The 184,631-nt window shown below is 60.2% G+C and carries 154 protein-coding genes, 1 tRNA gene, 1 pseudogene and 2 riboswitches; of the genes and pseudogenes, 85 read left to right on the forward strand and 71 right to left on the reverse strand.

Features of this window, described 5'->3' with window-relative positions:
- The first annotated feature begins 39 nt into the window (after window positions 1-39).
- A complete protein-coding gene (locus C5L13_RS16700) occupies window positions 40-816 on the forward strand; it encodes a LuxR C-terminal-related transcriptional regulator (protein WP_105384425.1) in 777 nt (258 codons plus the stop codon).
- Between the two features lie 181 nt (window positions 817-997).
- Here C5L13_RS16700 and C5L13_RS16705 read toward each other — a convergent pair whose 3' ends face one another.
- Window positions 998-2,116 (reverse strand): hypothetical protein, encoded by a 1,119-nt coding sequence (locus C5L13_RS16705; RefSeq protein WP_245571310.1) that lies wholly within the window; start codon window positions 2,114-2,116, stop codon window positions 998-1,000.
- 302 nt (window positions 2,117-2,418) lie between these two features.
- Here C5L13_RS16705 and C5L13_RS16710 point away from each other — a divergent pair, with 302 nt between their 5' ends.
- Together C5L13_RS16710 and C5L13_RS16715 are read left to right on the forward strand one after the other, a co-directional pair.
- Entirely contained in the window at window positions 2,419-3,450 is a 1,032-nt protein-coding gene (locus C5L13_RS16710) for a glycosyltransferase family 2 protein (protein WP_105384427.1), read from the forward strand.
- A gap of 27 nt (window positions 3,451-3,477) precedes the next feature.
- Complete coding sequence (locus C5L13_RS16715; RefSeq protein ID WP_105384428.1) at window positions 3,478-5,064, forward strand: glycosyltransferase family 39 protein; 1,587 nt, start codon at window positions 3,478-3,480, stop codon at window positions 5,062-5,064.
- 42 nt (window positions 5,065-5,106) lie between these two features.
- Here C5L13_RS16715 and C5L13_RS16720 read toward each other — a convergent pair whose 3' ends face one another.
- From C5L13_RS16720 to bglB, 8 genes are all read right to left on the reverse strand, one after another.
- Window positions 5,107-6,177 carry a Gfo/Idh/MocA family protein gene (locus C5L13_RS16720; protein WP_105384429.1) on the reverse strand — a complete coding sequence of 357 codons (1,071 nt, stop codon included), beginning with the start codon at window positions 6,175-6,177 and terminating at the stop codon, window positions 5,107-5,109.
- On the reverse strand, window positions 6,174-7,196 hold the full coding sequence (locus tag C5L13_RS16725; protein WP_105384430.1) for a Gfo/Idh/MocA family protein: 1,023 nt from the start codon (window positions 7,194-7,196) through the stop codon (window positions 6,174-6,176). The genes C5L13_RS16720 and C5L13_RS16725 overlap by 4 nt, the downstream gene beginning before the upstream one ends.
- A gap of 5 nt (window positions 7,197-7,201) precedes the next feature.
- The gene (locus C5L13_RS16730; RefSeq protein ID WP_245571312.1) at window positions 7,202-8,458 is read right to left on the reverse strand and encodes a Gfo/Idh/MocA family protein; all 1,257 of its coding nucleotides are present in this window, start codon (window positions 8,456-8,458) and stop codon (window positions 7,202-7,204) included.
- 35 nt (window positions 8,459-8,493) lie between these two features.
- Complete coding sequence (locus C5L13_RS16735; protein ID WP_105384432.1) at window positions 8,494-9,588, reverse strand: ABC transporter ATP-binding protein; 1,095 nt, start codon at window positions 9,586-9,588, stop codon at window positions 8,494-8,496.
- Window positions 9,589-9,600: 12 nt separating this feature from the next.
- Complete coding sequence (locus C5L13_RS16740) at window positions 9,601-10,518, reverse strand: carbohydrate ABC transporter permease (RefSeq protein WP_105384433.1); 918 nt, start codon at window positions 10,516-10,518, stop codon at window positions 9,601-9,603.
- On the reverse strand, window positions 10,499-11,392 hold the full coding sequence (locus C5L13_RS16745; protein WP_105373126.1) for a carbohydrate ABC transporter permease: 894 nt from the start codon (window positions 11,390-11,392) through the stop codon (window positions 10,499-10,501). Before C5L13_RS16745 ends, C5L13_RS16740 begins: the two co-directional genes overlap by 20 nt.
- Before the next feature lie 72 nt (window positions 11,393-11,464).
- Window positions 11,465-12,748 carry an ABC transporter substrate-binding protein gene (locus C5L13_RS16750; protein WP_105384434.1) on the reverse strand — a complete coding sequence of 428 codons (1,284 nt, stop codon included), beginning with the start codon at window positions 12,746-12,748 and terminating at the stop codon, window positions 11,465-11,467.
- Window positions 12,749-12,870: 122 nt separating this feature from the next.
- Entirely contained in the window at window positions 12,871-13,989 is a 1,119-nt protein-coding gene (gene bglB / locus C5L13_RS16755) for a beta-galactosidase BglB (protein ID WP_105384563.1), read from the reverse strand.
- Window positions 13,990-14,182: 193 nt separating this feature from the next.
- Here bglB and kdgR point away from each other — a divergent pair, with 193 nt between their 5' ends.
- On the forward strand, window positions 14,183-14,977 hold the full coding sequence (gene kdgR, locus C5L13_RS16760) for a DNA-binding transcriptional regulator KdgR (protein ID WP_105384435.1): 795 nt from the start codon (window positions 14,183-14,185) through the stop codon (window positions 14,975-14,977).
- A gap of 75 nt (window positions 14,978-15,052) precedes the next feature.
- Here the strand turns inward: kdgR and C5L13_RS16765 are convergent, their stop codons facing one another.
- The 8 genes from C5L13_RS16765 to C5L13_RS16800 form a co-directional block, all read right to left on the reverse strand.
- Window positions 15,053-16,447, reverse strand: a complete 1,395-nt coding sequence (locus C5L13_RS16765) for a M20 family metallopeptidase (protein ID WP_205836848.1) — start codon at window positions 16,445-16,447, stop codon at window positions 15,053-15,055.
- A gap of 161 nt (window positions 16,448-16,608) precedes the next feature.
- Window positions 16,609-18,570 (reverse strand): 3-hydroxyacyl-CoA dehydrogenase NAD-binding domain-containing protein, encoded by a 1,962-nt coding sequence (locus C5L13_RS16770; protein WP_105384436.1) that lies wholly within the window; start codon window positions 18,568-18,570, stop codon window positions 16,609-16,611.
- 7 nt (window positions 18,571-18,577) lie between these two features.
- On the reverse strand, window positions 18,578-18,973 hold the full coding sequence (locus tag C5L13_RS16775) for a RidA family protein (protein WP_105384437.1): 396 nt from the start codon (window positions 18,971-18,973) through the stop codon (window positions 18,578-18,580).
- A complete protein-coding gene (locus C5L13_RS16780) occupies window positions 18,951-19,382 on the reverse strand; it encodes an acyl-CoA thioesterase (protein WP_105384438.1) in 432 nt (143 codons plus the stop codon). Before C5L13_RS16780 ends, C5L13_RS16775 begins: the two co-directional genes overlap by 23 nt.
- A 6-nt stretch (window positions 19,383-19,388) precedes the next feature.
- Entirely contained in the window at window positions 19,389-20,564 is a 1,176-nt protein-coding gene (locus C5L13_RS16785; protein WP_105384439.1) for an acyl-CoA dehydrogenase family protein, read from the reverse strand.
- Window positions 20,564-21,412 (reverse strand): enoyl-CoA hydratase family protein, encoded by an 849-nt coding sequence (locus tag C5L13_RS16790; RefSeq protein WP_105384440.1) that lies wholly within the window; start codon window positions 21,410-21,412, stop codon window positions 20,564-20,566. The genes C5L13_RS16785 and C5L13_RS16790 overlap by 1 nt, the downstream gene beginning before the upstream one ends.
- Entirely contained in the window at window positions 21,409-22,206 is a 798-nt protein-coding gene (locus tag C5L13_RS16795; RefSeq protein ID WP_105384441.1) for an SDR family NAD(P)-dependent oxidoreductase, read from the reverse strand. Before C5L13_RS16795 ends, C5L13_RS16790 begins: the two co-directional genes overlap by 4 nt.
- 10 nt (window positions 22,207-22,216) lie before the next feature.
- Window positions 22,217-24,565, reverse strand: a complete 2,349-nt coding sequence (locus C5L13_RS16800) for a bifunctional salicylyl-CoA 5-hydroxylase/oxidoreductase (protein ID WP_105384442.1) — start codon at window positions 24,563-24,565, stop codon at window positions 22,217-22,219.
- Window positions 24,566-24,902: 337 nt separating this feature from the next.
- Here C5L13_RS16800 and C5L13_RS16805 point away from each other — a divergent pair, with 337 nt between their 5' ends.
- From C5L13_RS16805 to C5L13_RS16820, 4 genes are all read left to right on the forward strand, one after another.
- A complete protein-coding gene (locus tag C5L13_RS16805; protein ID WP_105384443.1) occupies window positions 24,903-27,056 on the forward strand; it encodes an indolepyruvate ferredoxin oxidoreductase subunit alpha in 2,154 nt (717 codons plus the stop codon).
- 10 nt (window positions 27,057-27,066) lie between these two features.
- Window positions 27,067-28,614, forward strand: coding sequence for an indolepyruvate oxidoreductase subunit beta family protein (locus tag C5L13_RS16810; protein WP_105384444.1), 1,548 nt, complete (start codon window positions 27,067-27,069; stop codon window positions 28,612-28,614).
- Window positions 28,615-28,709: 95 nt separating this feature from the next.
- On the forward strand, window positions 28,710-31,292 hold the full coding sequence (gene mprF / locus C5L13_RS16815) for a bifunctional lysylphosphatidylglycerol flippase/synthetase MprF (protein ID WP_105384445.1): 2,583 nt from the start codon (window positions 28,710-28,712) through the stop codon (window positions 31,290-31,292).
- The gene (locus C5L13_RS16820; protein ID WP_105384446.1) at window positions 31,289-32,650 is read left to right on the forward strand and encodes an AcvB/VirJ family lysyl-phosphatidylglycerol hydrolase; all 1,362 of its coding nucleotides are present in this window, start codon (window positions 31,289-31,291) and stop codon (window positions 32,648-32,650) included. The genes mprF and C5L13_RS16820 overlap by 4 nt, the downstream gene beginning before the upstream one ends.
- Window positions 32,651-32,654: 4 nt before the next feature.
- On the opposite strand, the gene C5L13_RS16825 is transcribed toward C5L13_RS16820, so the two are convergent.
- From C5L13_RS16825 to C5L13_RS16840, 4 genes are all read right to left on the reverse strand, one after another.
- A complete protein-coding gene (locus tag C5L13_RS16825; RefSeq protein ID WP_105384447.1) occupies window positions 32,655-33,164 on the reverse strand; it encodes a MarR family winged helix-turn-helix transcriptional regulator in 510 nt (169 codons plus the stop codon).
- Window positions 33,165-33,413: 249 nt separating this feature from the next.
- Window positions 33,414-34,199: a cyclase family protein gene (locus tag C5L13_RS16830; RefSeq protein WP_105384448.1), complete on the reverse strand. Its 786-nt coding sequence runs from the start codon at window positions 34,197-34,199 to the stop codon at window positions 33,414-33,416.
- A gap of 319 nt (window positions 34,200-34,518) precedes the next feature.
- On the reverse strand, window positions 34,519-35,193 hold the full coding sequence (locus C5L13_RS16835) for an amino acid ABC transporter permease (RefSeq protein ID WP_105384449.1): 675 nt from the start codon (window positions 35,191-35,193) through the stop codon (window positions 34,519-34,521).
- 84 nt (window positions 35,194-35,277) lie between these two features.
- Window positions 35,278-36,075 carry an ABC transporter substrate-binding protein gene (locus C5L13_RS16840; RefSeq protein WP_105384565.1) on the reverse strand — a complete coding sequence of 266 codons (798 nt, stop codon included), beginning with the start codon at window positions 36,073-36,075 and terminating at the stop codon, window positions 35,278-35,280.
- Between the two features lie 356 nt (window positions 36,076-36,431).
- Here C5L13_RS16840 and C5L13_RS16845 point away from each other — a divergent pair, with 356 nt between their 5' ends.
- Complete coding sequence (locus C5L13_RS16845; RefSeq protein WP_105384450.1) at window positions 36,432-37,136, forward strand: hypothetical protein; 705 nt, start codon at window positions 36,432-36,434, stop codon at window positions 37,134-37,136.
- A gap of 18 nt (window positions 37,137-37,154) precedes the next feature.
- On the opposite strand, the gene C5L13_RS16850 is transcribed toward C5L13_RS16845, so the two are convergent.
- From C5L13_RS16850 to C5L13_RS16865, 4 genes are all read right to left on the reverse strand, one after another.
- The gene (locus C5L13_RS16850; protein WP_105384451.1) at window positions 37,155-39,032 is read right to left on the reverse strand and encodes a dipeptide ABC transporter ATP-binding protein; all 1,878 of its coding nucleotides are present in this window, start codon (window positions 39,030-39,032) and stop codon (window positions 37,155-37,157) included.
- A 1-nt stretch (window position 39,033) separates the two neighbouring features.
- Complete coding sequence (locus C5L13_RS16855) at window positions 39,034-39,909, reverse strand: ABC transporter permease (RefSeq protein ID WP_105384452.1); 876 nt, start codon at window positions 39,907-39,909, stop codon at window positions 39,034-39,036.
- Between the two features lies 1 nt (window position 39,910).
- Window positions 39,911-40,927, reverse strand: coding sequence for an ABC transporter permease (locus tag C5L13_RS16860; protein WP_105384566.1), 1,017 nt, complete (start codon window positions 40,925-40,927; stop codon window positions 39,911-39,913).
- Window positions 40,928-41,000: 73 nt separating this feature from the next.
- A complete protein-coding gene (locus C5L13_RS16865; RefSeq protein ID WP_158693472.1) occupies window positions 41,001-42,536 on the reverse strand; it encodes an ABC transporter substrate-binding protein in 1,536 nt (511 codons plus the stop codon).
- A gap of 404 nt (window positions 42,537-42,940) precedes the next feature.
- Here C5L13_RS16865 and C5L13_RS16870 point away from each other — a divergent pair, with 404 nt between their 5' ends.
- From C5L13_RS16870 to C5L13_RS16895, 6 genes are all read left to right on the forward strand, one after another.
- Window positions 42,941-43,375: a hypothetical protein gene (locus C5L13_RS16870; RefSeq protein ID WP_105384454.1), complete on the forward strand. Its 435-nt coding sequence runs from the start codon at window positions 42,941-42,943 to the stop codon at window positions 43,373-43,375.
- A 4-nt stretch (window positions 43,376-43,379) separates the two neighbouring features.
- Complete coding sequence (locus tag C5L13_RS16875) at window positions 43,380-44,993, forward strand: AMP-binding protein (RefSeq protein ID WP_105384455.1); 1,614 nt, start codon at window positions 43,380-43,382, stop codon at window positions 44,991-44,993.
- A 69-nt stretch (window positions 44,994-45,062) separates the two neighbouring features.
- Complete coding sequence (locus C5L13_RS16880; RefSeq protein ID WP_105384456.1) at window positions 45,063-45,488, forward strand: organic hydroperoxide resistance protein; 426 nt, start codon at window positions 45,063-45,065, stop codon at window positions 45,486-45,488.
- Window positions 45,488-46,663, forward strand: coding sequence for a thiolase family protein (locus tag C5L13_RS16885; protein WP_105384457.1), 1,176 nt, complete (start codon window positions 45,488-45,490; stop codon window positions 46,661-46,663). Before C5L13_RS16880 ends, C5L13_RS16885 begins: the two co-directional genes overlap by 1 nt.
- Complete coding sequence (locus C5L13_RS16890) at window positions 46,663-47,907, forward strand: SDR family oxidoreductase (RefSeq protein ID WP_105384458.1); 1,245 nt, start codon at window positions 46,663-46,665, stop codon at window positions 47,905-47,907. Before C5L13_RS16885 ends, C5L13_RS16890 begins: the two co-directional genes overlap by 1 nt.
- The gene (locus C5L13_RS16895; RefSeq protein ID WP_105384459.1) at window positions 47,904-48,695 is read left to right on the forward strand and encodes a cyclase family protein; all 792 of its coding nucleotides are present in this window, start codon (window positions 47,904-47,906) and stop codon (window positions 48,693-48,695) included. Before C5L13_RS16890 ends, C5L13_RS16895 begins: the two co-directional genes overlap by 4 nt.
- Here C5L13_RS16895 and C5L13_RS16900 read toward each other — a convergent pair.
- The gene (locus C5L13_RS16900; protein ID WP_105384460.1) at window positions 48,674-49,216 is read right to left on the reverse strand and encodes a winged helix DNA-binding protein; all 543 of its coding nucleotides are present in this window, start codon (window positions 49,214-49,216) and stop codon (window positions 48,674-48,676) included. The genes C5L13_RS16895 and C5L13_RS16900 overlap by 22 nt on opposite strands.
- 98 nt (window positions 49,217-49,314) lie before the next feature.
- Here C5L13_RS16900 and C5L13_RS16905 point away from each other — a divergent pair, with 98 nt between their 5' ends.
- Entirely contained in the window at window positions 49,315-50,121 is an 807-nt protein-coding gene (locus C5L13_RS16905; protein WP_105384461.1) for an aspartate/glutamate racemase family protein, read from the forward strand.
- A 51-nt stretch (window positions 50,122-50,172) separates the two neighbouring features.
- Here the strand turns inward: C5L13_RS16905 and C5L13_RS16910 are convergent, their stop codons facing one another.
- Genes C5L13_RS16910 through C5L13_RS16920 form a run of 3 tightly spaced genes read right to left on the reverse strand, consistent with a single transcriptional unit; the run spans window position 50,173 to window position 52,826 of the window.
- Window positions 50,173-51,099 carry an NADP-dependent oxidoreductase gene (locus C5L13_RS16910; protein ID WP_105384462.1) on the reverse strand — a complete coding sequence of 309 codons (927 nt, stop codon included), beginning with the start codon at window positions 51,097-51,099 and terminating at the stop codon, window positions 50,173-50,175.
- A gap of 3 nt (window positions 51,100-51,102) precedes the next feature.
- The gene (locus tag C5L13_RS16915; RefSeq protein ID WP_105384463.1) at window positions 51,103-52,062 is read right to left on the reverse strand and encodes a C-terminal binding protein; all 960 of its coding nucleotides are present in this window, start codon (window positions 52,060-52,062) and stop codon (window positions 51,103-51,105) included.
- Window positions 52,063-52,070: 8 nt separating this feature from the next.
- Complete coding sequence (locus C5L13_RS16920) at window positions 52,071-52,826, reverse strand: HpcH/HpaI aldolase family protein (RefSeq protein WP_105384464.1); 756 nt, start codon at window positions 52,824-52,826, stop codon at window positions 52,071-52,073.
- Between the two features lie 242 nt (window positions 52,827-53,068).
- On the opposite strand from C5L13_RS16920, the gene C5L13_RS16925 reads away from it, so the two are divergent.
- The 11 genes from C5L13_RS16925 to C5L13_RS16975 all read left to right on the forward strand — a co-directional run bounded on the left by C5L13_RS16925 (window position 53,069) and on the right by C5L13_RS16975 (window position 63,966).
- A complete protein-coding gene (locus C5L13_RS16925) occupies window positions 53,069-53,776 on the forward strand; it encodes a GntR family transcriptional regulator (RefSeq protein ID WP_105384465.1) in 708 nt (235 codons plus the stop codon).
- Complete coding sequence (locus C5L13_RS16930; RefSeq protein ID WP_105384466.1) at window positions 53,773-54,864, forward strand: LLM class flavin-dependent oxidoreductase; 1,092 nt, start codon at window positions 53,773-53,775, stop codon at window positions 54,862-54,864. The genes C5L13_RS16925 and C5L13_RS16930 overlap by 4 nt, the downstream gene beginning before the upstream one ends.
- Before the next feature lie 343 nt (window positions 54,865-55,207).
- A complete protein-coding gene (locus tag C5L13_RS16935) occupies window positions 55,208-55,861 on the forward strand; it encodes a TerC family protein (RefSeq protein WP_105384467.1) in 654 nt (217 codons plus the stop codon).
- A 268-nt stretch (window positions 55,862-56,129) separates the two neighbouring features.
- Entirely contained in the window at window positions 56,130-57,086 is a 957-nt protein-coding gene (locus C5L13_RS16940) for a VOC family protein (protein ID WP_105384468.1), read from the forward strand.
- 16 nt (window positions 57,087-57,102) lie between these two features.
- The gene (locus C5L13_RS16945) at window positions 57,103-57,831 is read left to right on the forward strand and encodes a PIG-L deacetylase family protein (protein ID WP_105384469.1); all 729 of its coding nucleotides are present in this window, start codon (window positions 57,103-57,105) and stop codon (window positions 57,829-57,831) included.
- Between the two features lie 16 nt (window positions 57,832-57,847).
- The gene (locus C5L13_RS16950) at window positions 57,848-58,519 is read left to right on the forward strand and encodes a 4-carboxy-4-hydroxy-2-oxoadipate aldolase/oxaloacetate decarboxylase (RefSeq protein WP_205836849.1); all 672 of its coding nucleotides are present in this window, start codon (window positions 57,848-57,850) and stop codon (window positions 58,517-58,519) included.
- Between the two features lie 25 nt (window positions 58,520-58,544).
- Window positions 58,545-59,600, forward strand: coding sequence for a 4-oxalomesaconate tautomerase (locus C5L13_RS16955; RefSeq protein WP_105384471.1), 1,056 nt, complete (start codon window positions 58,545-58,547; stop codon window positions 59,598-59,600).
- A gap of 16 nt (window positions 59,601-59,616) precedes the next feature.
- Window positions 59,617-60,489, forward strand: a complete 873-nt coding sequence (locus tag C5L13_RS16960) for an NAD(P)-dependent oxidoreductase (protein WP_105384472.1) — start codon at window positions 59,617-59,619, stop codon at window positions 60,487-60,489.
- A gap of 206 nt (window positions 60,490-60,695) precedes the next feature.
- Window positions 60,696-61,400: a GntR family transcriptional regulator gene (locus C5L13_RS16965; RefSeq protein ID WP_170117281.1), complete on the forward strand. Its 705-nt coding sequence runs from the start codon at window positions 60,696-60,698 to the stop codon at window positions 61,398-61,400.
- 142 nt (window positions 61,401-61,542) lie between these two features.
- Window positions 61,543-62,955 carry a vanillate/3-O-methylgallate O-demethylase gene (gene ligM, locus C5L13_RS16970; RefSeq protein ID WP_105384473.1) on the forward strand — a complete coding sequence of 471 codons (1,413 nt, stop codon included), beginning with the start codon at window positions 61,543-61,545 and terminating at the stop codon, window positions 62,953-62,955.
- A gap of 87 nt (window positions 62,956-63,042) precedes the next feature.
- Window positions 63,043-63,966, forward strand: coding sequence for a methylenetetrahydrofolate reductase (locus C5L13_RS16975; protein ID WP_105384474.1), 924 nt, complete (start codon window positions 63,043-63,045; stop codon window positions 63,964-63,966).
- Window positions 63,967-64,031: 65 nt separating this feature from the next.
- Here the strand turns inward: C5L13_RS16975 and C5L13_RS16980 are convergent, their stop codons facing one another.
- Window positions 64,032-64,847 carry an MBL fold metallo-hydrolase gene (locus C5L13_RS16980; RefSeq protein ID WP_105384475.1) on the reverse strand — a complete coding sequence of 272 codons (816 nt, stop codon included), beginning with the start codon at window positions 64,845-64,847 and terminating at the stop codon, window positions 64,032-64,034.
- A 192-nt stretch (window positions 64,848-65,039) separates the two neighbouring features.
- On the opposite strand from C5L13_RS16980, the gene C5L13_RS16985 reads away from it, so the two are divergent.
- The 12 genes and pseudogenes from C5L13_RS16985 to pbpC all read left to right on the forward strand — a co-directional run bounded on the left by C5L13_RS16985 (window position 65,040) and on the right by pbpC (window position 83,977).
- Entirely contained in the window at window positions 65,040-66,128 is a 1,089-nt protein-coding gene (locus tag C5L13_RS16985) for an acyltransferase family protein (RefSeq protein WP_105384476.1), read from the forward strand.
- A 49-nt stretch (window positions 66,129-66,177) separates the two neighbouring features.
- Window positions 66,178-66,756, forward strand: a complete 579-nt coding sequence (locus tag C5L13_RS16990) for a DUF2239 family protein (protein WP_105384477.1) — start codon at window positions 66,178-66,180, stop codon at window positions 66,754-66,756.
- Between the two features lie 155 nt (window positions 66,757-66,911).
- A complete protein-coding gene (locus C5L13_RS16995; protein WP_105384478.1) occupies window positions 66,912-67,715 on the forward strand; it encodes an SDR family NAD(P)-dependent oxidoreductase in 804 nt (267 codons plus the stop codon).
- 301 nt (window positions 67,716-68,016) lie between these two features.
- Window positions 68,017-69,873: a TRAP transporter large permease gene (locus tag C5L13_RS17000; RefSeq protein WP_105384568.1), complete on the forward strand. Its 1,857-nt coding sequence runs from the start codon at window positions 68,017-68,019 to the stop codon at window positions 69,871-69,873.
- Window positions 69,874-69,918: 45 nt separating this feature from the next.
- Window positions 69,919-70,938 (forward strand): TRAP transporter substrate-binding protein, encoded by a 1,020-nt coding sequence (locus C5L13_RS17005; RefSeq protein WP_105384479.1) that lies wholly within the window; start codon window positions 69,919-69,921, stop codon window positions 70,936-70,938.
- Between the two features lie 58 nt (window positions 70,939-70,996).
- Complete coding sequence (locus C5L13_RS17010) at window positions 70,997-71,860, forward strand: IclR family transcriptional regulator (RefSeq protein ID WP_407070436.1); 864 nt, start codon at window positions 70,997-70,999, stop codon at window positions 71,858-71,860.
- A gap of 16 nt (window positions 71,861-71,876) precedes the next feature.
- Window positions 71,877-73,046, forward strand: coding sequence for an acetyl-CoA acetyltransferase (locus C5L13_RS17015; protein WP_105384481.1), 1,170 nt, complete (start codon window positions 71,877-71,879; stop codon window positions 73,044-73,046).
- Window positions 73,043-74,671 (forward strand): annotated as a pseudogene (locus tag C5L13_RS29285) (acyl-CoA synthetase); the annotation flags it as partial. The gene C5L13_RS17015 and the pseudogene C5L13_RS29285, both read left to right, overlap by 4 nt.
- A 396-nt stretch (window positions 74,672-75,067) precedes the next feature.
- Complete coding sequence (locus tag C5L13_RS29290) at window positions 75,068-75,538, forward strand: PCC domain-containing protein (protein WP_245571324.1); 471 nt, start codon at window positions 75,068-75,070, stop codon at window positions 75,536-75,538.
- A 9-nt stretch (window positions 75,539-75,547) separates the two neighbouring features.
- A complete protein-coding gene (locus C5L13_RS17025) occupies window positions 75,548-76,294 on the forward strand; it encodes an SDR family NAD(P)-dependent oxidoreductase (protein WP_105384482.1) in 747 nt (248 codons plus the stop codon).
- A gap of 137 nt (window positions 76,295-76,431) precedes the next feature.
- The gene (locus C5L13_RS17030) at window positions 76,432-81,879 is read left to right on the forward strand and encodes an alpha-2-macroglobulin family protein (protein WP_105384483.1); all 5,448 of its coding nucleotides are present in this window, start codon (window positions 76,432-76,434) and stop codon (window positions 81,877-81,879) included.
- A gap of 16 nt (window positions 81,880-81,895) precedes the next feature.
- Entirely contained in the window at window positions 81,896-83,977 is a 2,082-nt protein-coding gene (gene pbpC / locus C5L13_RS17035) for a penicillin-binding protein 1C (RefSeq protein ID WP_105384484.1), read from the forward strand.
- Between the two features lie 1,045 nt (window positions 83,978-85,022).
- Here the strand turns inward: pbpC and C5L13_RS17040 are convergent.
- The 5 genes from C5L13_RS17040 to C5L13_RS17060 all read right to left on the reverse strand — a co-directional run bounded on the left by C5L13_RS17040 (window position 85,023) and on the right by C5L13_RS17060 (window position 90,437).
- On the reverse strand, window positions 85,023-85,889 hold the full coding sequence (locus C5L13_RS17040; protein WP_205836850.1) for a dipeptide ABC transporter ATP-binding protein: 867 nt from the start codon (window positions 85,887-85,889) through the stop codon (window positions 85,023-85,025).
- Window positions 85,886-86,743: an ABC transporter ATP-binding protein gene (locus C5L13_RS17045; protein ID WP_105384485.1), complete on the reverse strand. Its 858-nt coding sequence runs from the start codon at window positions 86,741-86,743 to the stop codon at window positions 85,886-85,888. The genes C5L13_RS17040 and C5L13_RS17045 overlap by 4 nt, the downstream gene beginning before the upstream one ends.
- A 2-nt stretch (window positions 86,744-86,745) precedes the next feature.
- Window positions 86,746-87,663, reverse strand: a complete 918-nt coding sequence (locus tag C5L13_RS17050) for an ABC transporter permease subunit (protein ID WP_105384486.1) — start codon at window positions 87,661-87,663, stop codon at window positions 86,746-86,748.
- Window positions 87,664-87,677: 14 nt separating this feature from the next.
- The gene (locus C5L13_RS17055) at window positions 87,678-88,682 is read right to left on the reverse strand and encodes an ABC transporter permease subunit (protein ID WP_105384487.1); all 1,005 of its coding nucleotides are present in this window, start codon (window positions 88,680-88,682) and stop codon (window positions 87,678-87,680) included.
- Window positions 88,683-88,841: 159 nt separating this feature from the next.
- Window positions 88,842-90,437, reverse strand: coding sequence for an ABC transporter substrate-binding protein (locus C5L13_RS17060; RefSeq protein ID WP_105384488.1), 1,596 nt, complete (start codon window positions 90,435-90,437; stop codon window positions 88,842-88,844).
- A 587-nt stretch (window positions 90,438-91,024) separates the two neighbouring features.
- Between C5L13_RS17060 and C5L13_RS17065 the strand changes: the two genes are divergently transcribed.
- From C5L13_RS17065 to C5L13_RS17085, 5 genes are all read left to right on the forward strand, one after another.
- A complete protein-coding gene (locus C5L13_RS17065; RefSeq protein WP_407070439.1) occupies window positions 91,025-92,386 on the forward strand; it encodes a M20 family metallopeptidase in 1,362 nt (453 codons plus the stop codon).
- Window positions 92,387-92,520: 134 nt separating this feature from the next.
- Entirely contained in the window at window positions 92,521-93,876 is a 1,356-nt protein-coding gene (locus C5L13_RS17070) for an aspartate aminotransferase family protein (RefSeq protein WP_105384490.1), read from the forward strand.
- Window positions 93,877-93,950: 74 nt separating this feature from the next.
- Window positions 93,951-95,411: a phospholipase D-like domain-containing protein gene (locus C5L13_RS17075; protein ID WP_105384491.1), complete on the forward strand. Its 1,461-nt coding sequence runs from the start codon at window positions 93,951-93,953 to the stop codon at window positions 95,409-95,411.
- Between the two features lie 72 nt (window positions 95,412-95,483).
- Entirely contained in the window at window positions 95,484-96,314 is an 831-nt protein-coding gene (locus C5L13_RS17080) for an endonuclease/exonuclease/phosphatase family protein (RefSeq protein ID WP_105384492.1), read from the forward strand.
- A 79-nt stretch (window positions 96,315-96,393) separates the two neighbouring features.
- Window positions 96,394-97,377, forward strand: coding sequence for a threonine ammonia-lyase (locus C5L13_RS17085; protein WP_105384493.1), 984 nt, complete (start codon window positions 96,394-96,396; stop codon window positions 97,375-97,377).
- 376 nt (window positions 97,378-97,753) lie between these two features.
- On the opposite strand, the gene C5L13_RS17095 is transcribed toward C5L13_RS17085, so the two are convergent.
- On the reverse strand, window positions 97,754-98,917 hold the full coding sequence (locus C5L13_RS17095) for a M20 aminoacylase family protein (protein ID WP_245571314.1): 1,164 nt from the start codon (window positions 98,915-98,917) through the stop codon (window positions 97,754-97,756).
- A gap of 409 nt (window positions 98,918-99,326) precedes the next feature.
- Between C5L13_RS17095 and C5L13_RS17100 the strand changes: the two genes are divergently transcribed.
- Complete coding sequence (locus C5L13_RS17100) at window positions 99,327-107,825, forward strand: GH36-type glycosyl hydrolase domain-containing protein (protein WP_105384495.1); 8,499 nt, start codon at window positions 99,327-99,329, stop codon at window positions 107,823-107,825.
- Between the two features lie 81 nt (window positions 107,826-107,906).
- On the opposite strand, the gene C5L13_RS17105 is transcribed toward C5L13_RS17100, so the two are convergent.
- Window positions 107,907-109,676, reverse strand: coding sequence for a glucan ABC transporter ATP-binding protein/ permease (locus C5L13_RS17105; RefSeq protein WP_105384496.1), 1,770 nt, complete (start codon window positions 109,674-109,676; stop codon window positions 107,907-107,909).
- A 303-nt stretch (window positions 109,677-109,979) separates the two neighbouring features.
- Between C5L13_RS17105 and C5L13_RS17110 the strand changes: the two genes are divergently transcribed.
- The 5 genes from C5L13_RS17110 to C5L13_RS17130 all read left to right on the forward strand — a co-directional run bounded on the left by C5L13_RS17110 (window position 109,980) and on the right by C5L13_RS17130 (window position 117,930).
- The gene (locus tag C5L13_RS17110) at window positions 109,980-110,720 is read left to right on the forward strand and encodes a LuxR family transcriptional regulator (RefSeq protein ID WP_105384497.1); all 741 of its coding nucleotides are present in this window, start codon (window positions 109,980-109,982) and stop codon (window positions 110,718-110,720) included.
- 129 nt (window positions 110,721-110,849) lie between these two features.
- Complete coding sequence (gene pyc / locus C5L13_RS17115; RefSeq protein WP_105384498.1) at window positions 110,850-114,311, forward strand: pyruvate carboxylase; 3,462 nt, start codon at window positions 110,850-110,852, stop codon at window positions 114,309-114,311.
- 215 nt (window positions 114,312-114,526) lie between these two features.
- On the forward strand, window positions 114,527-115,717 hold the full coding sequence (locus tag C5L13_RS17120; protein ID WP_105384499.1) for an MFS transporter: 1,191 nt from the start codon (window positions 114,527-114,529) through the stop codon (window positions 115,715-115,717).
- Window positions 115,718-115,842: 125 nt separating this feature from the next.
- A complete protein-coding gene (gene ispG, locus C5L13_RS17125; protein ID WP_105384500.1) occupies window positions 115,843-117,093 on the forward strand; it encodes a flavodoxin-dependent (E)-4-hydroxy-3-methylbut-2-enyl-diphosphate synthase in 1,251 nt (416 codons plus the stop codon).
- Window positions 117,094-117,270: 177 nt separating this feature from the next.
- Entirely contained in the window at window positions 117,271-117,930 is a 660-nt protein-coding gene (locus C5L13_RS17130) for an OmpA family protein (protein ID WP_105384501.1), read from the forward strand.
- 38 nt (window positions 117,931-117,968) lie between these two features.
- Here the strand turns inward: C5L13_RS17130 and C5L13_RS17135 are convergent, their stop codons facing one another.
- Together C5L13_RS17135 and C5L13_RS17140 are read right to left on the reverse strand one after the other, a co-directional pair.
- A complete protein-coding gene (locus C5L13_RS17135; RefSeq protein ID WP_342588184.1) occupies window positions 117,969-118,586 on the reverse strand; it encodes a LysE family translocator in 618 nt (205 codons plus the stop codon).
- A gap of 16 nt (window positions 118,587-118,602) precedes the next feature.
- Window positions 118,603-119,517, reverse strand: coding sequence for a polyprenyl synthetase family protein (locus C5L13_RS17140; protein ID WP_105384571.1), 915 nt, complete (start codon window positions 119,515-119,517; stop codon window positions 118,603-118,605).
- A 176-nt stretch (window positions 119,518-119,693) separates the two neighbouring features.
- On the opposite strand from C5L13_RS17140, the gene mtgA reads away from it, so the two are divergent.
- The 4 genes from mtgA to C5L13_RS17160 all read left to right on the forward strand — a co-directional run bounded on the left by mtgA (window position 119,694) and on the right by C5L13_RS17160 (window position 122,003).
- Entirely contained in the window at window positions 119,694-120,395 is a 702-nt protein-coding gene (gene mtgA / locus C5L13_RS17145; RefSeq protein ID WP_105384572.1) for a monofunctional biosynthetic peptidoglycan transglycosylase, read from the forward strand.
- A 71-nt stretch (window positions 120,396-120,466) separates the two neighbouring features.
- Window positions 120,467-121,114, forward strand: coding sequence for a glutathione S-transferase family protein (locus tag C5L13_RS17150; RefSeq protein ID WP_105384502.1), 648 nt, complete (start codon window positions 120,467-120,469; stop codon window positions 121,112-121,114).
- Window positions 121,115-121,262: 148 nt separating this feature from the next.
- Window positions 121,263-121,448, forward strand: a complete 186-nt coding sequence (rpmF, locus tag C5L13_RS17155; protein ID WP_025603474.1) for a 50S ribosomal protein L32 — start codon at window positions 121,263-121,265, stop codon at window positions 121,446-121,448.
- A 147-nt stretch (window positions 121,449-121,595) separates the two neighbouring features.
- Entirely contained in the window at window positions 121,596-122,003 is a 408-nt protein-coding gene (locus C5L13_RS17160; RefSeq protein WP_105384503.1) for a hypothetical protein, read from the forward strand.
- Here C5L13_RS17160 and phaR read toward each other — a convergent pair whose 3' ends face one another.
- Window positions 122,004-122,579 (reverse strand): polyhydroxyalkanoate synthesis repressor PhaR, encoded by a 576-nt coding sequence (gene phaR / locus C5L13_RS17165; RefSeq protein ID WP_105384504.1) that lies wholly within the window; start codon window positions 122,577-122,579, stop codon window positions 122,004-122,006.
- A 249-nt stretch (window positions 122,580-122,828) separates the two neighbouring features.
- Here phaR and C5L13_RS17170 point away from each other — a divergent pair, with 249 nt between their 5' ends.
- Window positions 122,829-124,010, forward strand: coding sequence for an acetyl-CoA C-acetyltransferase (locus C5L13_RS17170; RefSeq protein WP_105384505.1), 1,182 nt, complete (start codon window positions 122,829-122,831; stop codon window positions 124,008-124,010).
- A gap of 111 nt (window positions 124,011-124,121) precedes the next feature.
- Window positions 124,122-124,850: a beta-ketoacyl-ACP reductase gene (gene phbB, locus C5L13_RS17175; RefSeq protein ID WP_105384506.1), complete on the forward strand. Its 729-nt coding sequence runs from the start codon at window positions 124,122-124,124 to the stop codon at window positions 124,848-124,850.
- A 246-nt stretch (window positions 124,851-125,096) separates the two neighbouring features.
- Here the strand turns inward: phbB and C5L13_RS17180 are convergent, their stop codons facing one another.
- Window positions 125,097-125,351 carry a YMGG-like glycine zipper-containing protein gene (locus C5L13_RS17180; protein WP_105374654.1) on the reverse strand — a complete coding sequence of 85 codons (255 nt, stop codon included), beginning with the start codon at window positions 125,349-125,351 and terminating at the stop codon, window positions 125,097-125,099.
- A gap of 39 nt (window positions 125,352-125,390) precedes the next feature.
- Window positions 125,391-125,546, reverse strand: coding sequence for a DUF3309 family protein (locus C5L13_RS17185; protein ID WP_105374655.1), 156 nt, complete (start codon window positions 125,544-125,546; stop codon window positions 125,391-125,393).
- Between the two features lie 716 nt (window positions 125,547-126,262).
- Between C5L13_RS17185 and C5L13_RS17190 the strand changes: the two genes are divergently transcribed.
- From C5L13_RS17190 to C5L13_RS17210, 5 genes are all read left to right on the forward strand, one after another.
- Window positions 126,263-129,379 (forward strand): helicase-related protein, encoded by a 3,117-nt coding sequence (locus C5L13_RS17190; protein WP_105384507.1) that lies wholly within the window; start codon window positions 126,263-126,265, stop codon window positions 129,377-129,379.
- Between the two features lie 4 nt (window positions 129,380-129,383).
- On the forward strand, window positions 129,384-129,791 hold the full coding sequence (locus C5L13_RS17195) for an RNA-binding S4 domain-containing protein (protein WP_105384508.1): 408 nt from the start codon (window positions 129,384-129,386) through the stop codon (window positions 129,789-129,791).
- Between the two features lie 209 nt (window positions 129,792-130,000).
- Window positions 130,001-130,339 carry a ferredoxin FdxA gene (gene fdxA, locus C5L13_RS17200; RefSeq protein WP_105384509.1) on the forward strand — a complete coding sequence of 113 codons (339 nt, stop codon included), beginning with the start codon at window positions 130,001-130,003 and terminating at the stop codon, window positions 130,337-130,339.
- Window positions 130,340-130,727: 388 nt separating this feature from the next.
- Window positions 130,728-131,300 carry a CarD family transcriptional regulator gene (locus C5L13_RS17205; protein ID WP_105384510.1) on the forward strand — a complete coding sequence of 191 codons (573 nt, stop codon included), beginning with the start codon at window positions 130,728-130,730 and terminating at the stop codon, window positions 131,298-131,300.
- 293 nt (window positions 131,301-131,593) lie between these two features.
- A complete protein-coding gene (locus tag C5L13_RS17210) occupies window positions 131,594-132,457 on the forward strand; it encodes an RNA polymerase factor sigma-32 (RefSeq protein WP_105384511.1) in 864 nt (287 codons plus the stop codon).
- An 11-nt stretch (window positions 132,458-132,468) separates the two neighbouring features.
- Here C5L13_RS17210 and C5L13_RS17215 read toward each other — a convergent pair whose 3' ends face one another.
- The 7 genes from C5L13_RS17215 to C5L13_RS17245 all read right to left on the reverse strand — a co-directional run bounded on the left by C5L13_RS17215 (window position 132,469) and on the right by C5L13_RS17245 (window position 140,878).
- Window positions 132,469-133,935, reverse strand: a complete 1,467-nt coding sequence (locus C5L13_RS17215) for a M48 family metalloprotease (RefSeq protein WP_245571316.1) — start codon at window positions 133,933-133,935, stop codon at window positions 132,469-132,471.
- Window positions 133,936-134,281: 346 nt separating this feature from the next.
- A complete protein-coding gene (locus tag C5L13_RS17220) occupies window positions 134,282-134,989 on the reverse strand; it encodes a thiamine ABC transporter ATP-binding protein (RefSeq protein ID WP_105384512.1) in 708 nt (235 codons plus the stop codon).
- A complete protein-coding gene (thiP, locus tag C5L13_RS17225; protein WP_105384513.1) occupies window positions 134,982-136,604 on the reverse strand; it encodes a thiamine/thiamine pyrophosphate ABC transporter permease ThiP in 1,623 nt (540 codons plus the stop codon). Before thiP ends, C5L13_RS17220 begins: the two co-directional genes overlap by 8 nt.
- A gap of 7 nt (window positions 136,605-136,611) precedes the next feature.
- Window positions 136,612-137,601 carry a thiamine ABC transporter substrate binding subunit gene (gene thiB / locus C5L13_RS17230; RefSeq protein ID WP_245571325.1) on the reverse strand — a complete coding sequence of 330 codons (990 nt, stop codon included), beginning with the start codon at window positions 137,599-137,601 and terminating at the stop codon, window positions 136,612-136,614.
- A gap of 57 nt (window positions 137,602-137,658) precedes the next feature.
- Window positions 137,659-137,764, reverse strand: a riboswitch (TPP riboswitch).
- A gap of 42 nt (window positions 137,765-137,806) precedes the next feature.
- Window positions 137,807-138,256: a response regulator gene (locus C5L13_RS17235; protein WP_105384514.1), complete on the reverse strand. Its 450-nt coding sequence runs from the start codon at window positions 138,254-138,256 to the stop codon at window positions 137,807-137,809.
- 147 nt (window positions 138,257-138,403) lie between these two features.
- On the reverse strand, window positions 138,404-140,224 hold the full coding sequence (locus tag C5L13_RS17240) for an ABC-F family ATP-binding cassette domain-containing protein (protein ID WP_105384515.1): 1,821 nt from the start codon (window positions 140,222-140,224) through the stop codon (window positions 138,404-138,406).
- A 3-nt stretch (window positions 140,225-140,227) separates the two neighbouring features.
- Window positions 140,228-140,878, reverse strand: coding sequence for a thiamine diphosphokinase (locus tag C5L13_RS17245; RefSeq protein WP_105384516.1), 651 nt, complete (start codon window positions 140,876-140,878; stop codon window positions 140,228-140,230).
- A 167-nt stretch (window positions 140,879-141,045) separates the two neighbouring features.
- Window positions 141,046-141,123: riboswitch (SAM riboswitch) on the forward strand.
- Between the two features lie 57 nt (window positions 141,124-141,180).
- On the opposite strand from C5L13_RS17245, the gene metA reads away from it, so the two are divergent.
- Both metA and C5L13_RS17255 read left to right on the forward strand, forming a co-directional pair.
- Window positions 141,181-142,101, forward strand: a complete 921-nt coding sequence (gene metA / locus C5L13_RS17250; protein ID WP_105384517.1) for a homoserine O-acetyltransferase MetA — start codon at window positions 141,181-141,183, stop codon at window positions 142,099-142,101.
- Between the two features lie 105 nt (window positions 142,102-142,206).
- Complete coding sequence (locus C5L13_RS17255; protein WP_407070440.1) at window positions 142,207-143,235, forward strand: aldose epimerase family protein; 1,029 nt, start codon at window positions 142,207-142,209, stop codon at window positions 143,233-143,235.
- 100 nt (window positions 143,236-143,335) lie between these two features.
- Here the strand turns inward: C5L13_RS17255 and C5L13_RS17260 are convergent.
- A tRNA-Gly gene (locus C5L13_RS17260) sits at window positions 143,336-143,410 on the reverse strand.
- A 234-nt stretch (window positions 143,411-143,644) separates the two neighbouring features.
- Here C5L13_RS17260 and C5L13_RS17265 point away from each other — a divergent pair.
- The 4 genes from C5L13_RS17265 to C5L13_RS17280 all read left to right on the forward strand — a co-directional run bounded on the left by C5L13_RS17265 (window position 143,645) and on the right by C5L13_RS17280 (window position 146,171).
- Window positions 143,645-144,154, forward strand: coding sequence for a prolyl-tRNA synthetase associated domain-containing protein (locus C5L13_RS17265; protein WP_105384518.1), 510 nt, complete (start codon window positions 143,645-143,647; stop codon window positions 144,152-144,154).
- 55 nt (window positions 144,155-144,209) lie between these two features.
- Entirely contained in the window at window positions 144,210-145,187 is a 978-nt protein-coding gene (gene trxA / locus C5L13_RS17270) for a thioredoxin (RefSeq protein ID WP_105384519.1), read from the forward strand.
- Window positions 145,188-145,296: 109 nt separating this feature from the next.
- Complete coding sequence (locus C5L13_RS17275) at window positions 145,297-145,974, forward strand: LON peptidase substrate-binding domain-containing protein (protein WP_105384520.1); 678 nt, start codon at window positions 145,297-145,299, stop codon at window positions 145,972-145,974.
- Window positions 145,975-145,982: 8 nt separating this feature from the next.
- Entirely contained in the window at window positions 145,983-146,171 is a 189-nt protein-coding gene (locus C5L13_RS17280) for a Trm112 family protein (protein WP_105384521.1), read from the forward strand.
- A 37-nt stretch (window positions 146,172-146,208) separates the two neighbouring features.
- Here C5L13_RS17280 and C5L13_RS17285 read toward each other — a convergent pair whose 3' ends face one another.
- Window positions 146,209-147,423, reverse strand: a complete 1,215-nt coding sequence (locus tag C5L13_RS17285) for a ubiquinone biosynthesis hydroxylase (protein ID WP_105384522.1) — start codon at window positions 147,421-147,423, stop codon at window positions 146,209-146,211.
- 87 nt (window positions 147,424-147,510) lie between these two features.
- Between C5L13_RS17285 and tesB the strand changes: the two genes are divergently transcribed.
- From tesB to C5L13_RS17315, 6 genes are all read left to right on the forward strand, one after another.
- On the forward strand, window positions 147,511-148,398 hold the full coding sequence (gene tesB / locus C5L13_RS17290) for an acyl-CoA thioesterase II (RefSeq protein ID WP_105384523.1): 888 nt from the start codon (window positions 147,511-147,513) through the stop codon (window positions 148,396-148,398).
- A 209-nt stretch (window positions 148,399-148,607) separates the two neighbouring features.
- Window positions 148,608-148,958, forward strand: a complete 351-nt coding sequence (locus C5L13_RS17295) for a P-II family nitrogen regulator (protein WP_105374478.1) — start codon at window positions 148,608-148,610, stop codon at window positions 148,956-148,958.
- Window positions 148,959-148,986: 28 nt separating this feature from the next.
- On the forward strand, window positions 148,987-150,408 hold the full coding sequence (locus tag C5L13_RS17300; protein ID WP_105384524.1) for an ammonium transporter: 1,422 nt from the start codon (window positions 148,987-148,989) through the stop codon (window positions 150,406-150,408).
- Between the two features lie 246 nt (window positions 150,409-150,654).
- Window positions 150,655-153,342 carry an FtsK/SpoIIIE family DNA translocase gene (locus C5L13_RS17305; RefSeq protein WP_105384525.1) on the forward strand — a complete coding sequence of 896 codons (2,688 nt, stop codon included), beginning with the start codon at window positions 150,655-150,657 and terminating at the stop codon, window positions 153,340-153,342.
- A 72-nt stretch (window positions 153,343-153,414) separates the two neighbouring features.
- Window positions 153,415-154,065: an outer membrane lipoprotein carrier protein LolA gene (locus C5L13_RS17310; RefSeq protein ID WP_105384526.1), complete on the forward strand. Its 651-nt coding sequence runs from the start codon at window positions 153,415-153,417 to the stop codon at window positions 154,063-154,065.
- 109 nt (window positions 154,066-154,174) lie between these two features.
- A complete protein-coding gene (locus C5L13_RS17315; protein WP_105384527.1) occupies window positions 154,175-154,978 on the forward strand; it encodes an exodeoxyribonuclease III in 804 nt (267 codons plus the stop codon).
- A gap of 12 nt (window positions 154,979-154,990) precedes the next feature.
- Here C5L13_RS17315 and C5L13_RS17320 read toward each other — a convergent pair whose 3' ends face one another.
- A complete protein-coding gene (locus C5L13_RS17320; protein ID WP_105384528.1) occupies window positions 154,991-155,446 on the reverse strand; it encodes a cyclic nucleotide-binding domain-containing protein in 456 nt (151 codons plus the stop codon).
- 9 nt (window positions 155,447-155,455) lie between these two features.
- Complete coding sequence (locus C5L13_RS17325; RefSeq protein WP_105384576.1) at window positions 155,456-156,139, reverse strand: response regulator transcription factor; 684 nt, start codon at window positions 156,137-156,139, stop codon at window positions 155,456-155,458.
- 241 nt (window positions 156,140-156,380) lie between these two features.
- Between C5L13_RS17325 and C5L13_RS17330 the strand changes: the two genes are divergently transcribed.
- Window positions 156,381-156,929: a L,D-transpeptidase family protein gene (locus C5L13_RS17330; RefSeq protein ID WP_105384529.1), complete on the forward strand. Its 549-nt coding sequence runs from the start codon at window positions 156,381-156,383 to the stop codon at window positions 156,927-156,929.
- Window positions 156,930-157,041: 112 nt separating this feature from the next.
- Window positions 157,042-159,027: a PhoX family protein gene (locus tag C5L13_RS17335; protein WP_105384530.1), complete on the forward strand. Its 1,986-nt coding sequence runs from the start codon at window positions 157,042-157,044 to the stop codon at window positions 159,025-159,027.
- Window positions 159,028-159,100: 73 nt separating this feature from the next.
- On the opposite strand, the gene C5L13_RS17340 is transcribed toward C5L13_RS17335, so the two are convergent.
- Window positions 159,101-159,652, reverse strand: a complete 552-nt coding sequence (locus tag C5L13_RS17340; protein ID WP_105384531.1) for a SixA phosphatase family protein — start codon at window positions 159,650-159,652, stop codon at window positions 159,101-159,103.
- A gap of 121 nt (window positions 159,653-159,773) precedes the next feature.
- Window positions 159,774-161,183, reverse strand: a complete 1,410-nt coding sequence (gene leuC, locus C5L13_RS17345; protein ID WP_105384577.1) for a 3-isopropylmalate dehydratase large subunit — start codon at window positions 161,181-161,183, stop codon at window positions 159,774-159,776.
- A 318-nt stretch (window positions 161,184-161,501) separates the two neighbouring features.
- Here leuC and ppk2 point away from each other — a divergent pair, with 318 nt between their 5' ends.
- Window positions 161,502-162,416, forward strand: coding sequence for a polyphosphate kinase 2 (ppk2, locus tag C5L13_RS17355; protein ID WP_105384532.1), 915 nt, complete (start codon window positions 161,502-161,504; stop codon window positions 162,414-162,416).
- A gap of 34 nt (window positions 162,417-162,450) precedes the next feature.
- Here ppk2 and C5L13_RS17360 read toward each other — a convergent pair whose 3' ends face one another.
- Both C5L13_RS17360 and C5L13_RS17365 read right to left on the reverse strand, forming a co-directional pair.
- A complete protein-coding gene (locus C5L13_RS17360; protein ID WP_105384533.1) occupies window positions 162,451-163,269 on the reverse strand; it encodes an amino acid ABC transporter permease in 819 nt (272 codons plus the stop codon).
- Between the two features lie 3 nt (window positions 163,270-163,272).
- Entirely contained in the window at window positions 163,273-164,067 is a 795-nt protein-coding gene (locus C5L13_RS17365) for a transporter substrate-binding domain-containing protein (RefSeq protein ID WP_105384534.1), read from the reverse strand.
- Between the two features lie 168 nt (window positions 164,068-164,235).
- Between C5L13_RS17365 and C5L13_RS17370 the strand changes: the two genes are divergently transcribed.
- Entirely contained in the window at window positions 164,236-165,516 is a 1,281-nt protein-coding gene (locus tag C5L13_RS17370) for an MFS transporter (RefSeq protein ID WP_105384535.1), read from the forward strand.
- A 69-nt stretch (window positions 165,517-165,585) separates the two neighbouring features.
- Here the strand turns inward: C5L13_RS17370 and rplS are convergent, their stop codons facing one another.
- A complete protein-coding gene (gene rplS, locus C5L13_RS17375) occupies window positions 165,586-166,131 on the reverse strand; it encodes a 50S ribosomal protein L19 (protein WP_105384536.1) in 546 nt (181 codons plus the stop codon).
- A 261-nt stretch (window positions 166,132-166,392) separates the two neighbouring features.
- On the opposite strand from rplS, the gene C5L13_RS17380 reads away from it, so the two are divergent.
- Window positions 166,393-167,139 carry a sulfite exporter TauE/SafE family protein gene (locus C5L13_RS17380; protein WP_105384537.1) on the forward strand — a complete coding sequence of 249 codons (747 nt, stop codon included), beginning with the start codon at window positions 166,393-166,395 and terminating at the stop codon, window positions 167,137-167,139.
- A 157-nt stretch (window positions 167,140-167,296) separates the two neighbouring features.
- On the opposite strand, the gene trmD is transcribed toward C5L13_RS17380, so the two are convergent.
- The 7 genes from trmD to C5L13_RS17415 form a co-directional block, all read right to left on the reverse strand.
- Window positions 167,297-167,998, reverse strand: coding sequence for a tRNA (guanosine(37)-N1)-methyltransferase TrmD (gene trmD / locus C5L13_RS17385; protein ID WP_105384538.1), 702 nt, complete (start codon window positions 167,996-167,998; stop codon window positions 167,297-167,299).
- Window positions 167,995-168,561 carry a ribosome maturation factor RimM gene (gene rimM / locus C5L13_RS17390; RefSeq protein ID WP_105384578.1) on the reverse strand — a complete coding sequence of 189 codons (567 nt, stop codon included), beginning with the start codon at window positions 168,559-168,561 and terminating at the stop codon, window positions 167,995-167,997. The genes trmD and rimM overlap by 4 nt, the downstream gene beginning before the upstream one ends.
- A gap of 115 nt (window positions 168,562-168,676) precedes the next feature.
- A complete protein-coding gene (rpsP, locus tag C5L13_RS17395) occupies window positions 168,677-169,042 on the reverse strand; it encodes a 30S ribosomal protein S16 (RefSeq protein ID WP_105384539.1) in 366 nt (121 codons plus the stop codon).
- Window positions 169,043-169,079: 37 nt separating this feature from the next.
- Window positions 169,080-169,397, reverse strand: coding sequence for a chorismate mutase (locus tag C5L13_RS17400; protein ID WP_105374462.1), 318 nt, complete (start codon window positions 169,395-169,397; stop codon window positions 169,080-169,082).
- A 14-nt stretch (window positions 169,398-169,411) separates the two neighbouring features.
- On the reverse strand, window positions 169,412-170,968 hold the full coding sequence (ffh, locus tag C5L13_RS17405; protein WP_105384579.1) for a signal recognition particle protein: 1,557 nt from the start codon (window positions 170,966-170,968) through the stop codon (window positions 169,412-169,414).
- A gap of 288 nt (window positions 170,969-171,256) precedes the next feature.
- Complete coding sequence (locus C5L13_RS17410) at window positions 171,257-171,844, reverse strand: hypothetical protein (protein WP_105384540.1); 588 nt, start codon at window positions 171,842-171,844, stop codon at window positions 171,257-171,259.
- A 107-nt stretch (window positions 171,845-171,951) separates the two neighbouring features.
- Window positions 171,952-172,281, reverse strand: coding sequence for a nuclear transport factor 2-like protein (locus C5L13_RS17415; RefSeq protein ID WP_105384541.1), 330 nt, complete (start codon window positions 172,279-172,281; stop codon window positions 171,952-171,954).
- Window positions 172,282-172,384: 103 nt separating this feature from the next.
- Here C5L13_RS17415 and C5L13_RS17420 point away from each other — a divergent pair, with 103 nt between their 5' ends.
- Entirely contained in the window at window positions 172,385-173,467 is a 1,083-nt protein-coding gene (locus C5L13_RS17420) for an MBL fold metallo-hydrolase (protein WP_105384542.1), read from the forward strand.
- Between the two features lie 52 nt (window positions 173,468-173,519).
- Window positions 173,520-174,107, forward strand: coding sequence for a biliverdin-producing heme oxygenase (locus C5L13_RS17425; protein ID WP_105384543.1), 588 nt, complete (start codon window positions 173,520-173,522; stop codon window positions 174,105-174,107).
- A 13-nt stretch (window positions 174,108-174,120) separates the two neighbouring features.
- On the opposite strand, the gene C5L13_RS17430 is transcribed toward C5L13_RS17425, so the two are convergent.
- Both C5L13_RS17430 and C5L13_RS17435 read right to left on the reverse strand, forming a co-directional pair.
- Window positions 174,121-174,825, reverse strand: coding sequence for a spermidine synthase (locus tag C5L13_RS17430; RefSeq protein WP_105384544.1), 705 nt, complete (start codon window positions 174,823-174,825; stop codon window positions 174,121-174,123).
- Window positions 174,826-174,983: 158 nt separating this feature from the next.
- A complete protein-coding gene (locus C5L13_RS17435; RefSeq protein WP_105384545.1) occupies window positions 174,984-176,936 on the reverse strand; it encodes an elongation factor G in 1,953 nt (650 codons plus the stop codon).
- A 211-nt stretch (window positions 176,937-177,147) separates the two neighbouring features.
- Here C5L13_RS17435 and dapF point away from each other — a divergent pair, with 211 nt between their 5' ends.
- The 5 genes from dapF to C5L13_RS17460 are packed head-to-tail and all read left to right on the forward strand — an operon-like array spanning window position 177,148 to window position 182,262.
- The gene (gene dapF, locus C5L13_RS17440; protein WP_105384546.1) at window positions 177,148-178,065 is read left to right on the forward strand and encodes a diaminopimelate epimerase; all 918 of its coding nucleotides are present in this window, start codon (window positions 177,148-177,150) and stop codon (window positions 178,063-178,065) included.
- Window positions 178,062-179,348, forward strand: coding sequence for a tRNA (N(6)-L-threonylcarbamoyladenosine(37)-C(2))-methylthiotransferase MtaB (gene mtaB, locus C5L13_RS17445; RefSeq protein WP_105384547.1), 1,287 nt, complete (start codon window positions 178,062-178,064; stop codon window positions 179,346-179,348). Before dapF ends, mtaB begins: the two co-directional genes overlap by 4 nt.
- 18 nt (window positions 179,349-179,366) lie before the next feature.
- Window positions 179,367-180,971 (forward strand): signal recognition particle-docking protein FtsY, encoded by a 1,605-nt coding sequence (gene ftsY / locus C5L13_RS17450; RefSeq protein ID WP_105384548.1) that lies wholly within the window; start codon window positions 179,367-179,369, stop codon window positions 180,969-180,971.
- 53 nt (window positions 180,972-181,024) lie between these two features.
- On the forward strand, window positions 181,025-181,675 hold the full coding sequence (locus C5L13_RS17455; protein ID WP_105384580.1) for a septation protein A: 651 nt from the start codon (window positions 181,025-181,027) through the stop codon (window positions 181,673-181,675).
- Entirely contained in the window at window positions 181,672-182,262 is a 591-nt protein-coding gene (locus C5L13_RS17460; protein WP_105384549.1) for a DUF2585 domain-containing protein, read from the forward strand. The genes C5L13_RS17455 and C5L13_RS17460 overlap by 4 nt, the downstream gene beginning before the upstream one ends.
- Here the strand turns inward: C5L13_RS17460 and C5L13_RS17465 are convergent, their stop codons facing one another.
- The 4 genes from C5L13_RS17465 to ccmB are packed head-to-tail and all read right to left on the reverse strand — an operon-like array spanning window position 182,263 to window position 184,501.
- Window positions 182,263-182,865: a DsbE family thiol:disulfide interchange protein gene (locus tag C5L13_RS17465; protein WP_105384550.1), complete on the reverse strand. Its 603-nt coding sequence runs from the start codon at window positions 182,863-182,865 to the stop codon at window positions 182,263-182,265. It abuts the gene before it with no gap.
- Window positions 182,862-183,032, reverse strand: a complete 171-nt coding sequence (gene ccmD / locus C5L13_RS17470) for a heme exporter protein CcmD (protein ID WP_105384551.1) — start codon at window positions 183,030-183,032, stop codon at window positions 182,862-182,864. The genes C5L13_RS17465 and ccmD overlap by 4 nt, the downstream gene beginning before the upstream one ends.
- Window positions 183,033-183,039: 7 nt before the next feature.
- Window positions 183,040-183,798, reverse strand: a complete 759-nt coding sequence (locus tag C5L13_RS17475) for a heme ABC transporter permease (RefSeq protein ID WP_105384552.1) — start codon at window positions 183,796-183,798, stop codon at window positions 183,040-183,042.
- A 43-nt stretch (window positions 183,799-183,841) separates the two neighbouring features.
- Window positions 183,842-184,501: a heme exporter protein CcmB gene (gene ccmB / locus C5L13_RS17480; protein ID WP_105384553.1), complete on the reverse strand. Its 660-nt coding sequence runs from the start codon at window positions 184,499-184,501 to the stop codon at window positions 183,842-183,844.
- Window positions 184,502-184,631: the final 130 nt, after the last annotated feature.

The raw sequence follows: 184,631 nt of genomic DNA on the forward strand, positions 1-184,631 counted from the left end.
TTCCCGGGGGGCCACGTCCTAACCCGGGGAGGGGGTAACATGAGTTCAACGATAAGCGGCTATGGCCGCTCTCCTGCCGTGACAGAAACCTTCCGAATTATGAGTGAAATGCCGAAGCTTGCGGACAAAGAGAACGCAAGCAAGGCCAGCCACAACGAGTCTCTCGTCATCATCGACGCGAGGGCGCTGGATCGCGAATGCCTTGCAAAAGCGCTTGTCGGGCGAGGCCTGAAGATGGAGGTCTGCGCTGTCGGCTCCATCGAGGAATGGAGAAGGGAAAAGGACCTTTATCCTCCGGTTCAGGCCGTCCTCTTCAACATCGGCAGCCGGAAGGCCGATGACCCGGTGCTTGCAAACGACATATCGAAATTGATGGCAGAGTTCAGATCTCCGCCGATCATCGTGCTTTCGGACTCGGATGATCTCGGACAGATCGTGAAAATGCTGGAATATGGCATCCGCGGTTTCATCCCATCCTGCGTCGGTATCGGCGTCTGTGTCGAAGCGATCAGCTTGGCTGTTGCCGGCGGTGTCTTCATTCCGGCCAGCAGCATCTTATCCATGCGTCACTTGGTGAACACCTCGCCGGCAAGCGAACAGCGATCGCTTTCCGGGATGTTCACGACGCGCCAGGAAGCGGTGGTCGAGGCACTTCGCAAGGGCAAGGCCAACAAGATTATCGCCTATGAACTCAATCTGCGTGAAAGCACAGTCAAGGTGCATATCCGAAACATCATGAAGAAGTTGAAGGCTACGAACCGGACGGAAGTCGCCTATAAACTCAATGATATGTTTCCGTACGGACAGGTAAACTAGGAGCTGCCCATAAAGCCGATCCTTGAATATTCCGGCTGCGAATGGCGGGTTCGCAGTTGACGTATCGAGGCATCAGCCGGGCATATCTGGACTGGCAAGTGCACAGCAATCCGCTTAGAGCGTCCTTTTTGCGTCCCTATGGACGTGCAAAGGACGCTCTATCTTATTTGGGGGATCGAATTCAAAGCGAAGGCTTTGGGAGAGGTTTCCAGTTTGGATCCGGCCAGATGAAGGGATTGCCGTCAGTCTGGGGTCGGGTCTCAGCAAAATAGCTCCGGCAGCGGCCAACTTCGTCGGGCTCTCGCGCAAGGGTCCAATAGGTATGGCATACCTTTTCGACGATTACCTGCCGGCACTCTTCCATGCTGGGTGAATGTCTCTGTTCCTGTTGCAGGAAGTCCTGCACCGATTTCCATGCGATCCTCTGCAGGTCGGCCACCAGGGCAGGTGGAACTGTCGGAGGTGCTTTTGCCCCTTCCGGCGACTGGCGGTAGATGGTGGCATAGTGGACAGCGGCCATGAAATAGATGCCCGCATCGGTCAAATGCACATCGTCCCGAAAGATCTGACCGAGGACTTCCTTGGTATTTCCCTTTATGCCGGGGATCTTTCCCTGGAGCGCCTGGTCCGCGAGCTCAATCAAGGCGGTGCCGCCGGGGACGACCGAAAGGTTGGCCGGCCGATTTTCCGACCGTAAGGTCAATCTCACTTTTTCGGCCACGCATTGCCAGGCAACGGATACGTTTTTCTCGTGTTCCAGCCACATCGGCAGCTTGTTCTCATCGACGGCAAGCCATGTGTGAACGTAGAGTGTCCTGCCTTGAGGGTTGCCTTCCATCAGGCGGTCGTGGATATGCCGGAGATATCCGATCGCATTTTCCCAAATGACATTGCCGAGAACGCCATGGTTCTCTGCAATGACCAACGTGTCATACGGCCGGCCCGTTTTGATATGGCGGGCGTGGCGCAATTCATCCGCGACATTCAAACCTTCGCCGTCGCGGTTCTTTCCATAGCCGTAGCCCGCCCACGGCTTGTCGTTCTCGCCGCCCCAGGTGCGAAGCCGTAGGGGGGCACCGGGGATGTTCTGTTGTTCCCAGGCGATCTTGTTGCCTTTGCTCTTGGCAATCAGCTCGACCCAATCCGGCAACGGATTGTCGATGAGGCTGTGACCAGTGAAGAAGATTTGCGCGGACTCCCGCGTATCCCGTGGTATGCCGTCCTGCGGTCGCGCGTCGGTTGCCAGCAGCCATGCGAGGGCAGAGGCGACAGCGAGTAGAGGCTTCTTGGAAGTAATCACCAGCTTCGGCCTTTCCTAAGGTTTCAAGGTTCAGCCAGTCCGAGTGCATGGCTTCATCCGGCTTTCGAACCCGACCGGTAACTTTGCGGGAATTGCTGGAAGAAGGGGGCCGAGGACCGTGGCTCAGGGCAGCATATACCGGAGCGAAGCGCCCCTTCACCCTGTCCAAGAGGCGCAGTTGCATTCCTACCTCTTTTGGGGGGAGAGGCGGTCGAGGTGCTAAGACACCTCCTTCCAAAGCATAGGTGGGCAAGGATCGGCGCCGCAGCCTAGGATATCGATCTGGAACCGCGAGAACTCCGATGTCCTTAAACTCTATTCATGGTAGATCGACGCCCGTCGTCAGCCTGATCATTCCCGTCCACAATGAGGAGGCGGCGATCGGCCCATTCCTGGACGCGACCCGGGCGGCGCTCGATCCCCTGCAGGCAGAGGGTATCGAGTTCGAGTTCATCTTTATCAACGACGGTAGCCGGGATGCGACCGCGGACCGGCTGATCGAGGCTCAGCGCTCCGAGCCTCGCATCCGGATAATCGATCTGTCTCGCAATTTCGGCAAGGAGGCCGCTATGACGGCCGGGCTGGACGCCTGCCAAAGCGATGCCGCCATTCCCATCGACGTCGATCTGCAGGACCCTCCCAACGTCATCCCGCTGCTGCTGAACAAATGGCGCGAGGGCTACGAGGTGGTGGTGGCCAAACGCTCGGACCGGTCGAGCGACAGCTTTCTCAAGCGCAGCACCGCGTCGATGTTCTACCGCTTGCACAATCTGATCGCCTCTCAGGAGATACCGCCCGATGTGGGTGATTTCCGCTTAATTGATCGCCAGGTGATCGATGCGCTGAAGCAGCTTCCCGAACGCCGCCGTTTCATGAAAGGCCTGTTTGCCTGGGTGGGCTTCAGGACGGCCGTTGTCGAATATGCGCGTGAGCCGCGCGTGGCGGGACAATCGAAGTTCTCCGGCTGGCGCCTGTGGAATCTTGCGCTCGAAGGGATCACCTCCTTCTCCAGCGTGCCTCTTGAGATCTGGACCTATGTCGGAGCATCCATCTCCGCGCTCTCGTTCGGCTACGGGCTGCTGACGATCATCAAGACACTCTACTTTGGCGTGGAAGTGCCTGGTTATGCTTCGCTGCTGGTGAGCATGCTGTTTCTTGGTGGCGTTCAGCTGATCGGGATCGGTATCCTCGGTCAATATCTCGGACGCGTTTACGCCGAGATCAAACAGCGGCCGATCTATATCGTTCGGCGGGAAATCAGCCCGCAGCCGCAAGACAATCTTGTTTCGATAGGCCAGCGCACGCGCCGCCGCCGGTCCACCAGATCGGTATGAAAATCGAACTTAGCGGAGGGCATCGCGGTGACCTTTCCTCCAACTGATGAGCTTTCAGCGGGCGAAAGCTCCTGGCGCGCGGTCCCCGTCTCTCCGAAATTCCGCGACATGGCGGGAGGACATATTCTTCCAATCATCCTCGTCGCGCTCGTTCTTGCGGGCATAACGCTGCGGGTCTTAAACCTGCTTCTCGAAGCGTCGCTTTGGGAAGACGAGATATTTTCGGTGGCGCTGGCTGAAAGTCCGATAACCGATCTGCTCCTGGCAGCCTTGCGTTTCGACACGCATCCACCCCTCTACTATGTTCAATTGCACCTGTGGGCCGCGCTGGCTGACAGTGATCGCTGGTATATCCTCAATTCGACGCTGTTCAGCATCATAGCAATCATAGCGCTCTTCGAAGCGTGCAGGCGGATATATGGCTGGAATGTCGGCCTTTGGGCCGCTGCGATCTTCGCGTTGATGCCGCTCCAGCTGTTCTTTGCGGAAAACGTGCGAATGTATCCGATGCTCGCTCTGCTGCAGATCGGGCTTTGGTATGTGCTTCAGCGGATGATCGTGGAAAAGCGGGCGGTGATGCGGCAGTTGCTCCTGGCGCTATGCCTCGGCCTCGCCGTCACTTTAACGCATGGTCTCGGCTTCTTCGTCACATTCTTCCTGTTCCTTCATGCCGGTTTACGCCTCTTCAAAGCCGTGCCCGCGCGTGACTTCCGTTTCTTCGTGGCCACCTATGCGGTCGTTGCGCTGGCAGCCCTTTATCCGCTGGCGATCGGAGCCATCCGGCAGACCGAAGGCGTTTCCGGATTCGATCTTCCCACGATCGGCATCCACCTGACGCTCACCCTGCTTGGACTTGAGTTTCCGTGGCCGACGATCGCGGGACTCTTCGCTCTGCCGCTGATGGTTCTATTGCCTTTGACCAAAACCCGTGACCGCTGGATCGGGATATTCCTGGTCCTGATTCCGATTGGCGTGTTGCTCGCAATCTCGCTTTTAGCCAAGCCCGTCTTCATCTATCGGACGCTTGGTCTCTTCCTGCCTTTCCTGGCGATTTCGCTTGGGCTTTACGCCGATGCCGCATTCAGGGTGAGGACGATTGCCCATCGCGTAGCGGTTTCGGTCATCGTGCTCCTGATGCTTTACGGCGGTGTGAACTACACCATGGCCTTCGAAAAAAGAGGATATCGGGAAATCGTTGCAGCCTGGGAGGCCCAAACGACCGAGGACGCCATTCTCATGACTAATGGCCCGTCTGAGTTCTGGGCTGTTCTGCGTTACCTGGACAACGGCACGGGAAGGGTCAGCGCGCTTCAGATTCAGCCCCCCGTGCGGGATGGCATGTTGCGCCTCAGAGAGAAGCTGGACGGCCTCGGAGCCGCAAGCCTCGGGCTGTTCGGCAAGGCAGATCACGCCGTGGTCGGCGAGCGGCGCGTCTATCCCTATGTGGCGCAGGATATCGCCTCTGCTTCACCGGACGTCTGGGTTCTCAACCCGAAATCGGAGAACTGCGTGCTCGGTGATGCGGCAATCCCGCTTGAGCAAAGCGACACGCTTTCGCTGGCGGGGCATAATCTTACAAGGTGCCACAATCCTCGATTCGGCTCGAAACAGTAGTGGACGGCCACAGCGCCGAACCGGCGCAGGCATTGCCCTTGCTCATTCCGGCAGCCAGCCCGCGGCCAAGGGGTGATCTGCGGAAAGCGGCAGGCGTACGACTTGGCTTTCTCTGGCTGAGGCATAGATCGCTGTGACGAACTCGATCGAGTGATAGCTTTCCTGAAGCGATGGAAGATAAAGGTCCGGTTTGCCGGTGAGCCGTGCATGGACATCCGCGAACAGTCCCGGAAACCGTGGAAGGACGTCGGGTACTTCCTGAATTGCCGCATCGATCTTTGCCTGTCGCGAGGGGTCGGTGGCTTCGAATTTCCAGGGTCCGGCTCCTATCTGGTAGGGTTCTGAGCCCGAGGTTATGGTGACATGCTCGAAACACATCCTGAGCCGCGAGCTGTTTCCGGCCGCGCCCAAAGTGACCGAGGATGTGATCAAGGCGCCTTCCGTCGTGCGCATCGAGAGCGCCGCGCAATCTTCGGTCTCGATGGGATTGACGCGTGTGTCCAGGAAGGCGGCAACCTCCACGACATCTCCGACGAGGTGAGTCACCAGATTGTGGATGTGACACGCATGGCTGACGAGGACGCCGCCGAGTTCGCCTTTCCAGGTACCTCGCCAGCGCTCGGCGTAATAGGCAGATCCGCGTTGCCAATGGGTCTCCAGAGCCACGACGTAGGGCCTGCCCAAAAGTCCTTGTGCCTTCAGTTCATGCGCAGCTCGGTAGCCGGCGCCATAGCGATATTGGAATACGGGAAAGACCTGCCGCCCCGTTTGTGCGGACCGCTCCGCGATCTGGCGAACCTCGGCGATCGAACCTGCAAGAGGTTTCTCGCAGACGACGTGCTTTCCGGCTTCGAGGGCGACGAGCGTCATCGGCGCATGCAGTCGAGGTGGCAGGCAGATATCGACCAGATCCACGGAGGTGTCGGCGAGGACCGCGTTGATGTCGGGAACAGCCCGACTGCCCGGAGCCTGCTGTGCCGCCTCCTCGGCTCGAGGCAGGTTAAGGTCGCAGACATAACGGACATCGAAGAGATCGGCTAGCTCCGCATAAGCGGCGATATGAGCCTTGCCTATGCCCGCGCCGATGACGGCGACACGGATACGCTCCGTCATCGGGCTGCTTTCTCTTCCGCGATGAGTTGCGCCTGCAGTCCCAATTGGGTTGCAAGGAATGCATGGGATTGGGCCATGGCCGTTTCCGTTCGCCTTTCCACATCGGCAACCAGGCGGCCGAGGAAGGGTTTTCCGGCGCCTTTTGCCTCGAACCGCTGCACGCCCGACTTATCGACCAGAAAGACGTGGTCCTGGCCGTCTTGACCGGCGATATCGATGTATTTGCGTAGCTCGATATAACCTTCCGTTCCGAGAAGGGTGATCCTGCCATCGCCCCAGACGGGAAGACCGTCCGGCGTCAGCCAATCGACCCGGGCATAACCGCGCCCGCCATTGCCTTCCAGCAGCACTTCGCCGAAATCCTGAAATGCGGGCCGATCTGGATTTGCGACATTGGTCACATGGGCGGAAACCACGCGTGCCTCGGTCGATCCGGTAAAATGCAGGAACTGGTCGAACTGGTGGGCGCAGATATCGGCGAGAATTCCGCCGCAACGGGTTCTGTCCCAGAACCAGTCCGGCCGGAGATGGGCATTCAAGCGATGCGGCCCGAGGCCGACCGTTTGAACCACCTTGCCGATCCGGCCCTCGGCAATCAGCTGATCCGCCAGGGTGGCGCTCTCGACGGAGACGCGTTCGGAAAAGGATACGACCCAGCGTCGCCCGGTCTCCCCGACGGTGCGCTGGATGTCTGCCAGCTGTTCCAGGCTGGTGCAGCCGGGTTTGTCGACCAGAACATCCTTGCCGTGCGACATCGCCGCCACCGCGATATCGGCGCGTTCGCTGTTGATCGCCGCGGAAAGGACAAGGACGATGCTTTCATCGTCGAGGATGGCCTGCATCGGCCGGGCCGGTAGATCTGGATAGGTTTCCTGGAATGTTTTGCGGGCCGCCTCCGGGGTCTCCTCGCCCGTCGTCCATGCAACGAGCGTGGCGCCGGCATCCAGCATGCCATTGATCATGCCGTAGATGTGTCCATGGTCAATGCCGATGACGCCGATGCGAAGATTAAAGGCCATGAGAGCTACCTGTTCAGGTGGATGCCGCGAGCGCGAAGCATGGATTGGATATTGACCAACGAACCCGTGTCTATGGAAGCGTTGGCGGCGATGCCGGTGAGGATGGACCAGGCGCCGGCCACATGATCGGAGGCGCGGCCATAGGGGTCGGGCTGCATGTTTTCGGGATCAAAGATATAACCCAGCATGACCGGATCTGCGCCGCCGTGATCCCCCGTCGCCTTCGGAACGGTGAGCTGGCGCGGAGGCTCGCCGGCCAGGTGGAGCTCCGTCGTGATCGCATCTTCGTCCGCATGGGCACGTTTGCCGCCGAAAACTCCGTGGACCTCGATATGGCGATGGGTAATGTCGCCCTTGGTGCCCTGGAACTTGATTTCCAACCCTTCCCAGGGGGAATAGGCAGTCAGGGTGTAATTGGCGGTGACGCCCGAGGCGTAGCGGATATGCGCCTGCATCGTATCCTCGATGCCGATCTCTTCATCGAATACGCAAAGATCGCGGAAGTAGCCGTCTTCGTGCTCTGCCTCCACATAGAGGTTGCGCAGGTTTTCGTCGGCTGCAAGATCGAGGCGGAAATCGCATTTGTAGGCGACGGGACAGTCGCTGCAGCGTGGCCCACGACCGGCGAGACCCAGCTCCACCGCCGTTTCCGGACGGTAAAAGACCCGGCGGCCGGAGGCCAGGACTTCCGTCGGTGCTGTTCCCAGCCACCAATTGAGAAGATCAAAATGGTGGGTCGATTTGTGAACCAGCAGCCCGCCGGAATTCTCCTTCTGGCGGTGCCAGCGGCGGAAATAGTCAGCGCCGTGAACCCGATCGAGGTGCCAGCGGAAATCGACGGCCGTCACCGTGCCGATCGCTCCGGATGAAATCAGCTCCTTGATCTGGGTACGTGCCGGTGAATATCGGTAGTTGAACGTCACCGTGACCTTTCGGCCCGTGCGGGCCTGAGCATCGATGATCTGCTTGAGACGGTTGAGATCGATCGTGAGCGGCTTTTCGCAAATGACGTCGCAGCCGGCCTCGAAGGCACGGACGATGTAATCGGCGTGCAGGAAATCCGGCGTCGCGACGACGACGGTATCCGGCCTCTGTTCCGCGATCAGGCGGTCGAAATCCGCGGCGAGATAAGTGGCGACACCGTTCGTCCCGGGTTTTGAGGCCGCCTGCGCCGCTTCGCCGAGGCGATGCGCATTGCTGTCGCAGAGGGCAACGATCTCATGTTTGTCGGCATAGTCTTCAACAACGGAATTGCGAAACATCTGATGCCGCGAGCCGCATCCAACAATGGCGATCTTCACTGGGCTTGGCTTTCTTTCTGGATGGGTTCGATGCGTTGACCTGTGCTATCGAAATAGTGGAGGTCGGGAAGGTCGAATCCGATGGTGACCGGATCACCCATTCGGTAGGGCGTCCGCCCGTTGTCGCTGACCAGCAGTACCTGGCCTGAAGATAGCGCGATATGCAGCAAGGTTTCGCTGCCCAGATACTCCACCAGGCGGATCGTACCATCGCCCTTGACCTCACCATTGCCGACACGCAGAGACGAAGGTCGCACGCATAGAGTCAGCGCTTGATCGTCGGTCGGAAGATCGGGGATTGCGAAGTCAGGCATGCCGGCAACCGAAACCACGCTCCCGTCCGACCCGCGCGTTGTTCTCGCCTGCAGCATGTTGATCTTCGGCGAACCGATGAAGCCAGCAACGAAGAGGTTCTGCGGCCGAGTGTAGAGCTCCTGCGGCGTGCCGAGCTGCTCGATCTTGCCGCCGCGCAAGACCACGATCCGGCTTGCCATGGTCATCGCCTCCACCTGATCGTGGGTCACATAGATCATCGTGGTGCCGAGGCGTGCGTAGAGCGAGGCGAGTTCCGCCCGCATCTGCACCCGCAGTTCCGCATCCAGATTGGAAAGCGGCTCATCGAACAGGAAAAGCTGCGGCTCGCGCACGATCGCCCTGCCGATGGCGACGCGTTGCTTCTGGCCGCCCGAAAGCTGGCGCGGCTTGCGGTCCATAAGCTGCTCGATTTGCAGGATGCGTGCGGCCTCCGCCACCCGACGCTCCACCTCGGCGCTTGAAACCTTGAAGTTTTGCAGGCCGAAAGCGAGGTTCTTGCGCACGCTCATATGCGGATAGAGAGCGTAGCTTTGGAATACCATGGAGAGCTCGCGTTTGGAGGCGGGCAGGTCGTTGACGACCTTTCCGCCGATCGAAATCGTCCCCTCGCTGATGTCTTCGAGGCCTGCGATCATGCGCAGGAGGGTCGATTTTCCGCAGCCCGATGGACCGACGAGAACAAGAAACTCGCCGTCGTGGATGTCCAGATTCAGCCCCTGGATGATGGACAGCGCTCCATAGCGCTTGCCGACGTTTCGAACCGTCAATCCTGCCATGCGTCTTGTTCCCTATTTCATTCCGGAGGTGGCGATGCCGCGCACGATGAGTTTCTGGAACAGGACGAAGAAGATGACGACCGGAACCAGTGAAAGGACCGACATTGCGAACATCTGACCATAGGCCGACTGTCCCTCCTGATCGAGGAAGAGGCGAAGCGCGAGTGGTACGGTGTAGCTCTTGATGTCGTTGAGGTAGATGAGAGGGGCCAGGAAATCCTCCCAAACCCAGATCAGCGAGAAGATCGCGGCGGTGCCCATGGCCGGCAGCGAAAGCGGCAAAATGATCGCCCAGTAGATCTTGAAGGGCGAACAGCCGTCGATCATCGCTGCTTCGTCCAGCTCGCGCGGCAGCTGCCGAAAGAACTGCACCATCAGGAAGATGAAGAAGGCATCGGAGGCGAGGAAGCGCGGGACTACCAGCGGCAGATAGGTGTCGACCCAGCCGAGGTTCAGGAACTGAACATATTGCGGGATGAGAACCACATGATAGGGGATCATCAGCGTCATCATCATCAGCGCGAAGAAGAAGCTGCGCCCGGTGAAGTTCAGCCGTGCAAAGGCATAGGCCGCGAACGAGCAGGAGACCAGATTGCCGATCACCGACAGGCCCGTGACAATTGCCGAGTTCACATAGAAGACCGTGAAGGACATCGGCAGGGCGTACCAGCCCTTCGTATAGTTCTCGAAACGAAATTCAGAAGGCCAAAGCGTCAGGCTGCCGAAGATCTCGTTTTCCGGCTTGAAGGAGGAAGCGAGCAGCCAGAACAGCGGGTAGAGCATCACGCATGACACGATGATCAGGAAGATATGCTTCAGGATCCGGCCGTTGCGCTCTTGCCTGTCGCGTTTCAGCCGCAGCTCGTGAGCTACTCGCGCGGCCTCATCCATCTGGATGGCAAGTTCCAGATCAGTCGCGCTCGTTTTCATAGTGCACCCAATATTTAGACGTGAAGAAAGCGATCGCGGTGAAGGTCGCTATGATGACCAGCAGAAACCAGGCAAGCGCCGATGCGTATCCCATACGGAAGAACTTGAAGGCCTCGTTGAACAGGTAGACCGTATAAAACAGGAGGCTGTCTGCAGGAGCACCGGTGCCGTTGGAGATGATGAAGGCGCTGGAAAAGGTCTTGAAGGAATCGATGGTCTGCAGCACCAGATTGAAGAAGATCACCGGCGCAAGCAGCGGCAAGGTGATGCGGGTGAATTGCCGCCAGCGCGGCGTACCGTCGATTTCCGCCGCCTCGTAGAGATCGCGCGGAATGCCGCGCAGACCAGCCAGGAAGATCAGCATCGGCGAGCCGAACTGCCACATGGCGAGCACGACCAGCGTATAAAGCGAGGTGTCCGGATCGGTGATCCAGGAGGCTCCCTGGATTCCCACCATCGCCAGGACCTGATTGACCACACCGTCGGCGGCGAAAAGCTGGCGCCACAGTATGGCGATCGCAATGGAAGCGCCCAGCAGGGACGGCAGGTAGAAGATGGCTCGGTAAAGGCCGATCGTCCGCAAGCCCTTGTCGAGCAACATGGCGACACCGAGGGCCATGATCAGTCGGGCGGGCACAGCCAGCGCAACATAGGTAAACGTCACCTCCAGCGCTTTCCAGAAGCGCCGGTCGCGCGTGAACATGTATTCGTAGTTGCCCCAACCGATCCACCGGGGGGCGCTCACCATGTCATAGCGGGTGAAGGAAAGATAAAGCGACGCAAGGATCGGCCCCAAAGCGAGCAGGAAAAATCCGATCAACCATGGAAGAAGAAACACATAGGCCGGTGCATTGCGGGCAAAAAAACGTTTCATCGAAACGACCTTGTTGTCGAAAGAGAGGCCCCGGCGGCAGGAATGACCGGGGCCTTGATTTTCCAGCGCCTCTTACTGGGCGCGCTCGACGATTGCCTGGGCGTCCTCGATGAACATGCCCGCGGCTTCCGCAACTTCCATCTTGCCCAGCACGACATCAGTGCCGATACGCATGAAGGCGTCTCGTACCTCCCCGGCTCCCTTGGGGGCGGGCAGCGGCAGCGGGCCTACCTTGCTCTGAATCGCGGTGAAGTAGTCGACGGAGAGCTTCTCGACCTCGGTGAGCTTCGGGGCCAGCGCTGCGCGGACCTTGGGTGAACAAGGGATGCCGCGTTCCAGACCGAGGATGCCGGTGATCTCGGGATCGTTGACCCAGGCATTCATGTAGGCGATCGCGGCTTCGGTGTCCTTGGCGTCGCGGCTAAGGGACAGGAACATCGAGGGCTTTATGAACTGTCCGGGCTTGCCGCCAGCCTTGTGGGGCACCATGGCGGCGCCGATCTTGTCCTTTGCGACAGCCTGGATACCGACCATCTGGTTGGACCAGTAATGGGACATGGCAGTGTCGCCAACGGCGATGCCCGACTCGGCAATCGGCGGGTCGAGAATGACGGTCTTGTTCTTGTCGCGAACCACCCCTGCCTTGCGCAGATCGGTCCACATCTGCCACCAGCTGGCGACGTCCTCGGCTGTCGCCGTGACCTTGCCTTCCGGGCCGTAAAATTCCCGGCCATTCTGGCGAACCCAGGATTCGAAGGTCTCGATCATCAGCGACAGATCGTCCGACCCCTTCATCTTGCCGCCGGTCTTGGTGGTAATCTTTTCGCAGACCTTGCCGAAGTCGTCCCAGGTCCAGTTGATCAGGTCGGCATCGATACCCGCTTCCTTGAAGGCGCGCGTATTGTGGACCATGACCTGGCTGTTCGAACCGATGTTGAGGGCATAGAGCTTTCCGTCGACCTTGCCACCATCAAGGGGACCCTTGTCGAAGTCGGCGATCATCAGGCTCTTGCCGACGAATTCGTCGAGAGGCTTCAATGCTCCGCGATGGACGTATTCGAACAGGAACCGGTAGTCCATCTGCACGAGGTCGGCCATGTTCCGGCCTGCTGTCTGGGTCGCCATCTTGGTCCAGTAGTCGCCCCAGCCGATCGTTTCGCCGGAGACCGCAATGCCGGCGTTTTTCTTCTGGAATGTGTCGATGACGGCAAAGGTGCGCTTGTCACGCTCCGGATTGCCCCACCAATAGTGCCGGATCGAGCGATCGGCAGCAAAAACTGGCGTGGCCGGAAGCGCAGAAGCGGCTGCTGCCGCTCCTATGGTGCCCAACAATGCTCGTCTTGTGAGTTTGGTCATTTCGTCCTCCTCCTTCTAATCCGGAACGCCTTGTCGGCACCGGATCCGTTGCGGTTGTTCATAGCTTGCTGCGTGCCGGCTCCTCCTGCCGGACACGCTCCATTCTTCCTCGGCGCAGTTCGCTAGATGAAGCTGCGCAAAAGCTCGGTCAGGCAGAGCATGGCCATCGCCTGCCCATAGGGCATGGATGTCAGCTTGATCTGCCGATAGAAATCGAGATCGCTGCCCATCGCCGTGCCGAAAGATACCTGCCGGAGTTCTCCCTCGGGGCTGATGTTATCGATCACGCCCTTCATGGCCTGTTCGGCGGTCTCCAGATATTCCATGCCCAGATACCGCTTACGCACGCCCTTCATCAGGCCATAGGCGAAGCCGGCAGTCGCCGAAGCTTCCAGATAGCTCGACGTATCATCGATCAGCGTGTGCCACAGGCCCGATGGGTGCTGGTGCAGTTTCAGCGCTGCTGCCTGCCGGCCGAGCAAGGACACGAGGTGACGGCGGACCGGATCGTTTTCCGAAAGATCCAGGAGCTCGATGAATTCCGGAATGGCGATGGTGATCCAGCTATTACCGCGCGCCCAGCGGGCGCGGGCAAAATTATGATTGCCGTCAAACGTCCAGCCGTGGAACCAGAGGCCGGTCTCCGTGTCGGAGAGATATTGGGCGTGAATCAGGAACTGGTATTTTGCCTCTTCCACGAACTCCGGCCGCTTGAGCACGAGGCCGATCTTGGCAAGCGGCAGCACGCTCATCATCAGCGTGTCGTCCCACAGCTGCTGATCATTGACGCTGTTATAGACGATATGCTGCAGTCCACCTTCGCGGGTACGCGGCATCTCGTACATCACCCATTCGGCCCATGTTTCCAGGTATGGCCGCCACCGGGGATCCCCCGTGAGCTCATAGAGATGGGCAAGTGTCAGAAACGGCGCGACGGTATTGATGTTCTTCGTGGGGGTTCCTTCAGCAAGCCGAGCTTCAAACCAATCGACGATGATATCCATCACCTTTTGGTTGCCGGTCAGCTGCCAATATTTGAAAAGGCCAAAAAGCGCGACGCCATGGGTCCATTCCCAGCCCGCCCAGCCTTTGGTGTCGATAACGCGGCCGTCATCGAGACGCAGGAGAAATTCGCCGGTGCGATCCTCGATGTGGACAAGGTTGTCGATCAGCCAATCGATTAGATCGCACACATCATTGCGCTGGATCAGGTGTTGCTTCTGCCGCAGCAACGGATGCATGCCGGACGCCTCCATAAAATATTCGGAATGTTATTCCGGATTTTAGGAAATCACACTCCTTGTGGCTTTTCAACCGTGTTTTTCTGTTGCAGTCTACCTCAAAGACGGAGCCCCGGTGTGGTGGGCCCCTGTATCTTGACACAGGTTTTTCTAAATTCCAGAATGAGATTTCGAAAAAAATAGAATAAGCACAATGTCAGAGCTGCACTCGAAAACCGAAAACGTCGCCGCTGTCCTCAAGGTCTTTGCGGTGATGGAGGCCCTGGTCGAGGGGAAGAAGGTGAGCCTTGCGGATCTCGCCCAACGAGCCATGACGTCGAAAACTACGGCGCATCGCCTGCTTCAGACCATGGTGGAGCTTGGTTATGTGGAGCAGGATGCGGAGACGGAAAAATACGGTCTGACGCTGAAACTCTTCAGCCTGGGGGCGCGTTCGCTGACCGAGCAGACGGACCTGTTGCGTGTGGCGGATCAAGCGATGGGAAAGCTTTCCCGTGCAACCGGCGAATCCGTCAATCTCGGCATTCTCGACGACCGCGATCAGAAGGTCGTCTACATCCACAAATATGATTCCGCCTACAGTCTCTCGATGAAATCGACCCTCGGGCTGCGCAATCCGCTGCACAGCACGTCGCTTGGGAAGGCGCTGCTTGCATGGCGCGATGAGGATGAGATCCGTGAGCGGATCAACAGGATGGAACTGACGAAGCTCGCGCCGCGCACCATCACTGATCCGCAGGAATTGTTCGTGCAACTGCAGATGGCGCGCAACCGCGGCTTTGCCGAGGAAGTGGAGGAGAGCGAGGCGGGTGTGCGCTGCATGGCGGCGCCGATCTTCAACTACCTCGGAAAGCCGGTCGCCGCGATGTCGATTTCCTTCCCGATGTTCCGCTTCGATGAAAGCCGGAAATCCGAGTATGTCGACCTCTTGCGCACGGCAGGGCTCACCGCCTCCACCGGGCTCGGCTACCAGCCGGAAAAAAACTAGATATAGCCTTCAGTTTTCGACGTCGCTTTCATGTTGGGTCGAAGTGACGCTTTCCTCGCCGCTTATCCGATCGCATCAGGCGACGTCTGAACCGATATCCCAGTAAAGCCCCGCCATTATCGCCAATCCTTCCCTGACGATGGATATCGGCAGATGCTCATTGGCCGCATGTTGCAAGCAACCCGGATAGGAATGCGGAATCCAGATCGTCGGGAGGCCGAGCAGGTCCGAGAAAATGTTGTTGGGGAGGGAGCCGCCCAGGTTGGGAAGAACGGCGGGCGGTGCGCCGAGCGTCTTCTCAATGGATGCTGCGGCCCGCTTCACCCATGGGTGGCCCGGATCAAGGCGGCTCGCGCGAAAGATTGCATCTGTCGGGTCTTTGACCAAGACCCGGTCATGGCCGGCATCCTTCAACGTCTTGCGGACGGCCGGGACGACCGCATCCGGATCGACGCCGACCGGAAAACGCAGCTGCACCCGCGCTCTTGCCTTGGGTGGTATGGCATTGAGCGGCTGAGCGAGATTGCCGCATTCCATCTCCATCACGTCGAAAGAGCTCCAGGCAAATACCTTCTCCTCCGGCGTCAGGCCGGGTTCGCCCCACCAAGGTTCGATCGGCGGATCGCCGGCGGCGGGCGTGATGTGGCAGTCCTTCAAAGCGGCCCGGACGTTTTCGGGAATCGCCCCCGGTGTCATCTCGGGCACCTTGATGCGGCCGGCCCGATCCACGAGCGTCGCGATCGCGTGGCAAAGTTCGATACCCGGATCGGATAGAATACCGCCCCAGTTGCCCGAGTGTTGGAAGGTCTCACGCGCGTTGATTTCCAGATGAAAGGAGATGCCGCCTCGGGCGCCGAGGAAGATCGTCGGCCGGTCAAGCGCAAGGCGGGGTCCGTCGGATGCGATGAAGACATCGGCCTTCAGTTCGTCCGCATGCGCCGCGCATATTTCCTCCAGGCCGAGCGAGCCGGACTCTTCGCCCATTTCGATCAGGTATTTTAGGTTAAAACCAAGGGAGCCCCTGACTGCCAACAGCGCCTCGATTGCAGCCAGGTTTACCGTATGCTGGCCCTTGTTGTCGGCGGTGCCGCGGCCATACCAGGCGCCATTCTTCTCGGTCATCTCGAAGGGCGAAAGGCCTTCATCCCACTGGCCCTCGAGGCCGGCAACCACGTCGCCATGGCCGTATTGCAGGATCGTCGTGTAGCTCGGATTCTCGATACGCTCAGCGAGCAGGAACGGACCCGGGGCAGCTTCGTTTTCATAGATTTTGGTGGTGAAACCGAGGCGCTGGAAGAAGGGCTGCATGTCTTTTGTGATGTAGCGCCAAAGGTCTGGCCGATTGGCGGCAGCACGACTTACCGAGGGTATCGCGATACGTTCGCGAAGCGCGGCTTCAAAGGAGCCGTCATCAACAAAGCCGGCGGCCTTGTCGATCGTCGCCTGACGGGAAGGAAGTATCCTCATCATAAAATCCCTGAATTCTCAGGCCGTCCTGGCCCGCGCAGGTGATTGTGCTGCTGAAATATGTGACAGATCGAAGTCGAAGTGACAACGGAACATGCCACCGGATTTGGTGACCTCTGCAAGGAGACGATGTTCCTGCAGATATCAAATCAGCCTTGGTCTCCTCAGCTGCTGATGAACATCGGCCCACCTTTGTGGGCAGGAAAGCCGTAGCCGTTGATCATCACGAGATCGATATCGCTCGGACGGGTTGCAATGCCCTCGGCCAGCAGTGCCCTGCCCTCCGCTGCCATCGCGCTCAACAGGCGCTCAAGGATCTCTTCTTTGGTGAATGCTCGCGGCGTGATGCCTTTTTTTGCTCTTGCGGCCTCGATGATGGCGGTGACATCCGGGTCGATCGTCCGCTTGCCATCCGGGTAGGCGTACCAGCCGCGGCCGGCCTTCTGGCCCAGACGGCCCGCTTCGCAAAGCGAATCGGCAATCTCGACATAACGCGCCGAAGGATCGCGGGTCGCCGCTTGCCGCTTGCGACGCGCCCAGGCGATTTCAAGACCGGCCATGTCGTAGACGGCAAACAGGCCCATCGGAAAACCGTAGTCTTCCAGCGCGGCGTCGATCTCGTGCGGCAGGGCGCCGTCCTCCAACAGGAATTCGGCTTCGCGACGATAGGCGGAAAAGATGCGGTTGCCGATGAAACCTTCGGTGACGCCGGTGACCACCGGCAGTTTGCGCAGTTTCTTGGCAACCGCCAGCCCTGTCGCCAGCACATCCGGCGCGGTCTTGGCGCAACGCACGACTTCCAGGAGGCGCATCACGTGGGCGGGCGAGAAGAAATGCAGACCGATCACCCGTTCCGGATGGGCGGTCGCGGCGGCGATCTCGTCCGGGTTCAGGTAGCTGGTATTGGTCGCCAACACGGCATCCGGGCGGATGACCTTGTCGAGGCGCTGAAAGAGATCGGTCTTGACGGCGAGATCGTCGAATACGGCTTCGACGACGAGATCGCAGGGAGCGAGATCGACGTCTTCCGCAGTCACGGAAAGCTGCGCCTTCTGGGCTTCGAAACCGGCCTGGTCGAGGCGGCCCGAGGCGACGTTGCGTTCCAGCAGGCCGATGATGCGCTCTCGGCCCTTTTCGGCGGCTTCGACGGTCTGGTCGAGGCCGATCACCGAATAACCGGCGCCTAGGGCGGCGACGGCGATGCCGCTGCCCATCAGGCCAAGGCCGCAGATGCCGATCGTCTCGACCGGGCGGGGTTCGACACCTTCCAGTCCCTCGACCTTCGAGGATTCCCGTTCGGCGAAGAAGACATGGCGAAGAGCTGCGGCCTCGCGGCTGTCGCGGAGTGCAAGGAACGTGGCGCGTTCGTCCGCCAGGCCTTCGGCAAGGGGACGATTGCACGAAGTGACCAGCCGGACCGCTTCGGCGGGCGCCTTCTGGCCGCGTGCCTTGGCGAGGATTTTGGCCGAGGTTTTTTCGATCTCGGCCGGATCGGTGGCGGCTATGTTCAACTCGCCGGTGCGGCGGAGTGGTTTGCCGCCCAATGCCGAAGCAGCGGATATTGCGGCTTCAACGAGATCCTCCGCTGCCACCAGGTCGATGATCCCGAGCTTCAGGGCTTCCTCGGCCTTCACCGAACGTCCCGAGGTGATCAAGTCGAGCGCTGACGGAATACCGATCAGGCGCGGCAGGCGCTGCGTGCCGCCGGCGCCGGGTACGATGCCGAGTTTGACTTCGGGCAGGCCGACCTGTGCCGCCGGCGCGGCGACGCGATAGTGGCAGGCGAGTGCTACTTCGAGACCGCCGCCAAGTGCGGCGCCATTCAGTGCTGCGACGATGGGCTTCGACAGGCCTTCGATCTTCTCGATGACCGCCGGCAAAGTCGGTTCCTTGGCCGGCTTGCCGAATTCCTTGATGTCGGCGCCGCCGATAAATGTCCTTCCGGCGCCGGTGATGACGACGCCGGTCACATCGGCCGCCGTTTCCGCATGGGCGAGCGCTTTCGCAAGCCCGCTACGGACATCAACGGAGGTGGCGTTGACCGGCGGATTGTCGATCGTGACGACCAGAACTCCGTTGCGGGTCGTGGTTGAAACCGTGGCGGAAAATTCGGTCGTCTTGCTCATGATTGCCTTAGGCCGGAATGACGGCGGTCGCCTGGATTTCGATCTTGGCGCGGTCTTCCACCAGCGCCACGACCTGCATGGCGGCCATGGCGGGGAAATGCTTGCCGATGATCTCGCGATAGACCTGGCCGATGCCCTTGAGGTTGCCGAGATATTCGGCCTTGTCGGTAAAATACCAGGTCATGGTGGTGATGTGCTCGGGTCCGGCGCCGGCCTCGGCCAGGACGTCGACGACGTTCTGCAGCGTCTGCCTGACCTGACCGACGAAATCGTCGGTCTCGAACTGGCATTGGCCATTCCAGCCGATCTGCCCGCCGACAAAGATCTGGCGGCCGGCGGCGGCAACGCCGTTGGCGTAACCGATCGGTTTTGCCCAGCCTTCAGGCTGCAGAATCGTGTGCATCTTGTCTCTCCAAATGCTGTGTCAGCGCGGCGCGCATATCGTCCGGCCAGGGAAGGGCCTTGTGGGTTTCGTGCGACGTGGCGACGAGCGTCTGCTTCGCCGTCCAGAGCAGCCGGTCCCCGGCCCGCACCTCGTATTCGAAATCGGCAGAACTGTTGCCGATTCGCATAATCTTGATGGTGAAATCCATCATGTCGCCATGATAGCCGGGGCTCTTGAACGCGATGTCCAGTGTCACGGTCGGCACGCCGATCTTGCGATGGCTGATCATGTCGGGCCAGCGTAATCCGATCGCGCCGAAAAACTCTTCGCAAACCCCGACCATGATGTTCAGGTAGGAGGGGAAATAGGCGATGCCGGAGGGATCGCAATCTCCAAAATTCAGTCGGCGGGAGGTGGTGTAAGCCATGATCGCCTACGCCTTCAGAAGTTCGCGGGCGATGATGAGCTTTTGCACCTCGGTCGCACCTTCGTAGATGCGCAGCGCCCGGATCTCGCGATAGAGGCTTTCGGTGATCTCGCCGCTCTTCACACCGCGGCCGCCAAAGATCTGCACGGCGCGGTCGATGACGCTTTGTGCGTTCTCCGTCGCGACCATCTTGGCCATTGCGGCCTCCTTGGTGGTCGGCAGGCCCTGTACATCGCGGCGCCAGGCGGCGCGGTAGGTGAGAAGCGCCCCGGCATCGATCTCAGCCGCCATGTCGCCGAAAGCGGCCTGGGTGAGCTGCAGATCGGACAGATGATTGCCGAACATCGGTCGCGCCTTGGCATAGGCGACTGACTCATCCAGCGCGCGCTTGGCAAAACCGAGTGCCGCCGCTGCGACAGAAGCGCGAAAAATGTCGAGCGTGCGCATGGCGATCTTGAAGCCCTCGCCCGGCGATCCGAGCAGGCGCGAAGCCGGAATGCGGCAGTTCTCGAAACGGATCGTTGCCAGCGGATGCGGAGCGATCACGTCGATGCGCTCGGCGATCGAGAAACCGGGATCGTCGGCGAGAACCACGAGGGCGGAAATGCCGCGGGTGCCGGGAGCTTCGCCGGTACGTACGAAAACTGTGTAGACATCGGCAATGCCGCCGTTGGAGATCCAGGTCTTCTCGCCATCGAGGATATAGTGGTCGCCATCCTTTCGGGCGACGCAGGCCATGGCGGCGACATCCGAGCCGGCTTCCTTTTCGGACAGAGCGAAGGCGGAAATCCATTCGCCGGACTGGGCTTTCGGCAGAACCGTGCGGCGCAGTTCCTCGGAACCGGAAAGGCCGATTGCGCCGGTGCCGAGACCCTGCATGGCGAACGCGAAGTCCGCCAATCCGTCGTGCCAGGCGAGCGTTTCACGGGTGAGGCAGGCGGCGCGGCTGTCGATCGGCTGGCTGCCGCCGGCGCCGGTCGCGGCATCCAGAAGGCCGGCTTGTCCGAGCGCCTTGACGATCGCCCGGCAGGCTTTGTCGGTATCCGAATGGTCGATATTGCTCAGCGCGCCGGAAGCCGCGAAGGCATCCAGCTTTTCGGCGAGCGCCTTGTGGCTGTCGTCGAAGAACGGCCAGTCGAGGAAATCCCGGCCCGGACCTTTGAGTGTCGTGGGGGCGGCCATCAGTTGCCCTCGAAGACCGGCTTGCGCTTTTCGGCAAACGCCTCGAAGGCGCGGCGGAAATCCTTGGTCGCCATGCAGACCGCCTGGGCCTGGGCTTCGGATTCGATCATCTCGTCGATGCCCATCGCCCATTCCTGATTCAGCATGGTCTTGGTCATCGTGTGGGCGAACCACGGGCCGTCGGCCAGCGAATGGGCGAGCTTCACGGCTTCGGCTTCGAGAACGTCACCGGGATGGATGGTATTGAAGAAGCCCCATGCTTCGCCTTCGCGGGCGTTCATCGTGCGACCGGTGAACAGAAGTTCGGCGGCGCGGCCCTGGCCGATGATGCGCGGCAGGATCCCGCAGGCGCCCATGTCCGCACCGGCAAGGCCGACGCGGGTGAAGAGGAAGGCAGTCTTGGCCTCCGGGGTCGCCAGCCGGATGTCGGAGGCCATGGCAAGGATCGCGCCGGCGCCCATGCAGATGCCGTCGATGGCAGCGACGATCGGCTGCGGGCACTTCTTCATCGCCTTGACCAGATCGCCGGTCATGCGGGTGAAGGCTAGAAGGTCCGGCATAGCCATATGGGTCAGCGGCTCGATGATCTCGAAAACATCGCCGCCGGAGGAGAAATTGCCGCCGGCACCGGTCAGTGCGATCGAGCGGATGTCGGAGGCGTAGACGAGGTCGCGGAAGAGATCGCGAAGCTCCGCATAGCTGTCGAAAGTCAGCGGGTTCTTGCGCTCCGGCCGGTTCAGGCGAATGGTCGCGACGCGGCCGTTTTCACTGACCTCCCAGAGGAAATGCTTCGGCTGATAGTCCTTGAACGGGCGGAGATATCCCGCCATCGATGCCTGTTCGCTCATCCTGCCAATACCTCCCCACCGGCAACCGCGATTGCCTGTCCGTTGATCGATGCAGCTGCGGGCGATGCCAGCCACAGAACCGTGTCCGCGACCTCCTCCGGCTTCACCAGCCGCCCCTGCGGATTACTCTTGGTAAATTCCTTCAGCGCCTGCTCGTCCGTTCGCCCGGTCTTGGCGACGATCGTCTCGATCGAGCGGGCGATCAGCGGCGTGTCGGTGAAGCCGGGGCAGACGGCGTTGACGGTGATGCCGGTTTTAGCCAGCTCCAGCGCCAGCGAGCGGGTGAGGCCGACGACGCCGTGTTTGGCGGCCACATAAGCGGAGACATAAGCATAACCGGTAAGCCCCGCGGTCGAGGCGATATTGATGATGCGGGCGCCTGCACCGAAAGCCTTGAGATCCGGCAACACGGCCTGGGTCACCAGGAACACGCCGGTGAGATCCACCGACATGACCCGGTTCCACATCTCCAGCGACGTCTTCTCGAAGGGCGCGCTCGGGCCTTCGCCGGCATTATTGACCAGGATATCGACAGGGCCGAAAGCGGAATGCGCCGTCTTGAGGCCGTTGTCGATCGCCATTTCGTCGGTGACATCGAAACCGTCCGCGACGCAGACCTTGTCTGTCCCGAGCGTTTGCGCCAGTGCCTCCAGCGGTTCCGCTCGCCGGCCCGCCAGCGTCACCCGCGCGCCGGTTTCCACCAGCGCCGTGGCGATGGCCGCGCCGATGCCCGAGCCCGCGCCGGTGACGAGGGCGTGGCGATTGGCAAGCCTGGCGGAGGTCGCTTCGCTCATGGCACGATCCTTATTTCGCCGCTGCCGTCGGGCCGACGGCTGGAGGGGCAGCCGTAGCCGCAGTACGGGCGAGGTTGGTCTCGTATTGCGCCTTGCCGGAATAATATTGCTTCGGCCAGGGAATGTTCGTCAGACCGATCTTTGCCGCCTCGTGCAGGACCCATGCGGGATCTGCAAGATGTGGACGGGCCACGGCGCAGAGATCGGCGCGACCGGCGGCGATGATTGAGTTGGCATGGTCGGCCTCGGAAATCGCGCCGACGGCGATGGTCGGGATGCCGATCTCGTTGCGGATCTTGTCGGAGAAGGGCGTCTGGAACAGGCGGCCATAGACCGGTTTTTCTTCCTTCCACACCTGGCCGGACGAGCAGTCGATCAGGTCCGCACCGGCATCCTTGAACATTTGCGCATAGATCGCCGCATCTTCTGGCGTGTTGCCGCCTTCGAACCAATCATGGCAGGAGAGGCGTATCGAGATTGGTTTGTCGTCGGGCCAGACTTCTCGGATCGCCTTGAAGATCTCCAACGGATACCGGGCGCGGTTTTCATGGCTGCCGCCGTATTCGTCGGTGCGGATGTTGGTCAGCGGCGAGAGGAAGCTCGACAGAAGGTAGCCGTGGGCGCAGTGCAGTTCCAGCCAGTCGGCGCCGGCCTCGGCGGCATATCCTGCCGCCCGCATAAAGTCCGCCTTGACCCGATCCATATCGTGTCGGTCCATTGCTTTCGGGACCTGACTGTCCTTGAGATAGGGCAGTGCAGAGGCCGAAATCAGGGGCCAGCCGTCTTGCTCTACGGGCTGGTCGATGCCTTCCCAGGCAACTTTGGTCGACCCCTTGCGCCCTGCATGGCCGAGCTGGATGCCGACCTTGGCGGCGGAATTGTCATGCACGAAGGAAACGAAGCGTTTCCACTGCGCCGCCTGCTCGTCGTTCCAGAGGCCGAGGCAGCCGGGGGTGATGCGTGCATCCGGCGAGACGCAGGTCATCTCCCCAAACACGAGGCCGGCGCCGCCGAGCGCGCGGGAGCCGAGATGGACGAGATGGAAATCGTCCAGCAGGCCGTCCTTGGCGGAATACATGGCCATCGGCGACATGACGATGCGGTTCGGCAGATGGGTTTCGCGCAGCGAATAGGGCGTGAACATCGGCGGCAGGGTTCGGCCGTTGCCGGTGACGTCGATGCCGTTTTTCTTGGCGAACCAGCGCTCGTAACCTTCCAGCCATTTCGGATCGCGCAGGCGAAGATTCTCATGGCTGATGCGCTGGGAGCGGGTCAGCATCGAATACATGAACTGTTCCGGCTCCAGGGTATCGGCATAACGCTGGCCGACCACTTCGAACCATTCCATGGCGTTGCGGGCGGCATTCTGGATGCGGGCGACGTCGACGCGGCGGATTTCCTCATAGGTTTCGAGTACCGCCGGGATACTGTCCTTGGTGTGGCTGAGCTTGTTGAACTGGTTGGTGAGTTCGATCGCGTCGTCGATGGCGAGCTTGGTGCCGGAGCCGATGGCGAAATGCGCGGTATGGGCGGCGTCGCCCATCAGCACGACATGCGAATTGCCGTTGAAATGGCTCCACTTGCCGCAGATCAGGCGGTTGAAGTTGAGCCAGGCGGAGCCGCGCAAGTGGCGCGCATTGGTCATCAGTTCCGCGCCTTCAAGGACTTCCGAGAACAGCCCCTGGCAGAAATCGATCGACCCTTGCTGGTCCATCTGGCCGAGGCCGTGTTTTTCGTAGGCTTCCTCGGTCGTCTCGACGATGAAGGTCGAGGTCTTGTCATCGAATTTGTAGATATGCGCCTGGAACCAGCCGTGATCCGTCTTGCGGAAATCGAAGGTGAAGGCGTCGAACAGCTTGTTGGTGCCGAGCCAGATATAACGGTTCGGGCGCACCACGAGATCCGGTTCGAAGACTTCCGGATAACGGTTGCGGATCTTCGAGTTGAAGCCGTCAGAGGCAATGATCAGGTCGGCATCCGGGTAGTCGAGATCGCCGCTTGAATCGGTTTCGAAGACAAGCTCGACGCCGAGCGCCTCGCAGCGACGCTGCAGAATGTTGAGCAGTTTCTTGCGGCCGATGCCGACGAAGCCGTGGCCGGAGGTGCGCTGGCGCGTACCTTTGAACAGCAGTTCGATATCGTCCCAATGATTGAAAGCATCCTCGATTTCGGCAGCGCTTTCCGGGTCCCAGGCCTTCATCGAAACCATGGTGGCGTCGGAGAAAACCACACCCCAGCCGAATGTGTCATAGGGACGGTTGCGCTCAACCACCGAGATCGAATGCTCGGGATGAAACTTCTTCATCAGGAGCGCAAAATAAAGACCCGCTGGACCGCCGCCGATACAAACGATGCGCATATCGAAGTCCCTCCTGATCGTTCGCCGCTTAATTATTTTAAGTTTAAACTATATGGGTTAGAAGTGAGCCGTCAAGCTTATAATTCGTTGGCCGCTCTGGCTATGGTCGACTGGCCGGCGTCAACCACTCGAAAGTGGGGCTGTGCGGACGTCGAATCATATAATATGTATATGCATATATTTTCGCCTTCGCTTTGATCACCAAGCCTGCGCCGGTTTCCCATATGGAGACGCAAATCAATTCACGCAGCATTGTGAATTGACAAATCTGCTGTCAAGAAAATATGCTTTTGCAAATGTTTGAGCCGACAAGCGGACAAAGCGAAGGGGAACTGCCATGGCCGAGCGGTCATTTGCGCGCGAAGTCGAGGATCTGAAGCTTGGAGAAGGCGAGATTTTCCGCGGCGAGGGCATCCTCGCGATTACCAAGGCGCTGCTACAGTCGGGTGTCTCCTATGTCGGTGGTTATCAAGGGTCGCCGATCTCGCATCTGATGGATGTGCTCGCCGACGCCAAGGATGTCATGCAAGATCTCGGCGTGCATTTCGAAACCTCCGCTTCGGAGGCCGCTGCCGCCGCCATGCTCTCTGCCTCGGTCATGTATCCGGTGCGGGGTGCCGTGACCTGGAAATCGACGGCCGGCACCAACGTGGCGGCTGACGCTCTTTCGAACCTTTCTTCCGGCGGCGTCAACGGCGGCGCACTCATCATTCTCGGCGAAGACTTTGGCGAAGGCTCGTCGATCATGCAGGAGCGCAGCCACGCTTTCGCGATGAAGTCGCAGATGTGGCTGCTCGATCCGCGTCCGAATCTGCCGTCGATCGTCAAAGCTGTCGAAGACGGCTTCGAGCTTTCCGAAGCCTCTTCCACGCCGGTCATGCTCGAGGTGCGCATCCGTGCCTGCCATGTCCATGGCCAGTTCGTCGCCAAGGACAACAAGCGGCCGGCCTACACGCTCAAGCAGGCACTCGAAAACCCCGTGCGTGACGTGAACCGCATCGTGCTGCCGCCGGCGAACTTCATGCACGAGAAGGACAAGCTGGAACGCCGCTGGCCGGCTGCCGTCAACTTCATCAAGGAAAGGAAACTCAACGAGTTTTTCGGTCCGGAGGAAGGAGAGATCGGGATCATCATGCTGGGCGGCATGTATAATGGTGTGATGCGCGCCTTGCAGCAACTCGGCCTTGCGGATGTCTACGGCAATTCCTCCATCCCTCTTTACATCATGAACGTTGCCTATCCGATGATCGACGATGAAGTTGTCGGCTTCTGCCTCGGCAAGAAAGCGGTCATCATGGTGGAAGAAGGAGCGCCCGAATATATCGAGCAGTCGCTTCACACGCTGATGAGCCGTCGCGATATTCAGACTCGCGTGCATGGCAAGGACATCCTGCCGCTTGGCGGCGAATATACCGCGCCGGTGATGATGAAAGGACTTAAGGCCTTCATCGAGATGTATGATCGGCTGCTGCTTGGCAACCAGCCGCCCGTCCCGGACCCGACCTCGGTCCTCAATGATCCGAAGGTGAAGGCGCTTGCCGAGGTGGTGCCTGCCCGTCCGGCAGGCTTTTGTACCGGCTGCCCCGAACGTCCGATCTTCGCGGCGATGAAACTTGTCGAGAAAGAACTCGGCGAACATCATGTCTCCGCTGATATCGGCTGCCATCTCTTCTCGATCCTGCCGCCCTTCAATATCGGCGGCACGACTATGGGTTACGGGCTAGGGCCGGCGTCGGCCTCGGCCTTCAACGTCGAGGCGGGCAAACGCTCGATCGCCGTGATGGGTGACGGCGGCTTTTGGCACAACGGCCTTGCCACGTCCGTCGGCAACGCGGTCTTCAACAAGCAGGACGGCGTCATCCTCGTGGTCGACAATTATTATTCGGCGGCGACCGGCGGTCAGGACATCATGTCGTCACGGGCACTTAATCCCAATCGCCAGACGAACAATTCCATCGTCAATGCGGTGAAGGGCATCGGTGCCACCTGGGTGCGGCAGATCGACCGCACCTATGACGTCGCGAAGATGCGCGATACGCTGAAGGAGGCGCTGACGAGCAAGGAGAAAGGGCCGAAGATCATTGTCGCCTCCTCCGAATGCATGCTGAACAAACAGCGCCGGGTGAAGCCGCAATTCGCCAAGGCGGTGAAGGACGGGAAGCGGATGGTGAAGGAGCGCTTCGGCGTGGACGAGGACGTCTGCACCGGCGATCACGCCTGCATCCGGCTTTCCGGCTGCCCGTCACTTTCGGTCAAACATACGGATGATCCGCTGAAGGACGATCCGGTTGCTGCCATCGACAATTCCTGCGTCGGTTGCGGCAATTGCGGCGAAGTTTCCGAGGCGGCTGTCCTCTGTCCGTCCTTCTACCGTGCCGATGTCATTCTCAACCCGACAGGCTGGGACAGGTTCGTCTCCCGCATGCGCAGCAAGGTGATCGGCTGGCTTCAGGCCCGCCGCGCTGCCGGTCGCATTGTGTTTGCAGATTGAGGATCAGGCCATGAACGAGACCGTGAACCTCAAGACGCTGCTCGCCGCCGACAAGCCGCTGACGCTCGCCATCCTTGCCATGGGCGGGCAGGGCGGCGGCGTGCTGGCCGACTGGATCGTCGGCCTTGCGGAAGAGCAGGGCTGGATGGCGCAATCCACCTCCGTACCGGGCGTTGCGCAGCGTACCGGCGCGACGATCTATTATATCGAGATGCTGCCGGCGAGGGGTGGCGTGCCGCCGATCTTTTCGCTAATGCCGACACCGGGCGACGTGGATGTGGTGCTGGCTGCGGAGCTGATGGAGGCTGGCCGGTCGGTACTTCGTGGCCTGGTGACGCCCGACAAAACGGTGCTGATCGCTTCGACGCATCGTTCGTTTGCCGTCGGCGAAAAGGAAAAGCCGGGCAACGGCATCGGCGATCCTACCGTCGTGGTCGGTGCAACCGATTTCGCGGCGAAACGCACTATTGCTTTTGATATGGACACGCTGGCACTCAAGAATGGCAGCGTCATTTCCGCTTCGATGTTCGGGGCGCTGGCTGCGGCAGACGTGCTGCCCTTTCCCAAAGAAGCCTTCGAAACGACAATCCGTGGCGGCGGCAAAGGTGTGGAGCCGAGCCTCAAGGCTTTCAATGCCGCCTATGATCGGGCGAAGTCCAAGACGCGCGAGGAAATTGCGGCGTCTCCCCCGAAGCGTTTCGATGTGATGCCGGAGACCACCGGCCATTTGGAACTCGACAGGCTGGTGCATCGACTGCGTGCGGAGTTCCCGGAAGCTGCCTGGCCGCTTCTGTTTGCGGGTGTCAAGAAGCTCACCGATTTTCAGGATCCCGTCTATGCGGGCGAATATCTCGATCTTGTCGGAAAGCTTTACGGGCTCGACCGCGCGAACGGTGGCGAAGAGAAGGGTTATTCCTTCACTGTTCAGTCGGCGAAGTATGTTGCCGTCGCGATGGCCTATGATGATGTCATTCGTGTTGCGGACTTGAAGACGCGCGGCACTCGTTTCGAGCGGGTCCGCCATGAGGTGGGCGTCAAGCAAGACCAGATCCTGTACATGACCGAATATATGCATCCGCGCATGGAGGAGGTTTGCGGTACCCTGCCGAAGAAGCTCGGCCTCTGGATCGAAAGCCGCCCCAAGGTTTTCGCCTGGCTGGACCGCCGGATCAACAAGGGCCGGCGGGTGCAGACCGGAACGCTCTTCTGGTTCCTGACGCTCTATATAATGGCGGCTCTCCGCCGCACACGCCGGGGCACGCTGAGGCATCTGCGCGAGACTGAACATCGCGAAGCCTGGCTCAACACGGCGACCTCGCTTCTGTCGCGGAATTACGACCTGGCGGTCGAGGTGATCAACAATCGGCGGCTGGTGAAAGGATATTCCGACACCCATGCTCGGGGTCTCTCCAAGTTCGATCGCGTCATGCTCTCGTTGGCGACCTTGGCTGATCGTGACGATGGTGCTGCATGGATGAGGCGTCTACGGCAGGCTGCGTTGCTGGACGAAAGCGGCATCGCGCTCGATGGCGCATTGAAGACCGTGGCAACGCTTTAACGGCATCAGACACATTATAGCCGTGATCCCATTGCTTTTGCTGCGCGTCTGATCAAAATCCGGGCGCGAAATCTTCCTCAGTATCGGCAAGTAAAATGGAATCCACGGATCGTCAGCCCAGCCGCTTTCGAGACCTCATTGAAACGTATCGCTCCTACCTCATCGCGCTCGCGGTGTTGCTGGTCTTCGCCTTTACGACCTTCGCGATCTACGATCTCACCACCGAGGTCAGTTATGACGACGTGATTGAGGCGCTCGCCCATACCCGTTGGTCTTCGATCGGGTTGGCGATCTTCTTCACCGCGCTGAGTTTTGCGGCACTCGTCGGCTACGATATGAACGCGCTTGCCTATATCGGCCGTTCATTACCGCCGGTGCCGGTTGCGATGACTGCATTCAGTGCCTATGCGGTCGGCAACACGGCCGGCTTCGGGGCACTCAGCGGCGGGGCTATTCGATTTCGGGCCTATTCGCGTCTGGGGCTTTCGCCAGACGATATCGGCCGGGTCATCGCCTTCGTAACGCTGGCCTTCGGCATCGGATTGCTGGCCGTTACTGCTTTTGCGTCGCTCGTTACGGCGCCCCGGATCGCAGCGATTGTCCATATCGACCAGGGCTGGGTGCGGGCCGGAGCGGTGATGATCATCGCTGTGCTTTTTGTGATGGTCGTATGGGGAAAGAACGGTCGAACCATCGCGATCGGCCGCCTGAACATCCGTCTGCCGGACACCCGTACGTCGTCGCAGCAGTTTCTGGTCACGGTGCTCGACATCGCCGCTTCGTCGTCGGTCCTCTATGTCCTCTTACCGCAGACCGAAATCGGTTGGTCGTCATTCCTGGCAATCTATGCCACCGCCGTCGGCATCGGGGTACTCAGCCATGTGCCCGCGGGCCTCGGCGTCTTCGAAACGATAATCATTGCGGCTCTTGGCAGCACGGTCAGCGTCGACCAGGTTCTTGGCAGCCTCGTCCTATACCGCGTCATCTATCACGTTCTGCCTCTCTTCATTGCGACCCTCGTCGTGATCGGCCTTGAGGTTCGGCAGCTGGCTCATCACCCGGTTGCATCGACCTTGCGGAAGCTGGAATTCCGTCTGGCACCCCCGTTGCTTGCTACTTTTGCGATGATTGCGGGAGCGATGTTGATCTTTTCCAGCGTCACTCCGACGCCGGATTCCGATCTTGATCTGCTTTCCGGCTATCTGCCGCTGCCGTTCGTGGAGGGCGCGCATTTCCTGTCGAGCATTCTTGGGCTTGTCCTGTTCGTTGCTGCGCGCGGCATCGGACAGAGACTCGATGGGGCCTGGTGGACGGGGCTGATTTGCGCCGCACTTGCGCTTGTCTTCGCCTTCGTGCGTGCGGTTGCCCTTTTCGAGGCAGTGTTCCTGATCGTTCTTCTTGCGGGGCTTGTTCTCAGCGCCAAACAATTCAATCGGCGATCTTCGATGTTCGGTCAGGTCCTGACGCCGAGCTGGATGACCGCGATGCTGATCATTGTTGCCGCGGCCGTCACCGTCCTGCTTTTCGTATATCGCGAGGTGGAATACAGTCACGAACTGTGGTGGCAGTTCGAATTTGCCGAAGAGGCGCCGCGCGGGCTGCGTGCTGCCCTGGGCCTGACGATCTTTTCAGGAATGCTCTCCCTTTTCAGTCTGCTCCGACCGGCGGCATTTCGTTCGCCGCTGTCGACGACGGGCGACCTTGAAGCGGCAATTCGGATTGCGATGTCGCAGGACAATGCCGATGCGAACCTGGTTCGGATGGGCGATAAGCGTCTGATGTTTTCCGAAAGCGGAAATGCGTTCATCATGTATGGTATTCAGGGACGATCCTGGATCACGCTTTTCGATCCAGTCGGCGCCCCGAACGAAACCGCGGACTTGGTGTGGCGTTTCGTCGAGGAGGCGCGTGCCCAGGGCGGGCGGGCAGTCTTCTATCAGATATCGCCAGATCTCCTTTCGCATTGTGCAGATGCGGGGCTGAGGGCTTTCAAGCTGGGCGAACTCGCAATTGTCGATCTCACGCGTTTCGATCTCAAAGGCAGTCGTCTCGCGAGCCTCCGCCAAGCGGTCAACAAGGGTGCGCGGGAAGGACTGGAGTTTTCGGTTATCGACCAGCCCGAGGTCATGGCCTCGATCGAGGATCTCAAAGAGGTTTCCGATGCCTGGCTTGCAGAGCATAATACCCGTGAAAAGACCTTTTCGCTTGGTTCTTTCCGCGACGACTATGTAAGTTCTCAACCCGTTGCCATTTTGCGAAAGGAAGACCGTATCGTTGCTTTCGCGACGCTATCGGTTACCGATACGAAGCAGGAAGGAACTGTTGATCTGATGCGTTTTGCGCCTGATGCGCCCAAGGGCTCCATGGATTTTCTATTTGTAAAGATCATGGAATATCTCCGCGATGCCGGCTATGCACAGTTCAATCTTGGCATGGCACCGCTCGCTGGCATGGCTGCACGCGAGGCTGCTCCGGTCTGGGACCGGATCGGCGGGGTCGTGTTCGAGCATGGCGAACGGTTTTATAATTTCAGGGGATTGAAGGCCTTCAAGTCGAAGTTCCACCCGATCTGGAAGCCACGCTATCTGGCCGTGGCCGGCGGCGTGAGCCCTGCCATCGTAATGATGGACGCGACGCTTCTGATCAGCGGCGGCTTGAGAGGAGTGGTCGGCAAATGATGTTTATGCGTTCTCTCTTCATCGCGCTTGTCGGATGGCTGTATGTCACGGCTGCTGTCGGTCAACAGCAGGGATACAACACCGGAATGATCCCGGCGCCTCGTATCATGTTGCCGAGCAAAGACACCGATCTCAAGGGCATTGTCTTTCTGATCTCCGGTGGCGGGGGTTGGAGTGCGCGGGAGGATGCGCAGGCCCAAGCGGTGTTGGATGCCGGCGCTGCGGTAGTCGGTATCGATTTTCCGTCCTACATCAAGTCGCTCGCCGCCGACGGTGGCGACTGCGTCTACATGGTTTCCGATGTCGAGGACCTCTCCCAGCAGATTCAGCGGCGGATCGGCAGCTCTAATTATCGCCATCCGATCGTGGCGGGTCTTGGCGAAGGCGGGGCGTTGGCGCTCGCCATGGTGTCGCAGAGTCCCAACGCCACGATTGGCGAGGCGATTGCAGTCGATCCGGTTGCGGGCATCCCGCTCTCCAAGGAGCTTTGCACTCCAGCCCCGAAACAGAAGATCGGCGATCGCACGATCTACGGCTTTGATGGCGGTTCGTTGCCGACGGAGGTCACGATCGTTTCGACGGCAGCTGCCGATGCTGCCGGAAAGGCGCATGCGCAGCGCCTGAAGCAGGAACATCCGGAAGTGCAGCTTGATGATTCCGGTGCGACGCCCGATGCGGCGTTGTCTCAAGCTCTGGCGGCCAGCCTGTCGGCCGCAAGCCTCAACGGTCTGCTGCTCGATCTGCCGCTGACCGTGCTGGAGGCCAAGCCTGCAATGAACACGATGGCCGTCATCTACTCCGGCGATGGGGGTTGGCGTGATCTCGACAGCGAGGTCGGCGGTTACCTGCAATCGCAGGGTATTCCAACGATCGGGGTGGACTCCTTGCGCTATTTCTGGTCGGAGCGTACGCCACAGGGGACGGCGGATGATCTTGCAAAGATCATCGAGCACTATCGTCATCAGTGGAACGTTCAGAACGTGCTCCTTGTCGGCTATTCCTTCGGTGCCGATGTGCTGCCGGCAACCTACAATCTTCTTCCGCCCAACGACCGGGAACGGGTAAAGCAGATTACCCTTCTGGGTTTGTCGCACCAGGTTGACTACGAAATTTCTGTGACGGGCTGGCTGGGCGCCGAGGGAGCCGGCAAGGGTGGAGATCCCGTGAATGACATTGCGAAGATCGATCCCAAGCTTATCCAATGCGTCTATGGCACGGATGAGGGTGACGATCCCTGTCCGACGTTGAAGGATCGAGGCGTCGAAATCGCTCCCATCGAGGGCGGTCATCACTTCGATGAAAACTACCAGGCGCTCGGCAAGCGCATTCGCGACAGTCTCCAGGCGCGGCTGAAGTAGCGCCTCAGATTTCGTGCTTGCGGATATTGAGGAGGATCTTGTGCAGCGTGCCGGTGAAGGCCCGGTATTCCTCTTCATCAATGCCGTCGAACATCCTGAGGAACGAGTCATACATCGTCGGCCAGAAACCGGCGAAAGCCTCCCGCCCCTCTTCCGTGATCGTGACGTCCCGGATGCGCATGTCTTCCGGCCGCGGCGTTCGCCGGATGTAACCCTGGTCTTCGAGCGAATCGAGCGTCCGGCTCATGGTTGACTGTTCGATGACGGCGAAAACCGAGAGCTCGTTGATGGTGAGCGAGGCAGAGACGCTCAGCACTGCAAGTGTGCGCATCTTGGCAATCGTCAGATCGGACTCGCGCAACTCCTCCGCCATGTTGGCGTTCCAGCGAGCAATGATGCGGTTCATCAGGTAGGGTGCGAAATGGTTGAGGCCGATTTCCCCGATAGTCGGGCGGTTCACCTGATCACCTTCCCGATGCCGACGCAGGACGACGCCTGAAAACCGTTCTGCCATAAGCCCTCTTCATGTTCTCCCTCGCCGCGGACTACCGCAGCGACGATGCCAGCAGAAAAACCGGACCACCGGTAAGCGCTCTGGGCCCATCTGTGCGGTCGTTAACAGACGACTTGAAGCGTCGCCAGAGAAAAAACCGGTTCAGGCCGCAGGGGTCGCCGACAATGATGTAGCCGGAACCCGCCACGCTGCCTGCTTCGCGATGGCGAGTGAGGGGCCGAGCCGCATCCGACACAGCCCCGAAAGGCTCTACCCCGTGATCAGTGCCAGCGCACGCACCGGCGAGCCGGTTCCCTTGACGAATTTCAGCGGTGCGGCGATCAGTACCGCCCCCTTTGGCGGCAATTGGTCAAGGTTCGACAGCGAAGCGAGCCCATACTTGTTTGCCTTGTGCATCAGGTTATGGGCGGGGAAGGGCGGGTTCATGCCGCCAGCGGAGCCCGCATCGGTGCCAATGGTTTCTTGGCCCCATCCAATGATGCCCTTGGACAGGAGGTATTCAATTGCTTCGGCCGTCGGGCCGGGAGAATGAGGCCCGTTCTCGTCGGCGTTCAGAAAGCTCTCCGTGGAGCCATTGCGCTTGTACCAGTCCGTGCGCATCAGCACCCAGCTGCCGGCTTCGATCTCGCCATGCTCCGCTTCCCATTCCTTGATGCTGTCGACGGTCAGCAGGTAGTCGGGGTTTCCGGATGCCTCTTTTGAGCGGTCGATGACGTTGACCGGGGCGACGAAATTTTGCGGAGGAATGGTGTCGGTGGTGTTGTTCGGGTTGTCCTTGCCGGTAATCCAGTGGCAGGGCGCGTCGAAATGGGTTCCGGTATGTTCCCCGAGCTCCAGCCAGTTCCAAGCCCAGAACGGGCCGTCCTGATCGTAGGCGGAGATCGTATGCACAGCCACTTTCGGCGTGTTTTTCCCGAACTGCGGCGGCAGATAAAGAACAGGAGTATCCGGGCCGAGTGGCGCCGTCAGGTCGACGACCTTGACCGAACCGGAAAGAAGAGCGGAGGCGAGCGTGGAAAGCGTGGCGGAAGACATGGTCCGGGTTCCCCTTGAATGACCGGTTTGGTGTGCCGGGCGGCAGCCGATTTCCTCTGTCGAATACCGTAGCGGATGAGCGAAGCCTATTGCAGAAAATATGAGGATGCAAGCAATGCTCCGGTGCCGCACTACCTGAAGTACCATGCCATCAGTCGGATCAAGATCCGGGAAATTGGCGCAGGATTACCCAAGCGTTGGGAGTTCCGGTTGGGCTTGCGCAGGCATCTGCCACTATTGTTCTGCCCCACCTCTCTTTGAACTTTTTACAAAAGTATATGCATATGGATGTATAGAGGGCGTGGTGCGGCCGCATAGTTCATCGTTTCTTTTCCTGAGTGAATTTCTTTTCCAGCAGGCTCACCAGCCGCACCATCGGCCAGAGGAAGGCGATGTAAATCAGTGCGGCGCCGATCAGGGGCGTCGGGTTGGCATAGAGCGCCTGCGCATCGAGGCCCTCTTTCATGAGCTCTGCCAGGGCGACCGTCGAGGCCAGTGACGTATCCTTGAACATCGAGACACAGTTGTTGGTGACCGGCGGGATGACGATGCGAATTGCCTGCGGGAGAACGACCTTGCGCAACGTCACCAGGAAAGGGAGGCCGAGAGCGGCTGCCGCTTCGAACTGGCCTTTCGGGATGCCTTCTATGCCGGACCGGAAGACTTCTGCCGAAAAGGCAGCCATGACCATCGTGAAGGCAAGGATGGCGCAGGTCCACGAGGATAATCGAATGCCGACGAAGGGGAGCGCGAAATAGATCAGCATCAGAACGACCAGCATCGGCGCTGCGCGGAAGATGTCGATATAAAAGACCATCAGATAGCGGACGGGCTTCGGCCCATAAAGGCGAAGCAATCCGATTATCAGACCGCAGGGAATGCCAAGGCCGATGCCGGCAATGCCGAGCAGGAAGGTATTGATAAGTCCACGCAGCAACGCTGGGAATGCGTCGCCGAGAACCTCGAGATTGAAGAATGTTTCGAGGAGGGTCATCTGCTTCTGCCTCTACGATACTCATGAAAATGCCGGCCGTTGCCGGCCGGCACGAACGATCCTGCCGCCGTAAAAGGCGCTAGGCTAAGGTTTGGGAAGAGGTTGCTCGACGGCGGATGCAGAACCCGCGGCCGGATCGCTGCCGAACCATTTTTTGTGAATTGCGGCAAGGGTGCCGTCTTTCTTCATCGCGGTGATCGCGTCATTCGCCTTGGCAAGGAGAGGATGATCCTTCGTCATCATCAGGCCGTATTGTTCGCCGGTCTTGATGCGGACCTTAACGGCAAGGTCCTTCATCTTGAGGAAAGCGTACTCCATCCCAGGAACATCGCTGACGGCTGCGTCCGCCCGTCCGGACGAGAGGTCCATCAGCAAGTCCTGCTGCGCGTTATAGCTCTTGATCTCGCTGATGCCGTATTTAGACTGATTTTCCTTCGCCCATTTGTCGCCGGTGGAGCCGGCGAGTACGCCGACGATCTTGTCTTTCAGGTCCTCGACCTTGGAAATGGCGGCTTCCTTGCGGGTGGCGATGCCCATGTCGGAGTCGTAGTAGGGCTGGGTGAAAGACTGGCTGCCGAGCCGGTCCTTGGTGATTGTGATGGAGGAGATGCCCACGTCGATGCGTTTGGAGGCGGTGGCGGCGAAAAGCGCCTGGAAACCGAGATCCGAGATTTCGACCGTCATGCCAAGGCGCTTTGCGACCTCGTTGACGATATCGACTTCGAAACCTTCGAATGTGCCGCTGGCGGTCTTGTATTCGAAGGGGGGATTGCTCGGATAGGATCCGACGACGAGGGCATCTGCGGATGCAAGGCCGGCGCTGGCGGCGGACAGGACGGCAGCGCTCGCAAGGCCGATAAAAGCGCGGCGGAAAAGGGGCATGATCATCGTGTCTGGTTCCCTCTGTTTTCGGCCGGCAAACTTCTTCGGTGCTCGACCAACGTCACTATTCTTGTCTTGGATAAAGTAATTGGTTCGGCTCTCTCCCAAGAGCCAGCCGGCGTCTGCAATCTCCCGTTTTCAGGCGCGCATGAGGGGATGGTGATGTAAAATCCGGAGAGTTTCAAGTGAAAAGATTTAAGCTTAAATCATATGCGCGGCCGCCATATTCTCAGGAAGATAAGTGCAATATATTATAGGTTTAAACTTGTTTTTCCTTCGGAGTAGTCGATATTGAACGCAGTCGAGAACGGACCCGTCAGTTACAAGCTGGGGCCGTGAAGCAGCAGGTAGCTCCCATGCGTTTTGCCTATTTTGCCTTTTTCGAAAATGTCGACGGAAGCCAGCTTGCCGTAAGCAAGGCGGATGTCGAGACCGTTGCAGAGATCGTCAAACTGACACCCGGGCTCACCTCAGCCAATCTCTACACGCCCGAAATCACCAAGGACATGTACAACAAGGAGGAGCGGCCGCCGGTTTTCGGCATGCAGCTCTATTTCAACGAGTTGACGGAGCTGGAGGAAGCCATGGCGCCGGCGGGCCACCTGCAGCAACTCGCTGCCTCCGGCGTGCTCTCAAGCATCCGCGGTGCGAAGGCGACGCAGCAGGCCATGTATGTGCGGCCGTTCCCGGTCGATGAGGGCAGGCTTGATATCGAAAAGAACGGTAGTCCCTGTTCCTACGTGGTGCACTACGCCGGTCCGGCTCAGGACCTGAACATCTGGCTACATCACTATGTCAGCCACCATCCCCAGGTCATGCGCACGTTTCCCGGCATCCGCCAGATCGAGATCCTGTCGCGCGTCGACTGGTGCGGCTTCCTGCCATGGGAACGGGTAAATTACATGCAGCGCAACCGGGTGATGTTCGACAATCCAGCGGCACTGCAGATAGCATTGCAATCGCCGGCGCGAATTGCCATGCGCGAAGACTTCGAGACCTTTCCGCCTTTCGAAGGCGGTAATTCGCATTTTCCGATGGAGACGCGGATTATCTTCCCGTGAACGACGGGGCCGCCGCGCCTATTCGATTTGATAGCCGGCTTCGGCGGCCACCGGCGACCATTCCGTGTTGACATCATCCGGAGGAACTGCAGCAAGCAGGCTGCGAGTATAAGGATGTTGCGGATCGGCAAAAACGGTTTCCGTTTCGCCGCTTTCCACCACCTTGCCCCGGTACATGACCAGGACCCTGTCGCATAGGTAGCGCACGACCGAGAGATCATGCGAGATGAAAAGCATGGAGAAGCCGTGTTCATCGCGCAGCTTGAGGAGCAGATCGAGAAGTTGTGCCTGCACCGAGACGTCGAGGCCGGAAACGATTTCGTCGGCAACGAGAATGCGCGGCAGGGTGCATAGCGCTCGGGCGATGTTGACGCGTTGTTTCTGGCCGCCCGAAAGCTGGGAGGGAAAACGCATCGCCGCATCCGGAGGCAGGCCGATTTCCTTCAACAGTTCGGCGGCGCGGTCCATGCGCTCGCGGGCACCGGTGTGCAGTCCGCTGGCCTCGTTTGCCTGGGTGACGATGCTGCCGATCCTCCTGCGTGGATTGAGTGCCGATTGCGGGTCCTGAAAGACCATCTGGATATACTGGCGGCGATAGGCCTTTTCGGAACGGCCGTTGGACGTCACGTCGCGGCCTGCCAGCGTGATCCTTCCATCCGTCGGTGTGTCGAGGCCGACGACGAGGCGGGCGAGCGAACTCTTGCCGCTGCCGCTCTCGCCGACGATGCCGACGAACTCGCCCTCGCCGAGCGTGAAATCGACGCTGTTGACGGCCTTGAAGGCGCTGCGTTTTGCAAACGGACTCCAGGCCGTCGTGTAGGCCTTTGTCAGTTTCTCTCCGTTGAGATGAACCTTGGCCGATGCGATCTCGCGGCCGGGCGAAAGCGGCGGCGGTACGATCTGTGGCGTCTTTTCGGTTCGGATGCAGGCGGCGATGTGGTTGGGGCCGATATCGGCGAGCGGCGGCTCGATTTCAGTGCAGGCCTCTACCGCGTTCGGACAGCGCGAGGCGAAGCGACAGCCCTTCAGTTCCTTCAGCACACGCAAGCCGGGCATGCGCTCGGGCAGAATGAAGAGACCGCGGCGTGGGCCTGATATCGTCGGATTGGCAAGCTGCAGGCAGCGCGTATAGGGGTGGGCCGGCGCAGAGAAAAGCTGCTTTGCCGGGCCGCGTTCGGCCGGCCGGCCGGCATAGAGCACCATGATCTCGTCGCTGATCTGCGACGCAAGGCGCAGGTCGTGGGTTATAAAGATCACCGCCGTGCCGTCGCGCTTCTGCATCTCGGCGATCAGTTTGACGATGCGGGCCTGGATGGTGACGTCGAGTGCGGTGGTCGGTTCGTCGGCGATCAGCAGGCGCGGGCGGCTGGCAAAGGCCATGGCGATCAGGATACGCTGACACATGCCGCCGGAAAGCTGATGCGGGTATTTTTCCAGCAGTGCCGCACCATGCGGCAAGTGCACTGCTTCGAATTCCTTCAGAGCCCGCTCTCGCCAGTTTTCGCCGGGAGCCAGGCCGATGCGCAAAAGGTGTTCCTTGATCTGCTGGCCGACCGTCAGGACCGGGTTGAGGCCTGAAAGCGGCTCCTGCGGGATGAAGGCGATGTCGCGGCCGAGAAGGCTACGGCGTCGTTCCGGCAGCATGCTCACCAGGTCCTCGCCATCGAAGGCGAGGGTCCCTTTGGTGACGGCAAAGCCCTTCGGCAGATATTGCGAGATGGTACGGCCGATCATCGACTTGCCGGCGCCGGATTCGCCGACCAGGCCGAGGATCTTGCCGGGCTCGAGCGAGAAGTTGAGATCGGTCAGGACCGGAAAACTTTCCTTGGCCCCGAGCGATTCAACGCAGAGATTTTGCGCGGAAAGAATGGGATTCTTGGCTGAAAGAATGGCCATGTCAGGTGCGCTCCGTCTGGGTCAGGCGCGTATCGAGGGTGCGGCGCAGGCCGTCGCCCAAGATATTGAAACCGAAGACCGCGAAGAAGATCGCGAAGATCGGGGCGATCAGGTTGAACGGCGCGTCGTAGATATTCTGGCGCGCATCGGCGATCATCTGGCCCCAGGCGGCGGTTTCCGAGCCGACGCTCATGCCGACGAAGGAGAGGATCGCTTCGACGATAATGGCAACGCCCATTTCGAGGCTCATCAGGGTAATCAGCAGCGGCAGCGTGCCGGGCAGGATTTCGCGGGTGATGGTGCGCCAGTGCGAGAAGCCGACGAGCTGGGCGGCGGAGACATAGTCGCGCCTGCGAAGTACGATGACCTCGCTTCGCAATACGCGACAGAAGCGCGTCCAGTCTACCAGGACGATGGCCAGCACGACGTTGCGCAGGCCCGTTCCCAAACCCACCATGAGGATGAGCGACAGGATGACCGGCGGGAAGGACAGCCAGATCTCAACGACGCGGCCGATCAGCCAGTCGACCCAGCCGCCGAAATAACCGGCGACATGAGCGAAGAAGGCGCCGATGATCATCGCACCGATCGAGGCGCTGAACGCGACGGTGAGCGCGACGCGGGCGCCAAAAATCAGGCGGGACAAAACGCAGCGGCCGAGGCTGTCGGTGCCGAGCGGAAACATCGCATCGCCGCCATCAGCCCAGATCGGCGGCGTCAGGATCGAGAGCAGATTCTGTTCGTTCGGATCGTTGGGTGCCAGATAGGGTGCGAAGATCGCGCAGACGGCCAGAATGAAGATGATCACGAGGCCTGTCTGGACGCGGCCGGATTTCAGCCAGAGCGGAAGCGGTCGCCCCTTTGCATGTTGTAGCATGTCAGCGCACCCTCAGTTTCGGGTTGAGGATCAGATAAAGGCTGTCGACCACGATGCTGATCACCAGAACTGCGACGCAGTAGGTGAGCCCGGCGCCCTGGATGATCGGCAGGTCCGCGTTGCGGATCGCGTCGACCATCAGATTGCCCATGCCCGGATAGGAATAGATGATTTCGACCAGCAGCGTGCCGCCGAACAGGAAGCCGAACTGCACGCCCATGAGGCTCAGCGTCGGTAGAATGGCGTTCTTCAGTCCGTGGCGGATGAGGATGCGCTTCTCGGAAAGCCCGCGTAGGCGCGCCTGCTGGATATAGTCGTCCTGATAGGCGTCGAGCAGGCTCGAACGCAGCACTCGCATCAGTGATGGCGACAGCGCGATGCCGAGCGCGAGACAAGGCAGGATCATGTGTTCGAGCGCGTTGAAGAAGGTCGGGAGATTGCCGGTGATCAGGCTGTCGAGCAGCAGGAAGCCGGTAATGACCGGGCGTTCGAAACCGGGGCTGAGCCGTCCGGTGAACGGGAGGACTTCGAAAAAGACGCCGAAGATCAGGAGCAGGAACAGGCTCCAGAGGAATTCCGGAAGCGAGAGCAGAAGAATGGAAAAGAAGTCCATCACCGCTTCGGCGCGGGTGCCACGGACATAAAAGAGGAAAAGACCACCGGCGAGGCCAAAGACGGTCGCCACCATCATCGCTATGACCGCTAGCTCGATTGTCGCGGGAAGGGTGGAGCCGATCAAGGACGTCACGTCCTGGCGGAAATGTATCGAGCGTCCAATGTCGCCCTCCATAAGCTTGCCTAGCCAGATGCCATATTGTTCACCCACCGGCCGGTCGAGCCCCATCTCCTTGCGCATCGCCTCGACTTCTTCGACCGTTGCATTGGGCGGCAGCGACATCGCGGCTGGATCCACCGGCAGGATGCGCAGAATGCAGAAGAGAAGTGCGGAAACAATCAGCAGGATTGGTATGGCGGTGATGACGCGCTTTACCAGCAGTTTGGCAATGGTCGCAAACATGCGCATGCCCCGTTATTTCGATGTCAGGGAAGGGGCCGGCGTGTCCCGGCCCCTGATGCTGGTGCTTGGCGCGTCAGGACCAGGACATGGTGCTGCCGAGAACCCAGGCATTGCCGTATTTGGCATAGCTGAGGTTCTTCTTGCGCACGAGCGTCTGCACGCTTTGCAGGATCGGGACGCTGGCTCCCGTCTCGACGGCTTCCTTGTTGAGCGCCTTGTAGCCGGCAATTCGTTTCTCGTAGACAGGCTCGGTGAAGAGCGCGAGAACCTTCTCGCCGATCTCCATACCCTTCCATGCGCCGAACGGCATTTTCGGGTTCAGGAGGTAGCCTGCGAAGATTTCCGGATCCCCGGTGGCGTTGTCAAAGCTGTAAAGCGTTGCCTCCGGCAATTTTCCACCACGGTTCAGTTCGAAATATTTCGAATATTCGATCTGCTGAAGCTCGACCTTGAGCCCCACCTTCTGCCACATCTGCACAAGTGCCCGGGCAATGTCGAAGTCGCTCGGGAATTGGCCATTTGTGGCCGCAAGCGTGAAGGTTGCCGGCTTGTCGGCGGTGTAGCCCGCATCTGCAAGCAGCTTCTTCGAGAGCTGCGGGTCATAGGAAAACTTGTAGTCGTCGAGATAGCCCGGTGTTCCGGGCGTCGCCGGAATTGAGAGCGGTACGGCCGCTCCGCCATAAAACGCTTTCGAAAGCGCTGCCTTGTCGATGGCGTGATGGGCAGCCAGACGAACGGCCTTGTCGGCAAAGCCCAGGTCATTGCGCATCTGCAAGAGGATCAGGCGGGTGAAGGGATTGATCTCGGCGGTCAGACCTTCGGTCTTGCCGAGACGCTCGGCTTCACGGACAGGAATGTTGACGGTGAGATCGACCTGGCCGGATTGAATCGCGGCGGTTCGGGCCGACGGATCCTTGATGATGTCGATCGTGACGCGTTTGATCTTCGGTTTCGCGCCGAAATAGTCTTCGTTGCGTTCAAGCACGATACGCGAGTTCATCTGATACTCGACCAGCTTATATGGCCCGGTACCCACCGGCTTCTTGCCAAATTCTTCCGGCCCCACCGACTCGATGTATTTTTTGGGCACGAGGTAGCTGCCGAGGAAGGCAAGCCACTGCGGCGCGGTTGGGGTCGGAGCAGAGAATTTCATGATGCCTGACGTCGGCGACGCAATCTCGATATCGGTCAGAGTGCGCCAGGAATTGGCGATGTCGAGCTTGAGGCCGGATTTGATGCGTTCGACGAAGGTGTATCTGAAATCCTCCATCGTCATCGGATCGCCGTTGTGGAATTTCACATCGCTACGGATTTCGAACGGCATCGAGAGGCCATCAGGCTTCAATTCCCATTTCGTGATGAGATTAGGAATGAGCTTCAGGTCAGGCGCCTGATCGAGCGGTTGGTCGAAAACCATCTTGAAGAGTGGCTGCGCGTCCGGAACGAAGCGGAGGTTCGGGTCCCAGGAAGGCACGTCGCTCGGCCATCCAATGGTGACGCTATCGGTTTCCTGGGCGAACGCCAAGCTGGCTTGCGAGAATGTGGAGCCGCTGACGGCGGCAAGGCCGAGCATCTGCAGGAGATTTCTGCGGTCGATTTCAAAAGTCATGACGATCCCTCTGGTTCTGCCCATCGGCAAGGGCCGACGAACTTGCGGCGGTTGGTGAAAACGCAAGTCTGCAGTCCTGCCAGGGGCTTCGATCGTTGTTTTGATTCCGCTTTTTGCGGTCGTCCCCTTAACAATTAGGGGGATCGTAAAACGAGGTAAAAAATACTTCAAGCCTAAAATTTATTATCGGAAAAATTTAAGATTATGATTGCCGGCAGCAGCAGAATGCTTGGAAAACGGGCATTTCCATGCGGACAAGTGGCGAAGAATACCAACTGGTAGATCGGAGATCGGAGCGGTGTGTGGCCTCCTCGGAGAAATTCGTTGACGTTCTTTCCAGTTATTTTATGCTTAAAATGCTGTTTAGGGCTGAAGGTGCTTAAAATGGCCTAGGAGGGAAGCTGATGATCGATCCGCATTGTCATTCCAGCAGTATCATGGTGGAGCGACCGGCCGCTGCCGCCTTTGATCTCATGTCGGATGGACTGAAGCAGGGTCAATGGGCCTGGGGTAGCGCCAATCGGACAGAGGTGGAGCCAGGGCTCTTCCGCGGCACGTCCACGTTTACAGGGCGCGAAACCTTCGTTCGCCTTCATGTCGATCGCACCCGGTTTCAGGTGGACTATGAAGTAGGCCTCGCGAAGGAGAGCATGCAGTTTCGGAATATGTCGCGGGTCATCCCGGGAGACGTCCTGCGCATGGGGCCTGACAAATGCGTGGTGACGCTGCTGACCTGGCGGCTGGAGACGCAGACGGATGCGGAGTGGACCCAATTCGGGGCGATCCACGAAGCAGAGATGTTCCTGATCAAGGGTTTGCTCGAACGAGCACAAGGATAAGACGATGCACGCTCCCTACTTGCTGCTTGAACACCGGGCGATGGTCAATCCGGGCGCGCCGATGCTGATTGCGCCAGCGAGCGCAAAGCTGCCTTACGCACCGGATGGCTTTCGCTGCAGTTATGGCGAGGTTTTCACTCGGGTCAGCCTTTTGAAGCAGAAGTTTGCGGCGGCTGGATACGGGATTGGTTCGCGCGTGGCGCTGCTGCTGGAAAACCGGCCGGAATTTTTCGATTACTGGCTGGCGCTTAACGCCATCGGCGCTTCGATCGTGCCGGTCAATCCGGATTTGCGCCGCGACGAACTCATCTTCCAGCTCGATATGGCCGAGGCATCGCTGATGGTGGTTGTACGCGAACGATGGGATGAGCTGCGTGAAATTTCGCCAGGCAAGGTGACGGTGATGGTTGCTGGCGGTGATATTCCGCAGTCACTGGAGATTCATGAGGCCCGGCCCGGCGGTCCAGACCAGGAATGCGCGCTGCTCTTCACTTCGGGTAGCACGGGAAAACCGAAAGGCTGCATTCTTTCAAATAGTTATTTCATCACCGTTGCCGAGTGGTACACAAGCCAGGGCGGCATTGCGGAAATGGAAGAAGGCGGCGAAGTGGCACTGACGCCGCTGCCGATGTTCCACATGAACGCGCTTGGCTGCACGGCCGTGGGCATGATGATGAAGGGCGGCGCTATCGTGCCGCTCGATCGATTTCACTCCAGCAGCTGGTGGGCCTCGATCGCCGATTCCGGTGCGACCATTATCCATTGTCTGGGGGTGATTCCGGCGATCCTGCTGCAGCTTCCTCCGCTCGATGCCGAGCGGGCACATAAGGTGAAATTTGCGCTGGGGCCGGGGGTCGATGCGCGCCACAAGATTGAGTTTGAGAAACGTTACGGCATTCCGATCGTCGAGGCCTGGGCTATGACGGAAACCGGCGGCCGGGCCGTGACGACTACTGCGGCGGACGATTATACTCCGGGACTGCGCTGCATCGGCCGGCCGCGTGCGGGTATGGATTATCGGATCGTCGACGATGCGGGCAAGGACGCCGAACTCGGTACGCCTGGGGAATTGCTGGTACGAGCCAAAGGGGCGAACCAGCGCGACGGTTTTTTCAGCGGCTATCTCAAGGATGAAAAGGCCACCGAGGAGGCATGGGAAGGCGGCTGGTTCCATACCGGAGATATGGTCTATGCGGACGACAAAGGCCTGCTTTACTTTTTCGATCGTAAAAAGAGCATCGTGCGGCGCAGCGGTGAAAATATCGCCGTGCTGGAGGTGGAGGCGGCTCTCGCCAAGGACCCGTCGGTCAAGGCTTCAGCCGTGACGCCGGTGCCGGACGATCTGCGTGGCGAGGAAGTTTTTGCCTTCATCGTCGAAAGCGAGGCCGCTGGAGTGGGCGTGCCGGTCGAGAAGGCGAAGCGGATCATCGAGGCCACCGGTGCCCATATCGCGTACCATAAACTTCCAGGTTACGTGGTTTTCATCGACAAGTTGCCGGTAAGTTCGACCCAGAAACTGCAGCGCGGCGAGATCAAGGCCATGGCGGCGAAGGCCGTTGAAGACGGCACGGCGATCGATCTACGAAAACTGAAAGCGGCAATCCGAAAGGCCGGCTGACGCCGCGTCGGCCTTCGAGGCCTTCCATGTGCAGCAAATCAAATTTCAAAACATTCAATGGAGCTAACGATGACGCCGGAAAAGATTCTCTACGAGAGTTCCGTTACCGCTCATGGCGGCAGGGAAGGCAAAGCGCAGAGCGCAGATGGCAGTTTTTCCGTCAATCTTTCGGTGCCGAAAGGACTCGGTGGCCCGGGCGGCGATGGCACCAATCCGGAACAGCTTTTTGCGGCCGGTTATGCCGCTTGCTTTCTCGGCGCGGTGAAGCTTGTCGCGCGCACGAAGAAGGTTCCTTTGTCGGATGATGTCTCAATTACCGCAAAGGTCGGAATAGGCCCGATACCGGTTGGGTATGCGCTGGCGGTGGAACTCGTTGCTTCCCTTCCGGGGATAGAACGACCGCTGGCGGAAGAGATTGTCGCTGGTGCACACGAGCGGTGCCCTTATTCCAATGCGACGCGCGGTAATGTCGACGTCAAGCTGACGATCGCCTGATGGTTCCGCCCCGTAGGCGTCAATCCTATGACGGCGTGGTTCTGGCGGTGCCGGTGACGGTGCCCTACCAGCGCTATTCCATCGAGACCGCGCATTGGTGGATGGGCAAGGCGCTGAGGGCGCTCGCGGAAGGCGCTGGCATCAGCCATCGGGATTTCGACGGCTTTTCGGTCGCGAGCTTCACGATGGGGCCGGATGTCGCGGTTGGCCTGACCCAGCATTTCGGGCTGTCGCCGCGCCATATCGATCATGTGCCGATGGGTGGCGCGTCGGGGATTGTCTCGCTTCGACGAGCGGCACGAGCCGTACAGGCCGGCGACGCGGATATCGTGGCTTGCGTTGCTGCGGATACGAACAGTGTCGACAGTTTCCGGAATCTCCTTGAAGGCTTTTCGCGCTTCTCCCAGGATGCCGTCTATCCATACGGTGCAGGGGGCGCCAACGGCAGTTTTGCGCTGATTGCGCGTCACTACATGGACCGCTACGGCGCGACGCGTGAGGATTTTGGCAAGTTGTGCGTGGCGCAGCGCGAGAACGCGCTCAAGAATCCTCATGCGCTCATGAAGAAGCCGTTGACGCTCGATCAATATATGTCGGCGCGAGTGATCGCCGAGCCTTTCCGTCTGTTCGACTGCGTGATGCCATGTGCCGGCGCGGAAGCGTTTTTAGTGATGCGGGAGGAGACGGCGACGTCGCTGGGGCTGCCTTTCGTTCGGCTGCTGTCGGCGATCGAGCGGCACAACGCTTTTCCTGACGATCCGATGCAGGTGCGCGGCGGTTGGGTAATGGATCGCGACGAGCTTTACGGCATGGCGGGAGTTGCACCGGATGACATGGATTTTGTCCAGACCTATGACGACTACGCAGTCATCTCGATGATGCAGTTCGAGGATCTGGGTTTTTGCGCCAAAGGCGAGGGGGCTGACTTCGTGCGTCAGCATACATTCACGATCGACGGTTCCTTCCCGCACAACACTTCCGGCGGACAGTTGTCGGTCGGTCAGGCCGGCGCTGCCGGCGGCCATCTCGGCATTACCGAGGCGATACGCCAGCTTCTCGGCATCGCAGGAGGTACGCAGGTGCGTGATGCCAGGCTCGGTCTCGTATCCGGTTTCGGGATGATCAATTACGACCGCGGGCTGGCCTCGGCGGCCGCCGTTCTGGCGAGGGCATGATGACCGAACCCCTGGCAAAGCCGAAACGAAAGAATCCGCTCGCCCGCACCCGACAGCCATTGCTGCCGCCCTCGGCCCGCAGCCGCAAGGCGCATGGGTTGACGCTTGCCGCTTCCGTTGGCCGGTTCATGCTGCAATGCTGCGGCGAATGCGGGCGATATACCTATCCGGCACGGGAGGCCTGCCCGAGCTGCCTTTCCTCCGCCCTGTCTTTCCGCGATGCCCCGACGGGCGGTCTACTCCTCTCGGAAACGCGGATCGAGGTGACCAGCGATCCCTACTATCGCGAGCGCATGCCGTGGCGTGCCGGCCTTGTAAAACTCGATTGCGGGCCGAATGTGGTTACGCATCTGCACGGCGATTGCGGTGGTTCCGGCGTCCGGGTCGCGATGTCGCTGCAACTCGACAAGGCGGGCCAGGCCGTGTTTTTTGCCAAACCCGTGTCGGAGACGCCTCATATGGAAGATGATCCCCAGTGGCGGGAGCTTATCGCCGATCCGAAACATCGCCGGGTGCTGATATCGGACGGACGCAGCGCCACGGCCGTAGCTCTGGTCAATGCGCTGAAGAAGGCGGGGGCCGCCAAGATCTTCGTCGGTGTGGCCGAACAATGGAAGCCCTTCGAGGAGCGGAGCTCGCTGGAGGCGATCGAAGGCGTCGAACTCGTCGATCTCGATCTGACCAGCGAACGTTCCGTACAGGAACTGGCGATGGATATCGGCGCCAAGGTCGAGATCCTGGTGAATACCGCCGATCATGTCCGGCCGGCACATCTCTTCGATGCGGGGGCGGCCAATACGGTGCGCGACGCTATGGATCATACGGTGATGGGGCTGATGCGGCTTGCTCAGGCCTTTGGGCCGGTGATGCGCTCCCGCGGTGCCGATGGCGCGACCGGGGCCGTTGCCTGGGTCAATTTGCTCTCCGTACACGGCCTCAGCAATGCGCCGCAATTCGGCGTTCATTCCGTCGCGCATGCGGCCTGCCTTTCGCTGTCGCAATGGCTGCGCAATGAACTGCGACCAGGCGGCATCCGGGTCATCAATGCGTTCACCGGACCGCTTGATACCGAATGGTTTCAGACGGTGCCGCCGCCGAAGGTGGCGCCAAAGGCGCTGGCGGATGCGATCATCGACGGGCTGAAGCGCGGGCTCGAAGATATTTACATCGGGGACGTCGCCAAGGATATCGAGGCGCGGCTCTTCGACAATCCGAAGGCAGTGGAGCGGGAGGCCGGCCGATGAACGGGGATATTCTAGGCGTTTTCGCCGAAGCATTGGCTTCGGGCCGCATTCGGGTGGTCGACCTTACCTGCACCCTGTCGCCGGATTTCCCGGTCATCGTGATGCCCCCGGAACTGGGGCAGTCCGCGCCGTTCCGGATGGAGAGGATTTCCCACTACGATGGCTCCGGTCCGGCGTGGTATTGGAACAATCTCTCGTTCGGCGAGCATACCGGTACGCATTTCGATGCGCCGATCCATTGGTATACGGGCCGGGATCTGCCGCTCAATTCCGTCGACACGTTGCCGCCTGCCGATATGATAGCCCCGGCCTGCGTGATCAATTGCGTCGCTCAGGCGGCGAGGGATCCGGATTTTCTACTGACGATTTCAGACGTGACGAAGTGGGAAGAGCAGCATGGCCGCGTTCCGGCTCGATCCTGGGTGCTGCTCAGAACGGACTGGTCCAACAAGACGGGTGCAGCCTATGCGAACCTTCAGCCAGATGGCGCCCATACGCCAGGACCGGATGCAGACGTAATGCGCTGGCTGGTGGAAGAGCGAGATATATTGGGTTTCGGCACAGAGACGATCGGCACCGATGCAGGGCAGGCGGGACACTTTTCGCCGCCCTACCCGGCGCATCACTATCTGCATGGTGCAGGGCGGTACGGCCTGCAATGCCTGGCCAATCTCGGCCAGTTGCCGCCGGTCGGAGCAATGATTGTCGCAGCGCCTCTGAAGATCCAGAACGGTTCGGGAAGCCCCCTCCGTGTTCTCGCTCTCGTTCAGGAGCGCTCCACCGGATGAGACCCGCTCGCCACGCGTCGGGCCGCGGTGTCGTAGAAGCTCGTCAGCAATTCCAGCATTTCCGTGGCATCGCCAAGTCCCTGTTCCGCGTGATCCATTTTTTGGATCAGCGAGACCAGCAGGTGCCGACGCAGCGCGCGGTAATCCTGGGTGAGCTTGGTGCCCTTGCGGGTCGGCGTGTAAAGGGTGTCCTTGCGCGAGCGGCCTTTGACGCGCTCGATAAGCTGCAGCGTTTGCAGTTTCTTGATGGCATACTGGATGTTGGCCGTGTCGTCACGGCCGAGCAGACGGGAGATTTCTCCGAGCCCTTTCGGTTTGTTGCGATAGCGGATCGTGTGCAGGATCGCGGTATCGAGACCGCTGAGGCCGGAGCCGGCGAGTTCGCTCGAGCATTCCGACTGCCATCGCAGGAAGGCGGCCGAAATTCGCCACAACGACCATTCGAACTCGGTGAGCGCCGCTTCCGACATCTCCACGGCCGTATCGCTCAGCGGATTTTCAGACGTGATCGGCACGGTCATGCGGCTCTCCGGGTGGTTTCTGTGTCGGGAGTAAAGCCTTAAATTGATGTTTTGACGAGTGTCAATCGCACCGGGCAAGCGAACGAAACGAGGGGACAATGCGCATCTTCTGGCAAAGCTTCATCGACGCCACCGCGAGCGCCGCCTATATGAAGCGTCTTTCCGACTACCTGAACAGTATCGCCGACCCGGGCACGACGGTCGATGTTTTTGGCATCAGCCCGCCGGATCGGCATTTCGGACGATTGGCGGAATTCCGTTGTGCTGCAATCGCGATCGACAATGGGCTGGAGGCAGCGAGCCGAGGTTATGACGCCGTGGTCATAGGCCATTTCCAGGACCCCGGTCTCTATGAGCTCAAGTCGGCACTGACCGTGCCGGTGATCGGGGCGGGAGAGGTGTGCATGCACTACGCAGCGCGGCTCGGTCGGCGCATGGCGCTTGTTACGCTCGATGATGTGTTCCAGGTCTGGCACTATGAGCAGGCTGATCTCTATGGCCTCGGCGGCCGGGTAAAGCACGTGGTCGGCATGAATTGCGAACCGTCCGATTTCAGCAGTGCTTTTGCCGGCGACGGCGATGCACGGGAGCGGATGCTCGCAAACTTCATCGCCTGTGCCGAGCCGCTGGTGCGCGATGGGGCGGATGTGGTGGTTCCAGCCGGCGTGCTGCCCGGGCTTCTTGTCGGCGGCGAATATGGGTTCAAGGTGTTGCATGCGCCGGTCGTCAATACGGCCGCCGTGGCGCTGAAGAGCGCTGAAATGGACGTCCGGCTGCAGAAGATCAACGGTATCGAAGTGAGCCGCGGGCCATTTTGTGCACTCGCGACAGAAGGAGCGATCGAGGACTTCCGGACTTTCGTGGCCAAGGGCCGTCTGGCGCCTCTGTTTTCCGGTGACGTTTAGGTAGTTGACGTGCCACCCACGAGAGATATCGGGCGCCAAAATAGGCGGCGGTTACATCGTCAGGACAAGCCGCCCACGGGTGATGGCGCCGTTCTCCATCAGCCGGTGAGCTTCTGCGGCTTGCGAGAGCGGCATGGCGCGTGCGACCTGCGGTTTCAGGATACCGGCGCCGGCGAGTTCCATCATTCCGCGTAGCGCGGATCTGTCGTCGGTCACCATGGCGCGAGTGACTTTGACTCCGTATTCGTGACTCCGGTCGGTGATCGGGTCGGCAACCAGCCACACGAGATGACCGCCCGTCTTCAAAACTTTGTAGGATTTATCGTGGACCTCTCCACCCATGAGGTCGAAGACCACGTCCTGGTTGCGCAGGACTTCGGAGAAGTCTTCCTGATCATAGGCGATGACGCGGTCTGCGCCGAGGCTCAGCGCATAGTCGCGGTTGGTCGAGCGGCAGGTGGCAGTGACATCGGCGCCGAGATGCTGGCAGAACTGCACAAGCAGCCCGCCGACGGCGCCGGCGCCCGAATGAACCAGCACTGTGTCGCCAAATTTGACTTCGGCGGTACGGAGGGCAATCCAGGCGCTGAGCCCTGCATTGGTAAGCGCAGCGGCTTCGACAGTCGAAAGGTTGTCCGGAATCTGGACCGCGTTCTCCGCATCGACTGCGATCATTTCAGCGTAACCACCCTGAGCAAAGACGCCAGCCATGACGGCGACCCGGTCGCCCACCTTGAATTCGTGGACGTTTGTGCCGATCGCAATCACCGTGCCTGCACCATCGCGGCCGGGAACGTTCGGCATCGGCAAGGTAAAGTGGCTCTTGAGGTAACCCGCCCGAAGTTTCCAGTCGAAGGGAGTGACACTGGCTGCTTCAAGCTTGACCAGGATCTGACCATGCCCTGCCGCCGGATCAGGCAGATCGACATACTGCATCACGTCGGCTTTGCCGTACTCCCTGTATTGAATGGCCTTCACTCGTCACTCCCTGAAGTTGACAGGATATCTGGGCTTCTCGCCTTTCAACACGGCCGCGACATCGGCGAAGACCTTGCTGCGCACTTCCGCATAACTCTGGGCCGAATAATGCGCCGCATGCGGCGATACGATCACCTGATCCAGCGACAGCAAGGGGTTGTTCGGCGAGGGTGGTTCCTTTTCGAAAGTATCGATACCGGCACCAGCGATATGGCCGCTCCTGATGGCATCAGCCAATGCAGCCTCGTCGACCAGTCCGCCGCGCGACACATTGATGACAACGGCGCCTCTCTTCATCTTCTTCAGCGTCTCGGCGGAAATGATGTTGCGGGTCTCCGGCGTTACCGGGATGTGCAGTGAGACGAAGTCGGCTTGTGCAAGCAATTCATCCAGCGACACCGGTCTCGCACCCGCAGCGGTGACCTTTTCGGCCGACATATAGGGGTCGTAGGCAATGATCTCGTAACCGAAGGCTCTTGCTTTGCCTGCGGTGAGGCGACCGATCTGGCCGAAACCAATCAGGCCCACCACCTGCCCGCTTGGGCGAGCGATGCCGGCGCCATCGTCCATGGCGGCCCAGCGCCCCTGGCGTACTGCGCTATCATAGACTTTGAGCTTTCGTGCAAACGACAGGATCAGGGCCATCGTGTGCGTGCTCACCTCGTCTAGATTCGAATCCGGCACATAGGTGATCTGTACGCCGGCCTTGGTTGCTGCTTCGACGTCAATCGAATCCAGACCGACACCGAAACGGCCTATGACCTTGAGGTTTTTGAGTTCGGACAGAACCCGCGCAGTGATTGGCTCACGCAGCACCATCAATGCATCGGCGTCTTTAGCTTCCGCAATCAGCTCGTCCTCGGTCAGCAGGGTTCTTTCGATGAACTCGGCGTCGAGGCCATGAAGAAGAGCGAGCTGTTCCGCTTCAACGGCAAGCATTCCGTCAGTCTTGATGATCTTCATAATGCATCCTACGCGTTACGTGCCGCGGATGCCCCGGCGGCCAGACTCGCGCCGAGGAACATGGTGTCGCTGGCCAGCATGACGAAGGTGATGCCGGCTTCGGACCATTTCTGGACGTCATCGGCGGACGGACGGAAAATTCCGACTGCTTTGCCGGCCTTGCGGGCCGCGCTTGCGATCTTGGTGATTGCGGCATCGAGCTTTTCCGCTCCGGCAGGTCCCAGGGCGTCAATGGATACGGAAAGGTCGCCGGGGCCAACGAAGATCACGTCGACGCCATCGACGGCCACGATATCATCGACATTGGCGAGGCCTTCAGCCGTCTCGATCTGGATCGCCAGCACGAGGCTTTCATTGGCGACCCTCAGATAATCGGGAATTCGATAGCCGTATGCGGAGGCACGGCCAGGGCCGACGCCGCGCTCCCCGATTGGCGGATAACGCGTCGCCATGACAGCTGCCTTGGCCTGGGCAGCCGTCGAGACGCGTGGCACAAGGACGCCGGCGGCCCCCGCATCGAGTGCTGACGCGGCCCATTCAGGCGCATGGCTCGGAACCCTCACCATCGCTGGCACGCGATGGGCGTCAGCGGCGCGTATGAGGTTTTCGATGAGTTCGCGGTCGATCTGCGAGTGTTCCGAATCGATGCAAAGGAAGTCCAGTCCCGTCGCCGCGATCACCTCGATCGCGACCGGATGGGGAATGGCGGCGAAGGTGCCAATTACCCTTTCATAGCCAATGCACTTCTTGCGGAAACTACTCATGACGATCCTCTGGGAATTGTCCTTTGGCGAGCCGGTGAGCGCGGCCTCTCAAAATAAAGTTTAAGCCTAAAATTATTAGGCCTGCAAGCGAATAACAGGAGATGTCGAAACAAACTCGACGACATGATTTCGATCGCAAGCCGTATACTGTATCCGGCGGTACTGCGCCGGAAAATCGGATTTTTGCATGGCGATAGTTGAAATATCTAGCCAACGGTATACGGATTTTGCGAGAGGTATTGATGCTGAAGCCGAACGAAAATCTGGTCGACGCGGTTTATTTCGATCTGCGGCTGAAGTTGCAGCGGAGCGAGATTTCCACCTCCGACCGCTTGGTGGATACGGAGATCGCCGCGTTAAAAGGCATATCGCGTATGCCCGCCCGCGAGGCACTGCTCAGGCTGGTTTCGGAAGGTTACCTAGTCGGCACGACACGTGGCTTTGCGGTCCGGGAATTGTCCCTGGAGGATATATCGGGGCTGTTTGAAGTGCGCCGCCAGCTCGAGCCGCGGGCGGCTGCGAGTGCGGCGCGGGATATGTCGTCGACAGTCGAGGAAGAGCTGACGGCAGCGATGGTGCGCATCCGGCGATCCTTCGCCGGAGGCGACATGCGAGAACTGGCTGCGTCGAATGTGGATTTTCGCAACGCCTGGCTGAAAGCGGTCTGCAATCGGCACATGGCAGCGACCATCTCCCGTTTCATGGACTATTTTCAGTCGGTCCGCCTCGGCACTTTTGCTGATCCTTCTAGCGCTCAGCAATACCTCGATGGGCTTTCGCATATCCATGAGGCATTCCTTGCACATGACCCCCTGGTCGTTCAGGACCGTATGACGCTTTTCATGTTCGCGGCCGAGGAAGCCTATCTTTCCGTTCGCCGGCGGCAATTGGAAGCGGCGCAAATAAAGCCTTCCTCGCGCAGAGGAAAAACCAGGAGAGGAACAGCATGATCAAGCCGCATCCGCTGAAAGGTTCCAGCAAGCTGAAACTCGGCGTCTTCTCCGCCAATGCCGATGGTGGCTTGGCCATAACCGACGTGCCGGAGCGCTGGCAGGCGCGATGGGAGGACAACCTGAATGCCGCGCAGATCGCCGATCGGGGTGGATTCGACTTTTTCCTGCCGATCGCTCGATGGAAAGGCTTCGGAGGCAAGAACCGGGTGCGCGAATGGTCGTTCGAAACCTTCACCTGGGCGGCGGGCCTCGCATCTGTCACCGAGAGGATCGGTCTCTTCATGACCGTTCATGTACCGCTCGTGCATCCGGTCTATGCGGCCAAGGCGCTCGCGACGGTGGATCATATCAGCAGCGGCCGTGCCGGCCTGAATATCGTCTGCGGCTGGAATCCGAAGGAATTCGGTATGTTCGGCGTGCCGCTCGTGGAGAAGGGCTACGATCAGGCCGCCGAGTGGCTTGAGATCGTGGAGCATTCCTATCGGTCCGATATCCCCTTCGACTATGACGGCACCTATTACAAACTGAAGGATGTTGTCAGCCGCCCCGCGAGCCTGCAGTCACCACGGCCCGTCACCATGAACGCTGCGTTCGGAGGCCCGGGCAGAGATTTCGCCGCGAGGAACTGCGAATACCTGTTTACGACCTTTACGGAGATTGCCGAGGCCGGCAAACACGTCGAGGACATCAGGAACCGGGCGGAGAAGGTCGGACGCGACGTGGGCGTTTATACGGTCTGTCACGTCGTCTGCCGCGAAAGCCAGCAGGAAGCCGAGGACTATTACGAGCGCTATGCCGTGACGCTTGCCGATCACGAGGCGGTCGATGCTCATATGGCCGGCAAGAAGGAGTTTTCGCAGTCACACGACCAGAGCGCGTATGATCGGTATCGCAAAAGGTTTGCAGGCGGTGCCGGTGGCTATCCTTTGATTGGCACGCCGGAGAAGCTGGTGGAGGAAATGATCGCTATCGCGGAACAAGGTTATGCCGGGATTGCGTTGTCCTTCGTCAACTACACCTATGAACTACCCTTCTTCTGTGACCGGGTGCTGCCGCTGCTCAAGAAAGCCGGGCTCCGGGCCTAATGATCGTCGAATCCGTGCTGGAGGAGATCGCAGTACATGGAAATGCTCCGGTTGGGCTTTCGATGATCAGTAGAAATGTGGGAGTGGCAATAAAGCCTCCAACTCAACACTTGAGTTTCTGTTATCGGGCCGTTAAATCTCACGCCACCAGACCGGGCCCCTCTGGCAGTTCGTTGAACTGTGATGTCGGACTGGAATCGTCCAAGTTAGGTGCCTGGTGTTCGTGGCGGTCTCCAACGAAAACGGCAGTGAACCTACGGCAGGCAAAAATGTCAGTCGTATGCTCCTGCCGAACTACCATCGCGACATGAGGTACTCCACGCCATAAGAGATTGGGTGCCAAATGATGGAAATCTTTACTGCAGAGGCATTATCCGCCCTCCTGCAAGTTATCATGATCGATCTTGTCCTTGCCGGTGACAATGCGATCGTTATCGGTCTTGCCGCAGCTGGACTGCCGAAGGACCAGCGGGCCAAGGCGATCCTCGTCGGTATCATCGCCGCGACTATTCTTCGTATCGGGTTCGCCCTTGCCACCACGCAGTTGCTGCAGATCGTCGGCCTGCTGCTTGCAGGTGGCGTACTGCTACTTTGGGTTTGCTGGAAGATGTGGCGAGAGCTGCGTACGCCGCATCAGCAAGAGGACGAGGCGGCCGAGGCGCTTGAGGGAACCGATCTCAATCAGGATGGTACGATCGCCGGTGGCGCGCCTCGCAAGACCTTTGCGCAGGCTGCCTGGCAAATCATCATTGCTGACGTTTCAATGTCGCTCGACAACGTCCTTGCTGTTGCCGGTGCCGCCCATGAACACCCCGAAGTTCTGATCTTTGGTCTTGTCCTGTCGATCGCGCTGATGGGTATCGCGGCAAGCTTTATTGCGCGCCTTCTCAACAAGCACCGGTGGATTGCCTATGTCGGTCTGGCAGTCATCCTGTACGTGTCGCTCGAGATGATTTGGCGCGGCGCGGTGGAAATCATGCCCTATCTCGGCGGTTAACTCTTCTGCGGCGCGGTGAAGCCTTCACCGCGCCGCCTTTGCACGACACGACAATTTTGCTCGCTACCAGCGAGCTGATCTGTCCCTCAATCAAAACTTATGACCAGGCAGCAGAACCTATTCGTCATTGCGACGATCTGCTTTTATGCCTTCACCATGCTGCGGCGTTCGTCGCCGGCCGTGTTAGGGTGGAGGACGCGGCTTTCGTTTTGGAAGAGAAGGCGTCTTTCCGCCGGGCGCCTGTGAGCTAACCGCTCGGGACAGACCCATGACCGAACCCTGTTACGATGTCGCCCATCTGGGGCACGTGGAACTCTACACCGATCGTTTCGACGAAAGTTTGGATTTCTTCACCCGCGTCTACGGGCTGACGGAAAGCGGACGCGAAGGCGATAGCGTCTATCTGCGCGCCTATGACGACTACGAATTCCATACGCTAAAGCTCACCCAACACCACACCACCGGTGTCGGCCATATCGCCTATCGCACGTCGTCAGCGGAAGCTCTGGAGCGCCGCGTCAAGGTGATCGAAGAGAAGGGCTGGGGCGTCGGCTGGACAGAAGGCGACCTCGGCCATGGCCGGGCCTATCAGTTCAAGAGCCCCGATGGTCACGTGTTCGAACTCTATTGGGATACCCAGGAATATGTGGCGCCGCCGGAAGAAAAGCCGGCGCTGAAGAACATCGCCCAGCGCTACCATGGCCGGGGCGCAAGCCCCCGCCGCCTCGATCACGTCAATCTGCTTGCTGCCGATGTCAGCCTGATCCGCGAATTCATGACCACGGCGCTGGGCAGCCGGGTCACCGAGATGATCCAGCTCGACAATGGCCGCCTTGGCGGCTGCTGGTTCACCATCAACAACAAGACCTATGACCTCGCCTGCTCCGAGGACCATACCGGGGCGCACGGCCGTTTCCACCATGTCACCTATGCCTGCGACCAGCGCGAAGACATCCTGCGCGCCGCCGACATCTTCCTGGAAAACGGCGTGCACATAGAATCCGGCCCGCACAAGCATGCGATCCAGGGCACGTTCTTCCTCTATGTCTGGGAGCCCGCCGGCAATCGCGTCGAGCTTGCCAATGCAGGTGCCCGCCTGATCCTTCGTCCCGACTGGAAGCCGGTCGTCTGGACCGAAGCTGACCGCAAGAAGGGCCAGGCCTGGGGTATGAAGACTATCGAAACTTTCCACACGCACGGCACACCGCCGGTTGCGCACAAGTAAGAACAAGAGGCATCCCATGGCAAAGACAGCATTGGTCATCAGCGCCCATTCGGCCGATTTCGTCTGGCGCTGCGGAGGCGCGATCGCGCTTCACGAGGAAAAGGGCTACGACGTCACCGTCATCTGCCTGTCCTATGGCGAGCGTGGCGAAAGCGCCAAGCTCTGGAAGAACCCGGGCATGACGCTTGAGAAGGTCAAGACGGAGCGCCGCAAGGAAGCGGAAAACGCGGCAAAGGCGCTTGATGTCACCGACATCCAGTTCTTCGATCTCGGCGACTATCCGCTGGTCGTCGATCAGGACGCCAAGTTCAAGCTGGTCGACGTGATCCGCAAGGTGCAGCCGGAATTCATGCTCTCCCATTCCAAATGGGATCCCTACAATACCGACCACATGTACGCGACCCAGGTGGCGCTCGACGCCCGCATGATCGCCCAGGCCTGGGGTCACAATCCCGGCGAGAAGGTTCTCGGAGCGCCGCAGCTCTATTTGTTCGAGCCGCATCAGACCGAGCAGATGGAATGGAAGCCGGACGTGTTTCTCGATATCTCCCCGGTCTGGGAGAAGAAATGGGCGGCCATCCAGTGCATGGAGGGTCAGGAGCACCTCTGGCACTACTACAAAAATGTAGCGGAAAACCGCGGCAATCATTTCATGCGCAATTCGGGCGGGCAGTCCGGCGGGCGCAAGTCGACCCATGCGGAAGGCTTCCAGTCCGTTTTCCCGCGCACCGTCGACGAACTTTGATGGGAGATGAACTCTGATGTCGGTCGTCGTCCAGAACATTGAACGCGCGGAGCAGTCGGTCATCGACCGATTGGCTGTCTGCGGCGTTGCCACCGTCCATGAAGCGCAGGGCCGCAAAGGCCTGCTTGCGAGCTACATGCGCCCGATCTATCCCGGCGCGCGCCTTGCGGCGAGCGCCGTCACCATTTCGGCGCCTCCCGGCGACAACTGGATGGTTCACGTGGCGATCGAGCAGCTTCAGGCTGGCGATATCCTTCTGCTAGCTCCGACCAGCCCCTGCGAAGACGGCTATTTCGGTGACCTCCTCGCCACGTCCGCACAGGCCCGCGGATGCAAGGGATTGATCATCGATGCGGGGGTCCGGGATGTGGCTGACCTGACGGAGATGAGGTTTCCGGTCTGGTCGAAGGCGATCTCCGCTCAGGGTACGGTCAAGGAAACACCGGGTTCTGTGAACGTCCCGGTCGTCTGCGCGGGTGCTTATGTTCGCCCGGGTGATGTGATTGTCGCCGATGACGACGGCGTTTGTGTCGTGCTGCGTGAAGAGGCTGAAGCCGTGGCCAAGAAGGCGGAAGCCCGCGTCGCGGCCGAAGACGACAAGCGCAAACGGCTCGCTGCCGGCGAACTCGGCCTCGACATCTACGACATGCGCGGCAGGCTCGCCGAAAAGGGCCTGAAATACATCTGAGTGCTGCAAAAGAGCGGAGGCGGTCATGAATGAAACCGAAACCGGCGTCCGATGCATGTGGATGCGGGGCGGCACGTCCAAAGGTGGATACTTCTTGGCCGAAGACCTGCCGGTCGACCGAGACGACTTCCTGCTGCGCGTCATGGGCTCGCCCGATACGCGCCAGATCGACGGTATGGGCGGAGCCAACCCGCTCACGTCCAAAGTGGCAGTTGTTAAGAAATCCGAGCGGGAGGGTGTCGATGTCGACTATCTCTTCCTGCAGGTCTTCGTAGATCAGCCGATCGTCACGGATGCGCAGAACTGCGGCAATATCCTTGCCGGCATCGGGCCCTTCGCCATTGAGCGCGGTTTGGTGCAGGCAAAGGGTGAAAAAACCGACGTTTCGATCTTCATGGAGAACACTGGGCAGATCGCGATTGCGACAGTGGAGACGCCGGGCGGCCAGGTTACCTACAAGGGTGACGCGAGGATCGACGGTGTGCCCGGCTCGTCTGCACCTGTTCCAATCGTTTTCGCCGATACTGCCGGCTCGTCCTGCGGAGCCCTCCTGCCGACAGGCAATCCGGTCGACGACATCGACGGCGTGGCGTGCACCTTGATCGACAACGGCATGCCCTGCGTGGTGATGCGCGCCGACGCGCTCGGGATCAAGGGTACGGAAAGCCCCAAGGAGCTGGAAGCGAACCAGGAATTGCGAGCGAGGCTCGAGGCGATCCGGTTGAAGGCCGGACGGATGATGAATCTCGGTGACGTCGCAAAAAAATCGGTGCCGAAAATGACCATGGTTTCGGCCCCGATTGCCGGCGGAGCGGTTTCCACCCGTACTTTCATTCCGCACACCTGTCACGATGCGATCGGCGTGCTCGGTGCCGTCAGCGTTGCGACCGCCTGCCTGCTGCCCTCAGGCCCCGTGTCGGAGCTCGCCGCGATACCGGATGGCGATGAGAAGCTGCTGTCGATCGAACATCCGACCGGTGAGATGAGTGTTATCGCCACGATCAAGAACGGCGAAGTCGATCGTGCCGCCGTGTTGCGGACGGCCCGCAAGCTCTTTGATGGCAGGGTCTTTGTGGAATGATCTGTGGGGCAAAGATATGAGGATCGCCTTTCTGGGCTTTGGCGAAGCGGCTCGCGCCTTCCACGACAGTCTTGTTCCGAAGCTCGAACATGGCGAGTTTCGAGCCTATGATTTGCTGCTTGATCGCGTCGAAAGTGTCGAGGAGATGCGCATGGCAATGATCAGCCGCAATGTGAAGCCCGCTGCTTCACCGGCGGAACTTGCTGACGCGGAATGGATCTTCAGTGCGGTTACAGCCGATCAGAGCCTCATCGCCGCACAGTCTTTGGCGCCGTATCTCGGCCAAGGCGCGCTGCTGATCGACATCAATTCCGTTTCGCCGGAGCGCAAGCGGGATACGGCAGCGCTTATCAATTCGACGGGTGCCAATTATCTCGACATGGCCGTCATGGCGCCCGTGCATCCAAAAGGACATGCAACTCCGGTACTTGTTGCCGGCGTGGAAGCAGCGGAGCTGTTGGAGCGTTTTCGAAGTCTCGGTTTCGACGCCGATCTGGTCGGCGATATGCCCGGTGCGGCCACGGCCATCAAGATGGTGCGCTCAGTCTTCGTCAAAGGTCTGGAGGCAATCACAGTCGAGGCTCTCCTGGCCGCCGAGGCATCCGGCTGTTTCGAGCAGATATTGGCTTCGCTCTCTCAAAGTTTTCCCGGCCTCGACTGGTCCAGATTTCCCGATTACCAGTTTGAACGAACGGTGCGCCATGGTCGCCGTCGTGCTGCTGAAATGCGGGAAAGCGGCGTCACGCTGGATGCGCTCGGTCTCAACGGTGGGCTTGCGCGGGAAATTGCCGCCGTGCAGGACGCGATGGCCGCGACCGGTTTAAAATCCACGGATGATCTCAGGGAGACAGTCTCGCGTGCGTTGGCTGCCCGCCGCCGACCGGAATAGCGCGCTCATCCTCCAACTATCGTCTGTCGTGCCCAGACTGGCGCGGATTGCGGCGACCATCCAGAGCAGGACTGCTTTGTATACACGGGACTTGGCCAATTCATCAGATGTGGCTAAGATTTCCGGATCGATGGGGGAGGCCTGTGCCGACTTCGCCGCAGAGCACAGGTGCTGATTTGGAAGAGACTTCGAGAAACACTCATACGATGCGGGCTCTCATGGAGCTGCGCAAGAAGATACTGAGCGGCGACTATCCTGGCGGCACCCGGCTTTTCGAGGTTCCGCTTGCGGAGACGCTGCAAATTTCCCGCACGCCAGTTCGCGAGGTGATGTCGCGCCTTGCTGAGGAAGGATTGCTGGATCGCCTCGCGAACGGTGGTTTCGTCGTCCGCAGCTTCACCTATGCGGACGCCGTAGACGCCATCGAGCTGCGTGGCGTGCTGGAGGGAACGGCAGCGCGGCTTGCTGCCGAGCGTGGAGTGTCTCAGGCGGGAATGGATCAGCTTGGGGAAATTCTGGCGCGTCTCGAGGCCTGCTTCGGCGGCGGTCCTGACGAAGTGGATCTGGAAGCCTATTCCGAGGCGAATGCGAAATTCCACGCGGTTCTGGTGGGGCTTTCCAACAGTTCCGTCGTTCAGCGCGAGGTGGAGCGAGCGACGCGTCTGCCCTTCGCGTCACCATCGGCATTTCTTTCCAGCCGAACGCATGTCGCGGCCTTCCGGCAGTCTCTGCATATCGCCCAGGATCAGCATCGCTCACTGGTTGCTGCGATCGCCGGCCGTGAGGGTGCGCGGGCGGAGTTCCTTGCGCGGGAACATGCGCGCATTGCCCGCAAGAACCTCGAATATGCAGTCTATGAGAATCCGGAGTTGATGCTGACCGTACCCGGCCTCGTTCTGCTTAATTCCTGACTCATCCGCGGCGCCGATGCTTCCTGAGATGTGCGTATCCCCGTTATCCGCCGGCGTTTATTGGTCGCCAATATTTTCCCTTGAATTTCCTCTCCGATGGCGTCATGTATACATGAAACTTCTAGCCATAGGGAGGAATTCTATGACGAAAGCTAATCTGACCCAAGTTTTGAAGGATGCCGGCAATACGGTCACGCATCTTCGCAACTCCAAAACAGGGATTTATGTATACCCGGTCGTCGCTCCGGAATTCTCCAACTGGCGCTCCGAGCAGGCTGCGTGGCGGGAAACAGCCGTTCTTTTCGACCAGTCCCATCATATGGATGAGCTTGTTGTCGAAGGCCCCGATGCCGCCAAGTTCCTGGAGAGCCTGTCGATCAACAGCTTCGCCAATTTCGGCGTCGACCGTGCCAAGCACTACGTTCCGGTCACGCCGGCCGGCCACGTCATCGGCGACATGATCATCTTCCGCGAAACCGAAGAGAAGTTCGTTCTCGTCGGCCGCGCCCCGACCGCCAATTGGCTGCTCTACAACGCTTCTCTCGGCAAATACAATGTCAAGCTGACGCACGATCCCCGCTCTCCGTCGCGTCCGGACGGCAAGGAGGTGACCCGCATCCACTACCGCTTCCAGATCCAGGGGCCGGATGCGCCGAAGGTCTTCGAAAAGATGAACGGCGGTCCGATCCCGGAGATCAAATTCTTCCACGTCGACTGGATCAATGTCGGCGGCCGCAAGGTTCAGGCTCTGCGTCACGGTATGGCCGGCGCTCCGGGTCTTGAAATCTGGGGTCCGTATGCGGAGAAGGATGAAGTCCGCGCCGCTATCCTGAAAGCAGCCGAAGAAGCCGGCGTCGATCTGCGCCAGGTCGGCAGCCGCGCCTACGCCACCAACACCCTGGAATCCGGCTGGATCCCGTCGCCGCTTCCGGCGATCTACACCGGCGACGAACTGCAGGCCTATCGCGACTGGCTTTCTGCCCAGAGCTATGAAGCCAGCGGCTCGATCGGCGGCAGCTACGTTTCCGACAACATCGAAGACTACTACCTGAACCCCTACGAGCTGGGTTACGGCGTATACGTCAAGTTTGACCACGACTTCGTCGGCCGCGCAGCCGTCGAAAAGCAGAAGGCAACCCCGCAGCGTCGCAAGGTCACCTTCGAGTGGAACTCCGACGACGTCGTCAAGGTCATTGCTTCGGCGTTCCAGCCGGGCGAACAGGCTGCCAAGTGGATCGACTTCCCACTCTCCAACTACGCGTCGTCGAGCTTCGACAAGGTTCTGAAGGACGGCAAGGTCGTCGGCCTGTCGATGTTCAACGGCTATAGCTACAACGAGCGTTCCATGCTGTCGCTCGGCGTCGTCGATGCCGACATCAAGGAAAACGACATCCTGACGCTCGTCTGGGGTGAGCCGGATGGCGGTACTTCCAAGACCTCGGTGGAGCAGGGCCACAGGCAGACTGAGATCCGTGTTCGCGTCGCTGCAGTGCCCTACGCACAGGAAGCACGTGAAAATTACGCCGAAAGCTGGCGCACAAAGAAAGCCCTCTGAGCTTCAGGCGTGCGAGAACATGGGTCTCGCACGCCGCTCCGTCCATTTCGGTCGGAGGCATTCGGATTAGACGGGGGAGGATCGACAATGGCACTTTTGAATCTTTTCAGGGGAAAGCAGGAGGAAAAATCCCTCGAGCCGGCTGGCTTCAGGGATCTCATCGCCGGCTATTCCATCGAAGTCATGCCGCGGACGGCAGCCAAAATAGACGACTTCAGGAGCCTTCTGCCCAAAGGCACGCGCGTCTACATCGCCCATATCGACGGCACGCCGATCGAAGACATGGTTTCGACCGCCAAGCGCCTGGCCAATGACGGTTTTGCGGTAATGCCGCACTTCCCATCACGCATCATTCCAAGTGCGGTCACGCTCGAGGACTGGATCAAGCGCTACAGAAACGAGGCCGGTGTCGATCAGGCCTTGTTGCTCGGGGGTGGTGTGACGACGCCGGCAGGCGATTTCGACAGCTCGATCCAGCTTATCGAATCGGGTCTTTTCGATCGCTACGGCTTCAAGCGCCTGCATGTCGCCGGGCACCCGGAAGGCAATAAGGACATAGATACCAACGGTGGTTCGAAGATCGTCGACGAAGCATTGCAGTTCAAGCAGGCCTATTCCGAGCGCACCGATGCCGAGATGGCGATCGTTACCCAGTTTGCTTTTGAGGCTAAACCCGTGATCGCCTGGGCCGAGCGGATTGCTGCGGCCGGCATCAAGCTGCCTATTCATCTGGGGATCGCCGGGCCGACCAAGCTGCAGACTTTGATCAAGTTTGCGATCTCCTGCGGCGTAGGTCCCTCGCTGAGCGTGTTGCAGCGGCGGGCGATGGATCTCAGCAAGCTCCTGGTGCCGTACGAACCCAGCGATTTCCTGACAGATATCGCCGAATACAAAACGGCGCATCCGGAAAGCCTGATCGATCGCATCCATGTCTTCCCGCTGGGCGGTATCCGTGCGGGCGCCGAATGGATGAATGAACAGCTCGCCGACGAACGCATCGTCGCGCCGTGATGTTGTCGGGCGGGTAAGGCATCGATAGCAGCTTTGGCCAATGCGAGGGCCTCGGCGCCTGCAGATTATCTATCACTGATTGGGCTCTTGATCCGGTCGATATAGCGGCGCGCGGAGCGCGCCACGATATCCTGCCCGGCTTGCCGCACATTCTGGTGAGAAAAGGCCCCGTAGATTCGCTCGAAAGGCCATGGCGCCAATCGTTCGGCGACATCCGCTACTTCTTCGGCGCTGAGTGGCAGCATGTTCGGGTAACTCCACATGAATGACACGTGGTCGGCCCCAGGGGTCACCTGGACGATGTCTCCGGCGAGCAGCACGCCTTGCTCATCCTCGCCCGTCCAGTGAAGCACTGTGCCGCCGGCGAAGTGGCCACCGCCATGAACAAGCGTGACCGCGGAGGAGAGGACGAGAGCATCCTCTTCCCAAAAGCGGATGTAATCGGAAGGGCGGCAGATCCATTCCTTGTCTGCGGCGTGAAGGTAAATCGGAGCGTCGAACGCAGCGGCCCAATCCTGCATCGTCGTATAGTAATGAGGGTGTGAGATGGCGATAGCGCTCAGGCCTCCGAGCGCGTCGATGATTGCTTTGGTTGCCTCGTCAAGGAGAGCGATGCAATCCCAAAGCACGTTTCCGGCCGGCGTACGCAGAAGTAAAGCGCGCTCGTTGATGGCGAAGGCCGGGACAGTCTGGATTGCCATCAGTCCCGGCTCGAGTTGAAGCCAGGTATTGCGGTGAGCCAAAGCAAGTTTTTCCGGTGTGGTCCAGGCTTGCCCGGAGGCTGGCACATATTGCCGTTCGTCAGCGCAGATCCGGCATGTCTTCAGGTGCTCTCCGTCATCGAAAGAGGTGCCACAGGCGGAGCAAACAAAGATCGTCATGAGAATCCTCCTCGATGTCCTGACCGAATCCGTTCGCAAACCAGGAGGAAACGATATTCGCGGCGGAAAGGGAAGTCATTGCCGGCGGAAGATTGCCGGGGCTGGATTTGTTCATATTCTTTCCGTTGGATTCACGGTTTTCAAAGGCTCGTCCCATAAAATGCCGCAAACTAACCTGCGACCGAGGTCTCTATGACGAGTGTGAAGACGCCACGCATCCATAACCTGGATCTGCTGCGCTTCGTTTCGGCACTGATGGTGCTGCTGTTCCACTATGGATTCCGCATGCAGATTTCCGGAGAGGGTGGCGGCATCGGTTTTCCGGAGCTTGCGCCGCTGGCCATGTGGTTCGACATCGGCCTCCTGATCTTCTTCGCTATTTCCGGCTATGTCATCACAATGTCGGCAGAAGGACGTTCGGCCTACGAATTTGCGGTTGGGCGGGTGGCCAGGCTGTGGCCGACTTTTATGGTCTGCGCGACGATTACCGCTATCGTTCTGACTTTCTGGCCCGTGCCGTCCCTCCAGCCCCCGACGCTTGAACAGTGGATGGCGCATGCCGTCATACTGTCGAGAGCGCTTGGCCAACCTTTCCTCGATGGTGCCTATTGGACGATTGCCTACGAGATCATCTTCTACGGCTGGGTGTTTCTGCTGATTGCAACAGGCCTTTTCGACCGTGGCTGGCGTATATTGGTGCTGTCGTGGCTTGCCGTTTCCGCCTGCAATGAAATCGCCATCGGAAGTGGAGTTCTGCAGAAACTACTGATCACGGAATATTCCGGTTACTTCGCGTTCGGGCTGGTGCTCTACAAGACCCAACAGCACCGCTCGGCTGCAAATTTCTGCGTGCTTGGCGCGGCGGCCATCTGGGCCATGGTCACACCTTTCCTTACCGAACCGGACTTTATTGAAACCTATGGCCTGAGCCGGCATGTCGGCGGTCTTGCGCTTATAGGTCCGGCAGCGCTTGCGGCCATGGCCATTGCCGCCCTTTCACCGTCACTGCGGATTTCTCCGGGTTGGGCAATAGGCCTTGGGGGGCTGACCTACCCCCTTTACCTGCTCCATCAGAATATCGGTTACGCTGTCTTTGCCCATTTCGGCACCGAAGATAATCGGTGGATTGTCGGCCTCGTATTGGTCGCGGCCTTATTCCTCCTGTCATGGTTGATTGCCAAGGGGCCGGAGCCGACAGCGCGGCGAACCATCGTCCAATTCGCGCAGCGGCTCGAAGATGGGCTTTCGCGTCTGAAGCAGCGGGCAGTTCAAGCCGATTGACGCTAGTGTTTTACCCGGATAAATTCATCCGAAGCGATGGAGAAAACGGGTGAAACTCAGCTGGACGGCCTTTCAAGGCGATAAACGCATCACAGGCGGCTCGCCGGCCGAGGTTGTCACCGCGTTGAAAGTCCGGCACGTAAGCGGAGTTCTGATCTTTGACGACGCCACTGGACGGCTCGTCGATCTCGACCTGCGGGGGGATGTCGAGGAATGTCTCGCGCGTCTGCCGAAGGACGACGCGGGTCCCGTTGAGCCGGCGGAACGGCGGCCGGGACGCCCGAAGCTCGGCGTCGTCGCGCGTGAAGTGACGCTGTTACCGCGGCATTGGGAATGGCTCAATCGGCAACCGGGAGGCGCGTCCGTGGCATTGCGCAAGCTCGTCGAGGCCGCGCGGGCTGCCGGCGACGCCGACAGTCAGAAGCGACAGGCTCAGGAGGCTGCCGATCGTTTCATGCAGGCCCTTGCTGGCGATCAGCCGGGTTACGAAGAGGCGGCTCGAGCCCTCTATGCAGGACAGGCCGACCGGTTTGAAGGCCTGACGGCTGCGTGGCCGAAGGATATCCGTAATCACGCTATACGTCTGGCCAAAGGTGCTTTCGAGACTTCGGGCACTGAGCGGAAATAGCGATTGCGGCAAATGCTTCGGCAGCTGGCCTCAGCCCAAGCGGGTAAGCAGGCACGTTTCCGAACATATCCTGTTCGTGATTGAACATGGACCGGCGGCCCGGAGGTGCCTAAGTTCCGTCTCGCTGCCTGGAGGGCGGCTGGGAGGAATAACGCATGGATCGCATGAAGAACAAGGTCGTCGTCGTGTTCGGCGCGGGGTCGGTCGGCCCGGGCTTCGGGAACGGCAAGGCGGCGGCCGTTGCCTACGCTCGTGAAGGCGGGAGCGTCGTATGTGTCGACGTCAACCGGGATGCGGCCGAGAATACGCTTGAGGTGATCAAGTCCGAGGGTGGTGTCGGTCTGGCGCTTGCCGCCGATGTGACGAAATCCGATGACATCGCTGCCGTAGTCGAAAAGGCGATGGAGCAGTTTGGTCGCATTGATGTGCTGCACAACAATGTCGGGATCAATCTTCCCGGCGGTGCCGCCGAGGCGACCGAGGAAAGCTGGCGACGGGTGATCGATGTCAATCTGACTAGCGCGTTCCTGACCTGCAAGGCGGTCCTGCCGATCATGGAGCGGCAGGGAGGCGGTGCGATTATCAGCATCTCCTCGCTCGCATCCATCAGGTGGACCGGATACCCGTATGTTTCATATTATGCATCCAAGGCCGGCCTCAATCACTTCACGCGAGCCATCGCAATTGAATATGCTGCCAAGGGCATTCGAGCGAACACGATTCTTCCCGGCGTCATGGATACACCCCACATCCAGAAACAGATCAGCGGCTATTACGGTTCGGCGGACGAGATGAAGGCCAAACGCGACGCTCTTGCACCTATGAAGAAGCAGGGAGACGGCTGGGATATCGCTTGGGCGTCTGTTTTTCTTGCCTCTGACGAGGCGAAGTACATTACGGGTGTTGAGCTTCCGGTTGACGGAGGTCTGCATGTTACGGTTTCCGGCAGCATCAGCTGAAGCGTATTCAGCTATGTTTCTTGTGTTCCATGATATGAACCTAGTGAGAAGATTTCTATCTCGGTTCTGATTTTGTGCTTGCCTACTTGCCAAAGCTCACGCACTCTCCCGCAGGTTCGGAAAGAACAAGGTCCAGAAAGTGGACTGCCATAAGGCTGGAGGAGCCTGAGGCGGGGAGGAAGCAGCAACGCGCTGAGGAGGCGTTGCGTTTCAGTACGCGAGATGCGTTCCCTTCGACCTCGGCGTTCGCCTGTTTGGAGGAGGGTGAATTTTGACGGCAGCCAACAATGCGATCGGCTCTATGGATGAGGCTTCGTTGCTTGCCGGCCTCGAAGGAGTAGCGCCGCAGCAACGCGGATCGGTCTGGATGCGACCCGTCGAGTGGGTGGCGGCACTGCTGCTCGTGGCGGTGATCGGGCTGCTTCTGACGGGAGTCGTTTCCCGTTATGTCTTTTCGTTGCCCATCGTCTGGATCGACGAGGTCGCCTCGATTTCATTCCTGTGGCTTGCAATGCTCGGAGCCGCGATGGCGGTCGACCGCAATGAGCATCTGAGACTTACCCTGTTTGTGGGCATGCTGCCCGATCGGTTGCAGGGCCTGGCCCATACCCTGACGATGCTGTTGATGGCGGTGTTCCTGGGGGCGATGCTGCTGCCTGCCTATGAATATGCCGTCGAAGAATCCTTCATTACCTCTGCTGCGCTCAATATCCCAATGAGCTTTCGAGCCGCGGCCTTGCCCGTCGGTGTTGCCCTGATGCTGATCCTGGCGCTGGCTAAGGGGCTCAGAGGTTCAAGCCTCAGGCGCATTGCCGGCAGTGTTGTCCTGATCGCGGCAATCACAGGTCTCCTGTGGCTCACCGGACCCAGCCTCAAGCAGATCGGCAACTGGAATATTCCGATTTTCCTGGTCGGTTTCGTGGGATTGTTTCTGGTGCTCGGCGTGCCGATAGCCTTCTGCTTCGGCCTTGGAACGCTCGCCTTTCTCAACTTTACCACGTCCGTGCCGGTCTTCGTGATGATCGGCCGCATCGACGAAGGCATGTCGAGCATCATCCTGCTCTCCGTGCCGATCTTCGTCCTTCTTGGCTGCATCCTGGATGCGACCGGTATGGGCAAGGCAATCGTTGAATTTTTGGCTTCGCTGCTCGGGCATGTGCGCGCCGGCATGTCCTATGTGTTGCTTGGTTCGCTTTTTCTCGTCTCCGGCATTTCCGGCTCCAAGGTATCGGACATGGCGACGGTGGCGCCGGCGCTGTTTCCCGAGATGAAACGGCGCGGTCACAAGCCGCCGGAGATGATTGCCTTGCTCGCTACCGGTGCGGCGATGGCAGAGACCGTGCCACCTTCCATCGTGCTGATCGTGCTGGGATCGGCAGCCGGAGTTTCCATCGCGGGCCTGTTCACATCCGGCTTTGCAATCGCCATGGTGCTGCTTCTGGTGCTTGCCGTCCTCGCTCGATGGAAATCGCGGCATGAATCCATGGCTGGCGTGCGCCGGGCGCCCTTGCCGGTGATCAAGAAAGCCCTTCTGATCGCAGCGCCTGCCCTCGTGCTGCCTTTCCTGATCCGCACCGCTGTCGGCGAGGGCATTGCAACCGCCACCGAGGTTTCGACCATCGCGGTGCTTTACGCCATGATCATCGGCGTGGTGCTTTATGGCGGCATCAGCTACGGCCGGCTTTATTCGATGCTGGTTGAGACTGCGGCACTTTCCGGCGCGATCCTGATGATCCTGGGTGCAGCCTCGGCCATGGCCTGGGCGCTGACGCAGACCGGATTTGCTGCTCAGCTTGTCGAAGCGGTGCAGGATCTGCCGGGTGGCTGGATGACGTTCATGGGCGTCACCATCCTCATCTTTCTGGTGCTCGGCTGCGTGCTCGAAGGGCTGCCGGCGATCGTGCTGATGGCGCCGATCATGTTCCCGGTCGCTCGCTCGCTCGGAATCAACGACATTCACTATTCCATGGTGGTGGTGACGGCGATGAATATCGGTCTCATGACACCTCCGATCGGCATCGGTTTCTACATCGCATGCAAAATCGGCAATGTTTCGCCGGACGAAGCCATGAAGGCGATCTGGCCCTATATCGGCGCGCTGATGATCGGCCTTCTGGTGATCGCAGCAGTACCTTACTTTTCCACGGCCTTTTTATAAGAGGCGAAAACACATAACCGGGAACTGAAATCGGAGGAGGATTTCATGAACGTCAATCGCAGAACGCTTCTTTTGGGCGCGGCCACGACCGGTCTCGCCACCACATTTTCGGTCCGCACACGGCCGGCGAATGCCGCTGAATTCACCTACAAGTTCGCGAACAACCAGGCGCTGACGCATCCGATGAACATTCGCGCCAAGGAAGCGGTGGCGAAGATCCAGGAGGAGAGCGGCGGTCGCATGGCGATCAACATCTTTCCCTCGAGCCAGCTCGGTGCCGATACGGACATGCTGAGCCAGGTGCGGTCCGGTGGCGTCGAAATGTTCAGCCTGTCGCCGATCATTCTTTCGACACTAGTCCCGAATGCGTCGCTCAACGGCGTAGGGTTCGCGTTCCCCAGCTACGATCAGGTCTGGCCGGCGATGGACGGCGACCTCGGCAAATACGTCCGCGGCGAGATCGAGAAGAAGGGTCTGTTGACGCTTGAAAAGATCTGGGACAACGGCTTCCGCCAGATCACCTCGTCGAAGGGGCCGATCGAGACTCCGAAGAGCCTCGAAGGGTTCAAGATCCGCGTACCCGTCAGCCCGCTCTGGACTTCCATGTTTACTGCGTTCGGCTCGGCGCCAGCCTCTATCAATTTCGCCGAGACCTATACTGCCCTGCAGACCGGCATCGTTGACGGTCAGGAAAATCCGCTTGCCATCCTTGCGACCGCGAAGCTCTACGAGGTGCAGAAATATGTCTCGCTGACGAACCATATGTGGGACGGGTTCTGGATTCTGCTCAACCGCCGCTCCTGGCAGGCATTGCCGGAAGACCTGCAGCAGATCGTCTCCAAGCATTTCAACGCGGCAGCCGAACAGCAGCGCAAGGACGTCATGGCGCTGAACGCCACTGTCCAGGCCGAGCTGGAGAGCAAGGGCATGAAGTTCAACAAGCCGGACGGCGCTCTCTTCCAGGAAAAGCTGCGTAGCGCCAACTTCTACAAGGATTGGAAAGCCAAATATGGGGACGAAGCCTGGGCGATCCTGGAAAAGGCCGTCGGCAAGACGCTCGGCTAGGCAGGAACAATCGGGCGCCAGATAGAGGCTCAACTTTATGGAGCGGAATGTCGAACCCTTGTCTGTCTTGCCGGAGAGCAGCGCAACTTCGGGAACCGGCGCGCAAGCGGTGGAACGGGCTTTGCAGCTTCTTTCCATCGTCGGCCGCCGTGCGGAAAAAGGTGTCGCCCTTGGCGATGTCGTTGCTGAAAGCGGACTGAACAAACCGACGGCCCGGCGGCTGCTCATGGCGCTGATGCGGTCCCGCCTGGTGGAACAGGACGAGCTGACCCGCCGGTACTATCTCGGAGGGGAGCTTTACGTGCTGGGCATGCTGGCTTCGCGCCGGCATGGCCTGCTGGAGATGGCCGGCGAAAGCCTGAAGCGGCTTTCCGCCGCTTCAGGCGACACCAGTTTCGTTTCCATGCGGCGTGACGACTATGCCGTCTGCCTGCATCGCGAGGAAGGAACGTTTCCGGTTCGGACGCATGCCCTTCTTGCAGGCGATCAGAACCCCCTCGGCGTCGGTGCGGGGTCGCTCGCTATGCTCGCCGTTCTGCCGGATCCGGAGGTGGCGGCGATCATCGGCCGGATAGAAGGGGTCGTTGCGGCCCAGTATCCTGGTTATTCGCCGGAGATCATCCGTCAAGATGTCGTCCGGACGCGCGAGCAGGGCTATGCCTTGAACCCAGGACGGGTGATCGCCAATTCCTGGGGAATAGGAATGGCGATCCTGCTGCCGGACGGTCGGCTTGCCGGGGCACTATCCATAGCGGCGATCGACAGCCGGATGAATGAGATGCGGCAGAACGAGCTTATGGCACTGCTGCGCCAGGAAGTAGAGCGGGTCCAGAACAAGCTGAAGGCGCTTTTCGGCGGCGAAAAAGCGACTGTTCTAAAGCCGCAGTTGGCGGCGCGCGCACGAGCGCCGGAACGGGTCTGAAACAAAGGAGAAGGTCATGGCAGGAGCACAGATTGTCGGTTGGGCTCATTCGAAATTCGGCAAGTCCGAAGCCGGATCGACCAGGGAACTGATGGCCGAGGTGATCAATCCGGCGCTCGATCACGCGGGGATCACGGCAAAGGATGTCGACGGCATCTTCGTCGGCGTGTTCAACAACGGCTTTTCCAAGCAGGACTTTCAGGGCGCCCTCGTCGCGATGGCCGCCGACGGATTGGACCACGTGCCCGCGGTGCGAATGGAGAATGCCTGCGCGACGGGTTCGGCTGCCCTTTACTCGGCGCTCGATTTTGTCGCCTCCGGCCGCGGCAAAATCGCACTCGTCGTCGGAGCCGAAAAAATGACGGCGCTCCCGACAAAAGAGACGGGCGACATACTGCTTTCCGCCTCCTATCGCGAAGAGGAAGCGGATGTCGAAGGTGGTTTCGCAGGCCTCTTCGGACGCATCGCCAGCCACTATTTTCAGCGTTATGGCGACCGTTCCGAAGAACTGGCAATGATTGCGGCCAAGAACCATGCAAACGGCGTGAAGAACCCTTATGCCCACATGCAGAAGGACTTCGGCTTCGATTTCTGCAACACGATATCCGACAAGAACCCTTATGTGGCAGCGCCGCTGCGCCGTACGGATTGCTCGCTCGTATCGGATGGGGCGGCCGCATTGGTCATCGCGTCACCTGAGGTTGCCGCCGGCATGAAGCGGGCCGTCGCCTTCAAGGCACGCAATCATGTCAATGACATCCTCGCCATGTCGCGGCGCGATCCGATCGCCTTCGAAGGAGCGCGCAGGGCGTGGCAGAAATCGCTTGGCGAGGCGGGTGTATCGCTCGACGATCTGAGCTTCGTCGAAACGCACGACTGCTTCACGATCGCGGAACTCATCGAATACGAAGCCATGGGTCTCGCGGAGCCTGGCAAGGGCTATCGGGTCATTCGTGAAGGCATTACCCGCAAGGATGGCCGTTTGCCGGTAAACCCGTCGGGCGGGCTCAAATCCAAGGGGCATCCGATCGGCGCCACCGGCGTCTCCATGCACGTGATGGCGGCAATGCAGCTTTGTGACGATGCGGGCGAGATGCAGGTTCCGAATGCGACGATTGCCGGGGTCTTCAACATGGGCGGCGCGGCTGTCGCCAACTACGTCTCCATTCTGGAGCGGACGAAATGAACGCCGTCACTTCGGTGTCTGCCGGCAATCCCGCCGAGCCGAAGGGCGGACTCATGCCTCGCTCGACGCGGGTCATGAATCTTGCACATTTCGTGACGCAGGCCAGGCGTCGTGATCCCAAAGGCGTGGCGCTCGTCTGGGCGGAGAAAACCTGGACCTGGGAAGAATTCGAAACGCGTATCGACGCCATGGCCGCTGCCTTACAGCAGCGCTTTGGCGTTACCAAGGGTGACCGCATCCTAGTTCAGTCCCAGAACTGCAATCAGATGTTTGAATCCATGTTCGTGTGCTTCCGAATTGGAGCCGTCTGGGTGCCGACCAATTTCCGGCAGACACCGGAAGAAGTCGCCTATCTCGCCAAGGCGAGCGGCGCGAAGGGCATGATCTGCAACGCGTCCTTTGCCGACCACGCTCGCGTCGCGCATGAGACGAATGCCGAGATCAGTTTCGTGATCGCTATCGGCGAGGCTGAATTTGGCCCCTCCTACGACGCGATCGTCGAGGAGTTTCTTGGACGGGAGGTCAGCGACGAGCGGGTCGAGCGCGACGACCCCTGCTGGTTCTTCTTCACCTCCGGCACCACCGGGCGGCCCAAGGCGGCCGTGCTGACCCATGGCCAGATGAATTTCGTGGTCAATAATCATCTCTGCGACCTGATGCCGGGCGTTACTTCCGCCGATGCGGCTTTGGTCGTAGCGCCGCTGTCGCATGGGGCCGGCGTGCACCAGTTGACCCAGGTCGCGCATGGGGTGAAGACGATCCTGTTGCCAACCGAAAAGTTCGACATCGATGCGGCATGGGCGTTGATCGCGAAATGGCGCGTCTCGACCATGTTCACCGTACCGACCATTCTCAAGCTCCTGGTCGAGCACCCGGCGGCGGAAAAATACGATCATTCCTCGCTGCGCTATGTGATCTATGCCGGCGCGCCGATGTACCGCGAGGACCAGAAGCGGGCGCTGAAGAGCCTGGGCTCCGTCATCGTGCAGTATTTCGGCTTAGGCGAAGTGACCGGTGCGATAACTGTGCTGCCGCCCGCTCTTCATTCGCCGGAAGACGGGGAAGGCGTGAAGATCGGGACCTGCGGCATGGAACGCACCGGCATGCAGGTGTCGATCCAAAACGATGCGGGTGAGGAGGTCGCGCCTTTCGAGACCGGGGAAATCTGTGTCGTCGGGCCGGCGGTTTTTGCCGGATACTACGACAATCCCGAAGCCAACGAAAAAGCGTTCCGCAAGGGCTGGTTCCGCACCGGCGACCTCGGCCACATGGACGATCAGGGCTTTCTCTACATCACCGGGCGCGCGTCCGACATGTACATATCCGGTGGCTCGAACGTCTATCCCCGTGAGATCGAGGAGAAGCTGCTCACCCACCCCGCGATCAGCGAAGTGGCGGTGCTCGGCGTGCCGGACCCCCTCTGGGGTGAGGTGGGTTACGCGGTCTGCGTCGCAAAGCCGGGCGCAGCCGTCACAGAGAAAGAAATGTTCGAGTTCATCGACGGCAAGATGTCTCGCTACAAGCTTCCGAAGCGCTTCGTCTTCTGGGACGCATTGCCAAAATCCGCCTATGGCAAGATCACCAAGAAGATGATCCGCGAGGAGCTGCAGGCGAGAGGGGAGCTCGATCATAAGCCGGCTAACGACAAGCCGGCGCTGCGCCAGCTGAAACATCCGGGGGCCATGGCGCCGAGCCGGCACGAGGCCGTGCGGACTGAATTGACGCCCGTCGAGGGCGAGTTGCGGCCGGGCGAAGTCTTTCTCGCCGGCGTAGCGCGGGTTTTTGCGGAAGCGGGCTGCAAGGGCGGCTTCGTTAATATCGAAGGGGGAGCCTGCGACCCGTTCCGCTACGTGCTTCCCGCGTTTTCGCCGGACAAGGACCATGCTGCCTGGTACAGCGCGACTTTCGCTCCGGCCACGGGCGGGAGATTCGCGAAGGCCACGGCGATATTCGGCGAACGCGACGGAGCGCCCTTCCTGCATTGCCACGGGATCTGGGATACGGGCGAGGGCGGGCTAAGAATGGGCCATGTCCTGCCGTTCGATAGCGTGGTGAGCGAGCCGATCACGGTCAAAGGTTACGGCAGCGCAACTGCGACCTTCGATTCCATCCCCGATCCGGAAACGAATTTCACCCTCTTCTCCGCCAAAGGCGAAAGCGACTCAGGCAGCGGCATCCTGCTGCGGATTCGGCCGAACGAGGATGTCGCGGCCGCAATCGAAGACGTATGCCGGCGGCACGGTATCGAAAGTGGAAGGATTTTCGGCATCGGCAGCATCAACGAGCCGGTGTTCGAGGATGGGCGACGAGTTGCCTGCTTGGCGACCGAGATCGCTATCGAGAACGCAGCGCTGGAACAAACGGCCGAGGGGCTGCGCGCAACGCTGGATGCATCGGTCGTCGATACCGACGGCGTCATCTACCACGGACGGCTTGCTCGCGGCGACAATCCCGTTGGCGTCACCTTCGAATTGGTCATTGTCGGAAACTAGGAGAATGGTATGCGAAGCGTCGTCGTTACGGGTGCGGGATCAGGTATCGGCCTTTCGACGGCGGAGCTTCTGATCGAGGCCGGCTGGCACGTGGTCGCAGCCGACCGGGATGCCTCGGCACTTGAGCGCCTCGGCGAGCGGCTTGCCAACCGCAACGCGATCACGCTCGCTCCGCTGGATGTAACGGACGAAGCGGCGGTCGAGCAGTTGGCAGACCGATGCCGTTTGCTCGATGCGCCGCTGGCCGCGCTGGTCAATAGCGCAGGTATCGCCGCCAATGTCCGTTTCGCCGATACGACGACCGACATGCTGCGCAAGATCTACGAGGTCAACGTCATTGGCGCCTTTGCGCTGTCTCAGGCGCTGGCCCCGGTTCTCAGGGAGAACGGCGGCGGTTCGATTGTTCATATTGCCTCGGTTTCCGGCATAAAAGGCAATCTCGGTCGCTCGGCTTATGGTGCTTCCAAGGGTGCGCTGATCACGTTGACGAAGATCATGGCCGTTGAGCTCGCCGACGACCTGATCCGCGTCAACGCAATCGCACCCGGGCCAATCGAGACGCCGATGGTCAAGGAAAACCATACCGCGGTGACGCGAGAGGAATGGCAGCGCACGGTTCCCATGCGTCGTTATGGTCAGCCGGAAGAGATTGCCGCCGCTATTGCCTTCCTCGTCGACGGTAAGCAATCCTCCTATGTGACCGGCCAAATCCTGGCCGTCGATGGCGGCTTTACGGCAGCCGGACTGATGGCCTGACCCGATCCGGCACAGGTTTTCCTGTATGACAGTATCTTCATGAAAAGGGGTGAGTAAGCCTCCCTAGTTTCGTTTGACAAGTCTCTGCACACATCGGAAAACTGGCGCATTCGACGACAGCCATTGGGGGGACGGTTATGTCCAGGCGCGCGTTTTTCCGCATTTCGGTTTTTCTCTTTTCCGCATTCGCTCTGGCCTCGCCTTTGACGGCTGCCGAGCGGCGTATCGAGAGCACGCCGGATAGCGACTATCTCGGTTTCGATCTCAGGACCGTGAAGAACGTCAGCCAGCCGCAATGCGAGGCGGCCTGCATTGGCGATAACGCCTGCAAAGCCTTCACCTATAACGTCAAGGCCAAGTGGTGCTTTCTGAAGACCGACTACGGCCAGCTCAACACCTTTCCCGGCGCGGTCGCCGGCAAGGTCGTCGAAGTCGCGACGGAGCCGGATATAGGCGCTCCGCAAAAGCTTTCTTTCCTGTCCGACGACATGCTGCAGCAGGCCAGGGAGCAGAAAGACGGCCTGACCCTCGGGGACAACCAGCAGGGTTATGGGGTCGAAAACCTGAAGACGATAGGCCAGGCTGAGCTTCTGCGCGGCAATGTCGATACCGCGATCTACAATTTCAAAGGCGCGCTATCGTTGACCCCCGATAACGGTGCGCTCTGGATCGAACTGGCGCGTGCCGCCGGTACGGCAAGGGACAACAGCACGGCCGATAGCGAAGGTACCCTTGCCGCGATCAACGGCTACCAGCTTTCCCGAACGACGCAGAGCCGCGCCGACGCGCTGGCGGTTCTTGCCGCGGCCCTTGCCAAACAGCAGAACTACCGTTCAGCGCTGAATGCCTACAAAGCGAGCCTCGCGCTTGTGAACGCCCGAACGGTGCAAGCGGCCTACAACGACCTTCGTGAGCGCCAGGGTTTCCGGGTGACGGGCAACACGGTCGATGCAGACAGCGCCAATCCGCGCGCCTGCGTGCAATTTTCCGAACCGCTGGTGAAAGCCGGCGTCGACTACGCCCCGTTCGTGGTGCTCAACGGCCAGGCGCCGAAGGCCATGGAAGCCAAGGACAATCAGATCTGCGTCGAAGGCCTGACGCACGGCCAGCGATATAAGCTGTCGCTTCGCCGCGGTCTGCCCTCTTCAGTGGAAGAGCCGCTCGTTGCTCAGGTCGATCTTGATCTCTACATCAAGGATCGCTCGGCGACGGTGCGCTTCACCGGCGACAGCTTCGTGCTGCCATCCACCGCCCGGCGCGGTATTCCGATTGTTTCGGTCAACACTGAAAAGGCGGATCTGAAGCTCTACCGGATTGGCGACCGGAATATCGCCTCGCTCCTGGCCAATTCGCAGTTTCTCACCCAGATGGACGGCTACAATGCCGGCCAGATCGAGCAGCAGAGCGGTGAGCGCGTCTGGCAGGGTACCATCGATATCGGCACGGAACTCAACAAGGATGTGGTGACGAGTTTTCCGGTCGATGAAGCATTGCCCGCCCGTAAACCTGGGGTCTATGTGCTGACGGCGGCCGCTTCCAATGCGGTCTCGCAGGAATGGGACAGCAAGGCGACCCAGTGGTTCGTCGTTTCCGATATCGGCCTTACCACCTATGCCGGAACGGACGGTCTGCATGTCTTCGCCCGGTCGCTCGGCTCCGCAAAGCCAATCAGCGGCGTCGATCTTCAACTGCTTGCCAAGAACAACGAAATCCTCGGCACCGCCAAGACGGATGCGGATGGCCGTGCAGTCTTCACCGCCGGCTTGATGCGCGGTACGGCAGGCATGGTGCCGGCTGTCCTGACCGCGCAGAACAGCGGCCAGGACTTCGTCTTCCTCGACATGACGCGCGCCGGTTTCGATCTCTCGGACCGCGGGGTCACAGGCCGTCCGGCGCCGGGTGCGATCGATATCCTGCCTTGGACGGAACGAGGCATCTACCGCCCCGGCGAGACGGTGCATGCGAGCACGCTCGCCCGCGATGTCGATGCAGCTGCCATTGAGAACCTGCCCCTCACCTTTGTCTTCCTGCGTCCGGACGGCGTCGAGGATCGGCGGATGGTCAGCAATGGGTTGCTTGGCGGCTATGCCGTGAACCTGCCGCTGCAGCAGACGTCCATGCGTGGTACCTGGACGATGCAGATCTTCACGGATCCAAAAGGTTCCGCAATTGGTGAAAAGACGTTCCTCGTCGATGACTTCGTGCCGGATCGCATTGAGTTCGACATGACAAGCGAGGCGAAGGAGATCGAAGCGGGCAAGCCGGCCTCGATCAATATCGACGGGCGATTCCTCTACGGTGCACCCGCAGCCGGTCTCAATCTCGAAGGTGAGGTTGCACTCAAGCCTACGCGGGAAAATGCGGCTTTCCCGGGCTATCAGTTCGGACTGGCGGACGAGGAGGAAACCGAGACCGTGCGGATACCGCTCGAAGAACTGGAGCCGACCGACGAGGAGGGCAAGTCAGCCATCGAGGCTCTGGTGAGCGAAATTCCGTCGACCACGCAACTTGTCAATGCAGACATTGTCGTGCGTATGCAGGAGGCTGGTGGCCGGGCTGTCGAGCGCACGATGACCTTGCCGGTCAAGTCGGACGGTTCGCGTATTGGGATCAAGCCGGAGTTCACGGGAGATCTGGCGGAAAACTCGGTCGGCAATTTCACCGTCATCGTCGTCGGCGCCGACGGCAACAAGCAGGCCATGCGCGGTCTTTCCTGGAAACTCATCAAAGTCGATCGTGACTACCAATGGTATCGCGACGGATCTTCCTGGCGCTTCGAACCGGTAACGCGCACGAGCCAGATTGCCGATGGTGCCGTCAACGTCACCCCGGATGGCGGCAAGATTTCCGTGCCGGTGGGCTGGGGACGCTACAGGCTCGAGGTCGAGACCGCCGATGTCGGCGGACCGGCGTCGAGTGTGGAATTCGACGCCGGCTGGTTCGTCACCGCGACCTCGACCGAAACGCCGGATGCGCTGGAAATCGCTCTCGACAAGCCGAGCTACAAAATTGGCGACACGGCGAAACTCAAGATTTCCTCGCGTTACGCGGGAGAACTGATGCTGACGGCGGGTTCCGAAGAGCTGATCACCCTGCAGACCGCGAGCATAAGCGAGCAGGGCGGCGAGGTAGCGATTCCCGTCACGGCGGCTTGGGGCGCCGGTGCCTATGTGACAGCGACTCTCTATCGCCCCGGCGAGGCACAGCAAAGCCGGATGCCGATGCGCGCGATCGGCATCACGTGGTTGAAGGTCGATCCGGAAATTCGGGATCTTCAGGTCTCGATCGGTGCGCCTGAAAAGACGCTGCCGCGTCAGCCGCTCGACATTTCCGTGCAAGTAGCCGGGGCCGGCGCAAACGAAAACGCCTATGTAACTGTGGCCGCGGTCGATGTCGGCATCCTCAATCTGACGCGTTACGAGCCGCCCGCACCGGACGACTGGTATTTCGGCCAACGCCGCCTCGGCATAGAAATCCGCGACATATACGGCCGTCTGATCGACGGCTCGCTGGGCGCCACCGGCCGCCTGCGCACCGGCGGTGATGGTGGCAGCACTGCACTGCAGGCAAGCCCGCCGAAGGAGAAGCTGGTCGCCTTTTTCTCAGGCCCCGTAAAGCTCGACGCAGAGGGCAAAGCGAAGGTTTCCTTCGATATCCCGCAGTTCAACGGCACCGCACGCGTGATGGCGGTCGCCTGGTCGAAGTTGGGTGTCGGGCATGGCGTCAAGGATGTGATCATCCGCGATCCGATCGTGGTAACGGCAAGCATGCCGCGGTTCCTCGCCCCCGGGGATCAGGGCAATCTGCGCCTTGATATAGCCAATACGGATGCGCCGGCCGGCGACTACCAGCTTACCGTGATGACGACGGATCCGGTTTCCGTGGGTCAGAACGGAAGCAAGAACCTGAAGCTCGCGTCGGGCGGCAAGGCAAATCTCACGATCCCGCTCTCCGGTATCGAACCTGGCAATGGTGAGGTCTACGTACGCCTGGCAAGTGTTTCGGGACCTTCCGTCTACCAGCAGCTCGATATCCCGGTGCGGCCGGCATCGATGCCCGTCACGGAGCGTCGGCTCGTGGAGCTTCGGCCCGGGGCAAACCTCACAATCGATTCCAACTTGCTTGCCGACAGTATCCTGCCCGGCGGATCCGTCAGCGTGAATGTCAGCCGGTCGAACGCCTTCGACATTCCGGCGCTGCTGATGGGGCTCAGCCGCTATCCTTACGGCTGCGCCGAACAGACCACGAGCCGCGCGCTTCCGCTTCTCTATCTCAGCGAAATGGCGGTGCAGAATGGGCTTGCCGACGATGCGGAAATCAAGAAGAGAGTGCAGGACGCGATCTATCGTGTGCTGTCGTACCAGTCTTCGGCCGGCAGTTTTGGCCTCTGGGCTCCGGGCGGCGGCGATTTGTGGCTCGATTCCTATGTGACGGACTTCCTCTCTCGTGCCCGAGAGCAAGGTTATGACGTGCCGGAAAAGACGCTGGTCCAGGCGTTGGAGAGCCTGCAGAATACGCTTGGCTATACCAACAACATCAAGGACCAGGGCAACGAGATCGCCTATGCGCTCTATGTGCTCGCGCGCAACCGTAAGGCCGCGATCAGCGACCTGCGCTATTACGCCGACACGGCGCTCAATGATTTCCCGACGCCCCTCGCCAAGGCTCATATCGCCGCGGCGCTGGCGCTTTATGGAGATGCCCAGCGGTCAAAGAGCATTTTTGCGGATTCCCTGCAGATGTCGGAACAGGCGCAGATCCACAAGGTGAGCCTTGCTCGTTCGGATTATGGATCGTCACTGCGAGATGGTGCCGCCGTATTGGCGCTGGCCGCCGAGAGCAAACCGGTGCCACCGATCGTTCCGGCGCTGGCGAATATCGTCGCCAAGGAATGGGCCATCAAGAAATATACCAGCACCCAGGAACAGACCTGGATGCTGCTCGCCGCCCGCGCGCTGCAGAACGGTGACGACAGCCTGCGGCTGAACGTCAACGGCGCCGCTCACCGTGGAACGCTGATGTCGCAGATGACGGGCGATGCATTGATCGATCATCCGGTGACGATCAGGAACGACAGCGGCGAAACGCTCTCCGCTGCGATCACGACGGTCGCGGCTCCCGCACGGCCGCTTCCTGCCGGCGGCGAAGGCTTCGAAATCTCGCGCACCTATTACAATATGGATGGCGAGGAGGTGAATGTCAGCGAGGCGCAGCAAAACGAGCGTTACGTCGTGGTACTGAACGTCACCGAGACGAACGAGTGGCCGTCACGCATCGTCGTGACGGACCTGTTGCCGGCCGGTTTCGAAATCGACAATCCGAGCGTCGTCAACAGCGCCAACCTTTCGAATTTCGATTGGCTGGAGGAGGTCCAGGCTGCACATACCGAGTTCCGCAACGACCGTTTCGTCGCGGCATTCGACCGCAGCGCCGGCGACAACCGTCAGATCACGCTCGCCTATGTCGTTCGTGCTGTGACGCCGGGCGTTTACGATCATCCGGCGGCGCAGGTCGAAGATATGTACCGGCCGCAGTTCTCGGCGCGGACTGCAACCGGCAAGATGGAGGTGCTCGCCGCGCAATAGGCGGCAGCTCGATCCTATGAAACGCAGGTGGAAGCTCTCGATCGGCATCAGCGCCGGCCTGACCCTCTTAGCCGGGGTGGTCGCCGGACTCGATGCGGCTGACCGGGCCTTCCCCCCGCCGCTCGAAAAGGTGCAGGTCGTCTCGACTGAAGTGCTGGACGCGGACGGCGCGCTTTTGCGGGCCTTTGCTACGCCCGAAGGCCGCTGGCGGCTGAAGACCGCGGCGCAGGACGTCGATCCGCGGTTTCTCAAAATGCTGGTTGCCTATGAAGATCAGCGTTTCTACAGCCATGCAGGCGTCGACCCTCTGGCTCTCGGCCGGGCGGCGCTGCAATTCATCACGAACGGCCGCATCGTGTCCGGCGCCTCCACGCTTTCCATGCAGGTGGCCCGGCTGATCGAGCCGCGCGAGAACCGTTCCTTTTCTGCAAAGTTTCTCCAGCTTGTTCGGGCGTTGCAGATAGAGCGGCGCTTGAGCAAGCAGGAAATTCTCGAAATCTACCTCACCCACGCACCTTATGGCGGCAACCTGGAGGGAGTTCGTGCTGCAAGCCTGGCCTATTTCGGCAAGGAGCCGCGTCGCTTGACGGTGGCGGAAGCAGCCCTTCTCGTCGCACTGCCCCAATCGCCGGAAGGCAGGCGTCCAGACCGGCATGCCCGGAACGCGAAGGAGGCGCGTGAGCGGGTGCTGGTGAGAGCGGCCGTCGCGGACGTGACGGGTGCGGGCGAAGCTGAGCGTGCCGTGAGCGAGGCAATTCCGATGCGACGGCTGCAATTGCCGGCCTATGCCGCGCATCTTTCCGAAGCGGCGATCCGAAAGCGGCCGAGTATCAAGCAGCACAAGACGACGCTCAAGCGCAACATCCAGCAAGGGTTGGAGCAGGTTGCCAGGGAGGCGACATCTAGGCTCAGCCCCAAAGTTTCGCTTGCCATGGTCATGGCGGATGTGACGACCGGTGCAATTGTCGGTGAGGTCGGGTCGGCGGACTATTTCGATGCGACCCGTTCCGGCTGGATCGACATGACCCGGGTCCTTCGCTCACCCGGCTCGACCCTGAAACCTTTCATCTACGGGCTCGCCTTTGAACAGGGGATCGTATCCCAGGAGACCATCATAGAAGACCGGCCCGCGGATTTCTTCGGCTATCGGCCGAAGAATTTCGACATGAGCTATCAAGGCGACGTCAGCGTTCGGCAGGCGCTGCAATTGTCCCTGAATGTGCCGGCGGTGCGCCTGCTCGATGCGGTTGGGCCGTCGCGACTGATGATCCGCTTCCGCCGGGCGGACGTGCGACCGGTTCTGCCGCCAAATGAAGCTCCGGGGCTGGCGATCGGGCTAGGTGGCGTGGGCATCACGCTCAAGGATCTGGTCCAGGCCTATGCGGCGCTTGCGAACCGGGGTCAGCCGGTACTACTTGGAAACGGGTTGGACCGGCAGCCGATGCCGATCGACGGCGAACCGCTGCTCGAGCCGCAGGCTGTCTGGCAGGTGGCGGATATTCTGTCGGATGTCCTGCCGCCACAGGGAAGCCGCAAGCTCGGCATCGCCTACAAGACGGGCACGAGTTACGGTTATCGCGATGCCTGGTCGGTGGGGTACGACGGCCGTTACGTGCTGGGCGTCTGGGTTGGCCGACCGGACAATGGAGCGGTGCCGGGCATTGCCGGATACCAGACGGCTGCTCCGATCCTCTTCGAGGCTTTCACGAAATCAGGTGTGCCGATCACACCACTGCCCCCGGCGCCGGCTGGTGCCATGCGGCTTGCACAGGCAGATCTTCCGATCAGCCAGCGTCGCTTCGCAACGACCGCCGCCGGCCTTTTTTCGGCCTCTACCCGTGAGCCGGCGCCGCAGATCGTTTATCCACCGGAGGGCGCCCGCGTTGATCTCGGCGCGCGCTCCGGCGAAATTTCTCCGCTGGTGCTGAAGTTGCAGGGTGGCCGGGCGCCTTTCCGCTGGCTGGCGAATGGAAGGCCGCTCGACGAGTTGTCGCGTCGCCGCGTCAACGAATGGACGCCGGACGGCGCCGGCTACTCGACATTGACGGTGATCGACGCTGCCGGCCGGGCCGCCAGCGTGAAGATTTTCGTGGAGTGAAAGGCGGTCGGCCAAGCTGACGGTCTGGCGGTTTCATTGAATTGAACGCTGTGCCGGTCCTGCCCCCTTTGCCCTGCCGGGCATCCCCCACGGGTGGGGAGATCGACTTGGCGCACCGGCTTCCCAAAACAACTAACGTTGCTATCCGCTGCGAGTGCTTTTCAAGCGCAGTCCTCCCCGCGCAGTCTCCTGCCGTGGTTTTGCACTTTTCTGCCCAGCGTCTTGTCCCAAAACCGTTTCCCACGTTTGGGGACGCTGGATTATCGGAGAGCCCACGCGAATGCGGAACCTCATGGAGTAGTGTATGTGTGGCTCCGCATTCGCGTGGCCTTCGGCGTCTTTTCGGGACTTCCGGTCCCTACAGGTGATCACCTCGCCTCGCTGCATGGCTTTGTTCGCGATTTCCTTTCGGGAAACCCTGCCACTTGGACGGCTCAACCGAACCGGACATGGCTGTCCGGGGGAGGCTTGATAGGAGAGCCTGTCTTGCGACGGACGCTCCATGGCTTTCACCTCTTCCACCGTCGCCGCACGTTACGGTTTTGATGAAAGCGCCGACTCCCGCCTGCCCGCGAACGTCTCGCGAAACACTCCGGCGACGGAAGCGGGGAGATTTTAGGCATGGGTGCGGAGGGTGGGGATAATTGACGGGGTAAGTCATTGGAGATGCTGGAAGGTGGCGGCTATTTGTTCTCGGAATGTGAAGTGCGAGGGCAACAATATTGAGGGGCGTGCCCAAGCCCGCCCCCCTCTGCCCTGCCGGGCATCTCCCCCACAGGTGGGGAGATTGGCCGGGGCGCAGATTTCCCCAAGCAACAAACGTAGCTGCCGACATATTCCCAGCAACTGCGGGATATGGGGTTAGTTTAGCGGGAAGGGCACGCCGCTTGTGATCTCCCCACCTGTGGGGAGATGCCCGGCAGGGCAGAGGGGGTGTCACACGGAACGACCCTGGTTAAATCACCCTAAGCACCACATCCCTCGATCATCCCCGAAAATCCGAATAGATTCTCGGGGAACACGATTCATGGCTTCCAAGGGCGCTTTATGCCGCAGCGGTCGCCTTCTTTTTCGCCACACGCGCGCGGATCGACTCGACGTCGGCGCGCGGCGTCGCCTTGAACAGCGTCTGGGTATAGTCGTGCCTGGGGTTGGAAAAGACCTCGTCACGCGTGCCGTATTCAACCGCTTCGCCAAAATACATCACCATCACCTCGTCAGCGATATAGCGAACGACCGACAAATCGTGGCTGATGAAGACATAGGTGAGATTGAATTCGTCCTGCAGGTCGGCGAGCAGATTCAGCACCTGTGCCTGGATTGACAGGTCAAGCGCCGAGACCGGCTCGTCGAGCACCAAGAGCTTTGGATTCAGCATCAGGGCGCGAGCAATGGCGATGCGCTGGCGCTGGCCGCCGGAGAACATATGCGGATAACGGTTGTAATGTTCCGGCCCCAAGCCGACCTTCCTCAGCATCTCGTTGGCGCGATGCCGCCGCTCTTCTGCCGACATGTCCGTATTGATCGCCAGCGGTTCGCCGAGCACATCGCCGATCTTCTGGCGCGGGTTGAGCGAGCCATACGGATTCTGGAAGACGATCTGCACTTTCTGACGCATCTCCTGGGTGAGATGTCCCGGGCGCGTATCGACCTTCTTTCCGTCGATCAGGAGGTCGCCCGCGGTCGGCTCGTCGATGAAGGTGATCATGCGGGCAAGCGTAGATTTTCCGCAGCCCGATTCGCCGACGATTGCCAGCGTCTTGCCGCGTTCCAGCTTGAACGAAACGCCCTTCACCGCGTGAATGATCTTCTTGGGTTTGAAGAGGCCGCCGGAGAGTTCGTAGTCGCGCTTGATGTCGCGCACTTCGAGCATCGTGTTGCCCGTTTCAGTTTTTGACATTTTCTTGCTCATGCGCGCGCCTCCGGCGCCGGTTCCGGATTGCCGTCGAAGAAGGCGGACACGGTGGTAAGGCGGTCGCCGGTGGCGTTTTCCGGCAGCGCCGCCAAGAGCGCCTTCGTGTAGCTGCTCTTCGGGTTTTCGAAGAGGGAAAGCACGTCAGCCTCTTCCATCTTGCGGCCTTTGTATTGCACGACGACGCGGTCGGCGGTCTCGGCCACGACGCCCATGTCGTGGGTGATCATGATAAGGCCCATGCCGTTCTTGGCCTGCAGTGTCATGATGAGGTCCAAGATCTGCTTCTGGATCGTGACATCGAGGGCCGTGGTCGGCTCGTCGGCGATCAGGAGCTTCGGATTGCAGGCGATGGCGATGGCGATCATCACGCGCTGGCATTGCCCGCCCGACATCTGGTGCGGAAAGCTGCCCAGCCGCTCTTCCGGGTTGGGCAGGCCGACCTGTCGAAAAAGCTCGATTGCCCGTTCGTGCCGCGCCTTTTTGTCGAGACCCAGATGAATGCGCAGCACTTCCTCGATCTGGAAGCCGACCGTGAAGCACGGATTGAGGCTGGCGATCGGCTCCTGGAAGATCATGGCGATATCCTTGCCGATCAGCTTGCGGCGGTCGGCCGGGCTGATGCCCTGAATGTCGCGGCCTTCGAAGAGCATACGGTCGGCAGTGATCTTCGCGGTCCAGGGAAGAAGTCCCATGACGGCGAGCATGGCAACCGACTTGCCGGATCCGGACTCACCGACGATTGCGAGCACTTCGCCCTTTTCGACGGACATGGAGACGCCGTCCACGGCTCTGAACCAGCCGGTCGCGGTTTCGAATTCGACGGTGAGATTGTCTATTTGCAGAAGCGCCATGATCAGGACCTCTTCAGTTTCGGGTCGAGCGCATCGCGCAGGCCGTCGCCCATCAGGTTGATGGCAAGGACGGTGATGAGGATCGCCAAGCCGGGGAAGGTGACGACCCACCAGGCGCGCAGGATGAACTCACGCGCTTCGGCAAGCATAGTGCCCCATTCCGGTGCCGGTGGCTGAGCGCCCATTCCGAGGAAGCCGAGCGCGGCCGCATCCAGGATCGCGTTCGAGAAGGAGAGGGTCGCCTGCACGATAAGCGGTGCCGTGCAGTTCGGCAGGATGGTGCGGAACATCAGCCGCAGCGGACCGGCGCCGGCGAGCCGCGCGGCGGTCACGTAGTCGCGTGTCTTTTCCGTCATTACGGCGGCGCGCGTGAGGCGCACGAAATGCGGCTGGAGCGTCAGTGCGATAGCGATCATGCCGTTGGTCAGGCTAGGACCGAGAATCGCAACGAGCACCAGGGCGAGCAGCAGAGACGGGAAGGCCAGGATGATGTCCATCAGGCGCATGATGACGGTATCGACCCAACCGCGATAGTAACCGGCGATGAGGCCGACCAGAATGCCGCCGACGAGCGACAGCGTGGTCACGAAGACGCCGATGAAGAGCGAGTATTGGGCCCCGTAGATCAGGCGTGAAAGAATGTCGCGGCCTACCGGATCGGTGCCGAGCAGATAACCGGCGCGGCCCCCTTCGGTCCAGATGGGCGGCACCAACACCGCGTCGCGGTACTGCTGGAAGGGCGAGTGCGGCGCGATGACGGGCGCCAGTACCGCGATCACGACGAGCGCCAGAAAGACGAAGAGCCCGATGACGGCGCCGCGGTTTTCGGAAAAGTAGAACCAGAACTCCTTGAGCATCTGGCGGCGGAGGGCAGCACTGGAGATTGCCTCGGGTGCCTTGTCGATAAGAGTATCGGCCATGGGATTTTCTCCTTCTAGTGCCGGATACGGGGATTGATCAGGCCGTAGAGCAGGTCCACGATCAGATTGACGAGCATGATGATGCCGGCGATGAGCAGCAGGCCGCCTTGGATGACCGGATAATCTCGACGGAAGACGCTATCGACCATCCACTTGCCGATGCCGGGCCACGAGAAGATCGTTTCGGTCAGAATCGCGCCGGCGAGCATGACGCCGATCTGGAGGCCGATGGTGGTGATAACCGGGATCATGGCATTGCGCAGTGCATGGATGCCGACGACGCGGAAGGGCGAAAGGCCCTTGGCGCGAGCGGTGCGGACGTAATCCTCCGACAGGACCTCCAGCATGGCCGACCGCGTCTGCCGCGCGATGACGGCCAGCGGGATCGTAGCGAGCACGATCGAAGGCAGTGCCAGATGGCTCAGCGCCGACGCAAAAGCACCCTTCTGGCCGGACAGCAGCGAGTCGATCAGCATGAAGCCCGTCACCGGCGGGAAGAAGAACATCAACGAGATGCGCCCCGAGACCGGGAACCACTGCAGGGTGCCCGAGAAGAGGATGATCAGCAGCAGGCCCCACCAGAAGATCGGCATGGAATAGCCGACGAGAGCAACGCCCATCAGTGCCTGATCGAAGAACGATCCTCGCTTGATGGCAGCGATCACGCCCGCCGGGATGCCAAGTGCGACTGCGATGATGATTGCACAGAGCGATAGCTCGATCGTGGCAGGGAAGAGGGCCAGAAACTGGTCGAGGATCGGTTTCTTCGACACGATTGACGAGCCGAAGTCGCCGGTCACCACGCCGCCGAGATAATCGAGATACTGGACCACCAGCGGTCGATCGAGACCGAGTTGCTGGCTGATAACGGCATGGCGCTCCGGCGACATGACGCGTTCGCCCGAAAGAAGGGCTACGGGATCGCCCGGCAGCAGCCGGATAAAGGCAAAGGCGATGATAGAGACCCCGATAAAAGTCGGGATCAGTACGGCGAGGCGCCGCAAAAGGAAGCCAAACATTCTAAAACCTTCGATGGTTTCGGTCGTGGCCGATTCAGTGCTTTGTCAAGCCATGGAAGCGGCGATTGAGGCGTCTGTGCCACATTTTTTGGCGTCTCATAAGAAAATGCCGCGGGAAACGCAACGCGCCCCGCGGCAAAAACATTGTGAGCCGCTAAATTACTCGGTGATATCGACGGCTTCGAAGGTGAAGTCGCCGAGCGGGCTCTGGGTGAAGCCCGTCACGCCCTTGCGCATCGGAACGATGGAGAGGGAGTGATCGAGAGTGGCCCAGGGAGCTTCCTTCTTGAAGATCACTTGTGCCTGCTCATAGAGCTTCGTGCGTTCCTCGTCGTTGGATGTGACCTTGGCTTTCTTCACGAGTGCGTCGAACTCCTTGTTGCACCACTGAGCGCGGTTGTTGCCGCCCACGGCATTGCAGCCGAGCAGGGTGTCGAGGAAGTTGTCCGGGTCGCCGTTGTCGCCGGTCCAGCCGAGAATGACGGCGCCGTCACGGTCCTTGGCCTTGGAGCGATCGAGATATTCGGCCCATTCATACGAAACGATCTCGACCTTGACGCCGATCTTGGCGAAATCGTCCTGCATGATTTCAGCCGCGCGGCGGGCGTTCAGCATGTACGGACGCGAAACCGGCATCGCCCACAGCTTCATCGAAAGATCCTTGACGCCGGCGTCGGCGAGCATCTTCTTTGCAGCGTCGAGGTCATAGGCGTCGTCCTGGGTGGCCTCGTTGTAGGACCACATGGTCGGCGGGATCGGGTTTTTCGCGGGGGTCGCCATGCCCTGGAAGACGGCATCAACGATCGCCTTCTTGTTGATCGCCTTGTTCAGCGCCTTACGGACCTCGAGCTTGTCAAACGGAGCCTGGGTCGTGTTGTAGGCGAGATAGGCGACGTTCAGGCCTTCCTGCTCCAGAATCGTGAGGTTCGGATTGGACTTCATCGACTGAACATCGGCTGCGTTCGGATACGGCATGAGGTGGCATTCGCCAGCCTGCAGCTTCTGGTAGCGAACGGCTGCGTCGGTGGTGATTGCGAAGACCAGATCGTCGATCTTCGGAGCCGGACCCCAGTAGTCGGCATTCTTCTTGTAACGGATAACCGCATCCTGCTGATAGCCGACGAACGTGAACGGACCGGTGCCAACCGGCATCTGGTTCAGTTGTTCCTTCTTGCCGGCCTTGTCGAGGCTGTCGGCATATTCCTTCGACATGATCGATGCGAAAGGCATGGCGAGGTTGGCGAGGAACGGCGCTTCCGGTTTGTTCAGCGTGATCTTGACGGTGAGGTCATCGACCTTTTCGATCGACTTGATGAGTTCCGGGAAGCCCATGCCGGCTGCATATTCCCAGGCGGCACCCGGGATGTACTGGTTCCAGGCGTTTTTCGTGTCAATCTGGCGGCCGATCGAGAAGACAACGTCGTCGGCATTCAGGTTACGGCTCGGGGTGAAGAAGTCGGTGGTCTGGAACTTCACATTCGGGCGAAGCTTGAAGGTGTAGACCGTGCCGTCCTTGGAAATTTCCCAGCTCTCGGCGAGGCCTGGCTCCGGCTGTGTGGTGCCGGGTTTGAACTCGAGAAGGCGGTTGTAGATCGGATGAGCGGACGCGTCGAAGGTGGTGCCGGCCGTGTAGATGCCGGGGTCGAAACCTTCCGGGGAACCTTCCGAGCAGTAAACGAAGGTCTTGGCGCTTGCCGCGCCCGCGAAGAAGGTCGCCGACAGCAGCGCCGCGGCAAGGGTCAATTTGTATTTCATGATAGTCTCTCCCTTGTGACCTGTGGCCCCTTTGCGGCCCAGGTGATCTGTCATTGAACTAGATGCGCAACGGTGCGCTTCAAGCTTGATATTCTTGTTATCTACCTCCCGGTCGGCGAATTGGACCCTCGTGTGCTTCGATTGTTCCTTCTGGCGGATGTCATTTTACGTCCACGTAATTCCAGAGCGCCAGATTTTCGCACGGCTATGGCTCCGTTTATTTTCGTGGCGATAGCATTTCTTAGAAAATTTTCCGCAAGTTCGACACAATCCCCATGTGTTCTTACCATTTTTGGCTCGATCTTTAGATTCTCGACCGGCAACGGCGCGGGAGCATAGCGATTATCATTCTGTTGTCGAGATGCGAAAATTCGCCTTTTCGGTCACTTTTTCATTTCAGACGTGTGATCCCTCACGAGTGCTGCTTTTTGCTGCGTTGCCGCATTGCCATGGGCCGAGAATGGAGTACGGTTCGGCGCTCCAATCAGCATTACTTGCATCGAGGCAGTGGTTTCATGAGGACAGGCAATTCCAATCTCCCGCTCATCTGGGATGTTATCGACCGCAAGACGGAGGTTTTCACCGAGTTGTCGGACCGGGTCTGGGAGACGCCTGAGACCTGCTACATGGAGAAGCTGTCCGCTGCGGCGCATCGGGAAATGCTCGAAGCTCAGGGTTTCGCCATTACCGAAAACGTGGCCGACATACCGACAGCACTGATCGGAGAAGCGGGTGAAGGTGGCCCGATCATCGCCTTTCTCGGTGAATATGACGCACTGGCGGGACTGAGCCAGAAGGCGGGGCTTGCCAGTCACGAACCGATCGTCGCCGGCGCAAATGGGCATGGCTGCGGCCATAACCTTCTCGGATCCGCCTCGCTTCTTGCGGCGACGGCGCTCAAGGACTGGCTGGAGGAGACCGGAACGCCCGGCCGCGTGCGCTACTACGGCTGCCCTGCGGAAGAAGGCGGTGCGGCCAAGGCTTTCATGGTTCGTGCCGGCGCCTTCGAGGATGTGGATATCGCGATCAGCTGGCACCCCAGCAACTTTGCGGGGGTGCAGCGCGAGACTTCGCTTGCCAATTGCCGCATCGATTTCAGCTTTACCGGACGCGCGGCTCACGCCGCTGCCGTGCCGGAGCTTGGCCGTAGCGCTCTCGACGCGGTGGAATTGATGAATGTCGGCATCAACTATATGCGTGAACACATGCCGTCCGATTGCCGCATTCATTATGCGGTCCTCGATGCCGGCGGCATTTCGCCCAACGTGGTGCAGGCCTATGCCAAGGTTCGTTATGTCGTCCGCGCGCCGGAACTGCCCGGCCTCCTCTCGCTGATCGAGCGTGTGAAGAAAGTTGCAGAAGGTGCGGCCTTGATGACCGAAACGAAGGTCGAGAGCACCATCCTTGCGGGTGTATCCAACCTTATCGTCAACGCCCCCTTGATGGACGTGATGCAGGACGTGTGGGACAGCATCGGTCCGCCGCCCTTCGAAGAGGAGGATCGGGCGTTCGCGGAAAAAATCCGCGCAACATTGACCCCGCAGGACATTTCGGCGAGCTGGAACCAGGAGCGGCTGGAGGAGCGGGACGTCCCGCTTGCGGATTTCATCCTGCCGCCGCACAACGAAAATCGACAGATGGGCGGTTCTACGGATGTCGGCGACGTCAGCTGGGTCGTGCCGACCGTGCAGGCTTATGGCGCCACGCTTGCCGTCGGCACGCAGCTTCATACATGGCAGGTCGTTGCGCAGGGTAAGAGCCCTCTTGCGCATAAAGGCATGATCTCCGCGGCCAAGGCCATGGCTGCGACCGGTCTTGCCGCAATTGAGAGCGAGCAGCTCCGCGAGGCCGCCTGGGCCGACTTGAAGAAACGCCGCAAGGGACAGGTTTATACGAGCCCCATTCCGCCCGGTGCCGAACCGCCAGTCGCGGCGATGACGGTGAAATAGCCAAATCCGTTGATCGAACCGTCAATTCTTTTGACGATTCGATGGGGCTGAAAACGGCAATTGGGGCTGTCCAATGCCGCGCTTTGCTCCTATGAAAATCCATCTATCGTGGCATGTCTCAGAGGAGGTCCCCCGTGACTATTCAGCCGAACTCCATCGAAGCCCGGGACAAGGCTTATCACCTTCACTCCTATACCAATGCCCGTGCTTTGGAACGGGACGGTTCCGTGGTGATGGATCGCGGCGAAGGCATCTACGTCTACGACAACAACGACAAGAAATACATCGAAGCGATGGCAGGGCTTTGGAGCGTCGCCGTCGGTTTCGGCGAGAACCGTCTCGTTGAAGCGGCCACAAGGCAGATGGCAAAATTGCCTTACTATCATACCTTTACCGCCCGCAGCCACGGCCCCTCCATCGAGCTCGCCGAAAAGCTGATCCAGATGGCGCCGGTGCCGATGTCGAAGGCTTACTTCACCAATTCCGGTTCGGAGGCCAACGATACCGCGGTCAAGATGGTCTGGTATCGCTCCAATGCGCTCGGCAAGCCGGAAAAGAAGAAGATCATTTCCCGCATCAAGGGCTATCACGGGGTGACGATCGCAGCCGCGAGCCTGACCGGCCTGCCGAACAACCATCGCTCCTTCGACCTGCCATTGCCGGGGATTTTCCACACGACCTGCCCGCACTATCGCGCCTTCAAACAGGAAGGCGAGACCGAAGCAGCGTTCGTAGAGCGCTGTGCAAAGGACCTCGAAGACCTGATCCTCAAGGAGGGTCCGGAAACGGTGGCGGCCTTTATCGGAGAGCCGGTCATGGGTGCCGGCGGCGTCATCGTGCCGCTTGCCGGTTATTGGGAAGCCATTCAGAAGGTGCTGAAAAAATACGACATTCTCTTTATCGCCGATGAGGTGATCTGCGGTTTTGGCCGGACCGGCGAGATGTTCGGCACGACGACCTATGCGCTTCAGCCGGACATCATGACGCTGTCCAAGCAGATTTCCTCGTCCTACCAACCTATTTCGGCCCTGCTGATCAACGAGAACGTCTATCAGCCGCTCGCCGACGAATCGGCGAAGATCGGCACCTTCGGTCATGGGGTAACCGCTGCGGGGCATCCGGTGGCGGCAGCCGTGGCGCTGGAAAACATAGCGATCATCGAGGAACGTGATCTTGTCGGCAACGTGCGGACGCTGGCGCCGAAGTTCCAGAGCCGTCTGAAGGCGCTTGAAGGTCATCCGCTGGCCATCGAAGCTCGCGGCGTCGGGCTGATCGGTGCATTGGAGCTGAAACCGCGTGATGGTTTTGCGGCCGGGCAGCTTGGTCCGAAGCTGTTTTCCATCATGGTTGAAAAAGGTCTTATTTCTCGCGCGATCGGGGATTCCATGGCGCTCTGCCCGCCCATGATCGTCAACGAGGAACAGGTGGATGCTATTTTCGATACCTTTGAAGCTTCGCTCGACGTGTTCCAGAAACAGCTAGTGGCCTGATATTGCGCCGGATCTGGGTAACCTATTGATCCGGCTCCGATTGCGGAAAACACTAGCGCCCCTATATTGGCGTTATGCTTGATCTCGCCGAGGGCTACTGGCCGCACATTCTGTTCATTGCATCGGTCCTGGCGGGGGCTGCGGCGGCAATTCATGCTGCCATGACGAAGGAAGAAGTACGTTCGGCCGTGGGTTGGGTCGGCGTTATCATGCTTTCCCCCATCATCGGCGCCCTGCTTTACCTGATTGCCGGCGTCAACCGCATTCGACGCTCCGTCATCAGCGATCGCCGCGCGCTGCTTCAGGGGGAGATCCGTGCCCATTTCGCTTCCTATGATGCTACGGATGACCTCATAGCCGACGGGTTTGGCCGTCGGTTCGTGGCCATGAAGACGCTCGGCGATCGCGTGACGCATCACCGTCTGACGACCAGCAACGTGATCATTGCGCTCGACACCGGCGACGATGCCTATGGAGCAATGCTCAATGCCATCGACGGCGCGCAGCGTAGCATCATCCTCGAAACCTACATCTTCGATCGCGACAGGGTCGGCGACCGTTTCGCCGGCGCATTGATCGCGGCCGTTGGGCGTGGCGTCGAAGTCCGCGTCCTCATTGATGCGGTCGGCGCGCGCTATTCTGTCCCGAGCGTTCTCGGCAGGCTGCGTGATGGGGGCGTTACCGTCGACGTCTTCAATGGCAACGTCATCATGGGACTCCGGTTGCCCTATGCCAATCTCAGAACCCACCGGAAAATTCTGGTGATCGATGGGAGGATCGCCTTTACCGGCGGTATGAATATCCGTGAAGGCTTTTCAAGCGAATTCAGCGGCGACATGTGCTCCTTCGATACGCATTTCCGGATCACAGGCCCTGTCGTGGCCGATCTCTTCGCGATTGCGGCTGCCGATTGGAGGTTCGCCACGGACGAGACGTTGGACGACGAGGCCTGGGCTCTCGATCCACCGGAGACGGAGCCAGGAAACGCTGTCTTTATGCGAGCGGTATCATCCGGTCCCGACCGCAGTGTGGAGACGAACCACAAAGTGCTGATGGGCGCCTTCTCCGTGGCGCGTTCCTCCATCCGTATTGTCTCGCCTTATTTTTTGCCGGATCGAGAGCTGATCACCGCGTTGGTCACTGCGGCGCGACGAGGTGTAAAGGTCGATATCGTCGTACCCACTTCCAACAATCTCGTTCTGGTCGACCGGGCGATGACTGCGCAATTCGACCAGATGTTGAAAAACCATTGTCGGATCTGGCGGGCTTCCGGCCCCTTCGACCACTCGAAACTGATGGCAATCGACGGACGGTGGGGCTATGTCGGCTCGTCCAATCTCGATCCCCGGTCCCTTCGTCTCAATTTCGAGGTGGATCTCGAAGTTCTGGACTGCGCGTTTGTGGAAGCTCTGGAGCGAAGGATCGATCTAGCGATTTCCTCCGCAACTGAAGTGACGCTTGAGGCGTTGATGGCAAGACCCTTTGCGGTACGTCTCATCGAGCGCGTGCTGTGGCTCGGTTCACCCTATCTGTGACGGAACTGGAAATGCTGGATCGATGAGCGGATTGCCGTATAATCCACCCCTCTGCGAATAACCTTCGGAACCATGCGGGAAAAGCGCACAAATCTCCCCATAAACATCCTGGCATCAATCCGCGCCCGCAAGGACCGCGGAGCCGGGGTCCATGCACCGCATGACCGAGCCAAGGGCATGCTGGTTGCCTCCTACAACGTGCATAAATGCGTGGGCATCGACGGAAAGTTCGATCCGGCTCGAACCAGCCATGTCATCCGCGAGATCGGTGCCGACGTGATCGCGCTTCAGGAAGCCGATACCCGCTTCGGCGAACGGCGCGGGCTGCTTGACCTCGCCTGGATGGAGCGTGAAACCGGGCTCTTCCCTGTTCCGATCAGCGGCGTTGCCAAGGCGCATGGCTGGCACGGCAACGTCGTCTTCTTTCGCGAAGGGCTGGTGCGCGACGTACATCAGGTCAAATTGCCGGGGCTCGAGCCCCGAGGGGCCCTCATCACCGAACTGGAATTGAAGGACGGCAGTGCGTTCCGCATCATCGCCGCCCATCTCGGGCTTCTCAACCGCTCCCGGCACCAGCAGGCCCGCGTCATCATCGACATCCTGCGATCGCGTGACGAACAGCCGACCGTGCTGATGGGCGATCTCAACGAATGGCGGCTTGGAGACCGGTCCTCCCTGAACACACTTGCAAGCGTCTTCGGCCTGCCGGCGGCAGTGCCGAGCTTCCCCTCGCGTCTGCCGGTACTGGCACTTGATCGGATCATGGCGAACCGGCCGGGACTGCTGGAAACAGTGGAGACCCACGATACTCCGCTCGCAAGACTTGCCTCCGACCACCTGCCGATCAAGGCGGTGCTGAAGTTGGGCATGCTGCCTACCAGAGAGCAAGCGGAAGCCGGCTGACATGTTCTACGGTCTTTACCGCGAGACGAAGCGCCGATAGGCTGCCGGCACCTGCTTCGTCTTTCCTTGGAATTTCCACATGACCGATATCAGCATGATCGAAGCCGCGCGGGCCCGGTTGGATGGGCACGTGCGCCGCACGCCGTTGCTGTCTTCTCCGTTTCTCGACGAGATTGCGGGGCGACGCATATTCGTGAAGCCGGAATGTCTGCAGCACACGGGTTCCTTCAAGTTTCGAGGGGCCTGGTCGGCGATATCGGCTCTAGCCCCCGATGTACGTGCCAAAGGCGTTATCGCATTCTCTTCCGGCAATCATGCACAAGGCGTGGCGCTGGCGGCGAAGATACACGGCATCCCGAGCGTCATCGTCATGCCCTCCGATGCCCCGCGCATCAAGATCGACAACACCCGCGCCTATGGCGCCGAGGTCGTGCTCTATGATCGCGCCAACGAGGATCGCGATGTTATCGGCGCGCGGCTGTCGCGGGAGCGCCAGCTCACCCTCATCAAGCCGTTCGACGAGCCGCTGGTGATCGCTGGGCAGGGCACTGCCGGATTGGAGATCGCCGAGCAGGCCAAAGAACTCGGCATCGAGAAGGCCGATGTGCTGGTGCCGACCGGCGGTGGCGGGTTCATTTCGGGTATTTCCTTGGCCTTGAATGCGAAAGCGCCGGATTTCGTGGTGCATCCGTGCGAGCCGGAAGGTTTCGACGATGTCGCACGTTCCCTGGTGTCCGGGAGGATTGAACGTAATTCCGCCCAGTCGGGCTCGCTCTGCGACGCAATCATCACACCACAGCCGGGTGCGATCACATTCCCAATCATGTCGCGGCTTTGTGGTCCGGGGCTCGTCGTGCCGGAAAGTGAAGCGCTTCACGCGGTGGCACTCGCCTTCAACCGTCTGAAGATCGTCGTGGAACCAGGTGGTGCCGTGGCTTTGGCCGCGGCTCTTTTCCATGCCGAAACGCTAGGTGAAACGGTGATAGCTGTTTGCTCGGGCGGGAATATCGACCCCGATGTCTTCCGGTTGGCCCTCGACCAGAGCGCTATTGAGAAGCGATAGGAGGCTTGGGAAATAACAAACCGTTAACTCCCAGGAATGGCCATTAAGAAAAAACGATTTTCTACGGAACGTATGGCTGCGTGAAACATTATCTCTATCGGGTTTATCGAGATAAGATAGCATATGGTAACGCTCGCAAAGGGCGGCACCAGAGCCCGGGAGGCATCCATGCGCCAGCTACAGCATCAGACACGGTCTTTTCCCGTTCGCAGCGTTAGCAAATGGCAGTGGGCGGCCAATACCGCCCTGGTCTCGGCATCCTTCATTTTCGTGGGCGCCGTAGTGCTCGGGCTTTTTCCGTAAGCTTCCGGTCCTCCCAAGACCGCACGGCACCTCCCGCGCTCCGCCGGCTCGGGAGGTGTTTTGCTTTTAAGGTCTACTTCGCCGGCAGATAAGCTTCTGCGAGTTCCACCCAAAAACTTGTCCCGATCGGCAGCGCATCATCATTGAAATCGAATTGCGGGTGGTGCAGCGGTGGGTCGTTGTCGGTCCGTTTCGTACCCAACAGGAAATAGCTGCCCGGACGCTCTTTCAGCATGAAGCCAAAATCTTCGCTGCCCATCGATGTCCTTTCCAGGTCATCGACATTCTCTTCTCCGAGGATCCCTTTTGCCAGTTCGCGGACAAAGTCGGTTTCGACTTTGTGGTTGATCGTCGCGTCGTAACCACGCTCGTAGTCGATCGTGACCGTCATGCCGAAGCTGGCAGCCTGGCCTTCGGCTATCATGCGGACGCGTTCCTCCAACCTGTCGCGCACTGCAGGATCATAAGAGCGGATCGTTAGCCGCATCTCGGCGCGTTCCGGGATCACGTTGCTCGCCATACCGCCGCGGAAAGAGCCGACGGTGACAACCACCGGATCAAGCGGATGGATGTTTCGGGAGGTGATGGTCTGGAGGGCCATGATGATGCTTGCGCCGCAGACGATCGGGTCGGATGTCGATTGAGGCTCCGCGCCGTGGCCGCCCCGCCCGTTGATGACGATATGACATTCGTCGGCAGCGGCCAATATAGGCCCCTCCTTCACGACGATCTTTCCGAACGGCAAGGTAGGGTCGTTGTGAAGGCCGAAGACGGCATCGCATGGGAAGCGGTCGAACAGGCCGTCCTCGATCATCAGTTTCGCACCGGCGAAATTTTCCTCGGCCGGTTGAAAAATCAGATGGACCGTGCCGTCGAAGCTTCTTCGTTCAGCGAGAATCCTGGCGGCGCCGAGTAGCATGGCCGTGTGGCCGTCATGGCCGCAGGCATGCATCAGGCCTTTGTTCTTGCTCGCGTATTCCGCACCCGTCTCTTCTTCGATCGGCAATGCGTCGATATCCGCGCGAATACCGACCGACCGGTTGCTGGTCCCGTTTTTCAACGTGGCCACAAGTCCGGTCTGAGCGAGGCCGCGCGTGACCTCGTAGCCGAATTCGGTGAGCTGCCGGGCCACGAAATCGGACGTGTTGAATTCTGAAAGCCCCAGTTCCGGATGCTGATGAAGATAGCGGCGGGTTGCCACCACTTCGGCCATGTAGTTCGAAAATTGTACCGTCATCGCCAAAACACTGCCTTCGCTCGGTTTGTCTGTGGTGGTCGAGACACCTTCCGCCCGACATGGATAGCAGCGCCGCCTTGCCGGCGTAACCCGGTTTCCGATCACATTTCGTGTGGGCGGGCCATCGTCGCCGCCGAAGGTGAATCTTCCGTCTTATCAAAGCCCTGCTGTTGTTCAGCTTTCATTCAGGCTTGCGCGGTTAGAGGCGTTTATGTGTTAATCCGCCAAAAGCGGGCAATAGATTTTGGACAGTTATTTGCAATATCGTTACTGCCCTCTATTTCCCCTCTTCGCCGATTTGCGTCGGGCCAGTCACCATAATCAAAATGATGACTGGCGCTTCCAATGCAGGCCGAGTAAGGCGAGGCCGACGAACCCCTAGAGTTTCCTCACTCAGAAGCCCGTGTCCATGTCCTTTCAGAATCCGCAGCCAGCTTCCCCGCGCGACACCGAAGCCAAGCAGATCGATCACAACGATTCGATCCGCTCGACCTATTTCAATATCGATGCGTTAAGGGAGTGCGGCGAAAAGCTCGGCAAGGAGGGCACTTCCAGCCTGCCCGGTTTCCTCGAGTTCGATTTCTTCAAGCGTCATCAGGAGAACGAGAAGGAAATCTTCCGTGTCTACCGCGCAACCGCCACGGATGTGGATGCCGGGGCATCGATCACGCCCGCCGCGGAGTGGCTGCTCGACAACTATTACATTGTGGAAGAAGCGATCCAGGAAGTCCGCCGAGACTTTCCGAAGAAATTCTATCGCCAGCTCCCGACGATGACGGTTGCGGGACAAGAGATACCACGCGTGCTTGCGGTGGCGTGGCTCTATGTCGCCCACACTCACAGCAGCGTTTCCCAGGATGCTCTGGCCGCCATGGTCGAGGGGTTCCAGGTCGAAGAGCCGCTCGAGATCGGCGAACTCTGGGCTCTGCCGTCCTTCATCCGCTTTGTTCTCATCGAAAACCTTCGCCGTATCGCCACTCGCGTCGACCGTTCACGCAACATGCGTCGCCGTGCAAACGATGTTGCCGACGAGGTCATACGGCTGAACGACGAAGCCGCCAGCGCAGATGTGCTCAAAAGCATTGAAGGGCTCACCAGCGACAATACGTTCATCACTCAGTTTCTCTATCGTCTGCGGAATGCCTCCCAGTCCTCCGGTTTTGCGGTCACCTGGCTGGAGCAGCGGCTCGAGCAGGCGGGCACCGATGTCGAAGAGGTAATGCTCGCCGAACAGAACCGGCTTTCGTCCGGCAATGTGACGATGGGCAATATCATCAAGAGCCTGCGCCACATCGATGATACGGAGTGGAGCGTCTGGTTCGAAGAAGTTTCGCAGATCGACAAGATCTTCCGAGACCGTACCGACTACGAAGCCCTCGATTTCGGTTCGCGCAATGCCTATCGAAACCGCATCGAACAGATCGCCCGCCGTTCCCGCAGGAGCGAAAGCGAGGTCGCCAAGGCGGCCATCAGCCTTGCAGAGCAATCAGCCCAGGACAGTGACGATCCGCGCGAAAGCAATATCGGTGCCTTCATCGTCGGCCGTCGGCGCAGGGAGCTGGAAGCAGCGGTTGGTTACAAGCCGCTTTTCGTTCAGCAGACAGTTCGTCTTGTCCGGCGGCTCAACTGGTTTGCGATCGCCGGCCCCGTCATACTGTTGACCGTGCTGGCGATGGCAATTGCCGGCTGGTTCCTCGTGCAGTCGGATATGCCGCTGCCGGTGGTCTTCTTCTTCCTGCTGATGTTCGCCCTGCCTGCGTCGGAAGGTGCGACCGGCCTGTTCAATACCCTCGTGACCTATGTGGTCCGTCCGGCGCGCCTTGTCGGCTATGAGTTCAAGGAAGGCATTCCCGACGATGCGAGAACGCTCGTCGCCGTGCCGTGCCTGATCACCGACCGCGACACGGTCGACGAACTCGTCCGCAATCTCGAAGTTCACTACCTCGCCAATCCGCGTGGCGAAATCTATTTCTCGCTGCTGAGCGACTGGCGCGACAGCAAGCTCGAGGAGACGGATGCCGATCTGGAAATCCTCGACTATGCCAAACGTGAGATTGCTTCTCTCAGCGCCAAATATGCTCATGACGGCAAGACACGTTTCTATCTCCTGCACCGGCGCCGCCTCTTCAATCCCAACGAAGGCGCGTGGATGGGCTGGGAGCGCAAGCGCGGAAAGCTGCACGAACTGAACCTGCTGCTTCGCGGCGACCAGGATACGACCTATCTGCCGGGTGCCAACATGGTGCCCGCGGACGTCCAGTACGTCATGACACTCGACGCCGATACCCGCCTGATGCGAGATGCGGTGACGAAGCTCGTCGGCAAAATGCATCATCCGATCAACCGGCCGGTGCTCGATCCGAAGAGCAATCGCGTGATCCATGGTTACGGCCTGATGCAGCCGCGTGTCACGCCATCGCTGACGACCGGCAAAGAGGCGTCCGTCTTCCAGCGCGTCTTCTCGGTCGGCCGTGGCCTCGATCCCTATGTTTTCACGGTATCCGATGTGTATCAGGATCTCACCGGCGAGGGCACCTTTACCGGTAAAGGTCTCTATCACGTCGATGCTTTCGAAGCGTCGCTCAAAGGTCGGATCGATGAAAACTCCGTCCTCTCGCACGACCTCCTGGAAGGCTCGTTTGCCCGCTGCGCCCTCATCACCGACATCGAACTGGTCGAGGATTTCCCGGTTCGGTACGAGGTGGAGGTTTCTCGCCAGCATCGCTGGGCGCGCGGCGACTGGCAATTGCTGTCCTACATTCTCGATCCGACGCGGGGCGTCACGGCGCTCGGCCGCTGGAAGATGATCGACAATCTGCGCCGCTCGCTTACCCCGATCGCCTGGTTCTTCGCCTCGGTTCTCGGCTGGTACTTCATGGATCCGCTCGGCGCGCTGATCTGGCAGATCCTGCTGATTTTCTTGCTCTTCGTTGCGCCGACGCTCTCTCTGGTGACCGGCCTGCTGCCGCGCTCGACGGATATCGTGCCTGGTGCACATTTCTATTCGCTCTGGTCGGATATGCGTTCGGCCAACGCGCAGGTCGCACTTCGCGTCGTCTTCATTGCCGATACCGCCTGCATCATGACGGACGCGATCGCCCGCTCGCTCTACCGGTTGTTCTTCAGCCGCAAGCTGATGCTGGAATGGCGTACGGCCGCATCGATCCAGTCGAGCGCCCAGGGTAGCCCGCAGGACTATTATCGCGCGATGTGGCATGCCCCCACGATTGCTGTTCTGAGCATCATCCTTTCGGCTCTGCCCGGCGACAACGCGTTTCTGGTGGGCATTCCTTTCGCCGTGCTGTGGATCTTTTCGCCGCTCGTTGCGTGGTATGTCAGCCAGTCGGCGGAAACGGAAGATCGTCTCTTCGTTCCGGATTCGGTGTCCGTTGAACTGCGCAAGATCGCCCGCCGCACATGGCGGTATTTCGAGACCTTCGTAACGCTCGAACAGAACTATCTGCCGCCGGACAATTTCCAGGAACGCCCTGAGCCGATCATCGCCAAACGCACCTCGCCCACCAATATCGGCGTCTACCTGCTGTCGACGATCTCTGCGCGTCATTTCGGCTGGATCAGCTTCACCGATACGATCGAGCGCCTCGAGCAGACGATCTCGACGATCGAAAAAATGGAGAAGTTCCGCGGCCACCTCTACAACTGGTATCACAGCGATACGTTGAAGCCGCTCGGCCAGCCTTATATCTCCGCCGTCGACAGCGGCAATCTTGCCGGTCATCTGATCGCGATCTCGTCCGCCTGCCGCATATGGGCCGAAGCGCCCTCGGCTCACCTGCAGGGCAATCTCGATGGCATCGGCGATGTCGCGGGGATCCTCGCCGAGACGCTGAGCGCCCTGCCAGATGACCGCAAGACGGTACGCCCGTTGCGCCGTCGGCTCGAGGAGCGCATCGCCGGCTTCGGCAACGCGCTTGCCGCCGTCAAACGGGAGCACGAGTTTGCATCGATCCGCATCATCAACCTGACGGTTCTGGCGCGAGAAATCCAGAAACTAGCGGCCAATCTCGATCACGAGGTCCGGTCGGTTCAGAGCGACGAAGTGACCCGCTGGTCGGCATCCCTCGTATATGTCTGCGAGGCGCATATCGCCGACAACGTCTTTGACAATTCCAATATCGAATCGCTGCGCGAGCGGCTGGTTGCCCTGCGGGATCGTGCCCGGACGATCGCGTTCTCGATGGACTTCAGCTTCCTGTTCCGCAAGGAACGCCGGCTGCTTTCGATCGGATACCGCGTCGACAGCAACGAGCTGGACGAAGCCTGCTACGACCTGCTCGCGTCCGAATGCCGCCTGACCAGCCTGTTTGCGATCGCCAAGGGCGACCTGCCGACGGAACACTGGTATCGCCTGGGTCGTCAGGTCGTCCCGATCGGTGCGCAGGGCGCCCTGGTCTCCTGGTCGGGCTCGATGTTCGAATATCTGATGCCGCCGCTCGTCATGCAGGAGCGGCAAGGGGGCATCCTGAACCAGACCAACAATCTCGTGGTCAAGGAGCAGATGAACCACGGCAAGCGGCTCGGCACGCCATGGGGCATTTCGGAAGCCGCCTTCAACGCCCGCGACCATCTGTTCAACTATCAGTACACAAACTTCGGTGTGCCGACGCTCGGCCTCAAGCGGGGGCTCGGCCAGAATGCCGTAATCGCCCCCTATGCCTCGATCCTCGCCAGCCAGTACGATCCGATCTCGGCGGCTGAAAACCTGGCGGAACTGCGCTCCCTCGGCGCGCTCGGCATGTTCGGCTTCCACGACGCCGTCGACTTTACCCCGACCCGTGTTCCGGAGGGGCAGCGTTGCGCTGTGGTATACAACTACTACGCACATCATCACGGCATGTCGATCGCTGCGATCGCCAATGTGGTGATGAACGGCCTGCTACGCGAATTCTTCCACTCCGATCCGGTGATCGAGGCCGCCGAACTCCTTCTTCAGGAGAAGGCTCCGCGCGACATTCCGGTCATGAGTGCGAAGCACGAGGAGACGCCAGGCAAGGGACAGGGCGAGTTGCTGCGTTCGGAAATCCGCACGATCACCAATCCGGCGACCAAGGACCGCGAACTGGTCCTTCTGTCGAACGGCCACTATTCGGTGATGCTCACTGCAACCGGCTCCGGTTATTCCCGCTGGAACGGCATGTCTGTTGCCAGGTGGAAGCCGGATCCCACGGAGGATCGATGGGGGCAATTTCTGTTCCTTCGCGACACCGCGACCGGCGAATGGTGGTCGGCAACGTCCGAGCCCCGTCGTGTGGAGGGCGAGACGACCAAAGCGATCTTCAGCGACGAGCGCGCTGAGTTCCACAAGACCATCGGCGATTTCACGAGCACCGTGGAGTGCATCGTCGCTACCGAGCACGATGCGGAAGGTCGCCGCCTGACCTTGCTGAATATGGGCACGGAAGACCGCTTCATCGAGGTCACCTCCTATATGGAGCCGGTGCTGTCGTCAGAAGACGACGACAATGCCCACCCGGTCTTTTCGCGGATGTTTGTCCGTACCGAGATCGGCAAACGCGGCGATGTGATCCGGGCTTGGCGCAACAAGCGCAATCCCAATGATCCCGACATGGTGATTGCACATCTTGCTGCCGACAATGCGGGGTCTGCACGGCCCACGGAGTTCGAGACCGACCGCCGGAAGTTCCTCGGTCGTGGTCGCACACTTGCAGAAGCGGCCGCCTTTGATCCCGGCGCGACGCTTTCTGGAACGGACGGCTTTACGCTCGACCCGATTCTGTCGCTGCGCCGCGTCGTGCGGGTTCCGGCGGGCAAGAAGGTGAGCGTCATCTTCTGGACGATCGCCGCCCCCAAGCGTGAGGAACTCGACCAGGCGATCGAGCGGTACCGTCATCCGGACGCTTTCCAGGCGGAACTGACGCAGGCCTGGACCCGCACGCAGGTGCAGATGCGCCATCTCGGCGTTTCGTCCCAGGATGCGGCGGCATTCCAGCATCTGGCGCGTTACCTCATCTATCCCGATATGCAGCTTCGGGCGGACCAGGCGACGATCCAGGCTGCAATGCAGCCACAATCGTCACTCTGGCCTGCGGCGATCTCGGGCGATTTCCCGATCTTCACGCTGCGCATCAATGACGATGCCGATATGGCGGTGGCGAAGGAAGCGATGAGCGCTCAGGAATACCTGCGTTCGCGTGGCGTCATCTCGGACTTGGTGATCTTCAACGAGCGCGCAGCCTCCTATGCGCAGGAAATGCAGCACGCGATCGAGTATCTATCGGAGAATGCCCGCCGCCTTGGTCAGCAGGAAGGTCAGCGTCAGCATGTTTTCTCGCTTCGCCGGGACATCCTGGACGAAACGGCGTCGGAAGGCCTTGTGGCCGCTTCGCGAGTGGTTCTGCATGCGCGCAACGGCAAGATCAGCGATCAGCTCAACCGTACGGCGTCGATTTTCGCACCCGCCAAGGATCAGGTGATCGAGATCGACCGGCGTCCGCTGCTGAACGGCGAAGTCTTCCAGCCGCTCACCGAGGCCGAGGCACCCGCCGATCTGGAATTCTGGAACGGATACGGCGGTTTCTCGAAGGATGGCAGCGAGTATGTCATCCGCCTGAGAGGCGGGCAGGCGACCCCGCAACCGTGGATCAACGTGATCTCGAACGAGAAGTTCGGCTTCCATGTGTCCGCAGAAGGGGCGGGTTTCACTTGGGCCCGAAACTCTCGCGACTATCAGCTTACGCCATGGAGCAACGATCCGGTCATCAACCGACCGGGCGAGGCTTTCTACGTCTGCGATCAGGATAGCGGTGCAGTATCGACGCCGTTCGCGGCTCTGTCGCGCAAACCGGAAGTAAAATTCGAAGCTCGACACGGGCTCGGCTATTCGGTGTTTGCGACCGAAGACAACGGTTTGAAACTCGAACTGACGCAGACGGTTGACCGCACGCGATCGGCAAAGCTCACGTCGCTCTTCCTTCGCAACATCGGTTCCGAAGTTCGCAGGCTGCGTGTGTACGGATATGCGGAATGGCTGCTGGGCAGTAACTCTGCGCGGACTATCCCGTTCATTCTGTCGACGCGTGACGAGGAAGCCGGCACTCTCTTTGCCACGAATCCTTACAGCATCGATCATCGCCGCTTCGCGTTCATGGCGATGCGGGAGATGCCATCCGGCTTTACGACCAGCCGGCGCGAGTTCATCGGCCGCTTCGGTTCGGTGCAGCTGCCTGCCGCAGTCGTGTCCGCTTCCGCGCTCAGCGGCTCACTCGACCTCGATGGCGATCCGTGCGCAGCACTCGCCTATGATCTCGAGCTGGCGCCTGGCGAAGAGAAAAAGATAACCTTCTTCCTGGGCGATGCGGAAACCCAGGAAGAGGCTCAGGCGCTCGTCGCCGAACTGCGGGCCGAGGATTTCAACACGGCTCTCGAGAAAAACCGCGAGTTCTGGAAGGGCTTTACCGGCCGCCTCAAGATTTCCACGCCGGACAAGTCCCTCGACAATCTGGTCAACCATTGGCTGCCCTATCAGGCGCTCGGCTGCCGGATCATGGCGCGCACCGCCTTCTATCAGTCGTCCGGGGCCTACGGTTTCCGCGACCAGCTACAGGACACCTTGGCCTTCCTCGTGCAGGAGCCATCGCTGGCACGCCATCAAATCATTCACGCCGCTTCGCGCCAGTTCCGCGAAGGCGACGTGCAGCACTGGTGGTTGCCGAATTCGGGCGCAGGCGTCCGCACGATGATCTCCGACGATGTGGTCTGGCTGGCCTATGCGGCGCACCAATATGTCTCGGCGACAGGCGACAAATCGCTTCTGGACGAACCGATTGCTTTCCTGGACGGTCCGGTTCTCGAAAAACACAAGCACGACTCGTTCTTCAAACCGGAGATATCCGCAGAAACGGCTACCGTTTACGAACACGCCGCCAAGGCTCTGGATATTGCCGTCACGCGGACCGGAGAAAAAGGCTTGCCCTTGATCCTCGGCGGCGACTGGAACGACGGCATGAACCGTGTCGGTATCGGCGGCCGCGGTATGAGCGTCTGGCTCGGCTGGTTCCTGGCGAGCGCCTTGCGGAACTTCCTGCCATACGCTTCCGAGCGGAACGACAGGCCGCGTGTCGAAAGCTGGACGGCGCATCTGGAAAATCTGAAACAGGCGTTGGAGAAAGCGGGCTGGGACGGAAGCTATTACCGTCGCGGCTACTTCGACGATGGTTCACCGCTTGGCTCAAGCTCGAGCGACGAATGCCGGATCGATTCGCTGGCGCAGTCCTGGAGCGTGCTTTCGGGGGAGGGCGATCCCGAGCGAGCAGGCCAAGCCATGAATGCCGTTCTCGAAAAGCTTGTCGACGAACAGGCAGGGATCATCCGCCTCTTCACGCCGCCTTTCCAGGAAACGCGCAAGGATCCGGGCTATATCCGCGCCTATCCGCCCGGCGTCCGCGAAAACGGCGGTCAGTATACCCATGCGGCGATCTGGGTGGTGCTGGCTCTAGCTGCACTGAAGCGGGGTGACGATGCCTGGAAATGCTTCCAGATCCTCAATCCGATCAATCATGCGCTCAGCCGCGAGGCGGCTGAAACCTACCGCGTCGAGCCCTATATCGTCGCCGCCGACGTCTACGGTCACGGCTCCTACACCGGCAGAGGCGGCTGGAGCTGGTATACGGGTTCGGCCGGCTGGCTCTATCGTGCGGCGGTCGAGGGTATCCTCGGCATCCGGCGCCAAGGTGACCGGTTGTTCGTGAACCCCGTACTGCCGACGGGCTGGCACGGCTTCACCGCCGAAATCACCATTGATGAAGTCGCGCATAGGATCGCGGTGGAAGACGGCAAGGTGACCATCAACGGACAGGCTGTCAGCGAAGCTGAGGGTTTCCTACTTGAGAGATCGTCGGCAAAGAAGCTGCCCGAACCCGCCAGCTGAGAACACGCCCGCTACGAGCCCACAAAAAAGCCCGCTGCCAATGGAAATGGCGGCGGGCTTTTTCGCGCAGTCCGCTATGGCTCAAGCCGTTTGCGGCAGCGGCCCTTCGGCCTGTTTCTCCTGGTCATCGTTGAGAATGCCGCTGGCCTTGAGAAGCGAGGCAAAACGCCCGCCGCTCTGGCTGAGCTCGTCATACGTGCCCATCTCGACGATCCGGCCATTGTCGAGGAAGATCACCTTGTTGGCGTCGCGAACGGTCGAGAGCCGATGGGCGATGATAAAGGTGGTACGGTCCTGGCGCAGCCTATCGATCGCAGCTTTTACGCGGGCCTCGGTTTCCACGTCCAGTGCACTGGTTGCCTCGTCGAGCACCAGGATGGGCGCGTTCTTGAGGATTGCACGGGCAATGGCGATACGCTGACGTTCGCCGCCCGAAAGGCGATTGCCACGCTCCCCGACCGAAGTTTCGTAGCCGACCAGCCGGCTTTCGATGAACTCCGTTGCCGCCGCCGCTTCTGCCGCTCTTGCTATATCCTCTTCGGTGGCGCCCTCGCGCCCGAGACGAATATTCTCGCTAATGGAGCGGTTCAGCAGTCCCGCGTCCTGGAATACGGTGGCAATGGACTGGCGAAGCGATTTGCGCGTTATCTTGCTGATATCGGTGCCGTCGATAAGGATCTTGCCTTCCTGGGGGTCGTAGACCCGCTGTAGGAGGTTGATGAGGGTCGTCTTGCCGGCACCTGTCGGGCCGACGATCGCCAACGTCTCCCCGGCATTTGCGGTGAAGGAGATGTTATGCACCCCCTGGCTCGTGCTGGCGAAGCCGAAGGAGACGTTTCGGAATTCCACCTCGCCTCGAACGTTGGAGAGTTCGCCGGCATCGACAGGCTCGGCGCGTTCCTCGACGGAATCCTCGAGCGCGAAGAAGTCTTCGAGCTTGGCCCGCGCTTCAAAAATCTGAGTGGCGAACTGGCGCAGAAGATCGAGGCGCCCGATGAGAAGATTTGCAAAGCCGATAAAGGCTACGACGTCGCCGACACGCAGTTCACCCTCTTGGACGAGCACGGTGCCGATCACCAGAATAACGCCCATCGATACTGTCGAAGCCGTGCGATTCAACGCACTGGCAAGCGCCCACCAATCGAGCACCGGATATTGGGCGGCGAGCAGGTCTTTGGTGTAGTCCTTCAACGCCTTGGTTTCTGCCTCGATCCGGTTGTAGCTGTGCAGCACCGAGACGTTGCTGATGGCGTCGCTCACATGGGAAAAGACCGTGTGATAGTGGCTTTCGACGGAAGCTTGCCCTTCCTTGGTACGGTTCATCACCGACACGCCGATGATCCAGTAGAGAATGCTCAGTACCAGAAGCACGATGCTGAGCCGCCAATCCATGGAGATCGCCGTCGGAATCAGAAGAGCCAAAGCGACGGCCGTGGCGAGATGCGTGCGCATGAATTCGAGCCACAAGCCGAACAGGCTTTCGGCAGCACGCAGCAGGGTGTGCAGAGCATGCGACGTGCCGCGCTGGCTGTGCCAGGCGAGCGGCATGGAGATGATCCGCCCGAAGGCTTCCGTCAGCAGGGACGCGCGGCGACCGTGAGCGAGCCGGTCAGCCTCCCGCGCAACAAGCACGTACGCGATCGTATTGAAAACACCGAATCCAGCCCAAAGCATCAACACCGGGGTTACGTTGCCGCCCGACGAAATGGCGTCGATGATTCGGCCGAAGAGGATTGGCTCGGCGATGGTAATGGCCGCGAGCACGATGTTGGCGATAACCACCGCAGTGACTCGCCATTTGTTCTTCGCCAGATATTTTAGTGCTCGTGCATAAACCTGAAACAGCGTCAACGAATACCACCTCATTCACATAGAACCGCGGTCGCGGCCGTTTGATACTTAAAGATCGGAAACGGCAATTCCGCGACGAAACCGGGCGATTAATAGCCCTTCTGTCCAAAATGTTCCATATACAGCAAATCTTTGCAAAACTGACTCTGATCGACCCGAAGGTATCTTATTTGGAGCCGTCAAGGGGCTAAATTTTGCGGTATACCTTCAACGAATGATAACTATGCTAGTCAACTATGGCCCGGGGAATTAACTGAATTTTCATGCAAACAAAAGACGCCATGGGCATTTCGGGGGGCAGTCTTGAACATTCAACTGATCGTACAACTCCTGGTACTGGCAGGCGAGACCAAGGCTGAAGCGGAGTTGACGGCCCAGCTTGAATCCCTGCTATCGGCCTATGGCTTTGACTATTATGGAGTACTGATACAGCCCCGGCTCAATGACAACCCTATGAGCCTGCTGCTCGCTGGCCGCTGGCCCGAGGGCTGGCCGCAGGTCTATGTCACCCGCAGATACGTTCTCATTGACCCAACCATCCGGATGTTGAGCATTGCGCAAAGGCCGTTCCGCTGGCGCGACGCGCTTTTTACGCTGAGGAACGATCCGCACCGGCAGCGTATGCAACGAATGATGCAGGAAGGGATCCGCTACGGTTTGCAGGACGGCTATATCTTTCCGGTCCATGGCCGCAACGGCATTCTGGGAACCATGTCGGTCGGTGGCCGCCCCGTCGATCTTTCGCCTGCCGAGATGGCGCTTTTCGATGCGGCAGCGAAAAAGGTTTTCTGGCGCTTTATGGAGATGCGGGGTGAGGCGACAGCGCTCGAGGCCGCTGCACCGGTCGATACCCAACTCACGCGTCGAGAAATGGAAGTCGTCGGATTGCTCGCGGAAGGGTTGACCTCCAACGAGATTGCCAAGTCACTCGAGATATCCAGCCATACCGTCGACTGGTATATCAACGGCCTGCAAGAGAAGCTGCAGGCAAAGAACCGCCAGCATGTCGTTGCGTCCGCCTTCCGCATGGGATTGGTGACCTGAGCAGCGGCTTGATGACCAGATTATGACATTAATTTATCCTAGGACTTGCTAAGAAATTGCACTGGGCCGATTAAGGCGATATGGGTTCTTCGCAGTGCAGCATTTCGATGGCGCCTGGGGAGGTCCGTTTTGCCGATTTCGAAGATTCTCGTTGCCAACCGCTCGGAGATCGCGATCCGCGTTTTTCGGGCTGCGAATGAACTGGGCATTAAGACGGTTGCGATCTGGGCGGAGGAAGACAAGCTTTCGCTGCACCGTTTCAAGGCCGACGAAAGTTATCAGGTCGGCCGCGGTCCGCATCTTTCCCGAGATATGGGACCGATCGAAAGCTATCTATCGATTCCCGAAATTATCCGCGTGGCCAAATTGTCCGGCGCGGACGCCATTCATCCCGGATATGGGCTCCTGTCGGAAAGTCCGGAATTTGTCGAAGCCTGCGATGCGGCCGGCATCACGTTCATCGGTCCGAGGGCGGATACGATGCGCCAGCTCGGCAACAAGGTCGCTGCCCGCAATCTGGCGATTTCGGTCGGTGTGCCTGTCGTTCCGGCAACGGAGCCTCTGCCGGATGACCTGGCGGAAGTGGCCAGGATGGCAGCGACGATCGGCTATCCCGTGATGCTGAAGGCCTCCTGGGGCGGCGGCGGGCGCGGCATGCGCGTTATTCGTTCCGAGACTGATCTCGCCAAGGAAGTGACGGAAGCCAAGCGCGAGGCGATGGCCGCTTTCGGCAAGGACGAGGTCTATCTGGAAAAGCTCGTTGAGCGCGCGCGCCATGTGGAGAGCCAGATCCTCGGCGATACCCACGGCAATGCTGTGCATCTTTTCGAACGTGACTGCTCGATCCAGAGGCGCAACCAGAAGGTCGTCGAGCGGGCGCCGGCACCTTATCTCTCCGAAGCGCAGCGCCAGGAACTGGCCGACTACTCGCTGAAGATCGCCGAGGCGACGAACTATATCGGCGCCGGCACGGTCGAGTACCTTATGGATGCCGATACGGGCAAATTCTACTTCATCGAGGTCAATCCGCGTATCCAGGTCGAGCATACGGTGACCGAAGTCGTCACCGGCATCGATATCGTCAAGGCACAGATTCATATCCTGGAAGGTTTTGCGATCGGAACGCCAGAATCGGGTGTTCCGGCCCAGGAGAATATCCGCCTCAACGGTCACGCGCTCCAGTGCCGTATCACCACGGAAGATCCGGAGCATAACTTCATCCCCGACTATGGCCGTATCACCGCCTATCGCTCGGCCTCGGGCTTCGGCATCCGCCTCGATGGCGGCACATCCTATTCCGGCGCGATCATCACGCGCTTCTATGACCCGCTGCTGGTCAAGGTGACGGCCTGGGCTCCCAAGCCGGAAGAAGCAATCAGCCGCATGGACCGGGCGCTGCGCGAGTTCCGAATTCGTGGCGTTGCGACCAACCTGACCTTCCTCGAAGCGATCATCGGCCACCCGAAGTTCCGCGACAATTCCTATACGACGCGGTTCATCGACACGACACCTGAACTCTTCGAGCAGGTGAAACGGCAGGACCGCGCAACCAAGCTCCTGACCTATCTCGCCGACGTAACGGTGAACGGGCACCCTGAAACCAAGGGCCGGCCCGTGCCTTCCGAACAGATGGCAAAGCCGATCATACCCTATATCAACGGTGCTATCCCTGACGGCACGAAGCAACGTCTCGACGCCCTTGGTCCGAAGCAGTTCGCCGAATGGATGCGCAATGAACAGCGCGTGCTGGTGACCGACACGACGATGCGAGACGGGCATCAGTCGCTGCTCGCGACCCGGATGCGCACCTATGACATTGCCCGCGTTGCCAGTGTTTATGCGCGCGCGCTGCCCAACCTCTTTTCGCTGGAATGCTGGGGCGGGGCGACTTTCGACGTCTCGATGCGGTTCCTGACTGAGGACCCCTGGGAGCGGCTGGCGCTGATCCGCGAAGGTGCGCCGAACCTCCTCCTGCAGATGCTTTTACGCGGCGCCAACGGCGTCGGTTACAAGAACTATCCCGATAACGTCGTCAAATATTTTGTGCGTCAGGCGGCGAAGGGTGGCGTCGATCTCTTCCGCGTTTTCGACTGCCTGAACTGGGTCGAGAACATGCGCGTCTCGATGGATGCGATCAACGAGGAGAATAGGCTCTGCGAGGCGGCGATCTGCTATACGGGCGATCTCCTGAATTCTGCCCGCCCGAAATACGATCTCAAATATTACGTTGCTCTGGCCGAGGAGCTGGAAAAGGCGGGCGCACATATCATCGCGCTGAAGGATATGGCGGGCCTGCTGAAACCTGCCGCCGCTCGCGTCCTGTTCAAGGCGCTCCGCGAAGCCACCAGCCTACCGATCCACTTTCATACGCATGATACGTCCGGCATATCTGCTGCCACCGTGCTCGCAGCAGTCGATGCGGGCGTCGACGTCGTCGATGCGGCCATGGACGCACTGTCCGGCAATACGTCGCAGCCTTGCCTCGGTTCGATCGTCGAGGCGCTGTCCGGCACCGAGCGCGACCCGGGGCTTGATCCGGAATGGATCCGTCGCATCTCCTTCTACTGGGAGGCCGTGCGCGGCCAATACGCAGCCTTCGAAAGCGATCTCAAGGGACCAGCTTCGGAGGTCTATCTCCACGAGATGCCGGGCGGCCAGTTCACCAATCTCAAGGAACAGGCCCGTTCGCTCGGCCTCGACACCCGCTGGCACAAGGTCGCCCAGACCTATGCGGACGTGAACCAGATGTTCGGCGACATCGTCAAGGTGACGCCATCTTCCAAGGTCGTCGGCGACATGGCCCTGATGATGGTTTCCCAGGACCTGACGGTGGCCGATGTCGAAAATCCGGCGAAGGACATCGCATTTCCGGAATCGGTCGTTTCGATGCTGAAAGGTGATCTCGGCCAGCCGCCGTCCGGTTGGCCGGAGGCGCTGCAGAAGAAGGCGCTGAAAGGCGAAGAGCCCTATACGGCACGTCCGGGCTCCCTGCTTGCGGAAGCCGATCTCGACGCGGAACGCAAGGTTATCGAGGAGAAGCTCGGCCGGAAAGTCGACGACTTCGAGTTTGCCTCCTATCTCATGTATCCCAAGGTCTTTACCGACTTCGCTTTTGCCGTCGATACCTATGGACCGGTTTCCGTCCTGCCGACGCCTGCCTATTTCTACGGGCTGAAGGACGGCGAGGAACTGTTTGCCGATATCGAGAAGGGCAAGACGCTGGTCATCGTCAACCAGGCGATGAGCGCCACCGACGCGCAGGGCATGGTGACAGCCTTCTTCGAGTTGAACGGCCAGCCGCGCCGCATCAAGGTGCCGGACCGGGCGCATGGTGCATCCGGAGGCGCGATCCGCCGCAAGGCCGAGCTCGGGAATGGTCTGCATCTCGGTGCGCCGATGCCTGGCGTGATCTCCACGGTCGCCGTCTCCGCCGGCCAGTCGGTCAAGGCCGGCGACGTGCTGCTCTCCATCGAAGCGATGAAGATGGAAACCGCGCTCCATGCCGAAAAGGATGGAACCGTCTCCGAAGTCCTCGTCAAAGCCGGGGACCAGATCGACGCAAAGGACCTGCTGATCGTCTACGGCGGCTGACTTTCGCCGCCGCTATTTCCTAAGGCCTGATATATCAGAGGCGCCAGTCTTCGGGCTTGCGCCTCTGTTCCTTTTATCGGGGCCGCCAGTCCGAGAACCTTTTGGATCGTCGCGGGTTTCGTTCGCACATAATTTGTGAGACACAGGCCGCCGTTGCGCCATTGCGATTTCAATCGATTTAAATATTGTCGCGACAACCATTGAGGATTGGATTTATGGATACTCGCGCATCTGGTAGCCCTGTTGCTCAGTCTCGGAATTTTATCACCCGCGAAAGGATTGGCGTCGCTTTGCTGTTCCTGATGAATGGCTTCATGGTCGGTGCCTGGGCTCCGAAAATTCCTGAATTTGCGACCCGTCTCGGTCTGAACGAAAGCGCGCTTGGTCTGATGATCCTGACATTTGGGCTCGGTTCCCTCGTCATGATGCCCCTCGCCGGCAGCCAGATCGCCCGCTTCGGATCGAGCCAGGTTTCGAAATGGACGGCGGTGCTCCTGACGCCGACGCTGCTGTTGCTGACCTGGGTCGGCAGTATCTGGACCGGTGCCGTCGCCATCTTCCTGTTCGGCGGTTTGATCGGCGCGATGGATGTCGCGATGAATGCCAATGCAGTGGCGGTTGAGAAACATATGCGGCGGGCCATCATGTCCTCCTGCCACGCCTTCTGGAGCCTCGGCGGCCTGATCGGCTCCTCGACCGGCGGCTTCCTTATCGAGTATATCGGCGTATCGGCTCACGCGATTCTCGTCACTCTCCTGGCTGTGCTGATGATCGTGGTCGCATGGCGGGTGGTGCTTCACGATGCGCCGCATCCGGATGAACACAAGCATGGCGGCAACCGGCTGCCGCGTTCACCTCTGCCGTGGCTGATCGGCATCATGGCGCTGTTCTGCATGATCCCGGAGGGCGCAATCCTGGATTGGGGCGCACTTTATCTGCGGAACGAACTGGCGGCTTCCGTCACGCTTTCAGGTTTTGCCTTCGCAGCCTTCTCGCTGACCATGGCAGTCATGCGCTTTGCCGGTGATCTTATACGCGACCGCTTCGGCGCGGTGAGGACTTTGCGCGTCTGTTGCGTGATCGCAATCCTGGGGCTTCTGCTGATTGGCTTTGCCGAAAACTCCGCCATGGCGATTGTCGGCTTTGCGCTGACAGGCATTGGGATCTCCAATATCGTGCCGATCGCCTTTTCCGCGGCAGGCAATCTGCCTGGGATGGCCGCCGGCGTCGGTCTCTCCGTGGTTACGACCATGGGCTATTCGGGTATCCTGGTGGCGCCCTCAGCGATCGGCGTCGTCGCGGAACATACCGGCCTTGCAATGATCTTCGTCGGTCTCTCGGTGCTGCTCGTCGTGGCGCTGTTCCTGTCCCCGCTCGCCCGGCACGCGGACAACGCCCATCACTAGGGGCGCAGTCGTGCGGCTGGCTGCATGGCGCGGTACGAGATAAACTGAGTGTCGTACCGGTTGACAAGCAGCCAGCCATACGCCACCTGAAAGGCGCTCCAACAGCCTAGGCAACGAGATACGCCATGTCTTCACCTGTCGAATACGATCCCAAGCCGCGCCGCGCCGCCGTTGCGGTCGATGTCGGTGGCGTCATCGTCGGCGGAGGCGCCCCGGTCGTTGTCCAGTCCATGACCAACACCGATACGGCGGATATCGATGCGACGGTGGCGCAGGTCGCCGCACTCTACAAGGCCGGGTCCGAAATCGTCCGTATCACAGTCGATCGCGACGAGAGCGCCGCTGCCGTCCCGAAGATTCGCGAGCGGCTGCTGCGTCTCGGCATGGACGTGCCGCTCGTCGGCGATTTCCATTATATCGGCCATAAGTTGCTGGCGGATCATCCCGCCTGCGCCGAGGCGCTGGCCAAATACCGCATCAATCCGGGCAATGTCGGTTTCAAGGACAAAAAAGACAAGCAGTTCGGTGACATCATCGAGATGGCGATCCGTTACGATAAGCCGGTGCGCATCGGCGTCAACTGGGGTTCACTCGACCAGGATCTCCTGACCACGCTGATGGACCGCAATGCGGCAGCCGGTTCGCCGTTGTCGGCCAGGCAGGTCATGCACGAGGCGATCGTCCAGTCGGCGCTGATTTCCGCCGAGCTCGCCGAGCAGATCGGTCTGCCGCGCAACCGTATCATCCTGTCGGCCAAGGTCAGCCAGGTGCAGGATCTGATTGCGGTCTATTCCATGCTTGCCGAGCGCTCCAACCATGCCCTGCATCTCGGCCTGACCGAAGCCGGCATGGGATCGAAGGGCATCGTCGCCTCGTCTGCGGCCATGGGTTATGTGCTGCAGCACGGGATCGGCGACACGATCCGCGTTTCGCTGACGCCGGAGCCAAACGGTGACCGCACCCGCGAGGTGCAGGTGGCGCAGGAACTGCTGCAGGTCATGGGTTTTCGCCAGTTCGTACCCGTTGTCGCCGCCTGTCCCGGTTGCGGGCGGACCACCTCGACGGTCTTCCAGGAACTCGCCCAGAACATCCAGAACGACCTGCGCAAGAACATGCCGGTCTGGCGCGAGAAATATCCGGGCGTCGAAGCGCTCAACGTCGCGGTCATGGGCTGTATCGTCAACGGGCCTGGCGAAAGCAAGCATGCCGATATCGGCATTTCGCTACCCGGCACCGGCGAAACACCGGCGGCCCCGGTTTTCATCGACGGCCAGAAGGCCATGACGCTGCGCGGCCCGAACATTGCCGCCGATTTCGAGAAACTCGTGATCGAGTATATCGAACAGCGCTTCGGGCACCGCTCGGCGGCGGAGTAGTTTATCTGCCCTGGAGGCTATGTCGGGCCAAGCTCAATGCGGTCGCGAACGAGTGAGCCTGCATCGAGAATGCCAGCCACCGACAAAAAGGGCTCCGGAGTGCCAAAGCCTGTCCTCGCTATTGCCGCAATTCGTGGTAAATGAGATGTCACCATTGACGACGGGGACTTCAACTTCATGCTTAAGAAAATCGCAATCGTCGCACTTTGCGCGACCTATCTCTCTGCCTGCACCACGACCGATCCGTACACGGGGGAACAGAAGGTTTCCAACACAGCTGGTGGTGCCGCGATCGGCGCTGGCCTCGGGGCGCTCGCCGGCGGGTTGACGGGCGGACGCCATGCGGGCCGCAACGCTCTGATCGGCGCCGGTATCGGTGCGCTGGCCGGGGGCGGGATTGGCGCCTATATGGACAATCAGGAAGCGGAACTGCGTGCCGAGCTTCAGGGCACGGGCGTTTCCGTGACGCGCGTCGGCGACCGCATCATCCTCAACATGCCGTCCAACATCACTTTTGCGACCGATCAGGACCAGGTGATCCCGCCGTTCTACAGGACGCTCGATTCCGTCGCGATCGTGCTCAACAAGTTCAATCGCACCTTGATCGACGTGAACGGTCACACGGATTCGACCGGCAGCCTTGCGCATAACCAGGGGCTGTCTGAACGTCGTGCCGCGTCGGTCGCCAACTATCTGGGAGGCCGCGGAGTCGACCAGCGTCGCATGTCGACGATGGGCTTTGGTCCGTCGCAACCGGTTGCTTCCAACGCGACCCCGGACGGCCGCGCGCAGAACCGCCGCGTCGAAGTGGCGATCGCTCCGATCACCCAGGGCTGATTTTTGAGAATCCTGACGAGCTGCTCAGATGCGGCTCGTCAGAAGCTTAAACCCGGCGACGCTATAGAAGACGGCCATTGTGCCTTCGATCCAGCGTGCGCGCTCCTGTAGCTCCGCAACGCGTGGGATGTGGAAAATACCATCGCATAGGTGGTGAAGACCGTCAGGCTGGACGTCATGCAGATGGCGATGATCAGGACGATTGCCGAGACCGGCGCGTTTTCCGGCAGACCGAGCGAAATGATCGCCAGCCAGGCAAAGATCGCCTTCGGATTGGTCAAGTGGATCATGTAACCGCGCAACCAGAGCTGGCGCGCCGTATAGTCCGTCCGGAGGTTGCCGATCGCGGCTTCCTCATCCGGCAGGCGTGCGGACTTATAGGCCTTCCAGGCGAGATAGATCAGGTAAAGTCCCCCGAGGACCTTCAAGATTTCCAGCGCGATCGCATAGTTGCGCAGCAGCGCCGCAAGGCCGAGCGCTGCTGCGCAGGCCCAGGTGAACGAACCGCAGCCGATACCGAGTGCGGTGATCAACCCGGCGCGCCGGCCTTGCGAGATCGAGGCGCCGATGATTGCAAAATTAGCCGGGCCGGGGCTTACGACGTTGATGATATAGGCGACATAGGCAGGCCACATATAGATCAGGATATCGGGCAAGATTTTCCCCCAGGCGTCAATTGTCTCGGCTAGCGATGAAGCGCGCCGCTTCCTGCAGAATAAGCGCCTTTTCACCGTACGGCGCAAGAAGGCCGACGGCCTCTCCGGTGAGAGCATCGAGCCTTTTTTCTGCCCAGTCCATGCCATGGAGACCGACCAGCGTTCCCTTGCCGCGCGCGGCATCCTTGCCGGCCGCTTTCCCAAGGGTAGCGGCATCGGAGGTGAGGTCGAGCAAGTCGTCTGCCAGTTGATAGGCAAGACCGATCTTCTGGCCGAAAAGACGAAGCCTTTCCCGATCGGCCGTTGGCGAACCGGCGACGATGGCGCCGGCTTCACAGGCAAACCGCAGCAGGGCGCCGGTCTTCATTGCCTGCAAGGTTACGATGCCGGCTTCATCCGGCGGGGATTTTTCTGCCGCGAGATCGAGCGCCTGGCCGCCTGCCATGCCGCCAGGACCTGCTGCGCGCGCCAGCGCCAGCACAAGCTCCGTCTTGAGCCTGTCCGCAAGCACGGTTTCCGGGGCGGCGATGATGTCGAACGCATAAGTCAGAAGGCTGTCGCCGGCGAGGATCGCCGTCGCTTCGTCGAAAGCCTTGTGCACCGTCGGCTGACCCCGCCGCAGGTCGTCGTCGTCCATGGCTGGAAGATCGTCGTGAATCAGAGAATAGCAATGCAGGCATTCGAGCGCCACGCCGACGCGGAGGGCGACCTCGGATGACCCTCCAAGGAGTGCTGCGCTTTCGCGCAGGAGAAACGGACGAAGCCGTTTTCCACCGTTCAGGGTGCCGTGCCGCATAGCTGCCATCAGGTGTGCCGGGCGGGAGATCTCGTCCGGGAGGGTGGCATCGGAAAGCATCGAAGAAAGCAAGGCTTCCGTCTCGGAAGCGCTTTGCCGCAAGTGCCGGTCAAATGCAGATTTGGTGTCCGTCATGGAGCGCTGTTTGGCATGCCGACCGTTGGCAGGCAACGGCGATTTACCAGTACATGGGAAGTTTCCGCGTCGGACTCGCCTTGGAAGCATTCAGCAGTTATGAAATCGCTAAGCATGGGATAAGCGGGATATTGGACATTACACCCGAACAGCACGCGGACGAAGAGGAGCCCGTCATGAGGACGCGGCGGGAGCGTCTGTTGTCCAATAGGCTGGCGCGTCGGCTTCTCTCGATTGCAGTCGTCCTTCTGGTGCTGCCTTACCTGCTGATCTTGGTCTACGCGGTTCCGTTCACTCGTCCCGTTTCGACCTTGATGCTCTCCGAACTGGCGCTCTTCCGCGGCTATGATCGGCGCTGGGTCAGCCTCGATGAGATCTCGCCCAATCTGGTGCGTTCGGTAATGATGTCGGAGGACGGGCAATTCTGCTTTCACGGCGGCGTTGACTGGGCCCAGATGCGCGGCGTGGTCGAGGATGCCCTGGACGGCGAAGCGACACGCGGAGCCAGCACGATCCCCATGCAGACGGTCAAGAACCTGTTCCTCTGGAATGGCCGCTCCTTCATTCGCAAAGGCCTCGAACTGCCTCTCGCAATCGGCGCCGACTTCGTATGGTCGAAGCGTCGGATGATGGAGATTTATCTCAACATTGCCGAATGGGGGCCCGGCATTTATGGGGCGGAGGCCGCCGCTCAACATCATTTCAAAGTGCCGGCCGCAAAGCTCAGCGCACGGCAGGCGGCGCTTCTGGCTGTGGCGCTCCCCAATCCCATAACCCGGGTTGCGGGCAAGCCCGGTCGGGGAATGCAGCGCTTGGCCGCGGTCGTCGAGCGCCGTGCGCGCAGCTCCGCCGACTATATCAAATGCATTTATGATTGAGTTCGCGCATTTTCATTAGTCGTCGCCCGGCAGGCCGCTTATAGGCAGGTAAAGCCACTGGAGGCGCCGTCGTGGAAAAACTCACCCTTTATATCGGTAACAAGAATTATTCGTCCTGGTCTTTCCGTCCCTGGATTGCGATGACGGCCGCGGGGATTTCCTTCGAGGACGTGGTGATCCCGTTCGATTTTCCGGCAGGGAACCCCAAGTTCAAGCCGATCTCGCCGACCGGCAAGGTGCCCGTGCTGCATCATGGGGACCTGCGCGTCTGGGAATCGCTGGCGATCATTGAATATGTGGCTGAGCTTTTCCCCGAAAAGCGCGTCTGGCCAAAAGCTGCGGCCGACCGGGCGGTAGCGCGGTCGATTTCCGTTGAGATGCTTGCCGGATTCACGGCACTGCGTAACGCCTGCCCGATGAATATCCGGCGGCCAAAGCGTAAAATCGACCTGGCCGAAGGCGTGATGGACGACGTTGCACGGATTTCCGCGATCTGGGGAGAATTGCGGGCGAAGTCCGGCGGGCCGTTTCTGTTCGGCGAGTTCTCCGCAGCGGACGCTATGTTTGCACCCGTCGTCAACCGTCTCGACGTCTATGATCTTGTGACGGATGCGGATACGCTTGCCTATATAGGTGCGATGAAATCCCACCCTGCTTGGCTCAAATGGCAGGAGGCTGCGCTCGCCGAGACGTGGATCGTGCCAGAAGACGAGGCATGAGCCGCCTATTTGCAAAAAATCCCGCCGGGGACTGGTCAAACCCCCGCAGGGCATGTATAAGCCGCCCAAATTTCCGAGATCGAGACATGCCCAATCGGCCTCAGTTCCGGCCGGGGATCATGTTTTGCACGAAAGTGGAGTAACGAAAATGGCTGTACCGAAGAGAAAAACGAGCCCGTCCAAGCGCGGTATGCGCCGCTCCGCCGACGCGCTCAAGGCTTCGACCTACGTCGAAGACAAGAACTCCGGCGAACTTCGCCGCCCGCACCACATCGACCTGAAGACCGGTATGTACCGTGGTCGCCAGGTTCTGACGCCGAAGGAAAACGCATAAGCGTTTTATCAGGCATGTTGCATGAGGGGCCGGCTTTGCCGGCCTTTTTTGTTTCAGCGATGTCTTGTTTTGTTTCAGCGATGCCTTGCGGAAAGCGCGGGCAGCCATCACAGTCCGGCCGACCAATCATTTAGCCTGGAGTCTGCCATGCTCGCTGCCCTGCCGTTGATGATCATTCCGTTCGTTCTCTACAATCTTGCGATGTTGGGAACGATGGGCGGGGGCGGAGTGGCCTCACTCGAAAACGTCGTGATCTCGCTGCGGATGCTCTCCGGTGCGGAGTGGACGATGACGCTGGGCGATGTTCTGATCGTCGTTGCGCTACTTTTTCTTTTCGTGGAAATCCTGAAGGCAAGCCGCAACGGTCGCGGCTCGCTTTTCAATCATATGCTTTCGATGCTAACCTTCGTCGGATATCTGACGGAATTCCTATTGGTCAAGGATGCTGCAACGCAGATATTCTTCATCCTGATGATCATCGCATTCATTGACGTCATCGGCGGCTTTGCCGTCGCGATCCGTTCGGCCGGGCGGGATGTGTCGATCGGGCTCTGATCAGAGATTGTCGAGCCGGCTCTGAAGGTTGCGGAGCTGTTCCTTCAGATCGTCTATATCTTTCGAATCCGTCTTCTTTGCAGCTGTGGCTGGCGGCTGACCCGTGAAAGGGGAGAACATCTGCACCGCCTGACGGAACATCTCAGTGTTTCGACGCACCTGCTCTTCCATCAACTGAATCGGCGCCTGCAGATTCTTGCTGAGCGGAGTGTCGCCGAAGGCCTTGGTCATCTGCTCCCGCATCTGCGTTTGCTGCTCTGTGAAAGCCTTCATCGAATGTTCGAGGAAAGTCGGCACGACCATCTGCATCTGGTCGCCGTAATAGGAAATCAACTGCCGGAGAAACGAGATCGGCAGCAGGGTATTTCCAGTCTTCGATTCCTGCTCGAAGATGATCTGCGTTAGAACGGAGTGAGTGATGTCCTCGCCTGTCTTGGCGTCCTGAACCAGGAATTCCTCGCCCTTCTTGACCATTTTCGCCAGGTCCTCCAGCGTCACGTAGGTGCTGGTGCCTGTATTGTAGAGGCGTCGGTTGGCATATTTCTTGATTATAATTTCGCCCTCGGTCTTCGCCATAATTGCCTCCTGCTCCCGTCAATATGGTTTGTTTTTGTCGATGGCATTGCGCTCCCAAGAGGAATGTAAGCCTAAATGAAGCAGACTGACAATCGATTTGTGCGGCGCGGCGATTGCTTTTTGTTGCGCAGCAAATCCGCGAAATCCCAAGACCATTTTGCAAAACGGCTTGCTGCTCTGCCCGGCGTTTGACTCTGCGGCCAAGCTTTGCCAGTCTCGTGAGCAATATCGAATAAGAGGAGACCTCCCATGGCTAATCCATCCATCGTGATCGCATCGGCTGCCCGCACTGCCGTCGGCTCATTCAACGGTGCCTTCGCCAACGTCCAGGCCCACGAACTCGGCGCGGCGGCGATCAAAGGCGCGCTCGCCCGCGCCGGTGTCGATGCGTCCGACGTGGACGAGGTCATCCTGGGGCAGGTGCTGCCGGCGGGCGAGGGCCAGAATCCAGCCCGCCAGGCTGCGATGAAAGCAGGTGTTCCGAAGGAGGCGACTGCTTGGGGGGTGAACCAACTTTGCGGTTCGGGCCTGCGTGCCGTGGCACTCGGAATGCAACAGATTGCCCTGGGCGACGCCAAGATCATCGTCGCAGGCGGGCAGGAGTCGATGTCCATGGCGCCGCACTGCGCCCACCTGCGCGGCGGCGTGAAGATGGGCGACTTCAAGATGGTCGATACGATGATCAAGGACGGGCTGACGGACGCATTCTTCGGCTATCACATGGGGATTACCGCGGAGAATATCGCCCGCCAGTGGCAGCTCTCCCGCGAAGAACAGGACCAGTTTGCGGTCTCCTCGCAAAACAAGGCGGAAGCTGCCCAAACCGCTGGCCGTTTCAGGGACGAGATCATTCCCTACGTCATTCAGACGAGAAAAGGCGACGTGACCGTCGATAACGACGAATATATCCGTGCCGGTACGACACTGGATGCCATGACAAAGCTCCGCCCGGCCTTCGACAAGGAAGGAACGGTCACTGCCGGCAACGCGTCCGGCCTCAACGACGGTGCGGCGGCGGCCGTGCTGATGACGGAAGAAGAAGCCATACGCCGAGGCATTACGCCCATGGTTCGTATCGCTTCCTGGGCTACCGCCGGGGTCGATCCGCAGATCATGGGCACCGGCCCGATTCCCGCTTCCCGCAAGGCGCTGGAGAGAGCCGGCTGGTCTGTCAATGATCTCGATCTTGTCGAGGCGAACGAAGCTTTCGCGGCGCAGGCTTGCGCAGTCAACAAGGACCTCGGCTGGGATACCTCGATCGTCAACGTCAACGGAGGCGCCATTGCCATCGGTCATCCGATCGGTGCGTCCGGCGCCCGCGTTCTCAACACGCTTCTCTTCGAAATGAAGCGTCGCGGCGCCAAGAAAGGTCTGGCAACGCTTTGCATCGGCGGCGGCATGGGTGTCGCCATGTGCCTCGAAGCAATGTGATCTTAGCCCACAACCCCGCTGGACGGACGCTGAGAGGCGGGGTTTGTCTTACGAAAATCCGTAAGCATCCGGTTACGCAAAGGACCGCATAACAAAGGGAAGGGAAGTTGCATGAGCAGGGTTGCATTGGTTTCGGGAGGAACGCGGGGTATCGGGGCGGCGATCTCTATTGCCCTGAAGGCGGCGGGTTATCAGGTGGCGGCCAGCTTTGCCGGGAATGAAGAGAAGGCAAAAGCTTTCTATGACGAAACGGGGATACCCGTCTTTAAATGGGACGTGTCAAGCTACCAGGCTTGCGTCGAAGGCATCGCCAGGGTCGAAGCCGAACTCGGGCCGGTCGACATCCTTGTGAACAATGCCGGCATCACGCGGGACGGCATGTTCCACAAGATGACCCCGGAACAGTGGAACGAGGTAATCGGCACCAATCTCACAGGTCTTTTCAACATGACGCATCCGATCTGGAGCGGGATGCGCGACCGAGGGTTTGGCCGGATCATCAATATTTCTTCCATCAACGGCCAGAAGGGCCAGATGGGGCAGGTGAATTATTCTGCGGCCAAGGCAGGGGATCTCGGTTTCACCAGGGCGCTTGCGCAGGAGGGAGCGGCGAAGAACATCACCGTCAATGCGATCTGCCCCGGATATATCGGCACGGAGATGGTGCGCGCCGTTCCGGAAAAGGTTCTCAACGAACGGATCATTCCGCAGATTCCGGTCGGTCGCCTTGGCGAACCGGAGGAGATAGCCCGCTGCGTTGTTTTCCTCGCTTCCGACGAAGCAGGTTTCATCACCGGTTCGACGCTTTCGGCGAACGGTGGCCAGTTCATGGCCGGATAATTCCGGCGTTAACCTTTGGCGGCACTTAGGTCGCATAAAGGCAGGCGATATCGCCTGCCTTTATGGTTAACATATTGTTATCACACTACATATTGCGGTGAACAAACCAGGAAGCAACCGATGTCGCCGATTCGTCAGCGATTCGTTCCGGCTTTGCTCCAAAGGTTAAGCCCGGCATCTTCCAGGCAAAGAAAAACCGGCGTCGGTTGCCCTCCGCCGGTCATCGATATTTCCCGCTCGTGCGGCTTAGCGGCAACGGGCCTCGTAGGTGCGGCCGTAACGGTCGCGGTAGACGCAATAACCACGGCGCTTTTCGGACTCGCCGATTGCTGCGCCGACGAGGCCGCCCGCGACAGCGCCGACTGCTGCGCCGCCCCAGCTATTGGTGACAGCACCGCCGATGACAGCACCGGTACCGGCACCGATTGCCGTGCCCCGTTCGGTGGATGTGCAAGAGGCGAGCGTGCCGATCATGCAGCCTACAACCAGAATCTTCTTCATGTGATTTCCCTTCCCTTTTAACGCACGGCTACGCCGTTTTTAGATCCTGCCCATCAGCAGCAGGATGATGATGATCAGTACTACGAGGCCCAATCCGCCGGACGGACCATAGCCCCAACCTCGGCTATAACCCCAATTCGGCAAAGCGCCAATGAGCAGTAAGATGAGGATGATGAGCAATATGGTTCCGAGCATGGCATTTTACTCCGCTAGGCAATCCGGTTCGGATGTGGCGAGGAAACGTGGCTTCGCGTTTTTTGTTCCAAGAGCGGGAACCGCGGCCTCTCACGTGTGGTTAACGGGTGTTAGGCAGGGTTAACGCGCGGCCCGGAAACTTGTTGTGGCGGTTGGTTGAACTCAGATTTTTAGACCCCGACGCATCATGGCACCTACTATATGTTGTGAGAACGAAACGGGAAAAAGGAAAGGTCTCTGATTCGTCAGCGATTCGTTCCGGCTTTGACCCGAAGGTTAATTCGATCAATCCGGTGCGGAGAGCGAACGCTCTACGGTTCATCAAAAATTAACCATATCAATATGTTGACTCTGACGTCTCTCTGTGGGTTTGGAGGGTTTTGCCCAGATGCTCACCAAAAGCGGTAAGAATCGAGGGCAGATTCAGGATGTCGTAGGGGCATGCGGACTCACATCAATATATAGCCGTGAACAAAGACTGAATCCTATTGAGTCTTCGATTCGTCTCTGATTCGTTCGCGTCTGTTCCTTGAGCGGTGAATTCCCGGCAGAAAGCAGGTGATATCGCGCTGAAAATCTCCTGCTGAACCTGCAAAACCGGATATGGAGGCTTGCCTTTATCTGAACGGATCTCCATGTGTGGCGGGGCCGGCGTTTTCCCTCTGTAGTGACCGGTCCATATATGTGCGCGGACCTAGGCTTTGAATTTTCAGCCCATGATGACCAGCGGGCGCGGCGTCACCGCCGTACTCGGACCTACCAATACCGGCAAGACGCATTACGCCATCGAGCGAATGGTTGCGCATGGTACGGGCGTGATCGGTCTTCCGCTGCGGCTTCTGGCGCGCGAGGTTTATACGCGGCTCGTGGAAAAAGTCGGCGTCTCCCAGGTGGCGCTGGTGACCGGCGAAGAGAAGATAACTCCGCCGAACGCCCGCTTTTCCGTTTGCACCGTCGAGGCAATGCCGCGCGAGACGAAGGCGTCGTTCGTCGCAATTGACGAAGTGCAATTGGCCGGCGATCTCGAGCGCGGACATATCTTTACGGATCGGATCCTGCACCTTCGTGGGCGCGACGAGACCCTCCTGCTCGGTGCCGCGACGATGCGGCCGATTCTCGAAAGGCTTTTGCCGGGCGTGACAATCGTCGAGCGCCCGCGCCTCTCCCAGCTCTTTTACGCGGGCCAGAAGAAGATTACCCGTCTGCCGCAGCGTTCTGCCATTGTGGCGTTTTCGGCCGACGAGGTCTATGCCATCGCCGAACTCATCCGACGCCAGCGCGGCGGAGCGGCCGTCGTCCTCGGTGCTCTCAGTCCACGCACCCGGAATGCGCAGGTCGGCCTCTACCAGTCGGGCGATGTCGAATATCTGGTCGCGACGGATGCGATCGGCATGGGTCTCAACCTGGACGTCGATCATGTCGCATTTGCTCAGGACCGGAAATTCGACGGGTACCAGTTCCGAAATCTCAACCCTGGAGAGCTTGGTCAGATCGCCGGCCGCGCAGGGCGACATGTCAGAGACGGAACCTTTGGCGTCACCGGTCAGGTTGCCCCCTTCGACGACGAATTGGTCGAGCGAATCGAAGGGCACCAATTCGATCAGGTGAAAGTGCTGCAGTGGCGTTCGAAGAACCTAGATTTTTCCTCGCTCAAGGCTTTGCGGGAGAGCCTCGACGCGTCGCCAACGGTCGCCGGTCTTACCCGTGCATTGCCCGCGACCGACAGCCAAGCCTTTGATCATCTTTCGAGATATCCGGAGATTCGGGATGCGGCGACGACGCCGGAGCGGGTCGAGAAACTGTGGGAAGCCTGCGCACTTCCGGATTATCGACGGATTGCGCCGGCGCAGCACGCGGACCTTATTTCGACTCTTTTTTCCGATCTTGTGCGCTTCGGAACTGTGAACGAAGACTTCATGGCGGAGCAGGTCCGCCGTGCCGACCGGACCGATGGCGAAATCGATACGCTATCGGCACGCATCGCACAAATTCGGACCTGGACCTATGTCTCGAACCGCCCCGGTTGGCTTGCCGATCCGACACACTGGCAAGAAAAGACGCGGGAAATCGAGGATAGGTTGTCGGACGCACTACATGAAAGGTTGACGAAACGCTTCGTTGATCGCAGGACATCTGTGCTCATGAAGCGCCTGAGAGAGAATGCTATGCTGGAAGCTGAAATCAGTGTGAATGGTGATGTCTTTGTGGAAGGACATCATGTCGGGCAGTTGGCGGGATTCCGCTTCACACCCGTCGCAGGGGCCGAGGGGCCGGATGCCAAGGCGGTGCAGGCGGCCGCCCAGAAGGCATTGGCTCTCGAATTCGAGGCACGCGCCGCGAGGCTCTATGCCTCCGGCAACGGCGATCTCGCCGTGGGATCCGACGGCTTCGTGCGCTGGCTCGGCGAGCCTGTTGCCCGGCTTACCGCGAGCGATCATATCATGCGTCCGCGGGTTATCCTGCTGGCGGACGAGCAGCTTACCGGCAACGCCCGCGATCATGTCGTTGCCCGCATCGAACGCTTCGTCAATCATCATATCGCTACGATCCTGAAGCCGCTCGATGACCTTTCGCGGGCCGAGGACCTGCAGGGTCTTGCGAAGGGGCTGGCTTTCCAGCTGGTTGAAAATCTGGGCGTGCTCTTCCGGCGTGATGTCGCCGAGGAAGTGAAATCGCTGGACCAGGACGCGCGCGCTTCGATGCGGCGGTACGGCATCCGGTTCGGCGCCTATCACGTCTTCATGCCGACACTCTTGAAGCCTGCTCCCGCAGAACTGATCACGCTTCTGTGGGCCTTGAAGAGCGACGGCCTGGACAAGCCTGGTTACGGCGATCTCATCCCCGCACTTGCCGCCGGCCGCACGTCGGTTGTCGCGGATCCGACCTTCGAACGCATGTTCTACAAACTGGCGGGCTTCCGCTTCCTCGGAAAGCGCGCGGTTCGTATCGATATTCTCGAGCGCCTGGCGGATCTCATCCGTCCGCTCCTTCAGTGGAAGCCGGGCAGCACACCGCGCCCGGAAGGCGCTTATGACGGCCGTCGGTTCACCACCACGACCGCGATGCTTTCGATTCTCGGTGCCACGCCGGACGACATGGAAGAAATCCTCAAGGGATTGGGCTACCGCGCGGACTCCGTAAAGGCGGAAGAGGCACAGGCTTTCCTGGCAGCTCAAGGCGGTGCGTCTGCCGATAGTGTAGCGCCGGCATCTGCCGAAGTTGCGCAGGAAACTGCGGAGGCCGACGACGCCGACGCTTCCGAAACGGCAGAGGTTGCGGCCGATACGCCTGCTGAACCGGTTCAATCCGAAGCTGCACCGGAAGCGACAGAGGAAACGCCCTCGGCAGATGCGGCGGATGCGGCAAAAGCTGTCGAACCCGAGGAGCCGAAGCCCGTACTTCTGTGGCGTCCCGGCGGCGGTCGGGACAACAACCAGAGGACCGGGCGCCAGCCGCATGGCGACCGTCGCGGTCACGGCGGCGGCCAACGCCAGCCCGGCGGCGAGGCTGCTCAAGGCGCCCAGGGGCGCCGTGACGATCGTCGGGATGGAGAGCGCCGGGAAGGACGCCCAAGTGGCGACCGCGATCATGAACGTCGCGACGGCGGCCGGCCGAACCGCGACAACAACAATCGCCGACCGGACAATAACCGTGGCGATCGGCCGAACCGTGGGGAGCGCCCGGAGGGTGGTCCGCGCCAAGATCGCAACGATCGCGGCAAAGGGTCGCAGCCGGCTCGCTTCGAGGCCAAGCCTCCGCGCAAGGAAAAGCCGATCGACCCGGATTCGCCCTTTGCAAAACTCGCTGCTCTCAAGGAGCAAATGAAGAAGTAACGCCATGACGGAAAAGGAGCCACAAGGCGGTTCGCGCCAGCGCATCGACAAGTGGCTCTTTTTTACTCGCATGGCCAAATCACGCTCCATCGCACAGGATCTCATCCGGTCGAACCATGTCCGTGTAAACGGAGAGATCGTTTCGCAACCCAGTTCCCAGGTGAAGCCGGGGGATCGTATCGATCTCACGCTCGAACGTCGCGATGTCGTGCTTGTGGTGAGGTCGGGCGGCGAAAGGCGCGGACCTTTCGAGGAGGCGCGGCTTCTCTACGAGGACCTCAGCCCTCCTCCGGAAGAGAGGGCAAGGCTGACGCTCTTCGAGCAGGCGCAGCGTGCGCAGGGAAGCGGGCGGCCCACCAAGAAGGAGCGCCGGGAAACCGACCGACTGTTTCCGGACGCAGACAGCGACTAGATTGGAAAAATCGCCTGCCGAGCCGTGGTTTTCGGAACGCTTTATCCTTGCTAAGCAAAGCCAAAGGCTTTACCTGACAGTCGAAAAGCCGGATTGCCTGCCTCCTGTCCTCTTTGCAGTTAGGGTTTCGCCTGTCCCGGCTTTTCGGCATGCCGGCGCTCCTCCTGTTGCCGACGTGCTGCTGATCCGAGATGTTGCTGGGGTGCCGCATGACGTATGTCGTGACCGACAATTGTATCCGTTGCAAATACACCGACTGTGTCGAGGTTTGCCCGGTCGATTGTTTTTATGAGGGTGAAAACTTCCTCGTCATTCATCCGGACGAATGCATCGATTGCGGCGTCTGCGAACCGGAATGTCCCGCCGAGGCAATCAAGCCGGACACCGAACCGGGCCTCGACAAATGGCTCAAGGTGAATGCGGAATTTGCGCAGATCTGGCCCAATATCACCGTCAAGCGCGATCCCTTGCCGGAAGCCAAGGAGATGGACGGCGTGTCGGACAAATACGAGCAGTTCTTCTCGCCCGAGCCGGGCAAGGGCGACTGATCCACGCGTCCGTCACATGGCGCGGCAGCGGTTTCGAATCGCTTTGCCTTTTTGTTGTGCACGCAGCGAGCGTGGCCTTGTGTGCACATGCAAAAGCAAATTATTGATTTCCGCACTTTTTTGTGGTAGGTAATAAGAACTGTTCCACAAGGTGGCACTCGCGTGCCCAAAAAACATCACGAAAGCAACAGATCATCCAAAACGCGGTACAAGTGACATTGCAACGCTTGAATGTTGGCGGTCGCAGTTCGCGAGATGGTCTGTTTTCGCGCGCGTTTGTCGGACCAGTATGGAGTGACCCGACGGTTTCCCCCGTCTCATCCGGGCCTGACAGACCCGGTTTCCCCGACCCGAAACACGGGTGAGTAATAGGGAGTTTGTGAAACGAATGACGACTCAGCAGAAGAAGAATTCTCCCGCGCGCCAAGGCTTCAAGACCGGTGAATCGATTGTCTACCCCGCTCATGGCGTGGGAACGATCACGGCCATCGAAGAGCAGGAAGTGGCGGGCATGAAGCTCGAACTTTTCGTAATCGATTTCGAGAAAGATAAGATGCGCCTCAAGGTGCCGGTCGCTAAGGCCGTAAGCATCGGCATGCGCAAATTGTCCGAAACGGATTTCGTCGAGCGTGCCCTCAAGGTTGTCCAGGGCAAGGCACGCGTGAAGCGCACCATGTGGTCGCGCCGCGCTCAGGAATATGATGCCAAGATCAACTCCGGTGATCTGATCTCTATCGCGGAAGTGGTGCGCGATCTCTATCGTGCCGAGAACCAGCCCGAGCAATCCTATTCCGAGCGTCAGCTCTATGAAGCTGCGCTCGACCGTATGGCTCGTGAAATCGCTGCCGTTAACAGAATGTCCGAAACGGAAGCCGTTCGCGTTGTCGAGATCAATCTTGCCAAGGGTCCCAAGCGCGGCAAGACCATCGAGGAAGACGAGGCTCAGGAAGAGGCGGCGTAACCTTTTACTGCGCCATATATTTTTAAAACCCGGCCTCCCAGCCGGGTTTTTTTATTGGAACTTTTTCCGTGCTGCAGCGTTGTCCCGCCGGGATGGCGAATTGCGTTGATGGCATCATTCGCGTCCGTGGGAAGCAGTGCGGGCGGATTTCAGGCTTTGTGGCCGGATGAATCCCCGCGAACTCAACGAGGGGAGAAAAGCGCAGCTCTAATCTTCATCGCCCGTTCGAATGCACGGTGCTGAAGTTTTTGGCTTCGCTTTTTTGTCGGATCAGACCGTTCACGGAGAACACGATGACAGCCATGTCCGCAGACCGCACTATGATCAAGATAGCGATGTCGGCTCCCTATCTTGCGCGAGACGAAGAGCGAGATCTGGCGGTGCGGTGGAAGGACGATCAAGACCAGAACGCCCGCAACCGTATTGCGCTTGCTCATATGCGGCTTGTGATCGCAATGGCTTCCAAGTTCCGCGGCTTTGGATTGCCGATGAGCGACCTTGTACAAGAAGGTTATGTAGGGCTGCTCGAGGCTGCGGCAAGGTTTGAACCGGAACGTGATGTACGTTTTTCCACCTATGCAAGCTGGTGGATCCGCGCCTCCATGCAGGATTATATCCTGCGCAATTGGTCCATCGTGCGCGGCGGCACCAGTTCGGCTCAAAAGGCCCTGTTCTTCAATCTCCGCCGGTTGCGCGCGAAACTTGCCCGTGGGGATTCCAATCTGACCGCGCGCGCGATCCACGAAGAGATTGCCGTAGCCCTCGGCGTCAGTGTCGCCGATGTGCAGACCATGGATGCCCGTCTTTCCGGCAATGACGCTTCGCTGCAGGCTCCGTCCATCGCCGGCGACGCCGACAGCGGCGAACGACTGGATATGCTTGCAAGCGCCGAACCGCTGCCTGATGAACAGGTCTCGGGAATGATAGACGGTGAACGACGCCTGAAATGGCTTCAGGGTGCGCTCACCAAGCTCAATGATCGCGAAAAGAAGATCATCCGTGCGCGCCGGCTCACAGATGAAGGCGCGACGCTGGAAGCGCTGGGTGCCGAACTCGGCATTTCCAAGGAGCGTGTCCGTCAGATCGAGAGCCGCGCAATCGAGAAACTCAAGATGGCGCTCGTCTCGGCCAACCCGCAAATGGCTGCGGTCTGCTGACGCCCTGCGGGCTATTCCGAGATAATCTTCAGCTTCTGGCCGGGCGACAAGGTGGCGCCGGCCGATAGTGCATTGATCAGCTTGAAAAGATCAAGTTTCCGGTCGGTTCCCATCATCCTGGCGGCCAGGGAAGCCACCGTGTCGCCTTGAGCGGCGGTCACGATCCGAACCCGCAACGGTTTTAATGTCGCGATCTCTTCCGGCGTCATCCGTCGGAACGTGGTACGCAGGAGATCGGCCGTGGTCTGCAGCGAAGCGCTGCCCTTCGGCACGGCGGTGAGAAACCGGAATATCTGTTCACCGACACGGATGACCGTCACGTCGAAGTCCCAGCGATCGGCGGACGCTCGAGCGGTTACCGCGGGCAGTCCATTGACCTGGATTTCCCGCACCGTTTCGGGCTGCAGCCCCGCGACCCAGCCGCTCGTCAGGTAATTGGTCAGGTTGTTGTTGTCGCCTGCGGCCACTCCGTCGAACCGGATTGCCGTTTCACCCGGTCCGGTCGCCAGCACCGCTTCCACCTTATTGTCGATACGGAAGTCGGGTGGCACGTCGAAGCGGATGCCAAGCCCACCATGCAGGAAGGTCTGGCCCCGAACATAGCCTTCCTGAGGGCTGTCACCATAGAGCAGGCCGTCGATGCCGGCCAGATAATAGTCGCGGCCCTTGTCGCCGACGGTGCCCTCCTGCCCAAAGTTGCGCGCATGGCGGCGTGCAAGATCGACGCGCTGGATGGAGTTGGGATGGCTCGATAGAAAGTCCAGGCTCTGATCGCTGTCAGGATCGACGGATGAATACCTGGCATAGGCCGCCATGGAATCCAGGAAGCGCGCTGCCGCATAGGGATCGTAACCTGCCTCGCCGAGCATTCGCACACCGATCACGTCGGCCTGCAGCTCCTGTTGGCGGGAGAAAGCCGCAAGCCTGAGCTTGCCGCGGGCAAGGGCCTGTTTCCCGGCAAGATCGCTCGAAAGCACCTCGGCGACGACGCGGCTGGCAATCACTTCCGCCTCTTCACGCCGTTGCCGCTCGATGCCGTGGTTGGCAGTCACATGCCCCATTTCGTGCGAGAGGACCGCTGCGACTTCCGAAGCGTCGTTGGCAAGGGCGAGAAGTCCGCGGGTCACATAGAGATAGCCGCCGGGCAAGGCGAAAGCGTTGATCGCCGGCGAATTGAGGATGGTGATGCGGAAGGATTGGTTGGGATTTTCCGAAACGGCCGTCAGGGCGCCGGCGATCCGGGCGACCAGTCGTTCGGTCTTGGCATCGCGGTATTCTCCGCCATAGCTCGCGACGATGCGTGGATGTTCCCGCGCACCCATTTGCGCCCGGGGATCGTTCTTCTGGACCTCATCGACGATTTGCGGGGAGTCGGAAGGAGAGACATTCGGAGTATAGGCCTGCTCGAAGATCGATTGGCAGCCGGCCAACAGGATGCCGCTGAGCAGCAGGGCGCCAGCCGTTCGAAAGCCCAGCATAAAGCGAGCTCCTGGCAAGACCATTGAACCAGCCGTATCGCGCCTCATCGTCCTCGTTTCACGCACCGTCATTTCCAAGGTCTGCCATCCGGCGTCAGGATGGCTCTCTCGAACCAAAGCCAGTTTGTTCTCCATGTTCGCTTAGCGATTTTCGCGCCGCATGCACAGATATTATTGAGATATGTCTTATCGGCGCGTTTGCAAAGAAAATCCCCACAGTCAGTTCGCGATGCCATTGCGCCACGTCCAAATTGTGGCGGCAGATGTAACGGAGCTTCAGCCGCAGTTTCCGCGCGTGATCGGTAATGTGGAGTCGGCGGCATTCCTCCACGAGATCCGCGAGCCATCAATTTGAAAGGAATTCGACGAGCGCCGGGATGTCGCGGCGGTCGAGGAACTCCGCGGTCGGTGCCTTGAATGCGATTTGTCCGTGTTCAATGAATAGGGCGTGGTCGGCCAGCCGACTCAGCTCCTTTGGGTCGTGGGTGACGATCAGCACGGTATTGCCCGTCTCCCGATGCAGGTCGAGCAGCAGGCTTGCCATGGAAATGCGTAATCCCGGATCGAGTGCGGCAAATGGTTCGTCCATCAGCAGCACCGGCTTGTTGCGCACCAGGGCGCGCGCGAAGGCGGCTCTCTGCCTTTCACCTCCGGAAAGCGTTCCTGGCATGCGCTTTTCGTATCCGCCTAACCCCACCCGTTCCAACGCTTGCGCAATTGCCGTCCGGTGATCGGACGAAAGGGTCAGTGAAGGGCTGATGCCGAGACCGATATTGGTGAAGAGGTCCAGATGGGTGAAAAGATTGTGGTCCTGAAAAACCAGAGAGACCGGCCGTTCGGATGGGTGCTTTTCCGCGACGTCCTTCCCGGCGACGATGACGCGGCCCCTGTCGGGAGCTTCGAACCCCGCGACGATATTGAGAAACGTGGATTTGCCTGAACCCGAAGGCCCGGTAACTGCCGTCACTGCGCCGGAGGGAAGCGTGCAGTCGAAGCGGAAATCCCTGCCACCGAGCCTCAATTCGACGTTCTGCAGCCTGATGCCGTCAGCCATTGTCCGCCCCTTTCCGGCCGGTCGTTCCCAGGATGGTCAGCAGCAGACAGATGAGGCACAGCATAAGTGCCAGGCCGTCGGCGTCATTGGTCCGGTAGCTGGATAGCCGGCTATAAACGAGCCAGGGCAGGGTGACCAGATCGTTGGAGCCGAACAGAGCCACGGCCCCGAGATCGCCGAGTGACAGCGCCATGGCGAATGAAAGGGCCGTCAGCAGGGGTTTTGCAAGCACAGGAAGGTCGATGTGCCAGAGCCGGGACAGGCCTGAGAGGCCGAGGCTTGCGGAAAGCCTGGCCGTCCGCCGGCGATGGGTCTCTACCGCCGGCTCCAGCACGCGCATCACAAAAGGTAGCGCCATCAGCATGTTGATGATCGCGACCAGCACCGCAGCAAAATGGGCGACATCTCCTAGCGGCCGCAGCACCAGGAACCAACCGGTCCCGAGTACGATCGGCGGCACCAGCAAAACAAGCGAGGACATGCCCGCAAGCATTGCCGCGAAGCTTCGAGCGGTTATGCCGGGCTTTTTCATGTCGGCCACCGCCTCCCGCCCTGCAATCACGGCGAGCGAGGTCATGACCGTCAGCAGACCGGCACTTATGGCGATTGAGAAACTCGTCCAGGCGGCGGCGAGAAAGGCAGTGCTCGTGACGAGGCTCCATAGGTTGGCTTTCAGACCGGCGGCAAGGATCGAAGCCAGCGGCATGATCACGAATGCCGTGGCAGCGAGGACGGCAAATAAATCCCACAACCGTGCGGACAGGGTGCGGCCGTCGAAGCGGCGGCTTGCGCGACCCGAGGTTGCCCCGTGATCATCCGGCGCCGGCAACAATGCCATGGCGAACAGAATGATACCTGTTATGCCGATTTGCAGCAGCGCCAGGGCGACCGCCCTTGGCGGGTCGAAATCGAAACGCAACGATTGGTAGATCGCCACCTCAAGCGTCGTCGCTGCCGGTCCGCCGCCCAATACCAGCACCAGCGTAAAGCTCGTGGCACAGAGCATGAAGACGAGCGCGCTGATGGCCGGGATAATGTTTCTGACCGCGGGCCATTCGACAAACCGGAAAACAGAGAGCGGTTTCATGCCAAGGCTGGCGGATAGAAGCCAGTATTCCGCCGGCTGGCGCTCCAGGCCCGCGAGCAATAGCCGCGTGGCGAGCGGCAGGTTGAAGAAGACGTGCGCAAGCAGAATTCCGGAAAGACCGTAAATACTGACCGGTTGGTCGAGACCGAGTGTCAACAGCAGGCCATTGATCAGTCCCTGTCGCCCCCATATGCCGATCAACCCCAGCGCGCCGATCAACACCGGTACTCCCATGGGCAGCGCCATGAGCCGGACAATCCAGATTCGGCCCGGAAAGTCGGGCCGGCGGGCAAGTGCGAGGGCCACGGGAAGCGCGAGCCCTACGGAGAGCAATGTCGACAGCACCGCCTGCCAAAGCGTGAAGCACAGGATGCGCCAGGTGTAGGCGGTGAAGAGCCGGGATTGGGTGCCGGCGGCATCCCAGGAAAGCAGCGCAATAACGGCGATGCCGACAAAGAGGGCGATACAGGCGAGGCTTGTCAGACCCCAGGCGATGCCTCTTCTTCGCTCGGCCCGTGTCAGCAACATGATTTTCTTAGTTCATGCTCATGGCATTCAGCCATTCGTCTATCCAGGCCTGGCGGTTCTTGGCGACCTCATCCGATCCCATGAGGAAAGTCTTCTGCGGCTGGACCAGCTTGTCGAAGGCATCCGGCAGCGGGCTGGACGTCTCAGCGGCGGGCATCATCCAGTTGGTGGTGGGAATGACATCCTGAAAGGCCGGCGAGACCATGAATTTCAGGAATTCCCTCGCCAGTTGCTTGTCAGATGCACCTTTCAGGATGCCAGCCACCTCGATCTGGATGTAGTGACCTTCGGAAAAGGATGCTGCTTGATAGCGCTCGGTCTTTTCCTCGACCATGTGATAGGCCGGCGAGGTGGTGTAGGAAAACACCATCGGCACTTCGCCTTTGGTGAACAAGCCGTAGGCCTCGGACCAGCCGGGCGCTACCGTCAGAATGCGGTTCTTGAGCTTTGCCCAGGCTTCCGGCGCCTTGTCGCCATAAACAGACTTGACCCAGAGGAGCAGACCGAGACCAGGCGTCGAGGTACGCGGGTCTTCGATCGCAATCTTCTGAGAAGGGTCTCCTTCGACAAGTTCCTTCAGGCTTTTCGGCGGGTTCTTCATCACCGCGGTGTCGTAGACGACGGCGAAATGACCATAGTCATAGGGGACGAACGTATCATCGCTATAACTGCCGGGCACCTTGATCGCCGCAAGATGGAGTCCGTGTGCCTCGAAAAGGCCGGTAGCCTTCGCTTCGGAAACCAGATTGGTGTCGAGGCCGAGTGCGAGATCCGCGTCGGTATCCTGGCCCTCCAGTTTGAGGCGAGTGAGCAGCGCCACGCCATCCGCCACTCCGACGAAATTCACGTTGCAGGCACAGGTCTTCTCGAACGCTTCCTTGACCTTCGGGCCAGGCCCCCACTCGGAAATGAAGCTCTCGTAAGTGTATACGGTCAGCGTTTTCTGCTGGGCATGCGCGACGGTGGAAAGGGAAAGCGCCGCTGCGGCCGCAAACATCGACACAATGGTATTGCGCATCCGCGCCTCCTCTTCAAAATTTTGGGAATAGGCGCTGATAACAAGCCGTCTAATCCCTCCGCCGGTGCTAGCCGGATCAGGTTCCGCGGGTTGGCGATGCCTCTCAGCCACCCGAAATCGCGTGGCACCCCGTTAGAGCGGAGAAAGATTTAACGGCAGGAAGTTCCGCTGGCAAGAGGCCGATTCAGGCCCGCCCTTGCCGGAAAACCTTGAGTTCACGCGGTATCTTTGCGGAACGGCCAAGGCGATTTGCGACAGCGTAGTCGATCGACTGCTCGACCACATGGGGCAGCACCGGTTTCGTCAGGACGCCCAGAGGCCCCTTCACGCCGTCAACGTCTTCCGGATTCCCGGTCATGTAAATGACGGTGACCCCGTAACGTTCGGCAAGCATACGACCGATATCCGGTCCGGTCCTTCCGTCGGCGAGATTGACGTCGACGATTGCGATATCGGCTTCCGGCGCCAATTCAAGGGCATTCCGGCGGCCATGCGCGAACCCGGCTACCTCCAGCCCCATATGTTCAACCGTCTCGGCAATGTCGAGCGCGATCAGGAATTCGTCTTCGACAATCAGTACGCGTTGACTTGGCGCCTCGCGGGCCAGCCGACCACTCTCAACATTTGTCAGCATTAATGTCCCCAATTCGGTTCTCACTATGCCGACGCGTGAGGTGCGTATCGGCGCTGTCTGCCTGTCGAACGCCGAACGAGGCAGATTGTTCCGGGCCGATACATGTGTTTTTTGCCTAACTATTTGTTAAGGATAACAAATTCTTAGCTATCCTTCGAGTTCCTCCCGCAACATTTCGAGCTCCAGCCACTCCTCTTCCATCTTGGCCAAGCCATTGCGAAGCTTCTCCATTTCGGCGGCGAGCTTGTTGAAGGCGGCCGGATTCCGGGTGAAAAGAGTAGGATCGGCCATCGTCTCCTCCCGCGCGGCGATTTCCGCTTCTGTTTTCGCCATCTCCTTCGGCAAGTTTTCGAGGGCAAATTTCTGCTTGTAGGAAAGCTTGCCTTTGCCCTTTGGCGCTTCGGCGGCAGAAGCGTTCAACTCGGCCTTCGGCTTTTCAGCCTTTTCGGCCCTGCGCCGTTCCTCCAGGGCGCCTTTGCGCTGCGCCAGCATGTCGGTGTAACCGCCGGCATACTCGATCCATCGCCCGTCCGGCGCGTCGGGACTCGCCGGCGCAATGGTCGAGGTCACGGTACGGTCCAGGAAATCGCGGTCGTGGCTGACGAGGATGACAGTGCCGTTATAGCTTGCCACGATCTCTTGGAGCAGGTCGAGCGTCTCGATGTCGAGATCATTGGTCGGCTCGTCGAGGATCAGCAGGTTCGACGGCTTCGCCATGATACGGGCGAGCATCAGGCGGGCGCGCTCTCCACCGGAAAGGTTCTTGATCGGTGTCCTGATTTGCTCCGGCTGAAACAGGAAATCCTTCATATAGCCGGCGACGTGACGCTGTTCTCCATTGACGAGCAGCGTCTCTCCGCGGCCATCTGTCAGATAGTGAGACAGCGTCTCTTCAGGATTCAGGTCCTCGCGTTTCTGGTCGACCGTCGCAATCTCCAGATTGGTGCCGAGCTTTATGGTTCCGCTGTCGGGTGCGAGTTGGCCGGTCAGCATTTTCAGAAGCGTGGTTTTCCCGGCGCCGTTCGGGCCGACCAGGCCTATTCGGTCACCCCGATGCACACGGATTGAAAACGGCGTCACGATAGGCCGATCGTAGGTCTTGGCGATGTTCTCGGCCTCGACCACCAGTTTGCCGGACTCCCGGCCTTCGGTGATTTGTGCCTGCACCGTGCCTTGCGGGCCTTTATGGCCGCGATAGTTCGAGCGCATGGTCTGCAACTCGCCGAGCCGGCGCATATTGCGTTTGCGGCGCGCGGTTACGCCGTAGCGCAGCCAGTGCTCCTCGCGTTCGATGGCTTTGCCGAGCTTGTGCTGTTCCAGTTCTTCCGCCTCCAGCACTTCGTCGCGCCAGACCTCGAAATGAGCGAATCCCCTGTCGAGCCGCCGTGACGTGCCGCGATCGAGCCAAACGGTAGCGGTCGATACCTTCTCCAGAAACCGCCTGTCGTGGGAGATGAGGACCAGGGCGCTTCTTGTCTTGCGTAATTCGTCTTCAAGCCATTCGATCGTCGGCAGGTCGAGATGGTTGGTCGGCTCATCCAGCAGCAGGATATCCGGTTCCGGCGCCATGACGCGCGCAAGCGCCGCGCGCCGGGATTCTCCCCCCGAAAGGTTTTTCGGATCCTCCTGGCCTGTCAATCCGAGGTGCTCAAGCAGATAGGTGACGCGGTAAGGGTCATCGCCGGGACCGAGGCCGGCTTCTGCATAAGCTTGCACCGTCTTGAAATCCGCGAAGTCAGGTGCCTGTTCGAGATAGCGGATGGTTATGGCGGGGTGACGGAAGACTTCGCCGGACTGGGCCTCGACCATTCCGGCAGCTATCTTCATCAGCGTTGATTTACCCGATCCATTCCGGCCAACGAGGCAGATCCGATCGCCGGGCTCCACCTGCAATCCGGCGCCGGCAAGCAGCGGCGCGCCGCCGAAGCTCAGGAAGATGTCATCGAGTTTCAAAATTGGGGGCGCCAACAGTCAGGCTCCTGTCATGTCATAGGGGCGGCTGAGGATCATTGCCCTGCCGCTTCTTAGATGGAATTCGACGCGCCCTTCCGCAACATTCGAAACTGTGCGGGACGAGCCGAACGGAAGTGTGAAATTCGCCAACGGATACCGGGCGCCGATGATATCGAGCCCGTCCAGGGCGGAAAAACCGATGACGGAGAACAAAGATCCTTTTGGGAGATCGAGGCCGATCTTGCTCGGCAAAAGCGGAACGGCTTCCTCCTCGCCGGAGGTCAGCACGATATCGAAGCCGCGTTCGGCCAGGCTCATCGCATGGAAGAGGTGCTGGAGTGCATGGTCGCTCCGCTCGCCCCCGAGCGCGCCGACAAAAATCAATCGCGTGGCTCCACGGTCGATTGCTTCGGCTGTCGCGATTTCGCCATCGGTCTCGTTTTTTGCCGGCGGATAAGGCTTCCGTTTGATGCCCGGCCACTGCTTTGCGAGTTCGGCATCCGTGGAGTCGAAGTCGCCGACCCACAATTCGGGCTCCACGCCGAGCGTCGCCGCGTGCCGCATGCCGCTATCTGCCGCGATGAAACGGCTGTCTGCGAGCGCCGTTTTCAAGCGGTCGGTGACGGTGAGGTTTCCGCCGAGCAGGATGGCAAAGTTTGAATGAGTCATGCCACTGCCCATAGCGTAAACCGGGCACGAAGGGAAAGCGGCCAAAAGCCTATCGCGCCGATTTCGAGCGCCTTGCGCCGGATCTCGCGGTCGGACCGTCCGTTGCCGCGAAGTGAGGTAGATTTTGCTACCATTGACGTGGGGCTTAGCAAGGATTATTTGAAAGCTCGTAATTCCGTGGTGATTTGGCCGGCCGGCTTGCAGCCACGTTAAAAAAGTCGCTAAAGGGCCGCGAGAAGATGTCTTCCCACGGGCCGGTTGCGATTTTTTCGCCGCCGGCTTTGTTTTTGTTGGGTTGAGCCATGCCGATCAAGATTCCCGATACGCTGCCCGCGTTCAGTACCCTCGTCGAGGAGGGCGTGCGGGTGATGAGTGAAACCGCGGCGGTGCGGCAGGACATCCGTCCGCTGCAGATCGGGCTTCTGAACCTCATGCCGAACAAGATCAAGACCGAGCTCCAGATGGCGCGCCTTGTCGGTGCTACACCTCTGCAGGTCGAATTTTCGCTGGTGCGCGTCGGCAATCACAGGGCCAAGAATACCTCCGAGGACCATCTGCTTGCCTTCTACGAGACCTGGGAAGAGGTAAAGCACCGCAAGTTCGACGGCTTCGTCATCACCGGCGCGCCGATCGAGACGCTACCTTTTGAAGAGGTCACCTACTGGGACGAAATGGAGAAGATCCTCGACTGGACGGAGACCAACGTCCATTCGACCATGAATGTCTGCTGGGGAGCGATGGCGGCGATCTACCATTTCCATCGCGTGCCGAAATACGAGCTGAAGGAGAAAGCGTTCGGGGTCTACCGCCATCGCAATCTCTGCCCCTCATCCGTCTATCTCAACGGGTTTTCCGACGATTTCCAGGTTCCGGTATCGCGCTGGACGGAGGTGCGGCGGGAAGACATCGAAAAGGTGCCGGACCTCGAAATTCTGATGGAATCCGAGGAGATGGGCATCTGCCTCGTGCATGAGAAGGCTGGCAAACGGCTCTACATGTTCAATCACGTCGAATATGATTCCACTTCGCTTGCGGACGAATATTTCCGCGATGTGAACGCAGGCGTCCCGATCAGGCTGCCGCATAACTATTTTCCGCATAACGACGACACGCTGACGCCGTTGAACCGCTGGCGGAGCCATGCACATCTCCTGTTCGGCAACTGGATCAACGAGATCTACCAGACGACGCCCTACGACATGGAGAAGATCGGAACCGAGTAGGCTGGATCTGATGATCCCGGCGTATAATTTTTGTTCACCACGACATTGCGGCGCCAAGACAAATCGCGCAGTTTGCACGCCGACAATTCGGAGGAGCAGGCCGTGGTGGATCAGGTGAAGCAGGGTTTCGAGGTTTTCGGGCAGACGGAGAAGGGCGAAACGGTCTATCGCGTCAAAATTTCCGGCGGTGGGCTGACGGCGCATGTCATCACCTGGGGTGCCGTCATCCAGGATCTGAGGTTCGAGGGACATCAACCGCCGCTGGTCTTGGGTTTCGAGCGGTTCGAAGACTACCTCGCACATTCTCCCTATTTCGGTGCAACCCCCGGCCGGTGTTCCAATCGCATAGGCGGCGGGCGTTTCTCTTTGGACGGCAAGCAATATCAGCTCGAACTGAACGAGCGAGGCGCCACGCACCTGCATGGCGGCACGGACGGCATCGGCCGCAGCAATTGGACGATCGTCGACTGCACGCCGGACAAGGTGGTGCTGCGTATAACCGATCCGGACGGCCGTGCCGGCTATCCGGGAAACTGCACCATCACCGCCACCTATCACCTCAAGGCCGAAGGCGTGCTGTCGGTCATCTACGAATCCACGGCCGACCAGCCGACGCTCGCCAACATCTGCCAGCATTCCTATTTCAACCTTGATGGCCGTGACGACGCGCTCGACCACGACATCATGATCGCGGCCGACCATGTCCTCGCTCTCGATGACAGGCAGGTACCCACTGGCGAGGTTCTGCCCGTTGCCGGCACGCCTTTCGACCTGCGGGAAATGGGTCCGATGAAGCGCTTCGATGGCGGCGATCAGATCCTTTTCGATCACAATTTCTGCCTGTCGCCGGAACGCACCGCCAAACGGCCCGTCGCACTGGTTCGCAGCGTCTATTCCGGCCTTGCCATGGAAGTGCGTACGACCGAACCGGGTGTGCAGTTCTATGCGGCCTTCAAGCTTCAGAAGCTTCCGGCGACCGGCCTAGACGGGCGGCAGTACGGCCCCTTCGCAGGCTTCTGCCTCGAAACCCAGGTCTGGCCGGATGCGATCAACCATGCCGGATTTCCCCATGCGGTCCTGCGTCCGGGCGAGGTGCTGCGGCAGGAGACCGATTACGTTTTTTCGAAGCATTAAAACGGGAAAGGCGTCACGGCGTGCGGCTTGACCTGGTCGGCCGCATGCAAACTGTCCACGGCCAAGGCCGCGTCATGCTTACAATTTCTTAGGAAGAAACTGGAGCGGGCGAAGGGATTCGAACCCTCGACCCCAACCTTGGCAAGGTTGTGCTCTACCCCTGAGCTACACCCGCTCATCAATCCGTCGGTCCGGGGTAGTTCGCTGGACCGTGGGTCGCGGCTCGTTGCCGGCGACGGGCGCTATATGGCCCAGACTTTTTTCAAATGCAACAGGGAAATGACGATTGGGGTGAAGAAAAATTTCGGATCTGGCGAACTGTCGTAATCGGGGTCGCTGCCTCGGCTTGGCCGGGCGCGACATTGGGGTTATAGTCCGCGGCCCACCAACAGAGCCAATTCTCGACAAAATGACCGAAACAGCGCCGAAGACCGCCGCGGAATTCTTCCGTTTCCTGGATAGCCTCGACATTTCCCATTCGACCAAGACCCACCCGCCGGTCTTCACGGTTGCCGAATCCGAGAGCCTGCGGGACGCGATTCCGGGCGGTCACACGAAGAACCTCTTCGTCAAGGACAAGAAGGACCAGTATTTTGTCCTGACCGTCGAGGAGCGTGCGACTGTCGATCTGAAGACAGTTCACAAGGTCATCGGCGCTACCAGCCGGGTTTCCTTCGGGAGACCGGAAAAGCTGATGGAATACCTCGGCGTCGTCCCCGGAGCAGTCACCGTATTCGGAGCCTTCAACGATGCGGGGGGAAATGTTACCTTCGTGCTTGATGAGGAACTGATGAAGCACGATGTCATCAATGGTCATCCGCTGTCCAACGACGCCACGACGTCGATTGGCCGCGACGACCTCGTCCGTTTTCTCGAAGCGACCGGCCATACGCCGCTTGTCTTGAAAGTGACGGACTGACATACGATCTTTGCGAGCGACGAGCCAATAGACAAAGCTTCCCGGGAGAGCGTTCATGAGCGGCAGAGACAACCCCTATGGTGCCAACGCCTATGGCGGCCAGATGACGGCTTCGGCAAACTATGGTGCGGCGCCTGCCGCGGAGCCGGCGACCGGCTCCGCCATCAAGGACACCACCACCGCCGGCTTCAGCAAGGACGTCATCGAAGAATCGCGGCGGCAGCCGGTCCTCGTCGACTTCTGGGCGCCCTGGTGCGGCCCCTGCAAGCAGCTCACTCCGGTGATCGAAAAGGTCGTCAATGAAGCTGAGGGCCGGGTGAAGCTGGTCAAGATGAATATCGATGATCATCCGTCGATCCCGGGTCAACTCGGCATCCAGTCGATTCCCGCCGTCATCGCCTTTGTCGACGGCCGTCCGGTAGACGGTTTCATGGGAGCGGTGCCGGAAAGCCAGGTGCGCCAGTTCATCGATCGGATTGCCGGACCTGCCGGCGCGGACCAAGCGGCGGAAATCGAGTCGGTGCTTGGCGAAGCTGAGACATTGCTCGCCGAGGGAAATATCCAGGACGCCGCGCAACTGTACGGTGCCGTGCTCCAGGCCGATCCGGAAAATGCCAAAGCAGCCGGCGGGATGATGCAATGCCTGATCGCCATGGGCGAGACGGCGCGCGCCAGCCAGATGCTCGCCTCCCTTCCGGAAGACCTCGCCAAGGATGCCGCCATCCAGGCTGTTGCCAAGAAGCTCGAGCAGATCGAGGAAGCCCGCAAGCTCGGTGATCCCCTCGCGCTTGAGCAGGATCTGGCGCTGCATCCGGACGACCACGAGGCACGCATGAAGCTCGCCAAGATCATGAACGTTCAGGGGCAGCGCGACGAAGCTGCCGAGCATCTGTTGATGATCATGCGCCAAGACCGCAGTTTCGACGACGATGGAGCGCGCCGCCAGCTTCTGCAATTCTTCGACGTCTGGGGTCCGAAGGATCCGGCCACGATCGCCGCCCGCCGCAAGCTTTCTTCGATTCTATTTTCATAGCGGACGCTGCTGCGGCTGGTTTGGTCTTGCGTTCCAGGGCGACCGCCCCACATAACTTCCGGCGGCAGATGATGATGGCTGCGAGAGTGGTCTGGGAGGTGTCGGACCCATGCATGTGGGAAATGCGAGATATCTGAAACGGGAGGATTTGCCGGAAGCAATTCCCGTCTTTCCGCTGACAGGTGCGTTACTTCTGCCGGGCGGCCAATTGCCGCTCAATATCTTCGAACCTCGTTATCTTGCCATGTTCGATGCGGCGCTCGCGTCGGACCGGCTGATAGGTATCGTCCAGCCTTCGCTGATGGAGAGTGGCGAGCCGGCGGAAGGTCCGCGGCCCGCGCTGTCGAATGTCGGCTGCATCGGCCGCATCACCTCCTTCGCGGAAACAGGCGATGGCCGCTACATCGCCTCTATCAGCGGCGCTTGCCGTTTCCGGTTGCTGGAGGAGATGGGGCAAGGGCATCCCTATCGCATCTTCAGGATCGCACCGTTCATGACCGACCTTTCGGTGGAGGACGATGAGAGCTCGGTCGATCGAGCCGAGCTCCTGCGGGTCTTTCGTGCCTATCTCGATGCCAACAAGCTGGAAGCGGATTGGGAAAGCATCGAACGCGCCGGCAATCGCACGCTCGTCAATTCGCTGTCGATGATGTCGCCCTTTGGTCCTGCCGAAAAGCAGGCCCTGCTTGAAGCTCCTGACCTGAAGACGCGCGCTGAAACGCTGATCGCGATTACGGAAATCTTCCTGGCGCGAGGTTTCAGTGATTCCGACACCATCCTTCAGTAGGAAAGAGCATGGACGAGAAACTCAGCAAGGTGGATCCCAAACTCCTCGATCTGCTCGTATGCCCGCTGAGCAAGGGACGGCTTTCTTTCAATCGCGAGAGCAACGAATTGATCTCGGAACGGGTGCGGTTAGCCTACCCGATCCGCGACGGTATCCCGATCATGCTGGTTTCCGAGGCTCGCAAGATCGAGGACTGACAGCTGACTTTTCGAGCGGCCTTCTTGAGGCAATCACTCAGATAGCTTCGCCGGCAAGCAGTTTCGGCCCACCGTCGCCTGTCTTTCCCGCGGCCTGGTCAATGAAGAAGTTTTTCAGTTGCGGCATCCGGTCGACAATTCCGAGCCCGAAGTCGCGGGCGATGCGGATGGGGGTGATATCGTTCGAAAACAGCCGGTTCAGCACATCGGTCGTCACGCCCATACGGAATGTATCGAACCGCCGCCAGGATTGGTAACGCTCCAATACGTTCAGCGCGCCTATATCGAGGCCAAGGCGATCCGCTTCCACCACCGTTTCCGCCAAGGCGGCGACGTCCTTAAAGCCCAGGTTCAGTCCTTGGCCGGAAATCGGATGAATGCCGTGCGCGGCGTCTCCGGCAAGGGCAAGGCGGGGCGCCACGAAGGCGCGCGCAAGCGTCAGGCCGAGCGGAAACGCTTTGCGGCCGCCGACGACCTGCAGCTCGCCGAGCTTGTGGCCGAAGCGCCGCTGCAGCTCCTCCTCGAAGACAAGATCGTCCGATGCGACCAGGCGCTCGGCTTCCCCCGATCTTTCCGTCCAGACAAGCGAAGACCGGTTGTTGGTCAACGGGAGGATCGCGAAGGGGCCGGAGGGAAGGAAATGCTCTTCCGCCAGGCCTTCATGCGGCCGCTCGTGAGCCACGGTGGTGACGATGCCGGATTGGCCATAGTCCCAGGTGACGGTTCTGATGCCGGCCATGTCGCGCAGCTTCGAACGAACGCCGTCGCATGCGACAAGCAGTTTTGTTTCGACAGTGGATCCGTCCGATAGAGAGACGGTGCAACGCGTGCTTTCAGTCTTGAAGGCGGTGGCGGACAGCCCGTGGCGAATCACGATCCCGAGGCGCTCGGCGGCTCCGCGCAGCGCGCGGACCATGGCGACATTCGGCACCATATGGGCAAAGGGGCGGCCTTCCTCCACCTCGCCGTCGAAGGTTAGAAAAACCGGACGCACCGGATCGGAGGTGCGGCTGTCGGTGACGATCATTCGGTTGATCGGCTGAGCGTCTGGTGCGATCTCGCTCCACAGGCCGAAGACTTCGAGCATGCGGGTCGCAGCGGCAATGATGGCGGATGCCCGCTCGTCCTTTTCCCAGACACCGGCTGGCGCGGCCTCGATCACCTCGACATTGAGATGCGGTGCCGCCTGTTTGACGGCGACCGCGGCGGCGAGACCCACATAACCGCCTCCTACAACCAGCATGTCCAGCATCTATCTAAGCTCCCGTGAGACTTGAGAATATCACGCCCTGCATATAGACCATCCGGCAGCAGCTTCCTATTGCCGGAGACCGTCATAATGTCGCCCCAGATCGAGCCACCGTCCGCCATGGAGCAGCTGATCGAGACGCTCGACGTCGAAAAGCTGGAGGAAAACCTCTATCGCGGCGTCAGCCCGGATGCCGGCTGGCAGCGGGTATTTGGCGGTCAGGTGATTGCCCAGGCGCTGATGGCGGCGCAGCGGACCGTCGATTTGGACCGGTTTGTGCATTCTCTCCACGCCTATTTCATGCGTCCAGGCGATCCTTCCGTTCCGATCCTTTATCAGGTGGAGCGCATACGCGACGGATCAAGCTTCACCACCCGCCGCGTGGTGGCCGTACAGCACGGCAAGGCGATCTTTTCCATGTCGGCCTCCTTCCAGATCGAAGAGGGCGGCTACGAACACCAGATGAGCATGCCATCGGTCACCCAACCCGAGGACCTGATCGGCGAGAAGGAGTTCAAGGCGCTCTTCCTCGATCACGCTCCGGAATCGGTCCGGCGCTATTGGACGCGGGAACGGCCGATCGAAATACGCCCCACCTCCCTCGTTCATTATCTCACCAAGGACAAGCTTGAGCCCCGCCAGGACATCTGGGTGCGCACTCTCGGCAGCGTGCCGGCGGATCGGCATTATCAGGCCGCGGTGCTTGCCTATCTCTCCGATATGACGCTGCTCGATGCCTCGCTTTATCCGCACGGTATCTCGATTTTTGATCCGTCGCTGCAGGCGGCCAGCCTCGATCACGCCATGTGGTTTCATGGACCCACCACCTTCGACGACTGGCTGCTCTACACGCAGGACAGCCCCAGCGCTTCCGGTGCCCGAGGGATGACCCGTGGCAGCATCTATACGCGCTCCGGGGTGCTGATCGCGTCGGTAGCCCAGGAAGGATTGATTCGGAAAAAGGCAAATGAACAATAGTTGTGCAATTTTTCAAAAATGCACACAATTTAGGCGCCTCTGCGCCGCCCAAATGCACGTTTCTTAGAAATTTTTCCTGAATCCTTTATATTTCAATGACTTATACTTCAATTTGAATCTGGCACGCCCCTTGAATGTAACTCGCCAGTCGCTGTCGTGATCTGCCGGCGATAAGGAGAGTCGGCCCGAATGCCGAATGCAAACAAAGGATGGGAAGCCAGATGAAAATCGTGATGGCCATTATCAAGCCGTTCAAGCTGGATGAGGTGCGCGAAGCCCTCACGGCTGTCGGTATCCAGGGCCTGACCGTCACCGAAGTCAAAGGTTACGGGCGTCAGAAGGGACATACCGAGATCTACCGCGGTACCGAATACGCAGTAAGTTTTCTGCCGAAGTTGAAGATTGAAATCGCCGTCCCCTCCGACCTCGTCGAAAAGGCCGTGGATGCGATCGCGTCGGCCGCCAAGACCGGCCAAATCGGCGATGGCAAGATCTTCGTCTATTCGATCGAGCAGGCCGTGCGCATCCGTACCGGCGAAACCAACACAGAAGCGCTCTAAGCACGGCTGACAGGGGAGTTTTTAAGCTATGCAATTCAACAAGGTTTCTATTTTCGGACGCTTGGGTGCCGCCGCCGCGGCGTCTTTTGCGCCCGCCATTGCCTTCGCGCAGGATACTGCCGCACCGGCTGCAGCGGCTGCCGCTCCGGCCATGACGGTCGACAAAGGCGATACGACCTGGATGCTGATCTCGTCCATTCTCGTGCTGCTGATGGTCGTGCCGGGCCTTGCGCTGTTTTACGGCGGTCTCGTCCGTACCAAGAACATGCTGTCGGTGCTGATGCAGGTCATGATGATCGCCGCGGTCGCGATCGTTCTGTGGGTCACCTACGGATATTCGCTGGCCTTCACCGATGGCGGTTCGCTGAACAGCTTCGTTGGCGGCTTCTCGAAGATGTTCCTCGCCGGTGTCAATACCACGACCCTTTCGGAAAGCTTCACCAAGGGCGCGGCCATCCCCGAACTCGTCTTCGTCTGCTTCCAGATGACATTCGCGGCAATCACGCCGGCCCTGATCGTCGGCGCCTTCGCCGAGCGCATCAAGTTTTCGGCCGTCATCCTCTTTACCATCCTGTGGCTGACCTTCGTTTACTTCCCGATGGCCCACATGGTTTGGTTCTGGGGCGGCCCGAGCGCCTATAGCGGCCCGACCGGCCTCATCTTCGGCTTCGGCGCAATCGACTTCGCCGGTGGTACGGTCGTTCACATCAATGCCGGTATCGCCGGCCTCGTTGGTGCGATCATGGTCGGCAAGCGGACCGGCTTCGGCAAGGACATGATGGCTCCCCACTCCATGACGCTGACCATGGTCGGTGCATCGCTCCTGTGGGTTGGCTGGTTCGGCTTCAACGCCGGTTCGAACCTCGAAGCAAACGCCTACGCTGCTCTTGCAATGATCAACACCTTCGTTGCAACCGCCGCCGCCATCGTTTCCTGGGCGATCGTCGAAACCTTCGCTCGCGGCAAGGCATCCATGCTGGGTGCCGCATCGGGTGCGGTTGCCGGTCTCGTCGTCGTCACTCCGGCCGCCGGCTTCGTCGGCCCGATGGGCGCCGTCATCATGGGTCTCATCGTTTCGCCGGTCTGCTATTTCTTCGTGTCGACCGTGAAGAACAAGTTCGGCTATGACGACACCGCGGACGTCTTCGGCGTACACGGCATCGGCGGCATCATCGGCGCGATCCTCACGGGCGTGTTCGTCAACCCCGCTCTCGGTGGCGCAGGCATCGTCGACTACTCGACGGCCGACTTTGCCGCTGGCTATGCAGGCACGGCAACGCAGGTCTGGGCGCAGCTCAAGGGTGTCATCGTGACGCTGCTGTGGTCGGGCATCGGTTCGGCGATCCTCTACAAGATCGTCGATCTTGTCGTCGGTCTGCGGGTCAGCGTCGAAGCCGAGCGCGAAGGCCTCGATCTCTCGACCCACGGCGAAGCCGCCTATCACTCCTAATACGCGTTTGGCGGCGGCAGGAGCCGCCGCCTTCCGATCCCGTCGCAGCCTTCCGTTCGGAAGCTGCATTTCGCCCGGACTTCGGTCCGGGCTTTTTTTATTCGTGTTTTCAGCGCCAGCGCTCTCGATCGTGGTTAAAGCCGCATTAACTATCCTCAGGCTACTCTGCGCTGGAATTGTGCGAATCGGCCGGCGGTATGGCGGATCGCGCGAAGAGTTGCGTTCAGAAGGCGGCGGACAGACACGATGGGCAGAAGCAGTTCAGCGGCTATGGCAAACCGGTCTCCCCGCCTGGCTCTCACCGCCTTCGTGTGGAGGCAGGCGCTCGCGCTTATCGGCTTCGGCATTTTCCTGGCCTTGGCGCTTGCCGTTGCGGCGCTTGCCACCTGGAATGTCGCAGATCCCAGCTTTTCCTATGCGACCGACAACGCGCCTACCAACATCCTGGGTTTTGCCGGTGCTGCATTTGCCGATCTGATGATGCAGTTTCTCGGCCTGGCAAGCATTGTTGCGCTCCTGCCCGTGCTCGCCTTTGCATTGGCGCTCATTTCCGGCCGCAAATATGACCGCATCCCGGCGAGACTGGCGGCCTGGGGTGGCGGCGCCCTGCTTGCCTCTGCCACGCTCGGCTGCTTTCCCGCGCCGCCCACCTGGCCGATCCCGAACGGAATAGGCGGCGTTATCGGAGACATGATCCTCCGCTTTCCCGCGCTTTTCGTGGGAGCCTATCCGACCGGCATGGTCGCGATCGTGCTCGGCTGCATCTTCACGCTTCCCTGCATCTGGCTCATGCTCTTTGCTTCCGGTCTCGTCGGCGAGGCTTTCGAGGAGGATGCGGAAGACGATGATCAGCCCGTCGCCGCGACCAAGGCACGGCCGAAGCATGAGGAGATCGAAGACGAAGATGAGGAGAGCACCTTCGCCGGCTTCCTGGCCTTCGGTGCGATTGCTCACTACTGGTACATTGCGCAAGCCCGGCTGCGCCGGCTCGCAGGCATCAAGCCTCCCGTTCGCGTCGGCTTCGATCAGCCCTATGATTTCAATGAGGACGAGTTCGGCACGTTGAACGAGCCGGTCCGCGCCAAGACTGCTCCGATCGTGGCGGGCCGCCGCATGGAGCCCTCGCTCGACGGTCCGGCGGAGCGGGTAGTGCCGTCGCGCCGGGTGGTCACGGCGCCGCCGATCTCGGGCCATGATGACGATGATTACGACGACGATCCGCCGTTCGACATGGATGACATGCCGCCGCGCCCGGCTGGCATTCTGCCTGATGATGATGCACCGTTTGTTTCTTCCCGTGCGTCGCAGGCCGGTCGCGGCCAGCCCCGGGTCGTCCCCGCCGCCGCGCCGCCGAAGCCGAGCCCCCGGGTTGCTCGCGAAGCCCAGGCGTCCTTCATTTCGCCGGACGGTTTCCAGCTTCCCTCGGTGCATCTTCTGAACGAGCCGAAGGCGGTCGCTCGCGATGCGTCACTCTCTGCCGATGCGCTGGAGCAGAATGCCCGGCTGCTGGAAGGCGTGCTGGAAGATTTCGGCGTCAAGGGCGAGATCATCCATGTCCGTCCGGGGCCGGTCGTCACGCTTTACGAACTCGAGCCGGCGCCCGGCATCAAGTCCTCGCGCGTCATCGGTCTCGCCGACGACATTGCCCGTTCGATGAGCGCGATCGCCGCCCGTGTCGCCGTCGTGCCCGGCCGCAATGCGATCGGCATCGAGCTGCCGAACCGGATCCGTGAGACGGTCTATCTGCGCGAAATGATCGGCAGCAAGGACTTCGAGGGCAGCAAGGCTAAACTCGCCATGGCACTCGGCAAGACCATCGGCGGCGAGCCGGTCGTCGCCGACCTTGCCAAGATGCCGCATCTGCTCGTCGCCGGTACCACGGGTTCCGGCAAGTCGGTCGCCATCAACACCATGATCCTCTCGCTTCTCTATCGCTATACGCCGGAGAAGTGCCGTCTGATCATGATCGACCCGAAGATGCTGGAACTGTCTGTCTATGACGGAATTCCGCATCTGCTTTCGCCGGTCGTGACTGATCCGAAAAAGGCGGTCGTAGCGCTCAAATGGACCGTCCGCGAGATGGAAGAGCGCTACAAGAAGATGTCGAAGATCGGCGTGCGCAATATCGACGGCTTCAACAGCCGCGTTGAGCAGGCGATCGAAAAGGGCGAGGTGCTTACCCGCACCGTACAGACCGGTTTCGACCGCCAGACGGGGGAGGCCGTCTACGAAACCGAGGAATTCGATCTTGAGCCGATGCCTTATATCGTCGTGATCATCGACGAAATGGCCGACCTGATGATGGTCGCAGGCAAGGACATCGAAGGCGCGGTTCAGCGTCTGGCGCAGATGGCACGTGCGGCCGGCATCCATGTTATCATGGCCACGCAACGCCCCTCGGTCGATGTCATCACCGGCACGATCAAGGCGAATTTCCCGACCCGCATCTCTTTCCAGGTCACGTCGAAGATCGACAGCCGCACGATCCTCGGGGAGCAGGGTGCCGAACAGCTGCTCGGCATGGGCGACATGCTCTACATGGCCGGCGGCGGCCGCATTCAGCGTGTCCATGGTCCATTCGTGTCGGATACGGAAGTCGAAGACATCGTCGCCTACTTGAAAACCCAGGGGGCACCCCAATATCTCGATGCGATCACGGCTGATGACGACGAGGATGAAGCTGGTGCAGGCGGCGGTCCGGCAGGTACCGGCAACCTCTCTGATTCCGACGATCCGTACGATCAGGCGGTGGCGATCGTGCTGCGCGACGGCAAGGCATCCACGTCCTATATCCAGCGTCGTCTCGGCATCGGGTATAACCGCGCGGCATCGCTCATCGAGCGGATGGAGCAGGAGGGGCTGATCGGACCGGCCAACCATGCCGGCAAGCGCGAGATCCTGGTGCCGACCGAGGGCGATATCCTCGAGCGGTAAGGCTTTCGTGATCGTTGCAACCGCCATCAAGACGCCGCGTTTTAAACCGAGAACTGGGGGAAGGAGAACAGAATGAAGAACGATAAATCCATCCTTTCAAACATCCGACTCGACTCGATCGGCCGCAGGCAGTTTTCGCTCGGGCTGGCGAGCCTGGCGACCGCGGCGTTCTTGCCGGGCACAGGCTTCGCGCAAAGCTCGGCTGCGGCGCAGAAGATCGCTGATCACTTTTCCTCGGTCAAAACCATGATGGGCGAGTTCGTCCAGTTCGGGCCGCGCGGAGAGCAGACCGGCGGCAAGTTCTTTATCGAACGGCCGGGCAAGCTGCGCTTCAATTTCGAAGACCCGTCGCCGATCCGCGTGATTGCCGACGGCAAGAATGTCGTGATCGGCAACATGAAGCTCAAGACCTGGGACGTCTATCCTCTTTCCAAGACGCCGCTCAGCCTGCTGCTGTCCGACCGCATCGATCTCGGCAATCAGATGGTCCGTGACGTCAAGCAGGAGTCGGATCTCACCACAATCGTGCTTGGCAACAAGACGGTCTTCGGTGATTCGACCATCACCATGATGTTTGATTCCAAGACCTACGACCTGCGCCAGTGGACCATTACCGACGCCCAGAACAAGGACACATCGGTCATGATCTACAATGTCAGGAACGGGGTGAGCCTGGACGACAAGGTCTTCACTATCCCCTATGACGAAGTCCGCAAGGGCTGATCGAGCCGGAGTTTGGAAAGTCTGAAGGGCCGGGCCTGCGCGCGGCCCTTTTTGCTTCTCAATGCAAGAAAAATTTCCTAAACCTCGCCGCGACATACGAGGTTTGGTCATGACTTTTTCCATCAGTACCTGGAACATCAATTCCGTGCGGCTGCGCATGCCGATCGTCGAGCAGTTCCTCGTCCGCTACAAGCCGGATATCCTCTGCCTGCAGGAAATCAAATGCCAGGAGCCGGAGTTTCCGCTCCAGCCCTTCAAGGATCTCGGCTACCAGCACATCATCATTCACGGCCAGAAGGGCTATCACGGCGTCGCTACCGTATCGAAGATTCCGCTTCTGGAAGATCATCGGCAGAACTATTGCGGGGTCGGTGACGCAAGGCACATCTCCGCCATCTTCGAGCGCGGTTCGCGCCGCGTCCGACTGCATAATTTTTACGTGCCGGCGGGGGGCGACGAGCCCGACCGCACGGTGAACCCCAAATTCGGCCACAAGCTCGATTTCGTCGAGGAGATGAAGGCGCTCAAGGCCGATCCGATGCCCGGCATCTCCTCCGTTCTCGTCGGAGATCTGAATATTGCGCCGCTTGAGCACGACGTCTGGTCGCACAAGCAGATGCTCAGGATCGTCAGCCATACGCCGATCGAAACGCAAGGGTTGAACGAGGTCATGGCGCGGGGAGGCTGGCTGGACCTGATGCGTCAGCACGTGCCCGAGAGCGAAAAGCTCTATACGTGGTGGAGCTATCGTTCCAAGGATTGGCGCGCCGCCGACAAGGGACGCCGGCTTGATCATATCTGGTCATCCCCGGATCTCGGGCCGTTCCTGGATCACATCGAGGTGCTGAAGGAAGCGCGCGGCTGGAACCAGCCCTCCGACCACGTGCCGGTGACGGCAACCTTCAAGTTTTGATCCCACCGGATTTCAGACGAACCTATGACCCATGGCGGCCGCGGCCTTGGCGAGACTCGCGATATTGTCACGGATACGTCTTTCGATGACCCGGCCGACCTCCGGATATTCCTCCAGCAGGCGATGAAACAGCGAGCGGCTGATCTTCATCGCCTCGGCGTCTTCGACTGCGACGGCCGTAAATTTCCGCTCTACCATCGTGATCAGCGCCAATTCCGACAACAGCGTGCCGGGACCGACCGTCGCCTCAACCTTCGCCTCGCCGTTGCGGTCGGTCATCAGCAGTTCGAAGCGGCCACGGGCGATGATGAAGGCCGATTCCGCCGGCGACCTTTCCCGGAACAGCTCCTGGCCGGCGGCCACCTGCCGCCGCTCGGCCCCGAAGGCCACGAGGCGAAGCTGGTCGTCATTCATATCCTTGAAGAGCGGAACCTGTGAGAGCAGGCGGATATCTTCGTTCAGCGACATGTGTTCAAATCACGGTACGATTTTATAGCCACCGTTTTCGGTGACCAGGATTTCGGCGCTGGACGGGTCGCGCTCGATCTTCTGGCGCAGACGATAAACGTGGGTTTCCAGCGTATGGGTCGTCACACCGGAATTATAGCCCCAGACCTCTTCCAGCAGTATGTCGCGCGTCACCACCTTCTGGCCGGCACGATAGAGATAGCGGATGATCGCCGCTTCCTTCTCCGTCAGGCGGATTTTTTTGCCGTCGTCGGTGGTAAGCAGCTTCTGGCTCGGCTTGAAGATATAGGGGCCGACCGTAAAGGTTGCGTCTTCGCTCTGCTCGTACTGACGCAGCTGCGCCCGGATGCGGGCCAGCAGCACGGCGAAGCGGAAGGGCTTGGTGACGTAATCGTTGGCGCCCGCTTCGAGCCCAAGGATCGTATCCGAATCAGTGTCGTGCCCGGTCAGCATGATGATCGGCGCCTTGAAACCGTTCTTGCGCAGCAGCTTCACCGCCTCGCGACCGTCCATGTCCGGCAGGCCCACGTCCATGATCAGAAGGTCTATCTGCGCGGTCTTGGCCGTCTGCAGCGCCTTGGCGGCATTGGCTTCCTGGAGGATGGAGAATTCGTCGTAGAACGACAACTGCTCGACCAGGGTCTCGCGCAGATCATCGTCGTCATCCACCAGGAGTATGGTACGCGCTGCCATTCTCAAGCCTTTCATCTTCGCTCGCGCCCGCATCCGCTTTTCCAGCAGATGGCGGGCCATCAGCGTCTTCGATCTAAATCCCTACAGCATCGACCCGAAAATCGAAATCGATTTTCGGAAAGCCCCGATGCCGAGACCCAATATGTTAAGAGCGCCTATGCGCGTCCATAGGGACGCGCGGTGCACCAAGGTGCTATGGATTCAAACGAAATCATATTCAAAGCAAAACCTTGTGAGAGAAATGCAGCGTTTTGGCGAAAGGGCACGATTGGACTCGAAGGTTATCACCGTCAGAACCGCGCCGCGGGATCGCAGGCGAGCCATTGTTTCCTTCGGAGGCATCACGGTCCAGGCCGCGATCGGGCGCTTCGGCAAGACGGCATTCAAGCGGGAAGGCGATGGCGCAACGCCGATCGCCTCGATGCGTGTTCTTTACGGGTTCGTGCGGGGCGAGAGGGTACGCCTGCCGCCAACGGCCTTGCCCATGCGGCATATCCGCAAGGACATGCTGTGGTGCGATCAGCCGGAGCATCCGGCCTACAATAGCCTCGTGAAGGCGCCCTTCCGCCCAAGCCATGAGGAGATGATGCGGGCCGATGGGCTCTACGATATCTGTCTGGTGCTCGACTGGAACATAACGTCGAGGCGCCGACATCGCGGCTCTGCCATCTTCCTTCATCTGATCAAGCCTGGCTATCAGCCGACCGCCGGCTGCATTGCCGTGAGCCTTGCCGATATGAAGCGCCTTATCCACTACATGAGAAAGGGCACAGTCGTCCGGGTTCTCTGACGGGCCGCCCATGCATCAGCGAGCGGAGACTGTCGTATAGTCGTAATATCAGCCCTCTACAGTTTAGAATGGCTCAAAACTAGAGCCTCTAAATCAACTTTGGAGATTTGATATGGACGGGCAACGGATTTTCCCCACAACCCAGCTGGAAGAAGCGGACGGCGACGGTCACAACCTGAGCGCTAACCCGACGATGGGGGAAATCATCGGCAAACGCTTCTCGCGCCGGAACTTCCTGCAGGGATCGCTCGCCGTGTCGGCGATCGCCGCGACCGTCAGCCCGATCGCGCTTGTGAGCGCCGATGAAGCACGTGCCGCCGGCAAGAGCGCGTCGGCCTTCAACTTTGCCGAAATCGAAGCCGGCGTGGACGCCAAGCACCATGTTGCAGAAGGTTATGACGCGGACATCCTGCTTCGCTGGGGTGACGCCGTTCTTCCAGGCGCGCCGGAATTCGACCCGACCAAGCAGACTGCGGAAGCTCAGAGCAAGCAGTTCGGCTACAATAACGATTATGTCGGCTTCATTCCGCTGGACGGCGCCGACGACCATGGTCTGCTCGTGGTCAACCACGAATACACCAACCCGCACCTGATGTTCCCGGGCCTGGTCCAGGTCGTTGACGGCAAGATCAAGCAGGGTGCGCTCAGCAAGGAGCAGGTGGACGTCGAAATGGCGGCTCATGGGGGCACGATCGTCGAAATCCGCAAGACAGGCGGCAAATGGCAGGTCGTTACCGATGGCAAATACAATCGGCGGGTCACCTCCAACACGGCGATGCAGATCACCGGTCCGGCAGCTGGTCACGACCGCCTCAAGACGTCTGCTGACGCGACCGGCACGAAGGTGTTCGGGACGCTCAACAACTGTGCGGGCGGCGTGACGCCGTGGGGCACCTACATCATGGCGGAAGAGAATTTCCACGGCTATTTCCAGGGCAAACTTCCGGAAGGTCATGCCGAAGCCGCCAACTACAAGCGTTACGGCGTTCCGGAAGGCTCCTATGAATGGGGCAATTTCTACGACCGCTTCGATCTGTCCAAGGAACCGAACGAACCGAACCGCTTTGGCTGGATCGTTGAAGTGGACGTCACGGACCCGACCTCCGCGCCGAAAAAACGTACCGCGCTTGGCCGTACCAAGCATGAGGGCGCCGAATCGATCGTTGCGAAAAACGGCAAGGTCGTCTTCTACCTCGGCGACGACGAGCGCTTCGATTATGTCTACAAGTTCGTGACCGAAGGCACCTTCAACCCCAACGATCGCGCCGCCAATAGGGACCTCCTGGACAAGGGCACGCTTTACGTCGCCAAGTTCAACGAAGACGGCACGATGCAATGGCTGCCGATGGTGCACGGGCAGGGTGCGCTGACGGCGGAGAACGGCTTCAAGAGCCAGGCCGACGTTCTGATCGAGACCCGTCGCGCCGGCGATCTCCTCGGCGCCACCAAGATGGACCGTCCCGAAGACGTCCAGCCGAACGCCGTCAACGGCAAGGTCTATGTGATGCTGACCAACAATACCAAGCGGAAGGCAGATCAGGTTAACGCCGCCAACCCGCGCGCGGACAACGCATTCGGCCACATCATCGAGATATCCGAAAACGACGGCGACTTCACTGCGACCTCCGGCAAGTGGGAAGTGCTCCTGAAGTGCGGCGATCCGTCTGTCGCGGCGGTAGGCGCAACCTTCTCCACCGAGACGACCAAGAACGGCTGGTTCGGCATGCCGGACAACTGTGCGGTCGATTCCGCGGGTCGACTCTGGGTGGCGACGGACGGCAACAACAACAAGGCCACCGGCCGCACCGACGGCCTTTGGGCGGTCGACACGGAAGGCGAAGCCCGCGCCACGTCCAAACTCTTCTTTCGCGTGCCGGTTGGTGCGGAACTCTGTGGTCCGCTCTTTACTCCTGACGATGAGACCGCCTTCGTTGCGGTCCAGCATCCGGGCGATGGCGGCGAAGACTGGTCCGGCCATGGCCGCCCGTCCTATTACGAGGATCTCTCCACCCGCTGGCCTGATTTCAAGAACGACATGCCTGTGCGCCCGTCGGTCCTTGCCATCACCAAGATCGGCGGCGGCAAGATCGCCGTCTGAAGATCTGCCCCTCTGACAACGGTCCCGCCGGCAACGGCGGGGCCTTCCAAAGGTTCGGGCTGGTTCGGATCGCTTACCTGAGCGAGCGCGGTTTGACGAACCGTTCAAGGAAACCAGAACCGGGTGAGACGGCTTGCCAGCTTGGCAGGGCGAAGTCGATGACGGCGAGAGCACCGGTCGGATATTTGTCGGCGATTGCCTGCATCGCCTCGGCATTGCCGCTACCCGCCAGCGTGAGCGCCAGATCCTGCAGCCCGGGATTGTGTCCCACGATCAGTACGGTGCGAAACTCGGGCTCGATCCTTCTCAGCTCAGCAAGAATTGCCGTGGCCGAGGCCTCATAAATGGCGGGACAATCGTGGCAGATCAGCGGGCTGAGGATTTCGTTTCTCACTAGAGCCCACGTCTCCTGTGTCCGCCGAGCGTCGGAAACCAGAGCGAGACTGGGAATGACGCCTTCACGCGCCATATACTCCCCCATCAGCGGTGCAGCCTTCCGGCCTCTCTCAGCCAGCGGCCTTTCGTGATCCGCCACCCCGTCCGGCCAGGCGGATTTGGCATGCCGCAGCAAAAGCAGTCTGCGCGCGTCCCTGTCGAGTTCGCTTCCTGATGCGTCAGATTCCACCTCGGGCTCCGAATACTGCCGTTCCGCTATTAAAGGATCATACCGATGTTCTTCTGCCGGTCATAAAAGAAAATGCCGCCCGGTAAGGGCGGCATCGATCCCGATGAATGGAATGGACGGGTTACTTCCACTCGCGAATGTCGACGAAGTGACCGGCGACCGCAGCGGCAGCGGCCATGGCCGGCGAGACTAGGTGAGTACGGCCCTTGTAGCCCTGGCGCCCCTCGAAATTACGGTTCGAGGTGGATGCGCAACGCTCGCCCGGCTTCAGGCGATCGTCGTTCATGGCAAGGCACATGGAGCAACCCGGCTCGCGCCATTCGAAGCCGGCTTCCTTGAAGATCTTGTCGAGGCCTTCGGCTTCCGCCTGTTCCTTGACGATGCCGGAGCCCGGAACGACCATGGCGGAGACGGTCGATGCAACCGTCCGACCTTCGACGACCTTTGCTGCGGCGCGCAGATCTTCGATACGGCCGTTGGTGCAGGAGCCGATGAAGACGCGGTCGACCGCGATATCGGTGATCTTGGTGCCCGGCTTCAGGCCCATGTAATCAAGAGCACGCCATTTGGACGTGCGCTTCGTCTCGTCCTGGATTTCGTCCGGGTTCGGCACGGCACCCTCGACCGAAATGACGTCTTCCGGCGAAGAGCCCCAGGAAACGATCGGCGGCAGGTTTGCGGCATCGAGCACGACGACCTTGTCGAAATGCGCGCCCTCTTCCGTCTGCAACGTCTTCCAATAGTCGAGCGCCATGTCCCAGGCCTTGCCCTTCGGGGCGCGCGGCTTGTCCTTGATATACTCGAAGGTCTTTTCGTCCGGCGCGATCAGGCCGGCGCGGGCGCCGCCTTCGATCGTCATGTTGCAGATCGTCATACGGCCTTCCATCGAAAGCGAACGGATGGCTTCGCCGGCGAATTCGATGACATGGCCGGTGCCGCCGGCAGTGCCGATCTCGCCGATGATGGCGAGGATGATATCCTTCGCGGTGACGCCCGGCGGAAGCTGGCCGTCGACGCGCACCAGCATGTTCTTCGCCTTCTTCTGCACCAGCGTCTGGGTGGCCAGCACGTGTTCGACTTCGGATGTGCCGATGCCGTGCGCCAAGGCTCCAAAAGCGCCATGCGTCGACGTGTGACTGTCGCCGCAGACGATCGTCATGCCGGGCAGGGTGAAACCCTGTTCAGGGCCGACGATATGGACGATGCCCTGGCGAATGTCCTTTTCGGAATAATATTCAACGCCGAAATCCCTTGCATTCTGGGCGAGAGTCTCGACCTGAATGCGGCTTTCCTCGTTCTTGATGCCTTCGTGGCGGTCGGCCGTGGTCGGCACGTTGTGGTCGACGACGGCGAGCGTCTTTTCCGGGGCGCGAACCTTGCGGCCGGCGATCCTGAGGCCCTCGAAGGCCTGCGGCGACGTCACTTCGTGCACGAGGTGACGGTCGATATAGAGAAGACAGGTGCCGTTCTCATCCTGCGAAACGACGTGGTCGTCCCAGATCTTGTCATAGAGGGTACGGGGTGCGCTCATGGCTGCCATCCATCGGTATTTTCAAACAGGGGATATTGTCCGGCATTATCGCTGCCGGTGCGATGTGGATCGCTTAGCTAAGTCGGCTGTTCAGAGCGCCGGATACGCGCGCGAAAAAACGTGCCGGCAGACGCTTGTGGTCCTGCAGCACGATAAACTGGTTCGCGAGGCATCCGAATTTCGATCCCATGGCTGCTGCAATACCAGTTTTCGATGAAATCGGCAATGGAATTGCATCGTCGGAAACCTGTCGCATCATTGTCATAAAGTCTTCGCGGAAACGTGGTTGATCTGACGTTAGAAACGGAGGGATCTCAGATGTCCGAACCTATGGAAGACCAGCTCAGCCGCATCAAGGACGAGATTGCCGACAGCTTCGACGAAGAGCTGGAAATGCAGATGGAAGAAGATCGGCTGGACGATCTGATCGCCGAGGGCATGTCGGAGCCCCCGGAGCCGACGATCGACCGGCGGATCTATTTCCGCGAGCTGTTCAGGCTGCAGCACGAGCTCGTCCGCCTGCAGGACTGGGTACAGTACAAGAAGCTGAAGATGGTCGTGCTTTTCGAGGGCCGCGATTCGGCCGGCAAGGGCGGTGCGATCAAGCGCGTCACCCAGCGTCTCAACCCGCGCGTCTGCCGTGTCGTGGCGCTTCCGGCACCGACCGAGCGGGAGCGGCACCAGTGGTATTTCCAGCGCTACGTGCCGCACCTGCCGACGGCGGGCGAAATGGTGCTGTTCGACCGGTCCTGGTACAACCGTGCCGGCGTCGAACGCGTCATGGGCTTCTGCACGCCCGACGAACTGGAGGAGTTTTTCCGCTCGGTGCCGGAATTCGAGCGCATGCTCGTTCGCTCCGGCATCATCCTCGTCAAATACTGGTTCTCGATTACCGACGAGGAGCAGGAATTCCGCTTCAAGATGCGTATCCACGATCCGCTGAAACAGTGGAAGCTCTCGCCGATGGATCTCGAAAGCCGCGTTCACTGGGAAGAATACACCAAGGCCAAAGAGGAAATGCTCGATCGCACGCACATTGCGGAGGCGCCGTGGTGGGTGGTGCAGGCAGTCGACAAGAAAAGAGCGCGGCTCAACATGATCGCGCATCTTCTTTCGCAGGTTCCTTATGAGACGGTTCCGAAAGAAGCGATCGAGCTTCCCGGCCGTGTCCGCAACGCAGACTACATCCGGCATCCGGTGCCGCCGGAAATGTACGTTCCGGAAGCTTATTGATCCATGCCGGCGGGTGGTGCGGTGATCGCCTTCTTCACCGTTCCGTCCGCTTGCGCAGCCGGCCTTCGATGCCGCGCAGCGTAAGCGACAGGCTGATCGTCAGCAGCAGATAGATGTAGGTGACGATCGAATAGGTCTCGAAGAAGCGGAAGGAGCCCGCCGCATAGACTTTTGCCATCTGGGTGATATCGGCGACCCCGAGCACCGAGACCAGCGACGAGTCCTTCACCATCGAAACGAAATCGTTGGAAAGCGGCGGAAAGATCACCCGCATCGCCTGCGGGAAGACGATCAGCCGGAAGCGTTGGAAGCGGGTGAAACCGAGGGTTTTTGCCGCCTCGATCTGTCCTTCGTTGACCGACTGGAAGCCGGCGCGAAAGATTTCGGCGATGAAAGCGGCATAACCGATCATCAGGGCGATCACCGCCCGCCAGAGCAGCGACACATCGCGCACCAGCAGTTCTTCGGCAAAGCCTCGCTCGACGAGCGGCGTCAGCAGCCAGTTATAGAGTGCAACGAAGGCAGGCGCGCCGACAAACGCGATATAGAACAGCAGGACGAGAATGGGGATGCCGCGGATCAACTCCACATAGAAGCGGGCGGCCTGTCGTAAAACAACGCTGTTCGAAAGCCCCGCCAGCGCAATCGCGAGCCCCAACATCGTTGCAAGCGTGAAGGCTCCAAGCGTCACGCCGACGGTGATGCCGATTCCTTTGGAAACGACGCCAAAGACCTGGGCATAGAGATCATTAACGGCGATGACGACCGCAAGCCCGACGCAGAGAGCCCCGAAGGCAACGAACCACCAGGGAAAATCCTCAGGCGCTGCTGTTTTTCGGCGCGCTGGCGCCATTCCCTATTGGCCCATCTTGTAGTCGAGGAACCATTTCTTGTTCAGCGTATCCAGGGTGCCGTCGGCCTTGAGCGCCCCGATCACCGCATTGACAGGCCCAACGAGGTCGGAACCCTTCTTGAAGATGAAGCCGAAATCCTCGGTGCCGAGCGGTTCGCCGATGATCTTCAGCGTTCCGCCGGACGCCTTCACATAACCTTCGCCGGCCGTGCTGTCCGTCAGCACCAGGTCGACATCGCCCGTCTTCAGCGCTTGAACCGTCGCGCCGAAGGTCTCGAAGAGCTTGATGCGCGGGTTTTGCTCGTTGCCGTCGAGGATCTCGTAGACCGCCGTGTAGAACGGGCTCGTTCCCGGCTGCGCGCCGATCAGCCCCTTTTCCAGACCCGCAAAACTCTTGCCGTCGGTGAAGCGCTTTTCGTCGCCGCGCACCAGCATGAGCTGCTGCGAGCGCATGTAGGGATCGGAAAAGTCGACCTTCTCCTTGCGGTCGTCCTTGATGGTGATGCCGGTCATGCCGATGTCGTATTGCCCATCGGATACAGCCTGGATCATCGCGTCCCAGCTCGTGTTCTGGTACTCGATCTTGAAGTTCAGCCGCTTGGCGATCTCGTTCATCGCGTCATATTCCCAGCCGATCGGCTGGCCGCTCTTCGGGTCGACGAATTGCAGCGGCGGATAGGCGTTTTCCGTGACCACGACCACCTTGCGCCCCTTGAGGTCCGGCAGCTCGGCCGAGACGGCTGCGGGTGCGAGGGTGATCGCGGCAAGGCCGGCGATAAGCGTACGGCGTAAGAGCATCGTGGCACTCCTGATTGTGTGGCTCCGATTCCCTCTCACAAAAGGGCTGCCGTTAGCAAGCGGTGGAAGCTGCCATATCTGACACTTGCCGGCAGGGTCGCATCCTCTACATCCCCCTGACCCTTATACCCCGCTTCAATGCGGCGAAATTTTTTTGGAGAAGGTCAGTTGGTTCAGGAAAAAGAGCTCATTTCGAAGATCGTCTGGAGGTTGATGCCGTTTCTCGGGATCCTCTATCTGATCGCCTATATCGACCGTCAGAACGTCAGCTACGCGAAGCTGGAGATGGTCGATGCGCTCGGCATCAGCGAATATGCCTACGGTCTCGGCGCCTCGCTCTTCTTCATCGGCTATTTCCTCTTCGAAGTCCCCAGCAACCTCTTCCTCAACCGCTTCGGCGCCAGCCGCTGGTTCGCCCGCATCATGATCACCTGGGGGATCGTGACCATCGCGCTCGCCTATACCCAGAACGCGACGATGTTCTACATCCTGCGCTTCCTGCTGGGTGTTGCGGAGGCGGGTTTCTTTCCGGGCGTCCTCTTTCTTCTGACGCTCTGGTTTCCGAAGGACTATCGCGGCCGCATGGTCGGCCTGTTCATGATCTTCAGCGCGCTCGCCAATGCGGTCGGCGCTCCGATCGGCGGTATGCTGCTCGACCTTGACGGACTGCTCGGCCACGCCGGCTGGCAATGGGTGTTTCTGGCGACCGGTGTACCGGCGGTCGTGGCTGGCATCGTCACGTTTTTCTATCTCGACGATACTCCGGAACAGGCCAAATTCCTTTCGGAGGACGAGAAGCGATGGCTTCATGATCGGCTTGCGCGGGAAAATTCCGGCATGGAGGAACATGCGGACAACGGGTTCAAGGCGCTCGTCAATCCTCGGGTGTTGCTGATGGCGCTCTGCTATGTCGGCTTTCCGCTCGCCGCCTATGGCCTCAGCTACTGGCTGCCGACCATCGTCAAGGGCTTTGGCGTGTCGAACACGGTCAACGGTTTCATCAACATCATCCCTTGGCTCGTGGTCGCGCTGGCGCTCTGGCTCGTACCGAATGCTGCGGATCGAACCGAGCGCAAGACGCTCTATATCGTCGCTCCCGCCTTCATCGGGGCCGTCTGCCTGGCGCTGTCGGTACTTGTTACCTCGCCGGTCCTGCAGTTCACTTTCCTTTGCATCGCGGCTGCCGGCATCTTCGCAGGCCAGCCGGTCTTCTGGAGCCTGCCGTCGCGTTTCCTCAAAGGTGCCGGCGCGGCAGCTGGCATCGCCGCGATCAACTCGGTCGGAAACCTCGGCGGCTTTGTCGCCCAGAACGTCGTGCCCTGGATCAAGGACTCAACGGGAAGCGATATCCTGCCGATGATGTTCCTGGCCGTCTGCCTTGCCACGGCTGGCATACTCGTCATTATCGTGGGACGGATGATGGCGGCCCGACAGGTGGCGCCCGCCTGACGAGGCTGAACCAGGACAACAAAAAAGGCGGCCCGGAGGCCGCCTTTTTCGAATTCGATGCACAGATGCTTATTCTGCAGAAGCTTCGGCAGCCTTTGCCGCTTCGGCGGCTTCTGCAGCGGCCTTTGCTTCAGCGGCTTCCGCTGCTGCCTTTTCGGCGGCGAGAGCCTGAGCTGCTGCAACCTTTTCGGCTTCGATACGTGCCTTCTCGTCGGCAACGGCCTGGCGCTCGGCTTCGTTCAGCTTGCGGGCGCGGGTGCCGGTGTTCTCGACGATACGAGCCGACTTGCCGCGACGGTCGCGGAGGTAGTAGAGCTTGGCACGACGGACCTTACCGCGGCGAACGACTTCGACGCTCTCGACCATCGGGGAGTAAACCGGGAATACACGCTCGACGCCTTCGCCGTAGGAGATCTTGCGGACCGTGAAGCTCTCGTTCAGACCGCCGCCGGAACGGGCGATGCAGACGCCTTCATAGGCCTGCACGCGGGTACGGTTGCCTTCCGTCACGCGAACGTTGACGCGGACGGTGTCGCCCGGCGAAAATTCCGGAAGGGTACGCTTGGCTTCAATCTTGGCGGCCTGTTCGGCCTCGAGCTGCTGAATGATGTTCATCGTCTCAAACCTTTGGTTCTTCTGAAACAGCCAGAGCGCTCGATGAATATTCCTTGGTCACGCCTCGGAATTTGCTATTAGGCAGAGCGGATTCGCCATTCTTTGTTGCTGGTCGACGGGAGTTTTCCCATTTCCGGCTGCGCCAATACACCAAAGAGTCCCGTTTGTCATCCCGTTGATTGCGATTTTGTGACGGAAATGCCGCTGCTTGCCGCCCGGCACCTCTCCCGCTATGTGGGGCTACGGGATGAGGAAACATCGATGACAATCACAATGATAATTCTGCTCGCCGCCGCGGGTTTTCTGTCCGGCGCGGTAAATGCGATCGCGGGCGGCGGTACGTTTTTGACCTTCGGCGCCATGACCCTTGCCGGGGTGCCGCCGATTTCCGCCAATGCGACCTCCTCGATTGTCCAGTTCCCGGGTTACATCACCTCGACCATCGCCTATTGGGACGAGATATCGCATCGTTGGCGCAGCGCCCTGATCCTCGCCATCATTTCCATCGTCGGAGCGTTTGCCGGATCCTTCCTGCTCCTGTCGCTCGACAATCCCTCCTTCCGTGAGATCGTGCCCTGGCTGCTGGCTGCCGCCACGGCCGTCTTCGCCGCCGGCCCATGGCTGAAGCCCAAGGCATCTGCCGAACGGTCGGCCAATTCGCCCGCCTGCCTCATCGGCCAGTTCCTGACGTCCATCTATGGCGGCTTCTTCGGCGCCGGAATGGGTATCATGATGCTGGCGGTACTCGGTATCACGACCGGCGGCAGCTATCACCATCTCAACGCGCTGAAGAACATGCTGGCGGTGTTGATCGCCGGCGTCGCCATCGTGGTTTTCGTCGGGGGCGGGGTCATTGCATGGCCGGAAGCACTCGTGATGATTCCCGCCGGCGCACTCGGCGGTTATGCCGGAGTCTGGATGGCAAGGCGCGTCTCGCAAGCCGTCTTGCGCTGGTGCGTGGTGGCGGTTGGGGTGGGATTGACGATCTATTATTTCGTGACCGGTTGAGTGGCGGTTATTTCGTGATCGGCTGAGCCAGCCGCCCCCTCACCGGCCTCCGCTCCGCTCGGCCACCCTCTCCCCGAGGGGGAGAGGAGGGAATAGTGACGGCGCGGCATATCTCTTCTCCCCTCGGGGAGAAGGTGCCGGCAGGCGGATGAGGGGGTTACTTCGCCTTGTCCCGTGGCATATCAGCAAGTAAATCCGGCCGCCGTTCCTGCGTGAGCTTCTTCGCCTCTTCCAGCCGCCATTTCTCGATCGCAGCGTGGTTTCCGGAGGTCAGCACCGCCGGGATGTCCCGCCCCTCGAAGACCTGGGGCCGCGTATATTGCGGATGCTCCAGTAGCCCGTCCTCGAAGCTCTCATGCGTGCCGGAGAGCGCGTTGCCCATGACCCCCGGCAGAATACGGATCACGGCATCGAGCAGCGTCAGCGCCGCCGGCTCCCCGCCTGACAGGATATAGTCGCCGATCGATACCTCTTCGAGTTCGCGCGCATCGATCACCCTCTGGTCGACACCTTCGAACCGGCCGCAGACGATCACCATGCCGTCCCCGGCCGCAAGTTCTCGAACTCTCTGCTGCGTCAGCGGTTTTCCGCGCGGGCTCATCAGCAGGCGGGGGCGGTTGTCGTTTTCCGAAACATGATCGATCGCTTTTGCCAGAATATCCGGCTTCAGGACCATGCCGGCGCCGCCTCCGGCCGGAGTGTCGTCCACCGTCCGGTGCCGGTCTTCGGCGAAATCCCTGATCTGGATGGTTTCGATCGACCACTGGCTGCGCTCCAGGGCTTTTCCGGCTAGGGAAAAGCCGAGGTGCCCGGGAAACATTTCCGGGTAGAGCGTCAGGATCGTGGCGCGAAAGGTCATTTCTTGCCCTTGCGGGGGAGACCAGGTCCCGAGCCCTCGTCGGGGTTCTCGATGAGGCCCGCCGCCGCTGGATCGATAAGGATCTTGCCGCTTTCGAGATCGATCTCCAGCACTGCGGCTTCGGAGAAGGGGATCAGGGCCGGGCGGCGGCCGGGGCCTTTCAGCTCCAGAAGATCGCCGGCGCCGAAGTCGTAGACGCCGCTCACCGTGCCGTAGCTCTTGCCGTGCTGGTCGACAGCTTCGAGGCCTTCGAGATCGGCGTAGTAGAACTCGTCCTCCTCCAGCTCCTCGTCGGGCAGGTTGTCGCGCTCGATGAAGAGTTCCAGGCCGTTCAGCGCCTCTGCAGCGGTGCGGTCGTTGACACCGCGAAACCGCACGATCACGACATTCTTCGCCTCGCGAACTTCGAGAATCTCGAAGGTCCGGCCGTCAGCGCTGTGCAGCTTGCCATAATCTCCAAGCGCCGTCGCATCCGCCGTGTAGGAGCGCACGCGGACCTCCCCTCTCAGGCCTTGGGCGGCGCCCACCGTCGCCATCAGAACGGGGTTTTCGAGCTTGGTCATGCGGGGCGTTCCGGTTGCATTGCGCTTCATTTAATCTCTGGAAAGCCAAAAGCAAACAGCAAAAAGGCAGCGCGTTGCCGCGCTGCCTTTTTTGCGAAAGAATCGCGCTGAAAGCTTATGCTTCGGCGGTAGCGGCGGCTGCGTCGGCGGCCTTCTGGGCGCGCTCGGCAGCACGTTCCTGGGCCTTCTTGCCCGGCTTTGCCTTTTCTGGGTTGTTGCGGGTGTCGCGCTGGGCGACGCCGGCTTCAGCGAGGAAGCGCAGGACGCGGTCGGTCGGCTGGGCGCCCTTGGCGATCCATTCCTGGATGCGCTCGGCGTTCAGTTCGACGCGCTTTGCGTCATCCTTGGCGAGCATCGGGTTCCACGAGCCGAGCTTTTCGAGGAAGCGGCCGTCGCGGGGCGAACGGGCGTCGGCAACGACGATGTGGTAGTACGGGCGCTTCTTGGAGCCGCCGCGGGCGAGACGAATCTTCAGGGACATTTTCTTACTCCTTGGGTCTTTCTGTTGACCGCCCGGTTCAGGCGGATTGTTTGGTGCCGCCATGTTCGGCGGCGATGGCTTCATGATGCCGGATAACTTCCTTGATGACGAAGTTCAGGAACTTCTCGGCGAAATCCGGGTCCAGATGGGCTTCCTTCGCAAGCCGGCGAAGGCGCTCGATCTGAAATTCCTCGCGCGCCGGGTCGGCCGGCGGCAAATCATATTGGGCCTTCAGAAGGCCCACTTCCTTGGTGCAGCGAAAACGCTCCGCCAGCATGTGCACAAGCGCCGCGTCGATGTTGTCGATCGACTGGCGGTAGCTCGAAAGCCTGGCTTTGACTTCGGGATCAACCATGAACTTCCTCCCTATCACTTCTTTTTCGGCAAGCCGGGAAGGCCCGGAAAACCGCCGCCGAGGCCGGGCAATCCGCCCATTCCGCCGCCCGGTAGGCCAGGCATCGAGCCGGGCTTGATGCCTGCGGCTTCCGCCTGCTTCTGCAGTGCTTCGAGCTGCTTTGGATCGAGCCTGGAAAGATCGGGCATGCCGCCCATTCCACCCATTCCGCCGCCAAGGCCCATCTTCGAGGCAAGGCCGCCCATCATCTGCTTCATCATGCCGCCCTTGCCCTTGCCGCCCATCATTTTCATCATGTCGGCCATCTGGCGGTGCATTTTCAGAAGCTTGTTGATTTCCGCAGCATCGGTGCCGGAGCCGGCGGCGATGCGCTTCTTGCGGCTGTGCTTCAGCATGTCCGGGTTGGCGCGCTCGGCCTTGGTCATCGACTGGATGATGGCGATCTGGCGATCGAACATCTTGTCGTTCATGCCGGAGGCGGCGAGCTTGTCCTTCATGCCGGCCATGCCGGGCATCATGCCCATGATGCCGCCCATGCCCCCGAGCGACTTCATCTGGCGAAGCTGGTCGGCGAGGTCGTTCAGGTCGAACTTGCCCGACTGCATCTTCTTGGCCATCGCCGCGGCTTTTTCCGCGTCGATGTTTTCCGCAGCCTTTTCGACCAGCGAGACGATGTCGCCCATGCCGAGGATGCGATCGGCGATACGGCGGGGATGGAATTCCTCCATCTCCGTCATCTTTTCGCCGGTACCGATGAGCTTGATCGGCTTGCCGGTCACGGCACGCATCGAAAGCGCTGCACCGCCACGGCCGTCGCCGTCCATGCGGGTCAACACGAGGCCGGTAATGCCGACGCGCTCGTCGAAATTGCGGGCGAGGTTGACCGCGTCCTGGCCGGTCAGGCTATCGGCGACGAGCAGGATTTCATGCGGATTGGACTTCCGCTTGATTTCCGCCATCTCCGCCATCAACGGCTCGTCGATATGGGTGCGGCCGGCGGTATCGAGGATGACCACGTCATGGCCGCCGAGCTTGGCGGCCTGCACGGCGCGGGCGGCGATATCGGTCGGCGACTGGCCGGCGATGATCGGCAGGGTGTCGACGCCGGTCTGGACGCCAAGCTGCCGGAGCTGTTCCTGAGCTGCGGGGCGGCGCGTATCGAGCGACGCCATCAGCACCTTCTTGCGCTCGCGATCGGTCAGCCGCTTGGCGATCTTGCCGGTCGTCGTCGTCTTGCCGGAGCCCTGGAGGCCGACCATCATGATAACGACGGGAGCAACCGCATGCAGGTCGATGCCAACGCCTTCGGAGCCCAGCATCTCGATGAGTTCGTCATGGACGATCTTGACGACCATCTGGCCGGGCTTGATCGACTTCAGAACTTCGGCGCCGACGGCCTTTTCGCGCACCTTGTCGGTAAAGGAGCGGACGACTTCCAGCGCCACGTCCGCTTCGAGCAGCGCACGGCGAACCTCGCGCAGAGCGGCGGACACGTCCGCTTCGCTCAATGCGCCACGGCCGGTCAGTCCACTCAAGATGGAGCCAAGACGGTCCTGGAGGCTTTCGAACATCGTTTCTTCCTTTTCCACGTTTCGGGATGCCCGAAACGTCGGGTTTCTCCGCGACAAAAACAAGGCGCCAAGATGGACGCAAAGCCAAAAAGCACCCGAGGGCGCAACGCGCTGTCGGATGTTGACCTCCGGGCTCAGTAAAATCGGCCCCGGTCGGCGGGCTTCAAGTTCTCGACTTGTCAGCAGATCGCGCGGCTTAAACAGGAAAAGAACGGGAAAGTCAAGGCGCAGCCCGGGTAGGTGCGCGGCATGTCGATCCTGCGTGAACCGTGTCTGTGCGGCCGCCTGCTACTTCTTGGCATAGCGGGCGGCGTATTCCGCCTCGTAGCGCGCCAGTTCTGCATTCCAGGCATTGATCGCGGCGGTGTCGCCGGAAAGGCTCTGTTCGCGCATCTTCTGCACCCAGTAGGCGCCGTCCTGGCTGTATTCGAAAACCGTCAGGCCATGCTCGGCAAGAACTGCCTGCGGATCGGCACCGGCCTTTGACGCCGCCTCCATGTGGCCGTAGAGGCGCGCATAGTCGTCGAACGTCACGAGCTTGCGCTGGTATTCGACCGGCGCTGCACCAGTGCCAAAGCGCCCTGCATTGGGGTTGCTGAACGCCTGGCCGTAGAGATTGATGAGCTTGAAGTCCTTGTCGTCCTTCAGCGCCTGGGTGAACGTGCTGTTGACCTCCTCGAAGGCCGCGTCGTCGATCGCCAGTGTTTTCAGGACTTCGCTCTTGTCCCGGTTGTCGGCGAGCCGCGCCGCCGCGGCCGCCCATTCCTCGAACGTCACGCCATGCACCGGCTGCGGCAAGCCTTCTGCCTGCGTCACTGTCGGATTGGCTGCGAAGAGAAGCGTCGCGATGAGGAAGGCCGTCTTTAAGTCGAGCATGGCATCTCCGGAGAACTGTCGTCGGGCGACAGCTACTTATGGCGGAAGGTTTGCACGACAAGCATCGCAGCTGCGAGATTCCGTATCGGAGTGCGGGATATCCGTGTTCAGATATCCCGGCCAAAATAAACTTCGACGGAGCTGATCCGGTCACCCCTGAACTCTATCAGTTCGAGATTGCGGAATGCCGCGCCGGTGATCTTCTCCGCTCGGTAACCGACGATCACGTCGTCGCCGTTTTCGAACAGCCGTTCGATGATGATATCCCTGAACACCGGCGGCTGCGGCCAGCAACGCTCGAAATAGGTCGCTTTGTCGATACGGTCGTCCCGCGGGCTCGAGAAGGTAAAATCCTCCGTGAGCAGCGTTTCCACAATATCCTTTCGGTTGGCGACATAGCTCGCGAACAGCTTTTTCACGGCTTCCGCTTTTCTCATGGTATGTCCTCCAGGTTTTCATTCCGATTGCATAATGCAATCGGAATGCGGCGCAGATAGGGCTGCTATTGCGGAGAAGCCCGCCAATACCTACACATTCACCATGAACCGTCGAAAATTTCTCAAATGGTCCGGCATCGGAGCGATCGCAGCCCTTGCGGGTGGCTTTGCGGCAAGGGGAGCCATGGCTGCCAACAAGTATTACTCCGGCCCGATCTCCGATCATTTCGACGGAACGTATTTCTTCAATCCGAACGGCGAGGAACCCGAAGGATTGCTCAGCCTCCTGCGCTGGCAACTTGGCGGCGGCAAGATCGGCTGGCCGCCGACGTTCCCGAGCCCTTTTCCGCAAGCCATGCCGGAGACGCGGGTATCGGGCGAAAGGCTGCTGGTCACCATGGCCGGCCATGCCTCATTGCTGATCCAGGTCGCCGGTCTGAACATTCTGACCGATCCCGTCTGGAGCGATCGCGCCAGTCCCGTGTCCTTTGCCGGTCCAAAGCGGGTCAATCCGCCGGGTATCCGCATCGGCGACCTGCCGCCGATCGATGTCGTGCTCGTCACCCACAACCATTACGACCATCTGGATCTTGAAACGCTCTGGGTGCTGCAGGGACGGGACAAGCCGCATTTCATCACGCCGCTCGGCAATGACGCGATCATCCGGTCGCATGTGCCGGATGCGAAGATAACCGTCATGGACTGGGGCGGGCATGAGAACATCGCGCCGGGCATCACGCTCCATTGCGAACCGTGCCATCACTGGTCGGCGCGCGGCATGGGAGACCGACGGATGGCCCTCTGGGCCGCCTTCGTGATCGAAACGCCGGTCGGCAAGATCTACCACATCGGCGATACCGGCTTTCACCAGGGCATCAACTATCGGGCTATGAAGGAAAAACATGGCGGTTTCCGGCTGGCCAACCTTCCGTTTGGGGCCTATGAGCCGCGCTGGTTCATGAAGGCGCAGCACCAAAATCCGGAAGAGGCGGTGGAGGGCATGCTTCTTTGCGACGCGGCCTCGGTCGCCGGCCATCATTGGGGAACGTTCCAGCTCACCAACGAGGGCATAGAGGAGCCGATCGCCGCGCTTCACGCGGCGCTTGATGCCCGAGGCATTTCCCGCCAACGCTTCCGGCCGCTCAGGCCCGGCGAGGTTTTTGAGGTCCCCGCAGTTTCCGCCTGAGGCCGCAAGGAACGGTTTGACGGCATCTTCGGAACGCCGGTATGGTTTTCCTATGAACATTCAGACCACGACGGAACACCAGACCCGCATCCAGCGCCTAAAGGCGCTCACCGATGCCACCCATCGCGGGCTCGACCAGCGCATCATGGCTGCGGAGCCATTCGCGAGCCGCGAACGCTACGAACTGTTCCTTGATGTCCAGCATCGCTTTCATGCGGATGTCTCGCCGCTCTATCACGCTCCCGCGCTTGGCTCGTTGCTGCCGGATCTCGCCAGCCGATGCCGGCTCGAGGCGCTGCGGCGGGATATCGCCGACCTCACCGGCAGCGCACCGCCGGTCTTGATTGCTCAAACCGGACCGCTTGGCGTGCAGGCAGCGCTCGGGTGGCTTTATGTGGCGGAAGGTTCGAACCTCGGAGCGGCCTTTCTTCTGAGAGAAGCCGAAAAGCTCGGCCTATCGGAAGAGTTCGGCGCGCGCCATCTCGCGGGGCATCCCGACGGACGCGGCCTGCATTGGCGTTCTTTCGTTGCCTCCTTCAACAGCCTGCCTCTTTCCAACGAGGACGAAGCGGAAGCCGCCGAAGGCGCCAGGGCGGCGTTCCGACGCGTCCATGCGCTGGTGGAAGAAATTTTCGCCTGAAGACGGCTTCAGATCAGCGATCCCGTCGCGCTCCGGATTTCGCGGGATCGGTGGTCGCGATCCAGATGACATGCCGGGCGCCGCCGCGTTTGCCATTGGCACGGGTATTGACGACCTCGGTCGAAAAGCCGCCCTGTTTCAGGCGTCGGGTAAAGCCTTCATCCGGGCCGGATGACCATACCGCCAGAACCCCGCCAGGCCTCAAGGCGTCGTGCGCTGCCTGCAGGCCATAAGCATTATAGAGGCGGTCGTTCGATGCCCGGGTCAGGCCATCGGGACCGTTGTCGACGTCCAGCAGGATGGCATCGAACCTCTCCCGCGAGCCGTGAATGACGTCGCCGACGTCACCCTGATGGATAAGCGTGCGCGGATCGTCGAGACAGCCTTTGAAAACGTCGGCCATCGGTCCGCGTGCCCAGCCGACGACCGCGGGCACCAGTTCGGCAACGGTCACGGAGGCTTCGGGCGGCAATACCGACAAGGCGGCCCGCAAGGTGAAACCCATGCCGAGCCCGCCAATGAGGATGGCCGGACGTGGCCGGCCTGTGATTTTCTGATGGGCCAGAGTAGCGAGCGCTTCTTCCGATCCGCTCAGCCGGCTGTTCATCAACTCGTTGGCGCCCAGCATGATCGAAAACTCATGGCCACGCTGCTTGAGCCGCAGTTCGCCGCCATTGCCCGGTATCTCTGCACGGTCCAGCTGAATCCAAGGTAACATCGATTGAAGCCCCGTATTGTGACGGCCCCCCGTAACATGGGTGACTAAGCTGCGCTATCTTCGATGGCCAGGATGGCATTCGGTCCGGAATGGAATGCGCAGCCGCGCTGACATTCATGATCCGAATGCCCAGGGGTCGGGCGCCTGGAGCGACGTCATCAATGCGCGCCGGAGCCATGGGCATTTATAATGGCGTCTGCCTCCCTGCCGTAAAGCTCCTCGAAGTGATCGAAGGTCTTGGAATAGTAGCCGATGCCCTGCGTGGCGGAACGAAGTGACCTTGTCAGTTCTTCCAGTGCCCCGCCCGGCATGAGGGCGCGAAAGATATCCCAGCCTTTGGCGTTTTCGTCGCGGTCGAAACCGAGAACCTGCCCCTTCAGGGATGAAACGAGGGTTACGATGCCTCCCGAAAAGATCGAAGGGATATGGATCTCGACGCGCGATACCGGCTGCATCAGCACAGCCGATGCCTGGGACAAGGCCTGGCGGGTGCCCATCTTTGCAGCTGCACGAAATGCGAAGTCGGAGCTGTCCACCGAGTGATACTGTCCATCGGTCAGGGTCACGCCGACGTCGATGACCTGAAAGCCCAAAGGCCCCTTTTCCATGGCTTCGCGAGCACCAACCTCCACCGCGGGTATGTAATTTCGCGGTACCGTCCCGCCTTTGACGGTTTCGGCGAAAGTGAAACCATGGCCCCGTTCGTTCGGCTTCACGTCCAGATGGACATCGGCAAACTGACCAGCTCCGCCGGTTTGTTTGCGGTGACGGAAATGCACGGCGGAAGGCTTGGATATCGTCTCGCGATAAATCGGGTTCGGGACCTCGTCGGTCACTTCCACGCGAAAGACCTCCGAGAGAGTGTTGCGCAACTCGCGCAGATGCACAGGCCCCTGTACGCAGACCAGCATTGCGCCGGTGCCCTCTTCCTGCATGACCTTAATCCCGCGATCCGTCTCGGCAAGTTTCGCAAGTGTTGCCGACAGCTTCGTTTCGTCGCGCTCATTGACGGGAACCAGGACGCGCTCCAGCATCGGCGTCGGTGGCGTCGCCCAATCGGGTGGTGTGGTGGCTTGTCCAGGCGTCAGCAGCGCCGGAATGGGAATGTGGTCGGATTTGACCGCCGCGAAGATGGAGCCCGCTTGACTGGCGGAGCCGGCTGCCTTGCCGTTCGCGTTTTCCTGGATAGGCCCAAGACCGGCCCCGTTCAAAGGGGAGCCCTGTTTCAGACCGTCGACCAGCGATCGGATGATAACGGTTTTTCCCACATTGGCTCGATGAAAGGCATGGAAGCTTACGGCGGAAGGTTTTTCCTTCTCCAGTCCCGTTGCTTTGGCAAGGCGGGCCTGCAGGGCGGCAACCGGTGGCGCTTCGTGCCGCAGCGCCTTCATCAACCGCATGACGCCGTTGGCATGAGACGCTGCACCGAACATCACCGGGATGACCCGGTTCTCTTTCAGGATACGTGAGGCGATGCTGAACAGCGCATCGCTTGCGGGTTCGCGATCCTCGATCAACTCCTCGAGCAGCCAGTCGTCGAATTCCGAAAACTGCTCCAGCATCTCGGTGCGCGCTTCGTGTTCCCGTTCGAGGATGTTCTGTGGTAGTTCGACCAGCGAGGACGGCTGCCCCTCGCGATAGCGCCAGGCGCGTTCCGAGATCAGGTCGCAGCTGCCGACCACCTTCTCGCCTTCGCGTATTGGCACCTGCCGAAGAACGAGCGGGTGGTTCGAATAAGCCTGGAGCGCGGCAATCACGTCACGCAGGCGTCCGCGGGGTTCATCCATCCGGTTGACGAAGAGGATGCAAGGCGTGGCCGAGGCCTCGATGGCGCGCAGATAGGGCGCCGCCAGCACCGCATCATCGGGAGACGTAGAAACGCAAAGAATGCAGGCGTCGCTTGCCAGCAGTGAATCCTGTGCAATCGCAAGCGCTTCGTTGGCGCCGGGGGTGTCGATCGCGCACCATGGCTCGTTGATGAATTCAAATTCTGAAAAGTTCAAATTGTAGGGAGAGCTGTACTTTCGGGGGGAGCCCCCCAATGAGGCGAGTTTGGCAACGAGTGTCGATTTACCTGTCTGTGATGGTCCCAGTACCGTAAAGCAGCGCATCGGCGATCCTCCCATTGCCAAAAGCACGCATCAGAATGCCAAGAATGCCTTTAACCGGCGCGGCGTTCCAGATGGTTGCATTCATTCTTAAATATGAGGGGCAGGGGCGAGGTCCATAGTTAGTTGGTCGGTGGTTGGCGCTTTTGGTTCCCACTGGTATTTCTGACGGGTTTCCGCCATATACAGCCCGAACAGACATGGAATTGATCCGATGAGTGCAGCGGTCGAATTTGCGAGGATGAACGGGCTTGGCAACAAGATCCTGGTCGTCGACATGCGCGGTCGCGCCGACAAGGTGACGCCGGAAGCCGCGATCGCGTTGAATGCCGATCCCGCCACCCAGTTCGACCAGATCATGGCGATCCACGATCCGAAGGTTCAGGGCACGGACGCCTGGATCGATATCCTCAATTCGGACGGTTCGAAGGCGCAGGCCTGCGGCAACGGCACCCGTTGCGTCGTGCAGGCGCTGGCCGCCGAGACCGGCCGCAAGGCCTTCACCTTCCAGACGGTCGCCGGCATCCTGAACGCCGTCGAACACGAGGACGGGACGATCTCGGTCGACATGGGCCGCCCGGTCTTCGACTGGAACAAGATCCCGCTGGCGGAGGAGTTCTTCGATACGAGCCGCATAGAACTGCAGATCGGCCCCATCGACGCGCCGGTACTGCATTCGCCGTCGGCCATGTCGATGGGCAATCCGCACGCGATCTTCTGGGTCGATCGCGATCCGATGAGCTTCGAGCTGGAGCGTTTCGGTCCGCTACTCGAAAACCATCCGATGTTTCCCGAAAAGGCCAATATCACCCTGGCCCAGGTCACGTCGAATTCGGCGCTGCGCACCCGCACCTGGGAGCGTGGCGCCGGCCTGACGCTTGCCTGCGGTTCGGCCGCTTGCGCCTCTGCCGTTTCCGCCGCCCGCACCGGCCGCACCGGCCGAAAGGTGACGATCGACGTCGCCTCCAGCCCGATCCGCCAGCCGCTCGTCATCGAATGGCGCGACGACGATCACGTCGTCATGACCGGCCCGGCCGAATGGGAATGGTCCGGAAAGGTGGATCCGATGACGGGCTCTTTCACGCGGGATGGGGATCCGGGAGCTTCTGCCCCGGGGAGCTTGGCAAAATGAGCGGCGTCGAGGTCATCACCTTCGGCTGTCGGCTCAACACCTATGAATCGGAAGTGATGCGGGCCGAAGCCGAAAAGGCGGGGCTCAACAACGCCGTGCTGGTCAATACCTGCGCTGTCACCGGCGAGGCGGTGCGCCAGGCTCGCCAGGCGATCCGCCGTGCGCGGCGGGAAAATCCGCATGCCCGCATCATCGTCACCGGCTGTGCCGCCCAGACCGAAAAGCAGACCTTTGCCAACATGGTGGAGGTCGACGCCGTGCTCGGCAACGAGGAGAAGCTGAAGAGCGCTTCCTATCGCGGCCTGCCGGATTTTGGCGTCGCTGCGGAAGAGAAGCTGCGCGTCAACGACATCATGAGCGTCAAGGCGACCGCGCCTCAAATGGTGAAGCACATCGACGGGCATGTGCGGGCCTTCATTCAGGTGCAGAACGGCTGCGACCACCGCTGCACCTTCTGCATCATCCCCTATGGCCGGGGCAATTCCCGCTCGGTGCCGATGGGTGCCGTCGTGGATCAGGCCCGCAAGCTCACGGAAAGCGGCTATCGCGAAATCGTGCTGACCGGCGTCGACGCCACGAGCTATGGCGCCGATCTGCCCGGCGAGCCTTCTCTCGGATATCTGGCAAAGACGCTTCTGAGGCAGGTGCCGGATATCCTCCGTCTTCGCCTGTCCTCCATCGACAGCATCGAGGCCGACAAGCATCTCTGGGACCTGATCGCCGAAGAACCTCGCTTCATGCCGCATCTGCATCTGTCGCTGCAGCATGGCGACGACCTGATCCTGAAGCGGATGAAGCGCCGCCATTCGCGTGCCGAGGCGCTGGCCTTCACCGAACAGGCGCGTCGCTTGAGGCCTGAGATCGCCTTCGGCGCAGACATGATCGCCGGATTCCCGACCGAGACAGAGGAAATGTTCGAGAATGCTGCGACACTCGCGGAAGAGGCGGGCATTTCCTTCCTGCATGTCTTTCCCTACAGCCCCCGGCCGGGCACGCCGGCGGCGCGGATGCCGCAACTCGACCGCGGGCTGATCAAGGAGCGTGCTGCCCGTCTTCGTGCGCGAGGCGAGGCGCTGCATCGCGCTCATCTCGACCGCATGGTCGGTACCGAGCAAGCCGTCATCATCGAGAACAACGGCATGGCGCATACGGAAAACTTTTCGCTGGTTGCAACGCCGGGCCTTATTCCCTGCGACTTCAAGCGCGTTATCATTACCGGGCACAACGGCAAGCATCTGGAAATGCAGGTCGCGCCGGCCCTTGCCTCATCTCGGGCAGCATAAACAGAAGACGGATCTCTTATGGCATTGAGCTTCATCAAACGCGTCTTCACCTTCGGCAAACCAGCCGAAGAGCAGGCACCTGAAGCGGACCGGCCGGAAGATATGCTTTCCGTTCAGGCCGAACTCGAGCCGAAGTCGCGGCACGAAGACTTGCCGGTTTCGCCCGTCGACCCTGTGGCGCCGACTGAGATCGAGACCGCGGGCGGCCCGTCTGCGGATCGGGCGAGCGAGGATGTCCCGGAGCCCGAAGCCGAGGATGAAACGGCGGCCATTCTTCCGGGCGTCGAAGCGGCACCTGATATCGGCATGGTACCGTTGTCCTTGCTGCAGGCGGAAGCCGAGGCCGAGGAAGAGGCCGCATCTGCTGAAGCATCCCCCTCTGTCCCCACAAGGGGGGAGATCACGGATGTGCTGCCTCTCTCCCATTCTACTGAGGAAATCGCAGCCAGGGATTCGGGACCTGCTTTAGGGCAAGATGCGGGCAGCGATTCGATCTCCCCGCTTGAGGGGGAGATGTCCGGCAGGACAGAGGGGGGTGAGGCGCGGTCTGCGCAGCAGAGCAATCGATCCAGTGAATCGATTGCAGCGGCGAACGCCCTGAGCAAAGGCGAAGGGCTGGAGCGGTCGGTTGAACGCGTCCTCCCCAAAGGCTTCTCCGCCGCCCGCCTGGAACCCCAACCCGCTCCAGTCGTTCCCGCGCCAAAACTTACCTGGTTCCAGCGTCTCCGCGCCGGTCTTGCACGCACCTCGTCGCAGCTCACCGGCCAGATCACAGCTCTCTTCACCAAGCGCAAACTCGACGAAGAAACGCTGGAGGAACTGGAGGACCTGTTGATCCAGGCGGATCTCGGCGTCGAGACGGCGATGCGCATTACCGGCGCGCTCTCGTCAGAACGCTATGGCAAGGACGTCACCGGCGAAGACGTATCCCGGATCATGGCCGCCGAGATCACCAAGGTCCTGTCGCCGGTCGCCAAGCCGCTGCAGCTCGACCTCAACCACAAGCCGCATGTCATCCTCGTCGTCGGCGTCAACGGAACGGGCAAGACCACGACGATCGGCAAGCTCGCGGCAAAACTGTCCGGCTCGGGGCTCAAGGTCATGCTCGCCGCCGGCGATACATTCCGCGCAGCGGCGATCGAGCAGCTGAAGATCTGGGCGGACCGGACGGGTTCTGAATTCATCGGCACCAAGCTGGGAGCCGATGCGGCCGGGCTTGCCTATGACGCTTACGAACAGGCGCGTGCGAAGAAAAGCGATGTCTTGATCATCGACACGGCCGGCCGGCTGCAGAACCGCACGGAGCTGATGGCGGAGCTCGAAAAGATCGTTCGCGTGCTCGGCAAGCTCGATCCCGATGCGCCGCATACCGTGCTTCAGACCCTCGACGCCACGACCGGCCAGAACGCCCTGCAGCAGGTCGAGATCTTCCGCAACGTTGCCGGCGTCAGCGGCCTCATCATGACGAAACTAGACGGCACGGCGCGCGGCGGCATTCTGGTGGCGATTGCCGCCAAGCACAAGCTGCCGGTCTATTTCATCGGTGTCGGCGAAGGCGTGGACGATCTGGAGCCTTTTGAGGCGGGAGATTTTGCGCAGGCCATTGCCGGTTTGACGCATTGATGACACAGAAAGACGATTTGGCTTTGCAAACGAAAGCCTCGAAGTTGGGACCCATGCAGAGCATCGAAAGCGACATCACGCCGACCAAGGAAGAAAAGCAGCATCCGATGCTGAAGCTGGCGCTGGAAATCGGCCCGCTTCTCGTCTTCTTTTTCGGCAATCTTCGTGGCGAATGGCTGGTGTCGAAGTTTCCGGCTCTTTCGGCGATCGGCGGCCCGCTGCTTGTCGCGACGGCGCTTTTCATGATGGCGACCATTATTTCGCTCGTCATTTCGAAGATCGTCTTCCATCACCTGCCGGTCATGCCCTTCGTATCCGGCGTTGTGGTGTTGATCTTCGGTTCGCTGTCGATCTGGCTGCAGGACGAGACCTTCATCAAGATGAAGCCGACGATCGTCAATTCGCTGTTCGGCGTAACGCTGCTCGTCGGCCTGATGTTCGGTAAGTCATTGCTCGGATATGTCTTCAACGCTGCCTTCCAGCTCGACGAAGCAGGTTGGAAGAAGCTCACATTTCGGTGGGGCCTGTTCTTCCTGGTGCTTGCAGTCATGAACGAGGTGGTCTGGCGCAATTTCTCCGACGCTGTCTGGATCAATTTCAAGGTCTGGGGCACGATGCCGATCACCATCGCCTTCACGCTCGCGCAAATGCCGCTCATCATGCGGCACACCATTACCGAACCTGTCGCGGAAACTGAAAAGTGACGACAGCCGATCTTTCCGATTCCGGTTCGTCCTCCAGGCGCTGGCTGTTTGCCGCGCTTGCCCTCTTCCTGCTGCAGATTGCCGTGCTCTATGCCATGGGCCGGATCCCGATCTGCGAATGCGGTTATGTGAAGCTCTGGGAAGGCGGGGTGAATTCCAGCGGCAACTCGCAGCACCTTTCGGACTGGTACACGCCGTCCCACATCATCCACGGCTTCCTTTTCTACGGTCTCGGCTGGCTTCTTTTCCGGCGCGCGCCGCTTACTGCGCGGCTGTCGCTCGCCGTGCTGATCGAGGCCGCATGGGAAGTGCTGGAAAACACGCCGATGGTGATCGACCGCTACCGGACGGCGACCATGGCGCTCGGCTATACCGGCGACAGCATCCTGAATTCTGCGATGGATACGGTCTTCATGGCACTCGGCTTTTTCGCCGCAGCGCGTCTGCCGGTCTGGCTGACGGTCGCAATCGCGATCTTCTTCGAGCTCGCGACCGGCTATATCATCCGCGATAACCTGACACTCAACGTGCTGATGCTCGTCTGGCCGGTCGATGCGGTGCGGGAGTGGCAGGCGGCGATGCCCTGATCAGCTGCCGGCGGCGGCTTTTTCGATCGCCGGCATGAGATCCTGGCTGAGGCTGCGCTCGTCGAAGGGACCGACCTTCTTGTAGATTATCGTGCCGTCGGGCCCGACCAGATAGCTTTCGGGAATACCATAGACACCCCAGTCGATCGCAGCCTTGCCGTTAGGATCGACCCCGATCGCCTTGTAGGGATTGCCGAGCTCGCCGAGGAAACGCAGCGCGTTGTCGTTGCGGTCCTTGTAGTTGATGCCGACGATCGTCAGCCGCCCGTCCTTCGCCAGTTCTGTGAGGATAGGATGTTCCTGCCGGCAGGGTACGCACCAGGAGGCGAAGACGTTCACCAGCGTCAGCTTGCCGGCAATCGCGGCGTCGGTAAGCGCGGCGGTATTCGATCCCTCAAGCGGCGGCAGCGAAAGCGATGGAGCCTTCTTTCCGATGAGCGCCGAAGGGATGGCGGAAATGTCGCGGCCGTTGACGTCCTGGTCGTAGAGCATCTTGCCGGCCACTGCCGCAAAGCCCAGAAAAATCAGGAGCGGGAGGAGGGCGAGGGCGTAACGTGCGAGACCCTTGCGTTGGGCCGGCTGGCTTTCGGTCTCGGTGCTCATGCCGCATCACCTTTGGGCTGTGAAGATCGACGGCGGATACCGGAAGCTTCCAGTTCCGCCAGCTCTCTCCGGCGGGCGCGGCCGTCGACCCAAACCCAGCCGATCAGACAGAGCGCCACCAAAACCGTCACGGAATAGGACAAGGCAATGTAGAATGTATGCGTCATGACGTTCTCATGCCTCCCGTCCGGCCGCGCGGGCGGCAAGCCGCCGTTGAGCGGCAACGCGGCGTCGCCAGATCTCGTTTCGCATCGCGGCCATGTGCAGCGTGAAGAACAGCAACGTAAAGGCGATCGCCATCACGAGCAGCGGCCAGAGGAACTCGCCGTCGATGGTTGGGCCATCCAGGCGAATGACGCTTGCCGGCTGGTGCAGCGTATTCCACCAGTCGACCGAGAACTTGATGATCGGGATGTTGACGAAGCCGACAAGGATGAGGACGGCGGAAACACGCGCCGCCTTGGACGGATCGTCCATCGCGCGATTGAGTGCGATCAAGCCGAGATACATCAGAAAGAGCACGAAAACGGAGGTCAGCCTTGCGTCCCAGACCCACCAGGTCCCCCACATCGGCCTGCCCCAGAGCGAGCCGGTCGCAAGCGCGATCAGCGTGAAGGCGGCGCCCAGCGGTGCGGCGGCCTTGTGACTGACGTCGGCGAGCGGATGGCGCCAGACCAGAGTTCCGATCGCCGAGAGCGCCATCACCGAATAACACATCATCGACAGCCAGGCGGCCGGAACATGCACATACATGATGCGCACAGTCTGGCCCTGCTGATAGTCGCCCTCGGTCGCGAAGCTCAGATAGAGGCCGATGGCAAAGAGAATTGCGGTAACGGCCGCCATCCAGGGCAGGATGCGCGCAGCAAGCGCCAGAAACCGTGTAGGGTTGGCAAGATCGCTCAGTTTGGTAATGGCAAGACTTTCGGTCATGAGCGCTTTCTAATCAAAGTCGCGGGCGGCATATTGATTCTAGTCAATCGCTGGCGTTTCTCAAAGCCAGCGCAGCACCCAGCGGTCCAAGTACTGCAAAAAACATCGTGATGGCCACCAATATCAGAAAAGGCGGCATAAAGGGGGCGGGATCCTCAACAGCTGCGTAAGAGGCACTCACTCCGAAAATCAGGACCGGAATCGCCAGCGGCAGCACCAGGATCGAGACCAGCAGCCCGCCGCGGGGAAGAGCGACGGCAACCGCCGCGCCGACCGCGCCGATGAAGGTCAGCGCCGGCGTGCCGACCAGGAGCGTCAGCATGGTGGCGCCGATCGCCATCTCGCTCATGTTCATGAACAGCCCGAGCAGCGGTGAAGCGATCACCAGCGGCAGGCCGTTGCCCAGCCAGTGAGCCAGGCATTTGACGAGCACCGTCAGAACGAGCGGATGTTCCTGCATCAGGAGAAGATCGAGCGAGCCGTCCTCGCGATCGGTCTGGAACAGCCGATCAAGGCCGAGCAGGGCTGACAGAAGTGCACCGATCCAGACGATAGCCGGACCGATGCGGGAGAGCAGGTTCAAATCCGGCCCGACGCCGAAAGGAATGACGGCGACGACGGTCATGAAGAACAGCACGCCGATCAACGCTCCGCCGCCGGCGCGGACGGAAAGTTTCAGGTCGCGGAGCAGGAGGGCAGTCATAGCGGGAGGCCTTGCATTCGGGGCTGCCCCCCCTCTGCCCTGCCGGGCATCTCGCTACATCCGGGAGGATATTCGCATGGGGTGCGTGGAGCCCCTCCCCCTTGTGGGGAGGGGTTGGGGAGGGGTTTTC

The sequence above is a fragment of the Neorhizobium alkalisoli genome (assembly GCF_002968635.1).
GTDB lineage: Bacteria > Pseudomonadota > Alphaproteobacteria > Rhizobiales > Rhizobiaceae > Neorhizobium > Neorhizobium alkalisoli.

What these genes read in the sequence shown, in the direction of transcription:
- C5L13_RS16700 (WP_105384425.1), top strand. Translation starts at nt 40, where the DNA reads ATGAGTTCAACGATAAGCGGCTATGGCCGCTCTCCTGCCGTGACAGAA.
- C5L13_RS16710 (WP_105384427.1), top strand. Translation starts at nt 2,419, where the DNA reads ATGTCCTTAAACTCTATTCATGGTAGATCGACGCCCGTCGTCAGCCTG.
- C5L13_RS16720 (WP_105384429.1), bottom strand. Translation starts at nt 6,177, where the DNA reads ATGACGGAGCGTATCCGTGTCGCCGTCATCGGCGCGGGCATAGGCAAG.
- C5L13_RS16725 (WP_105384430.1), bottom strand. Translation starts at nt 7,196, where the DNA reads ATGGCCTTTAATCTTCGCATCGGCGTCATCGGCATTGACCATGGACAC.
- C5L13_RS16730 (WP_245571312.1), bottom strand. Translation starts at nt 8,458, where the DNA reads ATGTTTCGCAATTCCGTTGTTGAAGACTATGCCGACAAACATGAGATC.
- C5L13_RS16735 (WP_105384432.1), bottom strand. Translation starts at nt 9,588, where the DNA reads ATGGCAGGATTGACGGTTCGAAACGTCGGCAAGCGCTATGGAGCGCTG.
- C5L13_RS16740 (WP_105384433.1), bottom strand. Translation starts at nt 10,518, where the DNA reads ATGAAAACGAGCGCGACTGATCTGGAACTTGCCATCCAGATGGATGAG.
- C5L13_RS16745 (WP_105373126.1), bottom strand. Translation starts at nt 11,392, where the DNA reads ATGAAACGTTTTTTTGCCCGCAATGCACCGGCCTATGTGTTTCTTCTT.
- C5L13_RS16750 (WP_105384434.1), bottom strand. Translation starts at nt 12,748, where the DNA reads ATGACCAAACTCACAAGACGAGCATTGTTGGGCACCATAGGAGCGGCA.
- bglB (WP_105384563.1), bottom strand. Translation starts at nt 13,989, where the DNA reads ATGCATCCGTTGCTGCGGCAGAAGCAACACCTGATCCAGCGCAATGAT.
- kdgR (WP_105384435.1), top strand. Translation starts at nt 14,183, where the DNA reads ATGTCAGAGCTGCACTCGAAAACCGAAAACGTCGCCGCTGTCCTCAAG.
- C5L13_RS16765 (WP_205836848.1), bottom strand. Translation starts at nt 16,447, where the DNA reads ATGATGAGGATACTTCCTTCCCGTCAGGCGACGATCGACAAGGCCGCC.
- C5L13_RS16770 (WP_105384436.1), bottom strand. Translation starts at nt 18,570, where the DNA reads ATGAGCAAGACGACCGAATTTTCCGCCACGGTTTCAACCACGACCCGC.
- C5L13_RS16775 (WP_105384437.1), bottom strand. Translation starts at nt 18,973, where the DNA reads ATGCACACGATTCTGCAGCCTGAAGGCTGGGCAAAACCGATCGGTTAC.
- C5L13_RS16780 (WP_105384438.1), bottom strand. Translation starts at nt 19,382, where the DNA reads ATGGCTTACACCACCTCCCGCCGACTGAATTTTGGAGATTGCGATCCC.
- C5L13_RS16785 (WP_105384439.1), bottom strand. Translation starts at nt 20,564, where the DNA reads ATGGCCGCCCCCACGACACTCAAAGGTCCGGGCCGGGATTTCCTCGAC.
- C5L13_RS16790 (WP_105384440.1), bottom strand. Translation starts at nt 21,412, where the DNA reads ATGAGCGAACAGGCATCGATGGCGGGATATCTCCGCCCGTTCAAGGAC.
- C5L13_RS16795 (WP_105384441.1), bottom strand. Translation starts at nt 22,206, where the DNA reads ATGAGCGAAGCGACCTCCGCCAGGCTTGCCAATCGCCACGCCCTCGTC.
- C5L13_RS16800 (WP_105384442.1), bottom strand. Translation starts at nt 24,565, where the DNA reads ATGCGCATCGTTTGTATCGGCGGCGGTCCAGCGGGTCTTTATTTTGCG.
- C5L13_RS16805 (WP_105384443.1), top strand. Translation starts at nt 24,903, where the DNA reads ATGGCCGAGCGGTCATTTGCGCGCGAAGTCGAGGATCTGAAGCTTGGA.
- C5L13_RS16810 (WP_105384444.1), top strand. Translation starts at nt 27,067, where the DNA reads ATGAACGAGACCGTGAACCTCAAGACGCTGCTCGCCGCCGACAAGCCG.
- mprF (WP_105384445.1), top strand. Translation starts at nt 28,710, where the DNA reads ATGGAATCCACGGATCGTCAGCCCAGCCGCTTTCGAGACCTCATTGAA.
- C5L13_RS16820 (WP_105384446.1), top strand. Translation starts at nt 31,289, where the DNA reads ATGATGTTTATGCGTTCTCTCTTCATCGCGCTTGTCGGATGGCTGTAT.
- C5L13_RS16825 (WP_105384447.1), bottom strand. Translation starts at nt 33,164, where the DNA reads ATGGCAGAACGGTTTTCAGGCGTCGTCCTGCGTCGGCATCGGGAAGGT.
- C5L13_RS16830 (WP_105384448.1), bottom strand. Translation starts at nt 34,199, where the DNA reads ATGTCTTCCGCCACGCTTTCCACGCTCGCCTCCGCTCTTCTTTCCGGT.
- C5L13_RS16835 (WP_105384449.1), bottom strand. Translation starts at nt 35,193, where the DNA reads ATGACCCTCCTCGAAACATTCTTCAATCTCGAGGTTCTCGGCGACGCA.
- C5L13_RS16840 (WP_105384565.1), bottom strand. Translation starts at nt 36,075, where the DNA reads ATGCCCCTTTTCCGCCGCGCTTTTATCGGCCTTGCGAGCGCTGCCGTC.
- C5L13_RS16845 (WP_105384450.1), top strand. Translation starts at nt 36,432, where the DNA reads ATGCGTTTTGCCTATTTTGCCTTTTTCGAAAATGTCGACGGAAGCCAG.
- C5L13_RS16850 (WP_105384451.1), bottom strand. Translation starts at nt 39,032, where the DNA reads ATGGCCATTCTTTCAGCCAAGAATCCCATTCTTTCCGCGCAAAATCTC.
- C5L13_RS16855 (WP_105384452.1), bottom strand. Translation starts at nt 39,909, where the DNA reads ATGCTACAACATGCAAAGGGGCGACCGCTTCCGCTCTGGCTGAAATCC.
- C5L13_RS16860 (WP_105384566.1), bottom strand. Translation starts at nt 40,927, where the DNA reads ATGTTTGCGACCATTGCCAAACTGCTGGTAAAGCGCGTCATCACCGCC.
- C5L13_RS16865 (WP_158693472.1), bottom strand. Translation starts at nt 42,536, where the DNA reads ATGACTTTTGAAATCGACCGCAGAAATCTCCTGCAGATGCTCGGCCTT.
- C5L13_RS16870 (WP_105384454.1), top strand. Translation starts at nt 42,941, where the DNA reads ATGATCGATCCGCATTGTCATTCCAGCAGTATCATGGTGGAGCGACCG.
- C5L13_RS16875 (WP_105384455.1), top strand. Translation starts at nt 43,380, where the DNA reads ATGCACGCTCCCTACTTGCTGCTTGAACACCGGGCGATGGTCAATCCG.
- C5L13_RS16880 (WP_105384456.1), top strand. Translation starts at nt 45,063, where the DNA reads ATGACGCCGGAAAAGATTCTCTACGAGAGTTCCGTTACCGCTCATGGC.
- C5L13_RS16885 (WP_105384457.1), top strand. Translation starts at nt 45,488, where the DNA reads ATGGTTCCGCCCCGTAGGCGTCAATCCTATGACGGCGTGGTTCTGGCG.
- C5L13_RS16890 (WP_105384458.1), top strand. Translation starts at nt 46,663, where the DNA reads ATGACCGAACCCCTGGCAAAGCCGAAACGAAAGAATCCGCTCGCCCGC.
- C5L13_RS16895 (WP_105384459.1), top strand. Translation starts at nt 47,904, where the DNA reads ATGAACGGGGATATTCTAGGCGTTTTCGCCGAAGCATTGGCTTCGGGC.
- C5L13_RS16900 (WP_105384460.1), bottom strand. Translation starts at nt 49,216, where the DNA reads ATGACCGTGCCGATCACGTCTGAAAATCCGCTGAGCGATACGGCCGTG.
- C5L13_RS16905 (WP_105384461.1), top strand. Translation starts at nt 49,315, where the DNA reads ATGCGCATCTTCTGGCAAAGCTTCATCGACGCCACCGCGAGCGCCGCC.
- C5L13_RS16915 (WP_105384463.1), bottom strand. Translation starts at nt 52,062, where the DNA reads ATGAAGATCATCAAGACTGACGGAATGCTTGCCGTTGAAGCGGAACAG.
- C5L13_RS16920 (WP_105384464.1), bottom strand. Translation starts at nt 52,826, where the DNA reads ATGAGTAGTTTCCGCAAGAAGTGCATTGGCTATGAAAGGGTAATTGGC.
- C5L13_RS16925 (WP_105384465.1), top strand. Translation starts at nt 53,069, where the DNA reads ATGCTGAAGCCGAACGAAAATCTGGTCGACGCGGTTTATTTCGATCTG.
- C5L13_RS16930 (WP_105384466.1), top strand. Translation starts at nt 53,773, where the DNA reads ATGATCAAGCCGCATCCGCTGAAAGGTTCCAGCAAGCTGAAACTCGGC.
- C5L13_RS16935 (WP_105384467.1), top strand. Translation starts at nt 55,208, where the DNA reads ATGATGGAAATCTTTACTGCAGAGGCATTATCCGCCCTCCTGCAAGTT.
- C5L13_RS16940 (WP_105384468.1), top strand. Translation starts at nt 56,130, where the DNA reads ATGACCGAACCCTGTTACGATGTCGCCCATCTGGGGCACGTGGAACTC.
- C5L13_RS16945 (WP_105384469.1), top strand. Translation starts at nt 57,103, where the DNA reads ATGGCAAAGACAGCATTGGTCATCAGCGCCCATTCGGCCGATTTCGTC.
- C5L13_RS16950 (WP_205836849.1), top strand. Translation starts at nt 57,848, where the DNA reads ATGTCGGTCGTCGTCCAGAACATTGAACGCGCGGAGCAGTCGGTCATC.
- C5L13_RS16955 (WP_105384471.1), top strand. Translation starts at nt 58,545, where the DNA reads ATGAATGAAACCGAAACCGGCGTCCGATGCATGTGGATGCGGGGCGGC.
- C5L13_RS16960 (WP_105384472.1), top strand. Translation starts at nt 59,617, where the DNA reads ATGAGGATCGCCTTTCTGGGCTTTGGCGAAGCGGCTCGCGCCTTCCAC.
- C5L13_RS16965 (WP_170117281.1), top strand. Translation starts at nt 60,696, where the DNA reads ATGCGGGCTCTCATGGAGCTGCGCAAGAAGATACTGAGCGGCGACTAT.
- ligM (WP_105384473.1), top strand. Translation starts at nt 61,543, where the DNA reads ATGACGAAAGCTAATCTGACCCAAGTTTTGAAGGATGCCGGCAATACG.
- C5L13_RS16975 (WP_105384474.1), top strand. Translation starts at nt 63,043, where the DNA reads ATGGCACTTTTGAATCTTTTCAGGGGAAAGCAGGAGGAAAAATCCCTC.
- C5L13_RS16980 (WP_105384475.1), bottom strand. Translation starts at nt 64,847, where the DNA reads ATGACGATCTTTGTTTGCTCCGCCTGTGGCACCTCTTTCGATGACGGA.
- C5L13_RS16985 (WP_105384476.1), top strand. Translation starts at nt 65,040, where the DNA reads ATGACGAGTGTGAAGACGCCACGCATCCATAACCTGGATCTGCTGCGC.
- C5L13_RS16995 (WP_105384478.1), top strand. Translation starts at nt 66,912, where the DNA reads ATGGATCGCATGAAGAACAAGGTCGTCGTCGTGTTCGGCGCGGGGTCG.
- C5L13_RS17000 (WP_105384568.1), top strand. Translation starts at nt 68,017, where the DNA reads ATGGATGAGGCTTCGTTGCTTGCCGGCCTCGAAGGAGTAGCGCCGCAG.
- C5L13_RS17005 (WP_105384479.1), top strand. Translation starts at nt 69,919, where the DNA reads ATGAACGTCAATCGCAGAACGCTTCTTTTGGGCGCGGCCACGACCGGT.
- C5L13_RS17015 (WP_105384481.1), top strand. Translation starts at nt 71,877, where the DNA reads ATGGCAGGAGCACAGATTGTCGGTTGGGCTCATTCGAAATTCGGCAAG.
- C5L13_RS29290 (WP_245571324.1), top strand. Translation starts at nt 75,068, where the DNA reads ATGGGCCATGTCCTGCCGTTCGATAGCGTGGTGAGCGAGCCGATCACG.
- C5L13_RS17025 (WP_105384482.1), top strand. Translation starts at nt 75,548, where the DNA reads ATGCGAAGCGTCGTCGTTACGGGTGCGGGATCAGGTATCGGCCTTTCG.
- C5L13_RS17030 (WP_105384483.1), top strand. Translation starts at nt 76,432, where the DNA reads ATGTCCAGGCGCGCGTTTTTCCGCATTTCGGTTTTTCTCTTTTCCGCA.
- pbpC (WP_105384484.1), top strand. Translation starts at nt 81,896, where the DNA reads ATGAAACGCAGGTGGAAGCTCTCGATCGGCATCAGCGCCGGCCTGACC.
- C5L13_RS17040 (WP_205836850.1), bottom strand. Translation starts at nt 85,889, where the DNA reads ATGAGCAAGAAAATGTCAAAAACTGAAACGGGCAACACGATGCTCGAA.
- C5L13_RS17045 (WP_105384485.1), bottom strand. Translation starts at nt 86,743, where the DNA reads ATGGCGCTTCTGCAAATAGACAATCTCACCGTCGAATTCGAAACCGCG.
- C5L13_RS17050 (WP_105384486.1), bottom strand. Translation starts at nt 87,663, where the DNA reads ATGGCCGATACTCTTATCGACAAGGCACCCGAGGCAATCTCCAGTGCT.
- C5L13_RS17055 (WP_105384487.1), bottom strand. Translation starts at nt 88,682, where the DNA reads ATGTTTGGCTTCCTTTTGCGGCGCCTCGCCGTACTGATCCCGACTTTT.
- C5L13_RS17060 (WP_105384488.1), bottom strand. Translation starts at nt 90,437, where the DNA reads ATGAAATACAAATTGACCCTTGCCGCGGCGCTGCTGTCGGCGACCTTC.
- C5L13_RS17075 (WP_105384491.1), top strand. Translation starts at nt 93,951, where the DNA reads ATGCTTGATCTCGCCGAGGGCTACTGGCCGCACATTCTGTTCATTGCA.
- C5L13_RS17080 (WP_105384492.1), top strand. Translation starts at nt 95,484, where the DNA reads ATGCGGGAAAAGCGCACAAATCTCCCCATAAACATCCTGGCATCAATC.
- C5L13_RS17085 (WP_105384493.1), top strand. Translation starts at nt 96,394, where the DNA reads ATGACCGATATCAGCATGATCGAAGCCGCGCGGGCCCGGTTGGATGGG.
- C5L13_RS17095 (WP_245571314.1), bottom strand. Translation starts at nt 98,917, where the DNA reads ATGACGGTACAATTTTCGAACTACATGGCCGAAGTGGTGGCAACCCGC.
- C5L13_RS17100 (WP_105384495.1), top strand. Translation starts at nt 99,327, where the DNA reads ATGTCCTTTCAGAATCCGCAGCCAGCTTCCCCGCGCGACACCGAAGCC.
- C5L13_RS17120 (WP_105384499.1), top strand. Translation starts at nt 114,527, where the DNA reads ATGGATACTCGCGCATCTGGTAGCCCTGTTGCTCAGTCTCGGAATTTT.
- ispG (WP_105384500.1), top strand. Translation starts at nt 115,843, where the DNA reads ATGTCTTCACCTGTCGAATACGATCCCAAGCCGCGCCGCGCCGCCGTT.
- C5L13_RS17130 (WP_105384501.1), top strand. Translation starts at nt 117,271, where the DNA reads ATGCTTAAGAAAATCGCAATCGTCGCACTTTGCGCGACCTATCTCTCT.
- C5L13_RS17140 (WP_105384571.1), bottom strand. Translation starts at nt 119,517, where the DNA reads ATGACGGACACCAAATCTGCATTTGACCGGCACTTGCGGCAAAGCGCT.
- mtgA (WP_105384572.1), top strand. Translation starts at nt 119,694, where the DNA reads ATGAGGACGCGGCGGGAGCGTCTGTTGTCCAATAGGCTGGCGCGTCGG.
- rpmF (WP_025603474.1), top strand. Translation starts at nt 121,263, where the DNA reads ATGGCTGTACCGAAGAGAAAAACGAGCCCGTCCAAGCGCGGTATGCGC.
- C5L13_RS17160 (WP_105384503.1), top strand. Translation starts at nt 121,596, where the DNA reads ATGCTCGCTGCCCTGCCGTTGATGATCATTCCGTTCGTTCTCTACAAT.
- phaR (WP_105384504.1), bottom strand. Translation starts at nt 122,579, where the DNA reads ATGGCGAAGACCGAGGGCGAAATTATAATCAAGAAATATGCCAACCGA.
- C5L13_RS17170 (WP_105384505.1), top strand. Translation starts at nt 122,829, where the DNA reads ATGGCTAATCCATCCATCGTGATCGCATCGGCTGCCCGCACTGCCGTC.
- phbB (WP_105384506.1), top strand. Translation starts at nt 124,122, where the DNA reads ATGAGCAGGGTTGCATTGGTTTCGGGAGGAACGCGGGGTATCGGGGCG.
- C5L13_RS17180 (WP_105374654.1), bottom strand. Translation starts at nt 125,351, where the DNA reads ATGAAGAAGATTCTGGTTGTAGGCTGCATGATCGGCACGCTCGCCTCT.
- C5L13_RS17185 (WP_105374655.1), bottom strand. Translation starts at nt 125,546, where the DNA reads ATGCTCGGAACCATATTGCTCATCATCCTCATCTTACTGCTCATTGGC.
- C5L13_RS17190 (WP_105384507.1), top strand. Translation starts at nt 126,263, where the DNA reads ATGATGACCAGCGGGCGCGGCGTCACCGCCGTACTCGGACCTACCAAT.
- C5L13_RS17195 (WP_105384508.1), top strand. Translation starts at nt 129,384, where the DNA reads ATGACGGAAAAGGAGCCACAAGGCGGTTCGCGCCAGCGCATCGACAAG.
- fdxA (WP_105384509.1), top strand. Translation starts at nt 130,001, where the DNA reads ATGACGTATGTCGTGACCGACAATTGTATCCGTTGCAAATACACCGAC.
- C5L13_RS17205 (WP_105384510.1), top strand. Translation starts at nt 130,728, where the DNA reads ATGACGACTCAGCAGAAGAAGAATTCTCCCGCGCGCCAAGGCTTCAAG.
- C5L13_RS17210 (WP_105384511.1), top strand. Translation starts at nt 131,594, where the DNA reads ATGACAGCCATGTCCGCAGACCGCACTATGATCAAGATAGCGATGTCG.
- C5L13_RS17215 (WP_245571316.1), bottom strand. Translation starts at nt 133,935, where the DNA reads ATGCTGGGCTTTCGAACGGCTGGCGCCCTGCTGCTCAGCGGCATCCTG.
- C5L13_RS17220 (WP_105384512.1), bottom strand. Translation starts at nt 134,989, where the DNA reads ATGGCTGACGGCATCAGGCTGCAGAACGTCGAATTGAGGCTCGGTGGC.
- thiP (WP_105384513.1), bottom strand. Translation starts at nt 136,604, where the DNA reads ATGTTGCTGACACGGGCCGAGCGAAGAAGAGGCATCGCCTGGGGTCTG.
- thiB (WP_245571325.1), bottom strand. Translation starts at nt 137,601, where the DNA reads ATGTTTGCGGCCGCAGCGGCGCTTTCCCTTTCCACCGTCGCGCATGCC.
- C5L13_RS17235 (WP_105384514.1), bottom strand. Translation starts at nt 138,256, where the DNA reads ATGCTGACAAATGTTGAGAGTGGTCGGCTGGCCCGCGAGGCGCCAAGT.
- C5L13_RS17245 (WP_105384516.1), bottom strand. Translation starts at nt 140,878, where the DNA reads ATGACTCATTCAAACTTTGCCATCCTGCTCGGCGGAAACCTCACCGTC.
- metA (WP_105384517.1), top strand. Translation starts at nt 141,181, where the DNA reads ATGCCGATCAAGATTCCCGATACGCTGCCCGCGTTCAGTACCCTCGTC.
- C5L13_RS17265 (WP_105384518.1), top strand. Translation starts at nt 143,645, where the DNA reads ATGACCGAAACAGCGCCGAAGACCGCCGCGGAATTCTTCCGTTTCCTG.
- trxA (WP_105384519.1), top strand. Translation starts at nt 144,210, where the DNA reads ATGAGCGGCAGAGACAACCCCTATGGTGCCAACGCCTATGGCGGCCAG.
- C5L13_RS17275 (WP_105384520.1), top strand. Translation starts at nt 145,297, where the DNA reads ATGCATGTGGGAAATGCGAGATATCTGAAACGGGAGGATTTGCCGGAA.
- C5L13_RS17280 (WP_105384521.1), top strand. Translation starts at nt 145,983, where the DNA reads ATGGACGAGAAACTCAGCAAGGTGGATCCCAAACTCCTCGATCTGCTC.
- C5L13_RS17285 (WP_105384522.1), bottom strand. Translation starts at nt 147,423, where the DNA reads ATGCTGGACATGCTGGTTGTAGGAGGCGGTTATGTGGGTCTCGCCGCC.
- tesB (WP_105384523.1), top strand. Translation starts at nt 147,511, where the DNA reads ATGTCGCCCCAGATCGAGCCACCGTCCGCCATGGAGCAGCTGATCGAG.
- C5L13_RS17295 (WP_105374478.1), top strand. Translation starts at nt 148,608, where the DNA reads ATGGGAAGCCAGATGAAAATCGTGATGGCCATTATCAAGCCGTTCAAG.
- C5L13_RS17300 (WP_105384524.1), top strand. Translation starts at nt 148,987, where the DNA reads ATGCAATTCAACAAGGTTTCTATTTTCGGACGCTTGGGTGCCGCCGCC.
- C5L13_RS17305 (WP_105384525.1), top strand. Translation starts at nt 150,655, where the DNA reads ATGGGCAGAAGCAGTTCAGCGGCTATGGCAAACCGGTCTCCCCGCCTG.
- C5L13_RS17310 (WP_105384526.1), top strand. Translation starts at nt 153,415, where the DNA reads ATGAAGAACGATAAATCCATCCTTTCAAACATCCGACTCGACTCGATC.
- C5L13_RS17315 (WP_105384527.1), top strand. Translation starts at nt 154,175, where the DNA reads ATGACTTTTTCCATCAGTACCTGGAACATCAATTCCGTGCGGCTGCGC.
- C5L13_RS17320 (WP_105384528.1), bottom strand. Translation starts at nt 155,446, where the DNA reads ATGTCGCTGAACGAAGATATCCGCCTGCTCTCACAGGTTCCGCTCTTC.
- C5L13_RS17325 (WP_105384576.1), bottom strand. Translation starts at nt 156,139, where the DNA reads ATGGCAGCGCGTACCATACTCCTGGTGGATGACGACGATGATCTGCGC.
- C5L13_RS17330 (WP_105384529.1), top strand. Translation starts at nt 156,381, where the DNA reads ATGCAGCGTTTTGGCGAAAGGGCACGATTGGACTCGAAGGTTATCACC.
- C5L13_RS17335 (WP_105384530.1), top strand. Translation starts at nt 157,042, where the DNA reads ATGGACGGGCAACGGATTTTCCCCACAACCCAGCTGGAAGAAGCGGAC.
- leuC (WP_105384577.1), bottom strand. Translation starts at nt 161,183, where the DNA reads ATGAGCGCACCCCGTACCCTCTATGACAAGATCTGGGACGACCACGTC.
- ppk2 (WP_105384532.1), top strand. Translation starts at nt 161,502, where the DNA reads ATGTCCGAACCTATGGAAGACCAGCTCAGCCGCATCAAGGACGAGATT.
- C5L13_RS17360 (WP_105384533.1), bottom strand. Translation starts at nt 163,269, where the DNA reads ATGGCGCCAGCGCGCCGAAAAACAGCAGCGCCTGAGGATTTTCCCTGG.
- C5L13_RS17365 (WP_105384534.1), bottom strand. Translation starts at nt 164,067, where the DNA reads ATGCTCTTACGCCGTACGCTTATCGCCGGCCTTGCCGCGATCACCCTC.
- rplS (WP_105384536.1), bottom strand. Translation starts at nt 166,131, where the DNA reads ATGAACATCATTCAGCAGCTCGAGGCCGAACAGGCCGCCAAGATTGAA.
- C5L13_RS17380 (WP_105384537.1), top strand. Translation starts at nt 166,393, where the DNA reads ATGACAATCACAATGATAATTCTGCTCGCCGCCGCGGGTTTTCTGTCC.
- trmD (WP_105384538.1), bottom strand. Translation starts at nt 167,998, where the DNA reads ATGACCTTTCGCGCCACGATCCTGACGCTCTACCCGGAAATGTTTCCC.
- rimM (WP_105384578.1), bottom strand. Translation starts at nt 168,561, where the DNA reads ATGACCAAGCTCGAAAACCCCGTTCTGATGGCGACGGTGGGCGCCGCC.
- rpsP (WP_105384539.1), bottom strand. Translation starts at nt 169,042, where the DNA reads ATGTCCCTGAAGATTCGTCTCGCCCGCGGCGGCTCCAAGAAGCGCCCG.
- C5L13_RS17400 (WP_105374462.1), bottom strand. Translation starts at nt 169,397, where the DNA reads ATGGTTGATCCCGAAGTCAAAGCCAGGCTTTCGAGCTACCGCCAGTCG.
- ffh (WP_105384579.1), bottom strand. Translation starts at nt 170,968, where the DNA reads ATGTTCGAAAGCCTCCAGGACCGTCTTGGCTCCATCTTGAGTGGACTG.
- C5L13_RS17410 (WP_105384540.1), bottom strand. Translation starts at nt 171,844, where the DNA reads ATGCTCGACTTAAAGACGGCCTTCCTCATCGCGACGCTTCTCTTCGCA.
- C5L13_RS17415 (WP_105384541.1), bottom strand. Translation starts at nt 172,281, where the DNA reads ATGAGAAAAGCGGAAGCCGTGAAAAAGCTGTTCGCGAGCTATGTCGCC.
- C5L13_RS17420 (WP_105384542.1), top strand. Translation starts at nt 172,385, where the DNA reads ATGAACCGTCGAAAATTTCTCAAATGGTCCGGCATCGGAGCGATCGCA.
- C5L13_RS17425 (WP_105384543.1), top strand. Translation starts at nt 173,520, where the DNA reads ATGAACATTCAGACCACGACGGAACACCAGACCCGCATCCAGCGCCTA.
- C5L13_RS17430 (WP_105384544.1), bottom strand. Translation starts at nt 174,825, where the DNA reads ATGTTACCTTGGATTCAGCTGGACCGTGCAGAGATACCGGGCAATGGC.
- C5L13_RS17435 (WP_105384545.1), bottom strand. Translation starts at nt 176,936, where the DNA reads ATGCGCTGCTTTACGGTACTGGGACCATCACAGACAGGTAAATCGACA.
- dapF (WP_105384546.1), top strand. Translation starts at nt 177,148, where the DNA reads ATGAGTGCAGCGGTCGAATTTGCGAGGATGAACGGGCTTGGCAACAAG.
- mtaB (WP_105384547.1), top strand. Translation starts at nt 178,062, where the DNA reads ATGAGCGGCGTCGAGGTCATCACCTTCGGCTGTCGGCTCAACACCTAT.
- ftsY (WP_105384548.1), top strand. Translation starts at nt 179,367, where the DNA reads ATGGCATTGAGCTTCATCAAACGCGTCTTCACCTTCGGCAAACCAGCC.
- C5L13_RS17455 (WP_105384580.1), top strand. Translation starts at nt 181,025, where the DNA reads ATGCAGAGCATCGAAAGCGACATCACGCCGACCAAGGAAGAAAAGCAG.
- C5L13_RS17465 (WP_105384550.1), bottom strand. Translation starts at nt 182,865, where the DNA reads ATGAGCACCGAGACCGAAAGCCAGCCGGCCCAACGCAAGGGTCTCGCA.
- ccmD (WP_105384551.1), bottom strand. Translation starts at nt 183,032, where the DNA reads ATGACGCATACATTCTACATTGCCTTGTCCTATTCCGTGACGGTTTTG.
- C5L13_RS17475 (WP_105384552.1), bottom strand. Translation starts at nt 183,798, where the DNA reads ATGACCGAAAGTCTTGCCATTACCAAACTGAGCGATCTTGCCAACCCT.
- ccmB (WP_105384553.1), bottom strand. Translation starts at nt 184,501, where the DNA reads ATGACTGCCCTCCTGCTCCGCGACCTGAAACTTTCCGTCCGCGCCGGC.